Raw genomic sequence first — 230085 nt, 5'->3', positions numbered from 1 at the left:
ACCCGCCGACACCGCCGGCAAGCACGACGACTCCACTCACGGGCGCACAGCCTCCGCGGCCGCGCGCGCGGCAATCGGCAGCGCCGCGAGCACGCGCCCGAGAGCATCGTCATCGTGAGCTGCGGTCAAGAACCACGCTTCGAAGACACTCGGCGGCAACGAAACTCCGGAATCGAGCATCGCGTGGAAGAACGCCGGGTAGCGCCAGGATTCTTGCTCGAGAGCTTGGGCGTACGTGCGCGGAGCCTCGTCGGCAAACACGACACCGAACAGCGACCCGGCACGCGGCACGGCATGCGCGATGCCCTCCATCGCGAGCGCTCCCGACAGCGCGGTGGCAACAGCGGATGCCGCAGCATTCACCTTCGCGTACACCTCGGGGGTCGCGAGCCTCAGCGTGGCGAGTCCTGCCGCAACCGAAAGCGGGTTGCCCGACAGCGTGCCCGCTTGGTAGACGGGGCCCAGGGGTGCAAGTGAGTCCATGACATCGGCACGTCCGCCGAGGGCGGCCAGAGGCATCCCGCCGCCGACGACCTTGCCGAAGGCGAAGATGTCAGGAGTGTAGATTTCGCCCGCTTCTTGCTGAAGGCCCCAGTAGCCCGCGGGGTGCACGCGGAAGCCCGTAAGTACCTCGTCGAGAATCAGTAGTGCCCCGTGCTCGTGGGCGATATCGGCGAGCGCCGCGTTGTAGCCGGCATCGGGCGCGACAACGCCCATGTTGGCCGCGGCTGCCTCAACGATGACAGCGGCAATCTTGTCGCCGTGTACGGCGAATACTTCACGCACGGCGTCGAGATCGTTGTACGGCAGAACGAGCGTTTGCGCGGCAATCGGAGCCGGCACGCCAGCCGAGCCCGGCAAAGCGAGGGTCGCCACGCCAGAACCTGCGGCAGCGAGCAGTCCGTCGGAGTGACCGTGATAGTGCCCGGCGAACTTCACGAGCAAGTCGCGACCGGTGTACCCGCGCGCGAGACGAATCGCCGTCATCGTGGCTTCTGTTCCGGTCGAGACCAGGCGCACGCGCTCCACCGGTCGACGCACGGCGTCACCTTCGCCAGGGGCGACAACCCGCTCAGAGATCACCGTGGCGAGGTCGACCTCGGCTTCAGTGGGAGCACCGAACGAAAGACCACGGGATGCCGCATCCTGTACCGCCGCGACAATCTCGGGGTGAGCGTGGCCCAACAGCGCCGGGCCCCACGACGCTACGAGATCGACATAGGAGGTTCCTGCAGCGTCGGTCACGTACGGTCCTGTTGCCGAAGCGAGAAAACGCGGCGCTCCGCCAACGGAACCGTAGGCGCGCACGGGAGAGTTCACGCCTCCCGGAATCACTTCGCGCGCGTGGGCGAACAGGTCATCGTTGCGGTCGTGAGTCGGCTGATTCACCGAGTGGTTCTCCTTATAGTTCTTCGCGCAGCCACTGGGCGGCCTCGGTCGCCCAGTAGGTGAGCACAGCGTCTGCTCCGGCGCGGCGGATCGACGTGATTGATTCGAGCACTGCGCGGCGACGGTCGATCCAGCCGTGCGCTGCCGCGGCTTCGACCATGGCGTATTCGCCGGAAACTTGGTAGGCCCATACCGGCACATCAACGGCTGCGCGCACATCGGCGAGCACATCGAGATAAGGCAGAGCAGGCTTCACCATGACGATGTCGGCCCCCTCTTCCACATCGAGCAGCGCTTCGCGCAGACCCTCGCGTCCGTTGGCCGGATCAAGCTGATACGTGCGACGATCGCCGACGAGCTGCGAATCGACAGCTTCACGGAAGGGCCCGTAAAACGCCCCGGCGTATTTTGCCGAGTACGCCATGATCACTGTGTCGGTGAAACCAGCACCTTCGAGAGCTGCGCGAACAGCGAGCACCTGACCGTCCATCATTCCCGACAGACCGAGCAGGTGAGACCCTGCCTCAGCCTGAGCGAGACCCATTGCCGTGTAGCGCTCGAGCGTTCGGTCATTGTCGACGGCGCCCGATGGCGTGAGCACTCCGCAGTGTCCGTGATCGGTGAACTCGTCGAGGCAGAGATCGGTCTGCACAACGAGCGCGTCGCCGACTTCTTCGATGAGAGCTCGAGTCGCGACGTTCAGGATGCCGTTGGGGTCATCAGCACCTGACCCTTCGGCGTCGCGCACGGCGGGGACCCCAAACAGCATGACTCCGCCGACACCTGCAGCCGCGGCATCCGCTGCCGCACGTTTGAGCGAATCGACAGTGTGCTGCATGACGCCGGGCATCGAGCTGATCGGAACAGCCTCCGAGATGCCTTCGCGTACGAACATCGGCAGTACGAGTTGGCTCGGAACCGGCCAGGTCTCGCGCGCGAGCCGGCGCATCGCCGGGGCCGAGCGCAAACGGCGCGGCCGGTGAGCGGGAAAACTCACGACTGGGCCTCATCGAGTGCGTGCGGCAGGGCGTAGCGCGAAACAGCATCGATGAGCGCTGTCGCTGTCTGCTCGTCGGCGATCACATCAACATCGAGCCCGGCATGTTTGGCATCTTTCGCCGTACGCGGGCCGATAGCCGCAATCACCGTGTCAGCGGGAATTTCGGGAAACTGTAGGTGCACCTGCTCGGCAACAGAACCACTCGTCACCAAAATGGCGTTGATACGGCCGCTCGCAACATCCGTGGCGATTTTCTGCGTGACGGGTACGCCCACAGTGCGGTACGCGACGACCGAGCGCACGCGGTGGCCGGCCTCGATGAGGTGACGCGTAAGCACGGGCTTTGCGATTTCACTTCGCAGGGTCAGGATGTCGCGGGGTTCAGGTTCAAGCTCCACCAGCTGCTCTGCCATGCCTGCCGCGGAATTGTCGCGCTCGGGCACGAGGTCGACGCGGTATCCCACGGCCTGAAGTGCAGCGGATGTCGTTTCTCCGACAGCGGCGACCTTCGTCTCGTGCGGAATCGTCGCGCGGTACGAAACGAGTACATCGACTGTCGTGGCACTGGTAATCGTCAGCCAATCAAACTTTCCGGCGGCGAGGTCAGCGAGGGCCGTTTCGAGAGTTGCTTGGTCATTCGTCGAAGCGAAATTGATAAGGGGAGCCACGACCGGCACTGCGCCCTGCTTGCGGAGATTCGCGGCGACGCTGTCGCCCCACGGACCGCCACGAGGAACCAGCACTCGCCAACCGGCGAGGGGCTTGGCCTCAGCGGTGCTGCGTAACTGTGAGTTCATGGAGTCGACTTTCACGGTGCGAGGTCAGCCGCTCCACGTTCGAGCAACCGACGTGCGACATCTTCTCCGACACTGCGGGCTCTTGCATCGGATGTTGCGCCGTCGGCAGCTTCTGCACCATCGCCACTGCCTGATTTTCGAGCATACCCCGACCAGAGAGGCGTCGTTTCGTCAAGACCGATGCTTTTTTTGCCATCGAGGGCGTAAACCACGGCGTTCAGCCGCACCTGGTCGCCGTTGAGCGTCGCGTGCACCCCGACCGGTGCGTGGCAGCCAGCATCGAGGCCCGCCAGGACGGCGCGTTCTGCGTCGACGGCAGCGCGGGTCCCCGCGTCGTCAAGCTCGCTGAGCGCTGCGCGCAGATCAGCGGGTGCGTCGTCACGGGTTTCAATCGCCAGCGCGCCCTGCCCGGGAGCCGTCGGCCAGACGTCGAGGCTGAGGTGCTCGAGCTGCAATCCGTCGGTGACCGGGCGCCCATCGGCTCCGAGTCGAGATATCCCCGCTGCGGCAAGAATCACGGCATCTAGTTCACCGGAACGCACGCGCGACAGTCGCGAGTCGACGTTGCCACGGATGTCTCTGACCTCGAGCTGCAGGTTGCTCGAGAGCGCCTGAGCCCGGCGCCGCGGCGAACCGGTTCCCACCGTTGCAGCAACGGGCAGATTATGAAGCTCCGTGCCGTCACGCGTGATGACGACATCGCGAGCATCAACTCGCGCAGGAATAGCCGCGATCACGAGCCCGGGCGCTGGAGCTGTGGGCAGGTCTTTCAAAGAATGCACAAGGAGGTCGCACTCACCCGCAGCGAGCGCTTCGCGTAAGCGTGTTGCAAAAACACCCTGCCCACCAAGACTCGATAGTGACGCGCGGGAAACATCACCTTCGGAGGTGATCGGCACGAGCACGACGTCGCGGCCCGATGCTGCCGAGAGCGCGTCAGCAACCTGCTGCGATTGCGCAGTTGCGAGCGCACTCCGCCGCGTTCCCAAGCGCCACGGTGTGGGCGCTGACGTCACGCCAGAACCTCTGGGATGGCCTCGAGTTCGATGCGACGACCGGTATAGAAGGGGACTTCTTCACGCACATGACGGCGCGCTTCGGTGTAGCGAAGGTCGCGCATCATGTCGACGAGATCGGTGAGCACGTCTGCTTCCATCGGCAGCAACCACTCGTAATCGCCGAGGGCGAAGCTTGCGACTGTGTTCGCCGTTACTCCGGTGAACGCAGCACCCTTGCGGCCATGCTCCGCAAGCATCTGACGGCGCTCGGCCTCCGGGAGGAGATACCACTCGTAGCTACGCACGAACGGGTACAGACACAGCCACTCGCGCGCCGGCACGTCGCGCAAGAATCCGGGCACGTGGGCGCGATTGAATTCGGCGTCGCGGTGCACGCCCATGGCGTTCCACACCGGCAGAAGCGGACGGAGCAGTTCGGTGCGTCGAAGGCGACGGAGGTCACGCTGGAGATCTTCGGGATTCGGTCCGTGCAGCCACACCATGAGGTCGGCGTCGGCACGGAGTCCGCTCACATCGTAAAAACCGCGAACCGTGACGCCACCCTGCTCGATGAGGGCGACAATGTCTTCAAGCTCGGTCGACTCAGTCTCGACGACCGGGTGCTCCGGGTCACGGCTGAAGATCGCCCACAGCGTGTACTGCGTACCGGGTCCTTCAGCGTTCGTTGCGGAATCTTCCCGGTGATCGTGGTGCTCAGAAGCCATACTCACCAGTGTCTCTCTCGCTGCGCGCGATACCAAACGGGCAGGATGCAGCGTCTACCCGCCGGGGTGTTACTTCGTGTTCAGCGCAGGTAAAGGCGCACGGCGCCCCACACCACAACGCCGACCGCTGTGGCGAGCCCCACAGCTCCCACAACAGCAGCTGCGGGCTTGCGCTTTGCGAACGCACGCGCGCGTTTTTGCGCGCGGTCAGCCGCGATTCCGGCTCGCTTAGGAAAATTCGCCTTTTCCTCGATTGCGGCCAGAGCCGCCTTCAGTTCGGCGCGCGCCTTTTCGACAGGATCGGTAATACCGAGGGGAACTCCGGTCCGCGGCACGGGAACGGGCGAATTCACTGACGACGCTCCCTGCAGGTTAGAACTCATCTGTGGCCTCCTTCACGGCACGCACATCTTCTGCGATCGACTGGCCGGGGTTCTTCGCGCGCGAGATCTTGCGGAACTTCATCAACCCGAGCAGCGCGAGGATCGCGACGATGACGATCATGACCACAAAGACCACGAGTGCCGACAGCCACGCGGGCCACCATGAGGCAAGCCCGATGATGACGAAAGCGCCAAGGGCCGGCACTGACCAGAACAACACGAAAAGTGCAGCGACGAACCAGCCGGCACCGATTCCGACATCTTTCGCAGTGCGCGCTACCCAGGACTTCGCCGAGTCAACTTCGGCAACCACGAGATTACGGACGAGTTCGGGAACTTCACCCACGAGGGTGAGGAGGCCATCATCGGCGCGGTCGCGGAATCCACGAGGCGTCGTCATCATTTGCCGCCGTTGAGTTTCTCGTCGATGTCGTCGGCTGCTTTCTTTGCGGCGGCCTCAGCTTCTTCCGCCGTGACCGTCGCGGCATCTGCGATGTCACGCTTCGACTTCTGGGCTGCGGCAACTCCGGCATCGACACGTTCGCCGGCGCTGCCCTTCGCAGCAACGGCCTTCGTGATCTTGACGGCGCCATCCCACAGCGCGTTCGGAACGGCCAGGGCCGCCGACGTGCCGAAATCTTTCACTTTGCTGACCTGGTTCTGCACCGGGTCAAGCTCCCACACTTTCTGGGCTTGAGTCTTGATCTGCTCGTACCGCTTGCGACCGGCACGGGTGCCGAGAACGTAGCCTGCGGCGAGTCCGACAACGAGTCCTACTTTGCCCCTCATGGGGTCTCCTCACGCTCGGTGGAGGTGCTGGTGTGACACCAGGCTATCGCCGTATTCCAAATCCGGCATCCACTTGACAAACGTGGACACCATCAGCAGCATCGCGTCACTCGCTTTGAGCGCCCCGGCCCCACAGCGCTGCGCGCCGCACCCGGTCGGATTCAGCGATGGCATCAGGCACGACCTGAGCCAGGCCGGTGCCCGAGATCCACGCTCCGACGGCGCCGAGCCCCGAGACCGCCCGAATGGCGCCGCGCGCGGCCGCGACTGCCTCCGGTCGCCCACGCGTTGCGGCGGGCTGCGACTGTACATAGCTGTCGCGATGCCAGCCCCGCACTTTTTGCGGGTGCAACGCGACGCCCAGGAGAGCGGATGCCTCGGCCACAGCGAGTGCGACAGCATCCGTGTCGTTCAACTCGGCGGTCGCAGGCACCTCGCCCTGAGCGCCAAACGACACCCGCACAACGTGCGTGCCGGATTCTGTCAGCGCATCAAGCCAGGGCCATTTGGCCGTCGAGTGCGTGAGCGCCTTCGCAACGTGCGAGTTCGGCACTGTGAGCACACCCGTGCCACGAGGGTGCGTGTCGAGTTCGGGTGCATCGATCACGAGCGTGATGAGTTCGACTTCAGGGGCAGCTGCCGTTTCAGCTTCAAGTGCAGAAACCACGGGAGACAGGAGCGCCCGAGCTTCGGGCTCAGTAACAGCGACGATGACTGCGGTGAATTCCTCGGCCCCCTCGGTTACGGCACCGTCAGTGGTGAGACCCCAGCCGGTGGGTGTCTCGGTGAGAGCTGTGACCGACGTGTTGACGCGGATGTCGACACCGAGGTCGAGCAGTCGAGCACTCAGCGCCTCGACAAGACGAGTCATGCCACCGGCAAGTCCCTGCACGGCACCGCCGGGCGCGCTCTGTCGACCACCTACGAGGTCGGCGACAGCGCCCGAAAGTGATCCGGTGCGAGTGAGAGCAGCATTCAATCCTGGGGCTGCGAGGTCGACGTCGATGTCATCTGGACGCGCGGAGTAGACCCCGGTGGTGACGGGGGCGACCAAACGATCGAGCACGCGCTGACCCATGCGCTTTCGCACAAGATGACCGAGACTGCGGTCGTGACCGATCGTCAGTGGAGGTCGCAGCCGGTCGACATACGCACGCCAGGCCCCGCTCCAACCGAGAATGCGGCGCACGTCTTCGCGCCAGGGGTTGTCGGGAATCCCCAAGACGCTCCCCCCAGGAAGGGGTGCCGCTCCCGTGGGGAGCCCGGCCACCCACGCACCGACAGGGTTCGGTGACGCGACGGCATCTGAAAGGTCAAGTTCATCGATGAGCGCGCGAACGTGCCCACCGCGCGTAGCGAAGCTCTCGGCGCCCACATCGACAGTGAGCCCCGCAATCTCGGCGGAACGCAGCACCCCACCGAGGCGATCGGATGCCTCAAACACAGTGACCTGCAGTCCCACACGAGCGCACTCCATCGCCGCGATGAGACCCGCTATGCCGCCACCGACGACAGCTACTCTCGTGTGCCCCGCCTGTTCTGCGAGGTGTGCGAGGTCTTCGACGCCACTCACACGCCCGCCTCGTGGGCGAGCGCGACGATGCGCGTCAGCACCTCGGGATCTGTGTCAGGAGGCACACCGTGACCGAGGTTCAAGATGTGGGCGCGCGCGACACGGCCGCGGTTGATCACGTCGTGAACATGGGCTTCGAGCACCGGCCATGGTGCCTGCAGCAATGCCGGGTCGATGTTTCCCTGCACCGTGACGTCGGGGCCCAAAAGCTGAGCCGCTTCATCGAGCGGAGTGCGCCAGTCCACGCCCACAGCGTCGACGATGCCTCCCAGGCGCATGTCGGTGAGGAACCGATCGGTACCGACGCCGAAGTGGATGCGCGGCACCGTGACGCCGGCAAGAGCCGCGGTTGAGTGAGGTGCAACGAACGCACGGTAGTCGGCAACCGAGAGCGAGCCCGCCCACGAATCGAACAACTGCACGGCGCTGGCGCCGCCATCCGTTTGCGCTTTCAAGAACGCTGCCGAAACTTCAGCAAGCCAACCAGCAAGTCGGTGCCAAGACTCGGGGTCAGCATGCATCATGGCGCGGGCACGCAGGTGCTCTTTAGAAGGACCGCCCTCGACGAGGTACGCGGCGAGCGTGAAAGGGGCACCGGCAAACCCGACGAGCGGAGTCTCTCCGAGTTCACGGCAGACCATCGCAACGGCTTCGCGGATCGGCCCAGCGGCCGCTGCGACTTCTGCCGGGTCGACCATCGTGATGCGGTCGACATCTGCGGCGCTGCGCACAGGGTTTGAAAATACCGGCCCCCGACCGGACTCGATTTCTACCTCGATACCCGCAAGACGCAGCGGCACAACGATGTCGCTGAAGAACACGGCAGCATCGACACCGTGGCGGCGCACCGGTTGCAGGGTGATCTCGGCGGCAAGCTCCGGCTCAAGGCACACGTCAAGCATTCGGGTACCGACTCGCAGCTCGCGGTACTCCGGAAGCGAGCGACCAGCCTGTCGCATAAACCACACCGGCAGCCGGTCACTTCGTTCACCGTGCAGGGCCCGAACGAGAGCGGATGCCGCGGGGCCTGTGGGCGCCACCTGGTCGAGGTCGTTCGAGATGTCACTGAGCACGGTCCTATTCTCCCATTCCCCTCCCTGTGGGAGACCTGACTCGGCACCCGCACATTTCTCGGGGCGTAGAATGCTCTGGTGCTGCTGTGTTTAAGCGCGAGTCATAAGACCGCCCCGTTCGAGCTCCTCGAGCGATTGAGCACCCCCAGCACTGCTGTTGCACCGCTCATCGCAGCCCACGGTGAATGCGTGCAGGGCGCTGTGGTGGTGGCGACGTGCAATCGTTTCGAGGCATACGTCGAGATGGACGAGCCCGTGACCGCAGCCGATGCTGTCGGCGTCGAAGCGGCACTCGCGGCGATTGAATCAGCAACCTCGGTGACGATCGCGGAGCTCGAGGGCTCCTACGAAGTCATCACCGGTTCGGCTGTCGCCGAGCATCTTTTCTCAGTCGCATCAGGGCTCGAGTCAGTTGTCGTCGGCGAGGGTGAGATCGCGGGCCAGGTGCGACGCGCGCTGACGGAAGCGCGCACCGATGGCACGACGTCTCCCGAACTCGAACGCCTCTTTCAGCGCGCCTCCGAAGCGCAGCGCGACGTGAAGAACTCAACGGCCCTCCAGCGCGCCGGTCGTTCACTCGTGCGACTCGCACTTGATCTCGCCGACAGCCGAATCATCGATTGGGCTGAGCTTCGCGTGCTCCTTGTCGGCACCGGCTCCTATGCCGCAGCAACTCTTGCCGCCCTTCGCGACCACGGCGCCCAAGACATCACGGTGCACTCGCCCTCTGGACGCGCCGCGGCATTCGCGGCGAAGCACGGCATTGCGGCCGTCTCGCACGAGCACTTCCCGCTGGCCGCAGCCCACGCAGACCTCGTCATCACCTGCACGAGCTCAGAGCTTCCTGTCGTGAACGCCGCTCTCCTCGGCGGCGCGGCCATTGCAGACACAGCAACTACCGCCGGATGCCCGGTGGCACACTCCGCGACGAGGCGCATCGTGATCGACCTCGGTCTTCCTCGAAACGTCGACGCCGACGTCGCAGAGCTTGCCGGAATCGACCTGCTCGACCTCGAAACCATTCGCCTCCACGCGCCCCTCGAAGAGCTGCAGGCGACGGATGCCGCGCGAACTGTCGTGCGGAACGCTGCCGCTCGCTTCAGCGTTGTCGGCGAGCGCCGCAGCATCACCCCCGCCGTTGTTGCGCTTCGTAGCCACGTCTTCGGCGTTCTCGAGGGTGAGATCGCTCGTGCCCAGGGTCGCGGCGACGACGGTCGCACCGAACAGGCGCTTCGACACCTCGTCGGCGTGCTGCTCCACAGCCCGACCGCCCGAGCCCACCAACTCGCTGAATCTGGTCGCGGAGATGACTTCATCGCAGGCCTCAACGCCGTGTTCGGTATTGAGCTGCCAGACGCTGTGGCTATCGCAGACGACGAGCCTGAGGCATCCGCCACCGCTTGATCTGGGCGAGTAAGCCCGTTGTGATGGCAACGCCCACGAGCAGTGCTCCGCCGCCGATGAGCTCGGCAACTGTGGGCACTTCGTCTTGCACGAGCCACGCCGCGAAGATGCCGACCACCGGAACCAGCATCGTGAACGGTACGACAGCCGAGGCTTGGTACTTGCCAAGCAGTGTGTTCCAGATGCCGTAGCCCACGAGGCTTGCGAGCCACGCGGTATACGCGGTTGAGAGCAATTGCGGCACGGTGAGATGCGTGAGCGCGTAGCCGACGGCGCTCGGGCCGTCGAACAACAGCGAAATCGCAAAGGCCGGGATGGGCACGACGAGTGCCGACCAGACCGTCATCGAGAGTCCGGCGAGCGGCGCCGGAGTACCGCCGGGCGCGCTTCGGCCCACCCGCCGGGTGAGCACGTTGCCGATCGCCCACGCAGTCGCGGCGCCCACCGAACACATGAACGCCAACAGCGCCACGTCGCCGCCTCGGCCGAGTCCGATGATCAAGAGGCCGAGGGCGCCCACCGATATCCCGATGAGTTGAACGCGGGTCGGCACTTCGTGCAGCACCATCGCCGCGAAGACGACAGTGAGCACGACCTGACCCTGCACAACGAGAGATGCAAGCCCCGGCGGCATCCCGAGCGCGAGCGAAATGTAGAGCATCGAGAACTGGGCGAGACTTAAGAAGAAGCCGATCGCGGCGATATCGCGCCAGCGCGCGGCAGGCTTCGGCACGAAGAAGATCGCGGGGATGATGACAACCACGAACCGGATCGCGAGAAAGAGAAGCGGGGGCATGCCTTCGAGACCCGCATCGATCACGACGAAGTTCATGCCCCAGATGAGGGCGACCAGGAATGCGGCAAGCGTCGCGCGTAAGGGCATGGGTCTACTCAACCGGTATTAAGCATGTACGTCCAGCGCACGTTAATGCACGATTATCAGTGCGAAAACTGCATGGTAGCGTGACACCATGATTGACCTCGACTCGATCGAATCGCTCATCGCCATCGAACGCACCGGCACTGTGCATGCCGCAGCGAGCACTCTCGGCTTTACCGCTTCGGCCGTCTCGCAGCAGGTAAAGCGACTCGAGCGCGACCTCGGTGTGCGGCTGCTCGAACGCGAGGGGCGCGGAGTTGTCTTGACCGCAGCCGGTCGCCGAGTCGCCGACGAAGGCCGCTCACTGCGCGTGCAGATCGAGACGCTCCGCTCGGGTCTCCACGATGCCGGCGACCGCCCAACGGGCACGATCCGTTTGGGCGCCTTCGCCACCGGTGTGCGTGGACTCGTCCCCGAGCTCATCAGCCACGCCCATGAGGACGCACCCGATCTTCGGGTCGTGATCGACGAGATCGACCCGTGGGATGCCGCCGCCGCCGTCACCGCGGGCTCGCTTGATGTCGCACTCATTCACCACTGGGAGGGCGTGGGCATCACACTGCCGCCCAGCCTTCGAAGCGAAGAGCTCTTTCGAGACGTTGCCGATCTCCTGGTGCACCGTGACGACCCGGCCGCCTCACGCGACGCCGTGACTCCGCACGATGTGCACGACCGCTCGTGGGCCTGCACCCCAGACGGAACCATCTGCCACGACTGGTTTCGACATATGTTTCAAAACGAACCCCACACGCCCCACATCGACTACCGGTGCCTCGAGTTCGCGTCGCAAACGGCGTTGGTCGCGAGCGGACTCGCAGTGGCTCTCGTGCCACGGTTGGGGCGAGGCATCCTGCCCGACAACGTCGTGGCAGTGCCCGTGCATGAGCCGGTGCCCACTCGACCGGTCAGCCTCGTGTGGCGCGCCAGCATGACGAGCGCCCCGGCGGTGCGGTACCTGCGCAGCGCGCTGCGCGAGCTTTCATCCCACAACACGAGCTGTCAGGCACGAAGTGAGAAACTGGCGGGATGAGTCTGCACATCACTGACGACGCCGCGGCCGACACGCTGCTGAGCGAAGACCCACTGGCGCTGTTGATTGGCATGCTGCTTGACCAGCAAGTTGCGATGGAGACGGCGTTCGCTGGACCCTTGAAGATTCAAGAGCGAATCGGCTCAGTCGACGCCGAGACGATCGCGTCGTACGATCCCGATGACTTCGTCGAAACGTTCAAGGTTTCGCCTGCCGTGCACCGGTATCCCGGATCGATGGCTGGCCGCGTGCAGAGTCTCTGTAGCGCGATCGCAACGGGCTGGAATGGGGATGCCGCAGCCCTCTGGACGCGAGGCGAACCCACCGGTGCCGAGGTCTTTAAGCGACTCAAGGCACTTCCGGGGTTCGGCGATCAGAAGGCGAAGATCTTTCTCGCCCTGCTCGGCAAACAGTGCGGATTTTCGGGCGACGGATGGCGTGAGGCATCCGCTCCTTACGGCGAAGACGGGTCGTATCGCTCGGTCGCCGACATCACGAGCCCCGAGGCACTCGGCAAAGTGCGCGAGCATAAGCGCGAAATGAAGGCCGCCGCAAAGGCCGCAAAAAGCTGAGGCTCACGCGGGCGAGAGCTGCACAGCTTGCATGTCGGACAGTTCTTCTCTGCGCACGGTCGCTTCGTACACTCCAGCATCCATCTTCTCGAGTCGCTGCGCCTCGGCGAGGCGCACATCTCGGCCGATGTACACCAGTCGCACCGCGATGCCACCCTCAACCTGAAACCGGCGAACGACTTGGAACGGCATGCCCCACCAGTTGGCCGTGAGCTTCATCGCGTGCACGTCGGTGAGGTCGCGCGCATCGATGGCTGCACCCCATAGGCCGCGTTCTGTGAGCTTCAGCCCTCGCACTTCGCTCGTGGAAGCGATAACGGCTTTGCCGTTTTCTAACAGGTCAACCATGACGCTGTTGCCGTTCCATGTGCCCATCAGCCCCAAAATATCTGACGGGGGAATCTCCGGCGATCGCCCTGACGCCCAGCCCGAGGCGACATTCGGGTAGGCGGTAAGAAGCTGTTCTTCCCCATCTGGAGTGACGCGCCACGACTCAGCGCCGGCGGGTACGCGTGTCGGCGCGAGCCATCACAGCGGCACCATGTGCGGCCCCGCCACGTTCGCAAATCCGAGGCCTGTGAACGGCGGGTGATCAACGAAGCCTTCGCCGGGCACATCTTGCGTCGCTGACTCGGTTGTTGCTCCGGTGGCATTCACCGCTTGCGCTGTCGGAGGCATCGTAAAACGCACGATGTCGATCGCTTGACTCTCGGCGGTATATGGCGATCCCGGAATCAGAATCTCAGAAAACTCCTCCGAGTAATCCTCCACACGATCCAACCGCACCTTGCCCCGCACACCGCCCCCGTAATTCGCATCCGAACCGAAGAACTCCGGCCACTCCGCAACTACCGCGATCGACACCCCCGCGGTATCCGGCCCCACATACAAAAGACTCGCAAAATACGCTGGGTCCCCGAACTGAACCGGATGCCACACCATCCGACCCTCACCGTCATACACGCGCTCAACACTCAACCGCGCACCCCGAAACGACACCCACGGACGAAGCTTCACCATCCGCTCCACCTCAGACAACGGCACCAACTCAAAGTCATCCCACGACACCGAATGCGCCGACAACAGCTGCACACCACGACTGCTCGGCTCGCTCGGCACATTACGCGTCGCAAACCACACCCCACCCACACGCGCATACGACTGGGAACACCGCACCAAACCCGAACCCCACGCCGGATCACCCATCACAGCATCAAACAACGCACTACCGCCCCGGAATCAGAATCTCAGAAAACTCCTCCGAGTAATCCTCCACACGATCCAACCGCACCTTCCCCCGCACACCGCCCCCGTAATTCGCATCCGAACCCAAGAACTCCGGCCACTCCGCAACTTCCGCGATCGACACCCCCGCGGTATCCGGCCCCACATACAAAAGACTCGCAAAATACGCCGGATTCCCCAACCGCACCGGATGCCACACCATCCGACCCTCACCATCCCACACGCGCTCAACCGTCAACCGCGCACCCCGAAACGACGCCCACGAACGAAGCTTCACCATCCGCTCCACCTCAGACAACGGCACCAACTCAAAGTCATCCCACGACGCCGAATGCGCCGACAACACCTTCACAGTGCAATCCTCAATAGCCTTCGGCACATTACGCGTCGCAAACCACACCCCACCCACACGCGCATACGACTGGGAACACCGCACCAAACCCGAACCCCACGCCGGATCACCCATCACAGCATCAAACAACTCTCACCCATTCGTCCTTTTTGCGAACCGCCACTAAAGTCTCCTGCCCGTCTGCGCCAATTCGCCACACTTCGGCGCCGTCGAGCTTCAGACCGTCTCCGGCGCGCGGGGCGAACCCGCCCAATACCGGGTCGGCATCGCCGCTGATGATGCGCTCGCTGTGAATCGACTGCGGCAATAGATGCTTCGCCGTCTTCAATTCAATCGTCGTGCCATCTTCTAACTGGTAGCTGCGCCCGGCGCCTGAAGCATCAGGACCGCTCGCCGCACCCGCATCTGAGCCTCCGCCCAGAAGCGCTACCCGCACCACCGCCATCGCCCGCGCTTCCGCCCCCGGTTGTCGTGCCGAAATCTGGGTTGCCGGGATATCAAGATCGTCGATCATCGCGTTCAGAGCGGATGCCGCGTCTGAGCCCTGTAGCACCACGCCCTGCTCCGGCGAGAAATCAACCCCGTGGAACGTTGGCGAATCCAACTTGAACACAAGATCACCGATAGCCCGAAAAATGAAAGAGCTCACGCGCGTGGCGCTGCTTCTCACCGAAAAGAGGCGAAACAGACTCCGCCCCAGAGTGCGTATTGCAGCCTATGCAATATTTGAGAGCACCGCCGATATATGAGAAAAGCCTCATCTAGGACTAAAGTTCCGCGCTCCCGTCCGGTGTCGAACCGAAAGGCTCAAAACGTCGTTAGGCCGCGCGAACGAAACTGCTCGCGCACGCGCTCGACGAGTTCCGGTTCGGGCGAGCGAGTGTCGGTGAGCGAGTACGGCTTGTTGAGGCGCTCCCACTTCGAGATGCCCATCTGGTGAAACGGCAGCACTTCGACGCGTTCGACGTTTGGCCACTTCGCCACGATGTCGGCCGCCGCATCGACGTTGTCGACGGCATCCGTCAGCCCTGGCACGAGCACAAAGCGCACCCATGCGGGCACGTGCCGCGCGGCAAGTCTGTTGCCAAAGTCGATCGTCGGCTGCAGCTCGCGCCCCGTCACTTCGCGATAGGTCTCGGGCAGGCCAGACTTCACATCGAGCAGCACGAGGCTCAAGTCGTCGAGCAGAGCGTCGGAGGCGTTTCGTCCCAAAAATCCCGAGGTATCAAGAGCAGTGCGGATGCCGAGGGCCGCTGTCTCGCGAACGAGACGCGTCACGAACCTCGCCTGCTGCAACGGTTCGCCGCCCGAGATCGTGAGGCCGCCGCCCGTGGTCTCGAAGACACTGCGGTAGCGGACTACCCGGGCGAAGATCTCGTCGAAAGACGTCTCGGTGCCGTTTCGCTGCAGCCAGGTGTCGGGGTTTTGGCAGTACTGGCACCGCAGCGGGCACCCCGACAAAAACAGTGTCATGCGAGTGCCCGGGCCATCAACAGCCGTCACGAGTTCCCAAGAGTGCACACTCGCAACGTCTCCCCGACGCACCGCGCCGAGGTGCGCGTTACGCTCCTCGGCGCGGTCGGAGATGACCGTCGGTGTGGATAGTGAGACGGTCGCCATGATTAGACTCCGGCGTGGAACGTGCGGCTGAGCACGTCGAGCTGCTGCTCGCGAGTGAGTCGCACGAAGTTGACGGCGTATCCCGAAACACGGATCGTCAACTGCGGGTACTCCTCGGGGTGTTCCATCGCGTCTTCGAGAGTTTCGCGATTGAGCACGTTGACGTTCAGGTGGTAGCCGCCCGATGCCATCTGCGTATCGAGCAGGCCCACCAGGTTCGTCACCCGCTCCTCGGCGGTGCGCCCAAGCCCCGCAGGAACAACCGTCGTCGTGAGCGAAATGCCATCTTGGCCCTGATCGAACGGCAGCTTTGCGACCGACAGGGTTGCCGCCAGCATCCCGTGCGTGTCACGCCCGTTCATGGGGTTGGCTCCCGGTGCGAACGGCTCACCCAAACGGCGACCGTCGGGTGTGTTACCCGTGGCCTTGCCGTAGACAACGTTCGACGTGATCGTCAGCACCGACTGGGTGTGCACCGCGTCGCGGTACGTCGGGTGCTTCCGCAGCATCTCCATGAACTCGGTCATGAGGTCGCGAGCGATGTCATCTGCGCGGTCATCGTCGTTTCCGTAGACGGGGAATTCACCCTCGACCGTGTAGTCGACAACGAGCCCGGTTTCGTCCCGCACCGGCGTGACCTTGGCGTACTTGATTGCTGACAGCGAGTCGGCAACAACCGAGAGACCGGCTATTCCGCAGGCCATCGTGCGCATCACGTCTTGGTCGTGGAGTGCCATTTCGAGGCGCTCGTAGGCGTACTTGTCGTGCATGAAGTGGATGCAGTTGAGCGCATCGACGTAGGTCTCAGCGAGCCACTCCAACGTCGCCTGAAGCTTTGCCTTCACATCGGCGTACTCGAGCACATCGCCCGTGACCGCTGGCATGACCGGCGCAACCTGCTTGCCGCTCACTTCGTCACGACCACCATTGATCGCGTACAACATCGTCTTTGCAAGGTTGACGCGAGCGCCGAAGAACTGCATCTGCTTGCCGACGGCCATGGGCGACACACAGCACGCGATGGCCGCATCGTCACCGCAGAGCCCGCGAATCAGGGCATCGGATTCGTACTGAATCGACGACGTGTCGATCGAGACCTGCGCGCAGAACTCCTTGAATCCCTGGGGAAGGTCGTTCGACCAGAACACCGTGAGGTTGGGCTCGGGAGCCGGACCCAGGTTGTAGAGCGTCTGCAAGAACCGGAACGACGTCTTCGTGACCATCGTGCGGCCGTCAACGCCGGTGCCCCCGAGCGTCTCCGTCACCCAGGTCGGGTCGCCAGAGAACAGGGCGTCGTATTCGGGCGTGCGCAAGAATCGCACGATCCGAAGCTTGATGACGAGATCGTCAATGAGTTCTTGCGCCTGAGACTCCGTGAGTACACCCGCCGCAAGATCGCGCTCGATGTACGCATCGAGGAAGGCGCCGTTCCGGCCGAAGCTCATGGCAGCGCCGTTTTGCTCTTTCACTGCTCCGAGGTAGGCGAAGTACAACCACTGCACGGCTTCTTGCGCGGTGGCTGCAGGCTGGGAGATATCGAAGCCGTACGAGGCTGCCATCGCGGTGAGTTCGCGAAGCGCCTTGATCTGCTCGGCGTTTTCTTCACGGTCGCGAATGATCGACTCGGTCGAAAAGTGCATGTCGAGCTCGGCGTGGTCGGCCTTCTTCGCGGCGATCAGCGCTGTGGTTCCGTAGAGTGCCACGCGCCGGTAGTCACCGATGATGCGGCCTCGGCCGTAGGCATCCGGCAGTCCAGTGATGAGGTGGCTGTTGCGTGCACGACGGACGGCCGGTGGGTACACATCGAAGACACCATCGTTGTGGGTCTTGCGGTAGGTCGTGAAAATCTTCTCGAGGTCTTGGGATACCTCGTAGCCGTACGTTTCGAGGGCGCCTTTCACCATGCGCCACCCGCCGTAGGGCATGATCGCGCGCTTGAGCGGAGCATCCGTCTGAAGTCCAACAATCAGTTCGTCCTCACGAGCGATGTAGCCCGGCTCGTGAGCCGTGATCGATGATGGGGTCGTGGCGTCGATGTCGTAGACACCGCGCTCACGCTCCTGCGGAAACATGTCGACGATGTGGTTCCAGACCCGCTCGGTGCGGGGCGTCACACCCTCGAGAAATTTTGCGTCGCCGATATAGGGCGTGTAGTTGCGCTGGATGAAGTCACGCACATCGATGTTGTCTTGCCACGGGCCTGCAACAAAGCCGCTCCAAGCCGTGGGAATCGCGTCGTCGGGGTGGCTGAGGGGTGTGGGGGTTACGGTGCTCATAGTGCCGATCTCCTTCGTGGGTGTCGAAGTTCTAGGTACTCGGCTCGGGGCGGCGGGATGCCGCCACCACCGTGGGGAGTGCTTCCGTGCCTGAACGTACGCCCCTTCTTGGCATAACAGTGCGAAAGTGCACGATGCATCCAACATCTGTGGTCTGACCACATCAATTGTTGTGGTCAGACCACAGGTGGCTCTCATGAGCTCCGCCTCACTGCGTCGGAGAATCGCACTCGGTAGGAGGGATGCTGCGCCCTGGCTCCGACGGAATGTGATTCTCCGACCGAAAGAGGTGGGCGGGGGGCGCGGCGGCGCGGGCTCTCGCTACTGTGTCCTCATGCCAATCACGCAGAGCGCAGCATCCGTCACTCTTGAGGGCTTCGAGCTTCGCGTTCTTCACGTGCCGCTCGTATCGCCGTTCACGACATCGTTCGGAACGGAGTCGGTACGCGAAGTCATTGTCGTGCGGGCGCTCACGAGCGACGGCGACGGGTGGGGTGAGATCGTCACCCAAGCATCTCCTCTCTACTCGAGCGAATACACGCGGGGCGCATGGGACGTCAGCCTGAGGTGGCTCATTCCCGCGCTGCTTGATCGACAGACGGTTTCACCAGCAGATGTGGCGCAGATTCTCAAACCTTTCGTCGGTCACCGCATGGCCAAGGCTGGCCTCGAACTGGCAGTAACGGATGCCGCGCTCCGCACCGATGGAACAGCACTCAGCACGTATCTCGGCGCCGTGCACGACCGAGTGCCATCGGGGGTCTCCGTCGGGATTCAGCGCGACGCGGCGACCCTTGTCGATACCGTCGGCGGCTACCTCGATGAGGGGTATGCGCGAATCAAGATCAAGATCAAGCCCGGGCGTGACGTGGCAGACACCGCTGCCGTGCGCGACGCGTTCGGCGCAATCGGCCTTCAGGTCGATGCGAATTCTGCGTACACTCTCGCCGATATCGAAACGCTCGCCGAGCTCGACCAGTTCGAACTTCTGCTCATCGAGCAACCGCTGCAAGAAGACGACATCGTCGACCACGCGACCCTTGCCACCCGCATCCGTACGCCCATCTGCCTTGATGAATCGATCACATCACTCAAGGCCGCAAGGGATGCGCTCGCGCTTCGGTCGGCATCGATCATCAACATCAAGGCCGGTCGCGTGGGCGGCTATCTGGAAGCAGTGAGTATCCACGATCTCTGCCGCGACGCCGGCATTCCGGTGTGGTGCGGCGGAATGCTGGAAACCGGCATCGGGCGCGCCGCAAATGCGGCACTCGCAGCGCTCCCCGGTTTCACCCTGCCGGGCGACATCAGCGCGTCGAACCGCTTCTACCTGCGGGATATCGTGACGGATCCGGCCATCCTCGAAGATGGCCATGTGCGGGTTCCGACCGGACCAGGGCTCGGAATCGACATCGACCCGGTCACGCTCGACGAGATGACAGTCGCCCGCGAGATTCTTCGGCGGTAGCTCCGATGCGGGCGCCGCGAACCACCACAGTCCTGGCCGTCGCGTTCGCGGCGTTATTTACGCTGAGTTCGTGCAGCGCTCCCCCGACGCTTGTGCCCACGCCGACCGACACTGCATTGCCCGATGGCGTGACGGCGCAGTGGTACCAGTGGCGCTCCGACGTTGCGAACGGGAACGCGCAGGTACAAATCACGAACGGCACCGATTCAGCGATTGTCGTATCGACGGTTCGGGTAACCGATCCGCGCTTTGAAGGTGCTGCCGAACGCGTTCGAGACGGAGAAAGCACAATCGCCGCGGGAGCCACAACCGACATCACCGTGGCTCTTCCGACGATGAATTGTGATGCGTCGGCCGACAACGGGTCGGAGGCCGAGATCACGGCATCCGTGAAAGGGCGCGAGTCGACGTCGAGGGCGACGCTCGAGGACCCACTGGGGTTCCTTTCGGAGCTTTATGCAAAAGACTGCCGACTAGAAGCGTTCACTCAAGCCGCGAACATCGATTTCACCGGCTTTACACCATCAGAGCCCGGGTCTCAGGCAACGCTCGAACTCACCGTCACGCCGACGGGCAGCGCGACAGCTCGGCTCGATGCAATACGCACAACCAACCTGTTGACCTTCGGATCAGGAAAAGAGGCGTACCCGCTCGGTCTCGAGATCACGACAGGTGGGGATGCGGCATCCGTCATTCAGATTCCACTCGAGCCTTACCGGTGCGACGCGCACGCCGTGCAAGAAGACAAACGCGGAACGATCTTTTCGCTCGAGGTGACCCAGGACGGCAAACCCGGAGAAGTTGAGCTCGCGGCAAGCCCCCAGCTACGCGAAGAGCTCCTGAGCTGGGTCGCATCGTGGTGTGAATTCGGCTCCGACTAAGCGCATATTGGTCCCGATCACTCCACAGAGGAACGCTTAGCACTCGCGACTAGACTGAGCGGATGCCACGGCCGCCTCCGGCCGCCGGCACATCATCCTCAGCGACCATTGGAGCCACCGTGGCCGAGCAGTCCCGTCTCGACAAAGTCATCGCCCTCGCCCGCCATCGCGGGTTCGTCTTTCAAGCCGGCGAAATCTACGGCGGATCGCGTTCAGCGTGGGACTACGGCCCCCTCGGCACCGAGCTGAAAGAGAACATCCGCCGCCAGTGGTGGCAGACGTTTGTGCGCGGACGTGGCGACATGGTGGGTCTCGACTCATCGATCATCCTCCCGAAGCGCGTGTGGGAGGCATCCGGGCACGTCGCAACGTTCACCGACCCGCTCGTTGAGTGCCTGCAGTGCCACAAGCGCTTCCGCGCCGACAACCTGATCGAAGACTTCGAAGCACGCAAGGGCCGGAAGGCTGAGAACGGTCTCGCCGACATTCCGTGCCCCAACTGCGGCACGAAGGGCCAGTACACCGAGCCGAAGGCATTCTCGGGTCTCGTGAAGGCGTACCTCGGCGTCGTCGATGACGAGTCGGGCCTCTACTACCTTCGACCCGAGACCGCGCAGGGCATCTTCGTCAACTTCTCGAACGTGTTGACGGCGAGCCGCAAGAAGCCGCCGTTCGGCATCGGCCAGGTCGGTAAATCCTTCCGCAACGAGATCACGCCCGGAAACTTCATCTTCCGCACGCGCGAATTCGAGCAGATGGAAATCGAATTCTTCACTCCGCCCGAAGAAGCCGGTGAGTGGTTCGACCACTGGGTTGAGGCGTGCTGGAACTGGTTCATCGACCTCGGCATCGACCCCGAGAACATGCGTCAGTTCAACGTTCCGGAAGAAGACCGCGCCCACTATTCGGCCGGGACCATCGACGTCGAGTACCGCTTCGGGTTCACCGGTAAAGAGTGGGGCGAGCTCATGGGAGTCGCCAACCGCACCGACTACGACCTCAACAGTCACTCCGAGGCATCCGGTCAGAAGCTTTCGTACTTCGATCAGGCAAGCGGCGCGAGCTACACGCCGTACGTTATCGAGCCGTCTTTCGGACTCACGCGCGCCATGATGGCGTTCCTCGTCGACTCGTACGTCGAAGAAGAGGTACCGAACGCCAAAGGCGGCACCGACACTCGCACGGTGCTGAAGCTTGACCCGCGTCTGGCCCCCGTCAAGGTTGCCGTGCTGCCGCTGTCACGCAATGAGAAGCTCTCACCCCTCGCACGCGAGGTGTCAGAGAATCTGCGCGGCGCGTGGAACGTCGACTTCGACGACGCCGGTGCCATCGGTCGCCGCTACCGCCGCCAGGATGAGATCGGCACGCCGTTCTGCGTCACGATCGACTTCGATTCGCTCGACGACCGCGCCGTCACAGTGCGCGACCGCGACACGATGGCACAGGAACGCGTCTCTATCGACGAGCTGTACGCCTACCTCGCTGAGCGCCTGCGCGGCGCCTAGCCTGCAGCATCCGTTTACGCCCGGGTACGCCTCCACGCGTGCCCGGGCGTTTTCGCGCGCCCGGCAGCCGACCGGAGGAGATATGCCGTGCGGAGGAGATTTTCAGCGCGAGCGTCCTCCTGCGGGCAGATGTACTCCGCACAGCGATCCCGATCGCAAACGCAGAGCAGGATGCTGTCAACCCCATTCCTCGCCAGAGCACCAGGTGATTCTGTAGTTATTGGCGCTCAGCGTGCGCCGTTTTTGCAGACCCAGCGCGAAGGAGCATCATGCCTCAGCTTCCCGAATCGAACGACGGCACATCGATTGCCACGAACCCCTCCGCTGAAGCGGAGCTCGGGTCAACAACAGACACGGGTGCGCCGGCGCCGAGCGACCGCAACAGCCTGACGGTCGGGGCCGATGGCCCGATCGTGCTGCACGACGTGCACTTCTTGAACCAGATGGCGCACTTCAACCGCGAGCGCACGCCGGAACGAAATGTGCATGCGAAGGGCTCGGGTGCTTTCGGACACTTCGAGACAACCGGTGACGTCACCGCGTATACCAAAGCGGGGCTTTTTCAGCCGGGCGTGAAAACCGAAATGCTCGCGCGCTTCTCAACCGTCGCCGGCGAGCAGGGCTCCCCCGACACCTGGCGTGACCCGCGCGGCTTTGCACTCAAGTTCTACACCGACGAAGGTAACTACGACCTCGTCGGCAACAACACGCCTGTCTTCTTCATTCGCGACACGATGAAGTTTCCCCACTTCATCCGTTCGCAAAAGCGTCGCGGCGGCAATGGTCTGCGTGACAACAACATGCAGTGGGACTTCTGGAGCCTGAACCCGGAATCGGCCCACCAGGTCACCTACCTCATGGGTGATCGCGGCATCCCGGCGTCGTATCGGCAGATGAACGGATACGGCTCGCATACGTATATGTGGGTCAATGCTGCGGGCGAGAAGTGCTGGGTGAAATATCACTTCCACAGCAATCAGGGGGTCGCCGGGCTCACCGACCAAGACGCCACTCGCATCGCGGGCGAGGATGCCGACTTCCACCGCCGCGACCTGTACAACTCAATCGAGCAGGGCGACTTTCCATCCTGGACGCTGTCGGTGCAGATCATGCCCTACGAAGATGCCAAGGACTACCGCATCAATCCCTTCGACCTGACGAAGATCTGGCCGCACGCGGATTACCCGCTCATCGAGGTCGGCACGATGACGCTCGACCGCAACCCCGATAACTTCTTCGCCCAGATCGAGCAGGCGGCGTTTGAGCCGTCGGCGCTCGTGCCCGGCATCGGTTTCTCACCCGACAAAATGCTGCTCGGGCGCGCGTTCGCCTACTCCGACACTCACCGACACCGCATCGGCGCGAACTACCAGCAGCTGCCGGTTAATCGCCCGCACGTCGAACTCAACACGTACACGCAGGACGGCCCGATGGCCTACGACCACCGCGGCGATGACCCGGTCTACGCACCGAACTCGTTCGGTCGTGGCTACGCCGACAACGTCGGCGAGGTGGATCCAGGGTGGGAGTCTGACGGCCCGATGGTGCGTCAGGCGTACACGCTGCGCGCCGAGGACGACGACTTTTCGCAGGCGGGGTCGCTCGTTCGCGATGTGTGGAACGACGAGCAGCGTGCGGCTTTCGTAAAGACAGTGGCGGGGCACCTGCTCGGTGGGGTCACGGGCGATGTACTCGAGCGCGCGTTCGCGTATTGGAAGGCAGTGGATGCCGCAACCGGCGCGAGCATCGAAGAACTCGTGCGGGAGAAGGCGGATCTGGGCGCACCAGGCGCACAACCGGACGCGGCAAAAGCTGCGGCATCCGACCCGATCACTGAACCAGACACCAACGCCGCGAAGTGACGCGAGTTAACGCAACGGAAGGCACGTTCACATGAGCGACAACAACATGACCGACGACGAAAAGCGCCACGACCAGCTGACGAGCGCACCCAACGCGACAGAGTCTGACGCGGCCCCCCGCATCGACGTCAGCCATCCGCGCGAGGGCGTCACTCGGGTGGATGTGCGTGACGACGCTGAGGTTCGCCCGGGCGACGTCGACGACTGATCGACCGGAGGAGATCTGCCACCTTACGGCGAACGGGAATGATCAAGAAGCGACGAGCAGGTAGCCACGGGTATCGAACCCTGCGATGATCAGCCCCGCATCGAGGTGGGCGCGCAGTTCGTCGCGCACCCGCAAGCGATGGGCCGCGGCATCCGCGGGGTTGCTCTTCCTGAGCTCTTGAATGTCCGCGGGAACAGCGACGGTTGCCGCAACCTGTTCGGGGGTTTTCGCGGGCGCCGCAGCGACAGCCCACGAAACCAAGATGCGGTCGGTCTCGTCTCCGCGGTTTACACCGTCGTTCATGGGGCCGTACATGTCGACGACGTACGACGTCACGCGGGCGCCCAGCACCGCCAAGTTGAACCGCGCATTGCGCGCAACCAGCGGATCAAAGGTCCATGTGATTGCGCCGACATCCCGCGCCAACGCCCATGCACGCTGGTGCTGCTTGAGCATGCGCCCAAGCCCCGAGCTTTGGTACTCGGGCAGCACACCGGTGATGTGCGAATGCATCGACCTCGCAGCGGGAGCGGCAAAGAACGCCACGGATGCCCCCACCAGGCGCTCGTCGTCGTACAAACCGAAGACGTAGTTTCCGGTGTGCGCGAGCGCGATCATGAGGTTCGTCGGCACTGCGTCGCGATCAGTACGCCATACCTCGCGGAGCACCGCGGCCGCAGCAGCAACATCGGCGACTGTGGTGATTTCGCGGATCGCCATCCCAGCCGGAAGCCCTGTCATCACACCAGTGTGACAGCGCCAGTGCACTCCTGCGGCACATAAGCTGATCTGATGCGCGCGCACGGGAACGACGAACGAAAAAACCTCACCCGCATGCCACGCCAGGGCGCGATTGTTGCCGTTCTCGCGATTGCGGGCATGTGCTCGTCGTTCATGTTCACACTCGTCGTACCGATTCAGTCGAAGCTTCCGGAGCTCCTCCACGCGAGTCGAGATGACACCGCGTGGGTTGTGACAGCGACTCTTCTCGCGGCCGCTGTCATCACCCCGATTTCCGGTCGGCTCGGCGACATGTATGGCAAGCGCCGCATCGTTCTCGTGTTGATGGCCACGATGATTCTCGGCTCCGTCATTGCCGCGTTTTCGCCGGGAATCGTGGGCATCATCGTGGGCCGGGCACTCCAGGGCGCCGTCGTCGGCGTCGTGCCCCTCGGCATCTCGATCCTTCGCGATGTGCTGCACAAAGACCGCGTCGATTCAGCCATCGCACTGATCAGCGCGACGCTCGGTGTGGGTGGCGCGCTCGGTCTGCCGCTGAGCGCATTCGTGACGGAGAAAGCCGACTGGCACCTGTTGTTCTGGGTTGCGGCGGCCCTCGGCTCAGTGGTTTTCGTACTCGTCCTCTGGATTGTTCCCGTCAGCGTGCTTCGCACGGCAGGCAGATTCGACTACACGGGAGCTGCGGGGCTCGCCGTCGGCCTCATCGGAATTCTGCTCGCCATTTCGCGCGGCAACACCTGGGGCTGGTTCTCGGTCACGACTCTTGCAACCGGGATCGGCGGCATCCTCGTGCTGCTCGTCTGGGGCTGGTACGAGCTACGCACAAAAGAACCATTGCTTGATCTGCGGGTCGCGGCACGACGCCCCGTACTGCTCACCAACATCGCGTCCGTTGCGATGGGCTTCTCGCTTTTCGCTTCGAACATCTCGTATCCGCAGATACTGGAGCTACCCGAAAGCGTCGGCGGCTTCGGGCTCTCTCTAATTGGTGCAAGCCTCATCGTGATGCCGTCGGGCATCGTGATGATGGTGCTCTCGCCGTTCTCGGGGCGCATTGCACGCACGGTCGGCCCCAAGCTGCTCTTGATTCTGGGAGCGATCGCGCTGATGGCGGCCTATGGATTCACCCTCGTGCTTTCAGCCGAGGTCTGGCAGATCTTCGTGGCCAACGTGCTGATCGGCGTCGGGATCGGTTTTGGGTACGCAGCGATGCCGATGCTCATCATGCGCTCAGTCCCACAGTCCGAAACCGGCGCCTCCAACGGGCTCAACGCACTGTTCCGCTCACTGGGCACGAGTACGGCCGCAGCCATCGTCGCGGCCGTACTCGCGAGCTCCGCAACCGTCGTCGACGGCGTACAGATTCCGAGCTCCAGTGGGTTCCAGGCATCCTTCGTTCTCGGCGGTGTTGCAGCCCTTCTCGCTCTCATCTGCGCAGCCTTCATCCCGACGCGCCAAACCTTCGAAGAAAAACATCCGTCACTGCCGGAGTAACCACCGCTACTCTTTCGGCATGACCACAGCTGACCCCTCTCATGACGTCGAGGACACCGCAGACCACGACGCCCGCTTCTTCGGCCAACCGTGGGCGCTCGCTCACGTGTTCGGCGTGGAGATGTGGGAGCGCTTCAGCTTCTACGGCATGCAGGGCATCCTGCTCATCTACCTGTACTACTCGGCAGCGCAGGGCGGCCTCGGAATCGACGAGGCCGTTGCCACCGGAATCGTGGGAGCATACGGCGGTGCCGTCTACCTCTCCACCATTCTCGGAGCGTGGATCGCAGACCGTCTACTCGGGTCGGAGCGGGTGCTGTTCTACAGCGCTATCGTCATCATGTTCGGCCACATCGCCCTCGCGGCGCTCCCCGGTATCCCGGGAGTCACCGTCGGCCTCATCCTTATCGCCGTCGGTTCGGGCGGGCTGAAAGCAAACGCCACCTCGGTAGTGGGCGCTCTCTACAGCGAAGAAGATACGCGACGGGATGCCGGTTTCTCGCTGTTCTACCTCGGGATCAACCTTGGCGCTTTCTTCGGCCCGATCTTCACGGGTCTGTTGCAAACATCCATGGGCTTCCACTGGGGCTTCGGGCTCGCCGCAGTCGGAATGGGGATCGGCCTCATCCAGTACTCGATCGGGCGAAAAGGGATGCCGGCATCCGCTCGCATCGTTCCGAACCCACTGCCGAAGAACAAACGTGTGCGGATGATCGCAATCGGGGTTGCCGGGCTCGCGGTCATCATTGCGCTCATTCTCATCGGGGTGATTCGCGCCGACAACCTGTCGACGGTCGTGATCATCGTCACTCTCGCGGCAGCGATCGCATACTTCGCAGTCATCGTCGCCTCACGACAGATCACATCCATCGAGCGCTCGCGTGTGTTCGGTTTCATTCCGTTATTCATCGTGAGCGTGGGGTTCTGGTCGCTCTACCAGCAGCAGTTCACCGTGCTGACGATCTACTCGGATAAGCGCCTCGACCGGAGTCTCTTCGGTTGGGAGATGCCGGTCTCGTGGGTGCAGTCGATCAACCCCATCTTCATCATCATTCTTTCGGGCGTCTTCGCGGCTCTCTGGACGAAACTCGGCAAGCGTCAGCCGAGCACTCCCGTAAAATTCGGGCTCGCATCGATCGTCATGGGAGTGGCGTTCTTGTTGTTCCTCGTGTGGGCAAACGGCGGCGAGAACACCACCCCACTCCTGGCGATCGTCGGCATCCTGTTCGTCTTCACCGTGGCGGAACTCCTGCTTTCACCCATCGGGCTCTCGGTGTCGACGAAACTTGCGCCCCACATGTTCAAGACGCAGATGGTGGCGCTGTTCTTTCTCTCGGTCGCCCTCGGCACAGCCGTCGCCGGCTGGTGCGCGCAGTTCTACGACCCCACCAACGAGGTTCCGTACTTCACGGTTCTCGGCGTCATCGCGGTGGCACTCGGCGGCGCGCTGCTGCTTTCGGTCAAGCCGGTGTTGGCCTTGATGAAGGGCGTGCGCTGACCGCTACCGCCTGTGGTCGGCCGCTGTCGTCACATGCTCGGCGAACAGCCCCGGCCACGCCATGATGCCGTAGGGAGTGCGTGCCACGACAAGGCGACTACCGCGAATCAGGCGGTTCAAGCGCTTCGCCGTCGTCAACGGGTGTGATTTGTCGCCTGTCCACGCCAGAATCAGCGTAGGCACGTCGAGACGCACGATCGTTTTGCGCGCAGGGATGTCCGTCGCCGCGGCGCCACGAAGCACCGTCGGCAGCAAGTGCTCGTCGACCTCGGGCAGCGTCTTGGGCGCATCAGCCATCGCGGGAGGTGCCGGCGACAGTGAGCCCATTTCGACCCATGCTTCGCGCCCCTCGCGCTCGATGAGTTCGGCGTGCGAGAGATAGGTGTCGGCCTGTGCAACTCGGGTCTTTCCCGCGGTCGGCGGGATCGCGAACGTCAAACTCGCAAACCGATCCGGATGCTGCGTCACAGCGTGCAGGAGGGTTCCCGTGCCCATCGAGGGGCCGACGCCGTGCACCTGTTCGCCGGGAGCCACGTGATCGATCACACGCACGAGGTCTTCGGCGAGCCGATCCCAGCCGTAATCGGCACTGTGGAACGACCCTGTCGAATGCCCGTGACCGCGTGCGTCGTATCTCAACACACGGTGTCCCCGGAGCGCCCGGCCAAGATTCAATCCCAGCTGAGTATCGCGTTCGCGACTCGACGTCAGCCCGTGTAACTGCACAACGAGCGGCCCAGAATCCCCCACGATGTCGTAGTCGAGCACGGCTCCACCGACATCGAGTTTCGGCACGGGGCTCCTAACGTCACAAATGAGAGATCTTTGCCCCATAGACTACGACGCCATGCGCCTGACAAATGTCGCCCAAATGATCCTCCCAGCCGGGCGGCTGCACACTTATGCCACCGAAATCACAGCAGATTTCGGTGCTGAACTGCCTATTTCTTTTGACCAGGGGCGCCATGTGGCGCTCGGAGATCGCGCCGGATCTTGGATGGCAGTCGCGCTTCGCCTGCCTTCCGCTGTGCCCCACAGCGACCTCGCCACGGCGTGGCACGCGGTTATATCGCGACACGGCACGCTGCAGACCGCGTTCACGAACGAACCGAACGGCGACGTCTCACTCAACCGCGTTGAGGTCTCACACGGCGTGTGGCGGGAGTATCCTGTCGCTTCGGGGCGTGCGACGAGAGATGTCTTGCGTGACGTTCTCGATGAGGCATGCTCACCGTTCTCGCGCCCATCGCATCTCCTGTGCCTCGTTGAACCCGAGGCCGACGACCGACCCGTCGTCGTGATCGGTTCGGATCATTCGCACGTCGATATGTGGTCGCTGCTCATCATCGTGCGTGATCTCATGAGCGCGCTTGCTTCGGTTCACGACGGCGAAGACCCAACCCTCGCACCCGCGGCGACTTTCGCCGAGCACACCACGGTGCTCGAGCGGATGCCACCGGCCCCGGCCGAAATCGGAGCCCGCTGGGACCGCATCCTCGATGCCGGTGACGGCCTTATGCCGGTGTTTCCGCTCCCCCTCGGCGATGTCTCCGTGCCGCAGGCCGAGGTCGTCGAAGTTCGCGATGTGCTCGACAGCGCTGAGGTTCGGGTCTTCGAGGCAGAGGCCGCGGCAGCGGGCGTTCGGCCGACCGCACTTGCACTTTCGGTGCTGACGCAGGTGACGCGCGACATGAGCGGGCAGCCCCTGCGTGCGGTGTTTCCGGTGCACTCTCGCCACGAGGCACGATGGCTCGATGCCGTGGGATGGTTCATCACCAACGCTGTGATCGAGTGTGTGGAGGCGAGCCCGAAAGCCTGTGCGGGAGCGGTCAAAGATGCTCTCGCGCTGGGTTCGTATCCGCTTGCCCCGATATTCGCTCCCTACGGCGGCATGCCGCAAGGGCCGGGGATGTTCGCGATCTCGTGGCTCGACACCCGGCGGCTCCCCGAAGTCGCACCGGATCTCGGGATTCAGTATGTCTCGGCGTCAATCCGCACCGACGGCGTCATGATCTGGTTCATCGTCAACGACTCCGGCCTTCACCTGCGCTGCCGCTACCCCGAGACTCCCGAGGCCCGCACAAACGTCGGAGGATGGCTCGACCGTATCGAGCACGCGCTCCGCGCCGCTGTGGCGCCCGAGTCCTCGTAGCCCCTTCCGCCCCTGCGGGGTAGGCGGGGTCTAAACCAGCGACCACTCTCGTGTGATCGCGTCGGCGGTCTCGCGAAGCGCGGGAGCGTAAATGTCACGGAGCTGCTCAAGAGAGCACCCGGCGGCACTTGCGGAGATATTGATCGCCGCGACGACAGCACCGGAACGATCGAAGACCGGAGCCGCAATCGACCGAAGGCCCGTCTCGAGCTCACCGTCGACGAGTGCCCAGCCCTGTTGCCGCACGCGCACAAGCTCTTCGGCCAGCTCCCGCGCGTCTGTCACGGTCTTGTCGGTCAGCGGACGAAGATCTGCCACGCCAAGTGCTGCCGAGGCATCCGTTTCTGCCAGTCCGGCCAGCAAAACTCGACCCATGCTCGTCGCGTGCGCCGGAAAACGGGTGCCAATCAGGATGCTGACGCTCATGATGCGCCGCGTAGGAACCCTCGCGACGTACACAATGTCTCCGCCGTCGAGCACCGCGGCCGAAACCGACTCGTTGACATCGTGCGATAGACGTTCCAGGTGCGGCTGCAGCACCTCCGGGAGCGAAAGCGCCGAAAGGTAGCTGAAACCCAACTCGAGAACGCGGGGTGTGAGCGCGTAGCTGCCGGCTCGATTTCGCACGTAACCGAGGCTCTCGAGAGTGCGCAAAAAGCGACCAGCGGCGGCACGTGTAATGTCGGCGCGCCGAGAGACTTCACTGAGACTTAGATGCGGATGCTGCGCGTCGAAAGCGCGAATGACGGCGAGCCCGCGAACGAACGACTGCACGACATCCGGCTGGTCTTTCAGGGGTTCGTCTTCAGTCATTCCGGCCGTCAGCGCTCCAAGACCACTGCGAGACCCTGCCCGACGCCGATGCAGATTGCCGCGACCGCGACCCCGCCACCGCGGCGGGCCAGCTCGTGCGCGGCGTGCCCGATGATGCGTCCGCCGGACGCCCCGAGCGGATGCCCCATCGCAATCGCCCCGCCATGCACGTTGAGCTTTGCGGGATCGAGATCGGGCCATGATTGCAGGCACGCGAGGCTCTGCGAGGCGAAGGCCTCGTTCAACTCGACAAGATCGACGTCTGCCCACGTGAGCCCGGCGCGGACAAGGGCCCGGTTGGCAGCCTCAACCGGTGCAACCCCGAAGACATCCGGGTCATTGCCGAAGACGCCACGACCGGCGATCCGAGCGAGCGGCTCACCGTCGATTACTCCCTCGCGTCCGAGTAACACAGCGCTCGCACCATCGTTGATCGACGACGAGTTGCCGGCGGTTACCGATCCGTCTTTCGCAAACAGTGCTTTGAGTCCCGCCAACTTCTCTTTCGTCGTGTCGGCGCGAATACCCTCATCGCGAGAGAGTTCCGCACCGGGAACCTGCACGATCTCGCCATCGTAGAAACCATTCGCCCAGGCTTCCGCCGCGAGTCGGTGACTTTGCAGCGCGAACTCGTCTTGAGCGTCGCGTGAGATGCCGTAGATCTCGGCGAGCTTCTCAGCCGATGCGCCGTTTGAGATCGACCACTCCGCTCGAAGAGCCGGGTTGGTCATGCGCCATCCGATCGAGGTGTTCCACATCGTCTGGTTTCCGACAGCGGGCCATGGCTTCGGCGACTTTTCGACGACGTACGGCGCGCGACTCATCGATTCGACACCGCCGGCGAGAATGATGTCAGCGTCACCCGAGGCGATCGCACGCGAGCCCTGAATGACGGCTTCGACGGCTGATCCGCAGAGGCGGTTGACCGTCACACCCGACACGCTCGAGGGAAAACCCGCCAAGAGCGCTCCGAAGCGCGCGACGTTGCGGTTGTCTTCACCGGCTTGATTCGCATCGCCGAAGATCACGTCATCGATGCGCGCCGGGTCAAGGCCCGCACGCTCAACGGCGGCACGCATCACGACGGCCGCCAAGTCATCGGGCCGCACGCCCGACAGCGCGCCACCGGCTCGCCCGAACGGCGTGCGTACGGCGTCGTAAATGTAGGTCTCAGTCATGTCAGTTACCGTTCTCGGATGCCGCGGCATCCGTCAGGGTGAGGCCGGTGAGCTCGGCGAGGCTTTCGACCGTGTTCTCGCCGAATGCCTCGCGTACCGCGAAGCCATCAGCCGTCACATCGAAGATGGCGTAGTCGGTGTAAACCCGAGTGACACAGCCGACGCCGGTGAGCGGATACGTGCACGCCTCGACCAGTTTGGATTCGCCGGTCTTCGTCAGGAGATCGGTCATGACGTAGACGGCTTTCGCTCCGATTGCGAGGTCCATTGCCCCGCCGACGGCGGGGATTGCTCCGGGCGCTCCCGTGGACCAGTTGGCGAGATCCCCGGTTTGCGACACCTGGAAAGCTCCCAGCACACACACGTCGAGATGCCCACCGCGCATCATCGCGAACGAGTCCGCGTGATGGAAGTATGCGGCTCCCGCGAGTGCCGTCACCGGCTGCTTGCCGGCATTGATCAGGTCGGGATCGACGCGCTCAGGCTCGGGCTTCGCGCCCATTCCGAGCATCCCGTTTTCGGTGTGCAGGATGATTTCGAGGTCATCAGGAAGAAAGTTGGCAACCAGCGTCGGTGCACCGATACCGAGGTTGACGATCGCGCCTTCGGGAATATCCGATGCAATGCGGGCGGCGAGGTCGGGGCGGGAAAGTGTGGTTGCCATGTCATGCCTCCGTTGTCGCTGTGCTTGCGGGCTCTACCAGGTCGCCCTCGATCGTGACCCCGCCGATGAAAGTGTCGTGATCGAGCCATGAGCGCTCGCCCACGGCGACCACGCTGTCTACGTAGATGCCCGGGGTCACGACAGTCTCGGGATCGATGGAGCCAAGCGTCACAACCTCGTCGACCTGCACGATCGTGTGGGTCGCCGCTGCTGCCATGATCGGACCGAAGTTACGCGCCGTCTCGCGGTAAACCAGGTTTCCCCAGCGGTCTGCCTTCAGCGCGCTCACGAGGGCGAAGTCCGCCCGAATCGGGTATTCCAAGACGTACATTCGTCCATCGATTTCGCGGGTCTCTTTGCCCTCGGCGAGCTGTGTGCCGTAGCCGGTCGGCGTGAAAAAGGCGCCGATACCAGCGCCGGCGGCGCGAATACGCTCGGCGAGGTTTCCCTGCGGCACAAGCTCCAGCTCGATTTTTCCGGCGCGGTACAGGCCATCGAACACCCACGAATCCGACTGCCGCGGAAACGAACAGATGATTTTTCGCACGCCGCCCGTGGCGAGCAGGGCCGCGAGCCCGGTGTCACCGTTGCCGGCGTTGTTGTTGATGATCGTCAAGTCGCGTGCTCCGCGCGCGATGAGCGCATCAATGAGCTCGACCGGCTGCCCGGCGCGGCCGAAGCCTCCGATCATGACCGTCGCACCGTCGGGGATTCCGGCAACAGCGGTTGCGGCATCCGTCACTTCTTTGTTGATCATGGAGCACCTCGCGTGTTCGCTATGCGAACAGGTGTTCGCTATGCATGTGCTCCATTATGCGAACGAAGCGCGAGCGACGCAACCATCCACCTAGATACCCTCGTCGGTCGAGCGGTCGGGCATATCGGCTGCGTCTCCGCTGACGTCGTCGATCGCATCGTTGTCGCGTGCATCGTCGACCGAAACACCTTTCGAAGGCGTCGGTTCAGACGATTCAGGTTGATCAGCGAAGCCCAGCGCCGCTCGCGCTTCTTCATCGCTCAGACCGAACACACTGCGCACGTTGAGGTCGCGCTGAGGGAACGGAATCTCGATGCCATGGCGTTGCAGCGCGGAGTGGATCGCCCAGTTGTAAGCAGCAGTCACTGCAATCGGCTTCTTCGTGGCCTCGGGGTTCAACCAGATCACGAGCTCAAAGTTGAGAGAGCTCGCGCCGAATTCGCTCAGCCACACCTGCGGCCGGCGGGGTCCTTCAAGATCGAGGGTGAACGGGACGGATGCCGCAGCCTCAAGCGCTGCTTTCTTCACGACCTCTTTGCCTGTGCCGTACGCAACCCCGAACGGAACCCGGAGTCTTCGCAGCACCTCACGGTGCGTCCAGTTGACGACGCGCCCACTCACGAACTCGGAGTTCGGCACCAGAATGTCGATGTTGTCGTTCGTCACGACCGTCGTGGCTCGAATCTTGATGTCGCGGACCTCTCCAGTGACACCTGACTCGAGCTCGACAAAGTCGCCGACCTTGAGCGATTTGTCGAGAAGCAACACGATGCCCGATACGAAGTTGCTGAAAAGCGTTTGCAGCCCGAAGCCGAGTCCAACGCCGAGCGCGCCAGCGAGAACCGCAAATCTATCGAGCGGAACGCCAAGGACGGTGATCGCAATCAGCACTCCTACGACGATGACTGCATACGTCACGAGCCGCGAAAGCGTGTACCAGGTCGCGGCATGAGTGTTGTCTTGCCGACGGGAATACCGAAGTATCGCGGCACGAAAAATGAACGCGATGACCGCGGCGGCAACGAGAATGGCCGCCGCCGTCACCGCAGCAGTGAGCGATATCGAGACGTCGAAAACATTGATTGCGGCTAACGCATAGCTGCTCGGCATGCGATGAGCCAAGCACATGGCCGCAAGCAATGCGACCCCTTCGCAGCGATCGCGAGCGTGTGCCAATCTGTACGCATGGCCAACTCGCCGTCGGGAGAATCGGTCACCGACCGTATCGTGCGCGTTCTCGACACCTTCGACACCGATCGCACTCTGCAGACAGCAACGCAGATCGGTCGACGCGCGGGACTACCATCGTCGACAGCGCACCGCATCGTCGACGATCTGGTGTCGGCGGGCCTCCTCGAACGTGATGATGATCATCGGGTACGCCTGGGCCTGCGTCTGTGGGAGCTCGCGCTCCGCGGCTCAGCCGCATTGCGACTGCGTCAGGCCGCGCTCCCCCACATGGAACGCGTGCAGGCCCGAATTCACGAGCACACTCAACTCGCGGTGCTCGAGCAAGACGAAGCGCTCTTTCTCGAACGCCTGTCCTCGCCGGAATCCGGCGCAAATATCACGCGCATCGCGGGACGCCTCCCTCTGCACGCGTCGTCATCCGGCCTCGTGCTGCTGGCCTATGCCCCCGCCGAGTTGCAGGAACGCGTGCTGGCGGCACCCCTCAAGCGCCTCTCTGCAGACACGATCACGGATGCCGCGGCACTCCGCCGCGCGCTCGCCGATGTGCGTCGGCTCGGCCACGTCGTTGCACCGGGGACGATCCAAGCGGTGTCGACCGGCGTTGCGGTTCCGGTACGAGACTCGTCGGGCACGGTGGTGGCCGCGCTGTCGGTCGTTCTTCCGCGCGAGGCCGCGCCCGAGCCCGCGTTGGACGCTCTGTTGGCGGCGGCTCGCGGCATCCGCGCGGCTCTCGACCCCCTCCCGCCCGGTTGATTTGCCCGTCTTCGTGGGCATCGGTGCGCAACACCCGCAAAACAGGCAAGTCGCGAGAGCGGCGGGGGCGCGGGCGAGGGCGCGGGCTGAAGATTGTTTCCTATTCAACGGGAAGAGCCAACAACAGCGAGTGACCGCAGGGGACACTTTCTGAGCACCGTCGAAGAAGACGACACGGAGCACGTCGAAGGAGACGACATGACGACAGTTCGCACCCGAGTAGCCATCATCGGGGCAGGGCCCGCGGGGCTCCTCTTGGCCCACCTTCTCGATCGAGCCGGCATCGAGTCGGTTGTCATCGATCAGCGCTCGCGCGAAGAGATCGAAAGCACGATCCGCGCCGGCATCCTCGAGCAGAGCACGGTGGAACTCCTCGACTCATCGGGCGCATCTCCCCGCGTACTCAGCGAGGGAAACCGGCACGAGGGCATCGAGCTTCGCTTTGCCGGCGAAGGTCACCGCATCGACTTCGCCGACCTCGTCGACCGGGCGGTATGGCTTTTTCCGCAGCACGAAGTGTTGAAAGATCTCATTGCCGTGCGACTTACCGCCGGCCAAGACCTCCGTTTCGGCATCACAGCGTCGCGAGTCGAAGACGAGAACCCCGCGCACCCGAAAGTCATCGCGACGGATGCCGAGGGGCAGCCGCTGACGATCGAAGCTGACTTCGTCGTCGGTGCAGACGGCTCTCGCAGCGTCGCACGCGCTGCGGTTAGCGGGTCTGCAACCGGTGGCTACTTTCGCGAATATCCGTTCGCGTGGTTCGGCATCCTGTGCGAGGCACCGCCGAGTTCTGAAGAGCTCATCTACAGCAACTCCGACAAGGGTTTCGCGCTCATCAGCCAGCGAAGCGCAACAGTGCAGCGCATGTACTTTCAGTGCGCCCCCGAAACCGACCCCACCGCGTTCAGCGAAGCAGAACTGTGGGAGCACCTGCAGGCGCGCGTGCCCGGCACAACCCTTACCGAAGGTCCGATCTTTCAGCGGGACGTGCTGCGCTTTCGGAGCTTCGTCGCGCACGAGCTGCGAAAGAACCGGGTCGCACTCATCGGCGATGCAGCCCACACTGTGCCGCCCACCGGCGCGAAGGGCATGAATCTTGCGATCGCCGACGTCGTTCTGCTCGAAAAGGCTCTGCGTGCGCTGCTGCTCGAAAACGATGATCGTCTGATCGACGCCTACGCCGAGAAGGCACTGCAGCGAATCTGGAAGGCGCAGCACTTCTCGTGGTGGATGACGAGCATGCTGCACGTCGCGCCCGACGCATCGGACTTCGATCGTCGGCGCCAGCTCGGCGAGCTGCGTTCAGTGGTCGAGTCGAAAGCGGGCCAGACCTACCTCGCCGAGGCCTACACCGGCTGGCCGCACCAGCCCTAAGCCGGCGCGATCACGCCTCGTCGTCAGCGAAGACCTCGTTCGCGATCCGAAACGCAGTGTTGGCCGCGGGAACACCGGAGTAGATCGCACTCTGCAAGATCACTTCGGTGATCTCGGCGATGCTGAGCCCGTTTCGACACGCGGCTTTCAGGTGCATCGCGAGCTCTTCGTGGTGACCGTGCGCGATGAGCGATGACAGCACGGCAATCGAACGTGAACGGCGATCAAGGCCCGGGCGCGACCACACGTCACCCCACGCGACGCGCGTGATGAAGTCTTGAAAGTCCGCCGTGATCTCGGTCGCGGCCTGCGTCGCGCGGTCGACATGCGCACTCGAGAGCACTTCACGGCGAACCGACATGCCCTGGTCGTAGCGTTCCTCGTCGGTCAAACCTTCACCTGACGGTCGCGTCATGTCGTACTCACTTTCTCGAGGCGAAGAACTCGTGCAAAACGGATGCCATCGCCACCGGCTGCTCGGCGGGCGGCAGGTGCGCGGCGTCTGAAATGACGACGGCACGGCCATCACGAACACCCTCGGCGATTTCGGTCGCCTTCGCCTCGGGTGCGACAGCATCGTGCTGACCCCAGGCGGCGAGGACCGGCATCCGAATGTCTCTCAACTGATCGCGCACGTTGTAGGCGGCGAGCGCCTCGCAGCACAGCGCATAGCTTTCGTCGTCGGCATCTTGCAGCGCGTGGAGGAGGCGACCGGTGATCTCGGGGCGGCGAGCGATGGAGCCGGGAGCGAACCAACGCTGGGCCGACGGCACGATAAGAGTCGACGTCGACTGGGCACGCACCTGGGCTGCCCGCTCGTGCCACGGCCCCGGTTCCCCAAGCTTTGCGCCCGATGCGACAATCGCGGCAGCGCGCACCTGCTCGGAGTGCCGAAGCGCGAGCGTCAGGCCAACGGCTCCGCCAAGCGAGACTCCGGCGTAGAGAAACGGTTCACCCGCGCCCTCGGCTACTGCGTCGGCGAGATCGGCAACGCTGAAAGCCGCGGTTGCCGCGGGGCTCTGCCCGTGTCCGGGAAGATCCCACGCTGTCACGCGATAGTCGGTGGCGAGTTCGGGCATAACGTCTTGCCAGAGCAGCGTCGAGGTGCCAAGCGAGGGGCCCAGCACGAGAAGAGGTGCCCCCGCTGGCCCCTGCGGGACAGTGAATGCGAGCGCTGGTACGGTCATCGGTCGCTCTCCGGGTCGAGTGCGCGTGCAGCGATCGAAGCTGCCGCGCCGGTGTAGTGGGCGGGATCGAGCAGGGCGTCGACGTCGAGCCCCGCTGCCTCCGGAAGTGCGGTGATCAATGCCGCGAGGTCGCCGCCCGCGGAAGCTGCAGCGATGAGGTCTTTGAAACGCGCGGCACCGATCAGCGGCGTCAGCACAATGCCCAGGCGTTCGCTCACGATAAGGCCGCCGGTAAGAGCAAGGTTCCGCGCCACGGCGTCGTCGTCGACGCGGAGTCCGCGCAGGAGCTCGGCACCGTGCGCACTGGCGCCAAGCGCGAGCCGCACCAGTTCACGCAGCGTCGGCCACTCGGCGTGCCATGCGCCGTCGGGCCGCTCGTCGGCCGCGAACGCCGACGCCGTATGGAGCGTCGCGCCAAGAAGCGGTGCGCGAAGCGCGGCAGACCTGATCAGCACCGATCTCACGGGGTTCTGCTTCTGCGGCATCGCCGAAGAGCCGCCCCCGGTGCCCTCGAGAAGTTCACCGATTTCGGTGCGGGAGGCTGTGGCGACATCGGTCGCAACTTTGCCGAGCGCATCGATCGCCTGCACAAGGGCATCGCCGAGTTCCGTCACCGGCCAGCGGCTCGTGTGCCACGGAGCCGTCGGGGCTGCGAGCCCCAATCCGTCGGCGTACGCCGCAACGAGCGCGGACTCGACAGCGCCTGCAGCGCCCGATGCTTCAGCGATCTCGCCGATGGCCGCGAGCGTGCCACCCGCTCCCGCAAGCTGGGCCGGCAACTCCACGGCCTCGAGTCGCACCCGAGCACGACGGATGCCGTTGAGCCACCCTCCGGCGCGGGCACCCAGGGTCGTCGGCACCGCGTGTTGGGTCAGTGTTCGAGCCGCGGCAACGCTGTCGCCGTGGGCACGAATGAAGTCCTGCAGCGCACTCTCGGCGGCGGTGAGGTCGGCAAGAATCTGCGCCACGGCATGCGATGCCACCACCATGAGCGCCGAATCGAGGATGTCTTGACTCGTCGTGCCGCGATGCACCCAGCCTCGAGCGCTCTCTGGCACGATGCTTCGCAGCGCACCCACGAGTGGAATCACGGGGTTACCCCCGGCAACGGATTGCGCGGCAAGTGCACCGAGATCGATGCCGTGGTCGCGGCATCCGTGTTTCGTATCGACCCACCCGAGCGCGGCAGAAACCTCAGCTTCGGCAGAAACCGGGGCAACGCCGACGTGCTGCCATGCGCGAACGAGCGCGACCTCCGCCGTCACAAGCGCATCGAGAACAGCGCGATCGCTCACGAGTCCATCGTAGCCGGCCGTTATCGGCGACAGGAGACCGTCGTCGAAAGATCCGACCGACGGTGGGTTAGAAGGCAAGGAACACGGTCTCCTTTTCACCCTGCAAATGAATGTCGTGCTGCAGGTAACCAGCGGGTGTGCGGGTTGCGATGAGCGTAGCGCGCTCCTCTGGAGACAACGAAGCCAACAGCGGATCGGCGGCGAGCCGGTCTTCATCTTCGGGGAGGTAGATGCGCGTCACGAGCTTGTCGGGAAGACCGCGCGCAAACACGACCACCGAATAAAACGGCGCCTCGCCTGCAACAGATCCGGGGTTTCGCGTCCAAAACTCGTAGTGGCCGTCGTCGGTCGTCGCGGCGCGACCGAATCCGGTGAACGTGTGGTCGTCGCGCCGAAATGCGCCGCGCTCTCGCGAAATCTGACCGTCTTCATCGGCACCCCAGATTTCAATGACGGCGTCGGGGATCGCAGCTCCCGCGCCATCGAACACTGTGCCGCCGACAACGATTGCGCCTTTGCTGTGCGGAAAAGCTACTTCGTGCATGTCGGGATAGATAAGACCGAACGCGAAGAACGGGCCGACGGTCTGGCCCGGGCTCGGCTCGATGACCTTGTCGCCTGCGGGTGGGGTGATCTGCACCATTACTTCTCCTCCTCGGGCTCGAACCATGTGGCATCCGGTCCGTCAACGACGATGTCGAAGCGATAACCCATCGAGAACTCGGGAACCGTGAGGTCGTGATCGTACGCACCGATCAAGCGGTCGCGGTCTTTCTGGCGCGGAATCGTGTTGTAGATCGGGTCGAGAGCAAAGAGCGGGTCGCCCGGAAAGTACATCTGAGTGATGAGGCGCTGCGTGAAACCAGTACCGAAGACCGAGAAGTGGATGTGGGCGGGGCGCCACGCGTTGATGTGGTTTTTCCAGGGGTACGGGCCCGGTTTGATCGTCGTGAATTTGTATTCGCCAGCGTCGTTCGTGACCACTCGTCCGGCTCCCGTGAAGTTCGGGTCGAGCGGAGCCGGGTGCTGGTCGCGCTGGTGGATGTAGCGGCCCGCGGCATTCGCCTGCCACAGTTCGAGCAGCTGATTGGCGAGCGGGCGGCCCCATGAGTCAAGTAGCCGACCGTGCACCGTGATGCGCTCGCCCTGCGGCTCGCCCGTGTGCTGCAGGGTGAGGTCGGACTCGATCGCCGCGACATCGCGTTGGCCGAATGCTGGCGACCAGAGCTCGATCGTCTCCGGGTCGACGAGCTTGAGGTTCTTCGTCGGGTGGCGAAGGATGCTGGAACGGTACGGCGGAAAGTCATGGAGAGTCATCGGTACGAACTCGCCGGCTGCCTCGCGAGCCTCGGCGGCAGCGTGCACGTCGATGATTTCTTGCGTCATCTCGCGTTGCGTCAACTGGTCGGGTGAAGCCAGAAGCGACTCGGGCGCGGCCGAGTTCATGGGGGTGGTCATAGGTCTCCTTCGACAAAGATCACCACACCCTCGCACGCGCAGTGCCGAACGCGAACACCTTCGTCCCACTGAGTGGGATCTCGCGTTTAGTGATGTTCTACTGCGCGCGCAATATCCCCTGCCGCGGCGACGACGAGCGGGGCAAGCCGTGCTTCATCGGCGCGCGCCATGTGGGTGACGATGCCGAGCGCGGCAAGCGGCAACCCCGGCAGTGGCGGAATTGCGACGGCAATCGAGACATTGCCGAGGGTCATTTCTTGGCGCGTTGTGGCGAAACCGCGCTCGCGCGCCCGAACGACATCTTGGCGAAAGCGCGCGGCATCCGTGATGGAATGCACCGTTTCGCGCTGCAGCCCGCGTAGGAGAAAGAGGTCGATCCACTCATCGTCTTGCTGCGCGATCAACGCCTTTCCTACTCCCGTGGTGTGGAGCGGATGCCTCCCCCCAACGCGGCTGAGGGTCGGAATCGAGTGGGGACCCGTGACCCGCGCTACGTAGAGCGCTTCGGCATCCGCGGGGTTCTCGCTGCTGAGCACGGCGACATGCACGTTCTCGCCGGTGGCCTCATACAGCCGCAGCATGTGCGGCAGCGCGCGCTCTCGAAGACGAGCCGAGACCGCCGCAAGCTCACCGATCTCCCAGATGCCGGTGCCGACCGCATACGATCCATCGGCACGGCGATCGAGCATGCCAAGAGAGGTGAGTTCAACAGCGAGTCGGTGGGCCGTCGAACGAGAGAGCCCAGTTCGCACAGCGAGGGTTGCGGCAGTCACGCCGTCGTCGTCTGCGGTGAACGCGCGAAGCAGGCGCGCGGCACGCGAAAGCACACCTTCGGCGGGCGTGATCTCGCTCTTCATGCGGCTCCCTCGTGGCAAATCCAACTGACGTGAGGCTAGCCCACGTCAGAGCGGATGCCGGGCGACGTATGCCGTCACATTCCGCGGCTCAGCGCTAGCAGCCGCAACCCATTGTCGTATCGTGAGGACCATGTCAGTGAACCCGCCATTTCGTGCCGATGTCGTCGGAAGCTACCTGCGCCCGGAGCGCGTGAAGAATGCACGCACGCAGCACGCGACCGGAGCTATCGACACCGCCGAACTGAAGCGCGTCGAAAACACCGAGATCGCGGCCCTCGTCGAACGCCAAGCGCAGGCTGGCCTGCAGCTCGCAACCGATGGCGAGTACCCGCGCTCATGGTGGCACTTCGACTTTTTCGGGATGCTCGGCGGCGTCGATGTCGTCGAGCTCGATCACGGCATTCAGTTTCAAGGCGTACAAACGCGACCGCTCGGGCTCAAGCTCGACGGTGAAGTGGGCTTTCCCGCCGACCACCCGATGCTCGAGCAGTTCCGCACGCTGAAGCCGCTCGCCGATGCTGCCGGGCTCGTTCCCAAGTTCACGATTCCTGCGCCGACGGTGCTCGACTTCCGCCTCGAAAACAGCGCATTCGAAGACTCACCGTACGGCGACCGCGACGACCTTTTCGAGGATCTTGCCGCGGCCTATCGGGCAGCAGTCCAGGCTTTTTACGACGCCGGATGCCGTTACCTCCAGTTCGACGACACGGCATGGGCCTACCTCTGCTCAGACGTTGAGCTTGCCAAAGCCACGAGCCGCGGTGTGCGTTCCGAAGGCCTCGCCGAGCGCTACGCTTCCTTGATCAACGCATCGCTTCGCGACAAGCCCGATGATTTGGTCGTCACCACTCACGTGTGTCGGGGAAACTTCCGCTCGACCTTCATCTCGTCCGGTGGCTACGAACCGGTCGCCGAGCAGCTCTTGGGCGAATGCAACTACGACGGATTCTTCCTCGAGTACGACAGCGAGCGCGCCGGTGGGTTCGAACCGCTGCGGTTCTTGCCGCGCGGCAACCAGGTCGTCGAGCTCGGTCTCGTCACGACCAAGTCGGGCACGCTCGAAGACCCGGCCGATGTGCGTCGACGCATCGACGAGGCATCCGCCATCGTTCCCCTCGAGCAGCTCGCACTCAGCCCCCAGTGCGGCTTTGCCTCGACCGAAGAGGGAAACGTGCTGACCGAGGCCGAGCAGTGGGCGAAGGTCGAATCAGTTGTCGCCCTGGCATCCGAGGTGTGGTCTTAAGCCACGAAGGCACGAGAGCGCCGACGGGAACGCGAGCAGCCGGAACAATTCAGCCATCTCCCGCAACGCTCGTCACAAAGCCCGTTGCCCGTCACTCGGCTCGATGCCAAAGAGCTCTCCGGGCGTCGTGTCGAGAACATCACAGATCAGCGTCAGCGTGGTGAATCGAATGGCCTTGGCACGGTTATTTTTGAGGATCGATAAATTGGCCATGGTGATTCCGGTGCGGTGCGAGAGCTCAGTGAGAGTCATTTGACGCTCACGCAAAACCCTCTCAATGTGGCAGGTGATCCGGTGAGTAACGCCGTCACTCACGCCATTGGCCACACTCTCGTCAGACAACGCCGTCCACATCCGCTTCAAGCTTCGCGCCTGCCCGGAACGCGGAGGCCAGTGCCCACGCGACGAGTCCGGCGATGAGAATTGCGATTGGCCACTGGGGCAGGGCGGCGCTCACGATCACGTAGTCCCCGCCGAGAAAGGCTTCTTGATCCTCCGGCATCACTTGACCCGCTCCGAAGAGAAGGCCCATTCTGCTCGCGATATACACCGAGGCTGCCGTCTCAACGAGCACCTGAACACACCCTCCGACGAGGAGAACCATGGTCAACCGGCGCCATCCAGACAGCACGGGCGCACTGAAGGGCGCGGCGAGTGCCACCCCCTTCAGAACACGAAGCAGGAGAAAAAAGGCGAACATCACGGTGAGCGCTTCGATCATTGAGGGCGCTGCCGCGAACACACGGGCCCCGAAATCTAAATCGGCGAGAGTTCCCGCGGCGCCCTCACGAAGGTCTGCTTGATTGAGCTGTGGAAGCTGACTGAGCGGAAGCCGCCCGTCTGCTCCGCCGAAAGTAAGCAGCGTGCGTCCGGTCACCGTCGTGAACGCACGAACGAGGTCATTGACCACGACCAATCCTGCGACCACCGCAAGAAGGGCCCGAACCACCCGGTAGCGCACTGTCGGGCGGGTTCGTACCGGATCGTCTTGCGCGAGCATTGAGGGCTCCTTTATCGATAGTCGATATTATCGAATATCGATATAGTACTGCTTGAGTCCCTCATCTATGCCTGATTCAACAGCTGCGGCGCTATCCGCGCGCTCGTCACGGAGGCTTCACTCCGGATCATTGAGTCTCTCCGCGCACGAGCTGCGCAAATGGCGAGCCCTAGATCTGGATCGTGGTTTGGCGATCAGAACTGCGCCACGGCACTTGAAATGGCGTCAGCAGAGCACCTTTGGGATAGTCAGGGCCTACTAGCTCTTGATACTCGTATGCGTCGGCCGGGTTGTCGAAGACACCGAGAATATTATTGTCGGGCCCGCTGTCGTGGTAAACGATCCACACTTCCTTCATATCTGCAGAGTAGAGCCACAGCGTCACTGTATGACCGCTGGCGCGGCGCTTGAGGCCGTGGAGAGCGTCCGTGATCGGCACTTGATGGCCGATGACACCCGGTCCGCTCTCGGGCGTCTAAGCGGGGCAGGCCCTGAATTCGTTCGGAGCTCTGGTCAGCGCACAGCCCGCCCCTTACCCTTGACGAATGAAGTTTCGACGCAGGTTTCTTGCCGTTGGAATCGCGGCTCTTGCGGGCATAACGATGGCCGGTTGTGCGCTCATCAACGGCCCAGCCGATCGCACCGACGACTTCGTTGCCGCGGGCCAGAAGTGCACCGGTTCGTGGTCGCTTGGGGATCTTCGGGAGGGCACCGATCCCGAAGCACAGACCGTGGCCGAACTGGCCCTCGCTGAAGCCGAAGTCACTCCGGAAACGCTTGCATCAGCAACCAGCCTGCTCGAGTTCTCAAAAAGTGACTACGAGCGGGAACGGACATCAGAAGCAGAACTTCACAGCGAGGCTTACATGCTGACGGTCACGTTGCACGTAAAAGACAAACTCGAGGCGGCCGGCTATCCAGATACTGATCGCGTGATCGAGGTCTGGTCCAAACACAGTTGCTCCTAATCCGCTAGTCGCAAGACGCACGCATCGGCAGTGGAGCATCGTGCGATCGTGCGGCAGGGTGGGCTGATGGTGAATCTCGCGGATGCTCTTATGCGCGGCCCACGCGGCCGTCGGCTGTGTCTGGAGTATGCGTCACGCACAAATGAAGCTGTGCGTCTCGGAGTTTTGTGGCTGGGGAAGGAACCGGATCCGAACCCGAGAGTTCGCCGCCGACGGCTCATCGGTGACGTTTCCCACCGGGAAGAGGACCCGACGTACAGCGGCGACGAGGTCGCGGCACTCATCGAGGGTGTCGACCTATCAAATGTCAGCTGCGACATCGTGCGGGAATCACTGCAGGCGACGGTCGACTTCGCCTACTACTGGCAGGAGCCCGACGACGACGACCACGTCGCCGCGGAGCCAGCAGTGCGGGCGTCTCTGTGGCGCGTGGCCGAACGACTGGCCACGGCGATCCCCGAGCTCACCGCCGACCGAAGAGAGATGCAATGGGCAGTGGAGTGGCCCTCGCGCAGCGAAGCGGCGTGGCGAGAAACCACCCCATTTGCCGCCCTTGCGGAGTGGGCACAAGCCCAGCGAGAGGGGGAAGCCAGAGCGGCACGTGAAGGCCCCGCCGATCCGCACGCGAACGTGTCGGGAATGTGGTGGTCCTTGCCGTACACGTTGCTCACCACACGCGGCAGCATCTTGGATGCTCTTGAGTTGACGGAGGACTTCCTCGGTTGGGAGACCGCCGCGGTCGTCCCGGTGGAGGGGGCAGGCAAGACGCTCGAGATCCGATCGCCCGAAGACTGGGCCGACCTCTGCAGGGAGTACCCCATGGAGGTCACAGCGTCCCGTCGTCACGACTGGTTCCGCGTGACGGGTCGTGACGGGAGATGGGTGATCCCGGACTGGCAGCGCGTTTCCGAGAAGTGGGACGCCGTGCACCTCACCACGCTCGGATACCTCTCGGCGGCCACTCAGTTGATCGACATTGATAAGGAATACGGGTCCGTGATCGCGGGCTGGGGGCCAGATTCGACCATCTGGCTCACCGAGGCCGCCCGGAAGTTGAATTCGGGGCGGGAACAGTGGATCCGGCCAAAAAATGACTGGCACTGGACCCGAGCGATCCTCACTGACGACCCATAGCCAATCGCCCGCCGCGAAGCCGCGTCGATAGAGACGTCTCGCAACCCATGGGCGGGCTCAATGAGATCGATGCGGACTCGAAACTTGTAGCGGGCCTGTTCGCAGCCCAGTATCGTCGGACTATGACCGCGCCAGCCTTGACGGAGCAGCCTCTCGGCTCGAGGAATCCTCGGCGGATCAGCCGCGCCGCCATTCTCATCGCGGGCGTCATCGTGATCCCCCTTGCGCTCACCGTCGCGCTGAACAGCTACGGCGCACTCACTGTGGACAGTGCGATCCGAATGGCTTTCGCCACCGTAGCCGGCCAGACCGTAGCAATCCTCAGCGCAGCCACCGCCCTTGTCCTCACCGTCAAACGTCGATACGCGCTCCCCGCAATCGCGGCAATGACCCTCATCGCGGCCTTCGTCACAATCACCGCGATAGCCAACATGGCCGACGCTGGTGAGCTGCTACTTACCCGCCTCGACACGATCGCGGACGTAGACAAGCTCAACCGGTAGCCGGGCGGCGCCCATCGAGGGATGGACCACTGAAACGTAGGGTTCAGTAAACGCCCGCGAACCGGCCACTCAGCGAGCACCAGATGGCCCCAGTCCGGGCCCACGGAATTACGGGGATTTGGCTGCACGTACATGGGTACTTGATCGGTGGCGCGGCGAGAGGCTGAACTGCCTCAGATCCCATGGGTTTCGGCTGCTGGTGACTTTCGGTCTATGTTTCATCTCAGTTGGATGGGAGGCCCCATGGTCCACGAAGAGCCCCTGGCAGGTGGCAACGCGAGCGGCGACGCTGTGGTGTGGGTGGGTGGGACTGTTCGCAAACCATGGACGGCTTCTACAGCCAGCGCCGTTGCTTTCGTCGAGGCACTCCGGTCAGGCGGGGTGGATGCTCCGACCCCGATGGGCAGAGACGATGAGGGCCGGCAGGTGCAGGAGTTCGTTCCAGGGGCCCTCGCGTTAGACGTCTACCCGCTCTCGCGACCTGACCTCCACCGGGTGGGAGCGATGGTGCGTCTTATTCATGACGTGAGTAGCACATTCACACCACCCACCGAGGCGATCTGGGAGACAGCGATCACTGCTCCTGGCCATGAGCTGGTCTGCCACAACGATCTAGCGCCCTGGAACCTCCTCATTGGCGATCGATGGATGTTCATCGACTGGGACGCTGCCGCCCCCAACACCCGCGCCTGGGACCTGGCATACGCCGCACAGTCGTTCACCCTCGCTGATCCCAGTGCCGACCCGCATATAGCCGCCGAGGATCTCGCCGCTTTCATCGATGGCTATCGAGCAGACGAACAGCTCCGGCGCCTATTGCCGGAGACAATGGGCGACCGCACAAAACCAATGCACGACCTACTGCGCGTATCTCACGAGAACGGAACGGAGCCGTGGTCGTCAATGCTCGTCCAGGCCCACGGCGAATATTGGTCAGACGCGGACCGCTACGTACGCTCGCACCGCGACATATGGCGTACCGCACTCCGCACCCTCTGATGGAACGGCCCAAAACCGATAGGCGGACTCAGGCGGTCAGCGCGGCGCGCTTCCTCACTCGGCCATTTGCTCTTGTGTGAGCTTGAGCGCTTCTGTTGCGTCGATGAAGGCAACCCATTCGACTTGGAGGGATTGTTGTTGTGCACGACCAGCGTCAGTGAGGCTATAGACCTTGCGTGCTGGGCCCGCCTGGTTCTGCTCCCATTGCGCCACTATCGCGCCGTCATTCTCGAGTCGAACGAGAGCCGGATACAGCTGGGCACCTTTGATGGGCTGAAGACCCACGGCAACGAGAGCTTGGGATATTCCGTACCCATGCCTCGGCGCGACGGAAAGTACGTCGAGGATGAGCATCGGCAGCGAAGCACGTTGCCAAGCGGCGCTGATCACGACGCATTCTCCTGCGGTCGAGACTTTGCCCACGGTCGAGTCCGCCAACCAACAACCGGCGCGACTGATGAGCTGATAAGCAAGATGACCGCTACTGGGATTGTGAAAACTCCCCAAGAGTTCATAGTGATGATCGCAGTAGCGATCGTCAGCGGAACGACCGTACCGACGATCGTCGACAGCCACCAGCGCCGTGACCGCGCGGTGTGATCCAGATCAGCCAGCTCGCGAGCGAGCGCCAAAGGATGACCAAACTCCTTGTGCGCGGGCCCAACTCCTCCTTCGAGAGCCTGACTGATCTCCGCAGCGTGTTCGTGCGCCGTGGCAGCAGGCATCAGGCGCGACCTCAGCCCACCCCGGAAACGTTTTAACCATGCGGCGTCGTCCCAGTTCTGGGCGAGAGTCTGCTGCGGCATCCGCCCCGCAATAACAAGCGCAGCGATGCCGGGAGTAAGCAGAATCAGGGCCACCAGGAGAACTGACACGTTGCTCGCCGCGATATAGCCCGACCCTAGTTTCGTGGCCGAAGAAATTGCCGCGACGGCGATTGCGCATGACGCGACGAGCACGCTGACCGCGGCGACTGTGAGGCCAGCAGAAGAGAGCGCTCGTCCGACAATCCAGCCGATGAAGACCATGGCCAGGCCCATAGCAACCATGATGTGCGCAATGTCGAGGTCAACGAACCAGCCGCTGCGCAGCAAGAGAAGCATTGTCGCGACCACCGCAACACCGAGCATGACGCCACCCACCTCTCGAAGCGCCGGTCTGAGACCGCCGCCGGTCGAGAGTCGTACCACCTCTTCCGCTGTAGCAAGCTCGGCGGCATCTTCAGCCGCAAGTTCACCGGCGTCGCCGAAAAGATCTGCCGCTGGGGTCGCTGCGTTGCGGACTGCCTCCAATAGTTCCAGCTCGCGTGCTTCGCGGACAGGCGCAGGAACGGCCTTGCCCGCGATCGCCATCCGGTAGCGCTCTATCCATTGCTGGTCGCTGGCCGGCCATGCGTTAGTTGCACTCGCGTGCAGCCCCTATCTAGATCGAAAACCTATCTAGATACAACCGCCTAGTCCCCGCAACCGCAACCGAGGCCCTGTCGGCGACCTGGCGTCGACCAGCATCCCCACCTTTCCTCGAAAGAAAGTTGGAAGGAATCGCCACTGTGGGAGGAATACCTAGCGTGAGCACAAACAGCGAGACCTTGAAACGGGCCGAGCGGACTCCGCAGGCATTCACTGAAGTCTTTGACCGGCATGTCGGTGTGGTCGAGTCGTTCCTGCGGCGCCGGCTAGGGGCGGAAGCTGCTGAGGACGCCCTGAGTGACGCCTTCTCAATCGCGCGTCGTCGACGAGGGTCGTTTGATCACGCGTGGGAATCGGCGCGTCCGCTGCGCGGGGAGAAGCGCGCGCCGCGCTTCGCAACGTCCTCGCGATCGATTCGGCGTCCACCCAAAGCTGATTTCCCGGGGCCCGCCATGCCCGAACCTCGCCACACAGTGTGGAACTCCGACATCACGACGGAAAAGCGAGTAGCCGCAAGAGTGATGCGAGCTGGTCGCGCTGACCAGTCGTGAGATCGCGGTGCAGGTCGTGCTCCGCCGCACGCGCCGCAACGGATGCCGCGGCAAACGTCGAGTGGCCAGCTTCAGTTGCGACGACCACGTTGGCGCGACGGTCACGGGGGTCCGGCTCGCGAACTACGAGCCCGCGCGCTTGCAGATCGTCGACCAGGGCCACGATCTGGCTCGGGTCGAGCCGCAAGAATTCGGCAAGCTCACGCTGGGTCGGGCCAATACTCCCTACGGCGAGCGCGAGCACCGAGTACGACCGAACGCGCAGCCCGTTTGCTTCAAGCGCGGCATTTCCGGCGGCGAGCGAAAGAGCGTTCGCGCGGGCAAGGAGAAAGCTCAAGTCATCGGCCAAAACGGATGATCGCAGACCATCAACCACACTGTCAGTCGAAGGCATCGGGAGCTTGGGCATGAGGTCATCGTAGCAAAGTGGTCGTCATCAATTATTGACACATTCAACTAATTTGACTTCAATGGGGATACGCCACCATCTGGACGTAACAAAGGAGTTTCCATGTCTCTCGACGGCAAAGTCGCCATCGTCACCGGATCGGGCCGAGGCCTCGGACTCGCCTACGCTGCCGAACTCGCTCGACAGGGCGCCGCAGTGGTCATTAACGACGTGGACGCACAGACGGCAGCAGACGCGGTCGCATCGATCCAGGCGGCGGGCGGCAAAGCAGTAGCTGTCGTCGCACCCGTTGGCCCCACGTCTACTGCTCAAGAACTCGTAAAGACAGCCGTCGACACGTTCGGCGGCCTCGACATCCTCGTAACGAACGCCGGAATTCTTCGCGACACCGTGCTGTGGAAGATGAGCGACGACGATTTCGATGCCGTGATCGGCGTGCACCTGCGCGGCACATTCACGTGCGTGCGTGAGGCCGCCACCTACATGCGCGAAAACAAGGTCGCGGGTCGCATCATTTGCATCGGCTCGCCGACGGGACAACGCGGCAACTTCGGCCAGACCAACTACGCCGCAGCCAAAGCTGGCATCGTCGGCATGGTTCGCACGTGGGCTCTCGAGCTCAAGCGCGCGGGCATCAGCGTCAACACCGTCATCCCTGTGGCCGCAACCGCCATGACGGCCACCGTCCCCTACTTTGCCGCCGCCACCGAGGCCGAAGAAAAGGGCGAAACGATGCCGTCGTTCTTCCGCCACGATCTCGGTTTCGGCACCTCGGATGACGTCGCCGGCCTCATCGCGTATCTCGCCTCCGACGCAGCAGCCGACGTGACCGGACAGGCGATCGGCGTGGGCGGCGACCGCATCCAGATGTGGTCGCACCCAGAGCCGATCACTACCTCGTACCACGAGGGTGGCTGGTCGACAGAGGCACTCGAGACAGGCTTTGCGGATGCCGTCGGCCCGCTGCAGTCGGTCGGCGAGAGCTTTCCTCCGCTACCCGATGAGCTCACACGGTCATGACGCGCTACGAACCGGCGATCGATCTCGATGCGATCGATGCGATCGATATGCACGTCCACATCGAAATCGACCACCACGGTCACGCGTCGCTTCCGGACGATCTGACCGCTGCGGCATCCAAATATTTCTCAACGAATGCCCCGCGCCCCGACCTCGACTCGGTCGCCGACTACTACCGGGCGCAGAACATGGCTGCTGTCGTCTTCACGGTGGACGCCGAAACGAATCTCGATCACGTACCGCTGTCGAGTGCCGAGATCGCTGCGGGAGCTGCGCGCCACAACGACGTGCTCATTCCGTTCGGCTCTGTCGACCCGCATCGGCCTGACGCCCTCGACCGAGCGCGCCGCCTGATTGACGAAAGCGGCGTTCGCGGATTCAAATTTCACCCGACCGTGCAGGGTTTCGATCCGAGTCACGAGTCGACCTATCCCTTCTATGCGCTCCTGCAAGATGCTGGCGTCACCGCACTTTTTCACACCGGTCAGACCGGAATCGGCGCGGGTTTGCCTGGCGGTCGAGGGTTGCGCCTCGCGCTATCGAACCCGATGCTTCTCGACAGTGTCGCCGCCGATTTTCCCGACCTGCAGATCGTCATGGCCCACCCTTCCGTGCCCTGGCAAGATGAGGCGCTCTCAGTGGCGACGCACAAGCACAACACCTGGATCGATCTTTCGGGGTGGAGCCCGAAGTACTTTCCGGCCGAGCTCGTTCGCTACGCCAACTCAATTCTCAAAAAGCGCGTGCTCTTCGGCTCCGACTTTCCGATGCTCACCCCGGAGCGCTGGCGGCAAGACGCCGAACAGACGACGCTCAAACCCGAGGTCATGCCCGGGATTTTGAAAGAGAACGCGGTGCGCCTGCTGGGTCTTCACCGCTAGCCGGAACACATCAACGCTGATTCCCCTCCGCACGCCACAAGAAAGGCACCACTCATGACCACGACCGTCGCTTACGAAGATGTTGCAGGTTTGGCCGGAACCGACCTCGGTTGGACTGACTGGCTCGAAGTCACTCAGGAGCAAGTGAACCTCTTCGCCGATGCCACCGACGACCACCAGTGGATTCACGTCGACCCCGAAAGAGCCAAAGATGGCCCATTCGGCGGCCCGATCGCTCACGGATTCTTGTCACTCTCGCTCACTGTGACGTTCTGGTCGCAGTTGTTCGAGGTCACCGGGGTCAGCACAAAGGTGAACTACGGACTCGACAAGGTTCGCTTTGTCTCGCCGGTGCCCGTCGGCGCACGCGTACGAATGAACGCCGTTATCGCCGAGGTGACCGAAGTGCGCGGCGGTTACCAGTTCGCCGTAGACCAGACCGTCGAAATCGACGGCGGCTCGAAGCCTGCGGTTGTTGCACGCGGTCTTTATCGCTTCTATGCGTAAGGGTTCGCGAAGCCGCTAACGTCAAAATCGCCTCAACGGAGAGGAACACAGCGATGCACAATCACGGACTCGGTTCTTGGATGAGCAAACGACGCCTCAAGTCACCCGACAAGGTGGCGCTCGTTTTCGACGGCAGAACGGTGACTTACGGCCGACTAGCCGATGACACCGACCGGCTGTCGGCACTCCTGTGGTCCCGTGGCATCCGCAAGGGCGATGCTGTCGCTTACATGGGCGAGAACAGTCCGGAGTTCATCCAGACGATGTTCGCTTGTGCCCAGCTCGGCGCTGTCTTCGTGCCGGTCAACACTCGACTTGCGCCTCCCGAGGTGAGCCATGTACTCGCTGACTCCGGGGCCCGTCTACTTATTCACGATCTGGAATTCGCGGCTCGTGTCGCCAACGGGGTCGAAGCTGGGCGCATCGCGCATGTGTTGCTGACCGGCGATGGCGCGCCCGGCATCCCTGGTCTCGACACGCTCTTGTCCGAGGCATCACGCGGCCACGCGGATGCCGCTGTGACTCTTGATGACCCGGCCGCGATCATCTACACATCCGGCACTACCGGCAGAGCAAAAGGAGCCGTGCTCACCCACGGCAATCTCACGTGGGTAGCTCTCAACTGCATCGTCGACTACGACGTGGTCTCAACCGATACCGCGCTCATGATTTCACCGCTCTTCCACGTGGCATCTCTTGGCATGGGAGCGCTGCCGGTGCTGTTGAAAGGCGCGACCATGGTTCTGGAGAAGGGCTTCGAAGCGGGCCGTGCACTCGCGCTCATCGAAGAACACCACGTCACAATGCTGTCGGGTGTTCCAACGACCTACCAGCTGTTGGCAGACCACCCCGCGTGGGCCGAGACTGACCTCTCATCACTTGCCAAGCTCACGTGCGGCGGTTCGGCGGTGCCCCACCGCATCCTCAACGCATACGAAGACCGCGGCCTCCATTTTTCGCAGGGCTATGGCATGACCGAGACATCCCCCGGAGCCACATCGCTCTCCCCCGACAAAACCCGCTCCAAGCAGGGCAGCGCCGGACTCGCGCACTTCTTCACTGACGTGCGGATTGCAGATGAAACGGGAGCGATGGTCTCCCGTGGCACCGTAGGCGAGATTGAAATCTCTGGGCCTAACGTCTTCCGTGGGTACCACAACCTCCACGAAGCGACCGCTCAAGCGTTCACGTCCGATGGCTGGTTTCGTTCCGGAGACCTGGGCTACCTCGACGCCGACGGATACCTCTTCATCTCTGATCGCCTGAAAGACATGATCATCTCCGGCGGCGAGAACATCTACCCGGCAGAGGTAGAGAACCTCATCAACGACATCGAGGGAATTTCAGGGGTCGCCGTGATCGGTGTGCCCGATGAACGCTGGGGCGAGGTGCCGTGGGCAGTTGTCACCGTGCGGGAAGATGCGACTGTCACAACCGAGTCGGTGCGGGCCAAACTCGACGGCGTACTCGCCCGCTACAAGCTGCCAAAAAACGTCGTTGTCATCGAGGATCTGCCCCGCACGGCATCCGGAAAAATCCGCAAAGCCGACCTTCGGGCGCGATTTTCACGCTGAACGGATGCCGATGCGCTCCCGCGGCGCGACAAGTACATCGAACTCAGCATTGGCGGCCAATTTCAGCTCTGAGCGACGACGACGATACAGCTCGAACGACCGGGCAGCGGGCCAATGGTCATCGAGGTATTCGACCGGCAGCCGCGGGTCGACGCGCTGCAGGGCAAGCCAGTCAGCAACAAGCATTGCGAGACGCGCGAGCGATGCCGGCGTTCCCACGCCGTCTGGCAGCGGCGGGGCGTCGGACCATTCCGCGATGAATTCCTCGTGCGCCGCCCGGATGGCGTCAATGTCCCACGCTGTCCGCACGCTTTCCGCGATCGAGAATCCGGCCAGTTCATGCGCGTAGAAAGCGGCAAGCGACCCGATCGGCAAATCGCTCCGCAGCGGCTCCAAGGAGGACTCGAGGTCGACTTCGCCGGGCGCCAGCCACAATCCATCTCGAAGAGGAGCGAATCCTTCCCACGCCAGCGTCGCGCGCAGACGATGGCGGAGTTGTCGCTTCTCCTCGGGAATTGAGAAAGTCACGAGCGTCCACCCCTCGTCGTGAGCTATGCCGATTTCAGGGCTGCGCACACGATCGGTGGCTTCTCTCAGCACCGCAGTCGCGTGTTCGGTGAGCGAAAACATGATTTCGCGACCGCTGCGCTCTCTCAAGAGCAAACCCGACTGCACGAGCCGGTCGAGAGTGGCGCGGGTCGCAGGAGCTGCGACCCCGGCCTGCTCAAGCACAGCGATCACAACGCTCGCGCGGATCGGTCCTACGTACTCGTCGACGAGATACTCACCGAAAAATGACAGCAGGAGCTGTTTGGGCTGCCTCGTGGGCACGAGCGGTTCTCCTTCTGTCTGCAGGCGGTTGTCTTCGTCGGGAGCGGGTCACGACGTCGGCCGCACAGCCTCCCCGCGCTTCGCTCGTTGAATCTGCTCGTAGACGTGCGTTCGCAATTCAGTAAACCGCGGCAGCGCGCGGGTCGTGATCTGATCGCGCTCCGGAGCCAAATCTATCGCGAGGTCTTCTTGCACCCATGTCGGCGACTTCGACAACACAACAACGCGTTCTCCGAGATAAACCGACTCGTCGATGTCGTGCGTGACGAACAGGATCGACATTTTTCTCTCCCGGTGGAGCGTCCGTACGAGATCTTCGAGGTCCGCGCGCGTCTGAGCGTCGACGGCCGCGAACGGCTCATCCATGATGAGCACTTCGGGCTGATAGGCAACGGCGCGCGCGATGGCGACTCGTTGCTGCATCCCACCCGAAAGCTGCCACGGGTAGCTCTTATCGGAGTGCGCAAGCCCCACGGCTGAGAGCGCGTCGTCGACGAGACCATCACGCTCTGCTCGGCTGAGCGAGCGGTGTTTCAGCGGCAACTCGACATTCCCTCGCACCGTGAGCCACGGGTAAAGACTCCGCCCGTACTCCTGGAAGACCAGCGCCATGCTCGCCGGTGGCTCTGTCACTGCTTTGCCATCGAGCTCGATAACGCCAGATGTGGGCTGGAGGAGTCCAGCGATGCACTTCAGCAGAGTTGTCTTTCCACAGCCGGAAGGCCCGACAATGCAAACGAGTTCGCCAGCATTCATTTGAAAACTGATGTCGCCGATCGCTTCAACGTTTCCGGTCGACGATTCGTAGACCTTGTTCAAGTTTTCGACGTTCAAGAGCATGTCAGGCACGCTCCACCTCCTTGATTCCGTGATACCAGCGCAATACGCGCCGTTCGGTGAAACTGAAGATCGCCGCCAGCAGCACTCCGACAAGCCCAAGCAGCACGATGCCGCTCCACATCTCGGCGATGAGATAGTTGCGCTGGAAATAGACGATTTGATACCCAAGACCCGACGACGAACTGAACATCTCGGAGATCACCATGAGGATCAACGCAACCGAAAGCGTCTGACGCACCCCCGCCATGATGCGCGGGCTAGCGGCAGGCAACACGAGGTACCTCAGTCGCTCAAAGCGGGTCAAGGCAAACGATCGCGCAGTCTCGGTCATCACGGCATCCGTCGAGCGCACACCGTCGATCGTGTTGAGCAGAACCGGCCACACCGCGCCGGCAACAATGACAAGTACGCGAGTGCCATCAGCCGGCCCAAAAATGATGAGCATGATGGGGATCAGCACCGGCGGAGGCACAGCCCGGAAGAACTCGAGTGTTGGCTCAAGGAGCTCGCGCAACCATCGCACGAGACCGATGAAGGTGCCAGCGACAATGCCAACCACGATGGAGAGCACGATCCCCGCCAAGAGCCGCCCAAGACTCGGCAGCACGTCGGTGAAGAAGACTGGCCCGACCCACGTGGTGATGAAAGCGTCAAAAATCTCTAGCGGGCCGGGGAAGAATTTTGCGGGCGCAATTGTCGACCACACGCCCCAGGCAATAAGCAGCACCAGCGGGAACCCGAGAGCGAAACCGATGCTCTCCAACGACTTCTTCCATGCTCGTGAGCGCGCGCGCGGAACCACAACAGTGCTCGTGTAGAGCGTCATACCAGCTCCTCCCCTCGCACGGACTGATGCCACGACAACGCTCGCCGTTCGATAAGCCGGAACGCCATATTGACGAGCAGCCCGAGGAGACCTGCAACCACAACGTAGGCGTACACGGTGGGCCAATCACCCGCGCTCTGGGCGAAGACGATTTGCCGCCCGATGCCAGGAATACCCATGACCAGCTCTGCGGTGACAGCAAGGATCAGCGCAACAGCCGCAGCAAGCCGCACGCCGGTCATGATGTAGGGCAACGCGGTCGGCAGAACCAGATAGCGAAAGCGAGACGCACGCGAGAGACCGAAGCTCCGCGCGGTATCGCGAGCTACGGTATCGACGTCGGCAACACCGTAGAGAACTTGCACGAACACCTGCCAAAAGCTCGCGTACACGATGATGAGCAGCGCTGCCTGGATTTGAAACCCGAACAGCAAAATGGCGAGCGGAATCAACGCCACTGAGGGGATGGGGCGCAAGAACTCGATCGTCGTGTGCGTGGCCCGGCGAAGAAACGGTACGAGACCGATGATGACGCCAAAGAAGACCGCAAGAACTGTTGCGATGAGCAGGCCCAACCCCCATGACGTGAGCGTGCGGCCGATGTTTCGCCAGAATTCGAGGTCGGTTGTTTCGGCCGCGAGCTGGGCAAGGACCTGAGTCGCGTAGGGAACGTACAGCGGATTCACTATTCCGAGCGCGGGAAGGAGTTGCCACGTCGCGAGGAAACCGAGCAGACCCGCGAAGCCGAGGATGACTTTGCGAGCGCTGCGCATTCTGCGCCGATTGCGCGAACGGCGCGAAGGGCCCGCCGGCGAATTGGTCGAGGTGAAGGGCGTGGCGGAGACGACTGCCATGAGGGCCTTTCAGGGTGGGGGGATGAGAGAAGCTCAGCGTGCGGGGCACCCGGATGCGGGGCACCCCGCACGAGCCAATCGCTACTGGATCTGAACGAGTCGGTCGAAATCAGGCATTGCGTCGAGCACGCCGTATCCGACCGCGAGTTCGGCCAGGGCTTGAAGGTTGTCCACATCGAGCTCAGCCGTGAACTCTGGCAGCGTGATGCCGGCTGCCGCCTCCTCGGGGATCTCCAAGTTGGTTGCGATCGCTGCGCGCACGCCGTCTTCGTTGGCCGCGGCCCAATCGAGCGCATCACTCATCGCTGCTGCGAACTCCGTCACCATTTCTGGGTCAGAGTCGATGAGCTCCTGCGTCGTGATCGTCGTCAGAACCTCGAGACCCGGGATGGTCGCCTGGTAGGGGTAGACGACCAGATTGCCGCCAGCCCCGGTGATCTGCGACATGAATGGGTCGGGCACCCATCCGGCATCGATGTTTCCGGCATCCAGCTGCGCTTGCACGTCGGAGAAACCAACTTCGACGAATTCGATGGATGTCGGGTCTCCGCCTGCGTCTTCGACGGCCTTCATGATCGTCACGTCGCCCGCGGCGCCGAGGCTATTAACTGAGACCCGCTTCCCGGCGAGATCCGCGGGGCCGGTGATACCGGAATCGGCCAGAGAAACAACTCCGTTTACGTCGCCTCCCGAGGCCAGACTGTTGGCGTAGTTGCCGATGATTGCGACGCCCAGATCTTGAAGGTCAGCGCGGAACGGACCGAACGGCTGGCCGATCGCGAACTGAATGTCACCGCTGAGCAGCGCAGGGATCGCCTGCGCACCGCCTTGCGCTGGCACGATCTCGACGTCGAATCCGTGGTCCTCAAAGATTCCCTCGTCGATCGCGCCCCAGATGGCGCCCGATTCGGAGATCGGAAGGGCAGCAACTCGCACGGAGGTGAGTTCGCCCGAGCTGGATGCATCCGCGCTCGACCCAGAATCGGGCTCGGCCGCCGAGTCGGTACAACCGCTGAGAACGAAGGCGGCGGTGGCAGTGAGAGCAATAGCTCCCAGGACTTTTTTCATCTTCATCGATGTGCCTCTCGTGAATGTGGTGACAGGGGCCAGCCTGACGGGCCCATCCTGCGGACATTTCGCCCGAGAAGAGAGTGCACGTCAATGTGCCGACCCCGTCATCGTGCGCCACATCACACATGATTGTCAAGGAAAATGTGACGCTCGTCATAAAAGAGTTAAACGATGATGAAAACACCGACATTGCCGGCCCGAAAACTACCTAAACCGGCAGATCGCTTGAAAGCGGGTCGGCGAAGCCGCAGACTCACCACAAGAGACGACTCACAGAGAGGTGAATGTCGAAATGACCGAAGACGTGTTAACGGCCAACGGAATGCGAACCGGACTGTATATCGGCGGAGAAGAGCGATTTACCCAAAGCTCGCTGTCGATCGCGGACCCTGGAAAGCCGGGCGCAATTGTCGGCGAGGCAGCATCAGCGACGGAAGATGACGTGGCGGATGCTGTGCGCGCTGCGCACTCCGCATACCCGGAATGGTCGAGGCTAAAAGCGACGGAACGCGCTCAACGCATGTCGGAAGCGATCGAGGGAATCGCCGACGAGCGAGACAACGACGCCGCCATTTTGTCGCAAGAAAACGGAAAAGTCCGCATGGAGTCGTGGGTCGACGCGCTCGTGTTCGAGATCCGCTGGAACCTCGCAGTGATGCTTGCCGAAGAGGTGGATACGAGCAAAACTTTGCCCGTCATCCCGGGAGCGATACCGGTTTCGACCGAAGTCGCCTACCAGTCGCTTGGCGTTGTGACTGTGATTGTGCCCTTCAACTGGCCGATTGCGATTCTCGGCGCAGCGCTTCCGCACGCCCTCCTCGCCGGCAACACCGTCATCGTGAAGCCACCGCCCTCGGCCCCGCTGGCTACGGCGCGCGTGGTGCAGCGCGTCGCTGAGAAACTTCCGCCCGGAGTGCTCAATGTGATCACTGGACGAGATGAAAACATGACCGGACTCATTCAGAGTCCTGAGATCGCCAAGGTCTGTTTCACCGGAAGCGTCAACGGCGGCAAAAAGATCATGGAGATGGCATCCAAGTCGCTCACTCGCGTCACCCTCGAGCTGGGCGGAAACGACGCCGCGGTCTTCCTTGACGATGCGATTCTGGACGACACTCACCTCGACCGGTTGTATGCCGCCGTGTACGACACGACGGGACAGATCTGCATGAACGCAAAGCGGATCTTCGTGCACAGGTCAAGGCTCGAAGAGCTCACCGCCGGTCTGTCCAGCCGCCTCGAGAAAGCCGTTCTCGGCTATGGCCTCGATGAAGGCACAACGATGGGGCCTCTGCACCAGCCCGCACAAAAGGCATTCGTCGAAGAGATCATTGCCGAAGCGAAAGCCGCTGGTGCTGATGTTCGCGAATTCGGCGAGCTGCCCGGCGGAGAGCTGGCTGGCGGCAACTTCCTCCGGCCAGCAATCGTTGTCGACCCGCCCCTTGACCTTCGTGTGGTGACGCAAGAACAGTTCGGCCCCGTCATCCCGATCATCCCGTTCGATACCGAAGCAGAAGCTGTGCGCCTCGCCAACGACACCTGGGGCGGGTTGTGCGGCTCGGTGTGGACAGCGGATGCCGACAGCGCGCATCGTGTCGGAAGCAAACTGGAGTGCGGTTACGTGTGGGTCAATGACCACGGTGCTACCCGACTCGACCTACGTGCACCCTTCGGCGGCGTGAAGCAATCGGGGTTCGGACGCGAACAGGGAATCCAAGGCATCCGGGCATTTCAGGACACGCGCTCGATCGCAACGATCGACCCCGACGCCCTGGCGGCAATGGCGCATTGAGCACCACGTAGCGACGGCGAGCTCGTCCTTCGACGAGCTCGCCGTTCATTACTACAGCGGGTACTGCCCCGGCTCGCGACGCATTGTGATCCATCGTGTCTCAGTGAATGCGTCGATATTGGCCTGTGCGCCGCCGTGGCGTGAGCCAGTTCCCGAAGATCCGACTCCGCCGAACGGAGCGTTCGCTTCGTCGTTCACCGTCTGATCATTGATGTGCACGATGCCGCTCGGAATTCGCTTGGCCATTTCTAGACCTGCGAACACATCCACCGTGACGATACCGAGCGCGAGACCGTAATCGGTCTGCGATGCGAGGGCAACAGCTTCATCGTCGGTCGCATAAGAGACAACGGATGCCACCGGCCCAAAGACCTCGTCGCAGTACGCCGACGCATCGGTGGGCGTGTTCGCTAGCACGGTCGGGCGGTAGAAGAGCCCATCGTACGAACCGCCGGCACGAAGCTCTGCGCCCTGAGCCACGGCATCCTGCACGAGGGCATGAATGCGGTCCCGCTGAACCTCGTCGATGATCGGGCCGAGATGCACCTGGCCGGCCGCCGGGTCGCCCACGTGCATCGAGTCGGCTTTTGCCGCGAGCTTTTCTACGTACTCGTCGAACAGCGATTCGTGCACGATGTGCCGACCGACTGTCATGCAAATCTGGCCCTGGTGCAAAAAAGCGCCCCATGTCGCAAGGTTGACCGCCTTGTCGACGTCGGCATCATGACGAATGATGTACGCCGAGTTTCCGCCGAGTTCGAGGTGCGCGCGTGTCAGGTGTCGCCCAGCGATTTCGCCGACGGCGCGACCCGCACGGGTAGACCCGGTGAAAGCGATGACACGCACGTTGGGGTCGGCCACCATTGCTTCCCCGACGTCAGCGCCGCCCGGGATCAGCTGGAGAAGCCCGGCGGGCAGACCGGCCTCTTCGAAGATGCGCACCATCGATACACCGCCGGTGATGACGGTGCGGGGGTCTGGCTTGAGCAGCACGGCGTTGCCGAGAGCAAGAGCGGGAGCAACAGCGCGAATGCCCAGAATGAGCGGAACGTTGAAGGGCGAGATGACCCCCACGACCCCCGCCGGCACGTGCTGCGCCAGCGAAAGCCGCGGCTCTTCACTCGAGAGCACAGAACCAAGGGGAGCCGACGGTAGCGCGGATGCCTCGTAGCACTCTGCTGCTGTCACGTGCAGGGCGAATCCGGCCAGTGGCGGTATCGCCCCCACTTCGCGAATGTTCCACCCACCGATCTCTTCGGCGTACTGTTCCCAGAGTTGGCCGGCCTTTCGCAGCACGCCAGCACGGGCGGGGTGAGGAAGCGCCGCCCACTCCTTTTGCGCGACCGCTGCGCTCGCTGCCGCGCGCGCAACGTCAGCGGTGTCCGCCATGCCCACCATCGCGAGCGTTTCGCCGGTGGCTGGCTCGACCGAAGCGATTTCTCCGCCACCGCCGGCGACCCACCCGCCGTTGATATAGATCTTTCCAGCGAAGGTCGCCGCGTCGATGAGGAGCGCGGCTTTCGTGGTGTCGGAAGTGTTGTCAGCCGTTGTAGACATCGTTGTCGTGTTCTTTCTTTTGCGTTTCATCGTGGGGATGCTGCTCAAGTAGCTCGAGAGTACACGCGGGTTTTATCAGTACGCCGAATACCTCTTGCCATTACCTATCCCCATAGGTAATGTCATTCACGGAGCAGCAATGAGGCGCTCCCCCTGAAAGCGGAAAGGACCTCGATCAGTGGTTCAGACGACACCCGCAGAAAATAACGCGGCATCGATCAAGCTTGTCAACGACTACTCGTTGGAGATGACGGGCAAAGACGTCGCCGGGCTCGAAGAGGCTCGTGACTCAATCCCCGCCGGCACCAAAATTAACGTCACCTTTCTCGGCAACGAAGACCTCGATATGCGCGTCGCCGCCGCGAAAGCGGTGAAGGACATGGGCTTCATCCCGGTCCCCCATATCTCGGCTCGCCGCCTCTCATCCGAGGCGCAGCTCGAAGAGTTTCTGGCGCGCCTGCAGGAGGTAGGGGCTACCGAACACGTTTTCGCTGTCGGCGGCGACCCGGCCGAACCCGAAGGCCCCTACCCCGATTCACTCTCGGTCATCCGCAGCGGCATCCTGCAGAAGTACGGCGTAAAAGAGGTGTCGATCGCGGGATACCCCGAGGGCCACCCCGATATCGCCGAAGATGTGCTCTGGCGTCATCTGGAAGATAAGTCAGCGGCACTCGCCGAGCAGGGCCTGAAAGCGGTCATTCTCACTCAGTTCTCGTTCGACACCGACCCGGTGACGGCGTGGATCACCGAGGTGCGTAAGCGTGGCATCCAGTCCGAGATTCGCATCGGAACCCCGGGCCCTGCCGGCATCAAGCGCCTGATCGGCTTCGCCCGCCGCTTCGGCATCGGCGCAAACGCGATGATCGTGAAAAAGTACGGATTTTCGTTGACCAACCTGATGGGAACGGCCGGACCCGACCGCTTCGTCGGCGACCTCGCTGCCCTCCTCGCGGAAAACTCGGCCGCGGGAAGTGTCAAACTGCATTTCTACACTTTTGGTGGACTACTCGCGACCTCCCGCTGGGCTGGCGAGTACGTTGCCGCTCGATCCTGAGGAGACGCCTTCCATGACGCTGCACAACACTGCTTATCGCGACCACGCCTGCCTGATCGTGCACGGTCCGGATCAGGCCGGTCTCGTCGCGGCAGTGACGGCGCTCATCACGCGGAACAAAGCGAACATCGTCACTCTCGACCAGTACTCCGACAATCCCGAGGGTGGCGCGTTCTTCCAGCGCGTCGTCTTCCACCGGCCCGACCTCGCGGCCGCTCTGCACGAGGTCGAGGAAGACCTCGCCAAAACGCTCGAGCCTTATTCCATGCAGTGGACGATCTCAGATATGTCGATCCCGAAACGCATGGCGATTCTCGCTTCCACGAGCGATCACTGCCTTCTCGAGTTGCTGTGGCGCCAGCGTCGTGGCGAACTCAATGTGACGATTCCGATGGTGATCTCCAACCACACGAACACGGCAGAAGACGTGCGCTCATTTGGCGTGCCCTTCTTCCACATTCCGTCGCAGGGTGCCGACAAGTCTGCCGCGGAGGCCGAGATCGTCAAGCTGCTCGCCGGCAACGTCGACTTCGTCGTACTGGCCCGGTACATGCAGATCCTTTCCGACGACTTCCTCACCGGAGTGGGCGTACCGGTGATCAACATTCACCACTCTTTCCTTCCCGCATTCATCGGTGCCGGTCCCTACAAGAAAGCCAAAGAGCGCGGCGTCAAGCTCATCGGCGCGACGTCGCATTACGTGACGAAAGACCTCGACGAGGGTCCCATCATCGAGCAGGACGTCGCTCGCGTCGATCACTCGATGACGGCCGCCGATCTGCAGGCGCGCGGTGCCTATGTCGAGCGCGCCGTGTTGTCTCGTGCCGTGCAGTGGCACGCCGAAGACCGCGTCATCCGAAACGGCAATCAAACAATCGTCTTCACCTGACACACGGATGCCTCAGCCGAGGCTTCCGCCGAGAGAACAGAGAGGTTCACCCGTGGCAAACAATCTTCAGGAACTCATCAACGGGAAAAATCCCGTCGAGCTGCTGCGCAATTCGCAGATCGGCTCGTACATCTACCCCGTCGTTCCCGCCGACTTCCAAAACTGGATCAAGGAACAGCAGGCATGGCGAAACACCGCCGTGTTGTACGACCAGTCGCACCACATGGACAACGTGTTCCTCAAGGGCTCCGATGCGATCAAGCTGATCAGCGACACCGCTATCAACTCGGTCGCGAATTTCGCCGTCAACAAGGCCAAGCAGTACGTGCCGACGACTTCGTCAGGTCACGTCATCGGCGATGGCATCCTTTTCCGCGAAGCCGAAGACGAGTATGTCTACGTCGGTCGCGCTCCCGCGTCGAACTGGCTCCTCTTTCACGGTGAGACCGGTGGCTACAAAAACCTCGACATCTCGGCTGACCGCAGGTCACCTTCACGGCCTTACGGCGACGCAGTTTCTCGCAAGTACTACCGCTTCCAGATCCAGGGCCCGAACGCGTGGGCCGTCATCGAGAAGCTTAACGGTGGCCCGCTGGAGAAGATCGGCTTCTTCAACATGGCGACCATGACGATCGCCGGCAAGGAGGTCCGCACGCTTCGCCACGGCATGGCAGGAGCCCCGGGCCTAGAAATCTGGGGACCGTACGCCGACCACAAGCAGATCCGAGACGCAATCGTCGAAGCTGGAGTCGAATTCGGTCTCGTGCCGGTCGGTTCACGCGCGTACCCGTCGAACACTCTGGAATCAGGTTGGATTCCGTCGCCGCTTCCTGCGATCTACACCGGAGAGCCGGAGCGCGCATATCGCGAGTGGCTGGGAACCGACAGCTACGAAGCCACGGGAACCCTTGCGGGCTCGTTCGTCTCTGACAACATCGAGGACTACTACCTCACCCCATGGGAACTCGGCTACGGCTCGTTCGTGAAGTTCGATCACGACTTCATCGGGCGCGACGCACTCGAGAAGGTCGACCCCGGAACGCAGCGCAAGAAGGTCACGCTCGCGTGGAACGCTGAAGACCTCACGAAGGTGTGGGGATCGCTCCTTAACGTCGAAGGTCCGAACTACAAGTTCTTCGACCTTCCCCTCGCAAACTACGGTTCCGCAAACTACGACTCGATCGTGGATGCCGACGGTTCCGTCGTCGGATTCTCGATGTTCACCGGCTACAGCGCGAACGAAAAGCGCGGTCTGTCACTCGGAGTCGTGGACCACGACGTGCCCGAGGGAACCGAGCTCAAAGTTGTCTGGGGCGAGCCGAACGGCGGCACGTCGAAGGCATCCGTTGAAAAGCACGAACAGACCGAGGTTCGCGTCGTTGTGAGCCCCGTGCCGTATTCGACAGTCGCACGCCAGACCTACCAGGGTGGCTGGCGCACCGGTTACACCGACTAACAGCACGTCAGATGCCAGGAGGGTCCCGGGCGCTTTGCACGGGACCCTCCTGGCATCATCAGCACATACCTCGTTCGTCGATGCCAGCAAGAATAGGAGCGAAATGAGTCTGCGATATGCACTCCTCGCGCTCGTGCGAGTGGGCCCGCAGTCCGGGTACGACCTGCAAAAGCAGTTCAGCGTCTCGGTGGGCCACGTCTGGCACGCTCCGGACTCACAGATCTACCCCGCGCTTCGAAAGATGGAAGAGGAAGGCCTCATCCACGGCGAAGAGCAAGCACGCGGCGAGCGCGGCACGCGGCGGATGTACCACATCACTCCCGCAGGCGAGCAGGCCTTTCTCGACTGGATGGCGTCGCCGCCGGAGTATCAAAGAGTTCGCGATCCCGCCCATCTTCGTGCCGCCTATCTCGAAGCTGGCACCCCCACAGCGGCTCGCGCTTTTCTTCGCGCGCACCTTGCGCAGTGGGAAAGCGAGCTGGAGCAGTGGCAGGGCGAGATTCGTCGCATCGACGCGGTAGACAATCCGATGTTGCTGCGACGGCTTGCTGTGACGTCAGAAGAAGACCGCGAGCGCACGATCGCGTACAAGCGCTTCGCCTATGAAGGACTCGTCGAACGAGCCCTCGGTGAGATTCAGTGGGCACGAAATGGGCTCGCACTCATCGATCGATTGGAAGGGAGCGAGGTAACCCCATGACCATGACATCGACGGTGGGCACCGACCGTGATCGCGCGGTTTCTGCGGTGCGCGAGCTTTTGCTGGCAGTCGGCGAAGACGCCAACCGCCTCGGACTCCTCCGCACTCCGGAGCGGGTCGCAGATCTCATGCTCGACCTCTTCTCGGGCCTCGGCGTCGACCCCGCCGCAGCCCTCGGTGCGCCGGTAGCGCTCACCGAGAACGAACATCCTGGCGAGCTGGTCGGGCTCACCGGCATCCCGTTTCGCTCAGTATGCGAACATCATCTCTTGCCCTTTGACGGCACTGTCGACGTCTACTACGCACCAAGCCATCACATCGCGGGCCTCAGCCGGATTGCGACACTCGTCGAGGTGGCAGCTCGCCGGCCACAGTTGCAAGAGCGGCTCGGCCAACAGATCGCCGATGCTCTCATGACCGTGCTTCGCCCGCATGGCGTTGCGGTGCGCATCGAAGCGACGCACGGATGCGTGGCCCACATCGAGCCTCGAGCCGCAGCCGCACGCGCTGTTACCGTCGCTACAGTTGGCGAAATCCCGGATGCCACGTGGCGTCTCGCTGTGCGTGAGGCATCCGCGCTCTGACACATCGTCCCGATTGTCGCGAAAATCGGCGACAATAGTGCCAACGATGCGCTGACACACTGTCACACGGGCGGCCAGCGGGAAAGAAGAGGGCGATGACGAGCACCTCCGTCACCGATGATCTCGACACAGCAGGTCCGGCTGATCTGGCGCAAAGAATTCGCACAGCGATACTGGGCGGCGACTTCGCACCGCATCAACGCCTGATCGAAGCGGACCTCAGCGAGCGTTTTAGCGAAACGCGCGCGGCGGTTCGCACAGCACTGCTGACCCTCGCGGGCGAAGGACTCGTTGAGCGGCTCCCCAATCGTGGAGCGCGGGTGCGCGCCATCACTGTCGACGAGGCAATCGAGATCGTCGAAGTACGGGTCGGCTTAGAGTCGCTCTGCGCGCGGAAAGCCGCTGAAAATATTGAAGACGACGACATTGCAGTGCTCCGGGAACTGCGCGGCGACATAGAGGATGCCGTTCGTTCCGGTGATCTCGTCGAGTATTCGCGACTCAATCAAGAGCTTGATCGTCGCGTTCGCGAATTGAGCGGGCACGCCACAGCGATGCAACTTCTGGAGCGGCTGCGCGCTCAGTCTGCCCGCCATCAGTTTCGACTCGCGTTTCACCCGGGCCGGGCAACACAGTCCGCCCCAGAACACATCGCCATCATCGACGCGATCATCTCGCGTGATCCGGATGCCGCCGAAGTCGCGACGCGCGCCCACCTCGCAGGTATCGTGCGAGTGCTGCGCACGACCACATAGGCGGATGAGTCGCCTGCGGCGGCCCGGCCGATCAGTGAGCTAGAGAGCGCCGCTCGTTCGCCATCCGCCCTGGTATTCCTGACGTGCAGTTTCGGCGTACGGTACAGGGCTCACGATTGCGCGAACCTCGATCTGCTCGTGCGGCTCGACAGTCGTTTTTTCCGAGCCGCCATTGGGCTCTCCCCACACGACGCGCACCTCGGCGCCAATGGGCACGTCGCGGTCCACCGTGGCAAGCGACAGCCCGCGCTTTTCGTTGGCCGTAATACCGGTGAAGAGCGACAGACCGATCATGTTGCCGTCGGCATCGATGACAGCGTCATAGTTCGAGGAGCCGTAGTTCGCATTCGGTAGGTCGAAGAATTGGTATCCGACCCCGTCACGGTCGATGACACTCGTGAGGATCTTCGCCAGGTCTTCATCGTTCCAGGCGAGCGTGACTTTCTTACGCTGCGTGTCCGGGTCGATCTTCTCCAGAGCCTCGCGGCCGATGAAGTCGTGATCGAACTTCACGAAAGAGCCGTAGCCGAGCTGCCAGGGAGTGAGGTAGTAGTCCTCGATGTTGTCGGAGACGAAAGACCCGGCGAGCGCGTTGATTGCTTCATAGCTGTCGGCGGGCAACCATTCGCGGTATGCCCGCTCAGCTTCGCTCGTGTAGATCGCAGGAAGCGGGGAGGGGATCCAACCCGATTCGAGAGTGTTGGAAGAGTACGCACGCGAACCGCACGGCTCGATTCCGAATTCACGACCGGCTTCCAGCACGGCCGCGCGGATCTTGCTGTGCTGTTCATAGGGTCCCCAGATCTCAAGGCCCGGGGCACCCGCCATACCGTGACGGAGGGTGCGGACGTGCTCACCGGCAATTGTCATCTCTCCCATGTGGAAGAACTTGACCTTCTCGAGTGGGCCACCGTTGAGCGTCTCGATGATGTCCCACGCTTTGGGACCCTGAATCTGGAACCGGTAGTAGTCGCGGTGCACGGCTTCGCCGTAGGGACGCGACGGGGAGCGGTCGTCGTAGCGATACTCGACGTCGTAACCACCCGTCTCGGCGTGGAACTGCAGCCAGTTGGCACCGGGTGCGCGCCCCACGTACACATACTCGCCTTCTGCCTCATGAAAGAGGATGCCGTCACCGATCACTCCGCCGTTGGACGCCGTCGGCACGAACTGCTTCGCCGTGTTGACGGGAAAGTTCGCAAACGAGTTGATACCGGTGTCGCTCAGCAGCTTGAGCGCGTCAGGTCCGGAGACGAAGAAGTTGACCATGTGGTGGGTCTGGTCATAGAGGACTGCTGTCTCGCGCCATGCCTTCTGCTCGCGACGCCAGTTGCTGAATTCCGCTGGAACGACGGGGTAGATGTACGTACCGAGCTGGGAGTTACGGAGCATCTCGACGATGCCGCCCTGTTCATCCAGTAGCTCCTGCAGGTTGCGTGCCATGGGTGTCACCCTCGACTTCCTTGTCTAGTGGCCTGTCCGCGACGATACGGATGCGGTTTACCTCTGTCCATAGTGGTTTTCGTCGCCACGATTGTCAACAATATCTTGACCATTCCAATGACATTGTGATTCGCTGAGCATGCGAGCCGGCGTGATCCCTTCGTCGCTGCCATCGATGACAGACAGGAGCGAACATGCCAGAAACCACCCCCGCACTGCTTGTCATCAGCGCCCATGCGGGCGACTTCGTGTGGCGCGCGGGTGGCGCGATAGCTGCCGCAACGATGCGAGGCGAGCGCGCAACCGTCGTGTGCCTCAGCTACGGCGAACGTGGCGAGTCGGCGAGCCAATGGCTCCAGGGAAAATCGCTCGAAGAGATCAAAGCCACGCGTCGAGGCGAAGCAGAAGCGGCGGCTGCGGCGCTCGGCGCCGAGATCGAATTCCTCGACCTCGGTGACTACCCACTTCGCGAATCCGCAGACGCTGTTTCCGCTCTCGTCGACGTGTACCGGCGCACTCAACCCACCGTCGTGCTCACCCATCCACTTGCCGATCCGTACAACGGCGACCACCCGGCGGCTGCGCGGATGGCGCTCGAGGCTCGCGTTCTTGCGCAAGCGATCGGGGTAGCGAATTCTGACGGCACGTTCCCCACGAAAGACGAGATCATCGGGGCGCCGCCGGTGTTCTTTTTCGAACCTCACCAGCCCGAGCAGTGCCACTTCACACCGAACGTCCTCCTCGACATCACTGATGCCTTTTCGCGTAAGCGCAGCGCGATGGAGTGCCTCCCCGCGCAAAAGCACATGTGGTCGTATTACACCGACCTCGCAGTGCGCCGCGGAGTGCAGGTCAAGCGCAATGCCGGACCGAACCTCGGCTTCACGCACGAGACGATGGGTGAGGCGTACGAACGCTACTTTCCGCAGGTCACCGGGGTGCTCGAGTGACTCACGTCGTCGTCACCGACATCGAACGCACGGATCGCGAGCTTGCGGCGGCCTTCGCGGAGTTCGGCTCGGCGACCGTTCACGAAGCGATGGGCCGCGTCGGCTACGCCGGGCCACGCATCAAACCCATTCAGCGTGATGTTGCGATATCCGGCACAGCCATCACGGTGATGGTCGCGCCGGGAGACAACTTGATGGTGCATGCCGCTATCGAGCAGTCGCAAGCGGGCGATGTGATCGTTGTCGTCCCGGTAACCGATTCCCCCTACGGCTTCATCGGCGAGCTCATGGCAACGCAAATGCAGGTGCGCGGCGTGTGCGCGTACGTCACCTCTGGCGGCGTACGCGACACCGCAGAACTACGAGCAATGACGTTTCCGGTGTGGACTGCGCACATCAGCTCAGAGGGCACCGTCAAAGACACCGCCGGCTCGGTCAACGTGCCGATCGTGCTCGACGGCGTTGTCGTTCATCCCGGCGACGTTGTCGTCGCCGATGACGACGGTGTCACGATTGTTCCGCGCACCCGAGCAGCGGAGGCGCTCGAGGCCACGCGGGCGCGTGCTGCGAAAGAAGCGGCCAATCGGGCGCGTTATCAAGCCGGCGAGATCTCCATGGACATCAACAAGCTGCGACCAGTTCTCGACCAACTCGGCGTGAGGTACCTCACTCAAGCGGAGTATCACAGTGGCAGTCGCTGACGCAGAGCGCCGCGGCATCCGTTGCATGCTCATGCGGGGCGGCACATCGAAGGGTGCGTACTTTTTGTCGGACGACCTACCCGCTGATTCGGAGCAACGTGATGATCTATTGCTGCGCATTATGGGAAGCCCCGATCCGCGCCAAATCGACGGGCTGGGCGGCGCGCATCCCCTCACCTCGAAAGTTGCGATTGTTTCGCGCTCCACGTCGCCCGAAATCGACATCGACTACTTGTTTTTGCAGATAGGGGTAGATGAGCCTGTCGTCGCCGACGCTCAGACGTGCGGCAATCTGCTGGCCGGAATTGGCCCGTTTGCAATCGAACGTGGTCTCATCGAAGCCACGGGCAGCGCCGCATCGGTGCGCATCCGGCTGCTGAACACCGGCGACGTCGCGACAGCTACTTTCTCAACCTCAGACGGCATGCCCGACTACGACGGCGACACGGCGATCGCGGGTGTCCCCGGGACCGCCGGGCTCATTTCACTGGAGATATCTGGTGGCGAAAAACCACTACTCCCGAGCGGTCACGTGGTGGATGAGATCGCAGGTCACCGCGTGACAATGATCGACAACGGGATGCCGGTTGTCCTCCTCCGTGCAGACGACTTCGGCCTCAGCGGCGCGGAGTCTCCGGAAGATCTCGAATCGCGCACTGACTTGCATGAGTCACTGGAACAGTTGCGGATGATCGCTGGGCGCCGCATGAATCTGGGGGACGTCGAAGCGCAGACCGTCCCGAAGATGATCCTGCTCTCGCCGCCTCGAAACGGTGGCGCGATATCTACCCGCGCATTCATTCCGACCAGAGTGCACACCTCGATCGGTGTGCTGATGGCAGCATCCGTTGCCGCCGGCATCCGCATCCCGGGTGCTGTTGGGCACGACATCGCCCAGCTCGAGACAGACCTCACCGCCGTGGAACACCCGAGTGGAATGTTTCCGGCCCAGGTGAGTGTCGAGCACACAGCCGATGGCACCTGGACCGCGTCGTCGCAGTCGGTGCGAACAGCACGGAAGATCTTCGACGGCACAGTCTTTCCCCGGCCACGCCTGTAGCTAGCACCCCGAAGCCCTGTCATGCACGTCAGAGAGGACCCCATCATGACCCACTCAACTTCATTCGATATCGCCCACATCGGCAGCGTCGAACTACTCACTCCTGAATTCGACAAGAGCCGCTGGTTCTTCGAAGATCTCCTCGCGATGCGCGTCGTGGCAGAGACCGAGACTTCGGTGTACCTCCGCACGTGGGACGAGTACGAGCTGTACACGATCAAGCTCACCGCATCAGATGCCGCCGGGGTCGGGCTCACGACGTTCCGCGCGACGTCGCAAGAGGCGCTCGATCGCCGCGTTGCAGCAATCGAGGCGACAGGGCTCGGCGAGGGCTGGGCTGATGGCGAAGTCGGAACGGGACCGACGTACCTGTTCCGCGATCCCGACGGTCACTCGATGGGGGTCTACTACGAGACCGAGCGCTACGTTGCGACCGACGATAAGCCAGCGTTGAAGAACCAAGCTTCACGCTTTCCCGGCCACGGCGTGAACGCGCGGCGATTGGACCACATCAACTACCTCGCGAAGGACGTCGAGGCCAATGGCGAGTTCATCGCGGCGGCGGTCGGCGGTCGCGAAAGCGAGCGAATTCGCAACGACGACGGCAAATTCGCGGCCTGGTGGTTCCACTTCTCGCTGAAGTCCTACGACGTCGTCTATTCCGACGACTGGACGAAACACGGCAACCGACTGCACCACATCGCATTTGCGCCCGACACTCGCGAAGACATCTTGAAAGCTGCCGACATCTTTTTGGAAAACGGCATCCACATCGAATCGGGACCCCACAAACACGCGATCAATCAGACATTCTTTTTGTACGTCTGGGAGCCCGGTGGAAACCGAATCGAATTCGCGAACGCCGGCGCGCGTCTTCTCTTGGACCCTGACCAGCCCGTCGTGGAGTGGAGCCAGGAAGAGCGCAAAAAGGGTCAAGCGTGGGGCATGAAGACGATCGAGACCTTCCACACCCACGGCACCCCACTCGTGTAGCCGAGCGGGGAGGGAACCCACCTGTGAGTGCCATCCGGATCGAGGTGGATGCGGCACGACGGTGCAAAGCTTGAGTGATGGACACTCAACGATTGCTTCGAAAAGTGGTTCCCATTGTGGCAGTGAGCGCGCTCATTGCGGCCCTCGCAGGTTGTTCCGCGTCGCCAGCGGCCCCGGCATCAAGCCCGACAGCAAGCGAAGCCGTCGATTCCGACGCAGCCGCGAGCCCTACCCCCTTCACGACGCCACCCGCGACCGACGACGAGGTCGCCCGCGCGCTGTTCGAGGCGGACGGACCGGACGGTGTGCCAGCGTCAGCGTCAATCACATCTGATGTCATTGACGAAGACACGCTCGTGATCGATGGGGCGTGTGTGGGAACGAGTGCGCGGTACCGACTCACGACCGCTGAGGTCGACGCGGATCAGCTGACACTCACAGAAGGCACGCTGCGTTGCGACGAGCCGCAGCAGGTACGCATCACGGGTTTGGACTACACCGGTCCGGTACAGCTGAGCTTCAGCGACGCGAACAACATCAAGAGCGGCTGGTTGACCCTGACTCCCGAGAGCTAAGCCCCCCACCCCTCTTACGATGTCTCACTTATTCAGCAAATTGCATGCGCAACGGTGAATAAGTGAGACATGGGGGCTAGAAGATGTACTCCATGAGCTCGACTCCGAGAGTGCGCAACGCTTCGTGCGCGCGGAGCCGGTGCGAGATCGAGAGGTCGTCGAAGCAGACGATGACCGCGTAGGCGACGCCCGCCCGTGGCCCGCCGAGCACACCAGCTTCGGCTCGAACACCACTGTCGCGACCTGTCTTGTTCACGAAAAGCAGGTCGTGCGCATCATTGAAGTGCGCAAACGGATCGAGACCTGTTGCGGATGCCACGAGCGACAAGTCTTGATTCAGACTCAGCCACTCTGAGACCTGGGCACTGACGCCAGCTGACACTGCCTTCGAATTCACGAGGGCCGCAAAGAGTTCTGAGTACTCACGGGCTGATCCGAGCGCGACATGAGGCGCGTCATCGGGACCCCGACGGTCGCGGAATCCGTCCATAACGGCCGCTCGAGTGAGTCCCAATTTCTCAATGCGAGCGCGCACCGCGGGGAGCCCCACCCGGTGCAGCAGAGCGTTCGTCGCGAGCGCATCGCCGGCAGCCGCGGCCAGCACCGCAAGGTCGACGAGCGGAAGCGACGGCGCCTTGAGGTGTTGCCAGATTCCAGCGACATCGACCGGTTCGAGACCCTCGCGCTCCACGATGTCGAGCGGGTCAAGCGCTCCCGATTCGAACTGCGCTGCAACTTCGACGAGCAACGGCACGACTCCGAGGCCGGCGACCGGGAGAGTCACATAGTCATCGCCCACGAGCACCGCCTCGCCCGAGTCCAGGTCGGTAACCCGCACCGAGACCTGCGCTCCTGATGCGGCGAGCGCATCGAGCGCCGCCAGGCTCGACCTGAAAGACCGTTTTCCCGGCGCCTTACGTCGCGAGAGCTTGCTCCCCTCGCCACGTCGGGTTCCACGGCGAGCCTCGGTGCCGCGAGTTGGCTCAGGGGACGTACCCATGAGCGGTTCCTTCCTGCCGGAGGTGGACGAGCGTGGGGAGCGTATCACCAGATGGTGACGCGTTTGTCCGCGTCGAGCCAGAGTTCATCTGACTCGGTCACATCGAACGCGTCGTAGAACGCATCGATGTTGCGAACGATCTGGTTGCAGCGGAATTCATTCGGTGAGTGCGGGTCGATCGTGAGCAGACGAATGGTCTCGGCATCCCTGCCCTTCTGCTGCCAGACCTGCGCCCAGCTCAGCAAGAGGCGCTGGATGCCGGTCATACCATCGATCACAGGAGCCTCAGTACCGTCGAGCGAGATTTCGTACGCGCGGAGCGCAATTCCGAGGCCGCCCAGGTCGCCGATGTTCTCGCCGATCGTGAGGGCACCGTTTACCGTATGTTCCTCGCCGAGCCCGCGTGGCGACAGCGCGTTGTACTGCTCGATGAGCGACGCCGTTCGCTCCTCAAACGCGCTGCGGTCGTCGTCTGTCCACCAGTCACGCAACGAGCCATCGCCGTCGAAGCGGCTGCCCTGATCGTCGAACCCGTGCCCGATCTCGTGCCCGATCACGGCACCGATTCCGCCATAGTTGGCGGCGGCATCCCGCTCAGCATCGAAGAACGGGTACTGCAAAATCGCTGCCGGAAACACGATTTCGTTCATGAGGGGGTTGTAATACGCGTTGACTGTCTGCGGCGTCATGAACCATTCGTCACGGTCGATCGGCTGGCCGATCTTCGCCAGCTGGCGATTGTGTTCGAAGATGTGCGCGCGGCGGACGTTGCCGACGAGGTCGGCGGCGTCGATTTCGAGTTCCGAGTAGTCCTTCCACCGAACTGGGTAACCGATCTTCGGCGTGAAGGCGTCGAGCTTGGCGAGAGCGCGCTCACGCGTGGCGGGACTCATCCATTCCAGCGTCGAGATGCTTTGCCGATACGCCTCGACGAGGTTTGCGACCAGAGTGTCCATCTCGGTCTTGGCCGCCGGAGGGAAGTGGCGCTCGACGTACACCTTGCCGACCACTTCACCGAGGGCGGCTTCCACGAGGCTCACTCCGCGCTTCCAGCGTTCACGGTTGACGGGGACGCCCGTCATCTGTGTGCCGTAAAACGAGAAGTTCTCCTGGACGAACTCATCTGCGAGAAAAGCCGCGGATGCGTGCACGACCTTGAATCGCAGCCACGCTTTCCACTCCTCGAGACGTTCTTCAACGAGAAGCGACCCGAGGCCGGCGACGAAGCTCGGCTGGTAGACGACGACCTCGCCGAACGCCGCTTCGAAGCCGGGCGCAAGGCCCTCGAGCCATGGTGAGAGGTCGATGCCGGCAAGCTCGATGAGTTCACTCCACGACTTGAGGTTGTACGTTGCGACGGCATCGCGGCTCTTGACGTTGTCCCAGTGGTGCGAGGCAATCTCAGTTTCGAGCGCAACAACACGCGGGGCGTCTTCGGCTGCAGAATCCACACCCGCGAGCGCCAAGATGCGCTCGATGTGTGACGCGTAGGCGTCACGAGTGTCGGCAAAGTTTTCGAGACGGAAGTAGCTTTCGTCGGGCAGCGAGATGCCACCCTGGATGATGAAGGGGAGATAGCGAGTCGGGTTGCCGGGGTCGGGCTCAATATAGAGGTCGATGAGGCCACTGATGCCATCTCGCTCAAGTTCGCCGATAGTGCGAAGCAGAGCCGGGATCGACTCGACGGCTTCGACAACAGCAAGCTGGCTCGTGATCGGTCCGGCACCCAGCTCTGCGATGAGAGCCGTATCCATAAAGCTTGAAAAGAGATCACCGATCTTGCGGGCCTCAGTTGCCGGTTCAGCGTCTCGCGACTCGACGATGATGTCGCGAACATGGCTCTCTGCCTGTTCGGCGATGAGGTGAAACGATCCCCATCTCGCCTTGTCTTCGGGGATTTCGGTGCGTTCGAGCCACGGCCCGTTGACGTAACGGAACAGATCATCCTGCGGGCGAATCTCTGGACTCACGTCATCTAGCGCGAGACCAGAACGGGGGAAATCGGTCATGGCCACAACGATAGTCCCGAGCCCTGAGAGCTGGCTCCGTCGCCCGACTCGCACGGTCATTGCGGGGACGTCTGCGGGGATCAATATGCTCGAGCTATGGCTACGACGAGCAGCACCCTCAACCGCGACATCTTGCGGCTAGCCGTACCCGCACTGGGCGCCCTCGTCGCCGAACCGCTCTTTCTCATCGTTGATGCTGCCCTCGTCGGCCATCTCGGTGTGACCCCGCTTGCGGCCCTGGGTATCGCTTCGGCAGTGCTGCAGACCATCGTCGGGCTCATGATCTTTTTGGCGTACTCGACAACACCTGCCGTCGCCCGCAGGTTCGGTGCCGGCGACCCGGGAAGGGCGGTGTCCGCCGGAATAGACGGCATGTGGCTCGCCCTCGGACTTGGCTTTGTTCTCGCCCTCGTCGGATATCTCACGACGCCCTGGCTCGTGAGCTTGTTCGGAGCGACGGATGCCGTCACCGCCGATGCCGAGACCTATCTCGGTTTGTCGATGTGGGGTCTTCCGGCGATGCTCATCGTCTTCGCCGCAACGGGCCTGCTTCGCGGCGTCCAAAACACTGTCACGCCGCTGTGGATCGCTGGATTCGGCTTTACCGCCAACGCCCTCATGAACGCACTGTTCATCTACGGGCTCGGCTGGGGAATCGCCGGCTCCGCGGTCGGGACCGTTGTTGCGCAGTGGGGCATGGTCGCGGCGTACGTTGCCGTGATCAGTCGACTTGCACGCCAGCACTCGGCATCGGTTCGGCCACACGGAGCGGGTATCCGCACGAATGCGCGCTCGGGCGGTTGGATGTTTTTGCGCACAGTCACACTCCGCGGGGCGCTCCTTGCGACGGTCGGAGTAGCCACCGGGCTCGGAACTGAAGAGCTTGCGGGCTGGCAAGTCGTGTTCACGATTTTTTCTACCGCTGCCTTCGCCCTCGACGCTCTCGCTATCGCGGCGCAAGCGCTGATCGGAAAGTATCTCGGCGCCGACAACCCCCAGGAGGTGCAGCGGGTTTTGGGGCGCACTGTGGCGTGGGGTGCGTGGTTCGGTGTGCTGGTAGGCGCAGGTGTCGCGGCGCTTTCAGGTGTGATCGGCCTTGTCTTTACCGGCGATCCGGTTCTCGCTGCCCTCATTCAACCCGCACTGCTGGTCTTGGCCGTAGCCCAGCCCGTTTGCGGCATCGTGTTCGTCCTCGATGGCGTGCTGATCGGGGCAAACGACGGCAAATATCTGGCCGTAGCCGGCCTCATGAACCTGATCCCGTTTATCCCGATGCTCATCCTGCTTGCGTTCGTCGACGCGGTTGGTGCCGCCGGCTTGGCGTGGTTGTCGGCCGCCTTCTTCGGCATTTTCATGCTCGCGCGGCTCATCACTCTCGGCCTCCGCGTACGTGGAACGGCGTGGACCCACGCTCCTGCGTAGCCGCACACCACTCAGAGCGTCGTTAGTTGGCAGCAGCCCATCGACGACACCATTCGTACATCACGACGGCCGCCGCAGCCGATGCATTTATCGAGCGGGTCGAGCCGTACTGAGTGATTTCGACGACGCCGGATGCCGCAGCAACGGCCTCATCGGAAAGCCCGGGCCCTTCTTGCCCGAAGAGCAGTACGCACTGCTCCGGTAACTCAGCGTGATTCACCGGCACCGAGCCGGGCACGTTATCGACAGCCACGATCGGAAGCGACTCCGACTCAGCCCAGGCGACGAACGCTGCGACGTCCTCGTGGTGGAGCACATGCTGATAGCGGTCGGTCACCATCGCGCCGCGACGATTCCAACGCCTTCGCCCGATGATGTGCACGGTATCGGCGAGAAAAGCATTTGCGCTTCGCACGATGGAACCGATGTTCATGTCGTGCTGCCAGTTTTCGATGGCGACATGGAACGGATGCCGCTTCTCATCGAGGTCGGCAACGATCGCTGTCATGCTCCAGTAGCGATAGCGGTCGATGACGTTTCGCGTGTCTCCAAACTCCAAGAGCTCGCGATCAAAGCGCGGGTCCTCGGGCCACTCGTCTGAACCGCCGGGCCACGGACCGACACCGTGAGTGGGAATCGTCGCCTCGACGGCATCCTGATCGTTCTGCTCCTCTGGCACCGCCACAGGCTATCTCGGATGCTTCGCTACCCCGCGCGATTTCGGTGCACCGAAAAATGCTCTACGATTTCGGCATGCCGAAAAATTCCGTGATGAGCTCCTCGGGAGCACAGCGCGGCGACAGCCAGGCACGGCCGCCTCGCGCGGTCTGGCTACTCGGACCTGCGCTCGTCGCGGGCGTTGCCTATCTCGACCCGGGCAATGTCGCGAGCAACATGTCTGCCGGTGCCGCATTCGGTTACCTGCTCGTCTGGGTTGTGGTCCTCGGCAACGTCATCGCGTGGCTCGTGCAGTATCTCTCGGCGAAGCTCGGCATCGTGACTGGACAGAGTCTTCCCGAGATACTCGGAGAGCGCCTTCGCAATCGCTGGGGGCGACGCGCGTATTGGGTGCAGGCGGAGCTCGTCGCCATGGCAACGGACATCGCGGAGGTCATCGGCGGAGCTGTAGCGCTCAACCTGCTGTTCGGTCTCCCGCTCCTCTGGGGCGGTGCGATCGTCGGCGCCGTATCGATCGTCATCTTGATCGTGCACGTCCGGCGCGGCCCACGCGTGTTCGAACTCATCGTTGTGGGGCTGATCGCGGCCATCTGCATCGGGTTCACAGCGGGCCTCTTCGTTTCGCCGCCCGATGCAGCCGGTGTCGTTTCTGGGCTCGTGCCGCGTTTCGAGGGTGCCGGCTCGGTGCTCCTTGCCGCCTCGATCCTCGGCGCAACGATCATGCCGCACGCAATCTATGTGCATTCTTCCTTGAGTCGCGATCGATTCGCGCCCGCGGCCACGCTGTCCGACAGCGCGCAAGCGGCGTATCGCGCTGATGCGCCCCGCATCCGCCGGTTACTGCACGCCACTCGCTGGGACGTCACGATCGCGATGGCAATCGCCGGCACGGTGAATCTCGCGCTGCTGCTTCTCGCCGCGGCAAATCTCGCCGGAGTCGACGGCACCGACACGCTCGAGGGCGCGTACGCCGCCCTCCGCGATGGCATCGGTCCAACGATCGCCACGCTCTTCGCCGTGGGGCTACTCGCCAGCGGACTGGCGAGCACAGCGGTGGGCGCATACGCGGGTTCAGAGATCATGCACGGACTCTTTCACGTACGCGTGCCGCTCATGGCACGCCGCCTCGTCACACTGGTGCCGGCTCTCGCGATCCTTGGCATCGGGTTCGATCCGACGCTCGCCCTCGTGCTCAGCCAGGTCGTCCTCTCGTTTGGTATTCCGTTCGCGCTTGTGCCCCTCATCGCACTCACAGCGCGTCGTGACGTCCTCGGCGCGTTCCGAAACACCCGCGCGACCACGATCTTGGGGGTGGCCGCCGCGATGTTCTTGATAGCGCTCAACGTGCTCCTACTGTGGCTGGTGTTCCAGACCGGGTAATCTCAGGCAATGCCTTCCTCCGCGGCGGTCGATGACTACCTCAAAGCGATCTACCAGCACACTGAGTGGCAAGACGACCACATCACGCCATCCCAGCTTGCGATCGTGCTCGCGCTCGCACCGTCAAGCGTTACCGAGATGGTCGCAAAATTGGCTGCTGCCGGTCTCGTGACGCATCGGAAGTATGGGCCGATCTCGCTGACGAATGCCGGTGGGCAGCGAGCAGCGTCAATGGTTCGCCGCCACCGCTTGATCGAAACGTGGCTCGTTCGCGAATTCGGCTACTCATGGGACGAAGTTCATGACGAGGCCGAAGTTCTCGAACACGCGCTCAGCGACCGACTTCTCGAAGGAATTGATGAGCGGCTTGGCCGGCCGCGGTTCGATCCGCACGGCGACGCGATCCCGGATGCCAGCGGCCACGTGCATCGCGAAAGCTTCGTACTTCTCGGCGATGCCGCTGCGGGCCACACCGGCCGAATTCTGCGAGTAAGCGACCGAGACCCTGAGCTCCTGCGGGCGATTAGCGACGTGGGCATCGACGTTGGTCACACCGTGACCGTCCTCAACGCCAATACCGTGGCCATTGACGGCGGCGAACCGATCACCACTCCCCGCTATGCCGCTGAAGCCGTGTGGCTTTCCGCAGCAGAAAGCTGATGTCAGTCGGCAAAACCATCGGTTGCGGCGCGGAGCGCCTTCGCGATACCCGGTTCGCTCGATGCGTGTGAGGCATCCGGAACGACGATGAACTCCGCATCCGGCAGCGCGCGGTGCAGATCCCATGCGGTCATGATGGGCGTGCACATGTCATAGCGGCCTTGAACTATCACCGTTGGGATGTGCGCGATCGAAGGCGCATCAGCAATCAATTGGCCCTCGCGAAACCACCCGCCGTGCACAAAATAATGGTTTTCGATGCGCGCAAAAGCTGTCGCGGAGGCATCCTCAGTCATCTCCGACACGAGTTCTTCGTTCGGTAGCAGTGTCACGGTCGACGCTTCCCATCGCGTCCACGCAACACCCGCGGGAATGTGTACCGCCGGATCCGGATCAAACAGCCGACGGTGGTACGCCTCGATCATTCTGGAACGCTCGAGCACCGGGATCTGAGCGACGTAGTCATCCCACAGGTCAGGGAAAATTGCGGAGGCGCCGCCCTCGTAAAACCATTCCAATTCGTGACGGCGCAGTGTGAAGATGCCGCGCAGCACGAGTTCGGTCACGGCGTCGGGGTGCGTTTCCGCGTAGGCGAGCGCGAGCGTGCTGCCCCACGAGCCTCCGAAAACCTGCCACTTCGCAATTCCGAGGTTGCGCCGCAAAAGTTCGATATCGGCGACGAGGTGCCACGTTGTATTGAATCGCAAGTCAGCATCGGGGGCACTCGCGTGGGGCGTGCTTTGACCGCAGCCGCGCTGATCAAAAAGAATGATCCGGTATTTTTCCGGATCGAAGAAGCGGCGGTTCCAGCTTGAGGTCCCACCTCCCGGGCCACCGTGCAAGAAGACGACGGGCTTACCCTCGGGGTTTCCTGACTGCTCCCAGTAAATGCGGTTTCCGTCACCGACCGGCAGCATCCCTGTCTCGTATGGCTCGACCGGCGGATAGAGGATGTCATCGAAGTACGCCGGATCTGCCATGACCTCACGGTACCGCGTGCGGCCCGGAATCCCGGGGATTTCGGCCGTGGCGCCCGCACACGACGACGCCACCAAGCACACTCATCGCCTTTTCTGCCATGCTCTGACGAATGGAGATACTGCTCGTCGCGGTGATCGCAATAGTCACGATTGCCATCACAACGGCCCTCGGTCAGAAACTTGGCGTCGCGGGGCCGCTTCTGCTGGTCGGCGTGGGCCTGGCTATTGCACTGATGCCGTTCTTTCCCGGCTTCGTCGTTGATCCCGAGTGGATACTCGTCGGCGTCCTACCGCCTCTCCTTTACTCTTCGGCGGTGTCGCTACCAGCGATCGAATTCCGTCGTGACTTCCGACCTATCGCCGGGCTCTCGGTCTTGCTCGTCGTCGTCAGTGCCGTCATCTTGGGCTTCTTTTTCGCGTGGGCGATTCCCGGGCTCGGACTTGCTATGGGCATAGCTCTGGGCGCAATCGTCAGCCCCACGGATGCCGTCGCCACCTCGATCGTCAAGAAGCTCGGCATCTCTCCCCGCGTCGTGACGATGCTCGAAGGCGAAAGTCTCCTCAACGATGCAACATCGCTGGTGCTCCTTCGAACCGCCATCGCAGCGGTCGCCGGCGGGTTCTCGTTCGGTTTCGCTATCGGTAGCTTCGCGTGGGCCGTGCTTTCGGCACTCATCGTCGGCGCTCTTGTGGGCTTCATAAATCTGCGCGTGCGCGGGTGGCTTGCACACTCGGCGGCGAACACTGCGCTGAGCTTTATGGTGCCCTTCGCGGCGTATCTTCCCACCGAGGCGCTCGGCGGCTCCGGCCTTGTGGCGGCCGTCGTTGCCGGAATCATCACGGGGCAAGGCGCTGCCCGATGGTTCACGCCTGACCAACGTCTCTCGGATGCGCTCAACTGGCGGACCGTCGAGCTCGTGCTGGAAGGTGGTGTCTTCTTGCTGATCGGACTCGATTTGAAGGAGGTCGTCCGCGCCAACCTTGAAGAGAACGATGGGCTCTGGCACGGCACGTGGCTTGCGCTCTCGACTCTCGGAATCGTGCTCGCGGTGCGCGCCGCATATGTTGCGATATTGATCTGGCAACAGGGGCGGCGCGCTAAGCGTTGGCAACACGGACATACCCGACTCACCGAACTGAGCGCTCACCTTGACCGGGTCGCGTCGGAGGAAAGCCCACCCCTCAGGCCCGCAAACGACCCCGAGCGACACAAGCGGCGCGTGTCGCTTCTTCGTCGGCGCGTGACAAGTGCGGTTGCTGATCTTGATTATTACCGGGCAACGCCGCTCGGGTGGAAACATGGCAGCGTCATCGTCTGGGCGGGGATGCGCGGCGTCGTAACCCTCGCTGCAGCGCAGACCCTGCCGAGTGACGCCGAGCACCGCGCGCTCTTGATCTTCGTGGCATTCCTCGTCGCCGTGGGCAGCCTGTTGGTTCAGGGCCTGTCGCTTCCAGCGGTCGTTCGCATGTTGAAGATGGAGGGCTCGGGTGCCACTTACGTGAGTCGCGAAGAACAGACTCGACTCGACGATGAGCTTCGCCGAGCAGCGGTGACGGCGCTGAGCAGCCCCACCCTCCTCCGGCCTAACGGCACCGAATATTCACCCGGCGTCATCGATCGTGCCGGTTCTCGTATCACCGAGCCGCCCGACGACGACGCATCCGCGCTCGCGCACGAGATGCTCGAACTGCGGGTGCAACTCATCGAGGCGATGCGAACTCGCCTGAATACGGTGTCAACTGACGGCACATTCAGCACAGCGGCACTACGACACGCACTCGCTGAACTCGATGCCGATCAGCTGAGCCTCGAGCTCAGAATCTACGACGAAGAAGAGTAACCAAAACCAGATGCGAGACGAGAGAATGGTGTCAACAGAGGGAGTCGTCATGAGCCAGGGGATGCAGCACACCCGAGACGTTCATCGGGGTGCTTCTCACGAACACGAGACCAGCCCCATTCATCTCCCCCACATTGCCGCGGAATGCCCAAAGTGCTTTCGCGAAATCGAAGACGACAACACGTGGTGGCGCGCACGCCCCGCGGGTTCCCGCCTTGTCGGGCTCGTCATTGCCCGTGACGATATGCCGTCCGTTGTGACTCAACGCAACGAACTCACTCGCTTCGGCGTGCCCATCGAAGGCTTCCGGCATCCGTCGCCAGAAACGATGGAGAGCTGGGAGGAGCGGCTCGTTCGCCTGTTCGGAACCCTGCAGCACGGTGACGTTCTCGTCGTTTCGAATGTGCACGCTCTGGGGCGCGATATCGACGAAGAAACCCGCACGGTTGCTGAACTCCACAACCGTGGCGTCGTCGTGAAGGTGCTCGGGCACGGCGGCCATCACCTTTTTGACGCCGGCCGCTGAGGTCAATCTGCGCGCCAGCACCCCGCGACGTGGTCGTCGACCATTCCCGCTGATTGCATGAGGGCGTACATCGTCGTCGGCCCAACGAATCGAAATCCCCGTTTGCGGAGCGCTTTGCTCATTGCTGCCGACTCCGGAGTCGTCGCGGGAACGTCGGCGAATGACTGCGGGCGCGGCTGTGGGCGCTCTGGCGCGAACGACCACAGGAAGTCGTCAAGCTCACCCGGCACCATCTGCGACACCAGCTGCGCGTTCCCGATGGTGGCGATGATCTTTGCTCGGTTGCGGATGATCCCGGCATCCGTCATCAGACGTTCGATATCGTCGGAGCCGAAATTCGACACAGTGTCGGGATCGAACCGCTCAAAGACTTCGCGAAACCGCGAGCGCTTGCGCAGAATGGTGATCCAGCTCAGCCCCGCTTGAAAACCTTCGAGGCTGAGCTTCTCAAAAAGCGCACGATCTCCGTGCAGAGGTCGGCCCCACTCCTCATCGTGATAGCGACGGTATTCGACATCCTCGCCAACCCACGCGCATCGCGCCTTACCAGCTTCATCTACCCGCACATCCACGATCCCAGTATCGCGGGTGGTGGATGTGCGGGTAGACCGTTACTTCTTGTGGAGAGACTTCTCCGAAACGGGAGCGTTGCCCGACGCCGCGAGTTCGCGATAGTACTCCCGGGCTTCTTCTTGCCGGGCGGCTTCCGCACCCGACGCGATTGGTGCGCGGACGTGTTCGGGTTCGTATCCGAAACCGTCGACGAGATCCTGGGCGTGCGGGCGAAGCCGCGTACACAGGCGAGCGATGTACCGGGTCACAGCTTCCGCGCGCTGCGCAGAAAGTCGGCCGTTGATGAGATACCACGCGAGGTGCTTTTCGATCAGAGAGAGTCCAAAGAGGTCCCGCACCCAGGTGAGGACCTGAGCTGTGGCAGGGTCTTCTACTCGCTCGATCGCGTCGGTGAACGCCTCCCACTGGAGCAGTTCTCCGTGTGCGCGCGCAGCTTCGATCAGTTCGGTCTGGTTCTCGTTGAAGAGGGCCGCCGCCTCGGACTTCGAGAGCTTGGATGCCGGGCGGAGCCTTGCCGCGATATCAGCGACGGTTTGTTGCACGCGACCCGCAAGCAATTCGTGCTGTTGTTCGACGCGAAGGCCGTGCTCGACAGCACGGGCGGTTGAGCCAAAGTCGGAAACCGCCTGGCCCAACTGCCGGAGGCCGGCGCCATGGAAGAGATTGCCTGCGGTTTGTCCCACAGCGAAACGAGCGAGTGCCGCCGCATCCTTGCCCTTGAACTGCTTGGCGTAGTCACCCAAGAGCCGCTTACCGACGAGCTGAAGCAAGACGTTATTGTCTCCCTCGAAGGTCGCGTAGACATCGAGATCGTGATGGAGGCTCACCAAGCGGTTTTCAGCGAGGAAACCCGCACCGCCGCACGCCTCGCGCGCCTCCTGAATCGTGTCGAGAGCATTCCAAGTCGACAGTGGCTTGAGCGCTGCCGCGAGGGTTTCGAGGTCTTCGCGCTCAGCCGGAGTATCGCGCTCACCGCTGAAAACACCATCGAATTTCTGTAAGAACTCTTCGTGCGCGAATGCCTGCGCATAAACGGTCGCGAGTCGTGGCAAGAGGCGACGCTGGTGCTTTCCGTAGTCGAGCAGCACGATCTCGGGCGTGCCAGAGCCGGAATCGAACTGGCGGCGCTGATTTCCGTAGGTGACAGCAATCGTCATAGCGAGAGCCGAAGCCCATGTCGCCGCCCCGTCGAGCGAGATGCGGCCCTGTACCAAAGCGCCGAGCATCGTGAAGAAGCGCCGTCCCGGGCTCGCGATATCGCTCGAGTACGACCCGTCAGCCGCGACGTCGCCGTAGCGATTAAGCAGATTCTCGCGTGGCACGCGAACCTGCGTGAAGTGCAAACGACCGTTATCGATACCGTTCAGCCCACCCTTGACCCCGTCGTCTTCGCCGCCGACGCCATCGAGGAAATTGCCTTCGTCATCACGAATCGGCACGAAGAAGCAGTGCACGCCATAGTTCACACCCCCGGTGATGAGCTGGGCGAACACTGTCGCCGCGCGGCCATGCACGGCCGCGTTTCCGAGGTAGTCCTTCCACGCTCCGCGGAACGGAGTATGGATGACGAACTCTTCTGTCTCCGGGTCATACGTTGCTGTCGTTCCGACGGCCGCAACGTCGGAGCCGTGACCGGTCTCGGTCATCGCGAATGCGCCGGGCAGACTCATGTCCATCACATCTGCCAACCACCTATCGTGGTGTTTCTTCGTTCCGAGCTGATGAATAGCGGCACCGAACAGCCCCCACTGCACGCCAGACTTGATCTGGAGGCTCGGGTCAGCCAGCACCAATTCCTCGAAACCGGCAATGTTGGCGCCGTTGTCTTCGAGCCCGCCGTACTCCTTCGGAAATGCGCGGCGGGATCCCCCGGCGTCGACGAGCAGATGCAGCTGCGAAAACACGCGCTCTCGGTGCTCCGCGACCGTGAGCCCCTCGACCTGCCAGAAGGCCGGGTCCTTGACCATGGCCCGTGCCTCACGTCGGGTTTCTGCCCACTTACCAAGTAGCAGATCGTTGACCTGCTGGATGTTGATGCGAGGCTCGTGAGCCTGCGCGGCGCTGTGGGGCGCAGTGGGTGCGCCGCCCGCAGGTGTGCGCTTGCTGCGTGCGGGCGTAGATGAACGGACAACGGCGTCAGCCATGTACATCACTCCTTGATGCGTGTGACAGGAAAGTCACTGACGACAGTAGGAGTGCCACAACAAAGCGACAAACGCTTTATGGAATGATCACAGTATCGGAGGGAGATCTGCGACGATTCGCTTGTACCTTCTCGACATTCGAGGCCGCATAGGCGCAGAACGAACCTTTTGCGGCGGCCGGTTTCCTTCTGCCTCGCGAGCCGAGTAGACCTTGAATGTCAGGCCTCCTCAGCACGCTTTCCGGAGGCCTCTCAGAGAGGTTTTCTCGTGGCTTCGCTAACCCCCACCCATGTATCGGCCGTCAAATTGCGTCTCGCTGTCGTCTCGTTTGCCCTCATCTCAGTGCTTCTTGCAGCAACAGCGAGCGCACCTGCGCGGGCCTACGAGGGGTGGAACGATCCAGCGACCGTTTCGGGTTCGCCGTCCGCCGGGTACTCGCCCCGTGTCGAGTTCGTCGCCGACGGTTCCGCCGTAGCGGTATGGCAAAGCACTGCCCGCAAGCAGGTGTGGGGCGCTCGGAGTACTGACTCGGGCGAGACATGGTCAACGCCAGTACTGATCGCCAGCACCGGCTCGCGCACCGTGGCATCTCTCGATCTCGGAGTCGACGAGGGCGGCAAAGCAGTCGTCATCTGGACGACCTCTAGCACGCTCCAGCTGTCATCCGCTGTGAGCGCAGATGGCGGCCTGACCTGGTCGGCACCAACCGTCGTTTCGGGCTCAGACAAAGCGAACGAGCCCCACATTGTTTCGCCGCAATCGGGCGTATTTGCGATCGTGTGGACGACGCCCTCTCCGAGCTACCTCGTTCGCGCTTCGTGGAGCAACAACTCAGGCACGAGCTGGGGCGCGCCGCAGCAGATTGCGGCGAATGCGGGCGGACTGACATACTCCGATGCCGATGCAAACGCTGGCATCGTTGTCGTCGCATGGCAGCAAACGAACGCCGGCACGTCGTCAGTTGCCACTTCGACAAGCCGCGACCTCGGCGCGACATGGGCTGCTACTGAAGTCGTTGGGCCAGGATGGAACCCCTACCTAGCACCCGCCGTAGAAGTCGCCGCCGATGGCTCTTCATTCCTCGCATCCTCAGTGCTCATCAGCGCCGACGTCTACGCGATCGAGTCGGTGCGCCGCAGTGGATCCGACGCTTGGTCGACACCTGTTCGAGTGTCTGCTGAGGGTGAAGTGGGGATGGCGGCGATCGCCGCCGGAACGGATGGCGCAACCGTCGCTTCCTGGTACCGCGCCGATGAATCCGGCACTGTCTGGGTCGATTCAGCTTCGAGCAGCGACAGCGGAACCACGTGGTCTGAGTCTCAGCAGCTTTTCACTGCCGCGTACGGAATCTACGACCCACCACGCTTGATCGTTGGGCCACAGAACATTTTCGTTGCGGCAACCTCCGAAACAGCTACGGCTGACCGCCACGCACTCGTTCGTAGAAGCCTAGACGGCGGCGCGACGTGGGAAGACGCAGTTGATCTCTCCGTTACCTCATCATGGTGGCCAGCCATCGCCGTGGATTCGGCGGGGAGCCTGCTTTCGATGTGGGCGCTCACAGGTTCGCAAACCGTGCAGGCGTCTGGGACTGTGATTCCCACGGTTACAAGTTCCGCGCCGACCAAGGCGACAGTCGGCGCCGAGTATTCCTACACACTCACAGCTTCTGGCACGGCGCCAGTGTCGTGGACAATCTCTAACGGTTCACTTCCTGATGGACTTTCGCTCGATTCCCATGGAGGTATTTCAGGGACACCAACGTCAGAGGGCACCTCGACATTTAGCGCCCGGGCATCCAACTTCGCGGGTTGGGAAGACGTGGAACTCAGCATCACAGTGGGAGCGCCTCCTGTCATCACTTCGGGTTCACCGCAGTCTGCGACCGTCGGCGAGGCCTACTCATTTGGGTTCACTGCGACGGGCGTCGCCCCGATGAGCTGGGCGGTCACTAGTGGAACTCTTCCCCCTGGGCTCGAATTCAGCGCCGCAGGTGCGCTCACTGGGACGCCCGCTGAAGTCGGAAGTACAACGTTCGCCGTGACTGTCACTGATGACAACGGAACCGCGGCGCAGGACGTCACGCTCGTCGTGACCCCAGCCCCGTTGCCGCCGGTAATCACATCGGGCGAGCCTGATGTCGCGACCGTTGGCGATTCGTATTCATTCACGTTCACCGCGACCGGAACCGCGCCGGTGACGTGGGCGATGACAGTTGGAACGCTGCCACAGGGCCTCTCCCTCAGCAACTCCGGAGTCTTGTCTGGAACTCCGACAGTCGCAGGAACCTACACATTTACCCTGGCGGCCTCCGATGAAAACGGTCGCACAACCAAAGACATCACGTTGAGCGTGACCGCGGCTAACACTGTGCCTCCTGTTATTACGTCGTCGGCGACGATCGTGGACGTGGTTGAGGGCAAACCATTCAACTTCCAGTTCACTGCAACCGGAACCGGACCGTTCACGTGGCTCGTCGCCGCGGGAGCTGGGGCACTGAGCCTTGACGGGCCGCGCTCGATGGGGATGTCTGTGGGTGCCGCGCTTCCCACCCCGGGTCTTCCGCCGGGGCTGACGGTTTCTGCATCCGGATTGCTCTCGGGAGTGCCCACGGCAGAAGGGACCTACGGCTTCACGATCAGGGCCACCGGGCCAGGTGGCACCCAAACCCAGAGCGTTGAGGTCACAGTGATTCCGGTATCGGCCGACGGCGATCTCGCCACAACAGGTTCGAGCAACGACATGTTGGCGATCGCCACCCTCATTGCGCTTCTTGCTCTAGCTCTTGGAATCGTACTGGCGATGCGCCGCGGTCGGGCCTAATGCTCGACCGCGCAGGTCAGGCCGAGGCGACGATTTCAACCACGGCTTCGCCGTAGGCCTCGCGCTTTTTCGCACCGATCCCCGGAACGCCATCGAGATCTGCCACGCTCATGGGCCTCCGCTCGGCGAGCGCACGAAGGGTTGCGTCGCCGAACACGATGTATGCCGGCACTCCCTGTTCGCGCGCGACACCGGCACGCCAGGCCCGGAGCGCCTCGAAAAGTGGTTGATCGGTGTCACCGAGTGTCGCCGCTGCCGCAGACTTCTTCACGCGCGTCGAAGATGCCCGCGTCAGCACATCCCGCCGCAATGGCACAGGTTCGGCGCCGCGCAAGACAGCGCCCGCCGGCTCACCGATCGCGAGGGTTCCGTACTCACCCTGCGCAACCAGGATGCCGCGAGCGAGCAACTGACGCACGACACTTCGCCATTCCTGGTCGCCGATGTCTGCGCCGAGCCCGTACGTGGAAAGTGCGTTGTGCCCCTGGGTTCGGATGCGTTCAGTGTCGGCACCTCGAAGGATATCGATGAGGTGCCCCGCACCGAACGCCTGCCCCCGCTCGCGTTGCAAGCGCACGATGGTCGAGAGGAGCTTTTGTGCGGGAACAAGACCGTCCCAGGTCTCGGGAGCTTCGAGGCAAGTGTCACAGTTGCCACAGGGCGTAGATGTTTGCCCGAAGTATCCCAAGAGGTTTTGCCTGCGGCATCCGACCGTTTCGCACAGCGCGAGCATGGCATCGAGGTGCTGACCAAGACGCATTCTGTAGACGCGTTCGCCAGGACTCTGATCGATCAGGCGGCGCTGCTGTACGACATCACCAAGGCCATAGGCCATCCATGCGACAGCGGGTTCGCCGTCACGCCCAGCACGGCCGGTCTCTTGGTAGTAGCCCTCCACCGACTTGGGCAGGTCGATGTGTGCCACGAACCTCACATCGGGTTTGTCGATTCCCATGCCGAATGCGATCGTTGCGACCATCACGATGCCCTCTTCACGGAGGAACCGGCGCTGATTGGTCGACCGCACATCTGCCGGAAGGCCAGCGTGGTAGGGCAGCGCGTTAATGCCTTGCGTGCGCAGATACTCGGCCGTTTGCTCGACACTCTTGCGACTGAGCGCGTACACAATTCCCGCAGCCCCCTCGGGTTGAGCTTTGATGAACGACACGAGTTGCCGACGTTGGTCGACCTTCGGCTCGATGCGGTACTGAATATTGGGACGATCGAAGCTTGCGACGAAGTGACGGGCTCCGGGGAGCGAGAGACGCTCGCCGATTTCACGATGAGTCTCGCGCGTTGCGGTCGCGGTAAGTGCCATTCGCGGCACGCTGGGAAAGAGCTCACCAAGATCGCCAAGGGCGAGGTAGTCGGGCCGGAAGTCGTGTCCCCATTGCGAGACACAGTGGGCCTCATCGATCGCGATGACGCTGAGTCGACCGCGCTGCAGAAGCGACTTCGTCTGCGCATTGTTGAGCCGTTCCGGAGCCACGTAAAGCAGGTCCAGCTCTCCCGCGAGATAGGCACGTTCGACGTCTCGCCGCACATCGGGACTCTGCGTTGAGTTCAAGAACTCAGCGCGAACACCGTTAGCTACAAGGGCTTCGACCTGGTCGTGCATCAACGCGATGAGGGGGCTCACGACGAGACCTGTGCCCTCGCGCACGAGCGCGGGAACCTGGTAGGTGATGCTCTTGCCGGCGCCCGTCGGCATCAGAACAATAGCGTCGCCGCCCGCGACGACATGACTGACGATGTCGGCCTGATCGCCACGGAAGTCGTCGTATCCGTAGACCTCGTGCAGCACAGCACGGGGGTCGCTCCCGCTGAATGCGCGGCGGGGTGCGGCGGATACTGGCGGCGCTACTTCGCCCACCGCGTCATCGGGCGGCGGTGCGAATTCATCGTCGGGTGGAACCAGATCATCAGGATTCCACTCGAACCCGGCGTACGGGTCATCCGCCCATTCCGCCACGCCTGATCCAGCGTCACCGCCATCGAAGTCGTTGTGGGGCGAGGCGGGGGAAGTCACTCACCCAGGGTAGTCGGGGTCACCCCTACGCTGGCCGACGATTCTGCACAGGGGAGCGTGGCAGTAAACACTGATCCCTCCCCTGGCGTGCTGCGCACGGCGAGCGACCCACCCTGTAAGAGCGCAAGTCGTTGGCTGAGAGCGAGGCCGAGCCCCGTCCCCTCGTGTTTCTTAGACAGTGAAGAATCAACCTGCTCGAAGGCTTCGAAGATCTTCTCTAAATACTCCGGTGCGATTCCGATTCCGGTATCCCACACGTCAATTGCCACTGTGCCATCGACATGTCTTGCCCGCACGCCGATGGAACCGTTCTCTTCAGTGAATTTGACGGCGTTCGCGAGCAGATTGATGAGGAGCTGCTTCGACCTGCGCTGATCAGCCAAGACAGTTGGCAGCGATGTCGGAAGGTCCACTTTCAGCGACAGCGCTTTTCCTACGGCTAGCTCGCGAACGACCGCGATAGCTTCATCCACGATGACGCCCACCTGAACCTCTGCGATCTCGGGCTCTATCTTGCCCGCCTCGATCTTGGAAAGGTCGAGGATGTCCCCGATGATCTCCAGTAGGTGCCGCCCACTGGCCTCGATCTGCCCTGCGTATTCGGCCTGCTTGGGAGTCAACGGCCCATATATCTCACGCTGCAAAATTGCCGACAGCCCAATAACGGAGTTGAGCGGAGTGCGCAGTTCGTGGCTCATACCCGCAAGCAGTTCGTTCTTTGCTCGAACAGCTCGCTCCGCCGCGCTCCGCGCATCGAGCAACGCCTGCTCGAAAGCTTTGCGCTCAGCTATATCTCGAAAGATGAGCGTTGTAATGGGGGCATCATCGAGGTCTGCACGAACAACCGTCACTTCAACCGGGCGCTCTTCGCCCTGCGCCGTGACAACACTCGCCTCCATCGCCGCCCCGGACTGCAACGCAACCGCGCCGAGCCGCATGTACTCATCGCGCCGATCGGGCGGAAGATAGTCCCGCAACGATGTGCCCACGATGTCGTTCACAGGCCGGCCGACCACCCTCCCGACGGCGCCGTTCGCCGCAACAATCGCGCCATCATCACGAAACGCGACGACGGCATCCGCTGCACGTTCCACGACTGTCCGAAACAGTTCTTCCAGACTCCGCTCACGCCGCTGGGCCGCACGACGTTCGCGATCGGAGACAACGGCCTCAATAAGGCTGCCGACCGTAGCAGTAAGCGGTTCAAGATAGTCCACCATCCACGGGTCAAATCCGCCTGGGCGGTTCGCGAGCGCGACGATGCCGAGCACCTGTTCACCCTTGAGAATCGGAACGCCGAGAAATGAGTCCAAGGGTGGGTGTCCCTCGGGGCGGCCAGCGGCTCGCGGATCGTTTCGCGGATCATTGGAGAGCAACGGTCCCTCTCCGCTCGCAACCCTGCCGAACAGAGTGTCTAGGTTGTGAAACTCCATCCCTCGCGGCCCGTTTTCAGCGAAGAGCTTTCTCGTCTGCTCATTCCATGAAATATCCGACATAGCCCACGTACGCAGAAAGTCGTGGTCATCCGCTCGCAGCTTCTGAGCGATGAACCCGTACTCGGCCCCGGTGAAGTCCAGGAGCTCCGCAAGAAGCCCGTCGAATATCTCACCCACCTCAGCGCCGGAGATGAATCTGTTCTGCATCTGAGTGAGCGCGTCAAGCAGAACATGCGAAAGAGTGCGCCGCTCGTCAGATGCTGCGCGATCAGAAAGATCTTCAATGATCGAGTCGATAAACGCGATGTCTCCACCTTCATCGAGGACCGCTCGCGCTCGAATACTCAGGCGGAGGGGGCGTCCATCAAGACTTTTCGTGATGATCTCTTCTGGAGAGAATTTCTCCTGCGCGAGGAGCGCTCGCATCAGTTGCTCTTGGCGGGCCGGCTCCACGAATCTCACCCGCGGAACATGCTCGCGAAGTTCTTCGATCGAGCTAGCCCCCAGCACGTCAAGAAGAGCTTGGCTGCACTCCACGATGCGCCCGCTGAGGGTGGTGCGGCAAACGGCCACCCCGAGCCCATCGACAATCTCGTTGAGCGTGCGGGATGGCCCGTGAGTCATGCGATCGGCTCCCCCCGCAGCACCCTCGACATCACCGTCGCGAGGGCATCAAGCTCAAGCGGTTTCAAGATCACCGCGTTCCCAGCCTCGGCGGTGCGGGCGAGAACGTCAAGGCTTTGGGATGCTGTGACGAAAATGATCTGTACGTCACCGAGCCCGTCCACTTGGGGCAGGCGCCGCGCGACTTCAAGGCCGTCGATGCCGGGCATCATGACGTCGAGAAAGATGACCTGAGGATGCATCGAGCCACATTTGATGAGACCCTCCCATCCATCGAGTGCTGAATCGACCACTACAGCCGCGTCTACATCGGTCGCTGCGGCACGAACAAGCTCCGCGGTCACCGGGTCATCGTCGATCACAAGGACTTTCAGTTCTTCGGTGATCCCGAGCGATGCGGCGAATTCAGCGAGTTCCCGCCGCCGGGACTGCTGGGGCTCGCTGCGGCCACGTTCCCACGAGTTGATGGTTGGGTACGAGACACCGAGCCGGCGCGCCAAGCCTTCTTGCGTGTCACCGGTGGCGACACGGATGCGGGCAACGAGTTCAGCAGAAGAGAGCATTTTCGAAGTCTACAAAGCTTTATGAAGTCGACAGCCAGGACTTTGCCCGAGTGCGCCTTGGGACACTGAGATATGTGCGGGCATCGCGGCCGAGAATTAGGCCCGCGTGGATGAGGTACCAATCCGCAACATCGTCGAGTGTGAGGCCGCACGCTGCTCGATAGTTGTGCGCGGCGATTCGCGCGCGCTCCTCTTCGTTGTCGAGCACGAGCGCGATCGCTCGAGCCAAGTCATCCGTGTCGTCGGGGTCAAAGAAAACCCCAGTGAATCCCTCTTCTTGAATGAGATCTTCCAAGTCACCGATCCTGGGGAGAATGGGAGCACAGCCGAACGCGCCCGCCTGATGCAACACACCCGAGCTTCCCGTCGTGGCCGTATAGGGAAAAACAGCCACCTGCGCGTCGCGGAATAAGTCCTCGACGTCTTCCTCCGCGACGTAGCCAACGAAGTCAACGTCTTGTCCGCCCATTCGAGCTTCTACGTCAGCGAGGTACCCAGGTGTATTCGGGCTGTCTCCACCCGCTATGACTACTTTCACATCGGGTCTCTCGAGGCTCCGCGCGGCGTCGATGAGAGATTCGATCTTCTTGTACGTGCCGAACTTGCCGAACGACATGACCGCCTCAGGGTTCGTTGGCGGCCGAGGCTCGTCGGGAACATCAAATGCACCGTGAGGCGCGAGCACCGCATGCGAAGCCCCGTACTTTTCGCGGAGAATCTCGACATATCGGGGCATCGTGGTTGCCACCACATTGGAGCGGAGCACACACCACGTCACGGCGGTTCCAATTCCGCGAAGAATCTTCTCGACGAACGACGAGGCGCCAAAGCCAGCGGCGCCCAAGTCGACGGTTTCGACGATGTTGTGCAGCAGTGTGATTGCACGCGTCCCGCTAAGCCTGCTGAGCCAGGGCGTCATTAGGCCGAGCGCCGCGGCAACCTTCGACGAACCGAAGCTTGTGAAGTGAGCGTTGAACAAGACGACATCAGCGTCGACATATCGAAGTTCTCGGACGATGCGAACCGGCGTTCCCAGCGAGTTGAATCGCCACGCTCGTCGGACTTCTACGCCCTCAATCTCGGGATAGTCCACATCCAAGTCTTCAACGAGCGCCACGACGCGCACTCCCTCTTTTCGACCCAACGCCGAAAGAAGGTGTAAACCGTACTCGGCGAGCGTCGTCGTGCTGGGGCTGAGTGCGGTCACGACCGCGAGAGTCAATTCAGGCATTGCGGTAAACCCCCCGCAGGTCGTTCAGGCGAATTCGGGCAATGGACGCGAGGAACCGAACGATCTCTTTGCGGGTGTCGACCTTCGACCCCGGCGCATCGAACCAGCGGACCGGGACCTCCGCGATTCGATAGCCGAACCTCTCGGCGAGGTGGAGAATTTCGAGGTCAAAGGAGAAGCCCGACACCGTCTGAGCGGACGAAATGCGGCGCGCGGCATCCGCAGTAAAGAGCTTGAACCCGCACTGCGTATCGCGGACGCCCACGCCAAGCCCAAAGCGCACCACCTGCTTTAGCCCGGCAGTGAGCGTGCGGCGCAGGATCGATCGATTCTTGACATCTGCTCCGTCGGCGGCGCGGGATCCGATGGCGACGTCGGCACCGGCACGCACCGATGAAATAAGCGCATCGATCTCTTGCGCAGGCGTCGCGTTGTCTGCATCCGAGAAGAGGATGAGGCGGCCGCGCGCGGCTTCAAGTCCACGACGCACCGCGGCACCCTTGCCGCCGTTTCGCTCGGCCACGAGGACCCGAATGTTGGCGTGGTCGAGCATTTCGATGAGTGAGACCGTGGTGTCGGTCGAGCCGTCGTCGGCAACGATGAGTTCCCACGCGAGACCACTCGCGGACAGGTGGGCGGCAAAGGCTGCGATCGTCGGGACGATGCGATCTTCTTCGTTGTACGCCGGGATGACAACGCTCAAGTCGAGCGGACGCACCTCGGCGCGATCGCGCCACGCCTGGTAGGCACTGTACGAAACATCGGCGGTGAGTGACATGGAATGCCCCCTTCTGTTGCCTTTACTTTATAGACCTTTATAAAGCTCTGTCAACCCTCTTCTCGGCCATGCTCCAAAACACTGCGGCGCAGAGCGCCGTGAACGACATCGCGACGACTTGAAGCCACACCATCTGTTCGGGGGTACGCGCGGCCGAAAGCAACAGAATGGTTTGCAAAACTCCCCCGGCAAGCACAACAGTCGGCACCGCCAGGCGGCCCGTCGCGACACCCAGTGCCCCCAGTAGATTGGCGAGGGCGAAAAGCGTCGTCGCAAGAACGTAGGGAAAGAGCAGCGACGCGGCATCGGCGTATCTGGACCCGAACATGACGTTCGACACTGTGTCTGCCCAAAAAAACACTGTGACTAGAGCAACGCCGCCAATGAGCGTGACAAGCCCGACGGCAAGCAGTACCGCTCTTCGACGCTCCGCCGCAGGCAACGATGCGCGAGCAGCAACGGGGAATACCGCCTGCACCACCGACCACGACAGAAAGAAGACCGCGCGCCCCACCAGCGCCGCTGACGCATAGAGGCCAGCAACAACCGGGTCGAAAAACACCTTCGACAACACAAGGTCGCCGTTGTTGATCAATACCTGGCCAACGAGCAAAATCGTCGCACCCAATGCGACCGCGCGAACGGCCGCCCAGGGCACTCGGCCTTCTGCGTTGCCATCGGCGCCTCTTCGTCGCCACACGACCGCGGCCGACGCAACAAAAGAGAGGGTGATGGCGACGCTTGCACCGACGACACCGAACCCGGCCCAGACCAGCGCGATTGCGCCAACAACCCGAACGGCAGCTTCGACCCCGTACGAAAGCGCAAGTCGGCCGATGCGCAGGTCACCCTGCAGCACGCCGCGGTAGACGGCCTGCATGAAATAGATGGGGAGGCCGAGCCCTAAGACGACAAACATCCACGGTGTGGAGGTGCGGAGCACATCTGCAAGCACCCACGCACCGGCGGTAAAGGCCAGAAGAACGACGAGACCGATGCCCCCGGCGATCAGAGTAAGCGTGCGGGTCACCGCCGAAGCGCTATCGGGGTGCGTTGCAATCATCTTGGAACTGACAAGTTGAAGAGTTGCCGCAACGACAGCAGCCGCCAGAACGAGGTTGATAGCGAGGTTGGCATCACCGAACTCTGCTGGCGGCAAGAGTCGAGCGAGGGCAACATTGAGACCGTAATTTGCCGCACTCACACCGAGCGTCGTCGCCGACAGAACAGCGGTATTCGCGAGAAGAGAAGACCTCCCGGTGCGCGGTATAGATGGCATTGGTGTCACCGCGCTTTCTCGCGAAGCCACTGCCGCACCCGATCAAAGTCATCAGAGGCCTGCTCAGCCAACACTCGCGCTCGCGCTGTCAGTCGCTTAGCGGCGTTCACTCGGTCATCAAGAAGCTGATCCAATGACGAAGCCAGCGCCGGCGCGTTGATTGGGCCGTTGATATCGATCATGGCTTCTTCGAGTCCGAGAGCCTTCGCCAGCCCACGCACCTTGACGTCGTAAGAAAGCACGAATGCTGGCACACCCAGAATCGATGCCATCACGATCGCGTGCAGGCGCTCCGAGACGATGAGATCGCACGAACGAATGAGGCGCGCAGCATCCTGAGTCGTCTCAGGCCGGTGCTCGATAAACGACACATTCGGAATCCGCTGAGAAAACTCCTCGAGCATCGTGGCGTCATCATTGCGTTTTCCACGCGACTGCATAGGGATGCCGTGAATCTCGATTCGCCTGTTGTCGGCGAGCGCCGTCAGGGCCGTTGCGAGCGATTCTTGGAAGTGCTCCCAATTGTCGGGGTTTTCAATGTCGTGATTCAGGTTGAGTCCAATGCGCAGAACGTCGCCCCGGGCAGGTGCGGCAGCGCCACCTTGCCCAAGCAACTGATCCGCGCTCATCGAGAACACGGCATCCGCGCTCTCACTCACCCGAGCGTCGAGACCAAGCCGCTGACACAGCGCAAAAGACGCTGAGTCCCGCACGGTCACAAGAGACACCTGGCGAAGAATCGACTTCGCCAGCATCCGCCCTCCGCGTGAGGGAAGCGGACCCACGCCGATGTTGAACATGCCGATGGGTGCGCGCGCGACAAGCCGAGTGAACGTCACGATCGCGAGAATCATCAGCAGCGTGGCGTAGCGATGACGACCGATGCTGGCGTACAGCTCTTTGATGATGCTCCCGCCACCGAAAACGAGGACATCTGCACGTCGAAGGTGAGAGATAAGAGCCCGACGATCCGTAGCCGTGTCGATGAACTCGGCGCGATAGCGCCCACCGAGCTGCCGTTCGGTGAACTCTGGGTCGTACGTGTTGATGACGTAACTCGCTTGATCGCCCAACTGCAAGAGGAATGTCTCAAGGAGAAGCTCGTCACCGATGTTGTACTGCCCGTGGGTTCCGAGAAACACAATTTTTGATGTGGCATCCGTCATAGCGTCACTGATCTTTCTGCTGCGGGTCGGTAGACAAAGAGGCGCCATCGTCATCGTCACGTCGACGCGTACGAGAACGGACCGTGATGACAGCAGCCAGGAGAAGTCCGCCGGTCAGCACCAGTACGAGCCAGTCATCGCCGAGGCCGCCGCTCTCGTCAGGCTCAAGATCGGGCACCCCAGCTGCGGCGAGGCTCAGTAGTTCTTCTTCGGAGAGGTCCGCGTTCGGACCGTTCGCGGCCGGGTCGACGTAGCCTTCGCTTTCAGAACCGAAGACTTCATAGGTCTCGTTGCACTCAAGTTGCGCACCCGAGTCGACGATTTGCATGCCCGGGTCCAACGAAAGGTCCTGATATGTCTCCTCCGGTACCAGCACGAGGCCCTCGACAAGCATCGGATTGCCATCATGCTTATCGAACTTGACGTCGTGGCTTCCCTTTTTCGCATCGATGACGCCGAGATCCTGATATTCGTAGCGGATATTGACGGGTACCGCGCCGTCGTCGATGACCTGCTCCAGATCCGACACTGACATCGCGGACGCATCGATCGGCACCCGGTCTTCGGTGTAAACCGTGTCTTCTGAGAAATACTGCATGGCATCAGGGGACGCCTTCAGCTCAGCGGAGTGCAAATAATTGAGCGAGGGCGCCTCGATCGTCAGCGCATTGTGGGTGACGGCGCCCCGCATAAGAACGCGGTAGCGCCCATCTTCGGGAACAGATACCGGCACTGTGAACTGCGTCGCCCGAGGAACTGCGATGAACGACCCGTTCAGCGTTCCGAAAACACCCGGGGTGATAACTTCCGTGCGGTTCCACTTGGTATTAGAGAAGAAGAGGAACTCCCGAAACATCGGCGATAGGTAGTAGCTGGACGCCACAATGTCGGAGTTGAACGCGAAAATCTTCGGGCTGGGGGTAAAAACGGCATCCGGATGCTTCGCCGCCCACGCATCAACCGCAACAGCTTCTTCGGGGGAGTCGGAATAGACGATGACGTCATCCGCTATGTCTCCCTTTTGCTCGTAGTACGGCAAATACTCGAAGTCGTAGCAGCGCGACAGCTCGAGACGATTCCACACGAGCCGCAAGTACGCGGGCCAGCTCGAGTCGATCAGGAGGGTCTGCCGGTCGGTCTCAGCCTCGTCGGTGAGCTCGTAAAGGATGAAAGTGTCGTTCTCGAACCGCTTTTCAACGAACCCCATTTCTTCTTGCCGCTCCATGGCAGGGCCCGTGTAGTCCTCGACGCTCGGCAGATATTCGGCGCCCACGCCTCGGTTGTCGCGAAGCTTCTTGTTGACGAGCATGTACTTGATTCCCATGTCTCGCGCGGGATTAATCCACCAATCCTGTTGGTAATAGATTCCCCGGAGGATAAGAAAGAACTCGTACTTGTTGCGACTGTCGCCCGTCAGCCCGTAATAGAAACTCGGTTGATCGAGGTAGTAGATAAAAAATTTGTCGATGAACTTGTGATCGATGCCGTTGTCATCGGTAACGAGCTTGGCTGTCTCGGTGGGCGGCAACACAACAGTCTTTCCTTCCGGCAGCGCCTGAATTGCCCGCTTCACTTCTTTCAGGTCGCCTACCGGATACGGCGCCAAGAACGTGCCGAAGTCTCCCGACCCAAATACCGTGCGGTAGTTGGCGTTGGCCCAGAACGGAGCGAAAAAGACGCTCGCCACCACAACGGATGCCGTTGCGCGCAAGATCGCGGAATCGCGCGCACGCTCCGGGCTAAAAGCGGCAGAAATCGCGACGTCTCGCTGGCCGAGCCACCGACGATGCAAACCCCCGATGGCCCATGCCAGGCCGAGAGACATCACGACTGGGGCGAGCATGAAGAGAATTAGCTGGAACCGATGGGGAAACCGCAGCACCTGCACGATGGTTGAGGAGACCTGCAGTGCGAGCTCACCAACGGGTGTCTCTGTCGCGTAGAGCGTGCGGGTGATTGCCGAAAGTGATCGGTGGAACGTGGGGAACCACTGCGGCTCGGCATAGCCGATCGTTGCCCACATCGCGAAAGCCGTCGTGACGTAAATGACACCGAAAAGTTGGCGGTGTGCGCGCGTGGGAATGAGCGCTCGTCGCATCGGAGCAAACACGAGCGGCGCAAAGAAGAGAACTGAATACACAGCGTTCGAGTAGCGCGGCACCTTCGCCAGATAGTCGCCGGTGAAGACTTTGTCCATGATGCCGGCGAGATCCCAACTGAGCATGTGCAGCCAGGAGACGGAAGCGTCCCGCACGAAGTAGTAGTCGCCGGGCACAGTTTCCGAGAGGTTCTCGACCCCGCGAAGAGCAACGTATGTCACGAACAGGTAATACGGGATGAGGGTCACGAAGACGAAGACGCACGCGGCGACGATGCCGCGCCCGGTCGTGGTCTGGCCCCATCGGTGTAGCACTCGCTTGATTGCTACCCGCTTGTGCGATTCACGCACGAAGCTGACCAAACGTTGCGGCAACGAGAGCATGTGGCGAGGCCCACCCGTGCGAATCCAGCGGGCAAACTCGCCGAGAAGAAGAGTAATTCCCGCCGTCGCGAAGAACACCGCGAACAAGATGAGATAGTGCACAGCCGGGTTGAGCAGCGTGACAACAGATGACAGTACTGCTCGCCGCACCCACCCTTTGCGCGAGAACAGCAGCGCGTGCAGCATGAGCAACACCGAGATCGTCATGAGGACGAGCCCGACGATGAGGGTGTAGAAGTGCGTGATCTTCGCGTACGCCATGATCATGTAGATCAACGTCGTGGGAAAGACAGTAGCGATCGCGATAGCGACCGGCGACAGGCTACGGAAGACATCCGTGAGAAACCACGTGACGGTGCGGTATGCCACAGCAAATAGCGTCGGAATGACAATCAGAATGGCAAACGGAAGTACCTGATAGTGCCTGAGCCACGTCGTGAGGAACGAATAGCGCACGCGAAATTCGTAGCCGTTGGTGAGCTCATTGAACTCGCCCGCGGCCTGCTCGAGAAGTTGGCTGGATGGATTGAAAAATGGCACGAGCTCATCGCCGACGATGACGGCGTCACCGCCCAGAACAGCAGGAATCGCGAACAGGACGTCTCTAAAGACGATGAGGGCGGCAACGAAATAGCCCGCTGTCACAATCCGAGAGATGCGGCGCGCCGTGACAAGTTCTCTCGCGCGCGTATCGTCGAGCTCCACGACTGCACTAGTCATGCCCGACCCCCTCAGCCTTCGTGACAACAGCCCCAATGCGATCGTCACCGTAAGGGTGGCCCCCGCGCACCCCTAAATCGTCCAGTGTTGCCGTTACGGTATCCGATGGTTCCGCGGTGCGGGAGGCCCCAAGCGAGGCGATCTCGAAAACAGCACCGGCAATACTCACGCTCGGGTCAGGCTGCGAGGCGGAGTTCGCGCTGCGCTTCGCCCGTTGCTTCGATCTGGTCGAATACCTGATCGAGACGAGTGAGTTCAAGAATGATCCGCGCCGATTCTGAGACGTTTGCCAAGACGATTGAGCCGTGGTGGGCCATCGTGACCTTGAGGGTATTCACGAGGGAAGCAAGAGCGCTCGCGTCCATAAAGTCGACCTGCGAAAGATCGACAACGACATTCGGACGAGCAGCATCGATCCTCTCGAGAACCGCTCCCCGAAACGCTTCAACGCTGTGCACGTCGAAGCGGCCAGCAATGCCTGCGATGATCAAGCCTTCTTCGTACGAGACCGTGACGTCCATGATTCCCCTTGCGTTTGTGATGCCGAACTGATGTTTTAACTTTATAAGGCTTTATAGTACATTGTCAATACGCCCAGCATCGGAATCCACCGACAGCGGCACCAAAAAGGGGAAACCATGACCGACCCGCGGTACACCACTGTTCTCGCTGTAGACGATGACGCGGCGAGCCTCATGCTTTTGGACGCAGTCCTCACACCACTTGGATTCGACGTACTCCTCGCGCTCAGCGCCGGACACGCACGAGAGATCGCCGCGTGGGAACCGCCGGGCCTAGTACTGCTCGATGTCATGATGCCGGGCGAATCCGGCATCGATGCGTGCCGAGCATGGCGTGCTGATCCCGCATGGGCCGAAGTGCCGATCATCATGCTGACAGCAGCGCAGGCGCATCGTGCGGAGTGCCTTCAGGCGGGCGCAGATGACTTTCTCGAAAAACCGCTCGATATCGACAGCCTCGCGGAGATCACGAACCAGTGGGCTGTCTCACCTCGTGCGCCGATCAGCTCGATGCGCTAAGCGAGGCCTTCGCCAGAATGATGCGGCGGGCCGCAGCATCCACTTTTTCGGCGAATGCACTGTCAGCCTGCGCTTTCGCCAGAACGGCGGAATACATCTCGGGGAAGACCGTGGGATCCGCCGAAATCAGAATGACGTCGACTCCGGCGTCGATCGTGAGCGTTGCTCTCTCGGCGGGAGTCCAGCGCTTCACCTGAGCTGTCGCCGAGAGGTCATCGGTCATGATGACGCCATTGAACCCGAGCTCATCGCGCAGGAGATCGGTGACAACAGCAGGTGAGAATGCCGCAGGCGACGTCGGATCAAGGTTTTGGTACACAGCGGTCGACATCATCACGACAGCCGGACCCTCAGCTAACAGAGCCCGGTAGACCTCGACATCTGGCGATGTTGCTGTCACCTCGGTGTCGAGCACGTCTGCGTCGTAGTCGGTATTGGCCGTGGTGCGGCCAAGGCCTGGAAAGTGCTTGAAGGTGGGCATCACGCCGGATTGCCGCATCCCTTCGGCGAACGCACCGGCATAGGCTCCGACAGTTTGCTCATCGAAGCCGTACTCACGGTTAAGCGCACCGATTGGGCGGTTGAGGGGGCCAGCCTCCGCGCTCGTCACGATGTCAGCGACGGGAGCGAGGTTCATCGTGACGCCCGCCGTGGCAAGTTGCGATCCCCAACGTTCGGCTTCGCCGCGGAGTGATGCTGCGTCGAAAGTTCGCGCTTGAGTGAGGGCCGTAGGCATCTTGTCGAAGCCAGGGCCTGACAGCACCTGAACATCACCACCCTCTTGATCGGTCGCGACCCACAGTGGCGTATTTCCGTCGGCCACAAGGCTTGTCAGTTCACTTACGAGTGCTGCGGTGGCGTCGACGCCGGCATCGGAACGTCCGTGCAGAAAAACGCCACCTACCTGCTGTTCCGACACTGCTGATGCTGTTACGGCGTCGATCGAATCAACGGCAGTTCCGACCATGAAGAGTTGCGCGACCCGCTGCTCGAGGGTGAGATCAGCAATCGGATCAACAGCGTGGGGAGTGGGCGTCGCTGTTGTTGTCGAGGTGCTGGGGGTACTGGGCGAAGGTTCCGCCGAGCGCTCGACGCTCGGTGCGCAACCAACCAGAGCGAGGGCGGCGATGACCCCTAAGACCGTTCCCCAGCGCCGCATGGCTCCCATTGTGTACCCGTGCGAGCTCAGAGCCGAGCAACAGAGAGCACCGTGACGACAGCGGAACCCTCCTCAGCGGAGGCCTCGAGGTCGACATCCGCCCGAATACGCCAGTCGTGGTCGCCTTCGGGGTCGTCGATCGTTTGCTCGACGTGCCAGATGCCTGTGGCGGCATCCGATTCGTCGATGACGCACAAAGCTGGGGATCGCGCAGGACCGCCCGTGAGGATCGCATCGTGGTCCTCGAAGTACGCATCCAACGCTTCCGACCACGCCACGTCGGGGTCAAGGGCTGCGAGATCATCATCACGCTGGAGAGCTGCGAGCTGCACTCGGCGGAACAACTCGTTTCGCACGAGCACGGTGAACGCACGGCGATTCTTAACGACCGAGGGCGGCGCGGGCGGAACAACCGGCTGATCGGGCGCTGCAGCAGTGGGGTCGATCAGTGCTTCCCACTCGTCGACCAAGCTTGAATCGACCTGGCGTACAAGTTCGCCGAGCCACTCGATGAGATCGAGCAATTCTTCGGTGTGCGCTTCCAGCGGCACCGTCTGACGGATCGCCCGGTACGCATCACTGAGGTAGCGCAGCACCAGCCCTTCGCTGCGACCCAGCTGGTACCAAGACACGAATTCTGTGAACGAGAACGCCTGCTCGAACATGTCGCGAACGACCGACTTCGGGCGCAGCTCGAAGTCGAGCACCCACGGTTGGCTCGAGGCAAAGACTTCGAAAGACTGCGCCAAGAGGTCTGCGAGAGGCTTGGGATAGGTGATTTCCTCAAGCGCCGCCATGCGATCGTCGTACTCCATGCCGTCGCGTTTCATGGCAGCAACTGCTTCGCCGCGCGCTTTGAATTCCTGCTGTGACAAGACGGGACGGGGGTCGTCGAGTGTCGCCTCGATGACGCTCACGACATCAAGGGCATAGTGACCGGAGCCGACAGACCCGGCATCCTCGCTCGGGTCGAGCAGTTCGATCGCGGCGAGCGCGAACGGCGACAGCGGCTGGTTGAGGGCGAAGTTTGCCTGCAAATCGACAGTCAGACGGATGCTGTCGCCCGCCGCTCCGTCACGGTCGACCTCGACGATGCCTGCCACGCGCAGAGTGCGAAAGATCGCGAGAGCTCGTCGCGCCAGCTCATATTGTCGCGCCGGCGTCTCGTGGTTGTCGAAGACAAGCGACCGCACGTGGGTGAACACGTCTCCGCCGCGAGCGATCACGTTGATGAGCATCGCCGCCGTCAGCTGCATGTGCGGTTCGAGGGGCTCCGGGACGGCAACAACGAGCCTGTCGAACGAGCCTTCGCCCCACGACACGAATCCCGACGGTGCTTTCTTTCGCACGATCTTCTTGCGCTTCGCGGCATCCGTACCTGCTTTTTTGAGCGCCTGCTCGTTTTCGATCTCATGATCCGGCGCCATCACGACAACGTTTCCGTGCGGGTCGTAGCCGGCTCGGCCAGCGCGCCCCGCGATCTGGTGAAATTCGCGCGCACTGAGTTGGCGCATCTTCTGGCCGTCGAACTTCGATAACGCCGTGATCAAGACCGTACGAATGGGCACATTGATGCCGACGCCGAGAGTGTCGGTGCCGCAGATCACGCGCAACAGCCCCTTTTGTGCGAGCGTCTCAACGAGCCGCCGATACCGCGGCAGCATGCCCGCGTGGTGCACGCCGATGCCCGCTCGAACGAGCCGCGAAAGGGTCTTGCCGAAACCGGTCAGAAAGCGGAATCCACCGATCGCTTCGGCGATCTCGTCACGCTGCTCGCGCGTAGTGACCCGGATGCTGCTGAGAGCCTGAGCGCGCTCCATGGCCTGCGCCTGCGAAAAGTGCACGATGTAGATCGGAGCTTCGCGCTCTTCGAGCAGCGCCTCAACACGCTCGTGCACTGGTGTTCTGGCGTACGTGAAGTGGAGGGGGACGGGGCGTTCCACACCGGTGACTTCAGCTGTCGGCCGGCCGGTGCGCCGAGAGAGGTCCGACGTGATTTTGGAGACGTCGCCGAGGGTGGCCGACATCAAGAGAAACTGCGCTTGCGGCAACAGGAGCAGCGGAACCTGCCAGGCCCACCCGCGGTCGGGATCGCCGTAATAGTGGAACTCGTCCATCACGACCTGGTCGACGCGCGCGTTCTCGCCCTGGCGAAGCGCGAGATTGGCGAGGATCTCTGCCGTGCAGCAGATGATCGGGGCATCCGGATTAACGGATGAATCCCCCGTCACCATGCCGACGTTTTCGGCGCCGAAGATCTCCACGAGTGAAAAGAATTTCTCGCTGACGAGGGCCTTAATCGGCGCGGTGTAGTACGTGCGCCCGGCCTGTGCGAGGCACGCGGCGTGAGCGGCAACAGCAACAAGTGACTTACCGGTGCCGGTCGGAGTCGACAAAATGACGTTCGCTCCCGACACCAGTTCGATAATCGCTTCGTCCTGCGCGGGGTAGAGCGTGAGCCCACGATCGGTGGCCCACGACACGAAGCCGTCATAGAGTCCGTCAGCGTCGGCAATGTCGGCGACGTACTCGAGAAGGCTCACCCTTCGAGTCTCCCCCATTTGCTGTCACCTCTTCCCCACCCGACGTCGTGCAATCGATGCATGGCGGAACACCAGGGGAGCCACATACGTTGGAATAAGCAAGATCAAGACCGAGATCAACGAGAGGAACCTCATGAGGGACGCCACAACCACCGTGACCCGAAACGACGACGAGCAACGTTATGAGATCCACGTCGACGGCAATCTCGCCGGTTTCACTGAGTTCGAACCAGACGCCGATGGGAATCTCGTTTTTCCACACACGATGATCGATCCGGCTTTCAAGGGACGGGGACTCGGCACCACGCTCGTTTCCGATGCGCTCGCAGATGTCGCCCAGCGCGGTGAGACCGTCGTTCCGGAGTGCTCCTTCGTCGTGCGCTATCTGAAAGAGAACGATGTTGCGGGTCTGACGGTGAGCTGGCCCGACAGCGACGACGCTCAGGACTCTCCCGCAGCGAGTGAACAATCGGCATGACTCGTCTCGATGGGGGCGAAGAGACGGCTGAATCGGCCGTTCCTTCAGCGGGGCCTCGTGCCGTTTTACTCGAGGCACGCGAAGTGCCGCTCGGCGGTATCCGCGCGATGGAAGTGCACCGGCTTCTCCCCCAGCGTGACCTCCCCATGGTGGGGGCATGGTGCTTTCTTGACCGATTTGGCCCCCAGAGCGCGGTGATGAGGGTCGAACCGCACCCTCACATCGGCTTGCAGACAGTGACCTGGCCACTCGAAGGCGACGTGCGTCATCGTGATGTATTGGGAAACGACGTGCTCGTGCGACGCGGTGCGCTCAATCTGATGACCAGTGGCGCGGGCATTGCCCACTCGGAGTACTCGATAGGCGAGGATGCCACCCCGCTCGATGCGCTTCAGCTCTGGGTGGCCCTGCCCGAACAGCGACGCCACGGCATCCCGGCCTTCGAACAGCACTCACGCCTTCCCGTCGTCACGCTCGACGATGCCGACGTAATCGTCGTCATGGGTGAGTTCGCGGGTACGACATCTCCCGCTTCTGCGCACACTCCGATCCTCGGCGCCGAAGCGACACTTCCCCCGGGTGGGCACACGACGTTTCCACTGGATCCCGACTGGGAGTACGCGATCGTCGGAATCTTCGGCGAATCGCAGGTACACGCATCCGCCCAAGAACTCATCACGGTTCCTCGCACCCACATGCTCTACCTGGGAACCGGACGCAGCGAAATCGAGATCGAATCAAGCGATGGATGCGTCTTCTTTCTCCTGGGCGGCGAGCCTTTCGCCGATGAGATTGTGATGTGGTGGAACTTCGTCGGGCGCACACATGAAGAGATCGTCGCCGCTCGTGACGAATGGGAAGCTGACTCGGCACGATTCGGTCACGTGCCCGGGCACGGCGATGAGCGCGTACCCGCACCACCCTTGCCGCACGTGCGGCTCACAAAACGCGTCCGGCGACTGTGAGTCATTGCTTCTCGGTTTCCGATAATTCTCACGGTCCCACCCGGCATTCGCCTCTGCAGACGCCGGTACGCTGATTACGTGATGCGAACCCGTGTGCTCTCAACGCGCGTTCTCCTGACTTGTGCCGCGATCGGCGTCGTAACCGGCCTGTTCGGCGGTATCGCCGGCTGGCTCACACCGTTCGTCATCATCTCGGCGCCCTTCGTCTATGGCCTCGTTCTCGGCGTACACGTGCTTCCGGGAATCATCGCTCAGGAAGCAATCCGCCTGCCGTGGGTCGCGCTGATGACCCACGTGATGGCTGCGCTCGTCGCGAGCGCACTCGCTCCGCAGTGGGCATTTCGCTTCCTCGGCACGGCGCTGCTGTTCGGCGGTATTCAAGAAGCCGTCGCCGCCCTCACCCGTTACCGGGTGTGGGCCCCCTGGCGGTTCTTCATCTCCGCCGTGATCATCGGTATTCTTGTCGCCGTCATCGTCGCGTTCGCCGCGCACATGACCTCGCTCGCACCCTGGGCGCAAATCGCGTACATCACCATCTCGATCCTCGGTCCGGTGCTGTGGACGGCGGGCGGCCTCTGGATCGGTGCCGGCCTTCGCCGCGCCGGCGTCACTCGCAGCTGATGGCGGATGCCGCGCCCACACAACCAGCGCTTGCCCGCATCGACCATCTCGGTGTGAGGTACGACGGCGCCTCGGGCGATACGCCGTCTGACGTCTCTTTCACAGTGATGCCAGGAGACATCGTGCTCGTGCTCGGGCCGAGCGGATCCGGAAAGTCGACCCTCGCGCTCACACTCAACGGGCTGATCCCGCAGTCGCTTCCCGCAACGGTGTCGGGGCGTGTCGAGATTGCCGGATATCTCGCCGCTGACACCCCGGTTTCGACCCTCAGCCAGCACGTCGGAATGGTGTTTCAAGACCCTGATACACAAGTGGTCACCGGCACACTCCTCGATGAGGTTGCTTTCGGCCCCGAGAACCTCCGGCTCCCCGTCGCGGATGTTCTGGAGCGTGCCGAAAGCGCGCTTCGCAAAATGAGCCTCTGGCATCGTCGCGACGAAAACCCCGATGTGCTCTCCGGCGGTGGCCGTCAGCGTCTCGCGATGGCCGCGGCAATAGCGATGGGATCTGCGCTTCTCGTCCTCGACGAACCGACTGCGAACCTTGATCCCCAGGGCATCGAAGACGTCTACGCCGCGCTCGCTGAACTCGCGGCCGACCCAGAGCGCGGCATCCTGCTCATCGAGCACAATCTCGATGCGGCGATCGCGATCGCCAACCGTGTCGTGGTGGTAGATCAGCTGGGCCGAGTTGTCGCGGACGGAAGCATCGACGCGATCTTGCGCGATCGCGCCACCGAACTTCATGACCTCGGCGTCTGGCTACCCACATCTGCTCTCGCAGCGCTCCGCCTGCGACGAGCCGGGTACCACCTCGACCCGTTGCCATTGACGCCGGCCGAGCTTACAACGGCCCTCGATGCCTCCCCATCCCCGAGCGACTGGCAGCCCACACCGATCGGCGGTGCGACGGCAGAAAGTCGGATGCCGCAGCCCGTACTTTCGGCGACGAACCTACGCCTGCGGCGCGGACGCACCGAAGTGCTACACGGCATCGATCTCGAGATCCACTCCGGCGACTTCGTTGCCATTGTCGGCGGCAACGGCGCGGGTAAAACCACCCTTCTGCAGGCACTCTCGGGCGTGGTTCCGCCGCCGCGCGGCAGCGTGTTCATCGACGGCAAAGACATCACTCGGCTCGGCCGAGGGCGAGTGCACGAGCGGGTGGGGTTCGTCTTTCAGAACCCGGAGCATCAGTTCATCGCACACACAGTTTTCGATGAGCTGGCGTTTGGGCTTCGCCGTAACCGCTTTGACGAGCACGAAGTAGGCGATCGAGTCGATGAGATGCTGCGACGCTTCGGCCTCGCCGAGAAGGCTGACGCCCACCCGTTCCATCTTTCCGGCGGGCAAAAGCGACGACTCTCGGTGGGCACCGCACTCATCTCAGGCGCTGCGATTCTCGCCCTCGATGAGCCCACTTTTGGCCAAGACCGTGCCCGCGCCGACGAACTACTGGCGCTGCTGCGTGATCTCAATCACGAGGGCACGACGATCATCATCGTCACGCATGACATGCAGCTCGTGACCGAGTACGCGCACCGCACCATCGTGATGCGTGACGGTGAGGTTCTGGCAGCTCGCACCACCGAAGATATCTTCACCGACACTGCGCTCATCAATTCCGCGGGCCTTCGGCTTCCGCCTCTCCGGCAAGCGCTGCAGGGCGTGACGAGGCATCCCGAACTCTCGCGCGCGACGCGCCTCGATAATCTTCCGGGGAGCGCACTGTGACAATCACGCACGCCGCGCGCGACCCCTACGCCCGCACTAACTCAGGCTCACCCGTACGTTTTCTCTACAATTTGAACCCCCTGGCCAAATTTGCGGCACCATTGCCTGCGTTAGTGCTGCTGATCTTCGTGCGCGACTTCGCGACACCTCTCACGTTCCTCGCGCTGAGCTACGTCCTGCTCCTGATCGGCGCGCGGATGACGCGTCGACTCGCGATCATCCTGTTCATCGCGCTTCCGGCCACCGTTGTTCTCCTCGGGTTCGGATTCGCCGTGTGGACGAATCCGGAGCTCGTACGGGGAACGACGCCGCTCGTGCAGATCGGCGCATGGACCCTCTACTCGGGCGCCGTCGATGTGGGGCTTGCTACCGGCATTCGACTCGGTGCGATCGTGGCGCTCGCGCTTCTGCCGGGCCTCACAACGACCGGGCCCGACATCGCGCGCTCGTTCGTGCAGCAGCTTCGGGTTCCGTACCGCGTCGGGTACACAGCACTGGCAGCTTTTCGGTTCGTGCCTCGTTTTCAGCACGAGCTCGACATCATCCGCCACGCTCATCGCGTGCGCGGCTCGCACGATCGCCGTGGGCCTTTCGGGGCACTAGCTCGCGGCGCCGGCTACATCGTTCCGCTCCTTGCGGGAGCGATTCGGCACGCTGAGCGCGTCGCGCTCGCCATGGACGCTCGCGCGTTCGGCGCCTACCCCGACCGTACCGAGCGTCACCTCGTGCCGTTTCGCCGCCGCGACTCGGTCTTCGTCGTCTCGTCGTGGATAGCCACGGCGGCGGTGCTGTGGGTGTTCTTTCCGTGGAGCCTGACGTAACCGTCGGCGATAGCCCTACTTTCGACCGATAACGGCGCGTGCGACGATTTCACGCATGATTTCGTTCGTACCGCCGTAGATGCGGTGCACTCGAGCATCGAGGAATGCCCGCGCGATCGGGTACTCCGTGATGTAGCCATAACCGCCGTGAAGCTGCACAGCCTGGTCAAGAACTTCCCACTCACGCTCGGTCGACCAGAACTTCACCTTCGCAGCTTCTTCTGGGGTGAGCTTGTTGTCGGAGTAGAGGCGCATCGCACGATCGTTGTACGCCCAGAGCACGTCAACCGTCGTCGCGATATCGGCCAGTCGAAACCGGGTGTTCTGAAAATCAGACACCGGCTGCCCGAAGGCTTCACGGCTCTTTGTATATTCCAGCGTCCACCCAAACGCGGCATCGGCGGCTGCCGCGGCGGCCACGCCGATCGACAGGCGCTCAAGGGGAAGGTTTCGCATGAGCTGCACGAAACCGTGTCCAGCCTCTCCGCCGATCAGGTTGCCGTCGGGAACGAAAACATCGACGAACGAAAGCTCTGCAGTGTCGTGGCCGTGGAAGCCCATCTTGTTGAGCTTCTTGCCGTGCTCGAACCCGTCCATACCGTTCTCGATCACGACGAGGCTGAAGGCATCCGCGCGGTTCCCCTCGCCCGTTTTCACGAAGGTGACGATGATGTCAGCGGTCTTACCCGACGAAATGAATGTCTTTGCACCGTTGACGAGATAGCCACCATCGACCTTTCTTGCCGTCGTCTTAGCGCCGCGCAGGTCGCTCCCGGCTCCCGGCTCCGTCATGGCGAGCGCGCCAAGAATCTCACCCGTTGCCATGCCAGGAAGCCACTTCTGTTGCTGCTCCGGGGTACCGAAATGCGCAAGGTAGGGGACTGCGAGATCATCCTGGATGCCGAAGGCTCCCGCGAGTGATCCGGCACCGGCGGCGATGACCTCTTCGTTTACCACAGCACGAAAGCGATAGTCCTGAAGCATCCCGGCGCCGCCGAACTCTTCCGGCACCGAGAGTCCGATGAGTCCTGACTCGCCAGCAGCGGTCATCGTGGCGCGATCTACTTCACCGTCGGCGTCCCACTGCTCGCGCTTCTCGTTCGTGACGTAGCGCTTGATGAACTCTTTGACGACGTCCCGAAATGCCTCGTGATCCTCGTCGTAAATGTCGCGATCCACTGCTGACCCCTTTTCGATTGCTCGAGCGACGCTCATGCCCGAACCAGTCGAAGGGCGCCGTCGCCGCTTTAATTCTATGCCGCGTCAGCACGACAGGCGACGCACGGTGTGGGATTCCATCTCATGCTCTCAGGAACTCGGTGTCGCAACGACTGGATGCTGCGGCGCGAGATCGAGGGTGATCAGTTGGCGTAATCAGGGGCAGCGGGTAGCCCGAAGAATTCTTCGAGCGTGTGCCAATCACCCTCGTGATACGCCGCGGCGAGATCCGTTCCGATGTAACGCAGATGCCACGGCTCCGGCGAATACCCGGTCGTATCGGTGTGCCCCTCTTCATAGCGCACGATGTAGCCGTACTCCCAGGAGTGCGCCGCGACCCAATCACCCTGTGCGGTGCCGGCGAGGCCATCGAGCGACGTGCAGCCGTCCGCGCCGCAGGCGACGACATCGGCGGCGAGCCCGGACTGATGCTCGCTGAAGCCGGGGCGCGCACTCACTTTGTCTGCCTCAGCCTGACCCATATCCGCGACATGGCCGCTGTACGTCGACTGTTGCGTCCCGTACGACCGATATCCACTCTCTAGGGCAATCTCTCCCACACCTGCAGCCGCAGCGTCGGCGACCATGGCAGTGAGAGCGCCCGCTGCATCCGAACGAAGACTGCCACCGGCAAGATCGCGCACAGCGTCGGGAATTTGACGCGGCGCAGGCTCGTAGTCGACGGGGTCAAAGGCTCGTTGCTTGTTCACTACCGTCCACACGCGAGTCGCGTCGCTCAAAGAGACGCAAGGCGCAGCACCGCTCGCCACGGCATCACGGAATGCCTCGGCGCCCCCTGCCGCGGTGATCGCGTCACCGTCGTTGCCAGCCGCGAGCGCGTCGGTGACGGCCGCGTTGTCACAGATGGCATCGCTCGAGTCGCCAGACGCCGCCTCCCCCGCCGACCCAGCGCCGCTCGGCGAACTACTCATCTGTGGCACCGGGAGCGCTTCGACGACGACAGGCGCGGTCGTCGCCGCCACTGACTGCTGCCCCAGTGTCGCATCCTCGCCGAGCGGCGGCGCGACGAGCGCCATCACAACGGCAGCGATGCTGCCGAGAGCAAGTACAGATGTACCCACCGCAAGCCACCCTCGCCGCAGAGAGCGACGCCGTGCTTCGCGCAAAGCGCGACGCGACACGGGGGCTTTGGAAGAAGTCATCAGTCCATTGTCCCTGATGCCCCTCGATGAGCGGGCAGGCACCCTTCGCGCGATGCGTTCTATTTTCTAGACCGACTCACTTGACTTCTAATAGAACACCTGTTCGACTAACGCCATGAGATGGCAAGGGCAACAACTGGGTGCGATCGATGACGCCGCACTTTCCGGCCTCGACAGCACGGATGACCTGGTGAGATCGGTGACCACTCCCGACTTCGCTGGCGTGACGTTTCACGAGGTCCTGGCTCGCTCAGCCCTCAATCATGTGCCCGGCACGTCTGAAATGCCTTTCGACTGGACAGTGAACCCCTACCGCGGTTGCTCTCATGCGTGCGTCTACTGCTTTGCCCGCGGTACCCACGCATATCTCGACCTCGACACCGGTCGCGATTTCGATTCGCAGATCATCGTCAAGGTCAACATTGCCGATGTGCTCCGGGCGGAAGTACGACGTGGTTCTTGGGGACGCGAGCACGTCGCCCTCGGCACGAATACCGATCCGTATCAGCGGGCCGAGGGCCGCTACCGACTCATGCCAGGAATCATCGACGCGCTCGCAGAATCGGGGACACCGTTCTCGGTTCTCACAAAGGGAACACTCCTGCGCCGGGATTTGCCGCAACTGGTGGAAGCGACATCCGTCGTCGATGTGTCGATCGCAATGTCGATTGCTATTTTCGATGACGACCTGCAAAAGTCCGTCGAGCCAGGAACACCGTCGACGCAAGCACGCCTCGACACAGTTCGCGCAGCAACGGATGCCGGCTTCCGTGTGACGGTGTTCATGATGCCCGTCATGCCGCACCTCACCGACTCGATGACCGCACTGCAAGACGCACTGTCGCGAATTCGCGACGCGGGGGCCGCCCGCGTGATCTACGGAGCGATGCACCTACGACCAGGGGTGAAACCGTGGTTCATGGCATGGCTGCGGCGTGAACATCCCGAGCTCGTGTCGTCCTACCTCGGTTTGTACCCCGGGGCATCCGCTCAGGCGCCTAAGCAGTACCGGCAGTGGCTGTCTCGGCGCGTGCGCCCACTGCTTCGCGCATACCACCTCGATGGGAGCACCGAAGAAGAAACCGCCCGGTTCCGCCCGCGTCAAACCTCGACACTCACGCGCGTCACGCCGACGAAGTCGGTTGCCGCGGCGCGACTGTTCTAGTCCGGGCGTCCCGCGCCCGGCGCGTAAACGCATCGGGCGGAGGATCTGAGCCGAAAGGCGGATCCACCGCCCGACTCATCTCCTCCGCCCGAGACGGATGTCTTAATAACTACGCGGTGACGTTCGCGAGCTGACGACCACTGAGTTCTTCGATGAGGTCGTCACCGATGCGTACATCGTCGAATGGTGCTTCGATCTCGGCACGGTCGAGCATCTCCGTCATACGGCGGCGGCGCTGACGCGTGATGATCGTCACGACAGTACCCAAGCGCCCCGCGCGGCCGGTACGGCCCGAGCGGTGCAGGTACGTCTTGTACTCGTCCGGCGGGTCAGCCTGAATAACGAGATCGATGTCATCGACGTGGATGCCTCGTGCCGCAACGTCTGTTGCAACAAGCACGTTCACACGACCCGAGGTCAGGCGCTGCAGGTTGCGTGTGCGCTTGGCCTGGTTGAGATCACCGTGAAGTGCGACGGCCGAAATACCAGCCTCATCGAACTGTTCAGCGAGCATCTCGGCATACGCACGGGTGCGAGCGAAAACAAGCGTCTTGCCGTCGCGATCAACGAGCGAGGTGAGGATCTCAGCCTTGTCGCGGTGATCGATGACGATGACGCGGTGGTCGATCGTGCCCGAGTCCTGGTCCTCACCGGCGACTTCGTAGACGGCGGGCTCGACGAGGAACTCATCGACGAGCGCTGCGACCTCGCGGTCGAGCGTTGCCGAGAAGAGCAGCTTCTGGCTGGAGTCTGCGGTGTGACGGAGAATCCGCTGCACGGGCTCAAGGAAGCCGAGTTCGCACATGTGGTCAGCCTCATCGAGAACAGCGATGCTGACCTCAGAAAGGTCGAGCTTGCCCTGGTTGACGAGGTCTTCGATACGACCGGGCGTCCCGATGATGATGTCAACGCCCTTGCGGAGCGCACCCACCTGGCGAGCCTGCGGCACGCCACCGTAGATCTGCGTGGTGAACAGGCCAACGCTGCGCGCCAGTGCCTGCACCGTGCGGTCGATCTGAAGAGCGAGCTCACGCGTCGGCGCCATGATGAGAGCACGGGGCTTGCGACCGAAGTCACGCTTGGCACCGGCCTGGGCGCGGAGAACTGACTCCACCAGGGGTGCGCCGAAGGCGATGGTCTTGCCAGATCCGGTGCGACCGCGCGCAAGCACGTCGCGTCCTTCGAGGATCGGTTTTACCGTTGCCGCCTGAATCGGGAAGGGGTGGGGTGCACCGAGGTCGTTCAGTACGCGAACGAGGTTCTGCCCAAGACCGAGGTCACCGAAAGACTCACCGGTAGTGATTGTCGCGTCGACGGCCTCTGCCTGCAGGCGCTCGTGAACGACATCGATGTGGTCTTCGTGCGCCTTTGACTTGGGCTGCGCGTTCCAGTCGGAACGGTTGCCGGTGTCGGTGCGACGGGGGCGATCGCTGGAGTCACGGCGCGGACGATCGTGGCGGTCCGGGCGCGGTGTGAAATTGGGGCGTGACGCAGATTCGCGACGGGGCCGGTCGTTCGCCTCGCGACGCGGACGGTCATCACGATCCTGGCGCGGACGATCGTTGAAGTCACGACGAGGAGCGAAGTCCTGACGAGGACGATCGCTTGCATCGCGACGGGGACGGTCGTCCCGGTCTTGACGCGGTCGATCACTGAAGTCACGACGAGGACGGTCACTGAAGTCACGGCGAGGACGGTCTTCGCGGTCTTGACGCGGTGCGAAGTCGCGACGAGGCCCGCCCGACGAGCGGTCAGCTGTGCCACGGCGCGGTGCAGCGTCCTTGTCGAACGATCGACGCGGGCGGTCGTAGCCGCCAGCTTCGCGTGCGGGGCGTGCGCCATCACGTGCGGCGCGCTCGTCAGCGTTCCAGCGACGCTTCGTGGGAGCGGCGTCCTCGGACTGCGGGCGATAGCCGCGGTGGCTTGGGCTCTTCGAGCCGGGCTTTGTCGCACCGACTGCATCGGGACGACGTTTGCGATCCTGATAAGAGGTCTTCGGAGCGTACTTCGGGTCGAAGTTTTTGGCGGGTCGAGAACCTGCCGGCTTTTTATTTTGAGGCATGAGTCTTTCTGGGTTTATTCGCAAAGCGAACGATGCCGCACGCGGCGGCTAGCCCGAGCATCGTGGGTCGGGGGCATTCACTGATGGTGATGAGCGTCGATCGACACACACCATCGGCCCCAAGGACTCACAAAACCCATTCGCGCTCACGCGCGATGTCCGAAGCCGACATTCCACTGTAGCGTGCCGTCCTGAGAGTTCTCTCCCCGTACCCTAAAGACAGCGAAGGAGCACAGACCGATGACACTCGCCGACCCGACCGGGCACCGATACACCCTTACCTCCTCCCGTGCACGAGCGGAGGTCTGCCAGGTTGGTGGCGCGCTGCGTTCATTGAACATCGACGGAGTCGATCTCGTTCCTCGCTATCCGGATGGCATTCCGACGCCGGCAGCCTCGGGAATCGTGCTCGTGCCCTGGCCTAACCGCATCAGGGATGGCAAATGGACGCAGGGCGGCCAGACACGACAACTTGCGATCACTGAGCCCGCATTCAGCAACGCTTCCCATGGCCTCTTGCGCTTCGCACCGTATGACGTCGCCAGCCTTGAGGCGGATGCCGTCACTCTGCGTGCTGTCATCTACCCGCAGACGGGGTACCCCTTCCAGCTTGAGACGAGAGTCACATACCGCCTGGTGCAAAACGGCCTTCATGTCTCGCACACGGTGACGAACATCGGAGCGCAGCCAGCACCAGTGGCGCTCGGCACTCACCCTTACGTCTGCATTGGGGACGTTGCAACAGCTGATCTCACTATTGATGTGGCAGCAGCGGAACGCTTCGAGCTCGATGCCCGAAAGCTGCCGACCGGAGTTGCGCCCGTTGACGCCGCGCACGATCTACGATCTCCGCGTCGTGTCGGCGATCTGTCGATAGATACCGCGTTCGGTGCGATCGAGCGGGATCACAATGGCCGCATCAGCGGCACACTTCGCGCACCAGACGGCCGCACTCTCAGCGTGTGGGCGGGTGAAGATTTCGAGTACCTGCAGGTATTTACAACCGACCGCTACCCGGGCCACGAGCTCGCTGTCGCCATCGAGCCGATGAGCGCGCCGGCGGATGCCTTTAATTCCGGGCAGTCGCTGCGTTGGCTCTCACCGCTTGAGTCGTGGGAGCTTGAATGGGGCATCGAATACACGACACCAGATCACGACGCATAGCGTCATTTACCCTCATCGTTCCGGGGTCGTGGCACTTCGCTGTAACACAACCCCAGTATCCTGAGCGCGGCGGCTTGCCGCTGCGCTGAGCGCGCCGGGTGCCCAGCGCTCACCTATCGGGCGCGGTGACGGGGGTCGCATTCGCACCGGTAGGGTTCGACCTTACGGGTGAAGGGTGCCCCCATGAGCAGTGTTGTCCCATTTTCGATCGAGAACCCGTTTCGACAGCTGACAACGCTGCGATCGCTTCGTGCACTGGCGTCCGCTCGCATCGCACCCACTCAGCTCGGCCTCGCGATCATGGGAGTGCTGGTGGTCGGCGTGTGTTTCGCGATCTTCACCACGACCGATCCCGTGTGGTGGCACCTGCACTTCAGTCGTTTAGGCATGTTCTCGACTACGTCGGGCACCGTGTTCAACGGAACCCTCGCACTTGCAGGCATGCTCGTCATCGTCTTCACCTGCCGCGTTCGTGCTGACCTTCGTCGCCTTGCTCGCCGCACGGCGGCGCGGGGAACAGCCGCGGTAACCACCCTCTTTCTCACACTCATCGGGGCGAATTTGTCGCTGGCAGGGTTCATTCCACTCACGCTGAACGAGGGGCTGCACAATGTTGTGGCATACGGAATGATTGCTGGATTTGCCGGGCTTCTCGCAACAACTCCTTGGATGATTCGGGGAGTGTCTCGCGTGCTTCGTCGCACGACTGTCGGGGTGCTGTGTTACCTCGCCATTGCCGGCGCGCTTTTTGCGCCCCAGCTCATCAACGCCGCGGCCTTCGAAGCAATCGCTTTCACGGCGATGTTCGGGTGGGCGGGCGTCTTCATTCGGGCACTATCGGCCGCGGGTCTCGCGCACGAAGAACCGGCGGAGCAGGCCGCCGTGCCTCGCGAGTCGATGCCACTCAGCTGTGAGACGCGGCCTCGCGTAGCGCGCGGCGTGACGTCGCTTTCCGGGGCTTCACTGCGGTCTCGCCGTCGTCTGATCCTGCGGTCCCACGCCGCGCAGCACGGCGCTCTCGCGCACCCTCGACGAGGTTATAAAGCGTCGGCAGAACGAGCAGTGTCAGCACTGTCGAGGAGACCAGCCCGCCGATAACCACGATTGCGAGCGGTTGCGAAATGAAGCCACCGTGGCCCGTGATTCCCAACGCCATCGGTGTCAGCGCGAAGATCGTCGCCAATGCCGTCATGAGAATCGGACGAAGTCGCCGTGAACTTCCGGCGATCGTGGCATCGATTGCGGAGAGCCCCTTCACCCGGTACTGATTAACAAGATCGACGAGAACGATGGCATTCGTCACGACGATGCCGATCAGCATCAGCACACCAATGAGCGATGCAACACCGAGCGGAACTCCGGTGACGATCTGGAGGAGAATTGCGCCCGTTGCCGCGAACGGCACCGACACGAGCAGGAGCAGCGGCTGGCGCAGCGACTTGAACGTCGCGACCATCACGATGTATACGATCAAGATCGCAGCGAGAAGCGCAAGCCCCAGCTGCGAGAAGGCATCGGATTGTTGCGTTGCGACACCACCGATTTCGGCGTCAGCAGACGACGGGAGCTCGACATCCGCAAGCGCCGACTCGACCGTCGCCGTGGCCGAGTTGAGGTCGTCGCCCGATGGCGTCACCGTCACGGTCGAGGTGCGTTGTCCACGTTCAGTCGTGATCGATGTCGGACCGGTGCTCTCCTCGACGGTTGCGACAGCATCGAGTCGTACCGGGCCCGTCGCGCTTGGCACTTCAAGAGCGCGAAGCTCGTCGAGAGTTGCCGGCGTTTCGGACGCCGCCAAATACACAGTAAGCGTGGTGTCATCAATCTCGACGCTTCCCGCCGACTGCGGCTGCATCGTGTTCGACACCAGCGCACCAACAGTGACCTCAGACAGTCCAAGCGCTGCAGCCGCATCCCGGTCGACCGCGACCGCGATATACGGGAGTGATTCCGAAAGGTTGCTCGACACCTGACTGATGCCGTCAGCACCGTCGAGTGATGCGACAACTGCATCCGTGGCATCTTGCAGCGTGCCCTGATCGGGCGCAGACACGTTGATCGCGATATCGCTCGACCCAAAACCACCGCTGGATGCCGTCACCGTGATCGTGCCGGCGTCAGCCAGATCTGCCAAGGCCTGCTGTGTATCCTCGCGCACGACGACCTGGTCAGCGTTGCTGTCGGTGGTGATCGAGTAGGTAATGCCAGCGCTTCCACCCGAGAACGCGTCACGGATTGCTGAACCGCTCGAACCGATGGAAACCTGAATCGTCTCGATACCATCCACGCCGCCGAGAGCGTCCTCGACCTCCGCCGCCGCTGCGTCTTCAGCGTCGAGGCTGGCGGCGGCTCCCAGTTCTTGAGAAACCGTGAACGTATTCTGCCCCGAGTCTCCCAAGAAGTTTGTCTTCATGAAAGGTGCCAGGGCGCCGGTGCCCGCGAGCACGAGCAGGGCGATACCGAGAGTGACCCACGAGTGATGAAGGGTCCAGTTCAGCACCGGGAGGTATGCACGCTGCAATCTGCTCGGCGGCGCCGTCGGGTCCTCCGGGTCGACGATCATGCCGTCCTCGGTGCGCAAGGGCTTTCCGGGCTTCAAGAACCAAAACGCGAGCACCGGGACAATGGTGAGCGCGACCAGAAGCGACGCGATCATCGCGATAGCAACGGTCGCCGCGAACGGCCGGAACAGCTCCCCGGTCAAGTCCCCGACGAAGGCGATGGGCAGGAAGACGGCGACCGTAGTAATCGTCGATGCTGTGATCGCGGCAGCGACTTCACGCACAGCGAGGGTTATGGAGGCAAGCTTGTCAGCATCTCCGACGTAATGGCGCTTAATGTTTTCGATCACCACGATGGAATCGTCAACGACACGACCGATGGCGATGGTCAGCGCGCCCAGCGTAAGGATATTGAGCGAATACCCAAAGGCTTGAATGCCAATAAAGGTGATCAGCACGCTCGTCGGGATGGAAATCGCTGTGACGAGCGTCGAACGCACCGAGAGCAAGAAGAGCAGGATCACGAGCACGGCGAAAAAGAGCCCGAGAAGACCCTCCTGCGCGAGAGCCTCGATCGACTGCTGGATATACGGGGCCTGATCGAAGACGACGGTGAACTCGGCATTGCCGCCGAGGTCATCAGAAAGTGCTGGCAGTGCCGCTAGGACAGCAGTCGACACGTCAACGGTGTTCGCAGATGGAAGTTTTGTAGTCGCTATCGTCAGCGCAGGTTCGCCGTTCACCCGTGAGATCGAGGTGACGGGGTCGCGAGTGAGTTCCACAGTTGCGACATCGGCAATAGTGGTTGTTCCGGCGGCGAACTGCGCTGCATCGCTCGGCACGAGGGGGAGCGCCGCGATTGCGTCGACCGACTCAACTTTTGTGCCGGTTTGCACGGTGAGTGTCTGATCGCCTTCAGTAATGTCACCACCGGGAAAAAGGGTGCCGTTCTGATCAAGAGCATCCGAAATGGCTTGCTGAGTGAAGCCGCGATCGGCAAGCGCGCTCTGATCCGGAGTGATGACTACGCGCTGCCCGACCCCGCCGACGATCTGTGCAGAGTTGACGCCGTCGATATCTTCGAGATCCGGAACGACGCTAGCTTCGAGAAGTGACTGCACCGTCTCTTCGTCGTCGTATCCAATGACGGCGAGCTGGATGACCGGCAAGTCGTCGGTGCTGACAGCGAGCACGTTGGGGTCGACGCTGTCGGGCAGCTGACTTTGGATGCGCCCGATCGCCTGAGTGATCTTCTGCTCCGCAGTCGCAAGGTCTGTGCCGTACGCGAAGGATGCTTGCACGATCGATGCGTTGGTCGTGCTCGTCGCGCTTGTCGACTCAAGACCAGGTACGCCCTGGATAGCAGTCTCGATCGGCGTCGATACGTCATTGGCGACGACGTCGGGTGAAGCCCCCGGGTATGTCGAAATGATCGACAATTGCGGGAACTCGATCGACGGGATCAGTTCTTGCTTGAGGCTTGTGAGAGCCAAGCCTCCGAAGACTGCGGCAACGATCGTGATGAGAGCAATGAGCGCACGATTTTTGAGGCTCAGGACGGCGAGGTTCGACACTTATTGCCTTCGGCTGGGAAACGTCTTTGGATACACAGATGTATCCAAATCAGTATCTCATGGATTACCACCACATTCTCTGTGTAGTCAACCCCCTGTGGCCGAGGCCGTGCTAGTGACACTGTGGGGCATTGTCCATGAGACACCCCGGGTGAACTCCACGCCGGAATTATGAAGGAGCACACTCCATGAACATCGCACTTCTCATCATCATCGTTGTCGCTATCGTTTTGGCCATCGTCGGTGGACTCAGCAGCGCCCTCCAGTGGCTTCTGTGGGTCGCACTCATCGTCGGCGTGATCGCACTTATCGCTTTCCTGTTCCGGGTCATCGGCGGCCGTAGCCGCTCCTAACGACCCCTTCTGGTGGGCCTCGCGTTTCGGGTGCGCGAGGCCCACTTTTTCGTCCACTCTCGCTAAACGCGATATATCGTGTTATTTTGAACACGCGATATATCGCGTTCCGAGGAGGAGTAGACATCATGACACTCGAGAAATGGATCGTTCAGCCGGGGCAGAGCCGGGTCATCGACATCGATGATGTGAAAAAACTCAAGATCGGCATGGTCGGAGGGCAGATCGACGTCGTCGCGCACGACGAGCCGGGTGTTCGCATCGAAGTCCACTCGGTGACATCGAAAGACCTGCGTATCGAAGCATCAGGGTCGACCGTGGAAATCGATCACCCTCAGCTGCGGTGGGACAACTTCTTGGAGGTTTTTCGGAACTTCGGATCCGGGGGGCCGAAAGCGGAAATCTCGGTAGCCGTCCCGCGAGATGTCGCACTCACTCTCGGGGTCGTCAGCGCGAGCGCTCTCATCTCGGGCTTGCACACCAACGCCAAGCTCAACACGGTGTCGGGCGACGTCTTCATCGATGGTCTCGAGGGTGATGTGAGCGTCAACGCCGTCTCGGGAGACGTGCAAGCGCGGCATTTTTCCGGTGCACTGAGCGCAAACAGCGTCTCCGGAGATGTAGCCGTGATCGGTACTGTGCGGAAGGCAAGCATCGATACTGTCTCGGGCGCAATGCTCATTGATTCAACCGGCGATGTCCACCAAATCAATCTCAACACCGTCAGTGGTGACGCGACCGTGCGCCTCGACGACGCACTCCCCGGAAATTACGTCGTGCGAAGCGTGAGTGGGCGTGTTCAAATCGACGGCTCCGTGCACTCCGGAAAAGGGTCGGTGCCGGGAACGAACTATGTCGGCTCGTCGGGTGAACTCAGCAACTCTTTCGTTGATGTGCGCGCTAACTCGGTATCGGGTGACATCATCGTTCTCCGTCGCGAGGAGAGCGGCGTCCCGAGCGCGGAGTCTGCAGAACCCGAAACCGAGGAACTCTCATGAGCCCCGTTTTCTCTCATGGCGACCTTCGTCTGTACCTTCTGAGCCTCCTCGATGAAGGCCCTCGCCATGGGTACGACATCATCCAAGCCCTATCCGAGCGCACCGGCGGCACTTACACCCCCAGCGCGGGAACGATATACCCACGCCTCGCCAAGCTCGAAGCCGAGGGCCTCGTGACCAAGATCATCGACGGTCGAAAGACGGTCTATGAGATCACACCCGCCGGGCACGCAGAAGTGAGCGCCCGCGCCGGAGAAATCGACGGCATCCAGGCTGATCTCGCCGACTCGGTGCGACTCATCGCCGATGAGGTTCGCACGAGCATGAGAGCCGCGATGAAGAGCCTGCGCGCCGATCTTGCATCGGCAACACGTTCCGATCACCGCCCGAGCGAGCCAACGGCATCCGAAGATGAGCGCGGGCGCAGCCGTGCCCAAGTGAGTCGCGCGGATGCCGTCATCAACGAATTCCGAGGACGCGTTCGAGGAGACCTACGTGCGTTCGTTGCACGCGGCGGCACGCTCGACGCGGCCGTTGTCGACGCGCTAGAGAGTGCGCTCGCTGACGCGGCGCAAGGCATCACGCACGCGCTAGAGTCCTGACATCAGGCCTCAGTACCCACCCACGGATCATCCTCATCCGAAAGCGGGTCATCGAGCGGCACCACCAAAATCGGTCGGTGTTGACGGTGCGCGAGACGAGCGGCGACGGAGCCGGTGAAGAACTCGCGCACCGATTCGCCGAAGCCGCGCTTACGGGTACCAATCACCAGCAGCCGTGCATCGACCTTGTCGGCGTGATGCTTGATTGCAAGCGCCGGGTCGCCGACAAGCTGATCGAGCACCCACGGGACATCGGTATCGGAAAGAGCCGCTTCGACTTCAGCGCGTACCTCATCGAGTTCGCCCTCGGAGGTTGCGATGTTGAGATCGATCGGCGCTGAGTGCACATAGCCGTCCGGGTCTTCAGACGTGACAAAACGGGTCACGTCTACGTGAACCACCAGCAGTGGCGCGCCCAAAACTTGTGAGTACCGCGCAGCTTCATGCACGACTCGCGCTGGCTGACCAGGAATTACACCCACGAGAACAGCACCGTGCAGTGCGCTTTTCTCTGTGGATCCGGGAATTTTGGATGCCTCTTCGGACATGACCCCACCTTTCTCGGCTTGCGGCGCAGCACGAGTGCACACGCGCCGTGTTATTCTGAATGCTACTCTTCCCCGGTTATCTCACCGGATCCGTGAATACCGCGGGTGCTGCCAAATCACCCGCAGCCGAAGACCATGAGGGGGTCTCGCATGGGGCGTGGCCGTCAGAAGGCGAAGCACACCAAAATTGCTCGCGAACTCAAGTCGTACAGCCCGAGCCTGAACTACGCCGCGCTGGAGCGCGAGCTGGGTCACGCTGAGGGTGGTGAGCCCGAGTACATCGACAAATGGGCAGATGACTACTCGGACGAGTACGAGGACAAAAAGGCGTAAGAGCTCTGCTCTAGGGCTCTCGGCGTCGCAATTCGCTCTCGACCGTCGTTGACTGAGCGATAATTTTCGCGGCCGGAATTGCTGCGACAGCGATGACGCCGAGCGTGAGAAGCGGAATTGTCCATCCTCCCGTCACGGTGTGGATGACGCCGAACAGGAACGGGAAGATCGCGGCGATCGTATAGCCAGCGCTTTGAACGAAGCCACTGAGCGCGACTGCCGTGCGCGATGACTCTGTTCGCATTCCCAGCAGCATGAGCACGAGCGGAAAGAGCAGCGGGCACATGCCAAGGAGTGCCACCCACAGCCAGGTTGCTGTTGCTGGCGCAAAAGCGAGACCAGCTACCCCCGCCAACGCCGACGCGATCGCAACGCTGAAGAGAACGGCGATCCCGTGGCGAGTTCGCGCGACGATCGTTGGAACGAGGAGCGAAAGCGGCAGCCCCATGAAAGCGAAGAGTGATAGCAACGCGCCGGCAGCTCCAGCGCTCACTCCCGCGGTTTCGGTAAGCACAAGAGGCAACCACGCGAACATCGTGTAGGCGGTCGCCGAACTCGCCGAGAATGCGACGACGAGCGCCCATGTGAGCGGCAAAGACCATAGCCGTCGAGCAGCAACAGGCAGGTTCTCGTCCCCGATGATTGCCCGCGAGCGGACAGCGAGCACCGCCCACGGCACGATCGCGGCCAGCGCGAAAACTGCCCAGAGTCCGAGAGATGCACGCCAGCCCGCAGCGTCCGCAATCGGCACCGCGACGATCGGCGGCACGAACGTCGCCACGGCCATCGTCGTCGTGAAGAGAGTGGTCATCGCACCGAGGTGGTCTGGAAAATATCTTTTGACGAGTGGCGGCAGGAGCACATTGGCCACACCGACGGCAGCAAAAATAAGTGCGGTAGCCGAAACCAGCGAAACAGCATCGGCTGCGGATGCCCGCCAAATCATGCCACCGGTGACAGCCAGCAAAGCGACGACCGCGAGGCTCTGCACGCCGACTCTGCGCTCCCAACGCGGCGTCAGGATGCCGAAGATCGCGTAGCAGACCGGCGGAGCGGTACCTATCAAACCCACGATCGTGGGCGACAGCGCGATATCAGCCGATATCTCGTCAACGATCGGCGAGAGCGAAGCGACTGCGGAACGCAGGGAGAATGCGAGCAGGACGATCCCAATCAGGGCGAGCACTCGGCCGCCGATGAGGGAACGCTTCGTCACGACGACTGCGAGCCCTCAACCCACGACAGGTACTCTTCTGTCACTGTTCCCGTGACATATCGACCATCGAAGCAACTCATGTCGAGGTCGGTGACGTCCGAGCCCTCCATGATCGCTGCTTTCAAATCGTCGATTTCTTGATAAACCATGTAGTCCGCGCCGAGTTCTTCCGCGATTTCCGGAATCGTGCGCCCATGAGCAACAAGTTCGTGACGCGAGGGCATGTTGATGCCGTACACGTGCGGAAAACGCACCGGCGGCGCGGCCGAAGCGAAAGTCACGCTCTTAGCCCCAGCGTCCCGAGCCATTTGAATGATCTCTTTCGAAGTCGTACCGCGAACGATCGAATCATCGATCAGCAACACATTCTTGCCCTTGAACTCGCTCGACATCGCGTTGAGCTTTTGACGCACACTCTTTTTACGCACCGCCTGTCCGGGCATGATGAAGGTGCGTCCGACGTAGCGGTTCTTGTAGAAACCTTCGCGGTACTCCAGGCCCAACTTTCGTGCGACCTGCATCGCAGCTGGACGCGAGGAGTCCGGAATGGGCATGACGACATCGATCGCTTCAGACGGTGTGTACTTGGCGATCGTGTCGGCCAAACGCTCACCCATTCGCAGGCGGGCCTCGTATACCGAGATGCCGTTCATGATCGAGTCGGGGCGAGCAAGGTAGACATACTCGAAAGAGCATGGAACGAGCTGCGGCGACGGTGAGCACTGCTGACTGTGCAGGTTTCCGTCAAGATCGATGAACACTGCCTCGCCGGGAAGCACATCGCGCACGACATCGAATCCGCCGTTTTCGAGCACGAGAGACTCGGATGCCACGATCCACTCGTAGCGGCCGTTCTCAGCTTTTCGCGTGCCGAGAATCATGGGGCGAATGCCGAACGGATCACGGAAGGCGAGCAGTCCGTGCCCGGCGATCAGGGCGATTGCCGCGTACGAACCCTCGACGCGCTCGTGGACGCGGGTCACCGCCTGAAAGACCTGCGTCGGATCGAGCTCGATCGTCGTCATGACGGCCTGCAGCTCGAACGCAAGCACATTCACGAGCAGTTCCGTGTCGGAGCTCGTGTTGAGGTGACGACGATCTTTATAGAAGAGGTCGTCGGTGAGCTCACGCGTGTTGGTGAGGTTTCCGTTGTGAACGAGCACGATGCCGTATGGCGCGTTTACGTAGAAGGGCTGAGCTTCTTCTTCGCTTGAAGCTGAGCCTTTGGTGGCGTAACGGCAGTGGCCGAGTCCGATTTCGCCGAGGAGTGCTCGCATATCGCGAGTGCGAAAGCCCTCGCGCACTTGGCCCTTGGCCTTGTGCGAATGGATGACACCGGTCGCCTCAGCGGTGGAAATACCCGTCGAGTCTTGACCGCGGTGTTGCAGCAGAAGAAGTGAATCGTAGATGTCTTGATTGACGGGCCCCTGCCCGACCATTCCGACGATGCCGCACATGTGGTGTTACTTCGCTCCTATGGCAGACGATGCGCCAGTCGCATCAGCGTACGATCCGACGAGCCTGACCGCTCCGCCGTTGACACCCTTGGCGCCCTGTTCGAACTCTCCCGCCGGGCGCGCACCGTCTGAGACGGTGCCGACCTGCCAGGTCGCAATGCCGACGTTGGCGAGGAACGATGCCGCGGCATCCGCTTTCTCGGCGGAGACAACCGCGAGGAAACCGATTCCAAGATTCCAGGTTCCCTCGGTGTCTTGCAGATCGAGGCCACCCAGGTCAGCGAGCACCCGGAAGACCGGAGCGGGAGACCAGGATGCACGATCAACATCGACCCAGCACTGTTCCGGCAGGATGCGGGCAAGGTTTGCCGCAATCCCGCCACCCGTGACGTGACTCAGCGCGTGCACATCCATGCCGATAGCATCGATGAGCTGCAGCAGCGGGGTCGCGTACAGACGAGTGGGCTCGAGAAGCGCTTCGCCCCAGCTGACACCGAAGTCAGCCGCGTGGTCGCCATAGCTGATGCCGGCGCGGGTCACGATATGGCGCACGAGCGAGTAACCATTGGAGTGAAGCCCACTGGATGCGAGCGCGAGCACAACGTCGCCGCCACGAACGCGGTCGGCGCCCAGCATCCGGTCCGCCTCGACGACTCCGGTCGCAGCACCCGCGACGTCATAGTCAGCGGCACCGAGGAGACCGGGGTGTTCCGCCGTCTCGCCACCGACGAGGGCGGTGCCCGTCTCGGCGCAGCCCTGAGCGATACCGGAAACGATCGCGGCGATGCGCTCTGGAACCACCTTGCCGCAGGCAATGTAGTCAGTCATGAAGAGGGGCTTTGCGCCCACAACGACGATGTCGTCGACGACCATACCGACGAGGTCGAGCCCGATCGTGTCGTGCTTGTCGACAGCCTGGGCGATCGCGACCTTTGTGCCCACGCCATCCGTACTCGATGCCAGTAGCGGCTTCGTGTATGAGCGCAGCGCTGAGGCGTCGAAGAGTCCGGCGAAGCCACCGACACCACCGAGAACTTCGGGGCCGTGCGTGCGGCGGACAGCCGACTTCATGAGTTCGACAGCGAGATCACCTGCCGCCGTATCGACACCAGCGTCGGCGTAGGGATTCGTGGAGGATGTGGGAGAGGTGGATGCCACGTGAACAGCCTACCGGGGGCCGCACCCGTGCGGCTGCCAGTGCGCTGCTTCTTGGGGACATCTGGCCGCGGGAGGAGGATACTGCCGCAAAGGTCGTCCCCGCGGCACGTATCCTCCGGAGGGGTGCGGCCCTACAATGGCCGCATGACTGGGGCGGGGAGTCCGGAGTGGGTAATTCGCGAAGACGCGAGTCGGCCCGTGCTGCTTGCTCTCTTTCTGCGGCAAGTCATGGGGGTTCGCTCCCCCGCTGAGCTGCCCCCGCTTCGCGGTGTTCCGTCACCGCCAGTGGATCGCGGCGACGCGGAACAGCTCGATCTCGAACGCGAATGGCAGCAGTACTGGAACATGACCGTTGAGCCCCAGGCCAATCTTTCACCGGTGCCGCTCGAACTCATCGCCGGTTTCGATGATCTGCTGGCGCTCCCAGAAACGGGCGCAGATCGACTTCGTGCAGCCGTCGCCCCGCACGGGGCTGCGGCGCTGACCCACGTGAATCGCGCCTTCGAGGTCTACAGCAAGACCAGCACTTCGCGTCCTGGCACGTCGTACCGCGCATATGCGAGCGCAATCGCAGAACACGAGCGGCAGGTCGGGCGTCGCGCACACTCTTTCGAGCTGAACGTTCAAGTGCTGCCACTCAGTCAGCGTGGGGTGTGGTGGATCGGCGCACTCACTGTCGCGGTCACCGATGGACTACGCGGGGATGTCGCCGCCTTCGACTCTGCGATCCACCCGATCATCGCGGAGTTGGCCTGACGCTCAGTCTTGAGTGCGAACGATCGCGTGCTCCGCACGCAGATCGAGGGTGCGGCGCCCGACCACGCGACCAAGAACGAGCGCGACGACACCACCGAGGAGGATGCCCGCGGCTCCGCAGAACAGCGCGAGGAAGCCGAAAACCTGTGTATCTGAGTAGGTCACGCCCGAGGTGCTGACCTCATCGGTGCCGTTGAACGCGAAGGTCAGAATCATCGCGACCAGGATGCCGAACCCCGCCCCCAGCAGAAGAAAGATGCCGTATCGCGGCGAACGACGCACGGTGACTGTCTCGATCGGGTCCGAAACGGACCCTTCGACGGGATTCTGGGGAGTAGACGCCTGGTCGGCCATGAGTCCATTGTCTCACTGCCCAGCGCACACGTCTGCGAGAACGCCGGGCCCCGCCTCAGCGAGGCCCGGCGTCTCATCGTCTACACGCAGACGGGCTTCATTCAGGCGCTCTGCATCCGACGCCGGCGAAGTACCAGCGCGCCAGCACCGAGAAGGAGGAGTGAAGCGCCGATCCACAGCGCGTCGACGGGCATCGTGCCGCCGGTCGCTGCGAGCGTGGCATCCGTCGATGCGTCACAGGGCACGTCGGCGCCGAGCGGGAACGTGAACGACACCGAATCGAGTGCATCACCGGCGTTGTAGAAGCCAGCAAAGGCTTCGGCACCAGCTGCCGTCAGCGTCGCCGACGCACTCGACCACGAGATGCTTCCACCCGATTGTGCTGCTGCGGGTAGCGAAAGCGTGGCGAAAACGACACTGGACGCGTTGACGTCGGGTGAGCCGTTGAAGCCCTTCGACTGCACATTCACGATGAGCGACGCACTCGATGCGCTCGTCACTTGGATGCGCGGGTTAGAGATGGTCAGATCGAGCAGCCCGTCGTGTCCCGTGTAGTGAATCGAACCTGCAAAGCTGACGCGGCCACGATCGTTCTCGGTGCTGTAAGCACCCGATCCGCCACCCCAACCGCCCGAGATGGAACCGTTCGCGATCGGACCATTGATGTAGCTCACGAATGATTGTTTGACACCCCACTGGAGCGTTGCGCCCGAAACCGACTGCGCAAGGCACGTGGGCGCAGCCGGTGCTTCTACCGCTGCCGGTGCGGCGGAGGCCGTGATCGAGAACTGGGCGGATGCCACGACGTCTCCGTCGACGCTCAGCTCGATCGTGTGCGTTCCCACCTCGAAGTCAGCGGGTACCGTCCACGAAAAGCTCACTCGGCCAGTATCACCGGCGACAACTGTGCCGATAGTGACCGGGTCGGAGTGCACAACAGCAGTCACCCTGTCACCCGGGGTAAACCCAGAGCCGCCAACGGTGAGGGTCCCACCGCGTTCGATGTTTCCGCTGGTGAGTCCGCCGATACTGACGACCGGCGCAGACTGCTGCGCGACAGTGACCGGTGTGAACGTGTCGAGTGAACGATCGGTTATCGACAGCCGGTGCGCGGCAGACGTGACGACTTGATAGTCAACTCCGGCATCGAGAGATCCGGCAGGAACCGTGAGCGTCGTTGTGAATTCACCGTCGACGATCTGTGCCGGCTGCACCCAGGCCTGAACTATCCACCCCTCGGTGGGAAGAGCGCCTGTGCCGTTCCAGAGCGACGTTTCGCCCAGAAGAACGTACGCACCATTCGCCGCTCCGGCACCGGAGAAGTTGGTACCGGTCACCGTGAGCGTGTGAGCAAGTGCCGGATCGAGGTTGGTCGTCGGAGACACTTCAACCTGGGGAGCGCTCGGTTCCGGCGTCGGTTCCGGCGTCGGCTCAGTCGTGGGCTCCGGTGTCGGCTCTGGTGTCGGCTCTGGCGAAACAGCGGCAAAACTGATCGGCTCGGCGAGCTCGTTGACCGCCTGAACGACACCGCCGGCACCGATCGTGAACACGGCAAGAGTGCCGCCGTCGATCTGCTTCGCCGCCAAGGTGTCTTCGTCGATAGTGACGTTCCACGTGAAGTTCGCGGTGCCGTCATCATTGAGCGACCACTTCACGTAGGGCGCATCGCTGCTCGCGCCCTGCGCCCATGCTGTGTACGCACTTGCGCGTGAGCTCGCCGGCGCGCCATCGGATGCCCGCCAGTTGTCTGCAATCCAACCGATCTGCACGTACACGCCCGCCGACTGACCGGCCGTCGGGCCGTAGAGCCCGAGGGCATCGGTGTTGTAATTCGACCCGGTGATCGTGACCGTCGCGCCGCTCGGATCGAGCGACTCAGCCGGTGAGACCGTCAGCGAAGGTTCCGGCACTTCTGGAGTCTCGGGGGCGAGATACGGCACCGTCAGAGTGAGTGGATCGAGAGCGGTTCCCGCGGTATAGAAGCCCGCGAACAGTGGCACACCGGCATCCGTCAAAGTCGCCGCGACGTCTGCGTAGGTGGCCGTGCCATCGGCGATCGCGGGGGCCGACAGCGCCAGCGTGGCGATGCCGACGCCGGTCGAGGTCGTGTATTCACCACTCGACATGTCGCGCGTCACGGCGTCGACGTACAACACACCGGCGGACTCGGTCTCGATGGAAACACGTGGGTTCGAAAGCGTGACGTCGAGCACACCGCTGTGGGCTGTGAACTGCACGGAACCGGTGAATGCCGCCTCACCCGACTGCGCATCGGCGTCGACAGTGCTGCTTCCGTCACTCCAGACGAAGGGCGATGAATCAGACACGCTACCGCTCGTGACAACCGACCCGCCGCCGATCGGACCACCGACGTACGAAACGAAGCTCTGCTTCACGCCCCATGACAGCGTGGATGCCTCAGCTGCCTGCGCCGGGGCAGCGATACCTACGACGGCACCAGCCATGACGAGCGCGCCGGTGATCACGCTCGCGAGCAGCCGATGAACGGGCGATCTACTCATTCTTTGCACGAAGAAACTCCTTGAAGAGTGGGGAAAATTCCGCGCCACTGGTTCAGTACGCGGAGTGTGCAGAACTTAGGGTCTGCTTACTTAGCTTAGCCTTGCCTATCTTTAACCTGAATGCAAGGTGTGTGAATTTTCATGCAGATCGTCGCGGCAGCACGATGGGGCGGCCGGTGTCGACGTCGGAAACAACGCGCACGGCGGTTCCATACACAGCACCGATGCGCTCGGCCGTGAACACCTCAGCAGGAGTGCCGTGGGCCACGAGTCGACCGACATCGATCATCGCCACTTCGTCCGCATAGGCGGCGGCAAGCGAGAGATCGTGAAGCACCACGATGACGGCACGGCCGTCCGCGGCAAGATCACGCGCGATGCGCAACACATCTTCTTGATGGCGGAGGTCGAGAGCCGCGGTCGGTTCGTCCAGCAAGACAATGCGCGTGTCCTGTGCGAGCACGCGAGCGAGCGACACCCTCGCACGCTCGCCACCGGAAAGCGATGAAAACGGGCGATCCGCAAGGTGGCTCACATCGGCTCGGCGCATCGCATTCGCAATCATCGCCTCGTCGTCACGCGCCACGGCGCCAGTCCAGGGCGCACGCCCCATCTCCACGACGTCGTGAGCCGAGAAGGCGAAGGACACCTGGTTGGATTGCAGCAGCACGCTGCGCGTGCGCGCAAGGTCGGTGGCGCTGTGAAGCGCAAGCGTTCTGCCGTCGAGGAGCACCCCACCGCCGGTCGGCGTAATGTCGGCGGTGAGCACGCCCAAAAGACTGGACTTTCCGGCGCCGTTTGGCCCGACGAGGGCGAGCACGCGTCCATAGAACACATCGATCGAGACATTCTCGAGGATCGTGGCTGCGCCAACGCGGTAAGTCACAGAGCGCACCTCGAACGCGGGCTGCGTGGCATCCGTTTTCATGCCCATCCTCCGCCCGAGCGCCGGCCACGCCGAATCAGCCAATAGAAGAATGGGCCGCCGATCAACGACGTCAAGATGCCGATCGGCAGATCTGCAGAAGGCACGAGGGTGCGCGCCAGCAGATCGGCGTAGACCAAGAGCGTCGCGCCCCCGAGCAGCGAGACGATCATGACCCAGCGATTGGCCGGCCCAAGCGCCATGCGCCCAAGGTGCGGCACGACAAGGCCGACAAAAGCGATGATTCCCACGAACGCGACCGCGACTCCCGTCATGAGCGCGACAACGACGATTGATACGACTCGGAGTCGCTCCACACGCACACCCAGATGGGATGCCGTACGGTCACCGAGTGCGAGCAGGTCGAACTGGCGCGCGAAGCTGAAAGCGATCGCCGTCGACACGGCTCCGAGAAAGGAGACGATGCCGACTTCAGCCCAGCGTGACCCGTTGAGTGAACCCAGCTGCCAGAAGACGATCTGCTCCCGCGCCGAACTGCCGCCGGCAAACATCAGGATGGCGAGCGCTGCGCCGGTGAACGCATTAACAGCGATACCCGTGAGAATCAGGGTGACCGACTCGGTACGCCCCGCAGCTCTCGCTGTTGAATACACGATGAGGGTCGCAGCAAGCCCCCCGACGAAGGCGAACACGGCCGTTGTCCAGGTACCGAAGAAGGTCAGACCCAGCGCAATCGATGCCGCGGCGCCGACCGCGGCACCAGAGGAGACTCCAACGACTCCGGGTTCAGCAAGCGGATTACCGAAAATCGCCTGCATGATCGCTCCGGCGATGGCAAGAAGCGCACCAACGAGAAGCGCCATCACGATGCGTGGAAATCGAATCTGCCACAGTGTCTTCTCGACCAGTTCATCGCCAGGTGCCCACCCGACATCGAGCCCGAGGGAGCGAAGGAGCGAGCCCAGGACTTCTGTCGGCGTGATCGAAAGCTGCCCGAGACCCGCCGAGAGCACGACGCCGACGATCAGGAACACCGAGACGAAAGTCACGACGGTGGTCCGGCGAAGCGTCACGCTCACGAAGCATCGGATGCCGCTGGGGCATAGATCGCGCGGGCAAGAGCGTCGAGCACGTCTGCCGAGCGCGGCCCGAACGAGAGAATCTCGCCGTCGGCCATGTCGACAAAACGCCGATGCTGGCCCGCCGCGGTGATCGCGATCGCGGGCTTCGACTCGAGGAGACCGTCGACGCCACCGACTGACGCGAGGCCGTCCGTCATCACGAGTATGAGATCGGGGTCGGCGGCGACCATCGCTTCGTCGGTCATCGGCTGCATCCCGCTCCGCCCGAGTTCGCCGGCAACGTCGACACCGCCGAGAGCCGTGATGAGCTCGTCCGCGCCAGACTCTTCACCGAAGAGGTAGTACACGCCCGACGCTCCTCGTAGATACAGAAAGATCATGCGGAGTTTCTCTCCCGACGCGATCGAGGGGAGGGTGGCAATCTCATCGATCTTGTCGTCGACCTCGCCCGTGATGTGGGCGGCGAGTGCCGCTCCAGCATCAGGTGCGCCATAGACGGCGGCAACGTCTTCGGCGAGAGCTGCCGCGCCGGAAAACGACGGGTCGTTCACGACGAAGACAACCTGAATGCCCACGTCGCGAAGCTGCTCTACAACATCTCGCGGCCCCACGCTGCCATCCGTGATGACCACCGAAGGCTCGAGCGCGATGATCGACTCGGCGTTCACCGTGTGACCACCGCTCGTCACGAGCGGCAGATCTTCGGTTCCCGGAAAGGTCGTCGACTGATCGCGCGCCACGAGCGTCTCCCCAAACCCAAGCCCCCACACCGTTGCCGCCAGCGACCCCGAGATATCGAGCGTGATCACTCTGGACGTGTCGCCGACGACGACATCGACATCACCGTCGCGGTCGTGCGAGACCACGGTTGCCGGGAGCGACTGCGTGGGGTGCTCCATGACGGCGTGCACCGCGGCATCCGCGATCGCCGCCGTTGACGCTCCCTCGTACGCGAGCGGGTCATCGAGAACCTCGGCGTCGGCAAGCGGCACCGCGGGAGCTGAGCTCGATGACGCGGGTTGCTCACCGGCAGTGGCACAGCCGGTGAAGAGGAGTGCCGCGGCAACGAGTGTCGTGATCGCCCTGCGTGCCCGCTTCATTGACGCTCCTTCGAACGGCGGCGAACAACGATGAACGATGCGACCGCCGCGATCAAGACGGCGGCTCCTCCCACGCCCACCCATGCGAACAACGACCCGCTGGCAGATTCCGTTTCAGCCGCGACTTTCCTCGGTACGGATGCCGCGGATGTAGATGCGGCTTCGGGTTCGGAGCCGGCCTCTAATTCGGGGGCAGCGCAGTCCAAAGTCATCGCGACGCTCATCGGATCGAGCGCGGTGCCGGCCTCATAGTTACCGAACGCGGCAAACCCCTCGGCCGTGATCGCTGCCGGAATTGCGGTTGCGGTGACGGCGCCATCACCCGCATCAAGAGGAGACACCGCGAGATCGAGGTCAGCGAACCTGACCTGCGTTGCCGTCTGGACATTCTCTGCGTTCCCCGCCATCGCATCGCTCATCGAGACACCGCTGACGTCGAGGAGGAGGTGGGCTCCACCCTCATCGAATACCAACGTGGGGTTGCCGATCGACGTATTCAACAGGCCGTCGTGGCCCGAGAACGTCACACCACCCTCGAACGAGATCGTGCCGATTGCGCGTTCCGGGTCATACTCACCCGAGCCCTGTGGCCAGGTGAATTCGGGTGTTTCGTATGTCACGGGCGCGTTGACCTCCCAGTCGCCGTTCGCGATGGAGCCCGAAATGTACGAGCGAAAGGACTCTTTGAATCCCCACACCAGCTGCGCGGACGTCACTTCGCATGCTGTTGCCGCAGACGCTGATGTCGCAGACGTGGGCTCCGCGGCACTGCTCGCGGTAGACGCGGCCGAAAGCAGCCCGGCGGCAACGAACACGATCCCGGCGCCACCAGCGAGAAGACGGAGTGTGGATGCAGCCAGGCCTGATTTCATTAGGCAAGCCTAACCAAACTTTCAGCCTGATGTGAAGCGTACGCCTCGCCCGGTTCAGGGGCGAACGGGGAGCACGGGCGAAAGATCGGCCCGCACACCCGAAGCGTTGATGCGGCCCTGGGCCGCGGCATCCGCCCACTTTTCGGAACCCGTCGCCAGGGCGATCCAGGTAGCAGGGTCCATCTCTACGACGTTGGGCGGAGTGCCACGTGTGTGTCGCGGGCCTTCGATGATCTGAGCAGCACCATGGGGCGGCACCCGCACCTCCACGGTGCGACCCGGTGCCTTTTCTGCAAGCAACTGCAAAAGATAGCGGGATGCCGTCGCCTCATCCGCACGTGCAGGCACAGCTCCGGCCTCACGCGCAGCCGTCACCGCGGCCAGAGCTGTGCGGCCGTCGTCTGTCGAGATTTTGCGAGCCATGGCGATACCGTACCGGGCACAGCGCGGCCCACGGCTAGGCTGGCCGGGTGAGAATCCTGGTCCTCGGCTCGGGCGCGCGAGAGCACGCCATCATCCTCGCTCTTCGTGCAGAGAGCGCTGATCATGTGATCTTTGCGGCGGCGGGCAACGCCGGCATCGCCGCCGACGCAACCATCGTCGCGCTCACGGAGACCGACGCCGTCGCCGTCACTGAGTTCGCCGGTAGCGAGCAGATCGACCTCGTCGTGGTCGGTCCGGAAGCACCCCTAGTGGCGGGGGTCGCCGATGCGCTGCGTACCCGCGGCATCCCGGTCTTCGGTCCCGGCAAGGCCGCCGCAGCGCTCGAGGGCTCGAAGGCCTTCGCGAAGCGCATCATGCACGCCGCGGGGGTTCCGACAGGTCGCGCCCAGCACGCGTACAACCGCGAGGAAACAGCGGCCGCCCTCGACGCGTTCGGTGCCCCGTACGTCGTGAAAGCCGACGGACTCGCCGCGGGTAAGGGCGTCATCGTGACAGATGACCGCGACGCGGCCCTCGCGCACGCCGATAGTTTTTTGGCGACTGGTTCGGTTCTCGTCGAAGAGTTTCTCTCGGGCCCCGAAGTGTCGCTGTTCTTTTTGTGCGACGGAGACCGCGTGCTGCCGCTCAGCCCCGCACAGGATTTCAAGCGCCTGCTCGATGGTGACGCCGGCCCCAACACGGGTGGCATGGGCGCGTACTCACCGCTGCCGTGGCTTGCCGACCGCTTCGGGAGCGAAGAAGCGTTCGTCGACCAGGTGACTCGCGACGTTGCTGAGCCAGTCATTCGCGAAATGGATGCCGAGGGCACCCCGTTCATCGGACTCCTCTACGCCGGCCTCATCGTCACCGAGTCCGGTATCAAGGTCATCGAGTTCAACGCGCGTTTCGGCGACCCCGAGACACAGGTCGTTTTACCGCGACTCACCGACCCCCTCTCTGAGCTGCTCTTAGCAGCGGCATCGGGCACGCTGGAAGACATGGCGCGGCCAGGTTTCGCCGACACCGCCGCCGTGACGGTTGTGCTCGCGAGCGAGGGGTACCCGGGGCATCCGCTCACTGGTCGAGCCCTCGGCGGACTCGATGCTGCAGCCGCTATCGAGGGCGTCCACATTGCCCATGCGGCGACGAAGTCGGTCGACGGCGAGCTTCTCGCCACCGGCGGACGCGTGCTGAGCGTTGTGGCAACCGGCGAAGACTTTGCCGCCGCCCGCGACGCCGCGTACGCTGCCCTCGCCGAAATCTCGCTGCCGGGCGGTCAATACCGCACCGACATCGCGTCCCGCGCCTAGCCCCACCTTCAGCTCCCCCCCCCTTCCCTCCTTTTTTTCCCCCGCCGATGTCTCACTTATTCACTTCCGCGGGCCCAAAAACCTGCACAAGTGAGACATGGGGGATCGAAGCGAGCCAGGGTCAAGGGGGGCGGGGGCACGAGCGAGCCAGGGGCGAGGGGGCCGGGGCACGAGGGGGCCAGGGGCGCGTGGGGGCCAGGGGCACGAGGGGGGCGGGGGCACGAGGGGGCGAGGGGGGCGGGGGCACGAGGGGTCGGGGCGCATGGGTGAGCGCAGCAGGGTGACGGGGTAAGGGCGGGATAATGGGGCGGTGACTTCACCTTTGAGCATGGCCGGCTGGCGACACCTGTATTCGGGCAAGGTTCGGGACCTCTACGTGCCCGACACCACCGAAAGCGCCGAACGGATGCTGGTGGTCGCCAGTGATCGAGTGAGCGCTTTCGACCACGTCCTCTCCCCCGGTATTGCGGGCAAAGGCGAGTTGCTCACGACCCTGAGCCTCTGGTGGTTCGACCAGCTCGCGGGCGGCGACGGCGGGCGGAGGATCCCCAATCACCTGATTGCCGACCACGAACTGGGCGGCGATGACACCGTGCGGGAGCTCATCCCCGCGACCGTATCGGGCCGATCGATGCTCGTGCGAAGCCTGGAGATGTACCCCATCGAGTGCGTTGTGCGCGGATACCTCACCGGCAGCGGCTGGGTCGAGTATCAGTCGAGCGGCACAGTGTGCGGCATCCCGCTCCCCGAAGGTCTGAGCGACGGCGACCGGCTTCCCGAGCCCATCTATACCCCCGCGTACAAGGCCCCGATGGGCGAACACGACGAGAACATTTCGTACGAGCAGAGCATTGAGCTCGTAGGAGCGGCCGTGGCCGAAGCGCTCCGAGACGCATCCCTTGAGATCTACCGCCGAGCTGCGGCTCTGGCGGAATCGCACGGCCTCATTCTCGCTGACACCAAGTTCGAGTTCGGCGCCGATGGCAACGGCACGCTGACCCTCGGTGACGAAGTGCTCACGAGCGACTCTTCGCGATACTGGGATGCCGAAACTTGGCGCACAGCGTCGACACCCGCCGAGCGCATGGCAAGCTTCGACAAGCAAATTGTGCGCAACTGGCTGGCTGCGAACTGGGATAAGACGGGCACACCCCCGGATCTTCCCGCAGAGATCGTGACGCGCACTGCGGCTCGCTATCGCGAGCTCCTCGAGCGCCTCACGGGCGCGTGACGCGCCACTCGAACCAGCAAAACTACTGAACCGAGAGAGAACTATGCCCATCTGGACCATGCACGGAAACGGTCGGACCGTTGCCCCCGGAGAAGTCGTTGCACCAGCTGAGCGGCTCAACTGGCCCGCGACCATCGCCATCGGCGTGCAGCACGTCGTCGCGATGTTCGGCGCAACCTTTCTCGTTCCCGCACTCACGGGCTTTCCGGTATCGACGACGCTCCTGTTCTCCGGCATCGGCACGCTGCTGTTCTTGCTCGTCACGAAAAACAAGCTGCCGAGCTACTTGGGCTCATCGTTCGCCTTCATCGCACCGGTTACGGCCGCAACCGCGAGCGCGGGAATGGGCTCGGCCCTCGCCGGAATCGTGGCGGTCGGCGTGCTCCTTGCCGCTATCGGCTTCGTCGTGCAGTTTGCGGGCATCCGCTGGATCGACAAGCTCATGCCGCCGGTGGTCGCCGGAAGCATCGTCGCGCTGATCGGGTTCAACCTCGCGCCCACAGCCTGGGCGAGCTACCAGCAATCACCCATCACAGCAACGATCACGCTTGCGGCGGTCATCGTCTTCAGCGTGCTCTTTCGCGGCTTCCTGGGGCGCATCTCGATTTTTGTCGGCGTCGCCGTCGGCTACATCGTCGCCGTCATCCGCGGTGAAGTCGACTACTCGAAAGTCGGCGAAGCTGACTGGCTGGGTTTGCCCACCTTCCACATCGCCGATTTCGCATCTCCCGGAACCTGGAGTGTGATCGCGATGTTCCTTCCGGTCGTGCTCGTGCTGATCGCTGAGAACGTTGGTCACGTGCGGGGAGTCGCAACGATGACGGATGCGTCGGTCAACAAGTCCACCGGCCGCGCGCTGATCGCAGACGGCCTTGCGACGACACTCGCTGGCACGTTCGGCGGTTCGGGTACCACGACCTACGGCGAAAACATCGGGGTGATGGCAGCAACCCGCGTGTATTCAACCGCCGCTTACTGGGTAGCGGGGACCGTGGCGATCCTCTTGAGCCTGTCTCCGAAGGTGGGGGAAGTGTTCAACTCGGTACCGCCGGGGGTGCTCGGCGGTGTCACAACGGCGCTCTATGGCCTCATCGGAATCATTGGAATCAAGATCTGGGTCGACAACCGCGTAGATTTCTCGCGCCCCGTCAACCAGTACACCGCCGCCGTTGCTCTCGTGATTGCGATCGCCGGCTTCACAATGCAGTGGGGCGAATTCCAACTCGGAGCCATCGTGATCGGAACAGCAGCTGCACTCGTCATCTATCACGGTGGCAACGCGCTCGCGCGCTGGCGAAAGACCGGTGCCGACGATGGCGGCCCGCTCGTCGGCTAAGCCGAATCGCGGTCGATCAATTCGGTGGACATGATGGTGGCGTGCGTCGGCTCTTCGCCGCCGAGGATTTGGAGAAGCGTCGTCGCCATGGCACGGCCCTGGGTGAACGAGGGTTGACGCATGGTCGTCAGCTGGGGAACGACACCCGTCGCAACCGGGGAGTCGTCGAAGCCGACGATCGCAACGTCATCGGGAACCCGCAACCCGTCACCTTGAAGTACGGCCATGGCACCCCTGGCCATCAAGTCGCTCGCGATAAAGATCGCATCGGGCCGAGCACCGGTCTCGAGGATCTCGCGCATTGCTGTCGCTCCACCGTTGGCAGTGAAGTTGCCGTCGGCTGTAGCGACCGGAGTCAGTCCCGCTGCACTCATCGCGTCGTTGAATCCGTCGAGACGGTCGACGCCGGCCGGCATGGTGAGCGGCCCGGTGATCGTCGCGATGTTCTGGCGACCCTTCGCGATCAGGTGCGCCGTGGCATCCGCTGCCCCAGCCCGGTTGTCGACGTCGACGTAGTAGTCGTTTGGTCGCTCCCGAACGGGCCGACCACCGTAAACCACGGGAACCGCGGCCGCGATGCGATCGATAAACGTGTCGCTGGTGTGGTGCGAGACCACGATGGCGCCATCGACGTTTCCGCCTCGCACATAACTCGTCATCTTCTCGCCAGCGTCGTCGCTTGCAATCAGAAGGTTGAGAACGTAGTCGGAATCTCTAATGACCGAATTGATGCCGGAGACGATGGCAGCAAAGAAGGGGTCGCCAAAGAATCGTGTGGTGTCCTCGGGAACGACGAGTGCGATCGCAAGAGTGAGTCGGCTTGCGAGCGAGCGAGCGGCCCGGTTCGGCACATAGTTCAGCCGTGCGATCGCCTCTTGCACGGACTCCCGCGCTTCCGGGCTCACTGCGGTCGATCCGTTGACCACGCGCGACACGGTCGATCGAGAAACGCCGGCTACCGCAGCGACCTCCTCGATCGTCGCCACGCCCCGGGAAGAAATCGTCATCTGCTCATCTTGGCGTATCTCGCTATGCCTTCTCGAGATGGCGAACCGAAACTGGTGCTAGAGCGCCCGCTCGGCGATCACACGCTGGTACTCGAGACCGCTGTCTTTGAGTGAGCGCTCCTGCGTGAGGTAGTCGACATGCACGATTCCGAAACGCTTCTCATATCCCCATGCCCACTCGAAATTGTCGAGAAGAGACCAGTAGAAGTAACCGCGGATATCGACCCCGGTCTCGATGGCATCGAGGATTGCGCCGAGATGTTCGCGAACGAACACCGATCGCTCGGCATCGTGAACTCGCACTTGGCCGTCCTCAACAACGGCGACGTCGTCGTAGGCGGCGCCGTTTTCGGTGACGTAGAGGGTCGTCGAAGCGGGGGCTGCATACTCCGCGCTGACACGGCGAAGAAGGCGCGTCAAACCCTCCGGCTGTACATCCCAGTGCATCGCGGTCTGCGGCAGCTGGCGGTCGTGCCAGTAGATTCCATCGGCCGCAGGGAACGGCGAGTGTGCGACACGATCGGTTGGGGCATCACCGCTGATCGCGGGCGACGTGGCAGGCGTACCACCGACGAGTTCGCCGTGGTAGTAGTTCACGCCGAGCGCGTCGATCGGCGTCGAGATCACCTCGAGGTCGCCCGGCTGCACCGCCGTTTCGAACTGAGCCACCGCCTGCGCGTCAACGGCACGGATGTCGTCGAGCACATCGCTCGGGTACGCGCCGCGGAACACCGGGTCGAGGAACCATCGGTTGAATTGCCCGTCAATGCGGCGAGCGGCGTCGACGTCACTCGCTGACTCGGCGTCTGCCGGGTCAGCGACCGTCAGATTGAGTGTGATTCCGAGGTCGAGACTGGAGTCGCGTGCGCGAAGTTCGCGTACTGCTTGCCCATGTCCCAGCAGGAGGTGATGTGACGCCAGCATGCCTTCGAGCGCGCTGTAGTGGCCCGGGGCGTGAATTCCGGCTGTATAACTGAGAAACGACGAGCACCATGGTTCGTTGAGAGTCGTCCACACGTTGACTCGGTCACCGAGGGCATCGTGCATGTCGAGCGCGTACTCGGTGAACAGATCAGCGGTGTCGCGATTGGTCCACCCGCCCTTTTCTTGCAGGGCTTGCGGCAGATCCCAGTGGTAGAGCGTCAGCCAAGGCAGGATGCCGGCTTCGAGAAGCCCATCGACGAGACGCTTGTAGAAATCGACGCCGGCCGGATTCAACTGGCCCCCGTCGGGGTGAACGCGCGACCATGAAGTGGAGAATCGATACGTCTGCAACCCCAGGTCCTTCATCAGCGCAATGTCCGCGGAGTAGCGGTGGTAGTGATCACACGCGACGTCGCCGTTGTCGGCGTTGATGACAGCCCCTGGAACGCGAGCGAAAGCATCCCAGATGGAGTCAGTACGACCGTCTTCGCTTGCCGCTCCTTCAATCTGATAGGCGGCAGTTGCCGCACCGAACAGGAAGTTCTGCGGGAACGTGCGTGAAGCGGTGGTCATAGTGTTTGTTTCCTTTCGAGCAATGAGAGTCACCCCTTCACCGCCCCCTGCATGATGCCACTAACGAGTTGTCTTCCCGCAAAGATAAAGAGGATCAAGAGCGGAATGGTCGAGAGCAAGACGCCTGCGAGCACGATCGAGTAGTCCACAAAATAGTTGGATTGCAGGAGCGAAAGCGCAACTGGCAGGGTCGGGTTCTGGCGGTCGAGAACGATGAACGGCCAGAAGAAGTTGTTCCATGCCGTCACGAAGGTGAACAGCGCAAGCATTGCGGCTGCGGGGCGCGCTGCTGGCAGCCCGACCGTGAGGAACGTGCGGAACGAGCTTGCACCATCCACGCGGGCCGCCTCGATCAGCTCGTCAGGAACCGCCTGTTGCAGATACTGCGTCATCCAGAACACACCGAACGCGGTCACGAGGGCGGGCACGATGATCGCGCCGATCTGTCCTGTCCATCCGATCTCGCTAAACAGAATGTAAAGCGGCACAACCCCGAGCTGCATGGGGACCGCCATCGTTGCGATGACGAAGATGAGCAGGAATGAGCTGCCCTTGAACTTCAGCTTCGCGAACGCCCAGCCCGCGAGGGTGGAGAAGAACACGACGGATAGCGCGATCAACGCTGAGCTGAAGATCGAGTTCCAGAGCGCCAGCCAGAAATTCACCGCGGGGTCGTTGACGACGGCAGCGGCATTTTCGAAGAAGTTGCCACCGGGAATCCACGACATGTTGGGGTCGCGGATCGTGGACGAGTCACCGGACCCGATCAGCAACGACCAGTAGTAGGGAAACAGCGACGCGATCAGAACGACAGCGAGACTCGAGTAAACGAACCAGCCGGGGCGCGTGCCCTTGACGGCACGGCGACGCTTGGGGGGACGCGAGCGTTCTTCGGGTGCGATATCACGGTCGGTGACGCCGACTGGAACAGGCTCAACAGCGGTCATGACCCCGCCTCCTCGGTCTGGTGTTTGTTGCTCTTTGTGGCAGCGACATCGCGTTTCGCCAAACGCGCTGCAGTTCTTCGTTGCGCGCGAGTCATCGCTGTGCGCCCGCCCTCGTTTCGCACGAGGCCCTGAGTGACGAAGAGATTGATAACACCAATCGCCAAAATGATGATGAAGAGAATCCAGGCCAGCGCTGCGGCACGACCGAAGTTCCACTCACCCCAACCGATGTCATACAGCCACAGCGTGATGGTCAGCCACTGGTAGTTCGCGCCGCCGGTGCCGTACTGGTCGTACATGCGCGGCTCGTCGAAGATCTGAAGACCACCGATGGTCGACGTGATGATCACGAAGATGAGGGTCGGTCGAAGGCTCGGCACGGTGATCGAGAAGAACTGGCGAACTTTGCCAGCGCCATCGACGGTCGCAGCTTCGTAGTAGTCGCGCGGAATTGCCTGCATCGCCGCCAGAAGGATGAGGGTGTTGTAGCCGGTCCAGCGGAAGTTCACCATTGTCGCGATCGCGATGTGGCTGGCGAACGCGTTGGAGTGCCAGGGCACCGCCGGAAGGCCAAGGTTTTGAAGCGTCGTGTTGACGATGCCGTACTGGTCGCCGAACATGTTGCTGAAGATGAGCGCGACGGCGACGGGCGCCATGACGTAGGGCAGCAAGACTCCCATACGCCAGAACGTCTTCGCCCGAATGTTCTGGTCGAGAATCGCAGCGATGAAGATCGCGAAGATGAGCTGCGGAACTGACGAAATCAGGAAGATGCTGAACGTGTTGCGCAGCGCGATCCAAAACTTGGGGTTCGAGAGCACATACGCGTACTGGTCGAATCCGATGAATGTGCCCGTGTTGCGGACCAAGTCCCAGTCCATGAAAGAGATCACGGCGGTGAACGCGATCGGGAAAAGCCCGACGATGAAGAAGAGGATGAAGAACGGCGAGATATACAGGTAGGGCGAGAACTTGAAGTCCCACCGGCTGAGCCGCGGGCCGAAACCGACGCGGCGCGGCTTCTTCGGTGCCGGTGGAGTGGGCTTTGCCACTTCCGGCGGGTTCATGGTCGTCGTCACGACGCACCTCTTTTCAGGGGGAATTGGGATCGAGCACTGTGAGGCAGCCGAAGTGGTGTGGGCACTTTCGTGCCCACACCACTTGCGAGCTATGACGGAGGGTTACTGAAGTGCGTCGACTTCAGAGACCCACTGATCCCAGGACTGCTGCGCATCTTGCGTGCCATCTTCGACACGGGTGAGCGCCTTCTGCATGGCGTCGTTGATCTGGAAATAGAACGCACCCTTGAACGGTGCAACCGTGACGGCGTTCGCACGGTCGGTGAGGATCTGACCCACCGGTGCGTTGTTGAAGTACTCGTTGGTCGCGTCGAGCAGCGTCGAGTCGGTGAGCGCTTCGTTCTGGCTCGGGAACGTTCCGGCCTCGTCGAACGCTGCAATCTGCTGCTCGGGAGCGGTCAGCCAGTCAGCGAGCTTCTGCGCTGCCTCAACGTGTTCGCCGTTGGCGGGTACCGTCAGGTACGAACCGCCCCAGTTTCCGCCGCCGCCGGGGAAGACGTTGGCAATGTCCCAGCCGGTCGTGTCAGCTGCGTTGCCGGAGATGACGCCGAGCATCCAGCCCGGGCAGAGCATCGTGGCGAAGGCACCGTTCGAAAGGCCAGCCATCCAGTCATCCGACCACTGGCCGAGGTGAGCGGACTGCGTGGCACTCGCGTCGAGCACCTGGTTGTAGATGTCTTCTACTTCGGTGTTCGTGGTAGCCGTGATGTCACCGGTGTCGGGGTCTTCGTACGCGGCAGGAAGCTGGTTCACCATGCCCTGATAGGTACCACCGGCGGAGTCGAAGAATGCCTTGCCTGTTGCTGCGACATACTCGTCACCGGCTTCGAAGTACGTGGACCAGTCACCCTCGAGCATTGCGGCAACTTCGTCACGATCGGTGGGAAGACCGGCCGCTTCGAACAGGTCTGATCGGTAGCACACACCCTCCGGTCCGATGTCGGTGCCGTAACCGATGAGGTTTCCGTCGGCATCCGTTGCCGCCTCGACCTTCCAGTCGAGCCAGCGGTCGGTCAAGTCGGTCGGAACCGGTGCGAGGAGGTCGGAGTACTCCATGACCTCGGGCAGCCAGTCAACCTCGATGGCCTCAACGTCGGCGAGACCCGTCTTGCCGAGCTTCTGGAAGTAATTGGCACGAGCATCGTTCGACGTCGCTGCTTTGTTCTGGACGACAGTGACGCCGGGGTTCTCATCCATGTACTTCTGAAGAAGCGCATCGGTGTAGCCGAAGTCATTGAATGTGGCGACGGTCAGCGTGATGTCGCCACCATCTGCCGACGAGCCGCCATCGCTGCTGCCCGCACATCCGGCGAGAACGAGAGCTGCTGTTGATGCAACGGCCGCGACTGTAGCGGCGCGGCGCAGTGCGCGTGATTTCACGGGTCACTCCTTTGTGTTTTGGGGGTGAGGCTGAACCGAAGCGCTCTCGTGCTGTTTCGTGGGAGCGCTCCCAACCTCTTCGCACGAAACACTATGGGACCGCTCCCACGACGTCAAGAGAGCGCTCCCATGATTCTGATCACGATTTGGCCACTACAGTGGAACCGCTGCTTTTCCCACGACATCGGAGCCTTCGAATGCCCACAATCGTCGTCGACGTGATGCCCAAAGCCGAACTCCTCGACCCACAGGGGAAGGCCGTCGCTGGCGCCCTCACCCGTATGGGCGTTGAGACGTTCGATTCAGTGCGCATCGGCAAACGTTTCGAGCTCCATGTAGCGGGCGAGGTTACCGAGGCAGTGCTCGACCAGGCGCGACAGATCGCCGCCGACGTGCTCTCTAACTCAGTGATCGAGGATGTCGTCGGCATCGAGGTCGTCGAATGACAGCGCGCATCGGGGTCATCACGTTCCCGGGCTCGCTCGATGACCGCGACGCACAGCGCGCCATCCGAATCGCCGGCGCAGAGCCTGTCGCGCTGTGGCACGGAACCCACGACCTCGACGGAGTGGATGCTCTCGTGCTCCCGGGCGGATTCAGCTACGGAGATTACCTCCGGGCCGGCGCGATCGCGGCGCTCGCACCAATCATGACCGAAGTCAAAAGTGCTGCGGCATCCGGAATGCCGATTCTCGGTATTTGCAACGGTTTTCAAATGCTTGTCGAAGCTCACCTGCTGCCAGGCGGATTGATCAGGAATGCGAACCAGCAGTTCATTCGCCGCGATCAGCGGCTGCGTGTCGAGAACGCTTCGACCGCGTGGACGAGTGAGTTCACGGCGGGCGAAGAAATCGTCATTCCGCTGAAGAACGCGGATGGCGGATTCACGGCAGACGCCGAGACGCTCAAACGCGTCGAGGGTGAGGGCCTTGTGGCATTCCGCTACCTCGGCGTGAACCCCAACGGGTCACTCGATGACATCGCAGGCCTCACGAACGAGCGCGGCAACGTCGTGGGTCTCATGCCTCACCCCGAACACGCTGTAGAAGAAGGTTTCGGCCCGAACACGCCGTTGGCGATGCGCTCTGGTATCGATGGGCTTGGCTTCTTCACATCCGCCATCGCCGCAGTCGTCTCCGCCGCCGCATAGCGCCACAAGCTCGCGATAGCCTCGGAGGGTGAGTACTCCGCCGCTTGTCGTCTCGGTTCCTTCGTCTGAACTGGCGGCAGACGTGCAGCCGTTGCCCGCAGGCGTCGAGCTCATCGTGTGGCCGATGGACGCACCCGCTCCGCGCCAACGTATCGATCTGGTCGTGACGCCCTATCTGCGCCAGCCAGGGGCGCTTTCGCGACTGAAAGATGTCTCGTCGCGTCTCGTGCAAAGCCAGTCGATCGGCTACGAGGGCATCGAGTCTCGACTACCCGTCGGCACGATTTTCGCCAACGCTGCGAGCGTCCACGAGACCTCGACAGCAGAACTCGCCCTCGCACTCACTCTTGCCGCACAGCGCGAACTCGGCCGGTTCGCCGTCGACGCAACACGTGGTGAGTGGCAGACAGTCTTCACCGAAAGCCTCGCCGACAAGCGTGTCTTGCTGCTGGGCTTCGGTGGCGTGGGTAAAGCGGTCGCCGCACGACTTGAAGGCTTCGAAGTTCAGATCATTCCTGTCGCTTCCCGTGCGCGCGAAGAGGATGGCTTCCGGGTGCACGGTGTCGACGAACTCGACATGCTTCTTCCCACGTCTGATGTCGTCATTCTCACTCTCCCTGGCGGCGAGAGTACCCGCCACATCATTGGCGACGCCGAGCTTTCGTTGCTTCCCGAGAACGCTCTCATCGTCAACGTGGGGCGGGGGCCTCTCATCGACACCGAAGCGCTGATCGATCATGTGTCGCGCCGGCGCATCAGAGCGGCCCTCGATGTGACCGATCCCGAGCCTCTCCCGAAGGATCACCCGCTCTGGGCGTTACCCGGAGTGCTCATTTCGCCGCACGTAGGCGGAGCGACGACAGCCATGCGCCCGCGAATCGCGCGGTTGGTGCGCCGCCAAATCGAGCTGATGCGCGCGGGCGAAAAACCCATCAACGTCGTCGTCGGCGGCTAGAGCAGAACAACAACTCCGGCAACAACGGATGCCACAGCCAACACGAGTGCGATGGTAATCAGCACCACGTGCACGCGGTAGAACGCGGTGCGTGTGCCCGCGGCGTCGCGTGCGCGTGGGTCGTTCGCGATACGTGGATAAAACCTCGGCCACACCACAAAGTTGAAAAGCGCATTCACGAGCAGCACGACAGCAGCAAAGATGACCACAGTTCGATCGTACGTCTCATGCGCTGACTACCGATCGATATCGAGCCCCGACCAGAGATCGCCGCACTCGACTCGGTGAGCGTCGTGCGCGCGGAGGTAGTGTCCCGCGCCGGTGTCTCCCGACAAGCGCTCTTGCACTGCGGCAAAGTGGTCTCGCCCGATTAACACCGGGTGCCCCGGTCGTCCGTCATAGACGGCCTGCGCGAGCGAGGATTCTCGGGCACCCGCGACGACGCGGGCAACCGCGGCAGCGGGCAGATCGGGGGTATCAACGGTGCAGATAATCACGGCCACCGCCTCCGCGACCTCGGCGGCTTCCAACGCGGTGCGTACGCTCGCCGAAAGACCGCTTGACCACTGGGGAACCTCAAGGACCTGAGCCCGTGGCGGCACGAGCTCACCGGCCGCGTCACGTTCCGCGCCGAGTGTGACACCTACTTTCGTGCAACCACCATCGGTGAGTGCCGCCACGACCTGAACGAGCCAGGGCACCCCATCGTCACTTCGCGCGAGTGCTTTTGGCCCTCCGAACCGGGTGCCCGCACCTGCTGCGAGTACCGCGCCGTACACCAAAGGTTCGACCATGTTGCTCCATGTAGCGTTCTCGAAACACCGTGCAGCTAGCGTAAGTGCATGCTCGAGCTTGCCACCGCTCTCCTCCCGGCACTGCATGCGGGTGAACGCGTCGCCGTGATTACCGTCACCCGGGTCGCGCGGAGCGCTCCGCGCGGTGCTGGCGCGGCGATGGCGCTGACCGAATCGGGTCGCGTGATCGGTTCGATCTCAGGCGGATGTGTCGAGGGCGACTCGGTCATGCTGGGCGCCGAAGCACTCGCGAGTGGCGTCGGCCGCACGGCATCCTTTGGGTTTAGTGACGATGTCGCTCACGCAGCCGGACTCGCATGCGGCGGTGCGGTCGACGTCGTTTCTTCCCTGATCGAACCAACGGATGCCGCAACCCTCGCCGCACTCGAGCTGGCCGCTGCCGACCGGCCGGTCTCCGTGAGTCTTGTCACCTCCGGCCCGGCCATAGGTCGTCTCGTGGCCCCCGAAGAACTCGCAGCCAGCACGCAAAGCGAGCGCGCTCTTCGGTTGCGCGAAACCCACATGCTTACCGCCGCATATGACGGCGACGATGTACTTCTCATCTCGGTGGCGCCCAAACCTCGCCTCATTATTCTTGGTGCCGGAGAACACGCCGCCGCCCTCTGTCGCGTTGCTGCGGCTTCGGGGTGGGCCGTAACGGTGTGCGACGCGTGGCCGCTGCTGATCACAGCAGAGCGTTTCCCAGAAGCGACCGAGCTCGTGGCGGAGATGCCTCATGAATATCTGGCGCGGTTGAGCGACATCGATGGCGACATCGACGCGCGCACCGCGGTGTGCGTACTCACTCACGATGAACGCCTCGATGTGCCAGCGTTGCGCGTCGCGCTAGATCTCCCCGTTGGCTTCGTCGGCGCTCTCGGAGCTCGGGCCACTGTGGCGCGTCGCACGACGCTGCTGTTGCAGGCGGGTGTTGACGCGGCATCCCTCGCTCGCCTTCATTCTCCCCTCGGCCTCGATCTCGGCGGATCACGCCCCGATGAGGTTGCGATTGCGGCCCTCGCCGAGATCGTCGCGGCCCGTTATGACGCAAGCACGCGACCGTTGCGGGTACTCGACGGACCGCTTCATCGACGAGCGCAGAGCGCAAATACTGAAGAGGCGTGCACCATTCCGCAAGAGGCATAAGGCGCTGCTGCAGCGAAAGTGAGACGTGTTACGCTCAGCGAACTGCGTGTCCTATCACCATGGGCGAAAGCCTGGCGCACTGCTCAGGGCGGGGACTGCGGCGAATTCGCCTCGTCTCAGACCTGCAAGGAGCAAGATATGACCACTTCTGGAAGCACATCCCACGCAAACGCATCACACGTCGACAAATCCCAAGAGGGTATCGGCGTTCGGCAGTACCACATCGGCATCGCGCCGGGAGAAGTCTCCTCGGTTGCGCTTTTGCCCGGTGACCCGTTTCGGGTTCCGTTCGTCGCTGAGTTTCTTTCCGACGTGAAAGAGGTCGCTCACAATCGCGAGCACCGCACGATGACGGGCTGGTACAAAGGCCGTCACATCACGGCGACCTCAACCGGCATGGGGTGCCCTTCCACCGCGATCGCTGTGGAGGAACTCGCGCGCGTCGGAGTGACGTCGTTCATTCGCGTCGGGAGTTCCGCTGGCCTCCAGCCGGGTATCGCCCCCGGTGATCTGCTTGTGAGCGAAGGCAGCTTCCGCAATGACGGCACTACTGACGCGTACCTCCCGAAGGGCTTCCCCGCGGTTCCCGATCTCGAGCTCACGATGTCACTCGCCCGCCACTCGACGCGGCTTGCGGAGGCGTCGGGCACCCGATCCCACACCGGCATCAGCGTGAGCGATGACGCGTTTTACGCCGAAACCCCGGAGTGGATTGCGCAGCTGAATACGATGGGCATCCTCAACGTGGAGATGGAGGCATCCGCTCTCTACATCGTCGCCCGGATGCGCGGGCTGCGTGCCGGAATGGTGTGCGCATGCTCGAGCAATCTGGTCGACGGAGCATCGCTCTACGACGAGAAGAATTCTGCTCTCAAAGACGGCTGGATGCGCTCGATCGAAGCAGCGCTCGAGACGGCTGTCGAACTCGAGCTGTGAAGTGAGCCTCACTCAAGCCGCGCGTTGAGACCGATCGATGACCCTCGTGCGGGTCTTGGTCACTCATCACGTGAGGGTGCACGGTGCGCGCGCCGAGTAGCCGATCCGGAGTCAGCATATGGAGAGAAGTCTTGCTCTCGATCGAGCATCTCTGCCTCGCGTTCACGTTGCACGAATTCGTTTGTTGCCGATGCTCCTTCGTATGCGGCCGTCGCGGGGCGCGGCAGAGGGTTCCCTCGCCTCGACCGCGCACGTCCGCTGCGCGGTCGAGGCGGGAGCAGAGCCAGCGCTAGCGCGATCACTATCAGGGCAATACGGGTAGGCCATTGCACCAGCAGACTGAATTCACTGCTGATGTGATACTCAACAACCGCATCGATATAGACAGGCGCCACCGCGACAACTTCGCCTGAATCGCTCGTTAACAGTTGCAGATCGAACGTGCCGTCGTCACCTACTCCTGCCACCCGCCCGATCATCTGACCCTCGCCAGAATCTGCTGTGACGACCTCACCCACGGCGAAGTACTCCCCGCCAGTCGGGGGACGCAACACGAGAAGCTCGCCATCTCCGTAAGTAGGTGCCATAGCTTCATCTTGCACAGCAACGAATGTCCACCCGCGAACAGCCGCGGCTGCGGCGGGGACGACGGCGGCAGCGATGAGTAGCCCGACAATCACCCACCTCACGATTGAAAGTGCACGCATGGCCCCTCGCTTTCCTCACTCCACCATCGTGTGCCGACCGCGTACTTCGCGACTGCACTGCCGCAAAAGATTCGTTGAGCGAACATCGGCGATATTTTTGCCCCAGCCACCCCTGGGCGGCTCGAAACACGCCAGAAACGACGGCCTGGTTCACTGGCGTGCGGCGATGTTAATTGTGTGAACATCACCGGAAGGAGGCATCCGTGGACATCAACACCGTCACGAGCTTCCGTGCCGCACGATCGCGGGACGCACTGACGCTCGCACCCGGCGAGGACTTCATCGCCGGTGGCACGTGGAGCATGAGTGAGCCGCAGCCCGACACGACCGGGTTCGTTGACCTCACGACAATGGCCTGGCCCGACATCGAGCTGCTGCCCGATGGGCTGCGAATTTCGGCAACCTGCACGATCGCGCGCCTCCTGGCCTGGGCGACGGATGCCACAGTAGCCCCCACCGAATGGACAGCGCTGTCGCTGGTGCCCGACGCCGCGAACGCACTTCTCGCGTCATTCAAGATTTGGAATACCGCAACCGTCGGCGGCAACGTGTGTCGGTCGTTTGCCGCCGGCGCCATGATCTCGCTCGCGGTGGCTCTCGACGGTGTCGCGTGGATTTGGCAACCCGACGGCGGCGAGCGCCGCGAACCCGTTGCCGACATCATCACGGGCAACGCCGAGAACAACCTGTCCCGCGGCGAGGTGTTGCGCGCTATCGAGCTTCCCACTCACGCACTTCGCTCGACGGCCTTCCTTCGCAAGATCGCACTGGCGGAGCTTGGTCGATCCGGCTGTGTCATCACCGGTCGCATCGACGAAGACGGCTCGGCGATGTTTGGCCTCACAGCGGCGACGCTGACGCCTTATGTCGTGCGCTTCGATGCGCTTCCCCCACAAGACGTTCTGACGGATGCCATCGCATCCGCGCCGAACTTCTATACAGACCCGCTCGGATCCGCCGACTGGCGACGCGGCGTGAGCCTCGAGCTCGCACAGAATATTCGGCGCGATCTGGAGGCGACGCGATGAAGTTCGACGTCAATGGCGCACCCGTCGATGCAGACCCGCGGGCGGGGCAGAGCCTTCGCACCCTGCTGCGCGAGAACGGACACACCGAGGTGAAGAAGGGGTGCGATGCCGGCGACTGCGGCGCGTGCTCAGTACTGCTCGACGGTGACCCGGTGCACTCGTGCATCATTCCGGCCGTGCGCGTAGAGGGACGGTCGGTAACGACCGCTGCCGGGCTTGCGCCCGCAGATGAGCTTCATCCCGTGCAGGAGGCGCTCGTAAACCACTTCGGGTTTCAGTGCGGTTTCTGCACGCCCGGTATGAGCGTCACGGCATCAACGCTCTGTGAGAGCGATCTCGATGATCTCGACCGGCGGATGAAGGGCAACCTGTGCCGCTGCACGGGGTACCGTCCGATCCGCGCGGCGATAACGGCATCCGTTCTGGGGCCGGTGCGAACGACGGGTGGTGCGATACCGGCGGAGCCGACAGCATCGGGCATCGGGCATTCCGTGTCTCCGGAGGCTGCGCGTCGCGTCGTGCAGGGCCGTGAACCCTACACGTTCGACGAACCGATCACGGCGGCTCTCACCCTCCGTGTGCTTTCTTCACCGCACGCACACGCGCGCATCATTTCGATCGACACGACCGCCGCCAAAGCCGTCGCCGGTGTCGTCGCTGTTTTCACTCACGAAGACGTGCCAGACAAGCGTTACTCGACCGGCCGCCACGAGCACCGCGAAGATGACCCCGATGACACCCGCATGCTCGACGATGTCGTGCGCCATATCGGGCAGCGCGTTGTCGCTGTTGTCGCCGAGACCGCGGCAGCCGCCGAAGCCGCGTGCCGGCTCGTCCAGGTGGAATACGAGGTTCTTCCTGCCGTTTTCGACCCCGAAGCTGCACGGCTTCCGGGCGCACCCTTGCTGCACCCGGAGCGCACACCAGAAGAGCGCGTCGACGAAGCGCACCGCAATGTCATCCTGAGCGTGCACGAGGACTCCGGTGACGACGTTGCCGCAGCTTTTGCCGCGAGCGATGTCACGGTTGAGGGCTCGTGGCAGACGCAGCGTGTCTCGCACGCGCAGCTTGAGACGCACGGCGCGATGGGTCACCTCGATGAAGAGGGTCGCCTTGTCATCCGATCTTCAACGCAGGTTCCGTTTCTTACGCGTGACGAGCTGTGCCACATCTTCGACCTCGAACAAGACCGGGTGCGCGTCTACGCGCCACGCGTGGGCGGCGGGTTCGGTGGCAAGCAAGAGATCTTCACGGAAGATCTCGTCGCCCTCGCGGTACTTCGCACAGGCCGACCTGTCGCCTACGAATTCTCGCGCACCGACCAGTTCCAGCGTGCTGCGCTTCGTCACCCTATGCGGGTGAAGGTGACACTGGGCGCGACCTCCGCCGGCTTACTCACGGCGATGAAGGTCGATGTGTTGAGCGATACCGGCGCGTACGGTAATCACTCACGCGGTGTGCTGTTTCACTCTCTCGCCGAATCGACGACGCTGTACCGGGTGCCTGCCAAGCAGCTCGATGCCGAGGTTGTGTATACGAACAATGTGCCTTCCGGTGCGTTCCGGGGCTACGGGCTCGGGCAGGTGATCCTCGGAGTCGAATCCGCCATGGACATGCTCGCGCAACGCCTGAACATCGACCCGTTCGAGCTCCGCCGCCTCAACGCCGTGCGCGAGGGTGACCCGCTGCATCCTGATGAAGACAAATACGAAGAAGATCTCATTTGGGGCAGTTACGGTCTTGATCAGTGTCTCGATCTTGCAGAGGCCGCACTCCGTCGCGGTAACGGTGTTGCCGCGCCAGAGGGGTGGCATGTCGGCGAGGGAATGGCGGTCGCGATGATCGCAACCCTTGCGCCCCGCGGGCACATTTCACACACGACGGCAACACTCCGCTCCGACGGCACCTACCTACTCGGCGTGGGCACAGCAGAATTCGGCAACGGCACCACGACGGTGCACCGGCAGATTGCGTCAAGCGTTCTCGAAGCAACCGGCGACCGGGTTTCGCTCTGGAGCTCAGACACGGATGCCGTCGCTCACGACACCGGAGCATTCGCGTCCGCTGGAATCACGGTCGCTGGCAAGGCTCTGTACGCCGCGTGTCTCAGGCTGAAAGAGCGGATGCTCCGCATCGCCGCCGCCGTGACCAACACTGCCGCGAGCGCTGCGTTGCTTCAGGCCGACGGCATCCTGACGCCCACTCGCCTGGTTACTTTCGCAGAGATCATTGCTGCGGCTCCTGCCGACCAGCTCACCGCGGACGGGCTCACCGCGGACGGGAGCGAGTTCGGCGATCTGCGTTCGATCGCTTTCAACGTGCATGCCGTGCGGGTCGCGGTTCACGTTGAGACGGGTATCGTGCGTGTTCTGCAGTCGATTCAAGCGGCTGATGCCGGCGTCGTGCTCAACCCGGCGCAGTGCCGCGGTCAGGTTGAAGGTGGAGCCGCGCAGGGCATCGGCAGTGCTCTCTACGAAGAGGTCATGATTGACGAAGGACAGGTGACGAACGCGGTGTTCCGCACGTACCGGGTACCGCAGTTCGCCGACGTTCCCGACACCGAGGTGTATTTCGCCGAGACGAGCGACGAGCTTGGCCCGTTCGGTGCGAAGTCGATGAGCGAGTCGCCCTATAACCCGGTGGCTCCCGCGATCGGTAACGCGATCGCGCGCGCGATCGGGGCACGTCCGTTCGAGCAGCCCTTCTCCCGCGACCGGGTATGGCGTCTCACTCAGGTTGGTGATTCCGCACCATCGAGCTGAGTCATCGAACATCTTCAGCGGACGCTGTAGTGGAGCGCGGGTGAGGTCTGGCAGAGTTGCAGTGTGTTCCGCGAGCGCCAGTCGCCACTCGCCTGCGGGACAGCTCGCAGTGCTGTGCGGCACAGCTTGACCTCCCACACGAAGGAATGCTGCCCCGAATGACTGATTCCCCAAACTCCCACGGCTCCCCCGCTCCCGCTCAGTCATCTTTCGACGACCTGCTGCAGTCATCGTCCGATGGCTCCAGCGAGTTTTCGATCGGTTTCCGTGGCTACGACAAGCAAGAGGTTGACTCAGCTATCGGCGACCTCACGACGCGACTCAATCGTGCAACGAGCGAGATAACCGCCGCGGAACAGCGCCAGCGCGACGCTGTCGAGCGCGCTAAGGCAGAGCAGCGCGAAGAATTCGAGCAGCAGCAAAAAGAAGTCGAGCAGCTCCGCGCCGACATGGCCGCCGTCAACGCACAGCTCGAAGAAGCGCAGCGCCAAGTAACCACTCTTACGTCGGAGCTCGCCGAAGAAGCGACCGGCGACGAAGGCACTCATCGGAACCAATTCGAAGCTGTGCTTCGCGTTGCCGAAGAACAGGCGAGCCTTCTCATTCAGAACGCCGTGACTCAGGCTGAGCGGCTACTCGACTCGGCGCGCGACGAAGCCGAGGAGCACCGTTCGCAGGGCCGCTCCGATGCGGCGGCCCTGACCGCTGAGGCCCAGCACGGGGCCGACCAGGTACATCTCAAGATCGACACTGAACGCACCGCGCATGAAGCCGCGATCGAGCGAGAAGCTGCACACGCCGCAGAGAAGGTCGCTCAGGCCGAGCGTGAAGCCGAGACGATCAAATCGGAAGCTGAGAAGGGCGCCGCCGCGCTTCGCGCGATGGTCACGCGCGAAACGACGGAGCTTCGTGCCGACGCCGAGCGCGCCGTTCGTGAGATGAATGCGCGTGTGCTTGAGTTCGAAGAGTCACTCACACGACGGCAGGATGATGCTCAGCAGGAGTTTCTCATGCTGCACAATCAGGCTGTCGCTCATGCCGAGCGCATCACATCGGATGCAAACGCCCAGGTCACGGCTTCACTCGAGCACGCACAGCGCATCTCGAACAAGGCTGACGACTACGAGCGCGTCATGCGCGCGCAAGCGAAGCAGATCGAAGCCGAGGCGCGCCTGAAGGCCGAAGAGACGATGGACCGCGCGCGCACCAAAGCCCAGGGCATCGTGGACTCGGTCACCGACCACACCAACGGGGTGCTGCGCGATGCTGAGGACCGCACACGGCAGTTGCGGTGGCAACAGCAGCAGCTCACGAGTTTTATGTCCGAGGTGCGCGAACTCATTCGCCCGGAGTCGCGCGGCAAAGAACCGGCAAAGACCGAGACATCTGAAGAAGCGCTAGAAGAGCACACTGAAGAGCAGTCGGCGGAGGGATGACCGACCCGAACACAGCGGATGCCTCAGCAACTGATGCGCTGATCGGAGTCTCGCTGGGGCGCGAGATCCGTGCCGCGCGCACGGCACGCAAGCTCTCTATGCGGTCACTTGCCACCGCTGCCGAAATCAGCCAGCCGTTTCTGAGTCAGATCGAGAGCGGCAATACGATGCCGTCGGTCGTCACTCTCTTTCGCCTAGCGAAGGTTCTCGGCATCTCTCCTTCGTCGCTGCTACCGGCAATGCCAGAGCCTGAGCCCATCACGCTCACCCGGCGCGAAGAAGGAAAACGCGTACCGATCGCGGAAGGTGATGATGCCGCGAGTAGCCGCGTCATCTCGTCGGGGTCGGCCCATATCGCGACCGTGCAGGAGTATCGAATCGAGCATGGCCCGTACGTGGGCGATTGGTTCGAGTCCGATGGCGAGCTGACCGTGTATGTGGTCGAAGGCTCGGTCATAGTCACAATCGATGGTCGTGGCGACTGGGAGCTTGGCCCGGGAGATGCGCTGTCGCATCCGGGTGCATATCGCAATCGCTGGTCGTTGCCGGGGCCGGATGGTGCGACGATTCTGCTCGTCTACGCGGTCGCCCCCTGATCTTTGCTGTCATCGGAACCAAACTCGCCCTGCCGGACATTCCCCTAGAGCGCTCGTTTCAGTGCGCTCTCGCACCGGTGGTGAGCGAAGGGGGTATGCACATGAGTCGCACGACGAGCCGTTCGGCCTTCGCTCTCGTGCCGACGCGTACCTTGGTGAGGGCTTCGCTCACTACCGGGCATCGAGCTTTTGCCTGCCCCTCCCGAAAAGTGAACTCGCGCCATCACGGTTATCCTGAGTGTGCTTCGCAGAAGAGATGTGTGCGACAGCGATCGGGGGGTCAGGTAGTGACGAGCGGCGGCGTCGAGCCATCAGACAGCGATCTGCTGTTTCGGCTCACGAAAGGCGACGAGCAGGCATATCGGTTGCTTTTTCGTCGCCATGAGCGCGCTTGTTACCGAGTCGCACTCGCAATGGTGCAGTCGCCGTGGGATGCCGAAGAGGTCGTGGGTGCCGCCTTCGCCGAGCTTTGGAAGAAGCGTGAAAGCGTGCGGATTGTCGACGAGAGCGTCGTGCCGTGGCTATTGACGGTGGTGTCGTATGCGGCGAAGAACCAATTGCGCGGGCTCCGTCGATATCGACGTCTGTTGGCAAAAGTGCCACACGACGCACCCGAGCCCGATCACGCCGACGAAGTCGCTCGGGTTGTTGATGCGGCATCGGTGTCAGCCGAAGTCCAGGCGGTGCTTGCAGACTTGGGCGCCCGCGACTCGGCAGTAGTCGTGCTGTGCATGGTGGAAGGATTGACCACACGCGATGCTGCTCGCACACTCGGTCTTCCGGAGGGCACGGTGAAGTCTCGACTTTCACGGGCAAAAGGGCGATTGCGGCGAAGCCTGTCGCAGTACGCACCGGATACCGAGGGGGTGACGGAATGAACGACAACGAGCGGATGCCACGCGCCCAAGCCATCGAAGATCTCCTTGTTGAGCGGATGCAGTCCGACCTCACTCGTCCACGCTGGTGGCGTACCTGGTGGGGAAAGCTCAGTGCCGCGGGAACTGTTTTCGTCGTCGCGGGAGTCTCGATCGCCGCGTTCCAAGTGCTCCAAGCTGCGCCTGTGACCGACACCGAGATCGTGGATTGCCTTGGCGATCCTCCGCTGAGCGCCGACGGTTCGCTTACTGGCACTTCAGTTTCGGTATTGACCGAGGACGGCCGAGTCAATGTTGACGACGCCATTGCTACCTGCCGCGCCGTGTGGGAGGCGGGCTTTCCTGCGGGTGACCCGCTCGACCCGTCACCGACCCCGGGAAACATCCCCACATCGTTCACCGTGTGCGTAACAAAAGACGGTCACCCAGCTGTCGCTCCGGGCGACATCGACTGCGTCGCGTTGAGTCTTCATCCCGCCGACGACTGACGACTGCTTTCCCCGCGAGCAAGGAGCGAATCGGGTTCGAATGCGACCCCGGGTGGCTTGTCGGTGTAGCTTCGCCCGGTCGGTGATGTCCACTCGAGGACCCCATCACCGCGCTGTTTCACGGACCACCGGCTCGCGTGTTTCAAACTGTGGTGTCGTCGACACAGATGCGCGAGATTGTGCTGATGTGTTGGTCCGCCGAGGGCCGCATCGACTGTGTGATCAATATCGCACCGGTGGGTGGGCATGCGGCATCCCACGAATCTGCAGTGCTGGTCTCGCGCCCTGAGTTGCCGCTTCAACTGATCGTTCGGCCGGTACCGGTCAACCGAGACCACGGTTCCGGTGACGGGATGCGTGAACACGCGATCCCACCCCGGCGCAGTACCCGCGAGGCGCCGTGCACTCTCCGGATCGACAAGACTCAAGCCGGACAGGTCCGCGGGTGTAGAACTCGTGCCCGCGAGCGTCGTCGCGGGCACCGTGACCTGCACAATCGCCTTGATCGCTCCCAGCCCGCCGCAGTCATCCCCCGCGAGCGGGTCAAGGCTCGGAACCGACGTCAACAACATGTCGGAGAACAGGTCGGCGCGGATCTGATCCGTCGTCCGCCGATCATCCACCGGCTCGTCCTCGGTGTGAAGCTTCGTACCGTAGTCCGACCGTCCCGCCTGGAAGTCTTTCAACGCCCGCGCCTGCTGGGTGAGCCGGTTGAAAATCCCATGCGCCTGCACCGACGGCAATACTGCGTTGAGTGAACTCATCCCATCGGCCAGGTCAAACAGGCGCACCGTGCGGGTCGCGTTCGCATCATCGAAGCGTTCCTGAAGCGTCCGCGGTTGTGCTTTCTCGGCCAGGGCCGCAGCGAACCCCCGCAACCTCCCCGGGGTTTCCACTTCAGCGACCGCCACCACCTCGTGGTCGTACTGGGCTTTGGCCGCAGCATCCGTCAGGTTTTCACCCGCCCGCAGTACTTCTTGCACATGCCGTTCCGAGACATGCCCGGCACTCCACGACGCGAACGTCTCTGGGTACGCCCCAGTCACTTCGATCGCGTCGTCGATCCGTGCCTGCGCGGTGCGATCCGACAACCGCAGTGCCGCCGCAACTTCTGCTGCGACGGCCCGCATCGGAATTTCCCGATCCCGTGAGTCTCGTGATGTCATCCGTCGAATTTGCGCGAGCGCGATCCGCCCCATGTTCGCGAGAACCTCGGCGCGTGCCGCCTGCATCTGAGCGATCTGTTCATCGAACGAAATCAACGTCGCCACAGACTCAGAAAGCTCGTGCGCTTCTGCTTCTTGCTGCTCGGCTTCGTTCTCTGACATGACACAAGTATCGAACATACCTCCGACATTGACCATGCCAAATCAGCCCGAAAAGCCCCGGTGTGGATAACTTTCTTGAAAAAATTTTGGGGAGAAACGGATGCGACACCACATCCCGCGAACGATCGCTCAGCTCGCTTCGAGCAACCGGACTCCACTACCGGCCAGTGCGCTGAGTGTCTGTGACGCCGGGCCCGCCGCGTCCACGATCACCGCGGCGACCTCATCGAGCGGCAACACTCGGTAGCGCGAGACAGCCCCGACTTTCTCACTACTGCCCAGCACATAAGTCTCGCTCGCTCGACTTGCCAGCACGCGCTTCATCGCCGCTTCATCCGAGTCTCCGGTCGTGAGGCCGGAGTGCTCGTGAATTCCGGTGACTCCGAGAAAAAAGCGGTCTGCGCTGATTGCCGTGGCCGCCTCAGCGGTGGCCGCGCCGCTCGCTACCGCTGAGTGCTTGAAGAGACGGCCGCCCAGAATGATCACTTCTGCCGCATGGTCGAGAAGTGCAGCAGCAACCGTCGGGCTGTGGGTGATGATCGTGCACTCGATTTCGAGTGGCAGCGCCCGCACTATCTCGAGCGCAGTCGTGCCGCCGTCGATCAGCACTGTGCTCCCCGGCTCGATGAGGCGCGCCGCGTATCGGCCAATGCGCTGTTTGCTCTCGGTCGCAACGGACTGACGTGCGCCATAGTTCACGACAGCGGGCGACGCGGGTAGTGCACCTCCGTACACGCGAACGGCAAGCCCAGCCGCATCGAGCTCACGTAAGTCGCGACGGATGCTGTCCTCCGAGACACCGATTTCGGCAGCAAGATCCTTCGCCACAATGCGCCCTTCGCTGCGCAGTCGATCGAGCAGAAGCTCTTTGCGCGATGCCGCCAACATACGTACTCCTTCACGTTTGTGCACGAATGTGCACGTTCTTGTATTACTGTAGCCGAATGACGAAGCCACTGATGATTTTGATCGCTGGGCCCTACGCATCGGGCACTCACGGAGACGCCGCGCTGATGCAAAAGAACCTCACCCGACTTGAAGAGGCTGCCTGGCCGATTTTCAGAGCCGGCCACATCCCGATGATCGGCGAATGGGTAGCGCTACCGATTCTCAGTAGTGCAGGCGCGAGCGGACCTTCCGACCCGCTCGCAGCGAACGTCATGTATCCGACCGCGCATCGCCTGCTGCAGCACTGCGACGCCGTGCTTCGACTTCCGGGCGAATCTAAAGGCGCAGATCAGGATGTCACCATCGCACGCGAGCGTGGCATCCCCGTCTATTCATCGTTGGCAGAAGTGCCCGGCGTCGAGTGAGCGGATCGCACCGCTACCCGAATGTGCCGGAGGGCCGGTAAACGACCGACGAGACGGCGCCGTTGAGCGACCCGAGACTTGAGCAGTAAGGGGTGCAGTTGAGCCTGGAACCGCCGTACGAGGTATTCGCATACGTGGTGACCCAGCAGTTCGCATAGCCTCGTGCGGATCGGGCGGTGTCATTCCACCCGGATGGGAGGCTCGGAAAGCCATAGGTCACCCCGTAACACCCAGAACCCGTACCCCAATGCAAGAGCGAACTGCCGCTCGCGCCGGTCGATGCCCAGAGTGTTCCGACGTGCACGGTACTCGCCGCGGCGAGCGCTGCACGCGACGGAGTCTCACCGCCAGCAGCCAGCAGCTTCTCAAGGTCTCCGGGAGCGCCATCGGCGATGAACTCTTTCGCTTCTGCGATCGTGTCGAAGCAGGAGATCACGGTCGGCACTGACTTTGCATCGTCTTGGGACGTGATGGGTAGTCCCCCCACTGTGCACGCTCGCGTTGCACTGAGGTCGGCTGGTGCCTCGGAGGCCGAAGCCGCCGTCGGCGCAGAAAGCACACCCGCGGCCACCACCGCAGTCACCATGATGGGCAACGCCGCAGCGCGCAGCCTACGCCAGCGCATCACAGCCACGCCCCCGTCGCACCGTGACTCCAGCGCGGTGCGCTCGACACATCGTTTTCTTGATGACGCAATCGCCGTTGCAGCTGCAGTGGGGTCTCATCGAAGACGCGGCGGAAGTGAAACTTCATTGCGCCAAGGCTGGTGAAGCCTGCCGCTTCAGAGGCCACTCGCACGCTGCGGCATTGCCCGCACAAGAGCGAGCGTCGCACCCGTTGCACGCGAGCCCGGCCGATGGCGTACGCCACACTCTCGCCCTCCGAGAAGGTGCGATCGAGGGTCTTTCGCGATACGTCAAGCACCCCAGCGAGTGCATCCTCATCAAATTGCGGGTGCCAGCACTGTTCGCTGATGACCTGCAATGCGCGCGCTCTCAGCTGAGCGCGTCGTGTTGTCGTCATGTGCGAGACGTGGTCGAAGGCTGCCGTCGATGCTCCCATATCGGGTCATGTCCGGCAGGCACACAATGGTTCCCGATGATCTGGAAACACGATCGTCATCTGATTGCTACCAGCTATCAACGATAGCTATTTAGCATCGAAGCATGACGATCGAGATCGGGAACATCGCGCTGCGCGAGCGCGTGTCACAGTTTCTCGCTGACGACCCGGGAAAGCTGCTGATCGGCGGCGCATGGGTTGAGGCATCCACCGGCGAGCGCTTTTCGACTATCGACCCAGCCACGGGCGCTGTTATCGCGCACGTCGCTCGAGCGAGAGAAGCGGATGCCGACAAAGCCGTATCCGCGGCGCGCACAGCGCTGATCTCCCCGGCGTGGGCAAAGATGACACCCGCCGCCCGCAGCGCTTTGCTCTGGCGTATCGCCGACGTCATGCAAGAGCACCTTGAGGACCTCGCAGAACTCGAAACTCTCGATCAGGGCAAGAACCTGCGCACCTCTCTCTTTGGCGAAGTGCCCGCCGCGATCAGCCAGTTCCGCTACTACGCCGGGTGGCCGACCAAGATCACCGGCGAGACGATTCCCACCTCGCTTTCGCGCACCCCTCCCGGTAAAGAGGTCTTCGCCTATACGCGGCGCGAACCCGTCGGCGTCGTCGCAGCGGTTGTGCCGTGGAACTCACCTCTCATCATGACGGCGATGAAGCTCGCGCCGGCCCTCGCAGCTGGCTGCACGATCGTCCTGAAACCGGCCGAAAACACTCCGCTCACGGCGCTCTACCTCGGTCGCCTGTTGCAAGAAGCCGGTGTTCCCGATGGTGTCGTCAATATCCTCACCGGCTACGGCACGGAGGCGGGGCAAGCTCTCGCCGATCATCGCGGTGTCGACAAGCTCGCATTCACCGGCTCAACCGCTGTCGGCAAGCGACTCGTGAGTTCGGCCGCCGGCAGCTTGAAGCGGCTCACGCTCGAACTCGGCGGAAAGTCACCGTCGATCATCATGCCCGACGCAGACCTTCCTGCCGCGATCGAGGGAGTCTCGCGCGGAATCTTCGACAATGGCGGCCAGGTGTGTGTTGCGAGCGCTCGCATCTACGCGCACCGCGACGTGTATCAAGACGTCGTCGACGGCATGGCGGCTGCGGGTGACAAGCTGCGCCTCGGGCACGGCCTCGACAGCGCCGCCGACCTTGGGCCCCTCGTAAGTCGGGCGCAGGCAGAGCGCGTTTCTGACTTCATTTCGGAGGGCCGGGTCGAAGGCGCAACCGTCGTCACGGGCGGCAAGCTCAGCGGACCGGCGGATACATTCTTCTCCCCCACCGTGTTGACCGGTGTGCGCGCCGACATGCGCCTCATGCGCGAGGAGATCTTCGGCCCCGTGGCCGTCGTCACACCGTTCGATGATCTCGATGAGGTTGTCGGCTGGGCAAACGACAGCGACTACGGTCTCGCCGCGAGCGTCTGGACCGAGGGCCTCAGCAACGGACATCGCGTCGCCTCGGCACTCGAAGCCGGAACCGTGTGGGTCAACTGCCACTCGTTCCTTGGCCCCGAGCTTCCAAAGGGTGGCCACAAAGAGTCGGGCTGGGGCTACGAGAACGGCGCTCAGGGCCTCGAAAACTATCTCGAGACGAAGACAGTGGTGATGGTCATATGAGTCGCATTATTTTTGGCGTGTTCGAGATGATGAATCCGAGCAACGGCATGCCCACGTGGACGCACCCCGAGGGCCGCGGCGACGATTGGGACCAACTCGACTACTGGGTAGGGCTCGCGAAAGAGCTCGACCAGGCCGGGTTCGATTTTCTCTTCTTCGCCGACACGTATGGCTACGCGACTCTTGACGGACGGATGCCCGAAGAAGTTGCCGCCCACGGCATCCAGTTTCCCGCGCTCGACCCGATGCTCGCGATCGCGACTCTCGCGCACGAAACCGAAAACCTCGGGTTTGTGGTGACTTCGCCGACGACCGTCGAGCGCCCCTATGCGCTCGCGCGTCGCTTTGCGACCCTCGACCGCTTCACGGGTGGGCGCATCGGCTGGAACATCGTCACGGGCAGTTCGCAGAAGACAACCGACGATCTCTTCGGCGTCACCGAGACGCTCACCCACGACCAGCGCTACGACGCGGCCGACGACTTTCTCGACACGTGCCTGCGCTTCTGGGAGCACAGTTGGGACGACGATGCCGAAGTGCGCGACCGCAAAACCGGTATGTACGCCGATCCCGTAAAACTCCACCGCATCGAGGTCGACGGCACCTACCAGCGATCGCACGGCATCTTCGCTGTTCCGCCGACCCCGCAGCGCACACCCGTGCTGTTTCAAGCGGGAACGAGCGACCGTGGCCGCGCGTATGCCGCCCGAAACGCCGAGGCTGTCTTCATTCAGGGTCAGACGATCGCAGGCGCGGCCGGTCACGTTGCCGACATCCGCGCGCAGGCAGAACTGCAGGGTCGGGATGCCGCTGACGTCAAGGTCGTCACGGGAATGACCGTGACCGTTGCCAAGACCGAAGAAGAAGCTCGCGCCAAGCGCGCTGAATATGAGGACCTGCTCGGCCTCGACGACGCAGCCGTCATGTTTGCGGGCATCACCGGCATCGACCTCACCGGGTTTGACCCCGAAACGAAGCTCACCGACATCAAGACCGATCTCGGTCAGACCCTCGTTGATCGCTACGCCAAGAAAGACCCTGACGTGCGCGTGCGGGCGGTGCTCGATCAGTTCCGCACGAAAGCGATTCGCGGTTTCCAGGTCACTGGCACTCCGGAGCAGGTCGCCGATGAGATCGAAGCCATCGTCGACGGCTCGGGTATCGACGGCATCATGCTCGAACCCACATTCGGTGGCCCGGCCGCTTACCGCGACTTCATCGAGTTGGTGCTGCCGATCCTTGCCGCACGTGGCCGGGCCGAGGCATCCGCTGGTTCGCCCACTCTTCGCGAGCGCTTCAGCGGCGCACCGCGTCTTTCCCCCACCCACCGTGCTCACCGACTGTCGGCGAGCGCCCAAGAAACAGGAGTTCTGGCATGAGAGCCGACGCTGTTGAGGCGGTGATTCGCGGGCTCAAACGTGCCGGCGTCACCGTCGCCACCTACCTGCCCGACTCGCTCTTGAAAGAGCTCTACCCCGCCCTCGATGCCGACCCCGACATTCGCACGATTCCCGTGACGAACGAGGGCGAAGGCGCCGCAATCGCCGGAGGCGTGTTTCTTTCGGGTCAGCGCGCTGTGCTCATCATGGAGAACTCCGGGCTTCGCGCTGCCACCGAGCACCTCGCCCGCATGGGCCTTGGCGCCGGCATTCCGGTTGTCATGATCATGAGCTACCGCGGTGAAATGGGCGAAAACAACTGGTGGGCGATCCCGCACGGCATCACGATGGAGCCGCTGCTGAAGACCCTGCGCACGCCGTACACGATCGTGCACGACGTCGACAAGATCGAGCAGGCAGTCTTCAACGCGTATGAAACTGCGTACGCCTCGTATTACCACGCAGCAGTTGTTCTGGGAGGGGACCTCGTCCGATGAGTTACAGCCGGTTTGAAGCCATGAAGCTCCTCGGGGCACGCCTCGAGAACGAACTCGTCATCCTCTCTCTCGGCGGCGCTGTCGACGAGTGGTACAACGCGGCGCCGCACATGCGCGACGCGAGTCTCTTTCAGCAGCAGCTCGGATGCGTCACCCCCGAGGCATTCGGTCTTTCGGTTGGTCTCCTTAACCGTCGCATCGTCTCGCTCGACACCGACGGTGGGCTGCTGTTCAACCTCGGTATCTTGGCAACGCTTGCCAACGAGCAGCCGAAGAACCTGTTCGTCGTCGTGTGGGACAACGAGCAGTACCAGTCGATCGGTGGCCCGCGCACGCACACCAAGGGTGGGCGTGTGAATCTCGCCGCCATCGCGCGCGGTGCCGGCGTTGACAAGGCGTTCACGGCGGAGACCCTCGAAGAGTTCGACGCTCACTGCGAAGCTGGGCTGAAGGCATCCGAGCCGTACATCGTGGTCGCCAAAACCGATGGCATTCTCGAGCCGGGCATCAAGCGCAAGCACTCGGACGGACGCGAAGACAAGTACATCTTCGTGCGTCACGTTGAGAAGACCGAGGGCATCACGATCATGGGTCCGAGCGAGCACAACTGATGCCGCTCGTTTCAGCCCCCGCTGCCGCCTACGACTTTCTCGTCGTCGGCGGCGGCGCGGCTGGCTGCGTACTCGCGGCACGCCTGTCGGAAGACTCCGCCGCTCGAGTGCTGCTGATCGAAAGCGGACCCGACCACCGCGGCCTGCGCGAAGTCTTGGATGCCGCACGCTGGGACGCCATGATCGGCGGACCCTACGACTATGGCTACCACGCGACCCCGACCGATCACGTGCTCGGGCGGGCTATTGCCGTGCCGCGCGGCAAAGTGCTCGGCGGCTCTTCGAGCACCAACGCGATGCTCTGGTATCGCGGTGCGCGCGCCGATTACGACGCGTGGGCGGATGCCGGGGCCATCGGCTGGAGCTACGACGAACTGCTGCCCTACTTTCGCCGCTCCGAGGCACGCGCCGGCGGCGACCCTGCATTTCGCGGCGTCGCTGGGCCCATGCGTGTCGCGCCTTTGACCCGCGTGCACCCGATCGCTCATGCGCTCATCGACGCCGCCGGCGCGCGCGGCATCCCGGTGATCGACGATGCCAACGCTGCTTCTAATGAGGGCGCTGTCTACCCTGACTACAACGCGGTAGAAAACGCCGACGGCTCGTTCGAACGATGGAGCACGGCGCGCGCGTATCTTGAGCCTGCGCTCGGGCGGGCAAACCTCGACGTGCTCGTCGGTAGCGCCGTGCACACGCTCGTGCTTTCGGGCGACGACGTATTGGGCGTGCGACACGTTGTCGACGGAGAGCTTGTCACGACGACAGCGACCCGCACCGCGCTCGCCGCCGGAGCGCTCGATACGCCGCGGCTGTTGCAGCGCTCGGGCATCGGAGATTCTGAGCGGCTGCGTGCGGCCGGCATCCGTCCCGTGCACGACCTGCCGGGCGTGGGCGAGAACTTTCAAGACCACCCGCTGATTCTCGGCGTTAATTTTCGCGCGTGCGCAGACCTCGGACCCGTGCTCGGCAACGGTGGTGGCGCAATGGTGAATTGGCGAAGCTCTTTTGCCGAAGCTGGGCCCGATCTGCACACTGTCATTGCTCACGGCTCACGCGGCGATGACGCCCTGCATGCAGCGCACGATCTGTCGGGCAATCGCGTGTTCGCCCTGGTTCCCGGGCTCTACGGTTCGCGAAGTGTCGGGTGGGTGCGCTCGCGATCTGCCGACCCCGATGTGCCCGCCGACTTTCAGCCGAACTACCTCGCTGATCCAAAGGATCTCGGAGCGATGGTCGAAGCATTGGATGCCGCGCAAGACCTCGTCGCGACGTCCGCCTACGCGGAGCTTGCCGAGGGGCCGATCACACCCGTGGCTGGGCTCTCTCGCGACGAGCGCGTGCGGTTTGTGCGGGAAAACATCGGAACCTTCTTTCACTGCTCCGGCACAGCCCGCATCGGCACCGACGACGACGCGGTTGTCGACCCCGAGCTTCGCGTACGCGGGCTCTCGGGCCTGTGGATCGCGGATGCCTCGGTCATGCCGACCATCCCGACGGCCAATACCCAGGCGCCGACCGTCGCAATCGCGGAGCGCGGTGCGGAGTTGGTCGCGGCGGGCTGAGGGTATCCGTGCAGCCTCGTTGACTGTACGCTTCGAGCCATTCAAGAATCCAAACGGCTTGGGGGCAACAGTGGGGTTCTACGTTCGAAAAAGTCTGAAAGCTGGCCCGTTTCGTTTCAACCTAAGTAAGTCGGGAGTGGGCGTAAGCGTCGGAGTCCCAGGGTTTCGAGTCGGCACGGGGCCACGCGGTAATTATGTGCGAACGGGCCGCCACGGGGTCTACTACGGCAGCTCCACGCACCAGCGTGTATCAAAGGTGCCGGGATCGGTCGAGTCAGCCGGGAGAACGTTTGATCCAAACGAGGTCGTACTCGATGACGTGACGGGAGCTACCACCGTCGAGCTTCAGCCCACAGGGGGCGATGACGTCGTTGATCAACTAAATGCGGCGGCGCGGAGTTTTACGTGGGGCTGGCTCACGTTGATTGTTGCAGTGGCTCTGGGCGCGGCGACTCTGCCCTGGGGAGTGATTGTGTGGGTCGCCGCCGTACCGCTGTGCTGGTGGGTCTTCCTGAGCGACGGAGCTCGCAAGAAGGTCATCATCTTCTATGAAGTCGACGACGCGTCCGCGTTGTGGTTCGCGAGGCTTGTTGAGCAATGGGCTTGGCTGTCAGACTCGCAAAAAATGTGGCGGACCGTGGCCGCGGGTGCGGTATCTACGCCGCATCAGCACAAGCGAAATGCCGGCGCCAGCGCGCTCGTGGAACGGATTGCGGCGGCGGCCACCGACACCGGTCCACCTCATTTGGTGACAAATGTCGCGGTACCGTCCTTGATCGCGGGAAAGATGAGCCTTCATTTTCTCCCCGATCGTGTCTTGCTGCGCGAAGGAAAGTCCTACACCGACATCAGCTATCGCTTTCTCGATGTGCACGGCGCCACGACGCGATTCATCGAAAATCCAGGCTCCGTGCCCCGAGACACAGAGCAGATCGGTGAGACATGGCAATACGTGAACAAAAACGGTGGGCCCGACCGTAGGTTTTCGAACAATCGTCGGCTACCGGTCGTCCAATACGGCGAGTTGACCATAACGAGCCGTCACGGTCTCAGCTGGGTGATACAAGTTTCCCGCGCCGACGCCGCCCGCGCTATAAGTGGCCCAGTGCGAAGCGTCCCTCTTTCCGAGGTAGCTTGAGCGGCATGGAGACACCAGCGTGACGGACGGTTCGCGATTCGATGAGCTTTTGACAGCCGAGCGCGCGCTCATGACTACCGCAGTGCGGCAAGACCCCACCAAGGTGTCGGCGTTGCTGCACTCCGACTTCGTGGAGATTGGCCGGTCTGGTCGAAAATGGAGTCGCGAGGCAATCATCGACGCGCTCGCATCCGAGCAAGACCGCGCGGATTCAGAGCCAGTTGAGTGGAATGGTGACGAGATCGCTCCAGGGCTTTTTCTCGCCACTTTCGTAGTTCGCAGCGCTTCGGCGCACAGTCGACATAGTTCACTCTGGGACGTCACGTCAGGCAAGCCGCTTTTGCGTTTCCATCAGGGCACACCAGTGAGCGAAAGCAAATCAAGCTAGCGTACGGCTCGTCTAGTTTTGGAGTACAACCCCGAACTCTCAGAGCAGATTAGCGAGCAGATCGCTTAGCGCAGCAGCCCGCTGCGGCCGCGGTCGATCTGATCGCGAATTTCTTCGTGCGCGGCGCAAAGTTCCGGATTTGTCGTACGGGATTCCGCAGGATGCCGGCGCAGCACCATCATGCCCACGATGAGAGCGATCACAGCCACCGTGCCGCCGGTGCCCACCATTGCGGCAACGAGTCCAGTCATTCGCAACTCCCCCGAGTTCGATTGTGAATTTTTAACGCTACTCGCCCGTTGCGAACAATCAAGGGGCATCACCGCAGCGCGCGGGCGTAGCGTCGCTGGGCGACCAATTGGGCGACGCGATTAGCCCACGCGATCGGGGTCAGAGACGACATGTGCACCGCGTGCTTTCGACCATCTAAGCACTCTGCGGGAGGCAGGTGACGTATTGGTGTGTGGGGTTCGATGCGGCTGCGGGGTCGACGTCAACCGGATCGCCGAAGGCGTCGGGCGGCAGATCGCGCGCAGCAGACATGGGTAATGCTTCTAGCAGTCGAGCAATGATCATGATGCCTCCTTTGAGTCAGCAACGTACCAGCGATGCTGACTCAGCGCGAGGCTGCTCGGCTGGCGCGACGACCAAGCAGAAAGCCCAGCAGCACGGCCAGACCCACGACTCCGATCACACACACCACGCCTCCCCACACCGCGCTACTCGACAGAAACACCGTGTCATCGCCGAAGAAGAATTGATTCGCCAGTGGCTGGTATGCGAACCAGCCGAATGACGCCGGGTTCTGCGCCTGAAGAAACTGCTGCTGGAGAAAAACGAGAGCTCCCGTGACAACCAGAATCGCCGATACCGCCGCGGCCGATATGAGCAGTTTTCGTTCCCTCGTCACGCAGTCAACGTAGCGCAGTTCTTCCCAAATGCCCGCCGCGTTTCGAGTTTCCACAATCGTATCTCTGTTCGAACACATGTCGGTGGCTACTGCTTAGATATTCGTATGCAAAGACCAACGGAATCCCTTGCTGCCACACTCGCAGCGCTGGCTCATGCCTGGGATTCGGGCGACGTAAACAGCATGACGGATGCCGGCCTGCTCAGTGTGAACGAGAAGCTCTCCGCCATGCGCCGCCAGCTCGATGGTCTTCATATGCGGGTTGCCGCCGAGATATCTTCGCGTTCGCGCCCCGAGCTCGGCAAAGAAGGACTTGCCAGAAAGACTGGGCACCGCTCGCCTGCCAAACTCATCGCGGCTGCAACCGGTGGTCACACGGGAGACGCGCATCGACTCATTCATGTGGGTGAAGCCAGTCGTGAGCGCACGCTTCTCTCTGGCCAGTCGGCGCCCGCACAGCGTCCCCACGTCGCAGCATCGGTTTCGCGGGGCTTGATCAGCGTGTGCGCCGCGGCAGCAATCGTTGCGATGCTGAACCGCATTGCGATGCGCGTCTCCGCCACATTGCGCGACGAAGCGGAGCGTGTAATCACCACGCAGGCGACCCGGCTCACGCTTGATGAGCTGAATGCCGTCCTGCGCCGAGCAGAAGCGCACCTAGACCCCGACGGGCTTGAGCCTGCGGTGACCGAACTTCATGGCGAGCGCTCGGTGAAGATCAGGCACGATGCCTCGGGGATGATCTTGATTGATGCGCGGCTCGATCCCGAGTCGGGCGCACCCGTTGTGGCAGCAATCGAGGGAATCGTAACGCAGCAATTGCGCACGAGCCGCGGGCACAACCAACGGGGAATGGCCGCGGAAGGTGCCCCCGCTCACGGCGCCTCGGAAGGTCAGGCCGAAAGCGGCGCGATTGCGGAAGAAACACGCTCGCTCGCCCAGCTGCGCGCCGATGCGCTCTCAGCCCTGTGCGCGCACGGACTCGGCTGCGATCGCAGCGAACTACCACTCGCAACGACGACGGTTGTGGTGCGCATAGCTGTTGAAGCACTTGAATCGGGCAGCGGAGTTGCCACAATCGACGGAATCGAACAGCCCATCGATGCCGCAACCGCCCGGCGGATGGCAGCGAACGGCGAGATCATTCCGTGCGTTCTCGGCACCGACAGCGAAGTGCTTGATTGGGGCCGCGCGAAGCGCAACTTCACCCGGTCACAGCGCCTCGCGCTCGTCGAACGTGACGGCGGCTGTGCCTTTTGCCACCTCCCGCCCCAGTTCACCGAGGCCCATCACCTCAAATGGTGGTCACGAGATGGCGGCACGACCAATCTCGACAACGGCATCCTGCTGTGCACTGCATGCCACCACCGCATGCACGACGAAGGGTGGAAGATACGAATCGAGCGGCCGCCCAAGGTCCACCCGACTGCCGGAACCGTGTGGTTCGTTCCACCGCCGCATATCGACCCGGGGAGAACTCCGCGCATCGGCGGCAGGCGCAGGTTTGACCCTCAGCTGTGGAAGCTCAGCGCCTGACTATCGGTTGCGTGTGTATCTGAGCGATGCGTGACGCGAGCCAAAACCGCCGCACGCGACTCACTCACCAAGACGACAGCAACGCCCGAGCCGCAAAGCACGAAGCCAGCGAGCGTCAGCAGAGTGAGCGGCTCGCCGAGCAGCACAGCCCCGGCGAGCGCTGTTGTCGGAGCGACGAGAAAGAGCAGCGCATTCAGTGCCGTCACGCCGATGCGTCGAAGTAACCACCAATACAGCCCGTACGCAGCAAGCGTTGGCGAAAGGGCTGCAACAGCTGTCGCGACCCAGAACGAAACGGATGCCGGCGGCACAAGAGTGCCCGTCGCCACTGCAATCGCGGTCAACGCCACCGCCGTCACCGTCACGTGCACCGTCAAGGTCACAAGCACAGGCGGCTGATTTTGCGTACGCCGCTCAACGAACGTGCCAGCGATCAGGCACACCATCGCAAGCGCTGGCAAGAGGTACGCGATAGGTGCGGCATCCGATCCACCAACCTGCGACTGCACGACCAACACCACACCTACCGCGCCAACCCCGAGTCCGATCCACTGCGCGCCGCGCACCCGCAAACCCAACAAGGGCCCAACTAGGGTGGCGACAACCAGCGGCTGAACAGCATCAATGAGCGCCGTGGTGCCCGTCGTGATGCCGACAGCGATCGACCCGTACACACATGCGCAGTAACCGAATTGCGCGAAAAACCCGATGATGACCTGGCTTCGCAGGTCGCCACGGCTCACACCCCGAAAGGCACCGGTCGCCACCGTCAAGACAAGCAAGACCACAGCGAGCGGCACGAACCGCCACACCAGTAGCGTCGTCGGCGCGACGTCGACAGTGCCGATCGCCGCAACAAGAAAACCCGAGCTCCACGTGAGCACGAAAGCCGCGGATGCCGTCACCGTCAGCAATCCCGAAAGTATACCGATCTGTTTACTCATGCTTGCGACTATACAGGTTGGTATACTCGAGTCATGACGACGCCTGTGCCGGTTCTTGAGCCACTCACCCCAGGAGCTCGACGCTTGCTGGATGCAGCATCCGTCCTCTTCTACGAACGAGGCATTCACGCCGTCGGAGTCGACGTGGTCGCCGAGGCCGCCGGCGTCACCAAGAAGACGCTCTACGACAGATTCGGCTCGAAAGAGGCACTCGTCGTCTCGTACCTGCAGCATCGCGACGAACGGTGGCGGGCTCATGTCGCAACCCATCTCGCACGTGTTCCAGAACCCGGGATCGAGCGCATCCTCGTGATTTTCGACGCCGCCATCTCATGGTCTGACAACAACAGCCCCAAAGGATGCAGCGCCATCAATGCGCGCGCTGAAATCGGTGACGGCCATGACGGGCACCCTGTCTTCCCCGAGGTATCGCGTCAGAAAACTTGGTTGCTCGAGCAGTTCGCAACTCTCTGCAGCGAGGCACGCATCCCCTCACCCGACACCATGGCGCGTCAGCTCATGCTTCTGTACGAGGGCGCAATCGTCACCGTCGGCATGGAAACTTTCACGCACCCCTTCGAACTCGCCCGTGACGTCTCCCGAGCGCTGCTCGCGACCGCCGCGAAGGCCTGACGCGCAGGCGCTGAAACGATTTCAGTGGCAAGATCGAACTCAGGAACTGATTTTGCGCGGGTCGATCAATGAAGGCGAGAACACGTGGCTGTTCGGAGAACGACGCTCGCCGATGTGGCACAGCGTGCCGGACTCTCTATCGCCGCCGCATCGATGATTCTCAATGGTCGGCTCGATACTCGACTTTCAAAAGAAGCCCACGAGCGCGTGCTCGCTGCAGCAGACGAACTCGGATATCGACCAAATGTCGCCGCGCGCGGGCTACGCACGGCCAAAACGCACACCATCGGATTCGTCTCCGACCTCGTATCGACAACCCGTTTTGCGAGCGGGCTGATCAACGGCGCACTGTCGGCAGCAGAGGCTGCTGGCCACGTCGTTCTCGTCGCCGAAACCGGCGGTGAGCACCAGCGCGAAACCAAAGCTATCGAAGCGCTGCTCGACCGGCAGGTCGACGGCATCATCTTCGCCACAATGCGCGCCCGCGATATCCACGTACCAGAACTGCCCTCCGGCACGACGGCAGTCATGCTCAACTCGACCAGCGTCCGCGTGCCGACGGCGATCCTGCCGGATGAATTCGCCGGCGGTCGGGCAGCCGTCACTCTCCTCGCCGATGCCGGGCATCGAGATGGCATCGCACTCATCGGTCAAAACGACGAGACCGAAAAAGACCTCTTCCGCTCGAAGGCCGTAGCACGCCGAGTCGCCGGCATCCGAACCACCATGGCCGAGCGGGGGCTGTCCTTCGCCGCTGAGCTATCCCGGTGGGACTGGGAGCCCGAGTACGGCTACGAAGCGACAGTCGAACTCTTGGCGCAGCAGCCGAATGTGAAAGCGCTGCTCTGCATGAACGACCGACTCGCGTTCGGCGCATACCAAGCGCTGCAAGAGCACGGCAAACGGATTCCCGAAGACGTATCGATCGTCTCGTTCGACAACGACGAACTCGCCACCCACCTGCGCCCCGGGCTCACGACCATCGCGCTGCCCCATGAAGCCATGGGGCGCCGCGCTGTAGAAGCGCTACTCGCCGGCGAAGAGACCCACACCGAGACCCTCGTACCCATGCCGGTCATCGAACGAGGCTCGATCAGCTCACCGCGCTAGTACCTGCACTGCGTCGAGCAAGATCCGCCAGCGCGGGTCGCCCCCAACGCCAATAGTCCGCATCCTGCTGCACACAAAGCCAACACCCATGCCGGTCTCCGGGTCGGCGAGGCCTAGACGCGCGCCATGGCCAGTATGACCGAAGCTCCGGGGCGTGATGCCCGGCATTGTGGTCGTCGGCAGTTGGTACCCGAACCCGAACGCGAGATCGGGACCGGCCGTGCCGTTCTCAACGAGTCGCGGCAGGCCGCGCGTGCGATCTCGCGTCATCTCGGCGACGGTATCCGCGTCAAGCAAGCGGATGCCGTCAACCTCACTGACGGTGGCCGCGTACATGCGTGCGAGCGAACGAGCATCGGTCACGGCTCCGACCGACGGCATACTCGCGCCGTAGTACTCGGCAAACTCCTGCGGATCGCCTTCGTCTGGCTCAAACGGCGCTGCCTCCGCGAATGCCGCCTGCCGTGCGCGCGCGTAGTCAGTCTCGGCGGCCGGCTGCGGGGAATCGTCGTCGACGCTGTGCCCGCGCACCACACGCGAAAACACCTCTGACGGAGCTCCTAGCCACATGCTGAGCCCGAGCGGATCCGCGATCTCGGCTGCCAGCACCTCAGAAATCCGACGCCCGGTCGCGCGACGACAAATCTCGTCGAGCACAGCGCCCCCGGTCGCGGGGTGATAGCCGAGCGCCGTACCCGGCACCCACAGCGGTTCTTGGCGCGCCAGCGTCTCGAGCAATCGCGCGCCGGTGAAGTAGTCGACGCCACGCAACCCGGAACCGAGCGCCGGAAAGGGGATACCTGCGAGGTGTGCCGCGACCATCTCGATCGTGGTGTCCTGCTTGCCATTCACGGCGTATTCCGGCCACAGATCAGCGATTCGTGCCGCCGGGTCGATCGCGCCACGGGCAATCAGAATGCCGAATACTGTCGCCGTGATGCCCTTACTGCACGAGGCAACTCGCAAGAGCGCGTCATCGGGAAAAGCACGGTTCGCGAGGTCATCCCACCCACCCCACAGATCTGCGACGACCCTGCCATCTTCGTAGAGTGCAAAAGCTGAGCCGGCGCCGTCATCAAAGGCAATGACCCGAGAAAGAGCATCCGCTAACGCGCCGAAGCCTTCTGCAACATAGCCCTCGACCCGAAAGCGTGCGTCTCGGCCCGAGCTCACAACGCCGTCCGCAGTGCGTCGATCATGCGGGTGGCACGATCGTCGCCCGCCTCCATCGCGCTGGTCACGAACGCAAAGCCGATGCCGTGATCCGGGTCGGCAAATGCCGCTTGTCCGCCGGCCCCATCGTGGCCAAACGACCGCGGCGTCAGGTAGCGCCGGGCTTCGGAATCGAGCTGAAACCCCATGCCCCAGCGGGGGTATGGTCCGGGAGCCGCAAACACCGGCTCGCCTTCGCTTCGCGGCGCCAGGGCTTCATCCAAGGTCGCATCGTTCAAGAGCCGGTGCCCCTCGGTTTCAACAACGGTTGCCGACCAGATCGACGCGAGCGCGTGAGCTGTCGCGATTCCGCCGGCGCCGGGAATCTCTGCGCGCCGCACAACTGGGTCGTTGAAGCCCTCCCCGGGCCCGACAAGTGCCCCCGGTAGTGCACCACCGAGCGTCATGCCGCGTGCTGGCCAGGGGTTCGAACCGTCATCGAGAGCAGCCAGCATCCCGCTCGTGTGCTCAGCGAGAGTTGGGCCCACGAGTGAATCCGCGACTCGGTGCGCCTGTGCATCCGGGAGCCCGATCCAGGCATCCGCGCTGAGCGGGCGAGCGACCCGGTCGGCGAACTGCTCACCAACCGACGCACCACCGATGCGACGAACGATCTCACCACCCAGCCACCCGAAGGTGATGGGGTGGTAGTTGTACGCACTGCCCGGTTCCCAGAGCGGTCGTTGCGCCGCGAGAGCGGATACCGTTCGCTCCCAGTCGCAGATGTCCGCTTGTGTCCAGTCTTCGTGCGGCGCGGATAGTCCCGCGCGGTGCGAGAGGAGATCGGACACACGTGTGCGTGCTTTTCCTTCTGCCCCGTACTCCGGCCAATACTCGGTTACGAGTTCGTTGTAGTCGAGACGACCCGCCTGCACGAGTTGCGCTGCGAGAATCGCGAGCAAGCCCTTCGTGCACGAAAACACGACGGCCGATGTGTCTTCGCGCCATGGGATCGTTCTTGCGGCATCCGCCCACCCGCTCGTAGCGTCGACGACCGTCTGCCCACCGACGCGGATCGACAGTGCGGCACCACCGGGATAATCGGCCACCGCGTCCTGGAAAACATCGATGACAGCGCCGAATCCGTGCTCAGCGTGCTCAATCTGACTCATTTCGTACCCGCCTCAACATAACTTTCGCCCACAGTCGGCCATCCGTCGGGCGTCGACGACAGCGGGATGGGATCACTCAACGCCCCTGCGAAATCACCGTCGGCTCCGCTGTTGCGAAACGCCATGAGCGCGAGGCCGCCTTCTCGCGGCCGCACCAATCTGCCGGCGTAAAGCCGCTCGTCAGCGAGGAGGCGGGCCTCCCCCACCGCATATTCTGCGCGTGCGTCATCCCACACCGCCGCCCAGATTCCGCCCTGCTGGCCGCTGCGTTCACCGAAAAGATGCGTCGAGTCGCAAGAGAACAACACGTACTGCTGACCGCCCCATTCGAACGGCTGTAACACCTCGAGGTGTCCGAAGCCGGAGCCAGCCGCGCTCAATGGCGCCTGCGCCTGCCAGGTGACGAGATCGTCGGATTCGGCGAGGCCGACGACGCCAGCATCGCGCGGATCGGTGCCACCCGACACCCGGTTTGCCCGCGCAGTGATGAGCATTCGCCACCCCGAACCAGCACGGTAGATCCAGGGGTCACGCCACGCCTCTTCATGCCACGTGCCATCATCGAGCGTCTCGTACCAACGACCATCAGCACTCAGCACCGTCGATGCGTCTTTCACCCACGTGTGCAGATCGAGCGACGATGCGGCCGTAATGGTCTCGATGTTGCGATGAACGACGGGGTCAAGAAACCGCGATCCGGTGTAAAACATGCGCCACGTGATGCCGTCTTTCACAACCGACCCGGTCCACGTCGATGTCTCATCTATAGATTCCGGCGCACCGTGCTGCAACACGATGCCGCGATCATCCCAGACTCGTAAATCCGCGCTGACAGCGTGTCCGATCGACGTGTGTCGATGACGAAGGTGCGGATCGCCGAGCGAGCGGGGAGCGTTCAAATAGAACAAATGAAACTGCTCACCGTCGTCTGCGATCCAGAAGTCCCAGACCCATCGGTCGGGCGTCGTAAACGTCATTGATACTCCCAAAAAGCGCCCGCAGCGCGGGCTGAAGAAAATGGATGCCGCTTAGCCCAAAGCGCGACGAAGTGCCCGAACGAGCTCGGTACCGCGTTCATCGTCGGCGATCTCGAACAGGTTGGTCACATAGCCGAAGCCGACCTCGGCGTCCCGGTCAGCGAACGCGACCTGCCCGCCCGCGCCGTCGTGACCGAACGAGCTCGGAGACAAGAACTCTCGTCGCTGGGAATCCAACATGAAGCCAGTTCCCCACTTGGGATACGGACCAGGAATCCACCACACCGGCTCGCCTTCGCTCTGCACAGCTGTCATGTCATCGACGACCGCCGCGTCGAGTGGCGACGTTCTCTCGGTCGAAACCACCGTCGAAGACCACAGTGCCGCCAGTGCGGAGGCTGTCGCGATACCCCCCGCACCCGGAACTTCGGCTCTATGAACGGCGGGATCATCGAATCCTTCACCCGGCAGCACGAGCGCTGCTGGAAAAGCATCGCCGAGTGTCATGGCCCGCCCCATCCAGCTCGCCTGCTCTGGGTCGAGCGCGGGACCAGGAGCAGGGTTCAGCAGAGTGTCGCCAGCGAGCAGACGAGCGACCCGCGGTTCGACAGATTCCGGCAGTCCGATCCATGCGTCCGCGTGAAGCGGAACAGTGAGTGTCTCGCGAAGATACTGACCTACCGAGATTCCGGTTACGCGTCGGATGACTTCGCCCACGAGCCATCCGAAGGTCAACGCGTGATAACCGTATGTCGAGCCTGGTTCCCAGAGCGGCTCCTGGGCGGCAAGGACTGTGACCATGCGATTCCAGTCCAGCGCCGTTTCGCGATCAATGTCGATGCGGGGTGCCGCGAGCCCGGCGCGATGGGCCGCGAGCTGCCGTACAGTGATTCGCTCCTTGCCCGCTGCCGCGAACTCAGGCCAATACCGCGCGACCGGCGCATCGAGGTCGACTTTCCCTTCCTGCACGATCCGCGCGAGCAGCATTGCCACGAGACCCTTCGTGCACGAGAAGATCGCGGTGGGGGTGTTCGCCTGCCACGGCTTCGCACCGTCACTATCGACACTTCCCTGCCAGATATCGACGACGAGTTCGCCACCGACCCGGATGGAGAGCGCCGAACCACCGCGCTCGCGAGCGGTAGTTGCAAACACATCGGCAACCCGCTCGAATCCGGGCGCAACGACGCCATGCACGCTTGAAGTTTCCACGCTCACCCCTTTACCGCCGAACTTGCGACGCTGCTCACGAACCATCGCTGGAAGATCAGGAAGATCACCAGAACCGGGAGAACGAAGATCACGCCGAACGCTAGAACACTCCCCCACTCGGGAGGCTGCGCAGTCTGGAATACGCTCAGCTCCAGCGGCAGTGGGCGCACCGACGTGTCGGTGACCATCAGCACCGGCCACAGGTACGAACCCCACTGCGCAAGGAACGACAAGATCGCGACAGTTGCGAAGGCGGGCCGACTGATCGGCACGACGATCTGGAAGAAGGTGCGAAGTGGGCCTGCGCCATCGATGCGTGCAGCCTCTTCGACCTCGACCGGAATATCGAGGAAGAACGTATAGAAGAGGAAAATGAAGAACGCGTTGGCGATGAAGGGCAACGCCTGCACGTACACAGTGTTGCGACTGTCAGCGAGAAGGTAATAGAGCGGCAGGGCGACGGCTTCGAAGGGGATGATCGTCAAGATCGTGACGCCGACGAGCACTGCGCCGCGGCCTTTCCACCTCATTCGCGCCAGCGCATATCCGGCGAGCGAGTTGACGAGCACCCCACCCACCACGACGACCACAGTAACCACGACAGACACGGCGATGAACTGCCAGAGGTATCCGGTCGTCGAGTTCGAGAAGCGCGAGAACACCGCAGCGTAGTTGTCGAATGAAAGCTCAGTCGGTAAGAATCCACTGAGCCCGGCCAGAACCTTGTCGCTCGGGCGAAAGCTTCCCACGATCAAGTAATAGATCGGCGCGAGAAAGATGATTCCGAAGACCGAGAGGAGCACGTACTGCAGTGCCTTCGATATTCGGCGCGAGGCGCGAGCTGATGACTTCCTCATTTCACTCCCCCTTCCTGGCGAACGAGTCGACGCTGCACGATGGCGACGATCGCAACGATGATGAAGAACACGACCGCCATCGCGGCGCCCTGCCCAACATTGTTCTGGTCGTAGCCGGTCGTAATCACCTGGTACATCACGGTTTGAGTTGCCTCGATATTCAGCGAAGAGCTCTTGTCGAGCAGGTACACCTGGTCGAATAGGCGGAACGAAAAGATCATGGTCAGCAGCGCGACGAAGATGAGCGTGTTGCGGATGCCAGGAACCGTGACGTGCACGAACTGACTCCACCCATTGGCCCGATCGAGGGATGCCGCTTCGTACAGGTCCTTCGGCACGCCCTGCAGCGCACCGAGGAGGATGATCATCTGGAAGGCAACGCTCTGCCACACCGACATGACGATGATCGCCCCGAGGGCGGTGTTTGCATCGCCGAGCCAATCGTGTGGCTGAATCAGACCTCCGCTAATGGCTCCGAGGAATCCATTCAGCAGGCCGTACTCGTCGCGGGCGAAGATGAGTCGCCAGATCACGGCAACCAGCGCGAGGGGAAAGACGAGCGGCATAAAGAAGACGGTGCGAAAAAAGGTCATTCCGCGCAGCTTGCGATTGATCAAGATAGCGAGCCCCAGTGCCAACACCGTTTGAAGCGGCACGACGACGAGGGCGAATGTGAAGTTGTTGCCGAGGGACCTCAAGAATGTCGCGCTGATGTCGGGGTCAGCAAAGAGACGAATGTACTGCTCAAAACCAACGAACCGCGGTGCGCGAGGACTCCCCAGCTGAATTCGAAAGAACGACATCACAATCGCGCCGATGAATGGCACGACGAGGAAGGCGAACAACAGAATCAACGCCGGGGATGCCATGAGAGGACCGGCATAGTTGCGACGTTTGAGGTTTTTTACCGGCTGCGTGGTGTCCTGTTTCGGAGGACGCGCTGGGCGTAGAAAAGTCATGAGGATTCCTTGGGCAGGTGGTGCGGGCGGAAGCAGTATGACCTGCTTGCGCCCGCACCACTGTGCGACTCAGTCTTCGTAGTTGCCGTTGTCCGCGAAATCGCGGTCGATCGCGCGAGCCGCTGACTGCAGCGACTCTGCGGCATCCGCTCCGCCCCAGATCGCGGCGAGCGCCTTGCCGAACTCGGCGGTTACGACCGGGTAGCCGGGCGTAACAGGGCGCGAAACTGCGACGCAGTCCACGGCAAGCATGTCTTCGGTCGGGCATGCTGCGTCGAGCTGCTCGGTCAGGAACGCGAGGGGCTTGCCTTCACCGTAGAGCGATGACGCCTCGAGAGCCGTCTTCGTCGCAGGCGGCGCACCGTTCGCGGCGGTGTATTCCTCGACGACAGCATCGCTCATGAGGTAGTCGAGGAGGTTGCCAGCGCCGGTTGCGTTCTTGGTGGCACCACCCATGCTCCACGCGATTGTTCCGGAACCGGTCTTGGCGCCGTCGCCGAAGTCGGGGAGCGGGCCCACGACGAGGTCATCGCCGAGTGCCTCAACATAGGCGGGGTACAGCCAGTTGCCCATCCAGTTAAGTGCCACGCGACCCGACTGGAAAGCGTTGCCATCGGTGTCGGGATCGGTGTATTCGCGCCATGAAGCGAATGTTGTCAACGAGTCGACCGCCGCCTGCGAATCAAGTGCACCGGCAGCTTTGCCGTCTTCGAGAATCGGCGAACCTGCCGACCATACGACGGGCGCGAAAGCGTAGATACCGTATTCGCTCGTGAAGCCGTTGGCCTCACCGATTCCGAGCGGCTTGCCATCATCGTCCACGGCAGCGAGCTTTGCCAGCACATCGCTGAATTCTTCTGCCGTCCACGCGTCCTCCGTAGAGGTCGGCATCGTGACACCGGCAGCATCGAGGAGGGACTTGTTTCCCCACATTGCAAGCCCGGAGTTCATCATTCCTACGGCGTACAGGTCTCCGTCGACTGTGTTCTGCCCCTGAATAGCCGTTGTCTGGTTGTCGATAGTCTCTTGCGATACCCAGTCGTCGATCGGCGCAATGCGTCCGTTGTACGCAAAGCTCGCGATGACGGGGCCGTCGACCTCAACAACGTCGGGAAGCTCGTCGTCGCTCGCGGTAAGAAGCGCCGTCGTGAACTGGTCTGCCGGGATGAACTGCATGTCGATGGTGTTGTCGGGGTTTTCCGACTCGAAGTCATCCATGATCTTCTGGATTGCTTCGTTTTCAGCGGACTGCCCGTCGAGAGCCCAGACGGTGATCGTGCCGGTACCGTCGCCCGCTTCGACGCGAGACGATGGATCCGAGTCGCCGCCCGCACAACCCGCGGCCACGAGGGCGACTGCCGCCGTCAGACCAATGGCCGGAAGCACGCGTCGCGTGATCCGACTCGAACCAGACGTAAAGATTGTCATGCGTGGGACTCCTTTGTCTCAGTGCCAACGCAACGCGTCACCGCGCCGCGGTCAGCTGCTGTGCTGATGCGATATGCAAGTGCTAAATCCTTTTAGCACGAGATTCACTATCCATCATGATCTCGCTGACGTCAAGCGAATCTGGCGCCGGCGAGCTATGTTTAGATAACGATCAGGCAACCCGAAGCGTATCGAGGGCAAGAAATTGCGCGGTGAATTCCGCACGCATCCGCGCTTTTTCATCCTCGGAACAGAACGCGGCGTCGATGCCATTGATGGCAATTTGCTTGGCGGCATCCATGTCCACGCCCAGCAGCGTGAGCCCCTCGCGGTACTCACGCCCGAGATCAGTGCGGAAGAACAGCGCATCGTCGGTCGACAGTGTCACTTTTAGCCCGGCATCGATCATGGCGCGAATACGGTGCGACGGGTCGAGCACCCACCCTGAGCAAATCGTGGTCGAAACCGGCGTTGCGGTGAAGGCTATGCCGCGCGTCAACGCCAACCGAACGAGCGAAGGATCATCCATGATTCGATACCCATGATCGAGCCGGTCACACTCCAGGACTTCGATCGCCTCACGCACGGCATCCGGTGTCGCGTTGTCGGTCTCGCCGACGTGAGCCGTCAGCTTGAGCCCGTGTTCACGCGCGAGTCGGTAGGCAGCAACGAACCGCGTCGGGTCTTCGGTTCCCTCCGGCGTCAAATCATCCTGACCAATGCCGACGACCTCGGGCGCACCGTGCGCAACGACCTGACGCACAAGCTCAACCGCAGACTCAGGACTTTCTTGACGGTTAATCGCGACGACGACACGAAACCCGACCCCGTAGTCGCGCTCGGCTTGGCGAAGACCAGCGATCAGCGGGTCAATCACGTCGGCGTAAGAGAGTCCTCGAGCCGCGAAGTACTGCGGATTGATGAAGTACTCGCGGTAGCGCAAGTTTCCCGCAGCAACAGCATGGCGAACACCCTCTCGCGCCACGCGAGCGAAGTCGTCCGGCTCGCGCAGCACATCGTGAGCTGCGCGAAAAGCCACCAGAAAGTCGGCAAGGTCATCAAATGCGAACAATTCGTCCGCGTTGTCGGCCCACAATTCGACGCCGTATTTCGCCGCGAGCTCAATGAACAACGGTGCAGTCAGGGTCGACGCGAAGTGACAGTGCAGCTCAGTTTTAGGCAGTAACTGCAGATAGTCGGAGCCGCTGATCACTCCTGGCCACCGTCGGGCCGGAATGCGAATCCTTGCTTCACGATCAGCAACCGAAATGCGCCACCATCGGCTGACCACCATCGGTGTGAAACACCGCCGCAATAGTACGCGGTATCGCCCGGCTCTAGCCGCTGCAGCTGACCGTCGAGATCGATCATCACTGCACCTTCGAGGACGTATGCGAACTCATCTTCGGCATGCACGAAGTGGTCGGCGGGCGCTGTCGCGTCGGAGAAGACCTCCATCGGGTGAAACGGACGATTCGAGTGTGCCAGCATACGGGCAGTACCGGCCGCAAATCCTTCCGGTACTGATTCACCATGCTGATGGTTCACTTCGATCTGGGGTGCGCCCGCCGCGGGAGCATCGGCGGCAGCAATCAGCTCGATCGGGCTCGTCTCAAGCGCCAGCGCGATGCGCCGCAACGAGCCGAGGCTTGGTTGCGCAAGTCCGCGTTCCAGCTGGCTCAAAAACGGATGCGACAGCTCGGTTTCGCCGGCCAGCTGAACAAGCGTCAGGCCACGAGCCTTTCGAAGCTGACGCATGTACGCACCGAGACGCCGACTCGAAGCCTCATCGCTCTGCGCATCGGCCTCGACGCTTGCGACGACTTCGCTCACGCAACATCCCCCACAATGCCGAAGCCTGCCGCGTATTCTGCGATGCGATCGAGGTATTCAGCACGGCGACGCGGCGTCAACCACGATGCCTCGAAAGAGTTCTGGGCCAGCAGGACGAGGTCTGCAAGCGACAGGTCCGCCTGTTCCGCGAGAGCGACGTAGTTCGCTGATACATATGCTCCGAAGTATGCGGGGTCATCGGAGTTGATCGTGACTCTCACGCCTTCGCGCATCAGGGCGACAATCTCATCGGACTTCATCTGCTCGGTGACGAACGAGTTAGACACCGGACAGCATGTAAGCCCGAGCCCTCGCTCTTTCACGAGTGCGACGAGTTCCGGGTTCTCCACAATGTTCGTGCCATGGTCGATGCGATCAACCTGGATCTCGGTGAGCACCTGACGGATGTGATCAATCGAGCCGGGCTGATCGATGTCGCAGTGCATCGTCAGGAAGAACCCCTCAGCCTTCGCTCGCGCAAACACGGCAGCAAACTTTTCGGGAGGGTTTCCGCGCTCGTCGGAGTCGAGACCTACGCCCACGATCCACGATCGGTAAGGCAGCGCCTCCATGAGAGTTGCCATCGCGTACTCAGCCGAGAAATCACGCAAGAAGCACAGGATCAACTCTGCCGAGACACCGAGTTCGCTCTGCGCGCGCACGGCAGCTCTTCGATAGCCCGAGATCACCGCCTCAAACGGCACCCCACGACTCGTGTGCGCCTGAGGATCGAAGAACATCTCGGCGTGCACGACTCCATCAGCGTGCGCACGCTGCAAATAGGCCCATGCCAAATCGTGGAAGTCGTCTGCCGTCTGAAGCACATTCATCGCTGGGTAATAGATAGCGAGAAAGCTGGTGAGGTCGGTGAAATCGTAAGTCGCCTTCACCTCTTCCACCGAGGTCTGGTCCAGCGGGATGCCGTTTCGCGCAGCGAGTGCGAACTTCAGCTCGGGCTCGAGGGTGCCCTCGAGGTGAAGATGCAGTTCAGCTTTGGGGAGACCTGTCGCGAAAGCGACGAGATCGGTTGTGGTGCTCACCGTGTGACCTAAATGCCTTTCTGAGGTGTCATACCCATGCGCGCCAGGACCACGTCTTCAACGATCTGGATGACGTTGTAGAGAATCAGCGAGGCCGCCGTGACGACAACAACCGATGCCCACAGCGCGTTGAACTGTGCCTGCGGCACGTAGCCTGCGATCGAGCCACCGATCCCACCGCCCACCGCCAGCCACTCGGCGAGGAGCGCGCCTGTGATGGCGCCCGGCACGGAGATACGGACTGCCGCGAAAAATGCCGGAAGCGATGAAGGCATTGCGATGGTGTTGAGCTTTTTCCACGCGCCGCCCCCATAGACCTCCACGAGGTCATTCATCTGTGGCGAGGCCGACTTCAGGCCGAACGAGATGTTGACGAGCGCCGGGAAGAGTACGACGATTCCACCGATGACGGCGACTGTCCAAAAGTCGCGCCCGAAGATCAGGATGATCACCGGAGCCATTGCGACGAGGGGAACCGACCGCAACAACATCGCGACCGGCATCAGCGCGCTTTCAGCACCCTTGCTCAGCTGAAAGAGCCCGGCACCCAAAATCGCGACGATGAGGCCCGCGACGAATCCGATAACGGCGTCGCCGAGAGTGACCCAGAGATTGCCGAAGATTATCTCGCGGTTGGCTTCCGCCGCCGGAACCGTCACGAGGAAGTTCCAGATGTCGACGGGACCCTTAGCGATCAGCGGCGAGATCTGAAAAACCCAAAGGACTCCGACCCACAGCGCGAGCACCGCGATGATCGTTCCGAAGAACGTCGCAAGGCCCCATCCGAGCGCTTTCATTGCGCCCGTCGTTGCCTGCTTGCGCACAACAGCGTTGAGTTCAGCCGACTGCGGGGTGCCGTTCGGAGTCACGCCGGATGGCATGCTCGTCGTCATTGTGCTCATGAGGCGGTTCCCTTCGACCACGGTGCCACCAGTCGTGCGATCAGCCCGACCAGCCCGAATCCCAAGAGTGCGACAGCACCCGAGGCGAGCGCCAACGCCCAGACAAGAGGCGCGTCAGAGTTTTGCTGGGCAAGAATCATCGCAAGTCCAACGCCCGCCTCCACCTTGCCGAAGAACTCCCCGAGCACGGCTCCGAGGAACGCTGCCGGAACGGCGATCTGCAGCGCGTTCAGGATGGCGGGAAGAGCGGCAATGAGCCGAACTTTGATGAGCTGCGTGAATTTCGACCCGCCGTACACGGTGATGAGGTCGAGGCTCGTCTTATCTGCGGACTTCAACCCGAGGAGCGCCCCGACAACCGTCGTAAAGAACACCGAAAGCGCCGCGAGAAATACGGCTGTTCCGCTCGGCTCGCCAACGGGGGGTGCACCGAAAAGCACGACGGCGATGAATCCGATGGCGACAATCGGAACACAGTATGTGAGGATCGCGAGCTGCATCGCGACGCCTTCGAGGCGTGGCACGATGAGCACGACGGCCGAGAGCAGCAGCGCCAAACCGTTGCCCCAAACGTAGCCGATGCCCGCCTCTTCGAGCGTCACGGAAAAGTTCCGCCAGTAGAAATCCCAGCCGGAATCGAAGTAGCTGAGGATGACTTCCGGGGGACTCGGAATGGGGTGGGTTCCGTTGGGGCTAACCCATATGGCGGAGATGATCCACCACAGCGCGACCAGGCCCACTCCACCGATGGTGCCGGAGAGCCACGCGGGAATTTTCACGTCTTCCCACTGGATCGCGCGACCCCGTGCGGGTGCGTCAGTGGTCATCGGCCGCTGCGCCTCCCTCGCCGAAGAGCAAGTCTGATGCCTGATCGACGTAGGAGTGGAATTCGGGCGTCCGCATCATTTCTGGAAGACGCGGCCGCGGTAGATCGATCGTCATGACTTCCTTGACGCGTCCAGGGCGCGGGCTCATGACAGCGACCTGATCTGACAGGAAGATCGCCTCCGAGATGCCGTGGGTGACCATGAGGGTCGTCGCGGGCTTCTCTGTCCAGATACGCAGGAGCTCGAGGTTGAGCTTCTGGCGCGTCATATCGTCAAGAGCGCCAAAGGGCTCGTCGAATAGCAGAACCTCGGGACGCATGATGAGCGACCGAGCGATCGATACGCGCTGACGCATACCGCCCGACAGCTGCGCGGGCTTTGCTTTCTCGAAGCCTTTCAAACCCACCAACGAGATCATCTCGTCGACGTAGGCCTTGTCGACAGACTTTCCTGCGATCTCAAAGGGAAGACGAATGTTCGTCAACACGCTGCGCCAGGGCAGTAGCGCCGAGTCTTGGAAAGCGATGCCGAGCTTGTTCTCTTTGCGCATCTCCTTCGGGCTCTTGCCATCGACGCGCGTCGTTCCGCTGGTCGGTTGCTCGAGTCCGGCGAGGATGCGAAGAATCGTTGACTTGCCGCATCCCGACGGCCCCAGCAGCGACAGGAACGTTCCCTGGTCGGTGTGGAGGTTTGTGTCCTGCAGAGCTACCACCGACTTGCGGCCGCTCGTGAAGACTTTGTTGAGGTCAGTAATCTGAAGGCCGGTGCCCAGGGTCGCGCCCTGGACACCAGCCTCAGCGACGGGTTGCGTCACGTCAGAACTCCAAATCAGCCCGCGTAGGCGATCAGGTCGGGGTTCTCTTCGTAAACCTCTTTGAGTAGCGAGAGGTCGAAGAGATCGGATGCTTCGAGGTCGATACCAGCGCCGGCGAGGCTCTCGATCGTGGCGGCCTGAAGGTCGTCGCTGATCGTGAAGAGGCCGTTTTCGGCGGTTTCGTCGGAGACGACGAGCTCAACCTGCTCGGTAGCGCCCGCGATGGAGTTCTCCGGGTTCAGGTCGAGGTCTGCGCCGTACTCTTCGTAGGCAAGGCGTGCACCCTCTTCGGGGTCGTTGACAGCGTCGGTCCAACCCTTGATTTCAGCGATCAAGAATGCCTTGACCGTTTCGGGGTTGTTCGCGATCATGTCGTCGGTTGTGACGAATGTCTCGGCAACGAACGGGAGTCCGTTGTCTGCGAACGGCAGGTTGACGGTGTCATAACCTTCGCTTGCAACGATGATCGACTCGTTCGTGAGGTAGGAGATGAATCCGTCTACTTCACCGTTGGTCAGCGGGGCCGGGTCGTACTGAACGGGGACGATCTCTACGTCATCCGTCGTGAGACCGTTGGCCGCGAGGAAAGCGGTGAACAGCGCCGTGTTGGCGTCCTGCACACCAATCTTCTTGCCCTTGAGGTCATCGACCGTCGCGATGTTGCCACCGTCAGCGAGCGAAAGAACCGTGAACGGGTTCTTCTGGTAGGTCGTACCGATGATCTTCAACGGTGCACCCTCAGATGCGACGACCGAGCCGATGGAGACCGCGTCGCTCGTTGCGAAGTCGGCACTGCCCGAGATGAGCTCAGCAGCACCCGTTGTCGGGCCGGGGATCAGGGTGACCGAGTCGAAACCGGCGTCGGTGTAGTAGCCCTTGCTGTCGGCGAAGAACTCGCCGGCAAACTCTTCGTTCTTGATCCAGCTCAGCTGAACGTTGATGTCTTTCTTGATTGCTGCATCGCCACCGCTAGATGCCGAAGCGTCAGCGTCAGACGAGCCGCCCGAGCACGCGCTCAGAGCGAGGGCAGAGATCGCAACCGCTGCAAGCGATGCGGCGACGCGTGAACGCCGTGAGGAAAAGATTGTCATTTTGCTATGTCTCCAGATGCCGGTATTGCACTCGGGTTAAGGAACTGCACATGAGCGGGTACTCGGTCGTGCAACTTCTCTGAAGGTAGGCGTTGTAGATTTCATGAACACTGGCGACGTGTTTCGACGCCGTTACAGCTGTCTTTGTGTCGGCAGATTCTCAGTGTGGGTGGCCGAAATGTGCCGCAACAGCAGGCAAATCGTTATGAATACGCGCCGAGGCCACCGCCGCGAGCGGGTTCGTCGAGGCGCCAGCCTTCGAAACGAGCTCGCCTCCGACGTACACGCGCGTGAGGTTTCGAAGTGTGCTGGAAAGCACGTAGTTGCGAACGGGGTGCCACAACGGCCCCATGTCGGGCTGGCGGGGGTCGACCACCACGAAGTCAGCGAACTTGCCGACCTCTAGACTTCCGACGCGGTCATCGACGCTCATGATCTCGGCGCCGCCAAGCGTGTGAAGCCGCAGCGCGAGTTCCGGCATCATCGACAGAGGTTCTTTTGTGCGCGCGCGCTGCATATAGATGCCGAGTCGCATGTTCTGCCATGGGTCCGAGACGTCAGTGCACGCCTGGTCGTCAAGACCCATGCCGACCTTCATCCCCATTGCGATCATTTCGGGCACAAGTGCAACACCCGAAGCGAGGCGTCCGTTTGACGCTGGTTGCCACGACATCGATGCACCACTCGCCGCGGTCTGCGCGATGATTTCGGGCGTTGTCTGGATGAAATGGCCGAACATCATGTCGGGGCCGAGTGCGCCGGCATCCCGATACATCGCGAACTTCGACTGCTGCAGCTCAACAGCCTCGGGAGATTCCAGGAAGTGCGCCTGGTTGGTCACGCCGAAACGGCGCATTGCAGCAACTTCGATCTCAGCCGCATCTTCACGCGGTGACCACTGCACTTGGCCCATGATCGAAGCACCGAGTGCGAGGTCCTGATTCAGCCCGCGCGTATGCGCGACCGAGGCACCGAAGCGCTCAAAGATCTCATCATCGGTGCCGACCGTGGCATCCATTCCGATCGAATCGACGAAGCGGATGCCGGCGTCGGCACAGCCGTCGGCCTGACGGGTGTGATACTCGAGCCCGCGCATCTGGGCATTACCCACGCGCTTGCCGTCGACCATCGATTCCCATGCCTGCAGCGGGTCGGTGAAGTTGTACGCCGTCGTGACGCCGTTGCTGAGAAAGTCGAGTGCCCCGTGGAGGGTTGACCAATAGATGTCTTCGGCCGACATGTGCGAGGTGAAGCCGAGCATCGAATCGCACCACCCGTAGAGGGTGTCCGCAACGCCGAGTCCGCGCAGTCCGCTCGTAAACAGGTGGCTGTGAGACGACACGAACCCCGGTGCAACGAATGCACCATTGACGTCGAGCACCTCGTCAAGCGACGTCTCGGGAGCATCGCCTTCGCCGATACCGGTGATGCGACCTTCTTCAACGAGCATCCATCCGCGCTCGATGTATCCGGGGTCGTCGGTTCCGGCGGGGATCGTGATGAGCCGAGCATTGATGACAAGAAGTGACATGGGTTCTCCTCAAGAAGCAGTTCTGTCTGCAGAAAGCTGAAGCACCGACTCGGCGAGCGCGCGGATGCCGAGTGCGACGTCTCCGCCCGAAACCAGCTCGTCGGGGTGATGGCTGATGCCATCGGGGTTACGAAGAAACAGCATTCCGACATCGGTAATGGCACCGATTGACATACCGTCGTGGCCGGCTCTGCTGAAGATTGTGGCGGGCGCGTCGGACCCGGGCGCGAGCGTCGACACGATTCCTTCACGCACAACGTCCTGCAAGAGAGGCGCGCACATCACGGCCGGTGCGTTGTGAATCTCGCGCGCAGTCCATCGCAGGTGACGGCGCCCCATGATCGTGTCGAGGTCACGCGAGATCGCATTCCACACCTGGTCGCGCTGCCCATCGAACTCACCGCGCAGGTCGAGTGAGAATCGCGCTTCGCCCGGAACGATGTTGACTGCCCCTGGAAATGCCTCAAGTTGACCCACGGTTCCGATGATGTGGTGCTCGCTCGCACAGATCCTCTCGACAGCGAGGGCAGCTTCGCTCGCCCCGAGGAGGGCATCGCGACGCATGTCATAGGGAGTACCACCCGCGTGCCGAGCTTCGCCCTCGACCACCAGTTGGAAACGACGTGCACTCGCGATCGACGACACCACAGCGAGCGACTCGCCACGGCGGTCAAGCTCCGGTCCCTGCTCGATGTGGGCTTCGAGGTATCCGACCAACTCTTCTGGGCGACGGGATGCCTCCCCCACACGCGCGGGGTCAAGGCCGAACTCGAGAAACGCCTGGCGAAGGGTCGTGCCGTCTTTATCGGCGAGCGCCCACCACTCCTTTTCCCACGTGCCAGCAACCGCTGACGAACCGAGCAGCGCCTTACCGAAACGAGTGCCTTCCTCATCTGAGAAAGCGACAACTTCGAGGGCAAACGGAAACGGAGAGATCCAGGTGTCACCCGGGCCGGGCTGGCGCAGCAGCCGCACGACTTCGAGTCCGATCAACACACCGACGATGCCGTCGAACCGCCCGGCGTCGGGAACGGTATCGAGGTGGGAACCAATCATGAGGGCCGGCGCACCGCGCTCGGCGGCTTCGAGCCTGCCGAGTTGGTTGCCCGCGGCATCCTGGCGGCTCTTCATGCCGACTTCACGCATCCACTCCGCCGCGAGGCGGTTGACCCGCGCGTGCTCGGTCGACAGGTACACGCGCTCGATTTCACCCGGTGTCGCGCTGACGCGAGCGAGTTCTTCGCATCGCGCCATGACGCGCCGGGCGGCCGCAGCGATCCGGTCGGGTGCAACTCCGGTCAATAACGCCATGTCACACCCCGGCGTATACGTCGAGAGCTGCTTCTACTCCACCACCCGCGGGAACCGAGGCGCCAAAGCGACGGAGCACCGATTCGAGGGCGGCGAGCGTTGTGAGCACGGTGTCTTTGCGAGCGTTGTAGCCCATTGTTCCGATGCGCCACACTCGCCCGTGGAGCGGGCCGAACGATGTACCGATTTCAATACCGAAGTCATCGAGCATCGCGCCGCGCGCTGCATCTCCGGCAACACCCTCGGGTATTTCCACCGCAACGACGTTGGTCATCTTGTGAGCAACATCTCCGAAGACCTGAAGCCCGAGCGCCTCGACGCCCGCGAGCATTGCTGCTCCGGCGATCTCGTGCCGGGTAATCACTGCGTCGCGGCCTTCAGCAAGAAGCAAGCGGGCGCACTCCCGAGCCCCGTAGAGCATCGAGGTTGCTTCGGTGTGGTGATTGAGGCGTCGCGGACCCCAGTAATCGAGAATCATGCCGAGGTCGAAGTAGTTCGACCTGACGAAGTCAGCAGCATCCGGGTCGCCGTCTTCCCGAATTCCGGCTTCGATTTTCGCGCGCGAACGAATGACGGCGACGGCCTTTTCGCTCAGCGTGATCGGTGATGAACCGGACGGTCCGCCGAGGCACTTCTGGAGACCCGAGGTTGCGGCATCGAGTCCCCAAGCGTCCGCTTCGAACGCATTACCGCCGAGCGACGCGGTCGCATCGGTGTAGAAGAGCACGCCGTGTTTTGCACAGATCGCACCGAGGTCTTCGAGCGGTTGCAGCATCGTGGTCGAGGTATCGCCCTGAACAACCGCCAAGAGCGTCGGCTTCACACGAACGATCGCCTCTTCTATGACGGATGCGGGAAACACCTGTCCCCACTCGGTCTCGATCTTGTGAACCTCGGCGCCCGCACGCTCGGCGATCTCGGTCAGAAGATGGCCGAAGCGCCCGAACACCGGCACGAGAACGCGGTCACCCGGACGAATGAGCGACACAATGGCAGCTTCAATTCCAGCGCGCGAGGTGCCGTCAACCAATACCGTCGCATCGTTCGTCGTGGCCCACACCTGGCGGTAGAGCTCTTGCGTCTCGTTCATCGTGGCTGTCATGAACGGGTCGTACTGTCCGACAAGCGGTGCCGACATCGCGGTCAAAACGCTGGGGTAAGCCGAAATGGGCCCCGGGCCCATCAGAAGACGGGCGGGGGGAACAATCGAGCCGGGAATAGTCACGGAGTCTCCGTTCGGTGAAATGCACGTGCGGCGCCGGCCAGGCGTCGCGCAAGGCGCACGAGGGCGATATCAGTGCCAGAGCGAGACACGAGGCAGATGCCCACAGGGGCGGGTCCGAGCTTCGACGGCACTGTAAGTAGGGGAATCGAAATTGCGGGAAAACCGCCGACTGCAGCGGGCGTCGTCATGCGAAGCGTTGCCTGACGCACGACATCGACCTTCGCACCATCGGATGTACGCATGGGGGCAGGTCCCGGCACTGTCGGCATCATCATGACGGCACCACGCAGCATGTCGTCGGCTTGTTCTCCGAGAGCCTGGAGCTTCGTTCGGGCGCGGGCCTCGGCATCCGACGTCACTTCGCTTGCCAGCCGGAACCGCTCCGCCACTGCAGCACCGGTTGCGCCAGGGTGGGCACGCAACCAGTCGGAGTTGTTACGCCATGCTTCCGACGCTTGCACGGTGCGAAATGGTTCGTAGTAGTCGTCGAGATCGCCGATCGATACGCGCCGCATCATCGGTGCATCATCGGATGCCGCTAGCCCCGCGAGGAAGGCATCGAACGCCGCCCTCGTGTCATCTTCGACGGCTGCCAATGCTTCGTCGGGCACAAGAAAGCGCCACGGCAGATCGTCGCCGGATTCGCCGAACACGCGCTCTGTCGAGTCAGAGCCGTCATAGCTGAGGCACCAGTCGACAACCTTTTGCAGCGTCTCACCGTCGCGGGTGAGCCAACCAACAGTGTCGAATGATTGCGCAAGCGGTAAGAGTCCCTGGCGCGGCACGAGACCGTGCGTTGTGCGAAGCCCCCAGAGCCCCTGGTATGAAGCAGGAACACGAATGGAGCCGGCGGTGTCGGTTGCGAGGGCGATCTCGGCCTGACCCGTCGCTACCGCTGTTGCCGGACCGCTCGACGATCCACCGGGAAGAGCACCGGGAAGGGCACCGTTGGGAGGAGTGCCATAGTGGGCGTTGTCGCCGGCGATCGAATACGCGAATTCATCTGTTCGCGCGATTCCTCGAAGCGATGCACCGCCGCGAAGCAGGTCGGAGACTGCGGCTGCCGTCGTCGATTCGGGCCGCGCCGAGTCGAGGAACGTCGGATTTCCCGCGCCGATTCGGTAGCCCTTGATCGCAAACAGGTCCTTTACCGCGACCGTCAGCCCCTCGAGTGGACCGTCCCAGGCACCCTGCCACAACGGGTCGCCGACGGTTCGCCACACCGACTTGTCCAGCGCGTGAGCGCGGGGAGTCACGTGAGCTGCAGAAATACGCCACACGTCGTTAGTGCGCTGCCACACCTGAGTTTGCAGACCCGTTCCACCGCCGTGATAGCGCGAAACCGACACCACGAGTGCCACATCGGGCGCGAGTTCGCGGTGCTCGACATGAGTAATCGTTCGGGGCGGGACACCACCGCGCACGCCGCGAAAAGCGCTGATGACATCGTGACCGACAAGCAAGCCGCCCGCGTCTCCCCGCATCGTCTCGGAGCCCGGGGCGAAAAACGCATCGAGAGCGTCGAGGTCGTTCGCGATGATGGCACGCTCGTACGCGGTGAGGGCCTCGAAGAGATCGTCGGGCATGCCCGTGGGAACCTCTGCCGGAGTCGGAACTGCGGGCGTCATGCGGTCTCCTCAACCTCAATACGGGCGAAGTCCGCCTCACGAATTCGCGCGTGCACACCGCACACGATGTCGACCACCTGTGAAATGTCGAAGTCGGTCGCAGCGCTCAAATACGCATAGGCGATGTGCTCGTCGAGCCCCCATCGCGCTTGAATGAGGTCGATCGCGGCACGCACACATCGGCGCATCGCTTCGCCGAGGTCTACGTCAAGGCCCGTGGGCACAAGGTATTCGGAAGTGCGAACGAGCGGGCCCGCAAGCTCACCGAAAGCGGCGAGCGCATCGGCCCGCGGCACAACGTCGAACCTCACCGTGGCGCGCAACGAGGCTTCGAGCGCGGTGAGAGCGACCTCGCCGTCGCCCTGCGCAAAGTGGGGGTCTCCCACGTAGGCGAGGGCTCCGGCAACCTGCACCGGAAGGTAGAGCACTGTTCCTTCGACCAGCAGATTGATGTCGATGTTGCCGCCGTGCGCACCGGGTGGCACAGAGTGCGGGTGCTCATCTCCCGCGACGGCGACTCCCATCGTGCCGAGGAACGGGGCAAGCGGAAACTCGACGACACGTTCGCCACCCTCGGTGACCGGAAGCACCCCGACCAGTCCCGAATCGCGCTGCTCGACGGGCGTAAAAACGCTCACGTTTTCGGGTCCGCGCGGCATCACACCAACAAGCGCGCCTTTGCCGTGGCGGTTGGAGATCACGCCGTAGGGCACTCGCGGCAGCAGCTTTTCTACCGTGATCTTCAAAAGGTCGCCGGGTTTTGCTCCCTCGACGTACACCGGCCCCGTGACGACGTGCGGACCATCGATCGCCGGGTTTCGCGAGAGGGATGCCGCAATCTCGATCGCATCGTCGAGCACATGATCTGCAGCGACGCCGTGAGACGTGAAGTACGCCAGCGGGTCTTTACCCTGGTCCTCGAGAATTCCCTCGTGACTCACGGTGTCAAAGGTCACACTGCTACCGGCGGTGACTCTGAGCACGGGCGTATCCACAGCGCAGGGAAGACGCCCCCACATGACGTTGTCGGGGCTTGCTGGCACATAGTGCGCCCCCGAAATCTCACCGATTCCCGGCTGCAGAATGTCGACGCTCATTCCGGCACCTCTCTGAGTGTTTTCGCGAGAATCTCGCGCCCGGCACGCACCGAGACCTGCTCACCCCGACGGTACGCGATCTGGCCATGAACGAGCGTCGATTCCACGACACCGTCAAGCGTCGCGCCGTCCCACGGTGACATCGGGTTGCGGTATTCGAGGGCTTCCGCACGCACCGTGTAGGAGGCATCCGGGTGAAAAACGGTGAGGTGCGCTGGCTCGCCGATCGCAATGCGGCCGCGCGACCCTAGCCCGCCGATGCGGGCAGGGCCTGTTGTCATCAGCGGCAGAATCGTCTCGAGCGGGATGCCGCGGCTCTTTGCCGCGGTCCACACTGCGGACAGGCCCGTCTGAAGTCCGGCGATCCCGCCCCACGCGAGACCGAAGTCGCCATCACCCTGTTCTTTGAGTGCGAGGGTTGCCGGTGAGTGATCGCTGACGATCGCATCGATCGTTCCATCGACAACGCCCTGCCACAGCAGATCTTGGTTCTTCGCGTCACGAATCGGCGGGCACGCTTTGAACGCCCCGGCACCGTCAGGCACATCCTCGGCTTTCAGCGTGAGGTAGTGCGGGCACGTCTCGACAGTCAGGCGTACGCCGCGCGCCTTTGCCGCGCGCACTTCATCGAGCGCCGCACCATCCGATACGTGCACGATGTGGGCGCGAGCGCCCGTGCGGTGAGCGGCATCGATGACCTGACCGATCGCCGATCTCTCGCTAATCCCCGGACGCGACGCCAAGAAGTCGATGTAGTGCGGCCCCAGAGCGCCATCTGCGTGCAAGTGCGCTGGATCTTCGGCATGCACGATGAGCACGCCATCGAATTTCACGATCTCGGCGAGCGCTGTTTCGAGCTGCGCGGTATCCAGGTGACCAAATTCATCAATGCCGGAGGGCGAAAGAAAGCATTTGAACCCGACAACCCCGGCTTCGGCGAGCTGAGCCAGAGTCCCGAGGTTCTCGGGAACAGCACCGCCCCAATAACCGACGTCCACGGCAAGCTTTCCCTGCGCCGCGGCCCGCTTAGCGGCGAGCGCTTCTGGGGTCGTGGTCACAGGAACGCTGTTGAGTGGCATGTCGAGCACGGTGGTAACGCCACCAGCAACAGCCGCGGCGGTGCCGGTTGCGAAGCCCTCCCACTCCGTGCGGCCAGGCTCATCGAGATGCACGTGCGAATCGACGAGGCCTGGCAGGAGCACCACGTCGTCGCCGACTACGACATCCGCCGTGTCATCGAAGTCTCGGATCGTCGTCACGAGGCCGTCGGTCATGTCGACGGTAGCCGGCCGGAACTCCCCCGCGATAAAGGCGCGATGCGCGGCAATCGAGGCGGGTGACGCAATGCTCATGGCGCTTACGCTAGGCGCTTTGCGTTTCGTGGATGTAACTCGCACCAACATTTCGGTTACTGCCCCCGGTAACTCCAAAGAAACTTCGAGCGGGTAGCGTGTGCGCGTGGATCTTGACGAATTCAACGCCCTTTCCGAGTCCGATGCCCAAGCCACCGTCGCGGTGTGGGCTGCAATCCCCGGGTGGGTCGATGCCGTTGTCGCTGGCCGTCCGTACAGCTCGGCCGACGCGCTCGCCTCATACGCTTCGAGCCTGGCCTCGGTCTGGTCGCGCGCTGATCTCGACGCGGCTCTCAGCCATCACCCCCGCATCGGCGACAAGCCGCGTGGATCCGGCGCGACGGCCGATGCCTCCCGAGCTGAGCAGTCGTCGATGTCGACCGCTGCTGACGACATCGTGAGCGCCCTCGCCACCGGCAATGCCGACTACGAGGCCCGGTTCGGCCGAGTCTTTCTCATTCGCGCCGCGGGGCGGACCCCCGCAGAAATGCTGTCGCACTTGCACCGCCGCCTCGAGAACGATGAGGCCGACGAAGCACGCGAAGCGACCGAACAGCTCGCGGAAATCGCACTCCTGCGTCTTCGCACAACAATCGGCACGGATGCCGTGACCCCTGAGGAGCAGGAATGACCACTCACCTCACGACTCACATCCTCGATGCGAGCACCGGCGTGCCAGCTACCGGCGTCGGGGTTGTTCTCGCCGATGTCACGGGAGGCGTTGTCGCCGAGGGCAATACCGACTCCGACGGAAGACTCGCACTCGGGCCAGAAATACTCGCACGCGGCGACTACGCACTGACGTTCGCGACGGGTGCCTACTTTTCCAGCCAGGGCGTCGAGACGTTTTACCCGTCGGCCACTGTCACCTTCACTGTGACCGACGAGCGCCACTATCACGTGCCGCTGCTACTGAGCCCGTTCGCGTACTCGACGTATCGCGGCAGTTAAGGCATCGCGTTACACGTGAAACAACGAGTGCAGGTTGTCGTCACCCACAGCTGATCGTCCGCCGAGGCCATCGAGTTCGAGCAACACCGCGGTGCCGGTGACGACCCCACCGACTTCGGCCACCAACGTGTGGGCGGCCGCGATCGTGCCCCCCGTTGCGAGCACGTCATCGAGCAGTAAGACGCGCGTGCCGGGTGCGATGTCGTCGTGCATTTCGATTGCCGCGTCCGCGTACTCAAGGGTGTACGACACGGACGCCGCCGGTCGCGGGAGCTTGCCGGCTTTGCGGATCGGAATGAGTCCTACGCCCGCAGCAATCGCCGCAGCACCGGCGAGAAGAAAACCGCGTGCTTCGATTCCCGCGACGACATCGAAAGTCCCCTCGAACGGCTCGAGAAGACCATCGACCGTCGCGCGAAGAGCATCGGCATCCGCCAGCAACGGAGCGATGTCGCGAAAGACGATCCCCGGCTTCGGATAGTCGGGGATAGAAACGATGAGAGATTCGGCGCGCGCCAAAGCCTCAGAAGTATTGCGGGGCATGGAGACAAGACTATCCGGCGGCGTTTTCGCCCTGCGAAACGTGTTCCCGTAGCCTTAGCGCCATGACTCTGCTTACTGACACTGCCGGTTCCGAGTGGTGGCGTTCCGCTGTCATCTACCAGATCTACCCGCGCTCGTTCGCTGACAACAATGGCGACGGCATGGGGGACCTCCCCGGCATCACGTCGCACCTGACTGATCTCGCCTCTCTCGGAGTAGACGCCATCTGGCTGAGCCCCTTCATGACGTCGCCGCAGAAAGACGCCGGCTACGACGTTGCTGATTACTGCGATGTCGACCCGATCTTCGGCTCACTGGGCGACTTCGATGTGATGCTCAAGACGGCTCATACCCTTGGCATCCGCGTCATTGTCGACCTGGTTCCCAACCATTCTTCCGATCAGCACGTCTGGTTTCAGCAAGCGCTTGCAGCTGGCCCCGGCAGCGCGGAGCGCGCCCGTTACATGTTCCGCGACGGCCAAGGCCCCGACGGTTCGTTGCCTCCCAACAACTGGGATTCGGTTTTTGGCGGGCCGGCATGGTCACGGATCACGGAACCCGACGGTGCGCCCGGTCAGTGGTATCTGCATCTGTTCGACCAGTCACAGCCCGACTTCGACTGGACCAATCCAGAGGTCCGTGAGTCGTTCGAACGAGTTTTGACGTTCTGGCTCGACCGTGGCGTTGATGGCTTCCGCGTGGATGTCGCGCACGGTCTCGTCAAAAAGGACGGGCTCCCCGATTACACGCCCAGCCCCGAAGGTGGATCGATGGGCGGCGACGCCGACGACGTTCCCTACTGGGGCCAGCCGGCGGTGCACGAGATCTACCGCGAGTGGCACAAACTTCTCGCAACCTACGACGGTGACCGCGCGCTCTGCGCCGAAGCATGGCTTCCGACGCCCGAAAGGACAGCACTGTGGGTGCGGTCCGACGAAATGCACCAGGCCTTTAATTTTCCGTACCTCACGACCGAGTGGGATGCTGTCGCCCTTCGCCGCGTGATCGCCGATTCGCTCCGGGCATTTCCCGGCGTGGGCGCCCCTCCCACATGGGTGCTCTCGAACCACGATGTCGTGCGTCACGCCTCGCGTCTCGCCCTCACCGCTGACAACCCGCAGGGCGACGGGATCGGGCCGAAGTCGAAGGGAAAACCTGATCCCGTCGTCGGTCTTCGGCGCGCACGCGCTGCCACGACGCTCATGCTTGCTCTCCCTGGTAGCGCCTACATCTATCAGGGTGAGGAGCTGGGTCTTCCCGAAGCGATCGAGATTCCTGACGACGCTCGGCAAGATCCCACGTGGTTCCGCACGAACGGTGAGCGGTACGGTCGTGACGGATGCCGCGTGCCGATTCCCTGGTCACGCACGGGCGCCGCGTACGGCTTTAACGACACCGGCGCGAGCTGGTTGCCACAGCCCGAGGAATGGGCTGACTTTGCGCGCGATGTGCAAGAAGCAGACGCCGACTCGACGCTGTGGCTCTACCGCACGCTCCTCGCGGAACGACGCGAACGCGGCCTCGGTGTCGGCACGCTTGAGTGGCTCGAGGGTTTCGGCGACGATGTGATCGCGTTCCGCAATGGACCGATCACGGTGCTCGTAAACATCGGTGCCGCGCCGGCACAGTTGCCCGCCGGAGTCGTTGTGACATCCAGCGGCCCCCTCGATGGCGCGCAGCTCCCCGTCGACACCGCGGTCTGGCTCGAAACCGTCTAGGACCGCCGCGCGGTCGCGCCCAGTACTCGGTCGATAGCAACGTAGAGAAAGCCGACAGCTTCGAGGGCGATGGTGAGGCCCACGAGCCATACGGCGACCCCGCCGATGCCAAGCTCTTCGACGTTCATGAATGGGTACGGGTATGCGCGGTCGTACCCAAAGTCGCCACCGGCCGCGCTCCACGCGTAGGCGAAGGCGAGATACGCGAACGGGATGAGTGCCCACAGGGGCGGGTCATACCAACGCAATCGACCCTTCGGCGTGAACAACAACCAGTCACCGATGATCAGGCACGGCGCGATGATGTGAATGAGATTGTCGGTGAGAGTGAACGGCGTGTAGCCGCTGCTCTGCGTGAAGCTGATCGGCACGAGCACGATCAGGTAGATGAGCATCGTGATGGTGATCGCCATCACGACGGCCCCGCCTCCCCGCGCCGACGGCGTTGACCCGCCGCGCACACCGTCGGATCGCAGGTCGAGCGCTGTGCGGATGCCGAGCGCAACTGCCCACACCAGGCACAGGATGTTGGACTGCACTGTGTAGAACAAAAACTCGGTGCCCGACACGTCACCGGCGAAAACACCCGTGATTCGACCGAGGCCGATCGCGATCACGATGACGGTGAGCACCCGGTAGGTCAGAGCGATGCGGCGGTCGGGGAGGAACATGCTGCGATCGTAGTGGCCCGCCGCCCAAGAACCCCGCGACGCGGCGTAGCCTGGAGGGATGAACTCTTTGCCCGCGCTCGATGCGGGTGCGCTCCGCGCCGACTTCCCCATTTTGGCGCAGAGCGTGGGCGGTCAGCGCCTCGTGTACCTCGACTCTGCGGCTACCAGCCAGAAGCCGCAAACTGTCATCGATACCGAGATCGCGTTCCTCACGCAGACCAACGCGGCCGTCCACCGCGGGGCCCACACTCTTGCCGCCGAAGCGACGGTGCTTTTTGAAGATGCTCGAGAGCGCGTTGCCGCATTCGTCGGTGCCGACGAAGAGCAGCTCGTCTGGACGAGCGGTGCGACCGCCGGAATCAACCTCATTGCGTATGCAGTTGGCAACGCGACGGCCGGGCGCGGCGGCGCTGCCGCGCGGAGGTTTGCGCTCGCTCCGGGTGACGAGATCGTCGTAACCGAGGCCGAACATCACGCCAACCTCATTCCGTGGCAAGAACTTGCTGCCCGAACGGGTGCCGTGCTGCGACACATCCCCGTGCACGACGACGGCACGCTTGCGCTCGATGCTGCGGCATCCCTTATCGGAGCGCGCACCAAAATCGTTGCCTTCCCCCACATTTCGAACGTGTTGGGCATCGTCAACCCGGTCGCAGAACTCGTCACTCTCGCGCAGAGCGTCGGCGCACTCACGGTGCTCGACGCGTGCCAGTCAGCGCCACATGTGCCCCTGGACCTACCCGCACTCGGTGTCGATCTCGCTGTCTTCTCTGGCCACAAGATGCTCGGCCCGTATGGCATTGGCGGCTTGTACGGTCGGGCTGAGGTTCTCGATGCCTTGCCGCCGTTCCTGACGGGCGGATCGATGATCACAACCGTCTCGCTCAATAGCGCCGACTATCTTCCGGCTCCCCAGCGGTTCGAGGCCGGAACGCAGCCGGTCTCACAGGCCATCGCGCTGGCCGCCGCAGTCGAGTACCTCGACACCGTCGGCATGGCAGCAGTTCACGCTCACGAACGTGTGCTCGAGCGACGGATGCGTGAGGGTCTCCGCCGAATCGATGGCATCCGCCTGCTGGGCGACGCTCCCGACGGTGTCGACCGTGTCGCCCTCAGCGCTTTCGAAGTGCAGGGCGTGCACGCGCACGACGTGGGTCAGTTTCTCGACGCACGCGGAGTTGCTGTTCGCGTCGGCCACCACTGCGCACAGCCGCTTCACCGCCGCTTCGGGATGACGGCATCCGTTCGTGCATCGGCCTCGCTCTACAACACGGAAGAAGACATCGACATGTTGCTTGACGCGGTATCCGGCGTGCGCTCATTCTTCGGAGCGGGCTCGTGAGCGGGCTCGAAGGGCTCTACCAGGAGCTCATCCTTGACCACTCCAAGGCCCGCGACGGTTTTGGTCTTGAAGACGCCGACGGTCGAAGCGCCGATTCGCATCAGCGAAACCCCATCTGCGGTGACGAAATCACGCTGCGCGTGCGCGTCGATGACGACGGCGCGATCCGCGATGTGAGCTGGGAAGGCGCCGGCTGCTCGATATCGCAAGCGTCGGCATCCATGCTCACGGGCCTTGTCGAGGGGATGCCGCGCACTGAAGCTGACGCCCTCATCGCGGGCTTCCGCGAAGTGCTGCGCTCACGCGGCAAACTCACCCTCGACGAAGACGTTTTCGGCGACGCCGCGGCACTTTCGGGGGTTTCGAAGTACACAGCCCGCGTCAAGTGCGCGATGCTCGCGTGGGTCGCCCTGGAAGACGGTCTGTCGCGCGCCTAAAGCTAGGCGTTCGTGCGACCGAACATCTTGCTCCAGAACCCGCCGGTTGATTCGGCCTTTGGATGGCCGCCGCACCATTGGCTCGACGGCACTGAGCGCTTGACGCTATCTACGTGCTGACCGCATCCGGCCCAGGTCGTTTTTCCACAGGTCTTGCAGTTGACTGCGTAGCACACGATGTACACACCTTTCGAGGTTTTCGGGATACCCCACTGGGTATACGCTATACCCCATACGGTATGACAATGAGCGGGGAGATCACAAATGCGGACCATCATCATCGGCGGAGTGGCAGGCGGGATGTCAGCAGCCACGAGGCTGCGGCGACTCGACGAGTCTGCCGAGATCACCGTGTATGAGCGTGGACCGCACGTGTCCTACGCCAATTGCGGCCTCCCGTACTACGTCGGCGGGATCATCACCGACCGATCGCAGCTTCTCCTTCAGACCCCCGATTCGTTGCACCGACGATTCCGTCTTGACGTGCGAACCGGGCACGAGGTCGTCTCGATCGATCCCGACCTGAAGCTCGTCACAGTCGTCGAGCTTGCAACGTCGACAACCTCGACGGAGCACTACGACACCCTCATCCTGGCCGTCGGCGCAGCAGCCCGGGGCGAGGTCACTTTTGGTGACATTCCCACGCACACTCTTCGCACCGTAAGCGACGTCGATGCCATCACCGCGCTCCTCGAACGCGACAACGGCATCCGCTCCGCTCTCGTCATCGGCGGCGGTTTCATCGGCCTCGAAGCCGCCGAGAACCTGGTTTCTCGCGGGCTTCACACCTCACTGGTTCAGCGCGGACCCCATATTCTGACTCCGCTCGACCCCGAGATGACTGTTCCGCTCGAATCGCACCTGCGCGCGCACGGGGTCGATGTGCACACTTCCACAGTCATCGACCGCGTCGACGGTGGGATCGTTCACCTCAGCGACGGCACGTCCCAGCAACCCGACCTCATCATCGATGCGAGCGGAGTTCGACCCCAAACAACGCTGGCATTGACAGCAGGGCTGCGACTCGGCCCTACCGGCGGTATCGCTGTCGACGCAGAAAACCGCACGAGCGACGCGAACATTTTCGCGGTCGGCGACGGTGTCGAAAAACAAGATGCCCGCACCGGTGAGCCGACACTCGTCACGATGGCGGGGCTTGCGAATCGCCACGGGCGAACTACTGCCGACGTCATCGCCGGTGTTGCAGAGACCAACGCGCCGTCTCTCGGCACGGCGATCGTCGGAGTTTTCGACATGGTCGCGGCCAAGGTCGGCGCAAGTGAAACCGAACTGCGGGCAGCAGGCGCGCCCCTGCGCGTCATCCACACGCACCCGGCTTCTCACGCCGGGTACTACCCCGGCGCTGAGGGAATGTCGATGAAGCTTCTTGTCGACCCGGAGTCGGACCGGATTCTGGGAGCACAGATCGTGGGTGGTTCCGGCGTCGACAAGCGCATCGATATCATCGCTGTGGCAATGACAGCGGGAATAACGGCATCCGCTCTTGCGAAACTCGAGCTCGCCTATGCACCACAGTTCGGCTCGGCAAAAGATCCCATCAACCAGCTCGGATACGTCGCTGACAATCTGCGCACCGGCGCGACCCGCTCGTTACAGTGGCACGAACTCGAGGCCGCGCGAACGAGCGGGGCAACGCTTATCGACGTGCGCTCTGCGGGCGAGTATGCCGCAGGCAGTATCCCGGCCGCCGTCAATATTCCTGTCGACGAACTACGCGAACGACTCGATGAGCTCCCCGCGGGACCCGTCATCGTTCACTGCCAGGTCGGACAACGCGGTCACACCGCAGCTCGAATTCTCACGCAGCACGGAATTGACGCCGTAAACCTTGACGGCGGGTTCCGCACGTGGGCTGCAGGAGCCCAGGTGCGCGAACCCGCCGTCAACGTGGTCTAGTCGCGAGCCGCGCTTGAACGCGGCGCACGGCGGCGGCGCGGTGCGCCACTGCGGTCACCCGAGCGGTCGCCAGCAGCTGCGGGGCGACCCGAGCCACGACGAGCACCCGATGCGCCGGGCTTCTTCGACGGTGTGTGGTTGACCGTGACGGGAGCAGGCTTCACATAGGGAGCGTGCGGGCCGACGAGTTCAACGACCGGGGCGCCATCAGCTGTGACGCGCTCGAACGGAACCGAGATTCCAGCCTTGCGCAGCAGGTCGGTGACGTCGCGACGCTGTGATTCGAGCGTAACGGTGACGACAGTTCCCTCAGCACCGGCGCGAGCGGTACGGCCCGAGCGGTGCAAGTATGCCTTGTGCTCCATGGGCGGGTCGACGTGAACAACGAGTTCGACGTTGTCGACGTGAACACCACGAGCAGCAACGTCGGTTGCCACGAGCACCCGAACACCACCCTTTTCAACCGGAGCACCGAACGACGCGAGGTTACGCTCACGCGCTGACTGCGAGAGGTTTCCGTGCAGATCGACGGCCGGGATGCCGGCTGCCGTCAGCACCTTGGCGAGCTTCTTCGCCTGGTGCTTGGTGCGGGTGAAGAGGATGCGGCGACCCATGCCAGAGGCAAGAGCACGGACGAGGTCGGACTTCTCGGCGTCGCTGACCATCAACACGCGGTGGGTCATAGCTGCGGCGGGAACGCTCGACTCGTCAACTTCGTGACGAACCTCGTCGCGGAGGAACCGACGCACGAGGCCATCGACACCACGGTCGAGGGTCGCGCTGAACAGCAAGCGCTGACCGCCCTGCGGCGTTGCGTTGAGAATACGGGTGACTCCCGGAAGGAACCCGAGGTCGGCCATGTGGTCGGCCTCATCGAGCACGGCGATCTCGACGCGGTCGAGGTTGATGACGCCCTGCTTCATAAGGTCTTCAAGGCGACCAGGGCACGCTACGACGATGTCGACACCGGCACGAAGTGCCTGCTCCTGGGGGCGCTGACTGACGCCACCGAAGATTGTGGTGACGTTCAGGCCGGTCGCGGCGCCAAGAGGCGCGAGCACGGCAGCGATCTGGGTAGCCAGCTCACGAGTCGGTGCAAGAACGAGGCCGCGGGGGCGACCAGGAGTGCGGCGTGCGGCGTTAGCTGCACTCAACCGCGCAACCATCGGAAGAGCGAACGCAATGGTTTTTCCGCTGCCGGTGCGGCCACGACCGAGTACGTCACGGCCAGCGAGAGAGTCAGGAAGAGTGCCTTCCTGAATCGGAAAGGCTTCCGTCTTACCGGAGTCGGCAAGTACACGGGCCAGGGGCGCGGGCACGCCGAGGTCAAGAAAAGTAGGCATAGAAAATGTATCTTTCGGGTAAACACGATCGAAACTGACCGCAAATGGGCGACGGCGCGGATTCGCGCATCGGTTCGCCGCTCGAGAAGTGCCACAGCCAGAGGGCCGGGAAGCGTATCGACGACGCAGGCGCTAGAAAAGCACCACCTCAACGTTAGCACGCACTACCTGCGGGTCCGGCTGATGACGGCAACCTGGGCATCTTCCTAGCAATGCGCCACATTCCGCCTTCTGCATAAGCCTCGACGTACGCTGGCCCTAGCGATCGGCACCTGCCTTTGGCTCCGCACGCCGATCGAAGTAGGTTCGCCATCGCTATTGCCGCTCCCACCGCTCAGCTCGGGCCTGTACGCCAGACCTACGCGGGAACCGACACCTTCCCGCATCTGACACGTGCGTACACCGAGATCTCGAAGGTCACGCGCGAGACCGGGCTGCTCGATCGAGCACGCGGCTTCTACGCTCTCGTCGGCGGCATCCTGGCCCTCTGTCTTGCTGGGTGCGTAGCGGGCTTCATCCTGCTCGGAGATAGCTGGTTCCAGCTGCTCATCGCGGGTGCCCTCGGCATTATCCTCACGCAGATTGCATTCCTCTCTCACGAGGCCGCGCACCGCCAGATTCTCGCGTCGGGCCCGCGCAACGACCGCCTCGCTCGCGGATTGATCAGCGGTGTTGTCGGCATGAGCTACTCCTGGTGGTCAAGCAAGCACACTCGCCACCACGCCAACCCGAACCGCGTCTCTCGTGATCCCGACATCGAAGTCGACACAGTTTCTTTCCTTGAAGAAGATGCGGCGAAGGCCCGTGGCCTCCACGTCTTTCTCACGCGGCGCCAGGGCTGGTTCTTCTTTCCGCTGCTCACACTCGAGGGTTTGAACCTGCACTACCTCGGCCTTAAGCACCTCACGACGACAAAAGACGTCAAGGGCCGCTGGATCGAACTCAGCCTCATCGCCGGTCGCTTTGCCCTCTACCTCTCGCTGCTGTTCTGGGCACTGCCCCTCGGCATGGCATTCGCATTCCTCGGCGTGCAGCTCGCTGTTTTCGGTGTCTACATGGGTGCCGCCTTCGCACCGAACCACAAGGGCATGCCGATCGTCGACCGCGATGCGAAGCTCGATTTCTTCACCAAGCAGGTTCGCACCTCGCGCAACATCAGCGGCGGCTGGTACACGACATGGCTCATGGGCGGACTCAACTACCAGGTTGAGCACCACCTGTTCCCGAACATGCCCCGTCCGCACCTCGCGAAGGCGCGCTTGATTGTGCGCGACTACTGCGAAACCCTCAACGTTCCTTACACCGAGACAACGCTTTTGCGTTCTTATGGGATCGTCATCGCGTACCTCAACCGCGTGGGCCTCGCCGCTGGCGACCCATTCGATTGCCCCGTGTCGTCAGAGTTCCGCCGCGTCTAAGCGGCCGTGATTCGTTCGAGCCGCGCGTAGCTGTCTTCCATCCCGGAAGTCATTCCGGTCGCGAGCACAGCATCTCGGGCTTCCTTGCTGGAGTAAGAAATCAACAGCGTGATGAGAGTCGCGCCGTCTTCTTCGATGAGCAGCATGTCGTTGGTGGTCGACGGGTAGTCGGTGCCCGTCATGTGCTCCGTCGTAACCATCCGACGGACTGGTTCACTCAAGAGAATCTCACCGTCGAATCCGAAAGCCTCGCCCTCGCCCACGGCGAGAGGCTCCCAGGCGTAGCGATACTTCCCGCCCGTGCGTGGGTCGATCTCGCACACTGTCATTGCCCATCCTTCGGGGCCGAGCAGCCACTTCTGCATCAGGTCGGGCTCGGTGTGTGCGCGCCACACGAGCTCACGGGGTCCGTCAATCAAGCGAGTGATACGAACCTGATTGTCGTTGAGCAGCTCGGTCTCAGTGCCCTTACCCTGACCGAACTCCCGCAAGCTCTTCACAACCGTGTCGAGCTGGCCCATGGCCAATGTCATTCCCTCGGCCGCACCCATCGCCAAAATCTGCTCGAGAGCTTCCACCGAAGGGAAGTACGACGTCGTCGTGAATCGCGCGCCGGCGTCGGTGTCTTCGAAATCGAACGTCAGTCTCATCGACGGAGTATCGGCGAGAGCCTCCCCGTCGTCTCCGACGAATTCATCGAGGACTTCAAACCCACGCGCTTCGTCGATGCTAATGAACTCCCACCCACCGCGCGCGATCTCTCCATTGGGCCCCGTCATGTGGTACCTGGCTCGCCCTCCCACAGCGAAGTCGAACGAAACGAACGTCGCTGGCCATCCGGGCGGGCCCCACACCCGCTCAAGCTGACGCGGTTGCGTGAACACGTCCCACAGGCGCGCGCTCGTCGCCTCGACATCCGCAGTCAATGTCATTGTGAGGTTTTCCCGGTCAGTCGTGATGTCGGTTACAGGCATGGGTTACTCCTCTTAAAAGGCGAACTGGGCTCCTCGCTCCCACATGACTGAAAAGGTATTGCTGCTCCAACAACTCGTCAATGCCCCCCGCAAACAGCGCTTTGCATCTGTGGTCTGACCACATATGCTGTCGGCATGACACACCGACTCTTTCCGCGACGAATCGGCGCTGCGGTCCTCGCGCTCACAACGGCGCTCAGTCTTGCAGCGTGCACGAGCAGCACCGACCCCGAGGCATCCGCTCCCGCGTCGACCGCTATGTCAGCACTCGCAATGGACGGAATCATCGTGGGCTCCGGCGATGTTGAGATCGAAATGTGGGGAGATCCCTCGTGCCCCCACTGCGCTGAACTCGACAAAGCGATCGGTTCTGACCTCGCCGATTTTGTTGCAGCAGGCGACGTCACCATGACGCTTCACCCCATGACCTACGTCAGCGAAAAGCGCGGTGACACCACCGACTACTCCACTCGTGCGAGCGCCGTGCTATTTGCCGTAGCGGATGCGGGCGAGACGGATGCCGTACTCCCCCTGTATTCGTTGATCCAAGCCAATCAGGTCTCTGAATCCGGTAGCCCTTCCGATGATGACCTCGTGCAGTACGCGGCGCAGGCGGGTGCTGCTGCCGATCTTTCGACGGCGATCGCAGATTTTTCCGCGACGGCAACAACATCGAACGACTACTGGCTCGGCCGTGAGATTCCCGGCACGACGGAAGTCATCGACCATGTGCCGACCCTCGTGATCAACGGGAACGTGTTCGAAGTACGCGAAGACGGCACCGACGCAGCGCGCTTCACCGCGGCAGTAGAGCAGGCACGAGCGTAGCCGAACTAGACTGAGCGGGTCCGGCATCCCTGATTTTCTGGAGTCCAGCCGCGTGACTACTTCCACTCCCACGACGCCTGCCACGGCAGACACCGTCGACAACGCCGTCGCCACTCCTGAGAAGGAGCAGCCGTACGCAGCCCTCGGCCTCAAAGCCGACGAGTACGCCCAGATCCGCGAGATTCTGGGGCGTCGCCCCACGAGCGGTGAGCTCGCCATGTACTCGGTGATGTGGAGCGAACACTGCTCTTACAAGTCGAGCAAGAACTACCTGCGCCAGTTCGGTCAAAAAGTCACCGACAAAATGCGCGAGAAGCTCATGGTCGGCATGGGTCAAAATGCTGGCGTCGTCGACATCGGCGAAGGTTGGGCTGTCACTTTCAAGGTGGAGTCGCACAACCACCCGAGCTACATCGAGCCGTTCCAGGGTGCCGCAACCGGCGTCGGCGGCATCGTCCGCGACATTATCTCTATGGGCGCGCGCCCCGTCGCGATCATGGACCAGTTGCGCTTCGGAGCCATTGATCACCCCGACACCGCTCGCGTTGTGCACGGCGTGGTTTCGGGCATCTCGTTTTACGGCAACTGCCTCGGCCTACCGAATATCGGCGGCGAGACCGTGTTCGACCCGGTATATCAGGGCAACCCGCTCGTGAACGCTCTCGCGGTCGGCGTACTGCGTCACGAAGACCTGAAGCTTGCCAATGCCTCCGGCACCGGAAACAAGGTCGTGCTCTTCGGCGCTCGTACCGGTGGCGACGGAATCGGCGGCGCCTCAATTCTTGCCTCCGACACCTTCGCCGATGGCGGACCCACCAAGCGCCCGGCAGTGCAGGTTGGCGACCCGTTTGCCGAGAAGGTGCTCATCGAGTGCTGCCTCGAGCTGTACCGCGACGAGTTGGTTGAGGCCATTCAAGATCTCGGAGCCGCCGGTATCTCGTGCGCGACGAGTGAACTCGCAGCCAATGGTGGTTCGGGCATGCGCGTCGACCTCGAAAACGTGCTGCTGCGCGACCCTTCCCTCACCCCAGAAGAGATTCTGATGAGCGAGTCGCAGGAGCGCATGATGGCGATCGTTGCCCCCGAAAAGCTCGAGGCGTTCTTGGCTGTCGTCGGCAAGTGGGATGTCGAAACGAGCGTTCTTGGTGAAGTAACCGGCGATGGCCGGCTGCAGATCTTCTGGCACGGCGAAGAGATCGTCAACGTTGACCCTTCAACAGTCGCAGTTGATGGCCCGGTCTACGATCGCCCCGTTGCCTACCCCACCTGGATCGACGCGCTCCGTGACGACTCCGCCGCGGCCCTCGAGCGTCACAACGACGCTGACACGCTTCGTGAGCAGTTCTTGAAGCTCGTGGCGAGCCCGAACCTCGCCGACCCGTCCTGGATCACGAACCAGTACGACTACTACGTGCTCGGCAACACTGCCCTCTCGTTCCCCGACGACGCCGGCATGATCCGAGTCGATGAGAACTCGGGTCTCGGCTTCGCTATCGCAACCGACTGCAACGGCCGGTTCTGCCAGCTCGACCCGTACGAGGGCGCCAAGCTCGCTCTCGCGGAGGCCTATCGCAACGTCGCCGTCACCGGCGCAACGCCGGCAGCTGTCACCGACTGCCTCAACTTCGGCAGCCCCGAGAACCCCGAGGTCATGTGGCAGTTCTCCCGCGCAGTCGAAGGACTGAGCGACGGATGCCTCGAGCTCGGTATTCCAGTGACCGGTGGCAACGTCTCGTTCTATAACCAGACCGGTGACACTCCGATTCACCCAACTCCTGTCGTCGGCGTCATGGGTGTCATCGACGATGTTGCCCACCGCATCCCGAGCGGATGGCAAGACATCGGCGAGAACATCTATCTGCTCGGTGTGACCGCGATGGAACTCAGCGGGTCAGCATGGGCCGCGACGATCCACGGCCACCTCGGTGGACCTCCCCCCACCGTTGATCTCGCCGGCGAGAAGCGCCTCGCGGAACTGCTCCGGGCAGCGTCAGACCAGAGCCTCATCTCCAGCGCGCACGACCTCTCGGAAGGTGGACTCGCGCAGTCACTCGCCGACGCCGTGAAACGGTTCGGCGTTGGCGCACGTGTGTGGCTGAGCGAAATCAGCGAACGCGATGGGGTGGATGCGGCATCCGCTCTCTTCTCCGAGTCCACGGGTCGCGTCATCGTGACAGTGCCGCGTGAAGAAGACGTGAAGTTCCGGGGGCTCTGCGCGGGTCGCAACTACCCAGTGCTGCGCATTGGCGTCACCGATTCACCGGCCGAGGGCGAACCGACACTTGAAGTCCAGGACGTCTTCACCGTGCCGATTAGCGAACTGCGTTCGATTTCGGCGGCAACGCTTCCCGCCGCGTTCGGTCCGACCATCAGCGAGCCCGGAATTTAGGAGTTCGACATGAGCGACGAAGACTACGGCGATCTCAACACGAAGCGTCAGATGCGCATGAAGATCGTGGCATGGGCGGTTATCGTGGCGCTCATCCTGGTCGGCGGCGGCTCAACCGTCATCGCGCTGATCTTCGGCTGAATCCAGCAACACGTAGTGTGAAGACGTGGAACCTTTACTGGAGTTCCTCGCCCTCTGGTGGTGGACTGCTCCGACTGCCGTAGGAGTTGGCACCGCCAGCTACCTTGGAGCGACAACGGGCCGGCGCCGCGCGCGACGACTGGCACTGAATGCAGCCCGAGCGCACGAGCAAGCGGCGATTCGTGCCGCGCTCTCGGCGCGAGCTGACACCCGGTCGGCACAAGCGAAGGTTCATGCGGCGCGCGCTGGTGCTCCCGGACCGGCATTGCCCGACGCGCGACGCGCTCTCGTAGAGGCCAAACAACGGCAACGTTCGGCCGCGCTCGCATTGCGCGCGGCCCGGGGCGAAGTTCGCGCAGAACGTGCTCGATTGGGCGCGACATCCTCGATCGAGGATCTGCCGCTCGTTCGGCTCGTGCGGCAACACGACGAGATCGCCGCGCGCTGGCTGGAATACGAAACCGATCTTGAACTCTCCATCGCGGTGCCGCAGCTGAGCGATCCACACTGGCCCGACACGGCAGCGTTTCTCGACACGATGCAGCAGGCACAGTGGCTTCGCCCGCCCGACGGAGCAATCCGGATGGATCCCGTCGCGTTCACCGCATATCGTGCCGCTGTTTCGGACATGGCCGCGGCGTTCGAACGTGCGGAAAATGCGGCACTCCGCGCCTCCGCGCGTGCCGGTCAGCTCCCCCGCCGCGCCGCGCCGCCGCAGAGCCCGCCAAAACCTCCCGCGACATAGCCCGAGGGGTCGCAACACGCCGCATGCAGCGCGCTAGCGCGCGAGCATTATGGCGTGTTGCGACCCCTCGGCGTGGGTTACGCGGAGACTCAGGAAGTGAGCGAGTCCACGTACTCCTGGTTGTCGGAGATCCACTGCTGCACAACGTCGGTGTAGTCGTCGCTACCGCCGTCGCTGAACATGGCGTCTTCGAGTGAGTACAGCGTTTCGCTGGGCATCTTGAAGTCGGCCAACCATCCGTTGACCTCAGAGAACTCGTCAGCAAAGCTGGTCGAGGTCACTGTGTGAATGCCTTCGGCGTCACCGAGGAGGCCTTCGGGGTCTTCGAGGTCCTTGAGCGGGAAGGCGTTGTATGCCCAGTGCGGGCGCCACAGGGTGACAGCAACGTTCTCGCCAGCATCGGTCTTCGACTGAAGTTCGGCGAGCATGGCGGGTGTCGACGAAACGACGAAGTCCATGTCCTCAAGGCCGTAGCCGGGGATGACCTCGTCCTGCGTGACGGTCACGAGACCGGAACCGGCCTCGATACCAACAAGCTTGTTGTCGAAAAGATCGGCGTTCTCAGCGAGCTCGGAGAGCGAGTCGATGGGAGCGTCCTCGTTCACGGCGATCGTGAGCTTGGCCTCATCGTTCCAGGCGCCCAGGTCAACGAGCTCGTCGCCGTAGGTTTCCATGTAGTCCGCGTGTGTGAGCGGCAACCATGTGTCGAGCGTCAGGTCGTAGTTCTCTTTCGAGATGCCGGTGTAGACGGCTGCGGGGTCGGCGTATTCCAGCTCTACGTCGTAGCCCTTGTCTTCAAGGATGGCCTTCCACAGTTCGGACGCAGCAATGCCTTCGTCCCAACCGTTGAAGACGGCGATCTTGACGGCGCGGTCGCCCGATGCGTCAGACGAACCTGATGCGTCATCGGAGGTACCAGCGCAACCGGTGAGCGCGAGGGCCGCAACTCCGGTCAGTGCGATTCCTGCAGTAAGGGTGCTTCTCTTGGTCATCGTGTGTCCTCTCTTTCCGCATGCTGTGCGCGGATCGTTCGGTTGTGAGCACGCCGTTCGACGCGCCCATCCGGCGAGGGATGAGCTCGCCAGGTTGGTGGCGGGTGCAACGTCGAACCCGTAATTCTGTGTGATGGATGCCGGTGGCATCCGCGTTGTTATGAATTGACGATCGGCGCGCGCTGAGGCGACGCGATCTTCTCATCGAGCTTTGTGACAGATGAGGAACGGCGCTTGTCGCGCGACGCGAGCCCCGACGTCACCCGGTCGAGAATCATCGCGAGCACGACAACCGAGCCACCGGCTTCGACACCGAGTGCGATATCGATGCGGCTCAGGCTCTGAACGACCTGCCCACCGAGACCGCCAGCGCCGACCATGCCGGCGATAACGACCATCGAAAGGCTCAACATGATCACCTGGTTGACACCAGCCATGATTGACGGCAGTGCCAACGGGAGCTGAATCTGTCGCAGGATGCGGCCGGGCGATGCGCCGAAGGCGTGCCCGGCTTCAACGACCTCTTCATCAACACCGCGAATACCGAGCTCAGTCAAACGCACACCGGGCGCGAGAGCGAACACGATTGTGGCGACAATTCCGGGGACGACGCCGACACCGAACATGATGAGAGCGGGAATCAGGTAGACGAAGGCCGGCATCGTCTGCAAGAAGTCGAGGATCGGTCGAATGACGCTCGAAACCTTCTCGTTGCGCGCGGCCCAAATTCCCAACGGGATCGCAATCGCCACAGCGACTGCAGAAGCGATGATCACGAGAGCGAGCGAGTCCATCGCGTTGTCCCACTGATTCACGCCGACGATCAATAGCAGGCCAATCGCCGTTCCGACCGCAAGCGGCCAGCCCTTTGCGAAGTAGGCGATCGCCGCGAAGACGAGAATGATCACCCAGAACGGCGGGCTGGACAGCGCCCAGTCCAAGCCGTCGTATACGGCCGAGAAGATCACGCTGATTCCGTCGAAGAACCAGGCGAAAGTGTCAATGAACCAACGAACGACGCTCTCTACAACGTCACCAATGGGGAGGCGGAACATATCGTTCATCGCAGGCTCCCTTCCGTGGTCTCTGCAGCATCGATGGTGAGTGTCATCTCACTTTCCGGCACTGTCGCCGGCACATCGATGACGGGGTTTTCCCGCGTCATCGTCGGCACATTGCCGAGCGCCGCGAGCAGAGTGACGCGAGGAATCACGCCCATGAGGCGCATCCGGTCGTCCACGACCGCGACGGGAATGTGGCTCTCGACGGAGCGCTCGACGACATCGGTCAGTGGATCGTCCGGGTGCACGGCGGGCTGCGCGTGGTGAGCCAACGAACGAAGATCGGTCTTTCCACTCTTTACGGCGCGAATGGCTTCGCGATCGGTGATGATCCCGAGATATACCCGGTTTTCGAGCACGGCAACCGAACCGACCTGCTGATCGCGCATGACCTTGAGGGCGCCGCGCACACCAGCGCTGACCGGTGTCGTTGCCTGCGGCGGCTCCATGACGCTCGAGGCGGTCAGCACACGCGCCCGGTCAACATCCTGAACGAACTGCGCGACGTAGTCGTTTGCCGGGTCGGTGAGGATCTCTTCGGGGGTGCCATTTTGCACGATGCGACCATCGCGCATGACGGCGATCCGGTCACCGAGGAACATGGCCTCGTTGAGGTCGTGTGTGATGAAAACAATCGTCCGACCGAGCTCCTGCTGCAGCTCGATGAGCTGTTCCTGCATTTCACGTCGAATGAGGGGGTCAAGAGCCGAAAACGCTTCGTCCATCAGAAGGATGTCTGTGCCGGAAGTGAGCGCGCGGGCAAGACCCACGCGCTGACGCATACCGCCGGAAAGTTCGTCGGGCATTGCTTCGGCACGATCGCCGAGGCCGACCTTTTCAAGAATTTCCATCGCACGGCTGCGGCGCTCTTCGCGGCCAACGCCTTGAATCTCCAACGCGTAGGCGGCGTTGTCGATCACGGTGCGGTGCGGGAGAAGGGCGAAGTGCTGAAAGACCATCGACACCGACTGGCGCCGGATACGGCGAAGCTCCGAGGGCGAAGCTTTGGCGATGCTTTCACCCTGGACCAGCACATCGCCCGCTGTGGGCTCCAGCAGTCCATTCAACATCCGGATGATCGTCGACTTTCCCGAGCCCGACAATCCCATGATGACGAAGATCTCGCCGGGCTTGACGGTGAAGCTGGCGTCGATAACGGCCGCGGTTCCCGAGGATGCGATGTCGGATCGCGAGGCACCATCGCGGAGCTTCTGAACTGCTCCGCGCGGGTTACGCCCGAAGACTTTAAAGAGGCCTTGAGCCTCAATGGCATGCTGCACAGTCACTGTCACCTCGGCAGCGCGATTTCACGGCTGCATCGGTCACGCCCGGGTTAAGATCACTCGCGCTCAGACCGAGATTCGGGTCTCGGGAACACAGCTGCGACACGTGTCGGACATGTCGCAAAGATCGTTAACCGTACGCTCACCGTCATGGCATCAAAGGATGCCGCGATGATCGCGGACTGATCGGAACAGGGTCATCTGACCCACCGACAACCGTATCAGCTATCGAGTCCCGCAGCCGCGGTGTGGTGCCGGATGACCTCGGCGACGACGAAATTGAACCACTTTTCGGCGAACTCGGGATCGAGATCCGCCTCTTCTGCAAGGCGTCGGAGGCGTGCCGTTTGCTGCTCTTCACGAGACGGATCAGAGGCGGGCATCCCGTGCTCGGCCTTCAACTCGCCCACCTGCTTCGTGCAACGAAAGCGTTCAGCGAGCATGAAAATGAGCGCGGCATCGACGTTGTCGATGCTCGCTCGCAGCCGGGTCAAGGTGGCTACTGGATCAGCGTCAGTCATGGGGGCGTCCTCCTGAATTCGACGATACCGTGTCGCGGTGCACGCCACCTCTAGAGTGTGATCATGACCGATGGCACAGAGAGCTCCGCGACTCCCAAATCCGGCGGAACACCAGCACGCTCGGCAGTGTTGCGAAACCCCTTCGCGTTCGGGTTCTTCGTCACCCTCGGAGGGCTCGTCGCCATCCTCCTCGGCCTCGCGGTCTCCAATCTCACAACGATCCTGATCTACATCGCATTTGCGATGTTCGCAGCGCTCGGACTCGACCCGATCGTCCGCGCTTTGGAACGCCGCAAGGTGCCGCGCACCTGGTCGATCGTCATCGTCTACATCGGCTTTGCCGCGGTGCTTGCGGGCGTGCTTCTCATTGTTCTGCCGACAGTCATCCGACAGATCACACAGTTCATCGACAGCATTCCGAAGTACTTCACCGACTTCATGCACAGCGAGGTCTACGCGTACATCAACTCGAACTTTGGCGACGCTGCGGGCGACATCGTCAAACAGCTGCAGGACTTCATCGTGAATCCAGCCAATATCGCCGCGATCGGCGGCGGCGTTCTGCAGTTCGGAGTCTCTCTTGCCACCGGAGTTTCCGGTCTCGTCATCATCCTGGTGTTAAGCCTCTACTTCTTGGCCTCGCTGCCGATGATCAAGAGCTCGTTCTACCGCCTCACGCCCGCCCGTAACCGTCCCGGTGTTGCAGACCTCACCGAGCAGATCACGGACTCGATCGGTGGCTACTTGATGGGGATGGTGGTGCTCGCGTTCTTCAACTCGATGTTCACACTCGTACTCTTCCTGATTCTCGAGCTGCCGTTCCCAGCACTGATGGCCGTCGTTGCGTTCTGCATTACGATCATCCCCCTCGTAGGTCCCGTCCTCTTCTGGATCATCGGGTCGCTCGTCGCACTTCTCGGTGATCCCGTCGGCGCACTGATCTTTTCGGCCTCGTACCTCGCCTACATGCAGGTTGAGGCATATTTCCTCACGCCGAAGGTCATGAACCGAACTATTTCGATTCCTGGGTCTCTCGTCGTCATCGGTGCGCTCGTCGGCGGAACGCTACTCGGACTCCTCGGCGCTCTCGTGGCGATACCCGTGACGGCCTCGCTCCTGCTCATTTTGAAGCAGGTTGTGATCCCCAAACAGGATCAGAAGATCTAGCGCACCGGCACGAGGCACGTGGGAGAGGCCACGTCGACACGATGGCGCACCCGCCCAGGAATCCCCGTTCTGTCGTCGAGGCTGAGCGACGCCACTTCATCGGAGAGCTGGCCTGCCACCAGGAGGGTGTCACGCACGATGGCGTGATGGCGCGGCCAATTCACTCCGGCATCGACCAAAGCAACGGCGCTGATCGACTCGCCGGCACCGTCCACTCGGAGCGTCGCGATCGTGTTGGAACCACGAACTCCCGCATAAAGAAAGGCCCCGTCGCGCGACGGCGCGAGCTCAGCGGCAGTGTCGGTGGTCATGAGCCCAGCGCCGAACGCGAGACTCGAGATTATCCGCCAATGACCCATCGGGTTCGGGGCAAGCACGAACACCTCGTGTGAGAGCTCAGTGATGACATAGAGATGGCCACTCGGGTGCCATACCGTGTGGCGCGGCCCACTCCCGCGCGGAAAAACAACCTCCTGGGCAAAACGCAGCTCACCATCCGCACCGTGGCGCCAGAACCGGACAAGGTCGTACCCCATATCGACCGTCGCAACGACGCCGTGTGGCAAGTAACGCACCTGGTGTGCGCGCGAAGCGCGAGCCGCAGCATCCGGTTCTCCACCACCCGTTTCTGTCGCACCGATTTGTGTCGCACCCTCAAAAAGCGCGAGGTCCGCGGCATTCGCCGAAACGGAGAACGGCAGCGGTTCTTCGTCGCCGAGCAGATGGGCGTATTCGGCACCCGCCGCGTCGCGGAGCGCCTGCCGCGCCTGTTCGATCTCAGACTCGGGCTGTTCCGGAGCCGCGGCCCCGGCCGGCTCGCCCACGCCATGAGGATCGACAGCACTCGCGAGGACATGCCTCCCACGCGGCACTCCCGCGCTATCGAGTGGCATCCGCACGACTCGACCGTCACCCCAGCACGAAACCGCAAGCTCTGAAGCGTCAGGAGCCACGGCAACATGGCATGTCATCTCGCCAGCTTCGATCGGACGCCCGAGCTCTACGAAAGCTGTCTCGCCAACTCGGCGAAACGCTTGAACCACGCCCCGCCCCTCAAGGGCGGCATACACGATGTCAAGCGTTGGATGCTTCGTCACCCATGAAGGTGACTGGGCTGGTGCGACCGTGCCAGAAAAGCGAAGTTGGCCGCCAGCGAGAACATCGTCTCGCGCCCCCGCCACGACTTCGCCGATTCCCTCACCGACGCCGCCCATGTCGGCCGTGTATCCGCCCGTGAGGATGCGCATCAGTCGACGAGGTCGTGGCGCACAATAACAGCGTCGCGCGAGGGACCCACGCCGATGACGGAGATTCGCGTACCACTCATCGATTCCAGAGCAAGTACGTAGTCCTGAGCTTCGACCGGCAGATCTTCGAAGGACCGCGCCGTCGAAATGTCTGTCTTCCAGCCCGGGAAGTACTCGAGGATAGGCTTCGCGTGGTGGAAGTCGGTCTGGTTGACGGGGACCTCGTCGAATCGTTCACCATCGACGTCGTAGGCCACGCAGACCGGGATCTGTTCAAGACCACTCAGGATGTCGAGTTTTGTCAACACGAGGTCGGTGATGCCGTTGATTCGTGTCGCGTAGCGCGTGATGGGTGCGTCGTACCATCCGACACGGCGCGGACGCCCAGTCGTCGTGCCGAACTCGAACCCGCGCGAGCGCAACCAATCGCCCTGCTCGTCGAAGAGCTCGGTGGGGAACGGCCCCGACCCGACGCGTGTCGTGTAGGCCTTCACAATGCCGACGATGCGGTCGAGGCGGTTCGGACCGACCCCGGATCCGGTGGAAGCCCCACCAGCTGTCGCCGACGATGACGTTACGAACGGGTAGGTGCCGTGGTCGACATCGAGCATGGCAGCCTGCCCGCCCTCGAAAACCACGACATCGCCTGCGTCAAGAGCCTGACTCAACAAGAGACCGGTGTCTGCGACCATCGGACGCAAACGATCCGCATAAGACAGCAGATCTTCCACGACCTCGTCGACAGTCACCGCACGCCGGTTGAAGACCTTGACGAGCAGGTGATTCTTCTGGTCGAGGGCGCCTTCCACCTTCTGGCGCAGAATGTTCTCGTCGAAAAGGTCTTGCACCCGGATGCCGACACGGTTGATCTTGTCGGCGTAAGCCGGACCAATTCCGCGACCGGTGGTGCCGATCTGGCGCTTACCCAAAAATCGTTCGGTCACCTTATCGAGCGTGCGGTGGTACTGAGTGATGATGTGCGCGTTGGCGCTGACGCGCAGGCGCGTGATGTCTACGCCGCGCGCTGATAGTGCCGTCAACTCGGCAAAAAGCACCTCGAGGTCGACGACCACGCCGTTGCCGATAACGGCATTGACGCCCGGACTCAGGATGCCTGATGGCAAAAGGTGCAGAGCGTACTTCTCGTCGCCGATAACGACGGTGTGACCGGCGTTGTTGCCGCCGTTGAACTTCACAACCCAGTCGGTGCGGTCGCCGAGAAGGTCAGTCGCCTTCCCTTTACCCTCGTCACCCCACTGGACTCCGACGATCACGATGCCTGGCATGAGGCTCCCTCTGTGGTGGATCGGTACACCCCATCCTATCGAGCGGTTCCGCGATGTCTTCCTCGCCTCAACGGCTCTTGCCGGGAATAAACGAGCGCACCATGCGCATTTCGCTATATGACGCCTCACAACGGCATCTCCGCATCCCCCACTCAGAATGGTCGAAGAATGTCTGCCGCCGAAGATCACACCCGCTGGCGCGAACAGCGCCGAACCGCTGTGACCGCCCCGACCGGCAATCTCGCGCTCGTCGAAACTCGCTGGACAGGCGCCGTGCCCGATATCGAAGCTGTGCAAGAGGGCATGCCCGATTCCATAACGGTCACTCCCCTGCAACGCACCGAGATCGACTCGCATGCCACGGAGCACGGGTTGCGCATATGGGATGCGAGTGCGCCCGCCATCCGTTCGTTCGAAGAGATCGCTACGTACGACTACGACCCCGCCTGGGTGCTGACGGCGAGTTTCGTTCCCGTCGCTGAAGATCGCACCGTTCCGTTTGAACACATTCGCGACAACGGAGGCACACGTGACCTCGTTGTCCCCGGCGACATCGTCTTCACGCTCGATGGCCGCGATTATTCGCTGGCGGCGTTCGACGACGGGGGCCAGCTCCTTCTCGTCTTCGCGGATCAAACCAACGGCTCCGAAACCTACGGTTCCGGGCGTTTCTTGTTCGTTTCCCGAGACTCCGCGAACTCCGACACTGTCACGCTCGATTTCAACCGGGCTTTTGTTCCGCCGTGCGGCTTCTCGGCGCAGTACAACTGTCCTCTCCCGCCCGCCGCGAACAGGTTCTCTCTGCCGGTTCGCGCTGGCGAAAAGAATGTCGTCTTCCGCGACGGCTTCGACATCTACGCGGCTTAGTCCGTCTCATCCACAGCAACCTGGAGTACCCGTTACATGAAGAGATCCCTCGCTGCCGTTTCGACGATCGTCATCGCTGCCCTCGCACTCGCCGGCTGCTCCGCGGGTGGGGGTGCCGCAACGAGCGGTGATGACGCGACCATCTACATCGGTTCGCTCTATGAGCCCCAGAACCTCAGCAACACCCAGGGAGGCGGGCAGGGTGTGACCGAGGCTTTCAATGGAAATGTCTACGAGGGCCTTTACAAGCTGACCGATGACGGTGAAGTCGAGCCGCTTCTCGCCGCGAGCTCCGATGTGAGCGATGACGGCCTGACGTACACGATCACGCTCCGCGAAGACGTGACATTCCACTCCGGCAAGGAACTCACGTCGGCCGACGTCAAGGCAAGCGTCGATGCCGTCACCGCCGAGGACTCCCAGTCAGCGCGCAAGTCGAGTTTCGCCGTCATCAGCGACATCGCAACCCCCGACGACACCACAGTGGTCTTCACTCTCTCGGAGCGATCGATCTCGTTCCTCTACAACCTCAGCTACATCTGGATTATCAATTCCGAGGCGACAGACCTCACTCAGAGCGAAGACGGCACTGGACCTTATGCGCTCGATGAGTGGCGGCAGGGAAGCACGTTGACGTTGACGCGCTGGGACGACTACTGGGGTACGCCCGCGACAAACGCGGAGGTGGTTTTCACCTACTTCACCGATGCCACTGCGGAGAACAACGCGCTGCTCACCGGAGAGATCGACATCATCACGAGCGTGCAGAGCCCGGACTCGCTCTCGCAATTCACTGACAATGACGACTTCGTGGTCAGCGAAGGCACGTCGACGACAAAGGAACTGCTCGCGTTCAACGATCGCGTTGCACCGTTCGACAATGCTCTCGTACGCAAAGCCGTCTACTCCGCGATCGATACCGAGCAGTTGCTGACGGCAATCTGGGGCGGCTACGGCACCTTGATCGGATCGATGGTTCCGCCCACCGACCCCTGGTACGAAGACCTCACCGATGTGAACCCCTACGACCCCGACCTCGCTCGCGAAGAGTTGGCGGAAGCAGGCTACGCCGACGGATTCACGTTCACTCTCGACACCCCGAGCTACGATCCGCACCCTGCCGTCGCGGAATTCTTGCAGTCACAACTCGCGGAGGTCGGAATCACTGTCGAGATCAACACGATCAGCGCCGACGAGTGGTACACCAAGGTCTTCAAAGACCAAGACTTCGAGGCGACGCTGCAGGAGCACGTCAACGACCGTGATGTCGTCTGGTACGGCAACCCCGACTTCTACTGGGGTTATGACAATGCCGATGTGCAGCAGTGGGTCAGCGAAGCCGAACAGGCAGCGTCCACCGAAGAGCAGACCGAGTTGCTCAAGAAGGTCAACGAGCAGATAGCCGAAGATGCCGCGAGCGTGTGGCTGTATCTTTATCCGCAGATCGTTGTCGCCTCGAGCGACGTCACGGGATATCCGGTCAACGGCTTGAACTCTCAGTTCTACGCCTACGACATCGTGAAATCGTAACCACCAAGGACCTAACCGAATCGCGGATGCCGCGCCGCACCTGTACCCGCGGCATCCGCCTTCGTTTGTGAAATACATGCTCACCTACTTGCTGCGACGCTCCGCGTTTCTCGTGGTGTCGTTGGTCGTCGCGATGGTGGTGATCTTTGTTCTGCTGCGGCTCCTACCGGGCGATCCTGCGAACGCGCTGCTGTCGGTTGATGCAACGCCCGAACAGATCGCGGCGGCACGGGCACAGGTGGGCTCGGATCAGCCTGTGCTCCAACAGTTCCTGCAGTGGGCCAGCCAACTTTTGCAGTTCGATCTCGGCAACTCGCTCATCAGCTCGCGACCCGTGGGCCCCGAGGTCACGTCACGGCTGGGCGTGACGCTTCCGCTAACCCTCATGGCGTTCGGCCTCGCACTCGTTCTTTCGCTCGTGATCGGAATCGTCGCCGCGATGCGTGCTGATCGATGGTACGGCATTGCGCTTTCGGGTTTCTCGCAGCTCGGCGTCGCGGTTCCCGTTTTCTGGGTGGGCGTCATCTTGGTGTGGATCTTCGCCCTCAACCTCGGGCTCCTGCCGTCGGGTGGTTTTCCGCGGAACGATTGGGCTGATCCTGCCGACGCGCTGAGGTCGCTTGCCCTCCCCATCGTGACGATTGCGATCGTCATGAGCGCGTCATTGAGCCGATATGTCCGATCCGCAACGCTCGACGTTTTAGGGAGTGACTACCTACGTACGGCTCGCGCCGGGGGTGCGGGAATGACCGAAGCACTCCTGCGACACGGTGTACGAAATGGTTCGGTTCCTGTGATCGCGGTGCTCGGAATTGAGCTCTCGACAACTCTTCTCGGTGCTGTCGTTGTCGAAAGCGTCTTCACTCTGCCAGGCCTTGGAAACATGCTGCTCACGGCAATCGAGCAGCACGACTACGCAAATATCCAGGGCGTTCTTGTCGTCAGCACCCTCTTCGTTCTCTTGGTGGGTTTCGCCGCAGACATCCTTCAGCGCCTTGTCGACCCACGGTTGCGTACGAGCGTCTCGGGTAACCGTTGAGTCGCGCGAAGCGGCGGCCACACGCGACACTCGTTATCGGAGTCACCCTCACCTCGGTGGTTCTTCTGGTGGCGGTTGTCTCGCTGTTTTGGCTGCCATACCCACTCTCCGACACCAGCGGCGGTCGCTTGGAAGGCCCCAGCGGTCTGCACCTCCTCGGAACCGACCGACTGGGCCGTGATCTGCTGTCGCAGCTGATGGTCGGCGCACGTATTGCGTTGACGGTCGGGGCGGGTGCTGTGGCCATCGCCGCAACCCTCGGCATCCTGATCGGTCTCGGTGCCGCTCTCGCTCGCGCCTGGATTGACGACACCGTCTCAGCGGCGCTCGACGTCGTCATCGCCTTTCCGGTTCTGCTTCTCGCCATGCTCGTCGTTGCGGTACAGGGTGCGTCACTGTGGTCGGCAACATTCGCCATCGGGTTAGCGATGTCAGCCGTTATCGCACGACTCACCCGCATTCTTTCGCGCCGGGTGTTGCAAGAGCAGTTCGTGACGGCCGCGCGCACGAGCGGAACGAATCTTCTCGGCATTGTCACCAAGCACGTTCTCCCCAATATCGCACCAACTCTCGTCGTCAGTCTCGCGCTGCAGTTTGGCATCGCCGTTCTCGCCGAAGCGAGCCTTTCTTACCTCGGGCTCGGAGCGCCGCCACCAAACGCATCCTGGGGACGAATGCTGCAAGAAGCGCAGGGAACCGTACTTGCCGCTCCAGTCGGCGCTATCGCCCCCGGTGTCGCGATCGTGGTTCTCGTACTCGGCGTGAACTTTCTCGCAGACGGGCTCCGCGAGTACACCGATCCGACCCGCCGGCGCTCAGGATGGAGGTCACGATGAATGTTCTCGACGTCTCCGGCCTCACTGTGCGCGCTGGCGCCGGCACTCTCGTCGACAACGTGTCGTTCGCGGTGAAACCGGGCGAGCGCGTGGGAATCATCGGTGAGTCGGGTTCCGGAAAGTCGATCATGTCGCTCGCAGCCCTCGGGTTGTTGTCCGACGGTCTCGTGGCAACGGGGAGTGTGCAGATCGAAGGTCACCAGATCATCGGCACACCCGACCACGAAATTCGCCCACTACGCGGCCCGGTCGCGCAGATCGTCTTTCAAGAACCGCTCACTGCCCTCGACCCGCTGATGCGCGTTGAAAAGCAGATCGCTGAGCCGCTCCGTCGCCACCTCCATCTGCACGGCGCTGCTCTCCGCGATGCTGTGCACGAGGCGCTCGCAGAGGTTTCGCTCACCGAAGCGCGCATCGCCCGCGCCTACCCGTATGAGCTTTCCGGAGGGCAACGCCAGCGGGTCGCCATCGCTATCGCTCTCGCAGCACACCCGCGCATCCTGATCGCCGACGAGCCGACGACAGCCCTCGACGTCACGGTGCAAGACGGCGTCCTTACACTGCTCGAGCGACTGGCAACCGATCGTGGCATGGCGCTGCTGTTCATCAGCCACGATCTGGCTGTCGTCGCTCGCATGGTCGAGCGCCTCATCGTGATGCGTGACGGCGTCGCCGTCGAAGAGGGCGACGTTCTCGAGGTTCTGTCAACGCCGAGGCATCCTTACACGGCAGCCCTCGTCGCCAGCGCTCGTGCTCTCGATGCCGCATGGGATGCCGCAGCACACGGCGCCGAGGGAGAGTCATTGTGAGCATTCTCGAACTCGAATCCGCCAGCTTCTCGTATGGCACGTCAGAGGTACTCCGCGAAGTCTCACTCTCGGTAGCGCACGGAGGGGCCGTGGGCCTTGTCGGTGAATCAGGTGCCGGAAAGTCGACGATTTTGCGGCTACTTCTCGGTCTGGATTCGCCGCGTGCCGGAACTGTGCGTTTTGACGGCGAACCACTTCGGCTCCGAGATCGAGCCCTGATGCGCCGCTTTCGATCAAGCGTGCAGCCGGTCTTTCAAGACCCATACTCGTCACTCGACCCACGGCAGCGGATTGATGACGTCATCGCGGAGCCCCTGCGCTCGCTGCGCCTCGCAATCGCCCGCGAGATACCGGACCGGGTTGCCGCCGCTGTCGAGTCGGTTGGGCTGGAACACGACGTGCTCAACCGCTATCCGCATGAATTCTCCGGTGGTCAGCGACAGCGAATAGCGATCGCGCGCGCAATCGTTTCGCGACCGCGAGTGCTCCTTGCCGATGAGCCGGTGAGTGCGCTCGATGTCACAACGCGAGTTCAAGTACTCGATCTCTTAGCGACGCTCCGCCGCGAACAGGGGCTCGCTCTGGTGATGGTGTCCCACGACTTGGGCGCCGTGGCATCCGTATGCGATCACACGATCGTGCTGAAATCCGGGCAGATCATTGAAGCGGGGCCGACCAGCAAGATCCTGACCGCCCCCGAAAGTGGCTACGCCCGCGAACTGGTAGCCGCAGCTCCCCGCTTGGCCCGGTAGCCCACCGAATATGCGAGCGCCGAGCGGTCAGTAGGATTGAAAGCATGTCGAAGGTACTTGAATCCCTGCCCATCGGCGAGCGCGTCGGAATTGCATTCTCTGGAGGTCTCGATACCTCTGTCGCGGTCGCATGGATGCGCGAGAAAGGCGCCGTGCCGTTCACCTACACAGGTGACCTCGGTCAGTACGACGAAGACGACATCGAGTCGATCCCCGGACGAGCACTCGAGTACGGTGCCGAGGCATCTCGCCTCATCGACTGCCGCCGGGCCCTCGTAGAAGAGGGCTTCGTCGCGCTCTCATGCGGTGCATTCCACATCCGCTCCGGTGGACGCACGTACTTCAACACAACCCCCCTCGGTCGCGCCGTCACCGGCACGCTCCTCGTACGTGCCATGAAAGAAGACGGCGTCGACATCTGGGGCGATGGGTCGACCTACAAGGGCAATGACATCGAGCGCTTCTACCGCTACGGTCTGCTGGCAAACCCCCGTCTCCGCGTGTACAAGCCGTGGCTCGACGCTGACTTCGTCACCGAGCTCGGCGGACGCACCGAAATGAGCGAGTGGCTCACCGCACGTGACTTCCCCTACCGTGATTCCGCAGAGAAGGCGTACTCGACCGACGCGAACATCTGGGGCGCGACCCACGAAGCGAAGACACTCGAGCAGCTCGATGTGTCACTTGAAATCGTCGAGCCCATCATGGGAGTGCGCTTTTGGGATCCCGAAGTGGAGATCGAAACCGAAGACGTCACGATCACCCTTGAAGCGGGGCGCCCTGTCGCCATCAACGGCGACACATTCGGCGGCGACCCGGTTGAACTCGTGAAGGCGGCGAACACCATCGGTGGTCGTCACGGTCTCGGCATGAGCGACCAGATCGAGAACCGCATCATCGAAGCGAAGTCGCGCGGAATCTACGAAGCTCCAGGTATGGCGCTCTTGTTCGTCACCTACGAGCGTCTCGTGAGTGCAATTCTCAACGAGGACACGCTTGCGACGTACCACGAACAGGGGCGACGCCTCGGTCGTCTCATGTACGAGGGTCGCTGGCTCGAGCCGCAGTCGCTGATGCTCCGCGAATCGATTCAGAAGTGGGTCGGTTCGACGATTACCGGTTCTGTCACGCTGCGACTGCGTCGCGGTGAGGATTACACGATCCTCGAGACCTCCGGCGCCGGACTCTCGTACGCGGCTGAGAAACTGTCGATGGAGCGCGTCGGCGATGCAGCGTTTGGCCCGACCGACCGAATTGGTCAGCTCACGATGCGAAACCTCGACATCGCGGATTCCCGCTCGCGCCTGGAGCAGTACGCTTCACTCGGCCTCATCGGTGGCGCGACCGGAGAACTCGTCGGTGAGCTCGAGCGCGGCGGAGCCGAAGAAATCACCGAGCACGCGACGAACCGCAGCGCAGAACGCGAAGAACTCGCAGATGCCGTGGATGAGGCATCCGAGGCTGCAGCGTTTGATTCCGGCACCGACTAAGTAACATCGCAATCTTAAGTTGCACACCACTGTGCAACTTGCGTAACATGTGCTGGTGAGCACACAACAGGCACCTCGGCGCGCTCGGCGCGATGCGCGCGATAACCGAACCGGAATCCTCTCGGCCGCGACCGAAACAATCGCGCGAAACCCGCACGCGTCAATTGACGAGATCGCTCGAAACGCTGGGCTCTCGCGGCGTGCGCTCTACGGGCACTTCGACGACCGTGAAGCCCTAGTGCGCGAAGTAATTTCTGCTGGCGCCGTGCGCTTCAACGCAATCGCCACCGAAATCTCGGCGCAGTCGCAAGCAACCGATAGCCGCATCACGCTCGCCCGCCTCACTTCGCGGTTGTGGAAAGAGGCATCGCACGTGCAAGTGTCCGCGGCGGTCGCTCTCGATGATGCGCACATCAACGACACCGCAGAAGCCCTCGCTCCGCTGCGGAGCGAGCTACTGCAGGTAGTGGCAACCGGGCAGGCAGCCGGACACCTGCGTACCGACGTCACCGCCCCCACTCTCGCTCGGCTGCTCGAAGAAACTGCGCGCATGATGGTGACACGGATCGATACGGCGCCCGAGCCACAGCTTTCTCTCGCGGTCCGCACAGTACTTTCGGTCGCCGGGCTCTCATGGCGAGAGGCGGCCGAACTCGTGCACGAGCACTCCGACCTCATGGAGACGAACTGATGCTCATCGAACTCGAGTCGGTCGCGAAGGGCCGTCGGATGCGGGCGCTTCCCGAGACGTCAGTCACCTATTCAACCGGGCACGCCGTGCTCGCCTGCGCAGAGACCGAACAACGACCGACAGTCCTTGGACTCATCGCGTCGGGGCGGATGCGCCCAAGCGCCGGATACGTGACGATCGATGGTTCCGAGAAGACTCGAGACCTCCGCCGCCGGGTTGCTCTGATCGACGCGCCAGACGTGTGCGATCCGCACCCAGATGTTCTCACCGCGGGTGTGGTGTCCGAAGAACTCATGTTCGCCGGGCGCAGGTCCTCGACGATATCCGCAGTGCGCTGGCTGCGCGCGCACGACATGGGCGACATCGCCTTCGTGCCCTTCGGCAACATTTCACCCACCGAGCGCGTGCGAATCCTCTGCGAGCTCGCCGTGCTACGCGCCGGCGTCGAAGGGTTCGTCCTGGTCTCCCCCGACAGGCACGGAGGTCGCCCGGGGGCCTGGTGGGAAATCGCAGAAGAATTCGCCGAACGCGGGCTCGCCGTCCTCGTGATCGCCGGGCAGGCAGCCGCCGAGGCGCTCGAAGCTGTCGCCGAGAAAGAAGTTGGCGCATGAAGATTCCCCAGATGATCACGGCCGAGTTTCGGCGACTGTTCTCCACACGCATGTCGATCATTGCCCTGATCGCGCTCGTCTGCGTGCCCATCCTCTACGGCGGCCTGTACCTGTGGGCCAATCAGGATCCCTACGGCAGTCTCGATGAGGTGCCCGTTGCTCTCGTTGTGAGCGACAGCGGTGCCACGATAAACGGCACGGCGCGAAACCTCGGTAACGAGGTCGCAGATGAACTTCTCGACTCCGACACATTCGATTGGCATGTGGTGTCGGCATCCGAGGCGGAGTCGGGACTCGACAACGGCAGCTACGACTTCTCGATCGAAATCCCGTCCGACTTCACCGACGCGATTGCATCCATCACGTCCGACAGCCCTCGCCAGGCGGATCTCGACCTCCGCACCAACGACGCGAACAACTATCTTGCGTCCACTATCGGCTCTCAAGCCATCCAGAAGATCCAGAAGACCGTTGCCGAGAAGGTCGTCAACGAGTCCGGACTCACGCTCCTCGACGCGCTCAACACGATCAGGATCAACTTGCTCGACGCCTCCGACGGCGCGGGCCAACTTGCCGATGCGCTCTCGACGGCGAAAGACGGCGCAGACAGCCTGGGGACCGGCTCATCACAACTTGCCGATGGCACTGTGGCGCTCCGTGACGGAGCCGCCACGCTCACCGACGGTGCGAACCAGGTGGCGGCCGGTACCGCAACGCTCAACGACACCGCTCAGCAAGTTGCTGCAGCATCCACCGATGTCACGAACAGCCTCCCACAGGCACGCAGCGACATTGCCGCCGAGTTGGCGAAAACCGACCTGGACCAGAGTCAGATCGATCAGATTCTCGGCTACCTCGACGACGTTGGTGACGACGTGGTGACGGTGAACAGCCGCGTGCAGAACGCCGTCGCTCAGATCAACCAGCTCAACGACGGTGCCCATCAGGTCGCAGCAGGAGCCGCCACGCTGACCGACGGAGCGGCGAGCGCCGCCGATGGCGCGGCCCAGGTTCGCGACGGAATCAGCTCACTCGACAACGGAATCGTCCAAATCCTCGACGGCGCTGGCACGCTTCGTGACAGCCTGACAAGCGGTGCGGATGAGCTTCCAGACAGCGACAAGGCCACCCGCAGCGCGCAAGCGAAAACCCTCTCGAGCCCGGTCGAGATCGAAACCAGCTCTGTCACGTCTGCGCAGAACTACGGAGCAGGTCTCGCACCATTCTTCGCAGCTCTTGCGGCATGGATCGGCATCTACGCGCTCTTCCTCATCGTCAAGCCGACGTCGCGCCGCGCTGTGACGGCATTGCACTCTCCCCTACGCGTCACGCTTGCGGGATGGGCGACACCGGCAGCTCTCGGTGCGGTGCAGATGGTCGCGCTCTTCGCAGTGCTGTCATACACCCTCGGCTTCGAGTTCACACATCCGTGGGCAACCCTCGGCCTCTTGGTGTTCGCGTCTGCGACCTATGCGGCGATCATCATGGCTCTCAACGTCTGGCTCGGCTCGGTCGGACAGTTCCTCGGCCTTGTGCTCATGGTGCTCCAGTTGGTCACCGCGGGCGGGACGTTCCCGTGGCAGACGCTACCCGCGCCACTTGCTGC

The 230085-nt window shown here is 62.6% G+C and carries 223 protein-coding genes and 1 pseudogene (2 of these 224 cut by a window edge); 101 read left to right on the top strand and 123 right to left on the bottom strand.

All coding sequences use genetic code 11. The features are described from left to right. The 11 genes from cofD to hemE form a co-directional block, all read right to left on the bottom strand. Positions 1–40, bottom strand: partial view of a 2-phospho-L-lactate transferase gene (gene cofD / locus G6N83_RS08055; protein WP_165141008.1) — the 5' end (the start) only. Its footprint begins 920 nt before the window's first position; only the first 40 of its 960 coding nucleotides appear in the window; its start codon is at positions 38–40; the stop codon falls past the left edge of the window. After that, positions 37–1389, bottom strand: coding sequence for a glutamate-1-semialdehyde 2,1-aminomutase (gene hemL, locus G6N83_RS08050; protein WP_165141006.1), 1353 nt, complete (start codon positions 1387–1389; stop codon positions 37–39). The genes cofD and hemL overlap by 4 nt, the downstream gene beginning before the upstream one ends. A gap of 13 nt (positions 1390–1402) precedes the next feature. After that, positions 1403–2338 carry a porphobilinogen synthase gene (gene hemB / locus G6N83_RS08045; protein WP_208379852.1) on the bottom strand — a complete coding sequence of 312 codons (936 nt, stop codon included), beginning with the start codon at positions 2336–2338 and terminating at the stop codon, positions 1403–1405. Positions 2339–2382: 44 nt separating this feature from the next. Beyond that, positions 2383–3186 carry a uroporphyrinogen-III synthase gene (locus tag G6N83_RS08040; RefSeq protein ID WP_165141002.1) on the bottom strand — a complete coding sequence of 268 codons (804 nt, stop codon included), beginning with the start codon at positions 3184–3186 and terminating at the stop codon, positions 2383–2385. An 11-nt stretch (positions 3187–3197) separates the two neighbouring features. Then, positions 3198–4202 (bottom strand): hydroxymethylbilane synthase, encoded by a 1005-nt coding sequence (gene hemC / locus G6N83_RS08035; protein WP_165141000.1) that lies wholly within the window; start codon positions 4200–4202, stop codon positions 3198–3200. After that, entirely contained in the window at positions 4199–4909 is a 711-nt protein-coding gene (gene hemQ, locus G6N83_RS08030; protein ID WP_165140998.1) for a hydrogen peroxide-dependent heme synthase, read from the bottom strand. Before hemQ ends, hemC begins: the two co-directional genes overlap by 4 nt. A gap of 80 nt (positions 4910–4989) precedes the next feature. Continuing rightward, positions 4990–5292: a hypothetical protein gene (locus tag G6N83_RS08025; RefSeq protein ID WP_165140996.1), complete on the bottom strand. Its 303-nt coding sequence runs from the start codon at positions 5290–5292 to the stop codon at positions 4990–4992. Then, positions 5282–5695 carry a phage holin family protein gene (locus tag G6N83_RS08020; RefSeq protein ID WP_375782608.1) on the bottom strand — a complete coding sequence of 138 codons (414 nt, stop codon included), beginning with the start codon at positions 5693–5695 and terminating at the stop codon, positions 5282–5284. Before G6N83_RS08020 ends, G6N83_RS08025 begins: the two co-directional genes overlap by 11 nt. Continuing rightward, complete coding sequence (locus tag G6N83_RS08015; protein ID WP_165140992.1) at positions 5692–6081, bottom strand: hypothetical protein; 390 nt, start codon at positions 6079–6081, stop codon at positions 5692–5694. The genes G6N83_RS08020 and G6N83_RS08015 overlap by 4 nt, the downstream gene beginning before the upstream one ends. 106 nt (positions 6082–6187) lie before the next feature. After that, positions 6188–7654, bottom strand: a complete 1467-nt coding sequence (gene hemG, locus G6N83_RS08010; protein WP_165140990.1) for a protoporphyrinogen oxidase — start codon at positions 7652–7654, stop codon at positions 6188–6190. Next, on the bottom strand, positions 7651–8715 hold the full coding sequence (gene hemE / locus G6N83_RS08005; protein ID WP_375782611.1) for a uroporphyrinogen decarboxylase: 1065 nt from the start codon (positions 8713–8715) through the stop codon (positions 7651–7653). Before hemE ends, hemG begins: the two co-directional genes overlap by 4 nt. 90 nt (positions 8716–8805) lie before the next feature. On the opposite strand from hemE, the gene G6N83_RS08000 reads away from it, so the two are divergent. Then, positions 8806–10131, top strand: a complete 1326-nt coding sequence (locus G6N83_RS08000; RefSeq protein ID WP_165140986.1) for a glutamyl-tRNA reductase — start codon at positions 8806–8808, stop codon at positions 10129–10131. Here the strand turns inward: G6N83_RS08000 and G6N83_RS07995 are convergent. Beyond that, positions 10091–11014, bottom strand: a complete 924-nt coding sequence (locus G6N83_RS07995; protein ID WP_165140984.1) for an EamA family transporter — start codon at positions 11012–11014, stop codon at positions 10091–10093. The genes G6N83_RS08000 and G6N83_RS07995 overlap by 41 nt on opposite strands. Positions 11015–11102: 88 nt before the next feature. Here G6N83_RS07995 and G6N83_RS07990 point away from each other — a divergent pair, with 88 nt between their 5' ends. Together G6N83_RS07990 and G6N83_RS07985 are read left to right on the top strand one after the other, a co-directional pair. Further along, positions 11103–12041 (top strand): LysR family transcriptional regulator, encoded by a 939-nt coding sequence (locus G6N83_RS07990; RefSeq protein WP_165140981.1) that lies wholly within the window; start codon positions 11103–11105, stop codon positions 12039–12041. Beyond that, the gene (locus G6N83_RS07985; protein WP_165140979.1) at positions 12038–12613 is read left to right on the top strand and encodes an HhH-GPD-type base excision DNA repair protein; all 576 of its coding nucleotides are present in this window, start codon (positions 12038–12040) and stop codon (positions 12611–12613) included. Before G6N83_RS07990 ends, G6N83_RS07985 begins: the two co-directional genes overlap by 4 nt. A 3-nt stretch (positions 12614–12616) precedes the next feature. Here the strand turns inward: G6N83_RS07985 and G6N83_RS07980 are convergent, their stop codons facing one another. From G6N83_RS07980 to pflB, 6 genes are all read right to left on the bottom strand, one after another. Beyond that, complete coding sequence (locus G6N83_RS07980) at positions 12617–12988, bottom strand: hypothetical protein (protein ID WP_165140977.1); 372 nt, start codon at positions 12986–12988, stop codon at positions 12617–12619. 153 nt (positions 12989–13141) lie between these two features. Next, positions 13142–13705 carry a hypothetical protein gene (locus tag G6N83_RS07975; RefSeq protein WP_165140975.1) on the bottom strand — a complete coding sequence of 188 codons (564 nt, stop codon included), beginning with the start codon at positions 13703–13705 and terminating at the stop codon, positions 13142–13144. A 133-nt stretch (positions 13706–13838) separates the two neighbouring features. After that, positions 13839–14210, bottom strand: coding sequence for a hypothetical protein (locus G6N83_RS07970; RefSeq protein WP_165140973.1), 372 nt, complete (start codon positions 14208–14210; stop codon positions 13839–13841). Between the two features lie 121 nt (positions 14211–14331). Continuing rightward, on the bottom strand, positions 14332–14859 hold the full coding sequence (locus G6N83_RS07965; protein ID WP_165140971.1) for a hypothetical protein: 528 nt from the start codon (positions 14857–14859) through the stop codon (positions 14332–14334). A 158-nt stretch (positions 14860–15017) separates the two neighbouring features. After that, positions 15018–15830: a pyruvate formate-lyase-activating protein gene (gene pflA, locus G6N83_RS07960; RefSeq protein ID WP_165140969.1), complete on the bottom strand. Its 813-nt coding sequence runs from the start codon at positions 15828–15830 to the stop codon at positions 15018–15020. Positions 15831–15832: 2 nt separating this feature from the next. Then, the gene (pflB, locus tag G6N83_RS07955) at positions 15833–18106 is read right to left on the bottom strand and encodes a formate C-acetyltransferase (RefSeq protein WP_165140967.1); all 2274 of its coding nucleotides are present in this window, start codon (positions 18104–18106) and stop codon (positions 15833–15835) included. A 334-nt stretch (positions 18107–18440) separates the two neighbouring features. On the opposite strand from pflB, the gene menC reads away from it, so the two are divergent. From menC to G6N83_RS07930, 5 genes are all read left to right on the top strand, one after another. After that, positions 18441–19574: an o-succinylbenzoate synthase gene (gene menC, locus G6N83_RS07950; protein ID WP_165140965.1), complete on the top strand. Its 1134-nt coding sequence runs from the start codon at positions 18441–18443 to the stop codon at positions 19572–19574. Between the two features lie 92 nt (positions 19575–19666). Beyond that, positions 19667–20455, top strand: a complete 789-nt coding sequence (locus tag G6N83_RS07945) for a hypothetical protein (RefSeq protein ID WP_241246142.1) — start codon at positions 19667–19669, stop codon at positions 20453–20455. 119 nt (positions 20456–20574) lie between these two features. After that, on the top strand, positions 20575–21960 hold the full coding sequence (locus G6N83_RS07940) for a glycine--tRNA ligase (protein WP_165143300.1): 1386 nt from the start codon (positions 20575–20577) through the stop codon (positions 21958–21960). 269 nt (positions 21961–22229) lie between these two features. Then, the gene (locus tag G6N83_RS07935) at positions 22230–23822 is read left to right on the top strand and encodes a catalase (RefSeq protein WP_165140961.1); all 1593 of its coding nucleotides are present in this window, start codon (positions 22230–22232) and stop codon (positions 23820–23822) included. 31 nt (positions 23823–23853) lie between these two features. Beyond that, on the top strand, positions 23854–24030 hold the full coding sequence (locus tag G6N83_RS07930; protein WP_165140959.1) for a hypothetical protein: 177 nt from the start codon (positions 23854–23856) through the stop codon (positions 24028–24030). A gap of 42 nt (positions 24031–24072) precedes the next feature. On the opposite strand, the gene G6N83_RS07925 is transcribed toward G6N83_RS07930, so the two are convergent. Then, the gene (locus tag G6N83_RS07925) at positions 24073–24771 is read right to left on the bottom strand and encodes a GNAT family N-acetyltransferase (RefSeq protein ID WP_165140957.1); all 699 of its coding nucleotides are present in this window, start codon (positions 24769–24771) and stop codon (positions 24073–24075) included. 93 nt (positions 24772–24864) lie between these two features. Here G6N83_RS07925 and G6N83_RS07920 point away from each other — a divergent pair, with 93 nt between their 5' ends. After that, positions 24865–26265, top strand: coding sequence for an MFS transporter (locus tag G6N83_RS07920; protein WP_165143298.1), 1401 nt, complete (start codon positions 24865–24867; stop codon positions 26263–26265). A 19-nt stretch (positions 26266–26284) separates the two neighbouring features. Then, positions 26285–27763 carry a peptide MFS transporter gene (locus tag G6N83_RS07915; RefSeq protein ID WP_165140955.1) on the top strand — a complete coding sequence of 493 codons (1479 nt, stop codon included), beginning with the start codon at positions 26285–26287 and terminating at the stop codon, positions 27761–27763. Positions 27764–27766: 3 nt separating this feature from the next. Here the strand turns inward: G6N83_RS07915 and G6N83_RS07910 are convergent, their stop codons facing one another. Beyond that, positions 27767–28558, bottom strand: coding sequence for an alpha/beta fold hydrolase (locus G6N83_RS07910; RefSeq protein WP_165140953.1), 792 nt, complete (start codon positions 28556–28558; stop codon positions 27767–27769). A 52-nt stretch (positions 28559–28610) separates the two neighbouring features. On the opposite strand from G6N83_RS07910, the gene G6N83_RS07905 reads away from it, so the two are divergent. Then, positions 28611–29915: a condensation domain-containing protein gene (locus G6N83_RS07905; protein ID WP_165140951.1), complete on the top strand. Its 1305-nt coding sequence runs from the start codon at positions 28611–28613 to the stop codon at positions 29913–29915. Positions 29916–29945: 30 nt separating this feature from the next. Here the strand turns inward: G6N83_RS07905 and G6N83_RS07900 are convergent, their stop codons facing one another. The 5 genes from G6N83_RS07900 to G6N83_RS07880 form a co-directional block, all read right to left on the bottom strand. After that, positions 29946–30728: an IclR family transcriptional regulator domain-containing protein gene (locus tag G6N83_RS07900; RefSeq protein ID WP_165140949.1), complete on the bottom strand. Its 783-nt coding sequence runs from the start codon at positions 30726–30728 to the stop codon at positions 29946–29948. A gap of 8 nt (positions 30729–30736) precedes the next feature. Further along, positions 30737–31906, bottom strand: coding sequence for a thiolase family protein (locus tag G6N83_RS07895; RefSeq protein ID WP_165140947.1), 1170 nt, complete (start codon positions 31904–31906; stop codon positions 30737–30739). Between the two features lies 1 nt (position 31907). Further along, the gene (locus G6N83_RS07890; protein WP_165140945.1) at positions 31908–32570 is read right to left on the bottom strand and encodes a 3-oxoacid CoA-transferase subunit B; all 663 of its coding nucleotides are present in this window, start codon (positions 32568–32570) and stop codon (positions 31908–31910) included. Between the two features lies 1 nt (position 32571). Beyond that, entirely contained in the window at positions 32572–33327 is a 756-nt protein-coding gene (locus G6N83_RS07885) for a 3-oxoacid CoA-transferase subunit A (RefSeq protein WP_165140943.1), read from the bottom strand. A gap of 90 nt (positions 33328–33417) precedes the next feature. After that, a complete protein-coding gene (locus G6N83_RS07880) occupies positions 33418–34437 on the bottom strand; it encodes a mechanosensitive ion channel family protein (RefSeq protein ID WP_165140940.1) in 1020 nt (339 codons plus the stop codon). Between the two features lie 75 nt (positions 34438–34512). On the opposite strand from G6N83_RS07880, the gene G6N83_RS07875 reads away from it, so the two are divergent. After that, positions 34513–35271: an IclR family transcriptional regulator gene (locus G6N83_RS07875; RefSeq protein ID WP_165140938.1), complete on the top strand. Its 759-nt coding sequence runs from the start codon at positions 34513–34515 to the stop codon at positions 35269–35271. Between the two features lie 198 nt (positions 35272–35469). Continuing rightward, positions 35470–36648, top strand: a complete 1179-nt coding sequence (locus G6N83_RS07870; protein ID WP_165140936.1) for a 4-hydroxybenzoate 3-monooxygenase — start codon at positions 35470–35472, stop codon at positions 36646–36648. 10 nt (positions 36649–36658) lie between these two features. Here G6N83_RS07870 and pcaC read toward each other — a convergent pair whose 3' ends face one another. The 6 genes from pcaC to G6N83_RS07840 all read right to left on the bottom strand — a co-directional run bounded on the left by pcaC (position 36659) and on the right by G6N83_RS07840 (position 41445). Next, positions 36659–37063: a 4-carboxymuconolactone decarboxylase gene (gene pcaC / locus G6N83_RS07865; protein ID WP_165140934.1), complete on the bottom strand. Its 405-nt coding sequence runs from the start codon at positions 37061–37063 to the stop codon at positions 36659–36661. A 7-nt stretch (positions 37064–37070) separates the two neighbouring features. Continuing rightward, positions 37071–37835, bottom strand: coding sequence for an alpha/beta fold hydrolase (locus G6N83_RS07860; protein WP_165140932.1), 765 nt, complete (start codon positions 37833–37835; stop codon positions 37071–37073). Next, the gene (locus tag G6N83_RS07855; RefSeq protein ID WP_208379740.1) at positions 37832–39208 is read right to left on the bottom strand and encodes a lyase family protein; all 1377 of its coding nucleotides are present in this window, start codon (positions 39206–39208) and stop codon (positions 37832–37834) included. The genes G6N83_RS07860 and G6N83_RS07855 overlap by 4 nt, the downstream gene beginning before the upstream one ends. Next, positions 39198–39773 (bottom strand): protocatechuate 3,4-dioxygenase subunit alpha, encoded by a 576-nt coding sequence (pcaG, locus tag G6N83_RS07850; RefSeq protein WP_165140930.1) that lies wholly within the window; start codon positions 39771–39773, stop codon positions 39198–39200. The genes G6N83_RS07855 and pcaG overlap by 11 nt, the downstream gene beginning before the upstream one ends. Continuing rightward, a complete protein-coding gene (gene pcaH, locus G6N83_RS07845) occupies positions 39773–40588 on the bottom strand; it encodes a protocatechuate 3,4-dioxygenase subunit beta (RefSeq protein WP_183408424.1) in 816 nt (271 codons plus the stop codon). The genes pcaG and pcaH overlap by 1 nt, the downstream gene beginning before the upstream one ends. Before the next feature lie 86 nt (positions 40589–40674). Beyond that, entirely contained in the window at positions 40675–41445 is a 771-nt protein-coding gene (locus tag G6N83_RS07840) for an IclR family transcriptional regulator (protein WP_208379739.1), read from the bottom strand. A 130-nt stretch (positions 41446–41575) separates the two neighbouring features. Here G6N83_RS07840 and G6N83_RS07835 point away from each other — a divergent pair, with 130 nt between their 5' ends. Beyond that, positions 41576–42688: a 5-methyltetrahydropteroyltriglutamate--homocysteine S-methyltransferase gene (locus G6N83_RS07835; RefSeq protein WP_165140928.1), complete on the top strand. Its 1113-nt coding sequence runs from the start codon at positions 41576–41578 to the stop codon at positions 42686–42688. Positions 42689–42760: 72 nt separating this feature from the next. Here G6N83_RS07835 and G6N83_RS07830 read toward each other — a convergent pair whose 3' ends face one another. From G6N83_RS07830 to G6N83_RS07820, 3 genes are all read right to left on the bottom strand, one after another. Beyond that, positions 42761–43042 carry a helix-turn-helix domain-containing protein gene (locus G6N83_RS07830; RefSeq protein ID WP_165140926.1) on the bottom strand — a complete coding sequence of 94 codons (282 nt, stop codon included), beginning with the start codon at positions 43040–43042 and terminating at the stop codon, positions 42761–42763. Continuing rightward, a complete protein-coding gene (locus G6N83_RS07825; RefSeq protein ID WP_165140924.1) occupies positions 43023–43688 on the bottom strand; it encodes a hypothetical protein in 666 nt (221 codons plus the stop codon). Before G6N83_RS07825 ends, G6N83_RS07830 begins: the two co-directional genes overlap by 20 nt. A gap of 169 nt (positions 43689–43857) precedes the next feature. Then, complete coding sequence (locus G6N83_RS07820; RefSeq protein ID WP_165140922.1) at positions 43858–44046, bottom strand: hypothetical protein; 189 nt, start codon at positions 44044–44046, stop codon at positions 43858–43860. 187 nt (positions 44047–44233) lie between these two features. On the opposite strand from G6N83_RS07820, the gene G6N83_RS07815 reads away from it, so the two are divergent. From G6N83_RS07815 to G6N83_RS07800, 4 genes are all read left to right on the top strand, one after another. Next, positions 44234–44656: a hypothetical protein gene (locus tag G6N83_RS07815; protein ID WP_165140920.1), complete on the top strand. Its 423-nt coding sequence runs from the start codon at positions 44234–44236 to the stop codon at positions 44654–44656. A gap of 66 nt (positions 44657–44722) precedes the next feature. Beyond that, positions 44723–45790 carry a hypothetical protein gene (locus G6N83_RS07810; protein ID WP_165140918.1) on the top strand — a complete coding sequence of 356 codons (1068 nt, stop codon included), beginning with the start codon at positions 44723–44725 and terminating at the stop codon, positions 45788–45790. Positions 45791–45912: 122 nt separating this feature from the next. Continuing rightward, positions 45913–46293: a hypothetical protein gene (locus G6N83_RS07805; RefSeq protein WP_165140916.1), complete on the top strand. Its 381-nt coding sequence runs from the start codon at positions 45913–45915 to the stop codon at positions 46291–46293. Positions 46294–46536: 243 nt separating this feature from the next. Beyond that, positions 46537–47292 carry a phosphotransferase gene (locus G6N83_RS07800; RefSeq protein WP_165140914.1) on the top strand — a complete coding sequence of 252 codons (756 nt, stop codon included), beginning with the start codon at positions 46537–46539 and terminating at the stop codon, positions 47290–47292. A gap of 54 nt (positions 47293–47346) precedes the next feature. Here G6N83_RS07800 and G6N83_RS07795 read toward each other — a convergent pair whose 3' ends face one another. The 3 genes from G6N83_RS07795 to G6N83_RS07785 all read right to left on the bottom strand — a co-directional run bounded on the left by G6N83_RS07795 (position 47347) and on the right by G6N83_RS07785 (position 49661). After that, positions 47347–47682: a PadR family transcriptional regulator gene (locus G6N83_RS07795; RefSeq protein ID WP_241246140.1), complete on the bottom strand. Its 336-nt coding sequence runs from the start codon at positions 47680–47682 to the stop codon at positions 47347–47349. Beyond that, positions 47679–48644 carry a hypothetical protein gene (locus G6N83_RS07790; RefSeq protein WP_183408423.1) on the bottom strand — a complete coding sequence of 322 codons (966 nt, stop codon included), beginning with the start codon at positions 48642–48644 and terminating at the stop codon, positions 47679–47681. Before G6N83_RS07790 ends, G6N83_RS07795 begins: the two co-directional genes overlap by 4 nt. A gap of 546 nt (positions 48645–49190) precedes the next feature. After that, on the bottom strand, positions 49191–49661 hold the full coding sequence (locus G6N83_RS07785) for a MarR family winged helix-turn-helix transcriptional regulator (protein WP_165140912.1): 471 nt from the start codon (positions 49659–49661) through the stop codon (positions 49191–49193). 102 nt (positions 49662–49763) lie between these two features. Here G6N83_RS07785 and G6N83_RS07780 point away from each other — a divergent pair, with 102 nt between their 5' ends. From G6N83_RS07780 to G6N83_RS07765, 4 genes are read left to right on the top strand one after another with little or no spacing between them, the layout of a single operon-like run. After that, entirely contained in the window at positions 49764–50681 is a 918-nt protein-coding gene (locus G6N83_RS07780) for an SDR family oxidoreductase (RefSeq protein ID WP_165140910.1), read from the top strand. Continuing rightward, entirely contained in the window at positions 50678–51562 is an 885-nt protein-coding gene (locus G6N83_RS07775; RefSeq protein ID WP_165140908.1) for an amidohydrolase family protein, read from the top strand. The genes G6N83_RS07780 and G6N83_RS07775 overlap by 4 nt, the downstream gene beginning before the upstream one ends. Positions 51563–51616: 54 nt before the next feature. Next, a complete protein-coding gene (locus G6N83_RS07770) occupies positions 51617–52069 on the top strand; it encodes a MaoC family dehydratase (protein ID WP_165140906.1) in 453 nt (150 codons plus the stop codon). A 53-nt stretch (positions 52070–52122) separates the two neighbouring features. Then, entirely contained in the window at positions 52123–53643 is a 1521-nt protein-coding gene (locus G6N83_RS07765) for an acyl-CoA synthetase (protein WP_165140904.1), read from the top strand. On the opposite strand, the gene G6N83_RS07760 is transcribed toward G6N83_RS07765, so the two are convergent. The 5 genes from G6N83_RS07760 to G6N83_RS07740 form a co-directional block, all read right to left on the bottom strand. Next, positions 53635–54474 (bottom strand): PaaX family transcriptional regulator, encoded by an 840-nt coding sequence (locus tag G6N83_RS07760; protein ID WP_165140902.1) that lies wholly within the window; start codon positions 54472–54474, stop codon positions 53635–53637. The genes G6N83_RS07765 and G6N83_RS07760 overlap by 9 nt on opposite strands. A gap of 48 nt (positions 54475–54522) precedes the next feature. Continuing rightward, entirely contained in the window at positions 54523–55314 is a 792-nt protein-coding gene (locus G6N83_RS07755; protein ID WP_165143287.1) for an ABC transporter ATP-binding protein, read from the bottom strand. A 1-nt stretch (position 55315) separates the two neighbouring features. Beyond that, complete coding sequence (locus G6N83_RS07750) at positions 55316–56140, bottom strand: ABC transporter permease (RefSeq protein WP_165140900.1); 825 nt, start codon at positions 56138–56140, stop codon at positions 55316–55318. Beyond that, complete coding sequence (locus G6N83_RS07745; RefSeq protein WP_206535796.1) at positions 56137–56994, bottom strand: ABC transporter permease; 858 nt, start codon at positions 56992–56994, stop codon at positions 56137–56139. Before G6N83_RS07745 ends, G6N83_RS07750 begins: the two co-directional genes overlap by 4 nt. Before the next feature lie 81 nt (positions 56995–57075). Then, entirely contained in the window at positions 57076–58068 is a 993-nt protein-coding gene (locus G6N83_RS07740; RefSeq protein WP_241246138.1) for an ABC transporter substrate-binding protein, read from the bottom strand. A gap of 289 nt (positions 58069–58357) precedes the next feature. Here G6N83_RS07740 and G6N83_RS07735 point away from each other — a divergent pair, with 289 nt between their 5' ends. Beyond that, complete coding sequence (locus G6N83_RS07735; RefSeq protein ID WP_165140898.1) at positions 58358–59857, top strand: aldehyde dehydrogenase family protein; 1500 nt, start codon at positions 58358–58360, stop codon at positions 59855–59857. Between the two features lie 51 nt (positions 59858–59908). Here the strand turns inward: G6N83_RS07735 and G6N83_RS07730 are convergent, their stop codons facing one another. Then, a complete protein-coding gene (locus tag G6N83_RS07730; protein ID WP_241246136.1) occupies positions 59909–61444 on the bottom strand; it encodes an aldehyde dehydrogenase family protein in 1536 nt (511 codons plus the stop codon). A 217-nt stretch (positions 61445–61661) separates the two neighbouring features. Between G6N83_RS07730 and G6N83_RS07725 the strand changes: the two genes are divergently transcribed. The 6 genes from G6N83_RS07725 (at position 61662) to G6N83_RS07700 (ending at position 66852) form a co-directional block, all read left to right on the top strand. Next, on the top strand, positions 61662–62468 hold the full coding sequence (locus G6N83_RS07725) for a methylenetetrahydrofolate reductase (protein ID WP_165143279.1): 807 nt from the start codon (positions 61662–61664) through the stop codon (positions 62466–62468). Between the two features lie 13 nt (positions 62469–62481). After that, entirely contained in the window at positions 62482–63357 is an 876-nt protein-coding gene (gene purU / locus G6N83_RS07720; protein ID WP_165140896.1) for a formyltetrahydrofolate deformylase, read from the top strand. A 52-nt stretch (positions 63358–63409) separates the two neighbouring features. Beyond that, positions 63410–64813, top strand: coding sequence for a vanillate/3-O-methylgallate O-demethylase (gene ligM, locus G6N83_RS07715; protein ID WP_241246134.1), 1404 nt, complete (start codon positions 63410–63412; stop codon positions 64811–64813). Between the two features lie 103 nt (positions 64814–64916). After that, entirely contained in the window at positions 64917–65513 is a 597-nt protein-coding gene (locus G6N83_RS07710) for a PadR family transcriptional regulator (protein WP_165140892.1), read from the top strand. Then, complete coding sequence (gene folE / locus G6N83_RS07705; RefSeq protein ID WP_241246133.1) at positions 65510–66097, top strand: GTP cyclohydrolase I; 588 nt, start codon at positions 65510–65512, stop codon at positions 66095–66097. The genes G6N83_RS07710 and folE overlap by 4 nt, the downstream gene beginning before the upstream one ends. A 95-nt stretch (positions 66098–66192) precedes the next feature. After that, the gene (locus G6N83_RS07700) at positions 66193–66852 is read left to right on the top strand and encodes a GntR family transcriptional regulator (RefSeq protein WP_165140890.1); all 660 of its coding nucleotides are present in this window, start codon (positions 66193–66195) and stop codon (positions 66850–66852) included. Between the two features lie 39 nt (positions 66853–66891). Here the strand turns inward: G6N83_RS07700 and ligM (G6N83_RS07695) are convergent, their stop codons facing one another. Then, on the bottom strand, positions 66892–68295 hold the full coding sequence (gene ligM, locus G6N83_RS07695) for a vanillate/3-O-methylgallate O-demethylase (RefSeq protein WP_165140888.1): 1404 nt from the start codon (positions 68293–68295) through the stop codon (positions 66892–66894). Between the two features lie 194 nt (positions 68296–68489). On the opposite strand from ligM (G6N83_RS07695), the gene G6N83_RS07690 reads away from it, so the two are divergent. From G6N83_RS07690 to G6N83_RS07670, 5 genes are all read left to right on the top strand, one after another. After that, positions 68490–69245: a PIG-L deacetylase family protein gene (locus G6N83_RS07690; protein WP_165140886.1), complete on the top strand. Its 756-nt coding sequence runs from the start codon at positions 68490–68492 to the stop codon at positions 69243–69245. Then, the gene (locus G6N83_RS07685) at positions 69242–69946 is read left to right on the top strand and encodes a 4-carboxy-4-hydroxy-2-oxoadipate aldolase/oxaloacetate decarboxylase (protein WP_165140884.1); all 705 of its coding nucleotides are present in this window, start codon (positions 69242–69244) and stop codon (positions 69944–69946) included. Before G6N83_RS07690 ends, G6N83_RS07685 begins: the two co-directional genes overlap by 4 nt. Further along, on the top strand, positions 69933–71006 hold the full coding sequence (locus tag G6N83_RS07680) for a 4-oxalomesaconate tautomerase (protein WP_241246131.1): 1074 nt from the start codon (positions 69933–69935) through the stop codon (positions 71004–71006). Before G6N83_RS07685 ends, G6N83_RS07680 begins: the two co-directional genes overlap by 14 nt. 45 nt (positions 71007–71051) lie before the next feature. Further along, positions 71052–71999, top strand: a complete 948-nt coding sequence (locus G6N83_RS07675; protein WP_165140882.1) for a VOC family protein — start codon at positions 71052–71054, stop codon at positions 71997–71999. A gap of 77 nt (positions 72000–72076) precedes the next feature. Further along, positions 72077–72574, top strand: coding sequence for a hypothetical protein (locus tag G6N83_RS07670; protein WP_165140880.1), 498 nt, complete (start codon positions 72077–72079; stop codon positions 72572–72574). A 76-nt stretch (positions 72575–72650) separates the two neighbouring features. Here the strand turns inward: G6N83_RS07670 and G6N83_RS07665 are convergent, their stop codons facing one another. Beyond that, the gene (locus G6N83_RS07665) at positions 72651–73574 is read right to left on the bottom strand and encodes a serine hydrolase (RefSeq protein WP_165140878.1); all 924 of its coding nucleotides are present in this window, start codon (positions 73572–73574) and stop codon (positions 72651–72653) included. A gap of 44 nt (positions 73575–73618) precedes the next feature. Beyond that, positions 73619–75583, bottom strand: coding sequence for a M13 family metallopeptidase (locus G6N83_RS07660; protein WP_165140876.1), 1965 nt, complete (start codon positions 75581–75583; stop codon positions 73619–73621). A gap of 96 nt (positions 75584–75679) precedes the next feature. On the opposite strand from G6N83_RS07660, the gene G6N83_RS07655 reads away from it, so the two are divergent. Then, entirely contained in the window at positions 75680–77005 is a 1326-nt protein-coding gene (locus G6N83_RS07655) for an MATE family efflux transporter (RefSeq protein ID WP_165140874.1), read from the top strand. Between the two features lie 22 nt (positions 77006–77027). Here the strand turns inward: G6N83_RS07655 and G6N83_RS07650 are convergent, their stop codons facing one another. Further along, on the bottom strand, positions 77028–77684 hold the full coding sequence (locus tag G6N83_RS07650) for a TrmH family RNA methyltransferase (RefSeq protein WP_165140872.1): 657 nt from the start codon (positions 77682–77684) through the stop codon (positions 77028–77030). A gap of 74 nt (positions 77685–77758) precedes the next feature. Between G6N83_RS07650 and G6N83_RS07645 the strand changes: the two genes are divergently transcribed. Both G6N83_RS07645 and G6N83_RS07640 read left to right on the top strand, forming a co-directional pair. Beyond that, entirely contained in the window at positions 77759–79063 is a 1305-nt protein-coding gene (locus tag G6N83_RS07645; RefSeq protein WP_165140870.1) for an Nramp family divalent metal transporter, read from the top strand. Between the two features lie 9 nt (positions 79064–79072). After that, entirely contained in the window at positions 79073–79723 is a 651-nt protein-coding gene (locus tag G6N83_RS07640; protein ID WP_165140868.1) for a metal-dependent transcriptional regulator, read from the top strand. A gap of 2 nt (positions 79724–79725) precedes the next feature. Here G6N83_RS07640 and pip read toward each other — a convergent pair whose 3' ends face one another. Next, positions 79726–80703: a prolyl aminopeptidase gene (pip, locus tag G6N83_RS07635; protein WP_165140866.1), complete on the bottom strand. Its 978-nt coding sequence runs from the start codon at positions 80701–80703 to the stop codon at positions 79726–79728. A gap of 110 nt (positions 80704–80813) precedes the next feature. On the opposite strand from pip, the gene G6N83_RS07630 reads away from it, so the two are divergent. Beyond that, on the top strand, positions 80814–82544 hold the full coding sequence (locus tag G6N83_RS07630) for a cation:proton antiporter (protein ID WP_165140864.1): 1731 nt from the start codon (positions 80814–80816) through the stop codon (positions 82542–82544). A 61-nt stretch (positions 82545–82605) separates the two neighbouring features. Further along, positions 82606–83070, top strand: coding sequence for a recombinase family protein (locus G6N83_RS07625; RefSeq protein ID WP_165143273.1), 465 nt, complete (start codon positions 82606–82608; stop codon positions 83068–83070). A 2-nt stretch (positions 83071–83072) separates the two neighbouring features. Here the strand turns inward: G6N83_RS07625 and G6N83_RS07620 are convergent, their stop codons facing one another. Together G6N83_RS07620 and G6N83_RS07615 are read right to left on the bottom strand one after the other, a co-directional pair. Then, positions 83073–83642, bottom strand: coding sequence for a DNA-3-methyladenine glycosylase I (locus tag G6N83_RS07620; protein ID WP_165140862.1), 570 nt, complete (start codon positions 83640–83642; stop codon positions 83073–83075). Between the two features lie 39 nt (positions 83643–83681). Continuing rightward, positions 83682–85787: an acyl-CoA dehydrogenase family protein gene (locus G6N83_RS07615; RefSeq protein WP_165140860.1), complete on the bottom strand. Its 2106-nt coding sequence runs from the start codon at positions 85785–85787 to the stop codon at positions 83682–83684. Between the two features lie 267 nt (positions 85788–86054). Here G6N83_RS07615 and G6N83_RS07610 point away from each other — a divergent pair, with 267 nt between their 5' ends. Further along, positions 86055–88610: a putative Ig domain-containing protein gene (locus G6N83_RS07610; protein ID WP_165140858.1), complete on the top strand. Its 2556-nt coding sequence runs from the start codon at positions 86055–86057 to the stop codon at positions 88608–88610. A 16-nt stretch (positions 88611–88626) separates the two neighbouring features. Here G6N83_RS07610 and recQ read toward each other — a convergent pair whose 3' ends face one another. From recQ to G6N83_RS07565, 10 genes are read right to left on the bottom strand one after another with little or no spacing between them, the layout of a single operon-like run. After that, positions 88627–90582, bottom strand: a complete 1956-nt coding sequence (recQ, locus tag G6N83_RS07605) for a DNA helicase RecQ (protein ID WP_165143271.1) — start codon at positions 90580–90582, stop codon at positions 88627–88629. A 53-nt stretch (positions 90583–90635) separates the two neighbouring features. Further along, complete coding sequence (locus G6N83_RS07600; protein ID WP_165140856.1) at positions 90636–92699, bottom strand: ATP-binding protein; 2064 nt, start codon at positions 92697–92699, stop codon at positions 90636–90638. Beyond that, positions 92696–93262, bottom strand: a complete 567-nt coding sequence (locus G6N83_RS07595) for a response regulator (RefSeq protein ID WP_165140854.1) — start codon at positions 93260–93262, stop codon at positions 92696–92698. The genes G6N83_RS07600 and G6N83_RS07595 overlap by 4 nt, the downstream gene beginning before the upstream one ends. A 19-nt stretch (positions 93263–93281) precedes the next feature. Further along, positions 93282–94493, bottom strand: coding sequence for a glycosyltransferase (locus G6N83_RS07590; protein WP_165140852.1), 1212 nt, complete (start codon positions 94491–94493; stop codon positions 93282–93284). Next, a complete protein-coding gene (locus G6N83_RS07585; RefSeq protein ID WP_165140850.1) occupies positions 94486–95271 on the bottom strand; it encodes a dolichyl-phosphate beta-glucosyltransferase in 786 nt (261 codons plus the stop codon). The genes G6N83_RS07590 and G6N83_RS07585 overlap by 8 nt, the downstream gene beginning before the upstream one ends. A 37-nt stretch (positions 95272–95308) precedes the next feature. Then, positions 95309–96550 carry an oligosaccharide flippase family protein gene (locus G6N83_RS07580; protein WP_165140848.1) on the bottom strand — a complete coding sequence of 414 codons (1242 nt, stop codon included), beginning with the start codon at positions 96548–96550 and terminating at the stop codon, positions 95309–95311. 5 nt (positions 96551–96555) lie between these two features. Continuing rightward, complete coding sequence (locus G6N83_RS07575) at positions 96556–97716, bottom strand: polysaccharide pyruvyl transferase family protein (RefSeq protein WP_165140846.1); 1161 nt, start codon at positions 97714–97716, stop codon at positions 96556–96558. Positions 97717–97720: 4 nt separating this feature from the next. Further along, positions 97721–100918 (bottom strand): hypothetical protein, encoded by a 3198-nt coding sequence (locus G6N83_RS07570; protein WP_165140844.1) that lies wholly within the window; start codon positions 100916–100918, stop codon positions 97721–97723. After that, a complete protein-coding gene (locus G6N83_RS13780) occupies positions 100911–101087 on the bottom strand; it encodes a hypothetical protein (protein WP_206535795.1) in 177 nt (58 codons plus the stop codon). The genes G6N83_RS07570 and G6N83_RS13780 overlap by 8 nt, the downstream gene beginning before the upstream one ends. Before the next feature lie 7 nt (positions 101088–101094). Beyond that, the gene (locus G6N83_RS07565) at positions 101095–101439 is read right to left on the bottom strand and encodes an STAS domain-containing protein (protein ID WP_165140842.1); all 345 of its coding nucleotides are present in this window, start codon (positions 101437–101439) and stop codon (positions 101095–101097) included. Positions 101440–101556: 117 nt separating this feature from the next. On the opposite strand from G6N83_RS07565, the gene G6N83_RS07560 reads away from it, so the two are divergent. Next, positions 101557–101958, top strand: a complete 402-nt coding sequence (locus G6N83_RS07560; protein WP_165140840.1) for a response regulator — start codon at positions 101557–101559, stop codon at positions 101956–101958. On the opposite strand, the gene G6N83_RS07555 is transcribed toward G6N83_RS07560, so the two are convergent. After that, positions 101942–103117 (bottom strand): glycoside hydrolase family 3 N-terminal domain-containing protein, encoded by a 1176-nt coding sequence (locus G6N83_RS07555; protein WP_241246130.1) that lies wholly within the window; start codon positions 103115–103117, stop codon positions 101942–101944. The genes G6N83_RS07560 and G6N83_RS07555 overlap by 17 nt on opposite strands. 26 nt (positions 103118–103143) lie before the next feature. Then, on the bottom strand, positions 103144–105660 hold the full coding sequence (locus G6N83_RS07550) for a DEAD/DEAH box helicase (RefSeq protein WP_241246128.1): 2517 nt from the start codon (positions 105658–105660) through the stop codon (positions 103144–103146). Positions 105661–105793: 133 nt separating this feature from the next. Here G6N83_RS07550 and G6N83_RS07545 point away from each other — a divergent pair, with 133 nt between their 5' ends. From G6N83_RS07545 to G6N83_RS07525, 5 genes are all read left to right on the top strand, one after another. Further along, complete coding sequence (locus G6N83_RS07545; protein ID WP_338143800.1) at positions 105794–106138, top strand: GNAT family N-acetyltransferase; 345 nt, start codon at positions 105794–105796, stop codon at positions 106136–106138. Next, the gene (locus tag G6N83_RS07540; RefSeq protein WP_165140831.1) at positions 106135–107103 is read left to right on the top strand and encodes a pirin family protein; all 969 of its coding nucleotides are present in this window, start codon (positions 106135–106137) and stop codon (positions 107101–107103) included. Before G6N83_RS07545 ends, G6N83_RS07540 begins: the two co-directional genes overlap by 4 nt. A 78-nt stretch (positions 107104–107181) precedes the next feature. Continuing rightward, a complete protein-coding gene (locus G6N83_RS07535) occupies positions 107182–107724 on the top strand; it encodes an ECF transporter S component (protein WP_165140829.1) in 543 nt (180 codons plus the stop codon). Then, on the top strand, positions 107724–109457 hold the full coding sequence (locus G6N83_RS07530; RefSeq protein WP_165140827.1) for an ABC transporter ATP-binding protein: 1734 nt from the start codon (positions 107724–107726) through the stop codon (positions 109455–109457). The genes G6N83_RS07535 and G6N83_RS07530 overlap by 1 nt, the downstream gene beginning before the upstream one ends. 2 nt (positions 109458–109459) lie before the next feature. Continuing rightward, the gene (locus G6N83_RS07525) at positions 109460–110278 is read left to right on the top strand and encodes an energy-coupling factor transporter transmembrane component T family protein (RefSeq protein WP_165143269.1); all 819 of its coding nucleotides are present in this window, start codon (positions 109460–109462) and stop codon (positions 110276–110278) included. Positions 110279–110293: 15 nt separating this feature from the next. Here the strand turns inward: G6N83_RS07525 and G6N83_RS07520 are convergent, their stop codons facing one another. Together G6N83_RS07520 and G6N83_RS07515 are read right to left on the bottom strand one after the other, a co-directional pair. Further along, entirely contained in the window at positions 110294–111457 is a 1164-nt protein-coding gene (locus tag G6N83_RS07520; RefSeq protein ID WP_165143267.1) for an acyl-CoA dehydrogenase family protein, read from the bottom strand. Positions 111458–111639: 182 nt separating this feature from the next. Beyond that, complete coding sequence (locus G6N83_RS07515) at positions 111640–112659, bottom strand: M15 family metallopeptidase (protein ID WP_165140825.1); 1020 nt, start codon at positions 112657–112659, stop codon at positions 111640–111642. Positions 112660–112774: 115 nt separating this feature from the next. Here G6N83_RS07515 and G6N83_RS07510 point away from each other — a divergent pair, with 115 nt between their 5' ends. Then, positions 112775–113824, top strand: a complete 1050-nt coding sequence (locus G6N83_RS07510) for an Rv2578c family radical SAM protein (protein WP_165140823.1) — start codon at positions 112775–112777, stop codon at positions 113822–113824. A gap of 109 nt (positions 113825–113933) precedes the next feature. Here G6N83_RS07510 and G6N83_RS07505 read toward each other — a convergent pair whose 3' ends face one another. Further along, complete coding sequence (locus G6N83_RS07505; protein WP_165140821.1) at positions 113934–115886, bottom strand: DEAD/DEAH box helicase; 1953 nt, start codon at positions 115884–115886, stop codon at positions 113934–113936. 240 nt (positions 115887–116126) lie between these two features. Between G6N83_RS07505 and G6N83_RS07500 the strand changes: the two genes are divergently transcribed. After that, positions 116127–117050, top strand: coding sequence for an aldose 1-epimerase family protein (locus tag G6N83_RS07500; protein WP_165140819.1), 924 nt, complete (start codon positions 116127–116129; stop codon positions 117048–117050). Between the two features lie 904 nt (positions 117051–117954). On the opposite strand, the gene G6N83_RS07495 is transcribed toward G6N83_RS07500, so the two are convergent. Beyond that, positions 117955–121125 carry an efflux RND transporter permease subunit gene (locus G6N83_RS07495; protein ID WP_165140817.1) on the bottom strand — a complete coding sequence of 1057 codons (3171 nt, stop codon included), beginning with the start codon at positions 121123–121125 and terminating at the stop codon, positions 117955–117957. 188 nt (positions 121126–121313) lie between these two features. Between G6N83_RS07495 and G6N83_RS07490 the strand changes: the two genes are divergently transcribed. The 3 genes from G6N83_RS07490 to G6N83_RS07480 all read left to right on the top strand — a co-directional run bounded on the left by G6N83_RS07490 (position 121314) and on the right by G6N83_RS07480 (position 123078). Then, the gene (locus G6N83_RS07490; protein ID WP_165140814.1) at positions 121314–121478 is read left to right on the top strand and encodes a DUF2207 domain-containing protein; all 165 of its coding nucleotides are present in this window, start codon (positions 121314–121316) and stop codon (positions 121476–121478) included. Between the two features lie 128 nt (positions 121479–121606). Continuing rightward, positions 121607–122476, top strand: a complete 870-nt coding sequence (locus G6N83_RS07485) for a DUF4097 family beta strand repeat-containing protein (RefSeq protein ID WP_165140812.1) — start codon at positions 121607–121609, stop codon at positions 122474–122476. Further along, the gene (locus G6N83_RS07480; protein ID WP_165140810.1) at positions 122473–123078 is read left to right on the top strand and encodes a PadR family transcriptional regulator; all 606 of its coding nucleotides are present in this window, start codon (positions 122473–122475) and stop codon (positions 123076–123078) included. The genes G6N83_RS07485 and G6N83_RS07480 overlap by 4 nt, the downstream gene beginning before the upstream one ends. A 2-nt stretch (positions 123079–123080) precedes the next feature. Here the strand turns inward: G6N83_RS07480 and G6N83_RS07475 are convergent, their stop codons facing one another. Beyond that, complete coding sequence (locus G6N83_RS07475; RefSeq protein ID WP_165140808.1) at positions 123081–123626, bottom strand: universal stress protein; 546 nt, start codon at positions 123624–123626, stop codon at positions 123081–123083. 150 nt (positions 123627–123776) lie between these two features. On the opposite strand from G6N83_RS07475, the gene G6N83_RS07470 reads away from it, so the two are divergent. Next, a complete protein-coding gene (locus G6N83_RS07470; RefSeq protein ID WP_165140806.1) occupies positions 123777–123959 on the top strand; it encodes a DUF3073 domain-containing protein in 183 nt (60 codons plus the stop codon). Positions 123960–123969: 10 nt separating this feature from the next. Here G6N83_RS07470 and G6N83_RS07465 read toward each other — a convergent pair whose 3' ends face one another. Genes G6N83_RS07465 through purM form a run of 3 tightly spaced genes read right to left on the bottom strand, consistent with a single transcriptional unit; the run spans position 123970 to position 127703 of the window. Beyond that, positions 123970–125175 carry an MFS transporter gene (locus G6N83_RS07465; RefSeq protein ID WP_165140804.1) on the bottom strand — a complete coding sequence of 402 codons (1206 nt, stop codon included), beginning with the start codon at positions 125173–125175 and terminating at the stop codon, positions 123970–123972. Continuing rightward, positions 125172–126632 carry an amidophosphoribosyltransferase gene (gene purF, locus G6N83_RS07460; RefSeq protein WP_165140802.1) on the bottom strand — a complete coding sequence of 487 codons (1461 nt, stop codon included), beginning with the start codon at positions 126630–126632 and terminating at the stop codon, positions 125172–125174. The genes G6N83_RS07465 and purF overlap by 4 nt, the downstream gene beginning before the upstream one ends. A gap of 6 nt (positions 126633–126638) precedes the next feature. Beyond that, positions 126639–127703: a phosphoribosylformylglycinamidine cyclo-ligase gene (gene purM / locus G6N83_RS07455; RefSeq protein ID WP_241246329.1), complete on the bottom strand. Its 1065-nt coding sequence runs from the start codon at positions 127701–127703 to the stop codon at positions 126639–126641. A gap of 231 nt (positions 127704–127934) precedes the next feature. On the opposite strand from purM, the gene G6N83_RS07450 reads away from it, so the two are divergent. Next, positions 127935–128546: a zinc-binding alcohol dehydrogenase gene (locus tag G6N83_RS07450; protein WP_165140798.1), complete on the top strand. Its 612-nt coding sequence runs from the start codon at positions 127935–127937 to the stop codon at positions 128544–128546. 3 nt (positions 128547–128549) lie between these two features. Here G6N83_RS07450 and G6N83_RS07445 read toward each other — a convergent pair whose 3' ends face one another. The 7 genes from G6N83_RS07445 to G6N83_RS07415 form a co-directional block, all read right to left on the bottom strand. Further along, the gene (locus G6N83_RS07445) at positions 128550–128900 is read right to left on the bottom strand and encodes a potassium transporter Trk (protein WP_165140796.1); all 351 of its coding nucleotides are present in this window, start codon (positions 128898–128900) and stop codon (positions 128550–128552) included. 101 nt (positions 128901–129001) lie between these two features. Further along, entirely contained in the window at positions 129002–131422 is a 2421-nt protein-coding gene (locus G6N83_RS07440; protein WP_165140794.1) for an HtaA domain-containing protein, read from the bottom strand. Positions 131423–131561: 139 nt separating this feature from the next. After that, positions 131562–132350 (bottom strand): heme ABC transporter ATP-binding protein, encoded by a 789-nt coding sequence (locus G6N83_RS07435; protein ID WP_165140792.1) that lies wholly within the window; start codon positions 132348–132350, stop codon positions 131562–131564. Continuing rightward, a complete protein-coding gene (locus G6N83_RS07430; RefSeq protein WP_241246126.1) occupies positions 132347–133387 on the bottom strand; it encodes a FecCD family ABC transporter permease in 1041 nt (346 codons plus the stop codon). Before G6N83_RS07430 ends, G6N83_RS07435 begins: the two co-directional genes overlap by 4 nt. Continuing rightward, positions 133384–134490, bottom strand: coding sequence for a heme/hemin ABC transporter substrate-binding protein (locus G6N83_RS07425; protein WP_165140790.1), 1107 nt, complete (start codon positions 134488–134490; stop codon positions 133384–133386). Before G6N83_RS07425 ends, G6N83_RS07430 begins: the two co-directional genes overlap by 4 nt. Beyond that, positions 134487–135362 (bottom strand): HtaA domain-containing protein, encoded by an 876-nt coding sequence (locus G6N83_RS07420; RefSeq protein WP_165140788.1) that lies wholly within the window; start codon positions 135360–135362, stop codon positions 134487–134489. The genes G6N83_RS07425 and G6N83_RS07420 overlap by 4 nt, the downstream gene beginning before the upstream one ends. 54 nt (positions 135363–135416) lie before the next feature. Continuing rightward, positions 135417–135785 (bottom strand): sterol carrier family protein, encoded by a 369-nt coding sequence (locus tag G6N83_RS07415; protein WP_165140786.1) that lies wholly within the window; start codon positions 135783–135785, stop codon positions 135417–135419. A gap of 47 nt (positions 135786–135832) precedes the next feature. Between G6N83_RS07415 and purD the strand changes: the two genes are divergently transcribed. The 3 genes from purD (at position 135833) to G6N83_RS07400 (ending at position 139662) form a co-directional block, all read left to right on the top strand. Beyond that, on the top strand, positions 135833–137095 hold the full coding sequence (gene purD, locus G6N83_RS07410) for a phosphoribosylamine--glycine ligase (RefSeq protein WP_165140784.1): 1263 nt from the start codon (positions 135833–135835) through the stop codon (positions 137093–137095). 328 nt (positions 137096–137423) lie between these two features. Continuing rightward, the gene (locus G6N83_RS07405) at positions 137424–138326 is read left to right on the top strand and encodes a phosphoribosylaminoimidazolesuccinocarboxamide synthase (protein WP_165143263.1); all 903 of its coding nucleotides are present in this window, start codon (positions 137424–137426) and stop codon (positions 138324–138326) included. 43 nt (positions 138327–138369) lie between these two features. After that, complete coding sequence (locus tag G6N83_RS07400) at positions 138370–139662, top strand: uracil-xanthine permease family protein (protein ID WP_165140782.1); 1293 nt, start codon at positions 138370–138372, stop codon at positions 139660–139662. Here the strand turns inward: G6N83_RS07400 and G6N83_RS07395 are convergent. The 5 genes from G6N83_RS07395 to G6N83_RS07375 form a co-directional block, all read right to left on the bottom strand. Further along, positions 139659–140669: a LacI family DNA-binding transcriptional regulator gene (locus tag G6N83_RS07395; RefSeq protein WP_165140780.1), complete on the bottom strand. Its 1011-nt coding sequence runs from the start codon at positions 140667–140669 to the stop codon at positions 139659–139661. The genes G6N83_RS07400 and G6N83_RS07395 overlap by 4 nt on opposite strands. A gap of 57 nt (positions 140670–140726) precedes the next feature. Next, positions 140727–142166, bottom strand: coding sequence for a GH1 family beta-glucosidase (locus G6N83_RS07390; RefSeq protein WP_165140778.1), 1440 nt, complete (start codon positions 142164–142166; stop codon positions 140727–140729). A 29-nt stretch (positions 142167–142195) separates the two neighbouring features. Then, positions 142196–143113: a carbohydrate ABC transporter permease gene (locus G6N83_RS07385; RefSeq protein WP_165140776.1), complete on the bottom strand. Its 918-nt coding sequence runs from the start codon at positions 143111–143113 to the stop codon at positions 142196–142198. Beyond that, the gene (locus G6N83_RS07380; protein WP_165143261.1) at positions 143110–144180 is read right to left on the bottom strand and encodes a carbohydrate ABC transporter permease; all 1071 of its coding nucleotides are present in this window, start codon (positions 144178–144180) and stop codon (positions 143110–143112) included. The genes G6N83_RS07385 and G6N83_RS07380 overlap by 4 nt, the downstream gene beginning before the upstream one ends. Positions 144181–144294: 114 nt before the next feature. Further along, on the bottom strand, positions 144295–145572 hold the full coding sequence (locus tag G6N83_RS07375) for an ABC transporter substrate-binding protein (protein ID WP_165140774.1): 1278 nt from the start codon (positions 145570–145572) through the stop codon (positions 144295–144297). A 197-nt stretch (positions 145573–145769) separates the two neighbouring features. Between G6N83_RS07375 and G6N83_RS07370 the strand changes: the two genes are divergently transcribed. From G6N83_RS07370 to G6N83_RS07360, 3 genes are read left to right on the top strand one after another with little or no spacing between them, the layout of a single operon-like run. Beyond that, entirely contained in the window at positions 145770–146018 is a 249-nt protein-coding gene (locus G6N83_RS07370; protein ID WP_165140772.1) for a phosphoribosylformylglycinamidine synthase subunit PurS, read from the top strand. After that, entirely contained in the window at positions 146015–146722 is a 708-nt protein-coding gene (gene purQ, locus G6N83_RS07365) for a phosphoribosylformylglycinamidine synthase subunit PurQ (protein WP_165140770.1), read from the top strand. Before G6N83_RS07370 ends, purQ begins: the two co-directional genes overlap by 4 nt. A gap of 28 nt (positions 146723–146750) precedes the next feature. Next, positions 146751–147677: a 2-hydroxyacid dehydrogenase gene (locus G6N83_RS07360; RefSeq protein ID WP_241246125.1), complete on the top strand. Its 927-nt coding sequence runs from the start codon at positions 146751–146753 to the stop codon at positions 147675–147677. Here the strand turns inward: G6N83_RS07360 and G6N83_RS07355 are convergent. Together G6N83_RS07355 and G6N83_RS07350 are read right to left on the bottom strand one after the other, a co-directional pair. Continuing rightward, complete coding sequence (locus tag G6N83_RS07355; RefSeq protein ID WP_165140768.1) at positions 147674–147886, bottom strand: SCO4848 family membrane protein; 213 nt, start codon at positions 147884–147886, stop codon at positions 147674–147676. The genes G6N83_RS07360 and G6N83_RS07355 overlap by 4 nt on opposite strands. Positions 147887–147913: 27 nt before the next feature. Then, entirely contained in the window at positions 147914–148471 is a 558-nt protein-coding gene (locus G6N83_RS07350) for a nucleotidyltransferase family protein (protein WP_165140766.1), read from the bottom strand. 48 nt (positions 148472–148519) lie between these two features. Between G6N83_RS07350 and G6N83_RS07345 the strand changes: the two genes are divergently transcribed. After that, complete coding sequence (locus G6N83_RS07345) at positions 148520–149617, top strand: XdhC family protein (RefSeq protein ID WP_165140764.1); 1098 nt, start codon at positions 148520–148522, stop codon at positions 149615–149617. A 138-nt stretch (positions 149618–149755) separates the two neighbouring features. After that, positions 149756–150553, top strand: coding sequence for a nucleoside phosphorylase (locus G6N83_RS07340; protein ID WP_165140762.1), 798 nt, complete (start codon positions 149756–149758; stop codon positions 150551–150553). Positions 150554–150612: 59 nt separating this feature from the next. Here the strand turns inward: G6N83_RS07340 and G6N83_RS07335 are convergent, their stop codons facing one another. Beyond that, a complete protein-coding gene (locus tag G6N83_RS07335) occupies positions 150613–151260 on the bottom strand; it encodes a S24/S26 family peptidase (RefSeq protein ID WP_165140760.1) in 648 nt (215 codons plus the stop codon). A 203-nt stretch (positions 151261–151463) separates the two neighbouring features. On the opposite strand from G6N83_RS07335, the gene G6N83_RS07330 reads away from it, so the two are divergent. The 6 genes from G6N83_RS07330 (at position 151464) to G6N83_RS07305 (ending at position 158445) form a co-directional block, all read left to right on the top strand. Next, complete coding sequence (locus G6N83_RS07330; protein ID WP_165140758.1) at positions 151464–152288, top strand: FAD binding domain-containing protein; 825 nt, start codon at positions 151464–151466, stop codon at positions 152286–152288. Next, the gene (locus tag G6N83_RS07325) at positions 152285–155050 is read left to right on the top strand and encodes a molybdopterin-dependent oxidoreductase (protein ID WP_165140756.1); all 2766 of its coding nucleotides are present in this window, start codon (positions 152285–152287) and stop codon (positions 155048–155050) included. The genes G6N83_RS07330 and G6N83_RS07325 overlap by 4 nt, the downstream gene beginning before the upstream one ends. A gap of 158 nt (positions 155051–155208) precedes the next feature. Further along, positions 155209–156486: a coiled-coil domain-containing protein gene (locus G6N83_RS07320; RefSeq protein ID WP_165140754.1), complete on the top strand. Its 1278-nt coding sequence runs from the start codon at positions 155209–155211 to the stop codon at positions 156484–156486. Then, positions 156483–157082 (top strand): helix-turn-helix domain-containing protein, encoded by a 600-nt coding sequence (locus tag G6N83_RS07315; RefSeq protein WP_165140752.1) that lies wholly within the window; start codon positions 156483–156485, stop codon positions 157080–157082. The genes G6N83_RS07320 and G6N83_RS07315 overlap by 4 nt, the downstream gene beginning before the upstream one ends. Before the next feature lie 260 nt (positions 157083–157342). Further along, positions 157343–157960 carry an RNA polymerase sigma factor gene (locus G6N83_RS07310; RefSeq protein WP_165140750.1) on the top strand — a complete coding sequence of 206 codons (618 nt, stop codon included), beginning with the start codon at positions 157343–157345 and terminating at the stop codon, positions 157958–157960. After that, entirely contained in the window at positions 157957–158445 is a 489-nt protein-coding gene (locus G6N83_RS07305) for a hypothetical protein (RefSeq protein WP_165140748.1), read from the top strand. The genes G6N83_RS07310 and G6N83_RS07305 overlap by 4 nt, the downstream gene beginning before the upstream one ends. Here the strand turns inward: G6N83_RS07305 and G6N83_RS07300 are convergent. Both G6N83_RS07300 and G6N83_RS07295 read right to left on the bottom strand, forming a co-directional pair. Continuing rightward, positions 158427–159773 (bottom strand): HNH endonuclease signature motif containing protein, encoded by a 1347-nt coding sequence (locus tag G6N83_RS07300; protein ID WP_165140746.1) that lies wholly within the window; start codon positions 159771–159773, stop codon positions 158427–158429. The genes G6N83_RS07305 and G6N83_RS07300 overlap by 19 nt on opposite strands. Positions 159774–159902: 129 nt before the next feature. Beyond that, entirely contained in the window at positions 159903–160685 is a 783-nt protein-coding gene (locus G6N83_RS07295) for a DeoR/GlpR family DNA-binding transcription regulator (RefSeq protein ID WP_375782624.1), read from the bottom strand. 32 nt (positions 160686–160717) lie between these two features. Between G6N83_RS07295 and G6N83_RS07290 the strand changes: the two genes are divergently transcribed. Next, positions 160718–161086 (top strand): DUF4406 domain-containing protein, encoded by a 369-nt coding sequence (locus G6N83_RS07290; protein ID WP_183408484.1) that lies wholly within the window; start codon positions 160718–160720, stop codon positions 161084–161086. A gap of 13 nt (positions 161087–161099) precedes the next feature. Here G6N83_RS07290 and G6N83_RS07285 read toward each other — a convergent pair whose 3' ends face one another. After that, a complete protein-coding gene (locus G6N83_RS07285) occupies positions 161100–161720 on the bottom strand; it encodes a hypothetical protein (protein WP_165140744.1) in 621 nt (206 codons plus the stop codon). Beyond that, on the bottom strand, positions 161711–162148 hold the full coding sequence (locus tag G6N83_RS07280; RefSeq protein WP_165140742.1) for a helix-turn-helix domain-containing protein: 438 nt from the start codon (positions 162146–162148) through the stop codon (positions 161711–161713). The genes G6N83_RS07285 and G6N83_RS07280 overlap by 10 nt, the downstream gene beginning before the upstream one ends. A 104-nt stretch (positions 162149–162252) precedes the next feature. On the opposite strand from G6N83_RS07280, the gene G6N83_RS07275 reads away from it, so the two are divergent. The 8 genes and pseudogenes from G6N83_RS07275 to G6N83_RS07245 all read left to right on the top strand — a co-directional run bounded on the left by G6N83_RS07275 (position 162253) and on the right by G6N83_RS07245 (position 169339). Then, positions 162253–163764: an aldehyde dehydrogenase family protein gene (locus G6N83_RS07275; protein WP_165140740.1), complete on the top strand. Its 1512-nt coding sequence runs from the start codon at positions 162253–162255 to the stop codon at positions 163762–163764. Next, positions 163761–165143 (top strand): NtaA/DmoA family FMN-dependent monooxygenase, encoded by a 1383-nt coding sequence (locus G6N83_RS07270; protein WP_165140738.1) that lies wholly within the window; start codon positions 163761–163763, stop codon positions 165141–165143. Before G6N83_RS07275 ends, G6N83_RS07270 begins: the two co-directional genes overlap by 4 nt. Beyond that, entirely contained in the window at positions 165140–165640 is a 501-nt protein-coding gene (locus G6N83_RS07265; protein ID WP_165140736.1) for a thiamine pyrophosphate-binding protein, read from the top strand. Before G6N83_RS07270 ends, G6N83_RS07265 begins: the two co-directional genes overlap by 4 nt. After that, positions 165637–166251 carry a thiamine pyrophosphate-dependent enzyme gene (locus G6N83_RS07260; protein WP_165140734.1) on the top strand — a complete coding sequence of 205 codons (615 nt, stop codon included), beginning with the start codon at positions 165637–165639 and terminating at the stop codon, positions 166249–166251. Before G6N83_RS07265 ends, G6N83_RS07260 begins: the two co-directional genes overlap by 4 nt. After that, on the top strand, positions 166251–167813 hold the full coding sequence (locus G6N83_RS07255; RefSeq protein ID WP_165140732.1) for a GMC family oxidoreductase: 1563 nt from the start codon (positions 166251–166253) through the stop codon (positions 167811–167813). Before G6N83_RS07260 ends, G6N83_RS07255 begins: the two co-directional genes overlap by 1 nt. Next, a pseudogene (locus tag G6N83_RS13980) lies at positions 167719–168027 on the top strand (DUF4236 domain-containing protein); the annotation flags it as partial. The gene G6N83_RS07255 and the pseudogene G6N83_RS13980, both read left to right, overlap by 95 nt. Positions 168028–168069: 42 nt before the next feature. After that, entirely contained in the window at positions 168070–168951 is an 882-nt protein-coding gene (locus tag G6N83_RS07250) for a hypothetical protein (protein WP_241246124.1), read from the top strand. A 19-nt stretch (positions 168952–168970) separates the two neighbouring features. Beyond that, complete coding sequence (locus G6N83_RS07245; protein WP_165140728.1) at positions 168971–169339, top strand: nuclear transport factor 2 family protein; 369 nt, start codon at positions 168971–168973, stop codon at positions 169337–169339. A gap of 65 nt (positions 169340–169404) precedes the next feature. Here the strand turns inward: G6N83_RS07245 and G6N83_RS07240 are convergent, their stop codons facing one another. The 3 genes from G6N83_RS07240 to G6N83_RS07230 form a co-directional block, all read right to left on the bottom strand. Continuing rightward, positions 169405–169590: a hypothetical protein gene (locus G6N83_RS07240; protein WP_165140726.1), complete on the bottom strand. Its 186-nt coding sequence runs from the start codon at positions 169588–169590 to the stop codon at positions 169405–169407. A 175-nt stretch (positions 169591–169765) separates the two neighbouring features. After that, on the bottom strand, positions 169766–169915 hold the full coding sequence (locus tag G6N83_RS07235; protein ID WP_165140724.1) for a hypothetical protein: 150 nt from the start codon (positions 169913–169915) through the stop codon (positions 169766–169768). Between the two features lie 40 nt (positions 169916–169955). Continuing rightward, positions 169956–170303: a hypothetical protein gene (locus G6N83_RS07230; RefSeq protein ID WP_165140722.1), complete on the bottom strand. Its 348-nt coding sequence runs from the start codon at positions 170301–170303 to the stop codon at positions 169956–169958. Between the two features lie 51 nt (positions 170304–170354). On the opposite strand from G6N83_RS07230, the gene G6N83_RS07225 reads away from it, so the two are divergent. Next, the gene (locus tag G6N83_RS07225; RefSeq protein WP_165140720.1) at positions 170355–171785 is read left to right on the top strand and encodes an HNH endonuclease; all 1431 of its coding nucleotides are present in this window, start codon (positions 170355–170357) and stop codon (positions 171783–171785) included. Here G6N83_RS07225 and G6N83_RS07220 read toward each other — a convergent pair. Continuing rightward, a complete protein-coding gene (locus G6N83_RS07220) occupies positions 171761–172729 on the bottom strand; it encodes a DMT family transporter (protein WP_241246123.1) in 969 nt (322 codons plus the stop codon). The two genes, G6N83_RS07225 and G6N83_RS07220, sit on opposite strands and share 25 nt — an antisense overlap. Before the next feature lie 33 nt (positions 172730–172762). Between G6N83_RS07220 and G6N83_RS07215 the strand changes: the two genes are divergently transcribed. Together G6N83_RS07215 and G6N83_RS07210 are read left to right on the top strand one after the other, a co-directional pair. Further along, the gene (locus G6N83_RS07215) at positions 172763–173362 is read left to right on the top strand and encodes a TetR/AcrR family transcriptional regulator (protein ID WP_165140718.1); all 600 of its coding nucleotides are present in this window, start codon (positions 172763–172765) and stop codon (positions 173360–173362) included. 84 nt (positions 173363–173446) lie between these two features. Then, positions 173447–174472 (top strand): LacI family DNA-binding transcriptional regulator, encoded by a 1026-nt coding sequence (locus G6N83_RS07210; protein WP_165140715.1) that lies wholly within the window; start codon positions 173447–173449, stop codon positions 174470–174472. Here the strand turns inward: G6N83_RS07210 and G6N83_RS07205 are convergent. The 20 genes from G6N83_RS07205 to allB form a co-directional block, all read right to left on the bottom strand. Then, positions 174461–175645 carry a serine hydrolase domain-containing protein gene (locus G6N83_RS07205; protein ID WP_165140713.1) on the bottom strand — a complete coding sequence of 395 codons (1185 nt, stop codon included), beginning with the start codon at positions 175643–175645 and terminating at the stop codon, positions 174461–174463. The two genes, G6N83_RS07210 and G6N83_RS07205, sit on opposite strands and share 12 nt — an antisense overlap. Beyond that, the gene (locus tag G6N83_RS07200) at positions 175642–176796 is read right to left on the bottom strand and encodes a serine hydrolase domain-containing protein (RefSeq protein WP_165140711.1); all 1155 of its coding nucleotides are present in this window, start codon (positions 176794–176796) and stop codon (positions 175642–175644) included. Before G6N83_RS07200 ends, G6N83_RS07205 begins: the two co-directional genes overlap by 4 nt. After that, entirely contained in the window at positions 176793–177773 is a 981-nt protein-coding gene (locus G6N83_RS07195; protein WP_165140709.1) for a glycoside hydrolase family protein, read from the bottom strand. The genes G6N83_RS07200 and G6N83_RS07195 overlap by 4 nt, the downstream gene beginning before the upstream one ends. Before the next feature lie 51 nt (positions 177774–177824). Beyond that, positions 177825–178985: a serine hydrolase domain-containing protein gene (locus tag G6N83_RS07190; RefSeq protein WP_241246122.1), complete on the bottom strand. Its 1161-nt coding sequence runs from the start codon at positions 178983–178985 to the stop codon at positions 177825–177827. A 2-nt stretch (positions 178986–178987) separates the two neighbouring features. Then, positions 178988–179842, bottom strand: coding sequence for a carbohydrate ABC transporter permease (locus G6N83_RS07185; protein ID WP_165140705.1), 855 nt, complete (start codon positions 179840–179842; stop codon positions 178988–178990). Continuing rightward, positions 179839–180801: a carbohydrate ABC transporter permease gene (locus tag G6N83_RS07180; RefSeq protein ID WP_241246121.1), complete on the bottom strand. Its 963-nt coding sequence runs from the start codon at positions 180799–180801 to the stop codon at positions 179839–179841. Before G6N83_RS07180 ends, G6N83_RS07185 begins: the two co-directional genes overlap by 4 nt. A gap of 69 nt (positions 180802–180870) precedes the next feature. Beyond that, positions 180871–182229 (bottom strand): ABC transporter substrate-binding protein, encoded by a 1359-nt coding sequence (locus G6N83_RS07175; protein WP_165140703.1) that lies wholly within the window; start codon positions 182227–182229, stop codon positions 180871–180873. Between the two features lie 172 nt (positions 182230–182401). After that, on the bottom strand, positions 182402–183442 hold the full coding sequence (add, locus tag G6N83_RS07170; RefSeq protein ID WP_165140701.1) for an adenosine deaminase: 1041 nt from the start codon (positions 183440–183442) through the stop codon (positions 182402–182404). Next, on the bottom strand, positions 183439–184062 hold the full coding sequence (locus G6N83_RS07165) for a helix-turn-helix domain-containing protein (RefSeq protein ID WP_241246120.1): 624 nt from the start codon (positions 184060–184062) through the stop codon (positions 183439–183441). The genes add (G6N83_RS07170) and G6N83_RS07165 overlap by 4 nt, the downstream gene beginning before the upstream one ends. Continuing rightward, positions 184059–185102: an adenosine deaminase gene (gene add / locus G6N83_RS07160; protein WP_165140699.1), complete on the bottom strand. Its 1044-nt coding sequence runs from the start codon at positions 185100–185102 to the stop codon at positions 184059–184061. The genes G6N83_RS07165 and add (G6N83_RS07160) overlap by 4 nt, the downstream gene beginning before the upstream one ends. An 8-nt stretch (positions 185103–185110) precedes the next feature. Beyond that, positions 185111–186004, bottom strand: a complete 894-nt coding sequence (locus G6N83_RS07155; protein ID WP_241246119.1) for an ABC transporter permease — start codon at positions 186002–186004, stop codon at positions 185111–185113. Continuing rightward, complete coding sequence (locus tag G6N83_RS07150; RefSeq protein ID WP_165140697.1) at positions 186001–186831, bottom strand: ABC transporter permease; 831 nt, start codon at positions 186829–186831, stop codon at positions 186001–186003. The genes G6N83_RS07155 and G6N83_RS07150 overlap by 4 nt, the downstream gene beginning before the upstream one ends. Continuing rightward, entirely contained in the window at positions 186821–187645 is an 825-nt protein-coding gene (locus G6N83_RS07145) for an ABC transporter ATP-binding protein (RefSeq protein WP_165140695.1), read from the bottom strand. The genes G6N83_RS07150 and G6N83_RS07145 overlap by 11 nt, the downstream gene beginning before the upstream one ends. Positions 187646–187659: 14 nt before the next feature. Next, a complete protein-coding gene (locus tag G6N83_RS07140; RefSeq protein ID WP_165140692.1) occupies positions 187660–188736 on the bottom strand; it encodes an ABC transporter substrate-binding protein in 1077 nt (358 codons plus the stop codon). A gap of 160 nt (positions 188737–188896) precedes the next feature. Then, positions 188897–190267 carry an amidohydrolase family protein gene (locus G6N83_RS07135; RefSeq protein ID WP_165140690.1) on the bottom strand — a complete coding sequence of 457 codons (1371 nt, stop codon included), beginning with the start codon at positions 190265–190267 and terminating at the stop codon, positions 188897–188899. Positions 190268–190276: 9 nt separating this feature from the next. Further along, the gene (locus tag G6N83_RS07130; protein WP_165140688.1) at positions 190277–191578 is read right to left on the bottom strand and encodes an allantoate amidohydrolase; all 1302 of its coding nucleotides are present in this window, start codon (positions 191576–191578) and stop codon (positions 190277–190279) included. Between the two features lies 1 nt (position 191579). Next, positions 191580–192761 (bottom strand): pyridoxal-phosphate-dependent aminotransferase family protein, encoded by a 1182-nt coding sequence (locus G6N83_RS07125; protein WP_165143245.1) that lies wholly within the window; start codon positions 192759–192761, stop codon positions 191580–191582. Positions 192762–192799: 38 nt separating this feature from the next. Then, a complete protein-coding gene (locus G6N83_RS07120) occupies positions 192800–194431 on the bottom strand; it encodes an AtzH-like domain-containing protein (RefSeq protein WP_241246118.1) in 1632 nt (543 codons plus the stop codon). After that, a complete protein-coding gene (locus tag G6N83_RS07115) occupies positions 194428–195528 on the bottom strand; it encodes an acetamidase/formamidase family protein (protein WP_165140686.1) in 1101 nt (366 codons plus the stop codon). Before G6N83_RS07115 ends, G6N83_RS07120 begins: the two co-directional genes overlap by 4 nt. Beyond that, positions 195525–196880, bottom strand: coding sequence for an allantoinase AllB (gene allB, locus G6N83_RS07110; protein ID WP_183408482.1), 1356 nt, complete (start codon positions 196878–196880; stop codon positions 195525–195527). The genes G6N83_RS07115 and allB overlap by 4 nt, the downstream gene beginning before the upstream one ends. A 106-nt stretch (positions 196881–196986) precedes the next feature. Here allB and uraD point away from each other — a divergent pair, with 106 nt between their 5' ends. Both uraD and uraH read left to right on the top strand, forming a co-directional pair. Beyond that, positions 196987–197511 (top strand): 2-oxo-4-hydroxy-4-carboxy-5-ureidoimidazoline decarboxylase, encoded by a 525-nt coding sequence (uraD, locus tag G6N83_RS07105; RefSeq protein WP_165140684.1) that lies wholly within the window; start codon positions 196987–196989, stop codon positions 197509–197511. Next, the gene (gene uraH, locus G6N83_RS07100; protein ID WP_165140682.1) at positions 197508–197831 is read left to right on the top strand and encodes a hydroxyisourate hydrolase; all 324 of its coding nucleotides are present in this window, start codon (positions 197508–197510) and stop codon (positions 197829–197831) included. Before uraD ends, uraH begins: the two co-directional genes overlap by 4 nt. Positions 197832–197840: 9 nt before the next feature. Here the strand turns inward: uraH and G6N83_RS07095 are convergent, their stop codons facing one another. Next, entirely contained in the window at positions 197841–198374 is a 534-nt protein-coding gene (locus G6N83_RS07095) for an adenine phosphoribosyltransferase (RefSeq protein WP_165140680.1), read from the bottom strand. Positions 198375–198436: 62 nt separating this feature from the next. Here G6N83_RS07095 and G6N83_RS07090 point away from each other — a divergent pair, with 62 nt between their 5' ends. Continuing rightward, positions 198437–200092 (top strand): glycoside hydrolase family 13 protein, encoded by a 1656-nt coding sequence (locus G6N83_RS07090; protein ID WP_165140678.1) that lies wholly within the window; start codon positions 198437–198439, stop codon positions 200090–200092. Here the strand turns inward: G6N83_RS07090 and G6N83_RS07085 are convergent. Further along, positions 200089–200763 (bottom strand): Pr6Pr family membrane protein, encoded by a 675-nt coding sequence (locus G6N83_RS07085; protein WP_165140676.1) that lies wholly within the window; start codon positions 200761–200763, stop codon positions 200089–200091. The two genes, G6N83_RS07090 and G6N83_RS07085, sit on opposite strands and share 4 nt — an antisense overlap. Before the next feature lie 58 nt (positions 200764–200821). Between G6N83_RS07085 and G6N83_RS07080 the strand changes: the two genes are divergently transcribed. The 3 genes from G6N83_RS07080 (at position 200822) to G6N83_RS07070 (ending at position 204459) form a co-directional block, all read left to right on the top strand. Beyond that, on the top strand, positions 200822–202105 hold the full coding sequence (locus G6N83_RS07080) for a SufS family cysteine desulfurase (protein WP_165140674.1): 1284 nt from the start codon (positions 200822–200824) through the stop codon (positions 202103–202105). Next, positions 202102–202542 (top strand): Fe-S cluster assembly sulfur transfer protein SufU, encoded by a 441-nt coding sequence (gene sufU / locus G6N83_RS07075; protein WP_165140671.1) that lies wholly within the window; start codon positions 202102–202104, stop codon positions 202540–202542. Before G6N83_RS07080 ends, sufU begins: the two co-directional genes overlap by 4 nt. A 264-nt stretch (positions 202543–202806) precedes the next feature. Beyond that, positions 202807–204459, top strand: coding sequence for an FAD-dependent oxidoreductase (locus tag G6N83_RS07070; RefSeq protein ID WP_165140669.1), 1653 nt, complete (start codon positions 202807–202809; stop codon positions 204457–204459). Here G6N83_RS07070 and G6N83_RS07065 read toward each other — a convergent pair. After that, positions 204456–205802 carry a DEAD/DEAH box helicase gene (locus G6N83_RS07065; protein WP_165140667.1) on the bottom strand — a complete coding sequence of 449 codons (1347 nt, stop codon included), beginning with the start codon at positions 205800–205802 and terminating at the stop codon, positions 204456–204458. The two genes, G6N83_RS07070 and G6N83_RS07065, sit on opposite strands and share 4 nt — an antisense overlap. Positions 205803–206080: 278 nt before the next feature. On the opposite strand from G6N83_RS07065, the gene G6N83_RS07060 reads away from it, so the two are divergent. After that, positions 206081–207220, top strand: a complete 1140-nt coding sequence (locus G6N83_RS07060) for a fatty acid desaturase family protein (RefSeq protein WP_208379736.1) — start codon at positions 206081–206083, stop codon at positions 207218–207220. Here the strand turns inward: G6N83_RS07060 and G6N83_RS07055 are convergent. After that, positions 207217–208194: an SRPBCC family protein gene (locus G6N83_RS07055; protein ID WP_165140665.1), complete on the bottom strand. Its 978-nt coding sequence runs from the start codon at positions 208192–208194 to the stop codon at positions 207217–207219. The two genes, G6N83_RS07060 and G6N83_RS07055, sit on opposite strands and share 4 nt — an antisense overlap. Positions 208195–208329: 135 nt before the next feature. On the opposite strand from G6N83_RS07055, the gene G6N83_RS07050 reads away from it, so the two are divergent. Genes G6N83_RS07050 through G6N83_RS07040 form a run of 4 tightly spaced genes read left to right on the top strand, consistent with a single transcriptional unit; the run spans position 208330 to position 212297 of the window. Then, positions 208330–209022 (top strand): DsbA family protein, encoded by a 693-nt coding sequence (locus G6N83_RS07050; protein ID WP_165140663.1) that lies wholly within the window; start codon positions 208330–208332, stop codon positions 209020–209022. A 52-nt stretch (positions 209023–209074) separates the two neighbouring features. After that, a complete protein-coding gene (gene purL, locus G6N83_RS07045) occupies positions 209075–211411 on the top strand; it encodes a phosphoribosylformylglycinamidine synthase subunit PurL (RefSeq protein ID WP_241246117.1) in 2337 nt (778 codons plus the stop codon). A 9-nt stretch (positions 211412–211420) separates the two neighbouring features. Then, the gene (locus G6N83_RS13925; RefSeq protein WP_260149181.1) at positions 211421–211552 is read left to right on the top strand and encodes a hypothetical protein; all 132 of its coding nucleotides are present in this window, start codon (positions 211421–211423) and stop codon (positions 211550–211552) included. A gap of 25 nt (positions 211553–211577) precedes the next feature. Beyond that, on the top strand, positions 211578–212297 hold the full coding sequence (locus tag G6N83_RS07040) for a hypothetical protein (protein WP_165140661.1): 720 nt from the start codon (positions 211578–211580) through the stop codon (positions 212295–212297). An 89-nt stretch (positions 212298–212386) separates the two neighbouring features. On the opposite strand, the gene G6N83_RS07035 is transcribed toward G6N83_RS07040, so the two are convergent. From G6N83_RS07035 to G6N83_RS07020, 4 genes are all read right to left on the bottom strand, one after another. Next, positions 212387–213289 carry a glycine betaine ABC transporter substrate-binding protein gene (locus G6N83_RS07035; RefSeq protein WP_165140659.1) on the bottom strand — a complete coding sequence of 301 codons (903 nt, stop codon included), beginning with the start codon at positions 213287–213289 and terminating at the stop codon, positions 212387–212389. Positions 213290–213447: 158 nt separating this feature from the next. Next, positions 213448–214353 carry an ABC transporter permease gene (locus G6N83_RS07030; RefSeq protein WP_165140657.1) on the bottom strand — a complete coding sequence of 302 codons (906 nt, stop codon included), beginning with the start codon at positions 214351–214353 and terminating at the stop codon, positions 213448–213450. Beyond that, the gene (locus G6N83_RS07025) at positions 214350–215636 is read right to left on the bottom strand and encodes a quaternary amine ABC transporter ATP-binding protein (RefSeq protein ID WP_165140655.1); all 1287 of its coding nucleotides are present in this window, start codon (positions 215634–215636) and stop codon (positions 214350–214352) included. Before G6N83_RS07025 ends, G6N83_RS07030 begins: the two co-directional genes overlap by 4 nt. Before the next feature lie 218 nt (positions 215637–215854). Next, positions 215855–216154 (bottom strand): chorismate mutase, encoded by a 300-nt coding sequence (locus G6N83_RS07020; RefSeq protein WP_165140653.1) that lies wholly within the window; start codon positions 216152–216154, stop codon positions 215855–215857. A gap of 63 nt (positions 216155–216217) precedes the next feature. Here G6N83_RS07020 and G6N83_RS07015 point away from each other — a divergent pair, with 63 nt between their 5' ends. Then, complete coding sequence (locus G6N83_RS07015) at positions 216218–217321, top strand: AI-2E family transporter (protein ID WP_165140651.1); 1104 nt, start codon at positions 216218–216220, stop codon at positions 217319–217321. Here G6N83_RS07015 and G6N83_RS07010 read toward each other — a convergent pair. Continuing rightward, positions 217318–218568: a lactonase family protein gene (locus G6N83_RS07010; protein ID WP_165140649.1), complete on the bottom strand. Its 1251-nt coding sequence runs from the start codon at positions 218566–218568 to the stop codon at positions 217318–217320. The genes G6N83_RS07015 and G6N83_RS07010 overlap by 4 nt on opposite strands. Beyond that, complete coding sequence (locus G6N83_RS07005) at positions 218568–219854, bottom strand: adenylosuccinate synthase (protein WP_165140647.1); 1287 nt, start codon at positions 219852–219854, stop codon at positions 218568–218570. The genes G6N83_RS07010 and G6N83_RS07005 overlap by 1 nt, the downstream gene beginning before the upstream one ends. Before the next feature lie 168 nt (positions 219855–220022). Here G6N83_RS07005 and G6N83_RS07000 point away from each other — a divergent pair, with 168 nt between their 5' ends. The 10 genes from G6N83_RS07000 to G6N83_RS06955 form a co-directional block, all read left to right on the top strand. Beyond that, positions 220023–220721 (top strand): DUF1684 domain-containing protein, encoded by a 699-nt coding sequence (locus tag G6N83_RS07000; protein ID WP_165140645.1) that lies wholly within the window; start codon positions 220023–220025, stop codon positions 220719–220721. Between the two features lie 36 nt (positions 220722–220757). After that, on the top strand, positions 220758–222251 hold the full coding sequence (locus G6N83_RS06995) for an ABC transporter substrate-binding protein (protein WP_165140643.1): 1494 nt from the start codon (positions 220758–220760) through the stop codon (positions 222249–222251). A 76-nt stretch (positions 222252–222327) separates the two neighbouring features. Further along, the gene (locus G6N83_RS06990; RefSeq protein ID WP_165143235.1) at positions 222328–223290 is read left to right on the top strand and encodes an ABC transporter permease; all 963 of its coding nucleotides are present in this window, start codon (positions 222328–222330) and stop codon (positions 223288–223290) included. A gap of 56 nt (positions 223291–223346) precedes the next feature. Continuing rightward, positions 223347–224126 (top strand): ABC transporter permease, encoded by a 780-nt coding sequence (locus G6N83_RS06985; protein ID WP_241246116.1) that lies wholly within the window; start codon positions 223347–223349, stop codon positions 224124–224126. Beyond that, positions 224123–224935, top strand: coding sequence for an ABC transporter ATP-binding protein (locus G6N83_RS06980; RefSeq protein WP_165140639.1), 813 nt, complete (start codon positions 224123–224125; stop codon positions 224933–224935). The genes G6N83_RS06985 and G6N83_RS06980 overlap by 4 nt, the downstream gene beginning before the upstream one ends. After that, positions 224932–225687, top strand: coding sequence for an ABC transporter ATP-binding protein (locus tag G6N83_RS06975; RefSeq protein WP_241246115.1), 756 nt, complete (start codon positions 224932–224934; stop codon positions 225685–225687). Before G6N83_RS06980 ends, G6N83_RS06975 begins: the two co-directional genes overlap by 4 nt. Before the next feature lie 44 nt (positions 225688–225731). Further along, complete coding sequence (gene argG / locus G6N83_RS06970; RefSeq protein WP_165140635.1) at positions 225732–227177, top strand: argininosuccinate synthase; 1446 nt, start codon at positions 225732–225734, stop codon at positions 227175–227177. A 55-nt stretch (positions 227178–227232) separates the two neighbouring features. Next, positions 227233–227868 (top strand): TetR/AcrR family transcriptional regulator, encoded by a 636-nt coding sequence (locus G6N83_RS06965; protein WP_165140633.1) that lies wholly within the window; start codon positions 227233–227235, stop codon positions 227866–227868. Then, positions 227868–228479 (top strand): hypothetical protein, encoded by a 612-nt coding sequence (locus tag G6N83_RS06960; protein WP_165140631.1) that lies wholly within the window; start codon positions 227868–227870, stop codon positions 228477–228479. Before G6N83_RS06965 ends, G6N83_RS06960 begins: the two co-directional genes overlap by 1 nt. Beyond that, on the top strand, positions 228476–230085 hold the 5' portion of the coding sequence (locus tag G6N83_RS06955) for a YhgE/Pip domain-containing protein (RefSeq protein ID WP_165140629.1). The gene runs 202 nt beyond the window's last position; 1610 of the gene's 1812 nt are visible here — the first part of the coding sequence; the start codon lies at positions 228476–228478; its stop codon lies beyond the right edge, outside the window. Before G6N83_RS06960 ends, G6N83_RS06955 begins: the two co-directional genes overlap by 4 nt.

This window comes from Microbacterium endophyticum (assembly GCF_011047135.1).
In the GTDB taxonomy this organism is placed as follows: domain Bacteria; phylum Actinomycetota; class Actinomycetes; order Actinomycetales; family Microbacteriaceae; genus Microbacterium; species Microbacterium endophyticum.
Note: the sequence above shows the minus strand (reverse complement) of the source record. Positions and strands in the feature narration are given on the sequence as shown.

Excerpts from the sequence above, each read along its gene's own strand:
- hemB (WP_208379852.1), bottom strand. The coding sequence starts at position 2,338 with ATGCGCCGGCTCGCGCGCGAGACCTGGCCGGTTCCGAGCCAACTCGTA.
- G6N83_RS08040 (WP_165141002.1), bottom strand. The coding sequence starts at position 3,186 with ATGAACTCACAGTTACGCAGCACCGCTGAGGCCAAGCCCCTCGCCGGT.
- hemQ (WP_165140998.1), bottom strand. The coding sequence starts at position 4,909 with ATGGCTTCTGAGCACCACGATCACCGGGAAGATTCCGCAACGAACGCT.
- G6N83_RS08025 (WP_165140996.1), bottom strand. The coding sequence starts at position 5,292 with ATGAGTTCTAACCTGCAGGGAGCGTCGTCAGTGAATTCGCCCGTTCCC.
- G6N83_RS08020 (WP_375782608.1), bottom strand. The coding sequence starts at position 5,695 with ATGATGACGACGCCTCGTGGATTCCGCGACCGCGCCGATGATGGCCTC.
- G6N83_RS08015 (WP_165140992.1), bottom strand. The coding sequence starts at position 6,081 with ATGAGGGGCAAAGTAGGACTCGTTGTCGGACTCGCCGCAGGCTACGTT.
- G6N83_RS07995 (WP_165140984.1), bottom strand. The coding sequence starts at position 11,014 with ATGCCCTTACGCGCGACGCTTGCCGCATTCCTGGTCGCCCTCATCTGG.
- G6N83_RS07990 (WP_165140981.1), top strand. The coding sequence starts at position 11,103 with ATGATTGACCTCGACTCGATCGAATCGCTCATCGCCATCGAACGCACC.
- G6N83_RS07985 (WP_165140979.1), top strand. The coding sequence starts at position 12,038 with ATGAGTCTGCACATCACTGACGACGCCGCGGCCGACACGCTGCTGAGC.
- G6N83_RS07980 (WP_165140977.1), bottom strand. The coding sequence starts at position 12,988 with ATGGGCACATGGAACGGCAACAGCGTCATGGTTGACCTGTTAGAAAAC.
- pflA (WP_165140969.1), bottom strand. The coding sequence starts at position 15,830 with ATGGCGACCGTCTCACTATCCACACCGACGGTCATCTCCGACCGCGCC.
- pflB (WP_165140967.1), bottom strand. The coding sequence starts at position 18,106 with ATGAGCACCGTAACCCCCACACCCCTCAGCCACCCCGACGACGCGATT.
- menC (WP_165140965.1), top strand. The coding sequence starts at position 18,441 with ATGCCAATCACGCAGAGCGCAGCATCCGTCACTCTTGAGGGCTTCGAG.
- G6N83_RS07935 (WP_165140961.1), top strand. The coding sequence starts at position 22,230 with ATGCCTCAGCTTCCCGAATCGAACGACGGCACATCGATTGCCACGAAC.
- G6N83_RS07930 (WP_165140959.1), top strand. The coding sequence starts at position 23,854 with ATGAGCGACAACAACATGACCGACGACGAAAAGCGCCACGACCAGCTG.
- G6N83_RS07925 (WP_165140957.1), bottom strand. The coding sequence starts at position 24,771 with ATGACAGGGCTTCCGGCTGGGATGGCGATCCGCGAAATCACCACAGTC.
- G6N83_RS07920 (WP_165143298.1), top strand. The coding sequence starts at position 24,865 with ATGCCACGCCAGGGCGCGATTGTTGCCGTTCTCGCGATTGCGGGCATG.
- G6N83_RS07915 (WP_165140955.1), top strand. The coding sequence starts at position 26,285 with ATGACCACAGCTGACCCCTCTCATGACGTCGAGGACACCGCAGACCAC.
- G6N83_RS07905 (WP_165140951.1), top strand. The coding sequence starts at position 28,611 with ATGCGCCTGACAAATGTCGCCCAAATGATCCTCCCAGCCGGGCGGCTG.
- G6N83_RS07900 (WP_165140949.1), bottom strand. The coding sequence starts at position 30,728 with ATGACTGAAGACGAACCCCTGAAAGACCAGCCGGATGTCGTGCAGTCG.
- G6N83_RS07895 (WP_165140947.1), bottom strand. The coding sequence starts at position 31,906 with ATGACTGAGACCTACATTTACGACGCCGTACGCACGCCGTTCGGGCGA.
- G6N83_RS07890 (WP_165140945.1), bottom strand. The coding sequence starts at position 32,570 with ATGGCAACCACACTTTCCCGCCCCGACCTCGCCGCCCGCATTGCATCG.
- G6N83_RS07885 (WP_165140943.1), bottom strand. The coding sequence starts at position 33,327 with ATGATCAACAAAGAAGTGACGGATGCCGCAACCGCTGTTGCCGGAATC.
- G6N83_RS07880 (WP_165140940.1), bottom strand. The coding sequence starts at position 34,437 with ATGCCGAGCAGCTATGCGTTAGCCGCAATCAATGTTTTCGACGTCTCG.
- G6N83_RS07875 (WP_165140938.1), top strand. The coding sequence starts at position 34,513 with ATGGCCAACTCGCCGTCGGGAGAATCGGTCACCGACCGTATCGTGCGC.
- G6N83_RS07870 (WP_165140936.1), top strand. The coding sequence starts at position 35,470 with ATGACGACAGTTCGCACCCGAGTAGCCATCATCGGGGCAGGGCCCGCG.
- pcaC (WP_165140934.1), bottom strand. The coding sequence starts at position 37,063 with ATGACGCGACCGTCAGGTGAAGGTTTGACCGACGAGGAACGCTACGAC.
- G6N83_RS07860 (WP_165140932.1), bottom strand. The coding sequence starts at position 37,835 with ATGACCGTACCAGCGCTCGCATTCACTGTCCCGCAGGGGCCAGCGGGG.
- pcaG (WP_165140930.1), bottom strand. The coding sequence starts at position 39,773 with ATGGTGCAGATCACCCCACCCGCAGGCGACAAGGTCATCGAGCCGAGC.
- pcaH (WP_183408424.1), bottom strand. The coding sequence starts at position 40,588 with ATGACCACCCCCATGAACTCGGCCGCGCCCGAGTCGCTTCTGGCTTCA.
- G6N83_RS07840 (WP_208379739.1), bottom strand. The coding sequence starts at position 41,445 with ATGAAGAGCGAGATCACGCCCGCCGAAGGTGTGCTTTCGCGTGCCGCG.
- G6N83_RS07835 (WP_165140928.1), top strand. The coding sequence starts at position 41,576 with ATGTCAGTGAACCCGCCATTTCGTGCCGATGTCGTCGGAAGCTACCTG.
- G6N83_RS07830 (WP_165140926.1), bottom strand. The coding sequence starts at position 43,042 with ATGTGGACGGCGTTGTCTGACGAGAGTGTGGCCAATGGCGTGAGTGAC.
- G6N83_RS07825 (WP_165140924.1), bottom strand. The coding sequence starts at position 43,688 with ATGCTCGCGCAAGACGATCCGGTACGAACCCGCCCGACAGTGCGCTAC.
- G6N83_RS07820 (WP_165140922.1), bottom strand. The coding sequence starts at position 44,046 with ATGAAGGAAGTGTGGATCGTTTACCACGACAGCGGGCCCGACAATAAT.
- G6N83_RS07815 (WP_165140920.1), top strand. The coding sequence starts at position 44,234 with ATGAAGTTTCGACGCAGGTTTCTTGCCGTTGGAATCGCGGCTCTTGCG.
- G6N83_RS07810 (WP_165140918.1), top strand. The coding sequence starts at position 44,723 with ATGGTGAATCTCGCGGATGCTCTTATGCGCGGCCCACGCGGCCGTCGG.
- G6N83_RS07805 (WP_165140916.1), top strand. The coding sequence starts at position 45,913 with ATGACCGCGCCAGCCTTGACGGAGCAGCCTCTCGGCTCGAGGAATCCT.
- G6N83_RS07800 (WP_165140914.1), top strand. The coding sequence starts at position 46,537 with ATGGTCCACGAAGAGCCCCTGGCAGGTGGCAACGCGAGCGGCGACGCT.
- G6N83_RS07790 (WP_183408423.1), bottom strand. The coding sequence starts at position 48,644 with ATGGCGATCGCGGGCAAGGCCGTTCCTGCGCCTGTCCGCGAAGCACGC.
- G6N83_RS07785 (WP_165140912.1), bottom strand. The coding sequence starts at position 49,661 with ATGCCCAAGCTCCCGATGCCTTCGACTGACAGTGTGGTTGATGGTCTG.
- G6N83_RS07780 (WP_165140910.1), top strand. The coding sequence starts at position 49,764 with ATGTCTCTCGACGGCAAAGTCGCCATCGTCACCGGATCGGGCCGAGGC.
- G6N83_RS07775 (WP_165140908.1), top strand. The coding sequence starts at position 50,678 with ATGACGCGCTACGAACCGGCGATCGATCTCGATGCGATCGATGCGATC.
- G6N83_RS07770 (WP_165140906.1), top strand. The coding sequence starts at position 51,617 with ATGACCACGACCGTCGCTTACGAAGATGTTGCAGGTTTGGCCGGAACC.
- G6N83_RS07765 (WP_165140904.1), top strand. The coding sequence starts at position 52,123 with ATGCACAATCACGGACTCGGTTCTTGGATGAGCAAACGACGCCTCAAG.
- G6N83_RS07755 (WP_165143287.1), bottom strand. The coding sequence starts at position 55,314 with ATGCTCTTGAACGTCGAAAACTTGAACAAGGTCTACGAATCGTCGACC.
- G6N83_RS07750 (WP_165140900.1), bottom strand. The coding sequence starts at position 56,140 with ATGACGCTCTACACGAGCACTGTTGTGGTTCCGCGCGCGCGCTCACGA.
- G6N83_RS07745 (WP_206535796.1), bottom strand. The coding sequence starts at position 56,994 with ATGGCAGTCGTCTCCGCCACGCCCTTCACCTCGACCAATTCGCCGGCG.
- G6N83_RS07740 (WP_241246138.1), bottom strand. The coding sequence starts at position 58,068 with ATGAAGATGAAAAAAGTCCTGGGAGCTATTGCTCTCACTGCCACCGCC.
- G6N83_RS07735 (WP_165140898.1), top strand. The coding sequence starts at position 58,358 with ATGACCGAAGACGTGTTAACGGCCAACGGAATGCGAACCGGACTGTAT.
- G6N83_RS07730 (WP_241246136.1), bottom strand. The coding sequence starts at position 61,444 with ATGAAACGCAAAAGAAAGAACACGACAACGATGTCTACAACGGCTGAC.
- G6N83_RS07725 (WP_165143279.1), top strand. The coding sequence starts at position 61,662 with ATGACGGGCAAAGACGTCGCCGGGCTCGAAGAGGCTCGTGACTCAATC.
- purU (WP_165140896.1), top strand. The coding sequence starts at position 62,482 with ATGACGCTGCACAACACTGCTTATCGCGACCACGCCTGCCTGATCGTG.
- G6N83_RS07710 (WP_165140892.1), top strand. The coding sequence starts at position 64,917 with ATGAGTCTGCGATATGCACTCCTCGCGCTCGTGCGAGTGGGCCCGCAG.
- folE (WP_241246133.1), top strand. The coding sequence starts at position 65,510 with ATGACCATGACATCGACGGTGGGCACCGACCGTGATCGCGCGGTTTCT.
- G6N83_RS07700 (WP_165140890.1), top strand. The coding sequence starts at position 66,193 with ATGACGAGCACCTCCGTCACCGATGATCTCGACACAGCAGGTCCGGCT.
- ligM (WP_165140888.1), bottom strand. The coding sequence starts at position 68,295 with ATGGCACGCAACCTGCAGGAGCTACTGGATGAACAGGGCGGCATCGTC.
- G6N83_RS07690 (WP_165140886.1), top strand. The coding sequence starts at position 68,490 with ATGCCAGAAACCACCCCCGCACTGCTTGTCATCAGCGCCCATGCGGGC.
- G6N83_RS07675 (WP_165140882.1), top strand. The coding sequence starts at position 71,052 with ATGACCCACTCAACTTCATTCGATATCGCCCACATCGGCAGCGTCGAA.
- G6N83_RS07670 (WP_165140880.1), top strand. The coding sequence starts at position 72,077 with ATGGACACTCAACGATTGCTTCGAAAAGTGGTTCCCATTGTGGCAGTG.
- G6N83_RS07665 (WP_165140878.1), bottom strand. The coding sequence starts at position 73,574 with ATGGGTACGTCCCCTGAGCCAACTCGCGGCACCGAGGCTCGCCGTGGA.
- G6N83_RS07660 (WP_165140876.1), bottom strand. The coding sequence starts at position 75,583 with ATGACCGATTTCCCCCGTTCTGGTCTCGCGCTAGATGACGTGAGTCCA.
- G6N83_RS07655 (WP_165140874.1), top strand. The coding sequence starts at position 75,680 with ATGGCTACGACGAGCAGCACCCTCAACCGCGACATCTTGCGGCTAGCC.
- G6N83_RS07645 (WP_165140870.1), top strand. The coding sequence starts at position 77,759 with ATGCCGAAAAATTCCGTGATGAGCTCCTCGGGAGCACAGCGCGGCGAC.
- G6N83_RS07640 (WP_165140868.1), top strand. The coding sequence starts at position 79,073 with ATGCCTTCCTCCGCGGCGGTCGATGACTACCTCAAAGCGATCTACCAG.
- pip (WP_165140866.1), bottom strand. The coding sequence starts at position 80,703 with ATGGCAGATCCGGCGTACTTCGATGACATCCTCTATCCGCCGGTCGAG.
- G6N83_RS07630 (WP_165140864.1), top strand. The coding sequence starts at position 80,814 with ATGGAGATACTGCTCGTCGCGGTGATCGCAATAGTCACGATTGCCATC.
- G6N83_RS07625 (WP_165143273.1), top strand. The coding sequence starts at position 82,606 with ATGCAGCACACCCGAGACGTTCATCGGGGTGCTTCTCACGAACACGAG.
- G6N83_RS07615 (WP_165140860.1), bottom strand. The coding sequence starts at position 85,787 with ATGGCTGACGCCGTTGTCCGTTCATCTACGCCCGCACGCAGCAAGCGC.
- G6N83_RS07600 (WP_165140856.1), bottom strand. The coding sequence starts at position 92,699 with ATGACTCACGGGCCATCCCGCACGCTCAACGAGATTGTCGATGGGCTC.
- G6N83_RS07595 (WP_165140854.1), bottom strand. The coding sequence starts at position 93,262 with ATGCTCTCTTCTGCTGAACTCGTTGCCCGCATCCGTGTCGCCACCGGT.
- G6N83_RS07590 (WP_165140852.1), bottom strand. The coding sequence starts at position 94,493 with ATGCCTGAATTGACTCTCGCGGTCGTGACCGCACTCAGCCCCAGCACG.
- G6N83_RS07585 (WP_165140850.1), bottom strand. The coding sequence starts at position 95,271 with ATGTCACTCACCGCCGATGTTTCGTACAGTGCCTACCAGGCGTGGCGC.
- G6N83_RS07580 (WP_165140848.1), bottom strand. The coding sequence starts at position 96,550 with ATGCCATCTATACCGCGCACCGGGAGGTCTTCTCTTCTCGCGAATACC.
- G6N83_RS07575 (WP_165140846.1), bottom strand. The coding sequence starts at position 97,716 with ATGACGGATGCCACATCAAAAATTGTGTTTCTCGGAACCCACGGGCAG.
- G6N83_RS07570 (WP_165140844.1), bottom strand. The coding sequence starts at position 100,918 with ATGACTAGTGCAGTCGTGGAGCTCGACGATACGCGCGCGAGAGAACTT.
- G6N83_RS07565 (WP_165140842.1), bottom strand. The coding sequence starts at position 101,439 with ATGGACGTCACGGTCTCGTACGAAGAAGGCTTGATCATCGCAGGCATT.
- G6N83_RS07560 (WP_165140840.1), top strand. The coding sequence starts at position 101,557 with ATGACCGACCCGCGGTACACCACTGTTCTCGCTGTAGACGATGACGCG.
- G6N83_RS07555 (WP_241246130.1), bottom strand. The coding sequence starts at position 103,117 with ATGCGGCGCTGGGGAACGGTCTTAGGGGTCATCGCCGCCCTCGCTCTG.
- G6N83_RS07545 (WP_338143800.1), top strand. The coding sequence starts at position 105,794 with ATGAGGGACGCCACAACCACCGTGACCCGAAACGACGACGAGCAACGT.
- G6N83_RS07540 (WP_165140831.1), top strand. The coding sequence starts at position 106,135 with ATGACTCGTCTCGATGGGGGCGAAGAGACGGCTGAATCGGCCGTTCCT.
- G6N83_RS07530 (WP_165140827.1), top strand. The coding sequence starts at position 107,724 with ATGGCGGATGCCGCGCCCACACAACCAGCGCTTGCCCGCATCGACCAT.
- G6N83_RS07515 (WP_165140825.1), bottom strand. The coding sequence starts at position 112,659 with ATGACTTCTTCCAAAGCCCCCGTGTCGCGTCGCGCTTTGCGCGAAGCA.
- G6N83_RS07510 (WP_165140823.1), top strand. The coding sequence starts at position 112,775 with ATGAGATGGCAAGGGCAACAACTGGGTGCGATCGATGACGCCGCACTT.
- G6N83_RS07505 (WP_165140821.1), bottom strand. The coding sequence starts at position 115,886 with ATGCCTCAAAATAAAAAGCCGGCAGGTTCTCGACCCGCCAAAAACTTC.
- G6N83_RS07500 (WP_165140819.1), top strand. The coding sequence starts at position 116,127 with ATGACACTCGCCGACCCGACCGGGCACCGATACACCCTTACCTCCTCC.
- G6N83_RS07490 (WP_165140814.1), top strand. The coding sequence starts at position 121,314 with ATGAACATCGCACTTCTCATCATCATCGTTGTCGCTATCGTTTTGGCC.
- G6N83_RS07485 (WP_165140812.1), top strand. The coding sequence starts at position 121,607 with ATGACACTCGAGAAATGGATCGTTCAGCCGGGGCAGAGCCGGGTCATC.
- G6N83_RS07480 (WP_165140810.1), top strand. The coding sequence starts at position 122,473 with ATGAGCCCCGTTTTCTCTCATGGCGACCTTCGTCTGTACCTTCTGAGC.
- G6N83_RS07475 (WP_165140808.1), bottom strand. The coding sequence starts at position 123,626 with ATGTCCGAAGAGGCATCCAAAATTCCCGGATCCACAGAGAAAAGCGCA.
- G6N83_RS07470 (WP_165140806.1), top strand. The coding sequence starts at position 123,777 with ATGGGGCGTGGCCGTCAGAAGGCGAAGCACACCAAAATTGCTCGCGAA.
- purF (WP_165140802.1), bottom strand. The coding sequence starts at position 126,632 with ATGTGCGGCATCGTCGGAATGGTCGGGCAGGGGCCCGTCAATCAAGAC.
- purM (WP_241246329.1), bottom strand. The coding sequence starts at position 127,703 with ATGAAGTCGGCTGTCCGCCGCACGCACGGCCCCGAAGTTCTCGGTGGT.
- G6N83_RS07450 (WP_165140798.1), top strand. The coding sequence starts at position 127,935 with ATGACTGGGGCGGGGAGTCCGGAGTGGGTAATTCGCGAAGACGCGAGT.
- G6N83_RS07445 (WP_165140796.1), bottom strand. The coding sequence starts at position 128,900 with ATGGCCGACCAGGCGTCTACTCCCCAGAATCCCGTCGAAGGGTCCGTT.
- G6N83_RS07440 (WP_165140794.1), bottom strand. The coding sequence starts at position 131,422 with ATGAGTAGATCGCCCGTTCATCGGCTGCTCGCGAGCGTGATCACCGGC.
- G6N83_RS07435 (WP_165140792.1), bottom strand. The coding sequence starts at position 132,350 with ATGAAAACGGATGCCACGCAGCCCGCGTTCGAGGTGCGCTCTGTGACT.
- G6N83_RS07425 (WP_165140790.1), bottom strand. The coding sequence starts at position 134,490 with ATGAAGCGGGCACGCAGGGCGATCACGACACTCGTTGCCGCGGCACTC.
- G6N83_RS07420 (WP_165140788.1), bottom strand. The coding sequence starts at position 135,362 with ATGAAATCAGGCCTGGCTGCATCCACACTCCGTCTTCTCGCTGGTGGC.
- G6N83_RS07415 (WP_165140786.1), bottom strand. The coding sequence starts at position 135,785 with ATGGCTCGCAAAATCTCGACAGACGACGGCCGCACAGCTCTGGCCGCG.
- G6N83_RS07405 (WP_165143263.1), top strand. The coding sequence starts at position 137,424 with ATGGCCGGCTGGCGACACCTGTATTCGGGCAAGGTTCGGGACCTCTAC.
- G6N83_RS07400 (WP_165140782.1), top strand. The coding sequence starts at position 138,370 with ATGCCCATCTGGACCATGCACGGAAACGGTCGGACCGTTGCCCCCGGA.
- G6N83_RS07395 (WP_165140780.1), bottom strand. The coding sequence starts at position 140,669 with ATGACGATTTCTTCCCGGGGCGTGGCGACGATCGAGGAGGTCGCTGCG.
- G6N83_RS07390 (WP_165140778.1), bottom strand. The coding sequence starts at position 142,166 with ATGACCACCGCTTCACGCACGTTCCCGCAGAACTTCCTGTTCGGTGCG.
- G6N83_RS07385 (WP_165140776.1), bottom strand. The coding sequence starts at position 143,113 with ATGACCGCTGTTGAGCCTGTTCCAGTCGGCGTCACCGACCGTGATATC.
- G6N83_RS07380 (WP_165143261.1), bottom strand. The coding sequence starts at position 144,180 with ATGAACCCGCCGGAAGTGGCAAAGCCCACTCCACCGGCACCGAAGAAG.
- G6N83_RS07370 (WP_165140772.1), top strand. The coding sequence starts at position 145,770 with ATGCCCACAATCGTCGTCGACGTGATGCCCAAAGCCGAACTCCTCGAC.
- purQ (WP_165140770.1), top strand. The coding sequence starts at position 146,015 with ATGACAGCGCGCATCGGGGTCATCACGTTCCCGGGCTCGCTCGATGAC.
- G6N83_RS07350 (WP_165140766.1), bottom strand. The coding sequence starts at position 148,471 with ATGGTCGAACCTTTGGTGTACGGCGCGGTACTCGCAGCAGGTGCGGGC.
- G6N83_RS07345 (WP_165140764.1), top strand. The coding sequence starts at position 148,520 with ATGCTCGAGCTTGCCACCGCTCTCCTCCCGGCACTGCATGCGGGTGAA.
- G6N83_RS07340 (WP_165140762.1), top strand. The coding sequence starts at position 149,756 with ATGACCACTTCTGGAAGCACATCCCACGCAAACGCATCACACGTCGAC.
- G6N83_RS07335 (WP_165140760.1), bottom strand. The coding sequence starts at position 151,260 with ATGCGTGCACTTTCAATCGTGAGGTGGGTGATTGTCGGGCTACTCATC.
- G6N83_RS07325 (WP_165140756.1), top strand. The coding sequence starts at position 152,285 with ATGAAGTTCGACGTCAATGGCGCACCCGTCGATGCAGACCCGCGGGCG.
- G6N83_RS07320 (WP_165140754.1), top strand. The coding sequence starts at position 155,209 with ATGACTGATTCCCCAAACTCCCACGGCTCCCCCGCTCCCGCTCAGTCA.
- G6N83_RS07315 (WP_165140752.1), top strand. The coding sequence starts at position 156,483 with ATGACCGACCCGAACACAGCGGATGCCTCAGCAACTGATGCGCTGATC.
- G6N83_RS07305 (WP_165140748.1), top strand. The coding sequence starts at position 157,957 with ATGAACGACAACGAGCGGATGCCACGCGCCCAAGCCATCGAAGATCTC.
- G6N83_RS07300 (WP_165140746.1), bottom strand. The coding sequence starts at position 159,773 with ATGTCAGAGAACGAAGCCGAGCAGCAAGAAGCAGAAGCGCACGAGCTT.
- G6N83_RS07290 (WP_183408484.1), top strand. The coding sequence starts at position 160,718 with ATGACGAAGCCACTGATGATTTTGATCGCTGGGCCCTACGCATCGGGC.
- G6N83_RS07280 (WP_165140742.1), bottom strand. The coding sequence starts at position 162,148 with ATGGGAGCATCGACGGCAGCCTTCGACCACGTCTCGCACATGACGACA.
- G6N83_RS07275 (WP_165140740.1), top strand. The coding sequence starts at position 162,253 with ATGACGATCGAGATCGGGAACATCGCGCTGCGCGAGCGCGTGTCACAG.
- G6N83_RS07270 (WP_165140738.1), top strand. The coding sequence starts at position 163,761 with ATGAGTCGCATTATTTTTGGCGTGTTCGAGATGATGAATCCGAGCAAC.
- G6N83_RS07265 (WP_165140736.1), top strand. The coding sequence starts at position 165,140 with ATGAGAGCCGACGCTGTTGAGGCGGTGATTCGCGGGCTCAAACGTGCC.
- G6N83_RS07260 (WP_165140734.1), top strand. The coding sequence starts at position 165,637 with ATGAGTTACAGCCGGTTTGAAGCCATGAAGCTCCTCGGGGCACGCCTC.
- G6N83_RS07255 (WP_165140732.1), top strand. The coding sequence starts at position 166,251 with ATGCCGCTCGTTTCAGCCCCCGCTGCCGCCTACGACTTTCTCGTCGTC.
- G6N83_RS07240 (WP_165140726.1), bottom strand. The coding sequence starts at position 169,590 with ATGACTGGACTCGTTGCCGCAATGGTGGGCACCGGCGGCACGGTGGCT.
- G6N83_RS07235 (WP_165140724.1), bottom strand. The coding sequence starts at position 169,915 with ATGATCATTGCTCGACTGCTAGAAGCATTACCCATGTCTGCTGCGCGC.
- G6N83_RS07225 (WP_165140720.1), top strand. The coding sequence starts at position 170,355 with ATGCAAAGACCAACGGAATCCCTTGCTGCCACACTCGCAGCGCTGGCT.
- G6N83_RS07220 (WP_241246123.1), bottom strand. The coding sequence starts at position 172,729 with ATGAGTAAACAGATCGGTATACTTTCGGGATTGCTGACGGTGACGGCA.
- G6N83_RS07215 (WP_165140718.1), top strand. The coding sequence starts at position 172,763 with ATGACGACGCCTGTGCCGGTTCTTGAGCCACTCACCCCAGGAGCTCGA.
- G6N83_RS07200 (WP_165140711.1), bottom strand. The coding sequence starts at position 176,796 with ATGAGTCAGATTGAGCACGCTGAGCACGGATTCGGCGCTGTCATCGAT.
- G6N83_RS07195 (WP_165140709.1), bottom strand. The coding sequence starts at position 177,773 with ATGACGTTTACGACGCCCGACCGATGGGTCTGGGACTTCTGGATCGCA.
- G6N83_RS07185 (WP_165140705.1), bottom strand. The coding sequence starts at position 179,842 with ATGAGGAAGTCATCAGCTCGCGCCTCGCGCCGAATATCGAAGGCACTG.
- G6N83_RS07180 (WP_241246121.1), bottom strand. The coding sequence starts at position 180,801 with ATGACTTTTCTACGCCCAGCGCGTCCTCCGAAACAGGACACCACGCAG.
- G6N83_RS07175 (WP_165140703.1), bottom strand. The coding sequence starts at position 182,229 with ATGACAATCTTTACGTCTGGTTCGAGTCGGATCACGCGACGCGTGCTT.
- G6N83_RS07155 (WP_241246119.1), bottom strand. The coding sequence starts at position 186,004 with ATGAGCACAATGACGACGAGCATGCCATCCGGCGTGACTCCGAACGGC.
- G6N83_RS07150 (WP_165140697.1), bottom strand. The coding sequence starts at position 186,831 with ATGACCACTGACGCACCCGCACGGGGTCGCGCGATCCAGTGGGAAGAC.
- G6N83_RS07140 (WP_165140692.1), bottom strand. The coding sequence starts at position 188,736 with ATGACAATCTTTTCCTCACGGCGTTCACGCGTCGCCGCATCGCTTGCA.
- G6N83_RS07135 (WP_165140690.1), bottom strand. The coding sequence starts at position 190,267 with ATGTCACTTCTTGTCATCAATGCTCGGCTCATCACGATCCCCGCCGGA.
- G6N83_RS07130 (WP_165140688.1), bottom strand. The coding sequence starts at position 191,578 with ATGGCGTTATTGACCGGAGTTGCACCCGACCGGATCGCTGCGGCCGCC.
- G6N83_RS07125 (WP_165143245.1), bottom strand. The coding sequence starts at position 192,761 with ATGGGCCCGGGGCCCATTTCGGCTTACCCCAGCGTTTTGACCGCGATG.
- G6N83_RS07120 (WP_241246118.1), bottom strand. The coding sequence starts at position 194,431 with ATGACGCCCGCAGTTCCGACTCCGGCAGAGGTTCCCACGGGCATGCCC.
- G6N83_RS07115 (WP_165140686.1), bottom strand. The coding sequence starts at position 195,528 with ATGAGCGTCGACATTCTGCAGCCGGGAATCGGTGAGATTTCGGGGGCG.
- allB (WP_183408482.1), bottom strand. The coding sequence starts at position 196,880 with ATGAGCATTGCGTCACCCGCCTCGATTGCCGCGCATCGCGCCTTTATC.
- uraH (WP_165140682.1), top strand. The coding sequence starts at position 197,508 with ATGACCACTCACCTCACGACTCACATCCTCGATGCGAGCACCGGCGTG.
- G6N83_RS07095 (WP_165140680.1), bottom strand. The coding sequence starts at position 198,374 with ATGCCCCGCAATACTTCTGAGGCTTTGGCGCGCGCCGAATCTCTCATC.
- G6N83_RS07090 (WP_165140678.1), top strand. The coding sequence starts at position 198,437 with ATGACTCTGCTTACTGACACTGCCGGTTCCGAGTGGTGGCGTTCCGCT.
- G6N83_RS07085 (WP_165140676.1), bottom strand. The coding sequence starts at position 200,763 with ATGTTCCTCCCCGACCGCCGCATCGCTCTGACCTACCGGGTGCTCACC.
- G6N83_RS07080 (WP_165140674.1), top strand. The coding sequence starts at position 200,822 with ATGAACTCTTTGCCCGCGCTCGATGCGGGTGCGCTCCGCGCCGACTTC.
- G6N83_RS07070 (WP_165140669.1), top strand. The coding sequence starts at position 202,807 with ATGCGGACCATCATCATCGGCGGAGTGGCAGGCGGGATGTCAGCAGCC.
- G6N83_RS07065 (WP_165140667.1), bottom strand. The coding sequence starts at position 205,802 with ATGCCTACTTTTCTTGACCTCGGCGTGCCCGCGCCCCTGGCCCGTGTA.
- G6N83_RS07055 (WP_165140665.1), bottom strand. The coding sequence starts at position 208,194 with ATGCCTGTAACCGACATCACGACTGACCGGGAAAACCTCACAATGACA.
- G6N83_RS07050 (WP_165140663.1), top strand. The coding sequence starts at position 208,330 with ATGACACACCGACTCTTTCCGCGACGAATCGGCGCTGCGGTCCTCGCG.
- G6N83_RS13925 (WP_260149181.1), top strand. The coding sequence starts at position 211,421 with ATGAGCGACGAAGACTACGGCGATCTCAACACGAAGCGTCAGATGCGC.
- G6N83_RS07035 (WP_165140659.1), bottom strand. The coding sequence starts at position 213,289 with ATGACCAAGAGAAGCACCCTTACTGCAGGAATCGCACTGACCGGAGTT.
- G6N83_RS07030 (WP_165140657.1), bottom strand. The coding sequence starts at position 214,353 with ATGAACGATATGTTCCGCCTCCCCATTGGTGACGTTGTAGAGAGCGTC.
- G6N83_RS07020 (WP_165140653.1), bottom strand. The coding sequence starts at position 216,154 with ATGACTGACGCTGATCCAGTAGCCACCTTGACCCGGCTGCGAGCGAGC.
- G6N83_RS07015 (WP_165140651.1), top strand. The coding sequence starts at position 216,218 with ATGACCGATGGCACAGAGAGCTCCGCGACTCCCAAATCCGGCGGAACA.
- G6N83_RS07010 (WP_165140649.1), bottom strand. The coding sequence starts at position 218,568 with ATGCGCATCCTCACGGGCGGATACACGGCCGACATGGGCGGCGTCGGT.
- G6N83_RS07005 (WP_165140647.1), bottom strand. The coding sequence starts at position 219,854 with ATGCCAGGCATCGTGATCGTCGGAGTCCAGTGGGGTGACGAGGGTAAA.
- G6N83_RS07000 (WP_165140645.1), top strand. The coding sequence starts at position 220,023 with ATGTCTGCCGCCGAAGATCACACCCGCTGGCGCGAACAGCGCCGAACC.
- G6N83_RS06995 (WP_165140643.1), top strand. The coding sequence starts at position 220,758 with ATGAAGAGATCCCTCGCTGCCGTTTCGACGATCGTCATCGCTGCCCTC.
- G6N83_RS06990 (WP_165143235.1), top strand. The coding sequence starts at position 222,328 with ATGCTCACCTACTTGCTGCGACGCTCCGCGTTTCTCGTGGTGTCGTTG.
- G6N83_RS06980 (WP_165140639.1), top strand. The coding sequence starts at position 224,123 with ATGAATGTTCTCGACGTCTCCGGCCTCACTGTGCGCGCTGGCGCCGGC.
- argG (WP_165140635.1), top strand. The coding sequence starts at position 225,732 with ATGTCGAAGGTACTTGAATCCCTGCCCATCGGCGAGCGCGTCGGAATT.
- G6N83_RS06960 (WP_165140631.1), top strand. The coding sequence starts at position 227,868 with ATGCTCATCGAACTCGAGTCGGTCGCGAAGGGCCGTCGGATGCGGGCG.